Here is a 206,546-nt window from a genome sequence, read left to right as displayed (position 1 = left end):
GGCAAGACAAAAGGNCGCGGCACCGGGCCGCGTCGAAAGCCTGTCTGCACGTGGGGGNGGCGCGGCACGGAGCGGCTTCGCCGCCGTGCCGTGTTCGGCGCGAAGGTCGCGCCAATGCAGGCATGTCCGCGTGCTTCCCACGACCGGACACGCCATAACTTGCAGGGAGCGCAGCCATGACCGACCGCCGCGATGACGACTTCCGGGTGCGTCCCAGCGCCCCGAAGAGCCGGGGCAAGGGCCAGGGTCAGAGCTTCGTTTCCAAGGTGCTCAAACAGGCCGGCAAAGCCAGCAGCGGCAAGTCGGCGGTGCGCCGTCCTGGGACGGCTGGCACTGGCCAACGCCCCGGCTCGCGCCTGGGGCGCGGCCATACGGCGGCGCGCTTCGCGGGCGCGAAGCTGACGCCCATGTCGCGGCGCGTGACCATCAAGACCTTGCTGGTCAATCACCAACGGGCCAGCCCGCAATCGCTCGCCAAGCACCTGCGGTACGTCGAGCGCGACGGCGCGGGCCGCGATGGCGAACCGGGCCGGGCCTACGGGCCACAGGCGGACGAAGCCGACCTGGATGCTTTCAAGGAACGCTGCGCCGACGACCGGCACCATTTCCGCTTCATCGTTTCCCCGGAAGACGGCGCGGAACTGGACGACCTGCGCACCTACACCCGGCATCTGGTGAGCCGCATGGAAGCCGACCTGGGCACGCGGCTGGATTGGGTGGCGGTGGATCACTGGAACACCGACAACCCGCATACCCACTTGATCGTGCGCGGGCGCGACGACACCGGCAAAGACCTCATCATCGCGGGCGACTACATCACCCACGGCTTCCGCCATCGCGCCGCCGAACTAGCGACGGAGTGGCTGGGGCCGCGCACCGAACTGGAGATCCGGCAGACCTTGGGGCGCGAGGTGGAACAGGAGCGGTGGACGAGCTTGGATCGCACGCTGCAACGCGAGGCCGGCGAGGATGGCCGGGTGCGAATCGAACGCTTCAACGAGCCGAATTTGCAACGCCAGCGCCTGCTGCTGATCGGCCGCCTGCGGCGCTTGCAGCGCCTGGGCCTGGCCGACGAGACGCAGCCGGGCTCCTGGGCCATCCATACCGATGCCGAGAAGACCTTGCGCGCCCTGGGCGAGCGTGGCGACATCATCCGCACCATGCAGCGCGCCATGAGCGGGCAGCCGCGCGAGCTGGCGGTGTTCGAGCTGGGCGAGGATGGCCGCACCATCGTCGGCCGCGTGGCTGCCAAGGGGCTGGCCGACGAGCTACACGACCGCGGCTATCTGGTCATCGACGGCGTGGACGGGAGAGCCCACTACGTCGCACTGAACGCACGTGACGAGCTGGCGAACTACCCCACGGGCGCGGTAGTGGAGGTGAAGGGTTCGGCCGACGTGCGCGCCGCCGACAAGAACATCGCCGCGCTGGCGAGCGATGGCCTGTACCGCGCCGATCACCACCTAGCCATCGAACAGGGCCGGGCCAAGCCCGGACGCGACCCGCAGGAGGTTGTCGCCGCCCACGTCCGGCGGCTGGAAGCGTTGCGCCGGGCTGGCATCGTGGAGCGTGTGGCAGAGGGGCTATGGAAGGTGCCGGACGACCTGGCCGAGCGTGGCCGCCAGTACGATGCACAGCGCCTAAGCGGCGTGGCCGTAGAGTTGAAATCGCACCTGCCCATCGAGCGGCAGGCCCGCGTCACCGGTGCGACCTGGCTTGACCAGCAGTTGATCGGCGGCGGCCGTGGGCTGAGCGATATGGGCTTTGGCAGCGATACCAAGAACGCTTTGCAACAGCGCGCCGACTTCCTGGCCGAACAGGGGCTGGCTGAGCGGCGCGGGCAGCGCGTGATCTTGGCGCGCAATCTGCTGGCTACGCTGCGCAATCGAGAACTGGCGAAAGCCGCAGAGGACATTGCCGCCGAAACCGGCCTGATGTATCAACCCATCACGGACGGGCAGCGTGTGGCTGGCATCTACCGGCGCTCCGTCATGCTGGCGAGCGGGCGCTACGCGATGCTCGATGACGGTATGGGATTTAGTCTGGTGCCGTGGCGGCCGGCGGTCGAACAAAGGCTGGGGCAGCAGATCGCCGCGACAGTGCGCGGCAGTGGCGTGTCGTGGGAGATCGGCCGGCAGCGTGGATTGTCCAGATTGCTCTAATAGAGGAGGTATTCGCGCCAAGCCGCCGAGTCAAGCGCAGCAGTAGCGCAACCATCGCATCGTTAGGGATAGAGTCTTCGTCCGGCACGTAATCGAGCGGCTCGCTCAGCAAGACGGCAAGTGTCTGCGCGCGATTGGCTGGACGTGGGCAAAGTGGTGATCGGACTGAAGGTGATCAGGAACAGCCTGTTGCGGTTGACGCGGTCGCAAGAGGCCGGACTGGTACCAACATGAGGCGCGCAGCGGGCGCCGATCGCGGCTGCCGCTGCGAAACGAAGCTGAAATCGTCGCCGAGGCGCTGTATCCGGGCGCTTCAGCCAGCATGGAAAGCCGAAAGCTCATCGACCCATGTAATGCGAAGGGTCGTACGAAGTGTTGATGGAGATTTCTACATGCTCGGGCACCGCCGAGCTTAATCGGCCTTAGCTTTGGAGCTATGGTCACGGCGCGTGACCGAACCGGCTACGACCACCGGGCAGCGGCAGGTGTGCTCCTCAATGATGAAGACGGTGTCACAACAGTTGTGATTTGAAGTAAGGCGCCGCCGTTGAGAGGATTCTTTACTATCGCGTTCAAAGCGCAAGCCGCAGGTACGAAAAGGCAGTAGCGCATCTTGAGGTTAATGAATGAACGCGATTGAACTTACCGGCCCGGCTACTGATCGTTTGCAACGGATCGTTTTACCTGCACCTGACGCACCGGGTATCGGGCGTGTCCACGTCAGAATGGAGGCTGCCAGTCTCAACTATATTGATTTGGCTGTAGCGACAGGTCGTTACGGTAGTCTGTCTTACCCCTTGATTCCGATCGCCGATGGTGCAGGTGAGGTGATAGCGGTGGGCCGAGATGTCTGGCAGGTTAAACTCGGTGACCGTGTTGCGATCCACTCAAAGCCCTACTGGACGGCGGGCCACGGTAACGGCTTTGTCGCAAACCACACACGCGGCGTCACCGAGCGCGGGTCGCTGATTGAAATCGCCGAGGTTGATGCGTCTTCCGTTATCAAAGTGCCTGACCATCTCGGATGGGAAGCGATCGCGACGCTACCCGTTGCGGCAATGACGGCTTGGAGAGGATTGGAGGAAGCTGGGATCGGTCCAGGATCGACTGTGGTGGTGCTTGGAACTGGGGGCGTGTCAATCATTGGCCTGCAACTCGCCAAGGCGCGTGGTGCCAGAGTTATCGTCACTTCCTCTTCGGATGACAAACTAGAGCGGGCGCGGGCGCTTGGCGCAGATGACACCATCAACTATCGTCGGAATCCTGAATGGCAGCAAGACGTTCGACGGCTGACCGACGGCATCGGTGCAGATCTCGTCGTTGATACGGCCGGTGGGAATGAGTTTGGCCGCGCCATCATGGCCGTACGTTACGGCGGTACTGTCTACGCCGTTGGTTTTGTCGCTGATACAACTGTTCAACTTGCGCTTCTCTCTCTTATAAGCAATGGCGTCCGGGTAATCGGAATCAACGGAGGCTCTGCTGAAGATCTCGCCGGCGCAGTGGCTGCCATTGGTGCCAAAGGCATCAATCCGGTGATTGATCGCGTCTTACCGCTCTCCGCTTTGGAGGAAGGTTATCTACTACTCCAGCGCGGAGGGCACTTCGGCAAGATAGCCATAACGCTCGATTGGTGAGCCTTACCGTCGACTTCTTTCTCACGCCTCGTAATGCCTCATTGGTAAGCTTTGGCGGGAATTCGGTTATGGACGTTTCTAAAAATCCCTAACATCCTGTCACAATAGCTCCGCTGCCACGAGAGAGCGTCCTGTATGATCAGCCAGACGTCCCGGAAACTAGATATTTTGTGAAGTTGGCGCGCAAAAAGTCTACGAAGAGCCGTATCTTCGGTGTCATTTTTCGATTGCTGGGCCACACTACATGAATGGTGTTGGAGTCAGAAATATAGGTACCAAGTACTGTTTTCAATCGCCCATCTGCGACTGCGCTTTTTACAGAAAAATCAGGCACGCATGCGATCCCACGTCCTTCCAGAGCCATGTAGAGAAGGGCATCTAGGCTATTGCATACCATCGTCACGGGGAGCGAAGACGGCATCGCTATCATCTTTGAGCATTTCATTGGCCACTGATATATTTTTCCCGTAGACGCCCAGCGATAATGTAGGCACGCATGGTGCAAAAGATCGTCTGGCTTATGGGGTGTCCCGTTTTTTTTAACGTATGCGGGCGAGGCTACCAAACAAGCGCGATAGGGGCCCAGCGGACGAGATACCAGACGTGAGTCTCGAAGCGCACTTCCACGAATGACTACATCAAACCCCTCTTCGATGACATCGACAAGCCGATCGGTGAAATCAAGATCGAGTTCAATCTCGGGATGGCGCGCCATGAATTCGGAAAGCACAGGGAGCGGCAAACCCGCAGAAAGGGCCAAGCCGACCCTTAACCTACCTTGTGGGTGCTGAGCCATTGCGCTGAGCTCATCTTCAGCAGCCTGAATTTCCCCAAGAATTCGTCCGCACCTCTCCAAGAACACTTCGCCTTCGGACGTAAGGCGAACACTTCTGGTACTGCGCTGGAAGAGTCGTACACCGACGCGATCCTCCAGCCGAGAAATGCTTTTGCTTACTGCAGAGGCCGAAATTTCGAGATTTCGGCCAGCTTCGGCAAAGCTCCGCGTCCGTGCCGCCTGCACAAAGACATCTAGACCTCCTAAAGCGCTAAAACTTTCCATACCAGTCCTCAGGGCCTCTGATTGATGACATCCACGTCATGTTAGAAATGACTCATGCGTCCATGATGCTAGCAGAAGAAGGGAGCTAAGATTACCTCCTAGACGACCCATCCCCTGCGGGAAAATGGTCTTGATTGATTATTTGGAGGAATTTCTATGCTCACCACTGAGCATCTCGACGCTTACCTCAAGGCCATGGAAAATCGCGATATCGAAGCGACGAAGGACCATATGGCGGCTGATGTCGTACTCCGTAGCCCAATTGTCCCCACCCCTTTCGAGGGCAAAGAGAATGTCGTACGAGTCCTTACTCAACTTCTCGACACGGTGGACGCTTTCCAGCCAAAACTTCTGTTGCGTGAGGGGCGTGAGTTTGTGTCCGTATTCACGATCGAATTCAATGAACACATTCTGGACGGCATGGATCACATGCATTTAAACAATGAGGGATTGATCGACAGGATGACGATGGTGTGGCGTCCACTCCTATCCATTGTCGCAGTACAGCAAAAACTTGCCCCCAAATTGGGAGGCAAGGCCATGGTGTTAGTCCCAGCAGGATCGCAAACAGCTTGAATATCGACTTCCACTCAGATGAGAATCATCAAAAAATGAAGGAATATTTTTTGTCTGTTTGCAGGTCTGATATTCCAATCTCTTCCAATATTCGGTCGCACTATAAAAAAACCGACTTGCGAGATGCCTATTCTGTTTTATTGCCAAATAGTGCAACCGACGACCCCGAACGTTTGGCTCGCCATCTGCACGAAAATCCTGCGCCATGGTTTCACACGTTACTGCGTATACGCGACTTGCTGGTGGCTCCGTTGGGGATCAAGACCTCACGGCAGTTCGAGAGAGACGCCAAGCAGCAGAAAAGAGATCACATCTCGTTTTTCCTGATTTTCTCTTGCTATCGGCATGAAATCGTCTATGGGCTGGACGATGTCCACTTGGATTTTCGCGCATCAGTACTTGTCGTTCCTCCTAGTGCAGACAGTCCTTGTCGTAAGCTGGTGGCAGTCACAGTCGTCAAATGTCATAACAGCCTTGGAAGGCTGTATATCAGGCTGATCGCCCCATTCCATAAGTTGGCCGTCATCGGAGGACTCCGGCAGGCAGCCAAGATTGGCTGGCCTGCCATATAGGTGCTGGACATGATGAATTCCACCCCGGCGATCACGGGGACGCCATCTACCACTCGCGCCGTCGCTCTCCATGGCACCACGCTGGTAACCTTCTTCGCCGCCGCAAGTTCACCCACGCCGCTTTACCGGCTCTACCAAGCGCAGTGGCATTTCTCACCGCTGATGCTGACGGTGATCTTCGGCGTCTATGCACTGTCACTGCTGGCAACGCTGATAACGGCCGGATCGCTATCGGACTACATCTGCCGCAGACCAGTTATTACGCTCGCGCTGGTTCTGCAGATGGTCGCGATGGGATCGTTCCTAGCCGCATCCGATATCGTCTGGCTGATCGCAGCACGCATGTTGCAAGGCGTGGCCACAGGCTTAGCGACGGCTGCCCTAGGCGCGGCAATGCTGGATCTGCACCACGAGCGCGGGGCGCTCATTAATAGCCTCGCACCGCTCGGTGGTCTGGCCGCGGGCGCACTGGGAACGACCGCACTCGTCCAGTGGGCCTTCGCGCCACTGCAACTGGTATTTGCGCTGCTACTGGCAGCCTTCGCGATGCAGACGCTGCTCACGTGGACCACACCCGAAACCGCTTCTGGTCGCCCCGGCGCGCTGACCTCGCTGCGTCCGCGTGTGGTGGTGCCACTGCAAGCGCGTGCCACTCTGAAAGCAGTCTCACCCATCAATGTCGCGATCTGGGCGCTGGGAGGCTTCTATCTCTCTCTGATGCCCTCCCTTATTGCGCGCGCCACGGGCTCAGCCTCGGCTTGGCTGGGAGGCCTGAGCGTAGCGGCACTGACACTTAGTGGAGCGGTGGCCGTTGTTGCTTCGCGGGCGCACAATCCGCGCGTCTCTCTGCTTGGCGGGGCCATGTTCCTGGCGGCGGGACTGGTCTGCATCATGTCTGGTGTGGCCTTAGGCCGGGCCGGGCCGCTATTGGCTGGATCGGTAGCCGCCGGCGTGGGCTTCGGTGCTTGTTTCCTGGGAGCGATGCGCAGCGTGTTATCGCTGGCCGGCCCCGGCGAGCGTGCTGGGCTGATGGCGGCCTTCTATGTGGAAAGCTACCTCGCCCACGTGCTGCCCGCTCTCGCTGCAGGCTATCTGGCCCAGCACTTAGGTCTAGTAGTTACCACAGAGTGCTTTGGCGTGGCGATCATTGCTCTGGCCCTGATCGGTTTTAGAGCGATCGCGCGCCGTAAGCAATGAGTAACGACCAATCTAGTTGGATACATAGCATGATGAATACCTCGAATCCAGCAATGCCATCAGTCAAATTCGTTGAAACCAACGGAATTCGAATGGCGGTTTATGAAGACGGTCCTGCAAATGGACGCCCAGTCGTTCTCCTTCATGGGTTCCCAGAGCTTGCTTATTCTTGGCGACATCAGATTCCCGCTCTCGCCGAGGCGGGGTATCGCGTTATTGCGCCAGATCTTCGCGGATATGGCCTGACTAGTTGCCCGCCAAAGGTGGAGGATTATGACCTTGAGCATCTAATGGACGATCTCATCGGTCTGCTTGATGCCCTAAGTATCGAAAAGGCGATCTGGTTTGCCCATGATTGGGGCGGAATCCTCGGCTGGCAACTACCTCTCTTTCATCACGACCGCACCGCTGGTGTCATTGGCGTAAATACACCGTTCATTCCACATTGGCAGCTCTGGCTTCAACCGGACCAGATTGCTGATCTGGCTCCGGGCTTCGTGCCAGACCCATATAAGGACCCGATCGAACAGATGCGGCAAGTGTATTGCCCAGAAATGTATGTGTTGATGTTCCAGAATGGCGGTGTGTCTGACAAAGTTTTGGATCGCGATCCACGAAGAACCTTCCAGGCTTTCTTTCGCAAGAACGGCCTGCCCTATTCAGAATACCGAAAGCTTCCGCCGGCATCCAGGAACATGGATTTATTGACTCCATTGGCGAGGCTCAAGTCCGGCGCGTTCCTCGGCGACGATATTCTGACGCCTGAGGAGCTGAATTTCTACGCCGATCGCTATGCGAACACTGGATTCACGCCGGGAATTAACTGGTATCGAAATATCTCTCGAAATTGGAAAGCTGGTTTGGGAGTTGATCAAACAGTGCGAGTGCCGTCTCTCATGATCAGTGGCGAAGATGATCCTATATTGACGGCTGGCATGGCGAGTGGAATGAGGGCCCACGTTCCCGACCTGGAGTCTCAAGTTATTCCACGATGCGGTCACTGGACTCAGGAACACAAGCCGGACAAACTGAATGCACTAGCGCTTAATTGGCTGGCGAGACGTTTCCCGTCCCAAAAGACGGCGCGCATCATTTATCACGCCCAAGACCATTAAGCTAAATGGGCGCCATTTCAAAATGGTGCCACACGAATATTCACCACTCACAAATTAAGTAGAGGTTTAGGAATATGTCTAATTTCTCTGAAACGCATCAGAAAATCGCTCTTGTCACCGGCGCCAGCCGCGGTCTTGGACGGGCCGCCGCTGCCCGTCTCGCTAAAGCCGGATACGAGGTGTTGCTCGGCGTTAGGAACGAGACCGACGTGGCGGATTTTGTTGCCGAGGCCGCAGCTGCGGGCGAGAAGGTTCGGCCACTTATCCTCGATGTCACCGATCCCGCGACGATCACGCGGGTCGCGCAAGTGATCGAGTCCAATTATGGCTCACTAGACCTGTTGGTAAACAACGCCGGGATCATGCTTGACGGTAGCTGGCAAGGTAATACAGCGACGACCATCGATCCAGACAGTCTCCGCCGTACTTTCGAGGTGAATGTGTTCGGGGTCGTCGCAGTCACCCAGGCGATGTGGCCGCTGCTCGTCAAGGCTGGCCATGCGAACATCGTCAATGTGAGCAGCCAAATGGGATCGAACACGTTGCATGCGGATCCCCAAAGCATTCTCGCGGATCTGAAACCTTTCGCCTATGACGCGAGCAAGGCAGCTCTAAATGCCTTCACCACCCACCTGGCAGATGCCGGACGGGCCGTCGGCATCCAGGTCAACAGCGCCCATCCGGGCTGGGTCAAGACGGAACTCGGCACCGAGGATGCCTTCCTGTCGATTGAGGACGGTGTGAAGACGATCGTGGACCTCGCTCTTTTGCCGCCGAACAGCAGAACTGGTCGCTTCGAACATCGCAGCGAGGCTTTGCCGTGGTGATCTCAGGGCCGTGTCTTAAAAGGGTGCAAGACCATGCCTGAGTTCTCAAAAACTCGTCAGAAAGTTGCGCTTATCACCGGGGCCAGTCGTGGTCTTGGCCGTGCCTCCGCCGCGCGTCTGGCTCAAGCTGGCTACGTCGTGTGGCTCGGTGTCAGGAACGAAGCCGAGGTTGTTGACTTCGTTGCCGAAATCGAGGCTTCCGGCGGTCAAGCTAGGTCCATCACGCTCGATGTAACAGTTCCGGAAACGATCGAGCGATGCGCAAGTCTGATTGAGTCCGAGCATGGCTTCCTCGATCTGTTGGTGAACAACGCTGGCATTATGCTGGATATGCTAGACCGTAGCTGGCAAGGCAACACTGCTACGACCATCGATCCCACTAGCTTGCGGCGCACTTTCGAGGTGAATCTTTTCGGAGTCGTTGCCGTAACGCAGGCAATGTGGCCTCTGCTCGTCAAGGCGAGCCATGCGAACGTAGTCAACGTAAGCAGTCATTTAGGGTCGAATACATTACATGCAGATCCCGAAAGCCGTCTCGCTGGAAGGAAGCCTTTCGCCTATGCAGCCAGCAAGGCGGCGCTAAATACGTTCACCACTCATCTAGCGGATGCCGGTCGCTCGATCGGCATTCAGGTCAACAGCGCCCACCCGGGCTGGGTAAGGACGGCACTCGGAACCGAAGATGCCACGATGTCAACCGAGGAAGGGGTTGAGACCATCCTGGACCTCGCTCTTTTACCACCGAACAGCAGAACTGGTTGCTTCGAGCATTGTGGATGTGCTTTGCCCTGGTGATTTCGGGAGCGCGTCGGTACAGCTATGGGGGGCTGATCAACCTCGGCCTGCGGATTTTTAGCTGAAAACCACCTGCAAGAACTCCGCGCGCAAAGATCGTTGATGTGAGAGCCGATGGAGCGTGCGACACTTAGCCAATTCATCGTGAAGTGGGTGAAATATTAAGGCAGTCCGATATGGAATTTCGTCATTTGCGTTGTTTTCTGGCTGTGGCGGAAGAACTCCACTTTGCCCGCGCTGCTGAGCGGCTGCATATCGAGCAATCCCCGTTGTCGCGCACCATCAGAGAGTTAGAAGAAGACCTTGGCGTGCAGCTATTCGTCCGCACCAGTCGCAGCACGCGTCTGACGCAGGCGGGAAAGCTGTTTCTGGAACATGTGCCGCGTGTGTTCGCCGCTTTGCAACAAGCCCGCGACAGTGTGAAAGCAGCGGCCAATGGCTTCCAGGCGCAGCTGCGCATTGCATTGTCCGACGGTATCACGCCGTCGCGGCTGCCGGCCTTATTGGCAATGTGCCGACAGGAGGAGCCCGAGGTAGATATTCGGTTGTTCCAGGTGCCGCTATCGCAGCAGATGAAGGGGCTGCAGGACGATCTGTACGACGTAGGCTTCGCGCAGTCGGATGAGGCGGGCGAAGGCGTGGTTGCAGAAGCTGTATGGAGCGATCCGTTGATGGTGGCAGTGCCCGCCCGGCATCATCTGCTCAAGCACAAGCGCATCCCACTGGACGAAGTTCTGCAATTCCCATTGGTGTTATGCGATCCATTGGTATGCGAAGGTCACGCGCGGCAAGTCGAACGTGCGCTACGTCGCTCTGACAGAGAACCACTGGTGGTTGAGCGTGTCGCTTCGTTCGAGCTGATGATGATCGTAGTGTCGGCCGGCTTCGCCTTGGGGCTGGCCGGCGGCCCACACATCACGGCAAGTCGGGAGTCTGGCGTGGTAGCCCGTCCCTTGGCCGGGCGTTCGCCGATGCTGACGACCTACCTCCTGCGGCGCGAAGGCGAAGTTTCGGAAGTGCTGTCCCGGTTCATCGAACGGGTGCAGGCCATCGAATTGCCCGAAGGCACTAGGCCCGCTTTGCCGCCCGAACTTGATCCACAGGAGGAAATCGAGCTATGAAGAAATTTTTTTCGCTCCTGCTTGCTCTGCTGTTGACTGCTTGCGGCCCATCGGAGACACCGAAGCAGGCCAACGTCCCGACCGTGGATGAACTGGCCGCCGATCCAGGGCGGTTGAAGGAGTTGCGCCAGCAATGCAAGACCGACCGCGCTGCGCTTGGTGACGTGCTTTGCAACCGAGTAGCCGAGGCCACACGCAAGCGGTTCTATGGCGACGGAAAGACGCCCTACACGCCATCAGAAACACCACCGAAGTTCTGATCGCTAATCCTTCGCAAAAAACTCTCGTTCCTTTGCAAGCACGCCGCAGCGCGACCGCGCCTGCGGCATTTTTATTGGCTTCTTCGCAGCCTGAAACCTTGTTTTTTTCGTCATCTAGTTTCCGATAACGGTCTTTGACCGGCACTGACCCGGCACTGATCCTCGCGTTATGCGGCGCGTCCTTGTGCCGCTTTCTGATGAGGAATCAGCGCAGGGGAATCGGAGGCCAGTCATGCAATCTCAGGGCGTGCTGTTCGGGCAGATCGCCGCCGTCTTCGGCATCGTGATCGCCGGTGTGTGGAGTGCAACGCAATGGACAGCCGCCGCCCTGGGCTACCAACTACGCCTTGGCTCGCCGTGGTTCGACTTCTTTGGAACGCCGGTCTATCATCCCTGGCGGCTGTTCGAGTGGTGGTTCGTCTTCGATGCCTACGCGCCGCGCATCTTCAACACTGGCGGCACTATCGCGGGCGGCAGCGGCTTGGTGGCCGTGCTGGTTGCCATCGTCCTGTCGGTGTGGCGCTCGCGGCAATCGCGCCTTGTCACCACCTACGGTTCGGCACGCTGGGCCGATGCGGATGACGTTCGCAAGGCCGGGCTGACCCAGCCCGCCGGTGTTTTCCTCGGCCTGCATCGCGGCCAGTACCTGCGGCACGCAGGCCCGGAACACGTCCTGACCTTCGCGCCGACGCGCTCCGGCAAGGGTGTCGGCCTGGTCGTGCCGACCTTGTTGAGCTGGCCCGCGTCGGTCGTCGTTCACGACATTAAAGGCGAGAACTGGACGCTCACCGCAGGCTGGCGCTCGCGCTTCTCGCATTGCCTGCTGTTCAACCCGACCGATGCGAGGTCGGCCGCATATAACCCTCTGCTAGAAGTGCGGCGCGGCGCGCATGAGGTGCGCGACGTGCAGAACGTGGCGGACATTCTGGTCGATCCCGATGGCGCACTCGAACGCAGGAACCACTGGGAGAAGACCAGTCACGCACTGCTGGTCGGCGCCATCCTGCACGTGCTCTACGCGGACGAAGATAAAACGCTGCGCGGCGTCGCCAACTTCCTCAGCGATCCCGCTTGCCCGTTCGAGCTGACCTTGCACCGGATGATGACGACCAAGCACCTGGGCGATGCGCCGCATCCTGTCGTCGCATCTGCTGCGCGCGAAGTGCTCAACAAGTCGGACAACGAACGCTCCGGCGTGTTGAGCACCGCCATGTCGTTCCTCGGCCTGTATCGCGATCCCACCGTCGCCGAAGTCACATCGCGCTGCGACTGGCGCATCGCCGACCTGATTTCCGCCAAGCACCCGGTATCGCTGTACCTCGTAGTGCCACCTTCGGACATTAGCCGCACGAAGCCGCTGATCCGGCTCATCTTGAACCAGATCGGGCGACGGCTGACCGAATCGCTCGATGGCAGCGATGGCATCGAGCGCCGCCACAAGCTGCTGCTGATGCTGGACGAGTTCCCAGCGCTGGGCCGGCTCGACTTCTTCGAGTCCGCGCTGGCGTTCATGGCCGGCTACGGCATCCGCAGTTTTCTCATCGCGCAGTCGCTCAACCAAATCGACAAAGCCTACGGCCAGAACCATTCGATTCTGGACAACTGCCATGTGCGCGTGACCTTCGCCACCAATGACGAACGTACGGCCAAACGGATCTCCGAAACGCTCGGCACCGCTACCGAACTGCGCGCCCAGCGCAACTACGCCGGTCACCGGCTCGCGCCGTGGCTCGGTCATCTCATGGTGTCGCGGCAGGAAACGGCCCGGTCGCTGCTGACGCCGGGCGAAGTGATGCAGCTTCCGCCCGATGAATCGGTGGTGATGGTGTCCAGCCTGCCGCCGATCAAGGCGAAGAAGCTGCGTTACTACGCCGACGCCAATTTTAAGCGCCGTGTGCTGTCGCCGCCTGCGCTCGCCACCGGGCGCTATGCCGACGCGCCGCCAACTCGCCCCGACGACTGGAGCAGCCTGGCGATTCCCGCCACTCCCACCGCACCGGCCACGGCATCCGCCGATGACCTGGGCGGCACCGACGACGGCGGCCCACGCCATCAACCCGAGCTATCCGAAGTCACCGAATACAGCCCCGAACCGCAGCCCGCAGGCAACGACCTGGGACTGCTCGATGACGACGACGACCTGCCGTTGCCGCTCCCCCGCCAGTTCGACCCGGCCATGCAGCGCACGGCCCGGCTGGCTTCCCTCGACCCCAACGACGGAATCGACCTATGAGCCAATACCGCCTCAATCTGTTCATCCAGCACGAACACGCCAAACGTCTCGAAGAACTGGCCGCCAAGAAAGGCGTGTCCAAATCGTCCATCGTTGCGGCCGCGCTGGCGTCCTGGCTATCGCCGGACGCGGGCGATCAGCGCGAAGCCGCCATTGCCAAACGGCTGGATCGCCTGTCGCGGCAGACCGAACGCCTGGAGCGCGACCAGAACATCCAGATCGAGACACTGGCGCTGTTCGTCCGCTACTTCCTGACCGTCAGCACGCCCATTCCCGAGGCGCATCAAGACGCGGCCCGCGCCCAGGGCAAGGCCCGCTTCGAGCAGTTTATCGAGCAGCTCGGCAGGCACCTGCTGCGCGGCCGGAGCCTTGTACGTGAGGTGATGGAAGAACTGCATCCCGATCCAATGCGGATGGATGACGCGGCGGCACGGGCCGAAGCCCATGAACGTGCTGCGGAGCGTGCCTCATGAGCGCCGTTCCGAAGTCATCCGCAACCACCGCGCTGGATCGCCGCATCCAGATGCTGCGCACGGCAATGGGGCCGCTGATCGCCGCCGCGCTGGAAGACCCGGACGTGGTGGAAATCATGCTCAACCCCGACCGCACCCTATGGGTGGATCGGTTGTCGTCGGGCCGCACGCCGCTGGGCGTTGAACTGCCCGAGGCGGATGGCGAACGCATCATCCGGCTGGTGGCCGCCCACGTCGGCGCGGAAGTGCATCGCGGCCAGCCGCTGCTGACCGCCGAGCTGCCGGAAACCGGCGAGCGCTTCGAGGGCATCTTGCCGCCCGCCGCGCCCGGCCCAGCCTTCGCGTTGCGCAAGCGCGCCGTGAACATCATCGGCCTGGATCGCTATGTGGCCGACGGCATCCTGACAGCCGGACAAGCGGACTTCCTGCGCCGCGCCGTGCGCGAGCGGCAGAACATCCTGATCGCCGGCGGCACCAGTACCGGCAAGACCACGCTGGCGAATGCGCTGCTGGCCGAGATTGCCGCCACCGGCGACCGCGTGCTGGTGCTCGAAGACACCATCGAGCTGCAATGCGCCGCCCGCGACCATGTGCCGCTGCGCACCCGCGCCGGCGTGGTGTCGATGCAGGAGCTGGTGCGCGCCACGATGCGCCTGCGCCCGGATCGCGTCGTCGTCGGCGAAGTGCGCGGCGGCGAAGCCCTGGACTTGGTGAAGGTGTGGGGAACCGGCCATCCGGGCGGCATTGCCACCATCCACGCCGGTTCGGCGCTGGGCGCGCTGCTGCGCCTGGAGCAATTGATTCTCGAAGTGGCGGTAAACCCGCCCCGTGCGTTGATCGCCGAGGCGGTCAACGTCGTCATCCACATCGCCGGACGTGGCCGCAAGCGCCACGTCGAAACCATCGCCCGCGTCGGCGGCTTCGACGCTGCGGGCTATCGCCTGGCGGATGGGCTGGAAACGCCGTTTCCCGAACTGATGCCAGTTCCTCTTGCAGCCGATGCCGCTGCGCCTTCCTCGTCCCCTGACCATCCTGGAGAACTGCCATGACGCAGATGAACGCCCATGCTTTGCGCATTTCCGTAAATCCGGCTTCGGCCTTCGCCCGCCTACGGCGGCTGGCCGCGCCGACACACCACGGCCTGCTGCTGGCCGCCACCATGCTGATGACGGCCGGCACGGCGAAGGCTGCCGGTTCCTCGATGCCGTGGGAAGGCCCGCTGCAATCCATCCTCGATTCCATCCAGGGGCCGGTGGCGCGCATCGTCGCGGTCATCATCATCATCGCCACCGGCCTGGCGCTGGCCTTCGGCGATACCTCGGGCGGCTTCCGCAAGCTGATCCAGATAGTGTTCGGCTTGAGCATCGCTTTCGCCGCGTCCTCGTTCTTCCTGTCGTTCTTCTCGTTCTCCGGCGGGGCCGTCGTATGAGCACGGCCAACGACCTTCCGGGCTTCGAGGTGCCGCTGCATCGCTCGCTGACCGAGCCGATCCTCATGGGCGGTGCGCCGCGCACCGTGGCAATCGCCAACGGCACGCTGGCCGCCGCCGTCGGGCTGGGCCTGCAACTGTGGATTCCCGGCGCGGTGCTCTGGCTCGTCGGTCACTCGCTGGCCGTCTTGGGCGCTCGCGTCGATCCGCAGTTCATGCAGGTCTTCGCCCGGCACATCAAGCATAAGCCGCTGCTGGACGTGTAAGGAGACGCCGCCATGCTGAACCTTGCCGAATACCGCCAGCGGCCCGCCTTGCTCGCCGACTGGTTACCCTGGGCCGGGCTGATCGCGCCCGGCGTGGTGCTGAACAAGGACGGCAGTTTCCAGCGCACGGCCCGCTTTCGCGGCCCCGACTTGGACAGCGCCACGCAAGGCGAACTGATCGCCACGTCGGCGCGGCTCAACAACGCGCTGCGCCGGCTGGGTTCGGGCTGGGCCTTGTTCATCGAGGCCGACCGCCGGCCGGCGGCGGACTACCCGCACTCCGACTTTCCCGAGCCGCTGTCCTGGCTGGTGGACGAGGAACGCCGCTCTGCCTTCGAGGAATCGGGCCACCACTTCGAGAGCGGATATCACCTGACGCTGGCCTACCTGCCACCGGAGGAATCCCGCGCTCGCGCCGCGAAGATGCTCTACGAGAACGCCCCCGGCGACGGCGTGGACTGGCGCGGCCGGCTCGATGCCTTCGTGGCGGAGACCGATCGCGTATTCGACCTGCTCGACGGCGTGATGCCGGAAATCGCCTGGCTCGACGACGCGCAGACGCTGACCTACCTGCACGCCACGGTTTCGACGCGGCGCTACCGGGTGGCGGTGCCGGCAGTGCCGTTTCATATCGACGCGCTGCTGGCCGACTCCGCCCTGGTCGGCGGCCTAGCGCCCACGCTGGGCGACCAGCACCTGCGCGTGGTGTCGGTGCGGGGCTTCCCGACCTCAACCTGGCCGGGCCTGCTGGACGACCTCGACCGCCTGGGCTTTGGCTATCGCTGGTCAACCCGGTTCCTCTGCCTCGACAAAGCCGAGGCGGAAAAGGAACTCGGCCGCCTGCGCCGCCAGTGGTTTGCGAAACGGAAGAACGTCGTCGCGCTGCTGCGCGAAACCATCTTCCAGCAGGAAAGCCCGCTGGTCGATACCGACGCCAGCAACAAGGCGGCCGACGCCGATGCCGCCTTGCAGGAGCTGGGCAGCGATCAGGTCGCCTTCGGCTACCTGACGGCGACCGTCATCGTCATGGATGCGGACGCCGCCGTGGCCGACGAGAAGCTGCGTATGGTGGAGCGCGTCATCCAAGGGCGCGGGTTCGTCACAATCCCCGAAACCCTCAATGCGGTGGATGCTTGGCTGTCGTCCATTCCCGGTAACGCCTACGCGAACGTGCGCCAGCCCATCGTCTCGACGCTGAACCTGGCGCACATGATGCCGCTATCGGCGGTATGGGCCGGGCCGGAGAAGAACGACCATCTCGACGGCCCGCCGCTGATCGTCACCCGCACCGATGGGGCAACGCCGTTCCGGCTGGTCACGCACATCGGCGACGTGGGGCATACGCTGGTCGCCGGCCCCACCGGCATGGGTAAGTCGGTACTGTTGGCGACGTTGGCCTTGCAGTTCCGCCGTTACTTCGGCTCGCGGATCTTCGCCTTCGACATGGGCGGCTCCATGCGGGCCACGATACTTGGACTGGGTGGCGAACACTACGACCTGGGCACGGACGGAGAAATCGCCTTCCAGCCCTTGGCACGCATCGACCGCGAGGGCTATCGCACCTGGGCCGCCGAGTGGATCGAAGGCCGCCTACTGCATGAAGGCGTGACCGTCGGCCCGGACGAGAAGGTGGCCATCTGGTCGGCACTTGGCAGCCTCGCTGGTGCGCCGCAGGAACAGCGCACGATGACCGGGCTGTCGGTGCTGCTGCAATCGAATGCGCTGCGCCAGGCGCTGTCGCCGTATGTACTCGGCGGCGCACACGGCAAGCTGCTGGACGCTGATCGCGACAGGCTGGGCATGGCCGACGTGCAGGGCTTCGAGATGGAAGAGCTGATGCACAGCCCCGCCGCCGTGCAAGCGGTGCTGCGCTATCTGTTCGCGTGTTTCGATGAGCGGTTCGACGGTGCGCCCACGCTGCTGATTCTCGATGAGGCGTGGCTGTTCCTTGATGAGCCGTCTTTCGCGGCCCGGATCCGCCAATGGCTCAAGACGCTCAGGAAAAAGAACGTCAGCGTCATCTTCGCCACGCAGAGCCTGGCGGACATCAAGGATTCGACCATCGCGCCCGCGATCATCGAAAGCTGCGCGAGCCGGATTTTCTTGCCGAATCCGCAGGCGACCGAGCCGCAGATTCGCACGATCTACGAGGGCTTCGGCCTCAACAGCCGGCAAATCGAGATCGTCGCCACCGCACAGCCCAAGCGTGACTACTACTACCAATCACGCCTCGGCAATCGCCTGTTCGACCTCGACCTTAGGCCGGCCGCACTCGCATTCGCGGGCGCATCCACACCGCAAGACCAACGCGACATCGACCGCGTGCTGACGCAGGCCGGCGCTCCCGGCTTCGCCGGCGCGTGGCTGCGCCTTCGCGGCCTCGATTGGGCCGCCGACCTGCTGCCGTCCGCACCGGCGGCGGCTTCCTTCTTCGCTTCTCAACCGCTGGAGGTTTCGCCATGAAGACCCGTGCGCTTTCCGTTTCGCTCGCCATCGTGCTGTACGGCTCGCTGATGCTCGCCCAGCCGGCGGCTGCCATCACCGTGTTCGACCCGTCGAACTTCGTGCAGAACACGCTGACCGCCGTTCGCACGCTGGAGCAGATCAACAACCAGATCAACCAGCTCCAGAACGAGGCGCAGATGCTCATCAACCAGGCGCGCAACCTGACGAGCCTGGACTTCAACATCGTCAACCGCCTGCGCTCCACGCTCGCCGCGACCGAACGCCTGATCGCCGAGGCGCAGGGGCTGGCCTACGACGTGCAGAGCATGGATGCCACGTTCTCGCGCCTGTACCCGGAGCAGTACGCCGCCACCGTCAGCGGCGACCAGATGCTGCGCGATGCGCAAGAACGCTGGAAGAACACCTTGAACGGCCTGCACACCGCGATGCGGATGCAGGCGCAGGTGTCGCAGAACCTGACCCAAGACGAAAGCGCGCTGTCCGACCTCGTGAGCCAGAGCCAGTCGGCCACCGGCGCTTTGCAGGCCATGCAGGCGACGAACCAGCTTCTCGCCTTGCAGGCCAAGCAGTCCATCCAGGCGCAGCAGCTCCAGATCACGCAAGACCGGGCGGCCTCACTGGAACTGGCGCGGCAGGCGGCGGCCACCGAGCGCGCCCGCGAAGTCCGGCGGCGCTTCCTCGGCAGCGGCACGCCATACACGCCGCAGTCCGTCAACTTCTACAACAACTGACGGAGGCGGCCATGCGATGCGCTTCCGTCCTGCTGGCCCTGCTGCTGACCGCGTGCGGGCAGCAGCAGGGCGAAGACCTGGCCGACACCTTGACCACTGATCCCGCGCGGCTCAAGGCGCTGCGCGCGCAATGCGCGGCCGACCGGCAAGCCGTGGGCGAGGACGCCTGCTGCGCTGACGCCGAAGCGTTCCGGCGGTGCTTCTTCGCCGGTCAGGCCGGGCCGGACGAATGCCGGATGCTGGCAGACCTGCCGCCGATTCCACCGAGCTTCGATGAACGCCCCGATGACGGCGAAACGCTGGCCTTGCCTGCATACGAGGACGCGCCATGAACGACGTGACCATCATCGACCGCTTCCTCGACACGTTCTCGCGCTACATCGACTCCGGCTTCGGGCTGCTGCAAGGCGAAGTGGCGTTCCTGACCGCCGCGCTCATCGTCATCGACATGACCATCGCCGGCCTGTATTGGGCCATGAGCCACGCGACCGGCCAGGGTGAGGACGTGATCGCCAAGCTGCTGCGCAAGGTGCTCTACGTCGGTGCCTTCGCCTACATCATCAGCAACTTCAACTGGCTGGCCGGCATCGTGTTCCGCTCGTTCGCTGGCCTGGGGATCATGGCCACCGGCTCGGCCATCACGATGGAGAACTTGCTACAACCGGGGCGACTGGCGAAAACCGGGATCGACGCCGCCGCGCCGATTCTGGAGCAGATCGGCGACATGGCCGGCTTCCCCGAGGTGTTTGTGAATCTCGACCCCATCGTGGTGATGTTCATCGCCTGGCTGGTGGTGATCCTGTGCTTCTTCGTGTTGGCGGTACAGCTTTTCATCACGCTGATCGAGTTCAAGCTGACCACGCTCGCCGGGTTCGTGCTGGTGCCGTTCGCGCTCTGGAACAAGACGAGCTTCCTGGCGGAAAAAGTGCTCGGCAACGTGGTGTCGTCGGGCATCAAGGTCTTGGTGCTGGCGGTCATTGTCGGCATCGGCTCGGGCCTGTTCTCGCAGTTCCAGGTTCATCCCGATGAACCGTCCATTGACCATGCCCTGGTCGTGATGCTGGCTTCGCTCTCGCTGCTGGCCCTGGGCATCTTCGGGCCAGGCATCGCCACGGGCCTCGTGTCCGGTGCGCCGCAGCTTGGCGCGGGCGCGATGGCCGGTGCCACTGTCGGCGCTGTTGGCACGGGCGTTGCCATTGGTGCCGCCGCCACTGGCGTGGGCGGTGCGGTCATGGCCGGGGCGCGCATGGCGCCGGCCGCCGCCAAGTTGGCCGGTAGCGGTGCGCGTGCCGCTGCCTCGACAGCCGGCGGTGCCCGTTCGGCGTTTCAAGCCGGTTCCGCCGCAGCCGGTGGCGGTGCCAAGGGTGCGATGGCGGGCCTGGGTAACGTCGCCAAGACCGGCGCGCAGGCCGCGGGCCAAAAGGCCGCCGCCGGGGCGCGCTCGCTCAAAGACCAGACAGCCGCCGCTTTCCACGCCGATGGTGCGGCTCCGGCCTCTGGTGGCGGTGCGGCAGCGGCCAGTGGTGCCGCCGCCCAATGGGGTGCAGCCGAAGGCGATGCCCCGGCCGCCGCCGGGCAGAAGCAACCGGCCTGGGCCAAGCGCCTGCACCGCCGCCAGCAGATGACCCACGCTGCGACCACCACCGCTCACACGCTGCGCGGTGGCGATGGTGGCGGCTCGGGGCAAAGCCCGAGCCTGCGCGATTCCGATTCATAAGGAGAGACGACCATGCGATTCAAGCGACCGCAGGTGCGCTATGCCGACACGCCGCAGCCTGCCACTCCATATCAATCCGCCGCGCAGATGTGGGACGAGCGTATCGGCTCGGCCCGCGTGCAGGCCAAGAACTGGCGACTGATGGCCTTCGGCTGCCTGGTGCTGGCACTGCTGATGGCCGGCGGCCTGGTCTGGCGCTCGGCACAGTCCATCGTCACGCCCTATGTGGTGGAAGTGGACAACGCCGGCCAGGTACGCGCCGTGGGCGAAGCGGCCACGCCGTACCGGCCCAACGACGCGCAGACGGCGCACCACATCGCACGCTTCATCACGCTGGTTCGATCGTTGTCCATCGACCCCATCGTCGTGCGGCAGAACTGGCTGGACGCCTACGACTACACCACGGACAAGGGCGCAGCCGTGCTCAACGAGTACGCCCGCAGCAATGACCCGTTCGCCCGTATTGGCCGCGAGTCGGTGACGGTGCAGATCACCAGCGTCGTCCGCGCCAGCGACACGTCTTTCAACGTGCGTTGGACGGAGCGCCGCTACGTCAACGGCGCCGCCGCCGGGCTGGAGCGATGGACGGCCGTGGTGTCCATCGTGCAGCAGACCCCTCGCACCGAAGAGCGCCTGCGCCGCAACCCGCTGGGCATCTACGTCAATGGCCTGTCGTGGAGCCGCGACCTGGATTCTTCCGAAGGAGCCAAGCCATGAAATCAATGCAGACTCACCCCACAGCGCTACCGCTGTCTGGCAGTACCAAAAGAAAACAGGCCTATCTGGGTCGCAGCCAACGAGAGGCCGCTGAAGGCGAATATCGCCGGCGCTTGAACGATGGCCTGGCGCTGGTGTTCCCGTTGTTCTCGCCGCGCTTCGGACTGGATCGCCAAACCCTCTACGCGATCAGTTTGTTGACATTGGTAGCCGCGCTTTCCGGTTGCGCCTCGCAGGGCAAACCATCGCCGCGCATTTCACTGGACGAGCCAGTGCAGGCGCAGCCGCTGCCCGAACTGCCCAAGCCGGTCGAAGTGGTGGAGGTGCCAACAGTACTGCCGATGCCGGCGCAGTTGAAGCCGCTGCCGGAGGTGGGCAAAGACAAGCCCGCGCCGGAGCCGGCCGACGAAACCGTGCGTGTATCGAAGGCCAACGCTGAGGCGCGCATTGCGCCCACGCGCGAGGGCTACGTCAATGCCATTCAGGTCTGGCCCTTCACCGATGGCGCGCTCTACCAAGTCTATGCAGCGCCGGGGCGCGTGACCGTGGTTTCGCTTCAGCCGGGCGAAGAACTGGTGACTGTCGCTGCTGGCGATACCGTGCGCTGGATCGTCGGCGACACCTCCAGCGGCAGCGGCGACGAGCTGCGCATCAATGTGCTGGTTAAGCCGATCCGTTCTGGGTTGAAGACGAACCTGGTCATCACCACCAGCCGCCGGACATATCTGCTGGAACTGACCTCGACCGAACGCGCCTGGATGGCGTCGGTGTCCTGGGACTACCCGAGAGATCGGATGCTGGCCTTGCAGCGCCAGGCACAAGCCGCGCAGGCGACTGCGCCGGTCGATACCGGCCTGTCGCTTGAGCACATCCGCTTCCGCTACGCGATCAGCGGCAGCAATCCACCGTGGAAGCCACAGAGGGCTTTCGATGACGGCGAAAAGGTCTATATCCAGTTCCCGGCGGGCATCGTGCAAGGAGAACTGCCGCCGCTGTTTGTCATTGGCGCGCAGGGCGACGGACAACTGGTGAACTACCGATTCCGTCCGCCGTACTACATCGTCGATCGGTTGTTTGGTGCTGCCGAATTGCGCCTCGGCGGTGATGGCGGCGACGTGGTGCGCATCGAGCGCACGGATAGCACGCCGAGGAACTAGCCATGAGCCAGGATGACACTCCCGACGTTGCTGCACCGCCAGCGGGCAAGGTCGAACCCGAGGCGGTGGCATTGCGCGCCCAGCCTCGGCCGGTCACACGGCTGAACCGGCGCACGCTGGCCATCCTCGCTGGCAGCCTGTCGGTCGCCGTGCTCGGTGCGCTAATGTGGTCGCTGCAACCGCAGCGGCACGGGGCCAGTGAGCAGGCCGAGCTTTACAACGTGGATCGCGTCTCGCGCTCCGAAGGACTCGACCAGCTTCCGGCCGACTACTCGAAGTTGCCGCCAGAGGTGCCGGAACTGGGGCCACCGCTGCCGGGCGACCTTGGGCCGGCCATCGTGAATTCGCAGCAGCCGGCCGTGGCCGCCCCCGGGCACGACCCCGCCGAGGCGGAACGTCTGGCCCGGTTGAAGGAAGCTGAGGAAGCGGCCACATCGTCGGTATTCTTCCGCACCGGCACCCAGCAAGCCGCGCCGGTGGCGCAGTCGCAGCTGGCCGCCGCGCCGGGCTTCGCCACCAATGCGGCCTTCGACCCGATGGCCGCCGGGCCGGCCTCGACGGCGGCCCAGTCTGCCGACCCAACCACCGTGCAGAATCGCCAAGACCAGAAAGAGGCGTTCCAGCAGGCCGGAACCACGGAAACCCGTAATTCCGGCAACCTGCAAATGCCGGCATCGCCGTATCAGGTCATGGCCGGCACGGTGATCGCCGGGGCGCTGGTCACAGGCATCAAGTCCGACCTGCCGGGCGATGTCATCGCCACGGTGACGGAGCCGGTCTATGACACGGCCTCCGGGCGCTTCCTGCTGATCCCGCAGGGTTCGCGCATCCTGGGCAGATACAACAGCCAGGTCAGCTACGGGCAGAGCCGCGTACAGGTGGTGTGGAACCGCATCGTCCTGCCCGACATGTCTTCGCTTACGCTCGACAACCTGGCAGGCACCGACTCAGCCGGCTATGCCGGCTTGGAGGATGGTGTCGATTGGCATTGGGATCGCATCTTCGCTGGTGCGGCGCTGACCACGCTGCTAGGCGTTGGCGCCGAACTGGCCGCGCCGGAAAACCGCCAGGACGGCGATCGCGTCATTATCGCCGGGCGCGACAGCGCGCAGGACAGTATCAATCAGGTCGGCCAGGAGATGACCCGGCGCAACCTCAACATCCAGCCCACACTGACGGAGCGACCGGGTCTGCCGGTGCGCATCATCGTCAATCGGGATCTGGTGCTGCGGCCGTACCAGCCGCTCTTCTTCAATCGGGGGACTTCACGATGACGACGCGCAAATTGCGGCTCGGACCGCTGCCCAAGACCGAAAGCATCAAGTTGACCTTCGCGTGTCCAGCCAGCCTGAAAGCCGATCTCGACCGTTACGCTACGCTGCACTCGCAGGTGTATAGCGAGCCTGTTAGTGCTGTGACGTTGATACCGCACATGCTGGAGGCGTTCATAGCGGGGGACCGAGCGTTCAGAAAGGGGTAATAAAGACACGCTCGCATGTCCGAGGCTAAGTTGACGATGTCGGCTTGTTCCAGTCGGCGTGCCACTATGTCAGAAAATGTAATGCCAAGAAGCGTTTCTTGCGCTATGGGCTGGTTTCCCACTTGCGCAGTTATTCAATTCTTGCGTTGGATTTTTCTACTACTGCTTTCCAACGTCTTTGCTCCTCAGCCACGTACGCTTCGAATTCAGGTTTATCCATGAGCAGAACCTGTGCGCCGATCTCATCAAGCTTGGCGGCGATTTCGGGATCGCCTACGACTTTGTGCAGGGCGGCGCGTAGCACTTCCGTCGTTTCGCTAGGGGTTGCGGCAGGTACGAATATGCCTAGCCACGATGTTGCCAGGGCTTCTGCATACTGTAGTTCGGCAAGGGTAGGAACTTCCGGCAACGCCTGTAGTCGCTGGGCACCTGTGACGGCGAGCGCGCGGAGCTTGCCAGCCTGTATATGCGCCATGGTGCTGGAGGGGTAATCGAACGCGAGTTCGATGTTGCCCCCGAGCAGGTCGGTGATGGCGTGCGCACTGCCTCGGTAGGGCACATGCGTGAATTTGGTGCCACTGACCGATTGAAACAGCTCAGCTGCGAGATGCGCGCCGGTACCGTTCCCGGGAGACGCATAGTTGAGTTCGCCGGCACGTTTGGATTGGTGTAGAGCACCATCGGCGAGATCGCAACCTGTGCCACAGCACGGAAGTCCTTGTCGCTGTCATAGCTGATCGACTTGAACAGGAACGGGTTCACCGAAAACGATTGGGTCGTCACCAGTAGCGTATATCCATCCGGCGTGCTACGTGCGACAACGTCGCTACCGATACTGCTGCCCGCACCCACCCTGTTCTCGACGATCACCGGTTGCTTGAGCTCTTGCGATAGCTTCTCTGCGAGCAGTCTGGCGCCGTAGTCAGTGAAGCCACCTGCGGAGAATGGCGCAATCATGCGAATGGGCTTGTCCGGATATGAATCTTCCGAACTGGCGGCTAGGGTATTTCCGAGCGCGAGCACGCCCGCCAGGAAAGCGCCGCATACGCGTGCGATACAAGATTTATTCGATTTCATTGTCATCCTCTGATTCTCCAGTGCGGTGCCTTAAGACACTTTCCGGTTCGTTATTTGCGTGCATTGCGTCGTGACACAGGCGGTTGGGCGTGGCCCGGCACACTACTTACGCGTGCCGGGGTATGGGAAAGGCGATAGGGAGGCTTGAGCACGGGCCACAGCGTTCCGTTCGGATCGGACGCCATCGTTAGCACATCCATCTGAAAATCCGGGTCTTGTAGCAGCGCTTCTACGCCCGTCACTGGCACGGATCGCCGGCCCGTGCGCGGGTCCGATGTAGTCCAGGTGCTGCCATCCGCATCCACGTGGACTTGCCCCGGGGTCTCGGGGTTGCCGGCCGTGTATAGGGTGGCCCATGCCGCGACGTCCTGCATCGCGACCTCGACGAACTGGCCGCGGTCTTGTCGTTGCACAAGTGCCAGGATGACCGCGAATAGGGCGACTTGACCGCCGAGGATATCGCTTGCGGAGACGCCGGTCTTGACCGGGAAGTCGTTCTCAATCGTGCGCGTACGGTCCATGATTCCGCCCATGGCCTGGATCACCGTGTCGAACGCGGGACGGGCAGGGTAGGCGGAGCGGATGCCAAAGCCCGAGATCGAGCAATACACCAAGCGTCCATTGAGGCGGGACAAGGCTTCGCGTCCGAAGCCCAGTTTGGCCAGCGCACCGGGACGCAGGTTCTCGATCAGGACATCGGCCTCGGCTACCAAGGCAGCGAAATGATCACGGTCGGCGACGTCCTTGAGATTCAAGGCGATCGGAGTTTTGTCCGTGTTGTTCAGAGCGAAGAAAAAACTGGTGCCGTCGATCGCAGGGGTCCAGGCACGCGACGCTTCGCCCTCGAGCGGTTCCACCTTCAGGACTTCGGCCCCGAGTGCGGCCAGGTGTTTCGCGGCCAATGGAGCGGTGGTGTATTGGCCGATCTCGATGACCCGAAGACCGGCCAGGGGACCCGTCATCGACGAGTTCGCGGTGGTACCTACGTCTGGCGTCGACGTAGGGGCAGGCATTCCCGACGGGCTCGCCTCACTGTGCAGGCCTACGATCTGGAAAATCCGGACACCGCGGTAGGAATCGTGCGAGATACCTTGTTGCGTGATCTGCTGCGCCACCTCGGCGTGACGCAACTGGAAATTAGGTTCATCCGCTAAATGGGATACTTGCAGGATCGGTCCCGCTGCGATACCGATACCGTCGCAGGCAGCCACGCATTCGGCCGTCGAATGGTGGGAGGTCCATCCTTCGACCAAGCCATCCACGCGTTGGACGGCGGCGACGCGTTCGACGACCTTGTCGAGGCCGGCCCGGTCCGCGGGGGCCACGTTGATTAGATCGGCCAACTTACGCCATTGATCGTCGCTTCCTGTGCAGATCAGCACCCATCCATCCTCGGTGCGATAGGTGTTCCAAGGCGAGGCGGACGGATGCAGGTTGCCCATGCGGCTCGCGCGCGTGCCCACGAATGCTTTTGGCAGGAAGGTGGACAGCGCATTGACCGCGCAACTGTACAGCGAGACCTCGATGGTCTGTGTTAGGGCCTGCTGCGTAGGCGTGCACCGGGTCGCCATGATCGCGGCCGCCGCATACAAGGCGGCGGACGTCTCCGCGAAGGGAATGCCGATCGGCGTCGCCTGACTGAATCCGGTGGTGTCCATCAGTCCGCACAAGGCCTGAATCTCCGAATCAGATAAAGCGAGGTGTCGGCGTGGACTTTGCGCGCTCGTCGAGCTGATCTCGCAGACCAGAACACGTCTTTCGAGTTCGAGCTGACGCAGACGCAGGCGTCCGGCATCCTCCAGTTCGTCACCGCATACAACGACGATTGTGCAGTCCTGGCCGACCTCGCTGGGAAGGCGAGCCGCACGCGTCACGGGTATGCCTGCCTGTTCGAGCAGCGATGCGGCAAGCAGTACGCATGCGCGCGTGCCGCAGGCCAGTGCTCTGTCTTGTAGTGTCACGCCTGTCTCCTTCTCATGGCGGGTTTTCAGCGGCCTTTATATTCAGGACGACGCTTCTCGGCGAAGGCTCGTCGTCCTTCGATTCGGTCTTCCGAGTCGCGCATCGCGCCCCAGGCTAACTCCGTGAATTCGATGGCCTGCGTCAACGGCACATTGGTGCTGACCTGTGCCACCTTCTTGATCATCTGTATGGCCACTGGGCCGTTCGCCGCGATCGTGGCGGCGAGCTCCCTGGCGGTGCGGGTCAGGTCGACCAGGTCGACGCAATCGGATATCAACCCGACCCTCGCCGCGTGATCCGCATCGATCCTCTCCCCGGTCAGCAGCATCCTCATGGCGATGGCCGATGGCACTGCACGCTGCAGCAATTGGATTCCGCACACGCCCGGGATACTGCCCACCGTAGGTTCCGGCAGCCCGAAGGACGCGTTGTGTGATGCGATTCGGATATCGCATTGCAGCGCCAATTCGAGCCCCCCGCCCAGGCAATAGCCATTGATGGCGGCAATCAGGGGCTTGGATATATTGAGCTTGCCCAGATCCACCAGCCGCACATAGACGCCTTCCGCGATCGCTGCATCGTGTGATTTGACGAATGAGGCTCCGAAGTTGATGTCGGGTGGAAACGACTTCTTGAGATCCATGCCCACGCAGAACGACTTTGCGCCCGCGCCACCGACGATGATGACGCGAACGTTGGCATCGTCGCGAGCACGCTCCAGCAGTGTTCTCAGCGTGGTCAGATCTTCGACATCCAGGGCGTTCAGGGACTCGGGACGATCCAGTGTCAACGTGGCAATGTGGTCCGAGACTTCGTAATGTATTGTCATGCTCGTTCTCAGACGGTCGGCGACGACAATGAGCGGCCGCCACACACGTAGATCAGTTGGCCGGTGACATAGCTGCTGCCGGAATTTGCGAAGAACAGCGCTGTCTGGGCGATGTCATCGGGCGTTCCTATGCGTTGTGCCGGAACGGACGCTTGCAGCCGCCCCTTGAGTTCGTCGCCGTAGGCTTGGAAGAGAGGGGTGTCGATGATGCCCGGCGCGATGGCATTGACGGTAATACCGAACTTGGCCCATTCCAATGCCAGGCTGCGCGTCAGGCTTACCACGCCGCCTTTCGCGGCTGAATAGTTAGCCTGGCCGACGTTGCCCAACCAGGCACGCGACGAGATATTGATGATCCGGCCGCTGCGAGCCTCAACCATATGCTGCAGCGCGGCGCGGCAGCAAAGAAATTGCGAGCGCAGATTGATCGCGATGATGTCGTCCCAGTCATCGTCGCTCATCTTGGTAATGCGAGTGTCGCGAGACACTCCGGCATTGTTGACCAGTACATCGATGCGGCCGAACTGACGCGCCACGGTATCGACCGCTCGGTTGACGGCTTCGCTTTGTGTGACATCGACGGGGATTCCAATCGCCGTGGCACCGTCGCCGGTCAAGCGAGAGGTCGCTTCGTCGAGCGCATCGCGGTCAATATCGAACATGATGACGGTGTCGCCTTGGCGTGCGAACGCGCTCGATATCCCGTACCCGATGCCTTTCGCACCGCCAGTGACCACCGTCACGCGAGGTTCGTGTTCCATTTTCGCTTCCTTCAAGTGGTGAGGATGGTGACCAGCGCGACGGCGGAATCGCCCGCCAGCTGACCGCCGTTGTTCTCGGCTAGTGCGACCTTTGCATTGGGCCGCTGCCGTGTGCCAGATTTCCCGCGCAGTTGTTGGGTCAGCTCCACTATCTGCGCGACACCGGTTGCGCCGATGGGGTGACCGCGGGACAGCAGCCCGCCACTGGGGTTGACTGAGATGCGGCCGCCCAGGTCGGTGTCCCCCGAGCGCAGTAACCTCGCGCCTTCTCCGGGTGCGCAGAAACCAAGGTTCTCGTAGTGAATCAGTTCTGCTGGGGCTGACGCGTCGTGCAACTCTGCCACGTGGACGTCGGTCGGATCGACACCCGCTTCCTCATATGCGGCGTTGGCCGCGCGCGCCGCCACGACCTCGCCCTGCCCGTCTACCGTGGCGGTGACGATGGCGCTTGCGCGCAGATAGACGGGCTTGGTGGCTAGGCGCTTGGCGTAATCCTCGGAGCAGATGAATGCCGCTGCAGCGCCGTCTCCGATGGACGAGCACATGAATAGCGTCAGCGGATCGCTGATCATGCGGCTGTTCAGCACTGCCTCAATGCTGGTTTCTTCCCGGAACTGCGCGGCCGGATTACGTGCACCGGCCTTGCGACTTTTGACCACCACGCGGGCGAAGTCCTCGGCGGACGCCCCCGCCGATTCCATCCATTTGCGCGCCTTGATGGCGTACAGATCCATGAACAAGGAGCCCGAGCCACTCTGATATCCTTCGGGCAAGGGCTCTTCCAGGTCCACACCGCGTGCGAATGCACCGAATGAGACGGCCTTGTCCTCGTGCGTGAGCTTCTCCGTACCTACGACTAGGGCGGTCTCGCACGATCCTGATCTCACCGCCAGCCAGGCCAGATGTAAGGCCGAGCTGCCCGATGCGCAGGCGTTCTCGATGTTGAACATCGGCTTTCCAGCGAGACCTGTATTACGCAGCGAAGATTGCGCCCTGATCATTTCCTGGCCTGTCACTACCCCGGCCGCGGCATTGCCGAAAAACACGCGTTCCACGCAATCGACCCCGACCCCGGCATCGCCTAGCGCCGCCGCGACGGCTTCTTCGGACAGGCTTTTCATGTTGCGCTCGGTGAATTTCCCGAACGGCGTCATGCCGACGCCCGCAATGACTACTCTACGCATCGTTTGTCTCCGCTACCTATTGATGTGATTCGGCTTTTCAACGAAAGGCGGCTTCGCCTGTGATTTCCCGCGCCTGGATCAACGCCAGAATCCCGGGCGTTCCATCTGGCACTTGCAGCACGCGCGCGTCGCGCCATAGTTGTTCCAGCCCGAGTTCTTCGGTGATTCCCATCGCGCCGTGTACCTGCATGGCCAGATTGACCGCACGTACGGCGCTTTCGGTGGCGAAGCGCTTAGCCATGGCCGACGTGCCGTTGGCGCGCTCCCCGCGGTCCAGCGCATCCAGTGCGTACAGGCACAGCAGTCGCGAGCTGACGATGGCGGTCTGGATATCGGCGAGGTCCTGCTGTACCAATTGATGAGCACCCAGAGTCTTGCCGAACTGCTTGCGGACGCCGGCGTACTCGACGGCCAGCTCGAACGCGCGCTGGGCGATGCCCACGCCAAGCAATCCCAGCAGCGGGCGGTTGCCATTCCAGGCCAGCGTCATGTATTTGCCGGCATCTCCCGATGAGCCGATGACGTGATCCAGCGGGACTTGCGTCTGGTCGAAGATCACTTCGCTAAGGTGTCCTTGCCGTAACCCGGTAATCTCGGTCTCACGGATTTCGATTTTCGAGGTGCTGCGATCCACCAGCACCCGGCGCGTGATGGGCCTCCCTTTCTCGTTCATCCCGGCCTGACACGCGACGACCATTACGTCGCAGATGGACGCATTGGTGATCCACGCCTTCTGTCCGGTGATAGTGGCGTGCTGGCCGGCCAGCTCCAGGCGGGTACTGATGGTGTTGGAATCAGAGCCTGCGCCAGGCTCCGAGTTTGCCGTGCACGCAATCTTCCTGCCAGCAATCAGGTCCGGCAGGTAAGCTGCCTTGATGTGCTCGGGCGCCCCTGCGTTCAGCCGCGTGATGGAGCCATCATGAGAGATCAGCGACAGGGCGAGGATCGCGGGAATTTGTTCAAGTATCAAACCATAGTCGACCATGGACAGGCCAGGACCGCCGTCCTCTTGAGGCAGACGGGCGGCGGTGATACCGAAATTCGCGAAATGGGCGTAGGCCTCCAGCATGGCCGCCTTGGGCAGCGGGGCATCCTTGGGATGGGCGGCGAGCAGGGGCGCCAGGTAATCCCTTGAAAGCTTTTTGGCCGAATCGACCAGCATCTGTTGTTCGTCGGAAAGTGCGAAGTCCATCTGACCTGATTCCTGGTTCTGTGCCGCTTGCGGCGTGAGGTTCATCGGTTCAACGGTTCGAATGGTAGGGGGGGCAGACCCTACTCACAACCGACATTTTTTGGACGTTTGGCTTAGTTTTCCTGGGGCATGAGCTATCATTTGACATCCAATGACCAAGATCACATTTACGCGAGCGCTACCGTCCCTCAATGCACTACGTGCATTCGAGGCTGCGGGCCGTCTCAAGAGTTTTCAATTGGCGGCGCAGGAGTTGCACGTCACGGCGGCGGCCGTCAGTCGGCATGTCAAGCTACTGGAAGAAGAGCTAGGTTTTCCGCTGTTCGATCGTGGTCACCGATCGGTTGCCTTGACCTCCTTAGGACAGCAGTACTTGGCCGATATCGCTGAAGGATTCGACAGCCTGAAGCGAGCAACCCAGGATGTGGTCGAAGCCAGCCAGAAACGTAAACTCCGGATCCAGGCCTATACCACTGTCGCTATGAAGTGGCTTGTGCCACGACTCGCGTCGTTCCATGCCGCCTCTCCCGAGATAGAAGTTAGTCTGACTACTTCGCTAGAAGACGTGGACTTTTCCATCGACGCCCTGGACGGTGCCATTCGGCTTTCCAATCCACCGTTAGCCTTGGGGGCTGACAAGCTGATGGCAAATGAGCTTGTGCCGGTATGCAGTCCAGCGTTTATGGATAGGCATTCACAGATCCAGGGCGATAAGACGGAAGGGCTGCGTGGCCTGACACTGCTGCATTCTTTGGCGCGCCGGCAAGATTGGAGGAAGTGGCTGTCCGCCGCCGGCGTGCAGGGCGTGAACCCGCTTGCCGGACTCAGTTACGAGAGCTCGACCTTGGCGTATCAGGCCGCGATTCACGGTCATGGATTGGCGATTGCACAACGTGCACTGGTCATGCAGGAACTCGCGGCCGGCGACCTGGTTATGCCATTCTCATTCGTACTTGACGAGGGTGACTTCACGTACTACTTGGTCTACCCGCACGAGCACCTGAACCGGCCGGAATTTGCGGCCTTCAGAAGCTGGTTGATCTCCGTGTAGGAGCGGGTCGGATATCGCCTTAGGAGCGTCAGGCCTCAGCCCCATTTGGTTTCAATTAGAACATATGGCTTATAGCCCGCTAGCGAGCGCCAGAATGGCGCGCATTTCAGCGGCGGTGTTGATTGGACGCAGATTGTTTTTCGTTATTTGCGGATGGTCGAGGGCAGGTTGTATGAACGACTCGATCTGCTCATCCTTCAATCCCAGGTCAGCCAGTGTGCGTGGCATGCCGAGCTGGGCTAGCAGGGACTCCAGCACGACCGCGAAAGATTCTGTGCGTTTGAGCAAACGTAGAATCCTGCCATGCTGCTCGTTTGCGTACCCCTCCAGCCAGCGGGCTTGGGCGAGCATTAATACGCAAGCGGCATCGCTATGTGGCACCCCGGCCAAGGGCCCGACGATATGTACCATCCAATGGCTAAATCCATGCGGAACCGACATTTGACCCATGCCGGTGTACCAGGTGGCCAACTGCGCGCTCGTGAACGCTTCCATATCGCCGCTATTATGTAAGCGCGGAAGGTTCTCGACATATAGCTGGATCGCTTTTTCAGCAAGCAGGCTCGCCAAAGGATGGGGGTGCAGCGAACATGCTGTGTTGATCGCATGGTCCAGTCCCCGGATACCGGTGGACATCAGCAGTGATACGGGGGTTCGCGCTAGCAGGGAGGGGTCGTAGATAATTGCCTGCGGCGCTCCGTCGGTCACCAGAAAACGCGCCTTTTGATGCGTTTGCTCATTAATGGGTGTGCTGACGGGCGTCCATTCCGAGGTGGCCAGGGTTGTGGGAATCGCTATTTGCCGGATAGCGGGGGGCGCGTTCGAGCCGGCAAGCATTTCGGTGCCATCGTCCGACATCTGCATTTGGAGTTGCAACAGCTTTTCCAGGTCGAACGCCTGTTCGGATATGCATAGTTGAATCGCTTTACACATGTCCATCACAGAACCGCCTCCAACCGAGATGATGACATCTGCTTTGAGGTCAAAAATCTGTTTGGCTGCCGATAGTACATTCGATAGTGGCGAATGTTCTCCCACCTTGTCGGTCAGCCCAACACACCGTGCGCCCAGTCCCGCAACCAGCGTGTCTATAACGTCGCTGCGTGTATTCAGCGTGTGCGAACATACGATGAAGGCGCGACGGTAGTCGAACCAGTCCATCAGCTGGGGCAAGGCCTTGGATGCTTGGACGCTGTGCAGGACGCGTTCGTGGCCTGTGAAACGGTAACGAAGACCGGGAGGAGTCATTATGTTCATTACCTCGCATCAGTTCATGGTTGCATTGGCGTCGAATTATTCGGCCTTGATACCACTTTCCCTCACCGCTTTGGACCAGTTGTCGTGTTCGGAGGCCACACGGCGCGCCAGTACAGATGGCGGTTCGTAGTGCGCCTCAAATCCAGCAGCGTTAGCGGCCGCACGTGTTTCCGGTTTCTCCAGCGCGAGCTTCATTTGCGTCGTCAACTTCTCGACGATGGCATCTGGCGTGCCGGCGGGAGCAAAAACGGCCACCCAGGTTTCAAGTTCGTAGTCCGGTACCCCGGCTTGTGCTGTCGTCGGTACATCAGGTAACTCGGAGTATCGCGTTTTCCCGGTGACCGCCAGAGCACGCAGCTTTTCAAGTTTGATGTGGCCACTGATTGATGGGGGGGTTGTGATGATAATTTGGACTTGGTTAGCGAGAACGTCCTGCAATGCAGCACCGGATCCCTTGTAGGGTATGTGCAAAATTTGCGTGCCAGTGCGCTGCTTGAGAATTTCTGTGCCGATGTGAGCCACTGAGCCGTAGCCCTGCGACGCGTAGCTGAGTTCGCCTGGATGTGCCTTGAGATAGGATATTAGCTCGGCTAAGGTGTGAGCGGGTACGGAGGGATTGATAGCGATCACATTTGTCGATGTGGCGATGAGCGCAACGGGCCGCAAATCGTTCTGACTCCATGGGAGGTTAGGCATCAACAGAGGGTTCCCGACATGAAACCCGGAGTAGGAAGCCAAGAGCGTATATCCATCAGGTGCGGCTCTGGCTACCTGTGAGTAGGCCACATTGCCGCTGCCGCCTCCTTTGTTCTCGACGACAAAGGGCTGGGCCATCGCACGTGCTAGCTCCGCCGCGACGAGCCGCGTAGAAGCATCGATGATGCCTCCGGGCGGAGACGGCACGATTAGTGTCACGGCTTTGTTGGGATAGTCCAGTGGCGCGCTTGTGGCCTTAAGGGGTAACGTGGACAGCGCCATCAACAGCCATAAACCCGCAGTACTCCACCGCACAGATCGCCGGCATGTCTGTGCTTTCAAGTTATAGATCATTATGTCTCCCGTTATTCTATTGTGAACCCGACGCGGCGTTATCGCGGAACAGGCCCAGTCTTGCCGTTGATCGAGTTGCCGCTGTTCAGCGCATCAGTTCGCCAACGTCGGCGGCCGATTCCAGATGGAGTATCAAGGTCTCAAGTCTTTGCGCGGCGTTCGCAGTAAGGCAATTTCCACAAAGTGCGCGAAACTTGCGAATCAACCGTTCTTGTTGATCATCGAGATTCGGGTTTGGAATACTCGAGTCATGCAGTAGCTCAAACGTACTTGTATTGGCCAGGCGTATTCGCACCAGGGTCTGTGGCACGCGCAGGGTCGGATCGAGCACCACCTGAGCTAGCTCTTGCAAACGCAGCAGGTCTGGGCAACTTAGGTTTTCCAGATTGAAGGAAGCGGGGTTGGCCGTATCCCTGCCTGCCAATGCCAAGGCGACCGTGTGCCGAAGGCTGAACTTTGCCTGTAGCGCGGTAAGTGGGGATTGGATATTGCATATGTCATTGCAATGCGGGTTCACATGAATCGATATCGCGGTGATATCGGTATGCGAAAAATCGTTGTCCTGTGCGAGCTTCAACGCACTTTCGATAGCAGCGTGGGTTTCGTAGCATGCAGCATGGAACTTGAAAAGATTGGTCTCCATATGGAAGTCAAATATCGCAGGGTCGGCTGTCGCAACAGAGAAATCTGGCACATATCGTGCTGGTCCGAGTGCCGCTTCAGGATAGAAATCATCAGAATGCGTGTGCGCGAATCCCAGTCGATGTCCGATCATGTCGGCCGGCGCGTCAACCCCGGATTGGGCTAATCGCGCGGCTTCCAGACCGCTGCGTGCCGCCTCGCCGACTTGCAATGGTTTGCAAGACGAGCCGAATGCCGCCTTCAAGCCAGCCGCCTTGATCGCGGCAATACCCAGAGCCTGTGCGGTGGCGTTCTCATCCAGGCCCAAAATTCGCGCAGAAGCCGCGGCCGCTCCAAAGCATCCCATTGTTGCCGTGGCGTGAAAGCCTCGCGCGTAGTGATTGGGGGCGATCAATTGCGCGATGCGGCATGATGTTTCGTAGCCCACCAAGACGGCTTGCATCAGTTGGTGTCCCCCGGCATGAGTCTGCTCCGCCAATGCTAGTGCGGCTGCCAGAACCGGTGCCGTGGCATGTCCAGGAATGGAGAAACTGACGTCGTCGTAATCAATCGCATGTGAAGCCGTCCCATTCACCAGCGCGGCGACCGAGGCCGGCATTCGCGCTTTGCTGCCTACGATGGTGCATTGTGGATGTCCACCCTCGGACAATCGGTATTTCATCAACTGCCGCGTCACGAGTTCGGCCGAACCCGCCAGAGTCACCGCGAACCAGTCCAGGATTACTAATTTGACTCTTGTAGATAAAGTGCGCGGAGCCGTCGCCAGATCGAGTCCAACGGCCGCCTTTGCGAGTTCAAGGGTGATGTTCTCAGGTGCGGTTTGCATAGCTATCTCAGTCCGCACTCAAATTGGCGCGTCGGACCAGCTCGCCTGAAAGTGCGATCTCATCGCGGATGAATTGGTCGAATTCCGGCTGAGACATAGGAAACTCATCGATGCCATAGTCCTTATATTGTTGTTGAACGTCAGGCGATCTGACTGCTTGCTGGATGGCGGCATGTAGACGGGAAACGGTTTCGGAGGGGGTGTCGGAAGGGACGAACGCTCCTACCCAAAGCGGGTACTCCGCTCCGGCAAGTCCCGCCTCGGCAATCGTCGGGACGTCAGGCAACGCCGGACTGCGTTTCGTGGAAGTAACGGCGAGGGCATCGAAGCGCGCGCCCTGCATTAAGCCCATAATGGTATTGATGGGAGCCACAAAATAATCCGATCGACCCGCGGACACGTCTGCGATCGCCTCGGGCGTCCCTTTGTAAGGAATATGCGTCCCTTTCCATTTTGCGAGCATGTTGATCTTTTCAGCGCTCATGTGCGTGGAGCTGCCGTTGCCGGCCGAGGCAAAGTTCAAATTGCCTTGGGATTCTTGCCCTGCCTTGATCAATTGCGAGAAGTCTTTGTATCGACCGGCCGGTGCGATAACGACACCAGGCAGCGCGCCAAATGCCGCAACGCTGGTAAGGTCGCGCTGCGGATCATAGGCTAGAGATTTGTATAGCCAAGGCGCTGTCACATAGGAGCCAGAATGTACCAAGATGGTATAGCCGTCTGCTTGAGACTGGGCCACGTAGGCCGCGGCAATTGCCCCACCCGCACCAGGGCGATTCTCCACGACGACGGATTGCTTGAGGTCTGCCGTCAATTGGTTGGCAACGATGCGCGCCATGAGGTCCGAAGAGCTACCCGCCGTAAATGCGACGACCATCCGCACCGGACGGGTCGGGAAATCATTTTGTGCGCCTGCTGGGGAGCAAGCCACGGCCAGGGCCATCCCGATGGCACTGATGAAAAGGTTCTTTTTACTGTAGGTGGTTCGATCGAAAAGCGCGGTTAAATGGGATAGCCGTACGGAAAAAAGTTGGTACTTCGGTGATCGAATAGGCATTGTGGTCTCCTCTTGTCCACCGCGCGAGGCGGGGTTTTTTTCTCAATCGGATCGACACGTACGCACGTAGGTGCGCCTCCGATAGTGAGCTCGCATTCTGTAGTTTCGCGTCAAAGGCTTACAAACGATTTTTTTGCCGAGGGCGATTGAGTTTTTATCAATCGTCGATATTTGGCTATAAACTTCCCTTGAAGCGAAAATTCTCAGGATTTTTCAGTCAATCGACCGCCTGGTTGATTGATAAACAATCTGGTTTTTAGGAAGACTGTTGAAGAAACTGCCGCCACTGAGTGCATTGAAAGCCTTCGAGGCCGCAGCCCGGCACCTCAGTGTTACGCTCGCCGCCGAGGAATTGAACGTGACTCCTGGGGCGGTCAGTAGGCAGGTTCGCCAGTTGGAGGATTTTTTAGCTATACCCCTGTTCTTGCGCGGGCATCAGCAAATCGTATTGACCCGCCAAGGTTCCGAATACTTTCGCGCGATATCCCGAGCATTGAACGAGGTGCGTGAGGCAACGTCGAGCATTGGTCGGGGTGCAAAGAAGCAAGAGCTTCGTATCCGTGCCTATACGACGTTTTCTATGCATTGGCTTATTCCGCGACTGCCTGATTTTCACGCCAGACATCCTGAGATTCAGGTATCTCTCACGACGTCACTTGATGATGTGGACTTTGATCGCGAAGACATAGATGGCGCTATCCGACTTGGCCACGGAAAGTGGCGCGGCGCGCATAGCTACCGCTTGATGCCCAATCTGCTTTGTCCAGTTATGAGTCCAACGCTGCTCAAGAGTGGCCCGTCCCTGCGAACACCACACGACCTGTCACGCTATACGTTGCTGCACTCGCTCGCCCGCGCGGATGACTGGGCTGCGTGGCTGACAAGCGCGGGGGCACACGACGTTGATGCCAGCGGCGGCATGACGTTCCAGAGTTCGGTCATGGCATACGCATCTGCAATTCAAGGTCAGGGTATCGCCATGGCTCAGCGCTTTCTCGTAGAGGACAAACTACAAAGCGGAGAGCTGGTTGTGCCTTTCGATCATATTCTCGACTGTGGCACTTTTACGTATTATCTGATCACCGCCTCGGATCGTCCGGAGCGTCCTCAGATGGCCGCCTTCAGGCTATGGATGCTGGAGTATTTTTCCAGCGTTGCTTGATGTCGTGGCATCTCAGGGTATTAGCAGCTCACCCGCGAGGAGCGTCACGCGGAAAGCTAGATTGCCTGCTACAAAGATGTGCTCAGCATGCGTATCTCTAACAGCGCTAACGGGCTCTTAAACCGTATGATCCACTACTCTCCTTGGCAACTCTTGGTTCGGCGCCGTCTATGGTGTTCCCAACCCAGCAGCACGCGTTGCGGGGGAAAGAGCGCGAAATCCGAGCATAGAGCTACCCTGATGGAAGAAGGAAGATCAAGGTGGGAGTGGCAAGAGCGCAAGCCAGCGCTGTGCCCGGATGGTGCAGGGATCAAATCATTGTCATATCAGCAATTAGGCTAGGGTAGCGATGCAGGCGTTTCAGCAAGAGAGAACGTGACCTTGTAGCGCGTAGACAGCATATGCCCCGACGTTACGGGAGGGTACTTGGCGCCGGTTCCCGCACAACTGGGAATGCACTCAATGACCGCATCGTGGTTCGGAATGCAAAAATAAGGAATGGAAAGCCTGTCGGCCTTGTTGGCCACCGCGATGGGCGGGTTTACCACGCGGTGCATCGTCGAGACAAAACGGTCATTGGTCCACCGCATCATGATGTCTCCGATATTGACAATGAACGCCCCACGCACTTTCGGCACACCCACCCACTGTCCGTCGGGCAACTGCACTTGCAGGCCACCCGGAGCTTCGTCGACTTTCAGGATCGTAATTGCCGTCGCATCGGTGTGGGCGCCCGCGCGCTCTTCCCCTTCTTTTGGGCTCTGTGTCTGGGCAGGATAGAAGTTTGCCCGCAATATGCTGGCGTGCTTGCTGACACGCTCCCGGAAATAGGTGTTAGGCACGTCCAGCGCGTAAGCAAAAATATCTAGGATGGTGACGGAAAGGCGCTCCATCTCGCGGTAGTACTCGATGAAAGCCGGTTTTAGTCCATGGGGATTCGCTGGCCACAAGTTAGGCGAGTAGTTGGGCCCCGCGTTTGGACTCGTGTAGTATGGATCATCGGACACGTCCAGAGGGCCTATCGCGAAGCTTTCGAGCAGCGAAGGTTTGAGCCTGGCATCCCGGTCTTTGCCCACCGTCTTCTTCCCTTGTGGGGTAAAGCCCTTAGGGTTCGTTCCTGCGGGTTTTTCAACCAGCAACTTCTCAGCTTCCGGCAACGCAAAAAAAGATTTCGACTGGTTGTAGAGCACGTCGATCGTGGACTCGGCCACGCCATGCCCGGTAATGACCAGGAACCCTACCTGCTCGCACGCCGCGTTGACCTCGGCGGCCACGGCCCGGCGGCCTTCGGGCGACCCATCGATGAATGGGGAAATGTCGATCACAGGTACGTGGTCGAGGACGATATGCGTAGTTTCCATGGCTATCCTTTGGGAGGTTGAGCGATTTAATGTATCAATTGCTCCATTAATTTTCATGCGGGAAGACTGCAGACGCAAGCGTTTTCTGACCCAGCGGACGGGTTTCGTCGCAAGTAGCTCCACCGTTCTGGTAGTCGGGAATTCCCGAATCAAAAATTGATTGCGCATGTCTGAAAACATCGACACAATAAATAAATGTAGCTTTTACTACATTAAATATTTTGTTCCGTTCCGTACTTGTTGTCCTCCCTTGTGACTTTCCCACCACGACTAGGCGCAATGCTGCGCCGCCCCGGAGCTCGACCCATGGCCTGCCGGTATCTTCTCGCCTCGCTGCTAACCTTTTTCACGGCCACCTGTGCGACTGCTGCAGACTGGAGGCCGGAACGCCCGATCAAGATCACCGTCCCGTATGCGGCGGGCGGATCGGCCGACGTCATCGCTCGCGTCGTGGCGCAACGGATTCGTACTGAACTTGGCCAGCCGGTCATCGTCGAGAACAAGCCTGGCGCCGGCACGATCATTGGCGCCATGGCCGTCGCTAAAGCCCCGGCCGACGGATATAGCCTGTTGTTGGCAACCTCGACCACGATGAGCATCGCCCCGCTGGTCCAGAAACAAATTCCCTACTCGCCGTCCCAGTTCGTCCCGGTTGCAGGCTTCATGTCCGTGCCGTTCATGGTCCTGGTGAACAAAGACCTGCCGGTGAATACGGTGCAGGACTTGGTCGCGCTCTCGCGTAGTAAGCCCGGCGTGCTTAATTACGGCACGCTGGGCACCGGAACCTCGAACCACGTGCTGGGCGCCCTGCTGTCCACAGCAGCCGGTGATTCGATGGTGGCCGTGCATTACACAAGTGCCGGCCCTGCCCTGATCGGCCTGGAACGCGGCGATATTCACGTGTACTTCGATGGAATCCCCACATCGGTCCACAAGGTGGCCAGCGGTCAGTACAAGGGCATTGCCGTCACCAGCAAAACGCGCATTCCTGGTGTGTCGAACGTCCCGACTGTGTTCGAGCAGGGATTCCCGCAGGTGGGCTTATCGGTCTGGTACGGACTGGTGGCTCCGGCCGACACGCCCGCGAACATCATTTCCACCTTGAATGCCGCGGTGCGGGCTGCCATTTCAGACCCTGACGTAACGGCGCAGATCACCCGCGATGGTACGCAACCATTGTTGCTGGATCCCCAAGCCTTTCAACGGTTGATTGATCAGGACGCCAGCTCTTGGCGCACCGCATTCTCTACGCTCCAACTGAAACTCGACTGAAGTCCGAACCCACGTCTACAGGGACACAGATGAACGGCGCCGACACTCTCTTGCATACGCTGGTCCACGCCGGCGTCACCACATGCTTTGGCAATCCCGGAACCAGCGAAGTCCATTTCGTAAAAAGCCTGGATAAGGTCCCGCAAATGCGATGCATCCTGGCGCTAGCCGAAAACGTGGCCACTGGCGCCGCCGATGGGTATGCGCGCCTGTCCTCTGGCACGGCAGCGACATTGCTTCATTGCGGACCAGGATTAGCAAACGGGCTGGCCAACCTGCACAACGCACAGAAAGCGGGCAGTTCGATCGTCAATATCGTGGGCGACCAGGCCCAGTTCCATGCGTACAGGAACCCGCCGCTGGCGTCCGAAACCGAAAACATCGCTCGCACCGTCTCGACGTGGACCAGGCGGTCCAACGCATCGCTTTCCGTCGGCGTGGACGCCGCCGCAGCGATATCCCAATCGCGATTTGGCGGTGGCGCGATAGCCACCCTGATCCTGCCGTCAGATGTCTGCTGGGGTCCTGGCGGGCCCGTCGGTACGGTTCTCGAACAGCCTCGGCCATCGCAGGTTCCAGAACTGGCGATCGCCAGCGCGGTGGATCTTCTGAAGCAGGGGCATGCCACCGCATTGATTCTGGGAGACGACGCGCTTTGCGGCGCGTTACCGCAGCTGGCAGCCGCCATTGCTGAAAAAACAGGTGCACGCGTCCTGGTCCACAGCTTCATTCGACGTGTCGAACGCGGCCGTGGCAGGCCAGCCTTCGAGCGCGTTCCATACGCCGTTCCCGCTGCGCGCGAGATGTTCAGCGCTATAAACCATGTCGTGCTGGTGGGCGCCGAACAGCCCGTGTTCGCCTTTGCCGGACCGGACGAACTAAGCGGCCCGGAACAACCGGGCACGAGGTTCGTTTCGTTGGGTAGCCGGGGACAGGACCTGGAATCCGCGCTGCGCTCCGTCTGCGACCGACTGCAGTGCGACGGCCGTCCGCGCGCAATGGATGCCGACGCAGCTACGTCGTCGCCTGCAAGCGGCCAAGTTACCTCGACCGCGTTCGGGCAATCCTTGGCGGCACTGCTTCCCGAAGACTCCATCGTGGTCGACGAGGGCATCACATTCGGCAGATCGGTATATAGCGCCACGCATCAGGCACGCAGGCATGACTGGCTTCAATTGACTGGAGGCGCCATCGGATCGGGTATGCCACTGGCAACCGGCGCCGCGATTGCCGCGCCCCACAGGCGTGTAGTAACGCTGCAGGCAGACGGATCTGGCCTGTATACGGTACAGGCGTTATGGACTCAGGCGCGGGAGCGGCTGAACATCACGACCATCGTATTCGCGAACCGCAAGTACGAAATCCTGTTCAACGAAATGAGGCGCATGGGGGTTTCGCCGGGTGCCAGCGCCGACTACCTGTTTGCACTGGACAACCCGGCGCTGGACTGGGTGCAGCTGGCGCAGGGCTTCGGTGTTGAAGCCGCCACGGCCACCAGCATGGATCAGTTCAATGACCTGTTTACCCATACGCTGAACCACGATGGTCCGTTTTTGATAGAGCTGCGTATGTAGCCTCGGCTGCGTCAGTCGGTCGATTTTTCAAGAATGCGCAACACCGAATCGGAAACGAATACTGTCCATTCCTCGTGCGCCTTGACGTCCAGGGGTTCGCCCAGGAACCGCGACAGCGTGTAGCGGTTGGAGATGAAGAAGTACCCGGATGCCAGGATCATCAAATAAATATGCCGGGCCTTGACGCTGCGACGAAACAACCCCAGGCGCTGCCCCTCGGCCACGATGGTCTGGATGCGCGCCATGATAGGCGACACTGCGCCGTCGACCTGGGCCGGGCGGCTTTTTGCAAGGTGTCGTCCCTTGTGCATGTTTTCATCGTTCAGCAGTACGATCAATTCCGGGTGCGACGCATAGTAGTCAAACACAAACCGGATAGTTTTCGCGATGGCCTTTTTAGGGTCGTCCAAGTCTGTCTCTATCGCCGATTCTGCCACGCCCATGCGGCGGTACATTTCCTCCAAGGCTGCGTTATACAGACCCAGCTTGTTCCCGAAGTAGTAATAGATCATGCGATCGACGGTCTTGGCCTCTTTCGTGACCTTTTCAATGCTGCCGGCGTCGTAACCGTGCCGCGAAAACACCTTCACGGCGGCTTTCAGGATCGCGGTCTTGGTCTTTTGGTTTGAGGGGGCTAGCTTCGGCCGTCCTCTAACCGGCTTATCTGCGGAGTCATCAGCGGGTATCTTGTCGTTCACGTTGGGTTGGCTCCTTTCAGCTTTTCTTATTGTGTCATAACCCTTCCCGGCGGGCTGCTAGACCGGTACTCGACATGCCTTTTGCTGATAGAACTGGCGTTGCTGCGTCCGTAGTCGTAGGTTCCATGGCCTTGCCGGACCTGTTCTTGCGTCGGCGGAACCCGCAGTCGCGGGTCAAACGCATGGGATTTCATGCCTGGTGCCGTGCTGCCTGTGAACAGACAGCGGCGACGGCAATTTGGGGCGGACTCTTGCTCCAAGTGAAGGAGGATCACGGTGGCAGGTCATTAAAAGTGGTTACATATGGCGCCGCGCCGAAAGAGGAATGCCGCTCTACAGCGAGGCTTATCCTTCTTTGGGGAGCCAGCAGCTTTGGCGCGAGAGAATGGCTGCCGTTGTACCGTCGCGATCTCCCTTGCTTGTATGGTTAGGGTAGGGTGCGCGTCCTAGAGTGGAGGCGCTGGGGTGGAGGGACGTCCCTCCACCCCAGCGCATGTCTGCTGCCTTTCATGAGCAGCAGGACAGGATTCAGTACGTCACCTCATTCGCGATCATGGCGTTGTTGGTGTCGGCCCGCTATGGCATCGGGATTTTCGCGCAATCCCGTATCGCGCGTGCCCATTCCTGGGGCCTCACGATGCGCCCCTTGTCTGATGGTCTGTTCCAAGAATAAAAAAGCCGTCCCTGTATAAACAGGGACGGCTTTCGAAATTGGTGCCCGGGGCCGGAATCGAACCGGCACGCCTTGCGGCGGGGGATTTTCTTCCCACTTCGGCTTTCGCCGCCGACGTTCCGAAGAACGGCGTTCGTGGTCTGGAGCACGCCTTCACCATAGCATCGCGTATTACCGCTATGCCTTAGGTGCCCGCCGTCTGCTCTCTACACCTTCCGAGGGGCCTTTCGGCTCCAGGGCTTGGCTCGGCATTAGCTCGGACTTAATGTCCAGGGCCTTCACCGAGTTTGACGGGCTTCACCTCTGGAGTTTCCTCCGGAGGGCTCAAATTTGGTCTGAGTCCCCTGCGTCTACCAATTTCACCACCCGGGCAAAATTGTGAAGCAGTCCTACTTCACTACTACTTACTACCACTACGTAGGATCCAGTACGAAACATTCTGGCTCCTATTTGGCTCCTAGAACAAAAACCAGTGTTTCTGTTCCGACGCCTGCATTTCCCTAAAACCCTCATCCCATGCGGCTTGGCGAGCATTCGACTCATGCTGCAAATAGGTAGAAGTCCCTATTTTTGAGTCCCCTGCGTCTACCAATTTCACCACCCGGGCTAGGAGGTCGCGAGCAGTCTGATGACTTGCTGCGGGAGATGCGAAGACAGCGATTGTATGCTGTTTTTTAAAAAATGTCAGCTCACCCCAATTCTCGCCTTCGCGACGCGCAAATGCCGGGCGCGCACCACACAACATCCACTTCTATCTATGTCAAAAATTCACAACAATCGCAATGGACAGTTGCCTGGCGCGTTATAAAGCCTACTGGACGGCGGCAAGGGCTCATTGTGCATGCCTATAGACCGTCGCGCAGCTCACAGAGGAAGCCAGGACCATATGAAGCGCAGTAATTCGCCATCGATCTCGTCGCCGCGTCGGTTTCTGGCGGGGTTGGCGATAGTCATGTTGAGTGCCTGCTCATCGACCCCGCAGACGCCGAAGACCTCTGGAAACACCGGCCCTGTGGCCTATCTAAAGGCAAACAATGGTGCTAATAACATGCGTATCCCAGGCAGACCCCGCTCTGTGCTGGAACTGCATGTGATCGAGGGCCGTCACCATGTCGAGCCGGTCGCGCAATGCGACCAGATCTACACCGGTACGGCTCTGGGCGGAGGCACGGCGCGCGAGCTGCAGGTCGTGCTGTGCGACGGGGACTGGAATAACGACGGGGAATATTGGCTGATCAGTGAGGCGGGCGTCGTCAGCGTGCGCCGCGTTTCGGCCGGCGACTACCAGCAGACTGTCCTGGAATACCGCCTGCGCGATACAAAGGCTCGCGCTGTGGCGAAGACAGATTAGCAATCCGTCCGGAAGGCATTCGCTCACCAGCCTCGCCCTGGCCTCCGCCTATTGCAAGCAGAAGCCAGGATAAACGCATGCACGATTAGGCCCGTTTTCTCTCGGGCAAGAACCAATTCATCACCAACGCGCAGATCCCGCCTGTAGCTACACCGGACTCCAGCACGCTGCTCAGCGCATGCGGCAGATGCGACAGGATCTCCGGCACTTGCGATACCCCCAGCCCCAGGGCCAGAGACACCGAGATGATCAACAACGCCCGGCGGTCCAGCTGAATGCTGGCCAGAATATTGATCCCCGCCGCCGCGACGGCGCCGAACATCACCATGGCGGCGCCTCCCAGCACGGGCTCAGGCACGGCCTGTAGGGCCCCAGCCACGGCAGGAAATAGCCCCAGCACGATCAGCATCCCGGCGATCCAGATCCCGACGTGACGGCTGGCAATCCCCGTCAGCTGAATCACACCATTATTCTGCGCAAACACCGAGCTGGGAAAGGTGTTGAATACGCCCGCCAACAGCGAGTTCACGCCATTGACCAGCACGCCGCCTTTGATCCGCTGCATCCACAGGGGCCCCTCGACAGGTTGCTTGGAAACCTTGCTGGTGGCGGTAACGTCGCCGATGGCCTCGAGCGAGGTGACCAGATAGATGATCAGCATGGGCACAAACAGCGACCACGAGAATCCCAATCCAAAATGCAGCGGCACCGGAATCTGGAACAGCGCAGCCTCGCGTGCACCTGTGAAATCCAGTCGGCCCATGTAGGCGGCCGCGATGTAGCCGACGATCAGTGCGATGACCAGCGCCGTGCTGCGGATCCAGACGATGGGCAGGCGGTTCAGCAGGATGATGGTACCCAGCACCAGACCGGACAGGGTCAGGTTTTCCGCGCTGGCGAAAGTCCCGTCTTTCATGGCGTTGTAGCCGCCACCCATGCTGATGAGGCCGACTTTGATCAGCGTCAGGCCGATCAACAAGACAACGATGCCGGTGACGAGCGGGGTGATCAGCCGTTTGACGAACGGCAGGATTCGGCTGATAAAGATCTCGACAAAGGATCCCGCGATGACGACGCCGAACATGGTCGCGAGCACCGTTTCGACCGGGGTGCCGGATTTGACCATCGCCGACCCGGCGGTGATCAGCGGTACGACGAAGTTAAAGCTCGTGCCCTGCACGATGAGCAGGCCTGCGCCCAGCGGGCCGAATCGGCGGCACTGGATATAGGTGGCGATGCCGGAGACGACCAGCGACATGGAGACGATCAGAGTGGTGTCGCGGACGCTGACGCCCAGGGCCTGGCAGATCAGCAGGCCCGGGGTGACGATGGGCACCAGGATGGCCAACAGGTGCTGCAGGGCGGCGACAAAGGCGACCGGCGCGGCGGGACGGTCGTCAGGACCGTAGACCAGATCGTGCGCAGGGACGTCGTCGTCCGCAGCGCTGTGAGGGGCGGTTTGGGTGAGAGAGGCTGGTTGCATGAGCGGGCGCCGGCCGGCTGGGGAAAATGGGAATGGGCAGGATTTTAGCGAGGCAGCGGGCCACCTGTCTGAGGGAATGCCTTTTTTGGGGCTCGCAGGGCAGTTTGGCGCGGGAAAGATGCCGGAAAAACCACAAAAGGGCTCAAAAAAGGGCCGATTGAGAGGCGGCTCTCGCTCAGGTCGCGCCTGATGGCGGTCTTGAAACCCTGGCCATCACCCCCATATTGTTGGGGTTTCTCAGGTTTCGCCCTGGCGAATTGCGCGGGTGTCCCCTTTTTTTGGGGGGACTCTGGTGAAATTCGCGGGCCTGTCCAATTTTTCTCTTGTTTTTCTGACCGTTAAAACTATGAGCCAAACCGCCACGTCTTCCAATTCTGAAACCCTGGGGTTCCAGGCCGAGGTAAAGCAACTGCTGCACCTGATGATCCACTCGCTCTACAGCAACAAGGAAATTTTCCTGCGCGAGCTGGTTTCTAACGCGTCGGATGCCTGCGACAAGCTGCGTTTCGAGGCGATTGACCAGCCGGGGCTGCTGGATGGCGATAGTGAGCTGGCGATCCGGGTGGACTACGACAAGGACGCGCGCACGATCACGATCTCGGATAACGGGATCGGGCTGTCGCGCGATGAGGCGATCGCCAATCTGGGCACGATTGCGCGTTCGGGCACGCGTGAGTTTTTCTCGCAATTGACCGGTGACAAGCAAAAGGACGCGCAACTGATTGGTCAGTTTGGCGTGGGCTTTTATTCGTCGTTCATCGTGGCCGACAAGGTCACGGTGGTGAGCCGCCGCGCCGGCAGCGGCGAGGCGATTCGTTGGGAATCCGATGGCCAGGGCGAGTTCAACATCGCTGCCGCGGAAAAAGCCACGCGTGGCACGGATGTGACGTTGCATCTGCGCGCGGACGAAGACGAGTTGCTCAATGGCTGGAAACTGCGCGAGATCCTGCGCCGTTATTCTGACCATATCTCGCTGCCGATCCGCATGTTCAAGGAAGACTGGGATTCGGAAAAGAGCGCGCAGGTAAAGACCGAAGAGCTGGAAACGGTGAACCAGGCCAATGCGCTCTGGACGCGCAGCAAGGGCGATGTCACCGACGAGCAGTACCGCGAGTTCTACAAGACGGTCTCGCACGACTATGACGATCCGCTGGCCTGGACGCACAATCGCGTAGAGGGTCGCAGCGAGTACACGCAGTTGTTGTATGTGCCGAAGCATGCGCCTTTCGATCTGTGGGATCGTGATGGCCGTCGCGGTGTGAAGCTCTACGTCAAGCGCGTATTCATCATGGACGATGCAGAGCAATTGCTGCCGTCGTATCTGCGTTTTGTGCGTGGGGTGATTGATTCGGCGGATCTGCCGTTGAATGTGTCGCGCGAGATTTTGCAGGAAAGCCGTGATGTGCGCGCGATCCGCGAGGGCTCGGCCAAGCGTATTCTGTCCCTGCTGGAGGATATGGCCGAGCACAAGGCCGAAGACTACGCGACGTTCTGGACGGAATTCGGCCAGGTGCTGAAAGAAGGCACGGGCGAGGATACGGGCAATATCGAACGTATTGCAAAGCTGCTGCGTTTCGCATCGACGCATACGGGCGATGCGATTCAGAACGTGTCGTTTGCTGATTACGTGTCGCGCATGAAGGAAGGCCAGGACAAGATCTACTACGTCACGGCCGATACGTTTGCTGCAGCTAGCAACAGCCCGCATCTGGAGATTTTCCGCAAGAAGGGCATCGAGGTGCTGTTGTTGTCGGATCGCGTTGACGAGTGGATGTTGTCGTATCTGCGCGAGTTCGATGGAAAATCGTTGGTGTCGGTGGCCAAGGGCGGTCTGGATCTGGCCGAGTTGGCGGACGAGGACGAGAAAAAGCATCAGGCCGAGGTCGAGGAAAACTTCAAGCCTTTGGTCGAGCGTTTGAAAGAGACGCTGGCGGATCAGGTGAAAGAGGTGCGCGTGACGTTGCGTCTGGTGGATTCGCCAGCGTGCGTGGTGGTGGGACAGAACGAACTCAGCCCGCATTTGCTGCGCATGCTAAAGGCCGCGGGCCAGGAGGCGCCGGATGTGAAGCCGGTGCTGGAGATCAATCCGGAGCACGCCTTGATCGCGCGTGTGCGTGATGCCGACGATAGCGAGTTCGAGCAATGGGCGCGTCTGTTGTTGGATCAGGCCTTGTTGGCTGAAGGTGCACAGATTGCGGATCCCGCGGCGTTTGTGAAGCGGTTGAATGCGTTGTTGTTGAAGTAAGTAGATGGCCTCTGCTGAAAGCTGAGGCAGGTCAGCCGCGAGTCTCTGCGGCTGGCTAATACGCCGATCGCACTGCACCCCAAGGATTGAACATTGGTTCAGTCTTTGGGGTGTTTTTGTTTTCGAGGCGAAGATTTCTCTGGACGTCTGGGGACGCTGGGGCCGGTGGCTGGTTGTGTCATGTCTCTGGCGGCAGGCCCTTCGGTTGCAGATAGCGGGGGCAGGGGCAGCAACCGTTGTGAAATATCGTTCAGTGCGGCTTCGAGTTGCACGATGAGGGCTTGCGCAGCGGGCGACAGGGACCGGTCGCGGCGATGGAGCACACCGATATAGCGTCGCGCGGATGCGTCGCCCAACGGGACACAGCATAGTCCTGTGAGGTTCAGTTCGGGCAATGCCATGCGGGGCAGCACGCTGACCCCCAGCCCTTGACGCACCATGCCGGCAGCGGTGCCCATGTTGGTGACGTCATAACGCAGGGCGGTGACGGGGGCGCCTACTTCGTCCCGCACGGCGCGATCAAATTGTTGCCGCGCGTTGGATCCCTGGGATAACAAGATCAGGTCGTAGCGTAATACATCGCGCCAGTGCAGCATGCGGCGCACGTTACCCAAGGGATGGCCGGCCGGGTAGACCGCGCAAAAGCAGTCCTCGGCCAGCGGGGTAAAGGTGAGGTCGGGCGCCGGCTCGGCCTGGGCGGCGACTGCGAACTCGATCTGATTGGTGCGCAACATGGCCAGCAACTCGTCATTGTGGGCCTCGACGACGCGTACTTTTAATGCGGGATGTACGTGACGCAATGCCCCGACGGCGGCGGGTAACAGTGTCAGGGCCGTTGACGGCAGGGCGCCGAGCGCGACGTTGCCGCGTCGCACGGCAGCGAGGTCGGCCAGGCTGCGATAGGCTTCTTCCAAGTCGGCGATGGGGCGCTGGATGCGGGAATAGAAGTCTTCCCCGGCCGAGGTCAGGCTGATGGTGCGCGTGGTGCGCTCGAACAAGCGCAGTCCGAGGACTTCTTCCAGGTCCTGGATCAATGCGGTGAACGACGGCTGCGTGACGCCCAATTGATTGGCGGCATGGGTAAACGAGCCGGTATGAATGGCCAGCAAAAAGGCTTTCAGAGGGCGATATTTGATATTTATAGCCATGGACTAATAGTAGGGTAAAAATATCTATTTGTGTCTAATAATTGATCGGCTCATGATGGCGTCACCGAAGAACTCTCGGATTCAAAGACGTTATGGACGTATCAAGCCACAAGCCTTTTCGGTTGGGCGCCAAATGGCGTAGCAGCCAGGACGGCGACGCCGTCATCACTTCTATCAATCCCGCCGATGGCAGCATTGCCGGCATCGTGACGCGAGCCCTGCCTCGGGACGTTGATACGGCCGTCGAGGTCGCGCGGGATGCTTTTTTGCACAAACCGTGGCGCAAGTTGCGCCCCGATCAACGTGCCATCACGTTGTACGAGATCGGCCGGCGTCTGTCGGCCGAGCGCGAGTCCTTGGCGCGCCTGCAAATGCAGGACAGCGGCAAGCCGTGGAAAGAATGCCTGAACATGGTCGACAGTGCGGCCGGCCATTTTCGTTATTACGGGGCGGTCTGCGAGACGTGGCAGAACGAGATGACCTCGCCACGTGGGGAATATTTTTCCATGGCATTGGCCGAGCCGTTTGGCGTGGTGGCAGCGATCACGCCGTGGAATTCTCCGATCATGAATGAGGCGCAGAAGGTCGCGCCCGCACTCGCGGCCGGCAATTCGGTGTTGGTGAAGCCCTCTGAGGAAACGCCGCAACTCGCGTTGGAGTTGGCCCGCATCTGTGGCGAGGCCGGGCTGCCTGAAGGACTGGTGACGGTATTGCCGGGCCATGGCGAGGATGTGGGCGCGGCGCTGGTCAAGCACCCTGGCGTGCGTATGGTCTCGTTTACGGGGGGCACCGAGACTGGACGGGTGATCGGCGCGATCGCGGGTCAACGGTTGATCCCGGTTGGGCTTGAGCTGGGCGGCAAATCCCCGCACATGGTGTTTGACGACGCCGATCTGGATCGTGCTGTGGCCGGCGTGCTTTCAGGGATTTTTGGCTCTGCGGGGCAGAGTTGCGTCGCGGGTTCCCGCCTGTTTGTGCAGAAGTCGATCTACAGGCCGTTCATGGAAACGCTGGTGGCACGTACGCAGCAGTTGCGCGTCGGCATGCCCGACGATCCCACGACGCAAATGGGGCCGTTGGTATCGCGTGTGCATCGTGACAAGGTCGCGGACTATGTGGACGTTGGGCGCGCCGAAGGCGGCCGTGTATTGGTGGGCGGGTCTGCACCGGATCGGGCCGAGCTGGCGAATGGTTGGTTCTATCTGCCTACCGTGATTGACGGGTTGGATAACAAGGCGCGCGTGTGCCAGGAAGAAATTTTTGGCCCGGTATTGGTCGCGCTGCCGTTCGAGGACGAGGACGACGTGATCCAGCAGGCCAACGATACGCCGTTTGGCTTGGGCGCAGGCATGTGGACGGGGGATTACGCACGCGCGTGGCGCGTAGCGCGCGAAATCGAAGCCGGGTCGGTCTGGATCAACACGTATAAACAATCACATATCGCAACGCCGTTCGGCGGGTTCAAGGACAGCGGCATCGGACGCGAGAAAGGCCTGCATGGTCTGCGTCTGTACAGCCAGGTCAAGAGCTTGTACTGGGGCATGCACGAAAAACCTATGGGACTTTGACGAAAGATGAACAAGGAAAAGAAAGGCGCCGCGCTGGCGCTGGCGGATTCTCGTATCTTGATTGCTGGCGCGGCCAGTTTGGTGGGCTCGCACACCGCGGATGCGTTGCTGGCAGCGGGTGTGAAAGAAGTCATCCTGCTTGATAATTTCGCGTTCGGCACGCCGGAGGCCATCGCGCATTTGCAGGATAACCCGCGTGTAAAACTGGTGCGTGGAGATCTGATGCGGCTGCCGGATCTACTGGCGGCGACCGAAGGTGTCGACGGTGTGCTGCATTTGGCAGCGTATATGACGCTGGGTTTTGCGCAGACACCTTGGCAAGCGGTTGACGTGAACGTGCGCGGTGCGCAGAACATGTTGGAGGCCTGCCGCGCGAATAAGATAAAGAAGGTCGTGTTCGCGTCATCGAATGCTGTCTATGGCTATGGCACAGGCATTGTCGGAGCGTTGGAGGAAACCGGACCTTTTCATTCGGTGGGAGCGCCTCCAGCCGCGATTCTCTATGGCGCCTCCAAGATCATGGGCGAGCAACTGTGCCGTCAGTATTATCAGAAAGCAGGGCTGGACTATGTGGTGCTGCGCTATTCCACCGTCTACGGCGAACGGCAGCACTATCGTGCGGCGAACTCGCTGTACATCATGGAAACCTATGATCGCGTGCGCAAAGGCGAGCGTCCGGTGTTGCCGGGCGATGGCACGGATACCAAGCATTTTGTTCATGTCTCTGATGTGGCTCGCGCCAACGTCGCGGCGTTTCAGAGCGCGGCGACGGATGTGGCGGTGAACGTGTCGGGTCCTGAACCAATTACGACGGGCGAATTGGTGCGTCTGGTGCTGGACTATTGCAAGAGCGATCTGCAGCCTGAGATCAAGCCGGATCCTCCCGGGACGGTGCGTTTGACATCGGGTGGAGCGTTCCATATTCCCCATGATCGGGCCGGGCAGCATATCGGCTGGCAGCCCAAGGTGGGAATGGCCGAAGGTGTCGCTAGGCTGTTGGCTTGGCGCGAAACGCAGGAAACCCGCTAGCGTCCTTCGTTGTGCGGCGCTTTGTGATGTCACGAGCCGCCGCACAGCATCGAGAGTCCAGCGCAGACACACATAAGGTCGCAGAAAAAAGCGATCCAGGCGTTCATGAGGAGACACGAGGATGAGGTTCACAAAATGGGCCATGCTGGCATGTTTGTCGTTAGGCGTGGCGGCGCAGGCTGCCGCGGCGAATGAGTATCCCTCCCGATCTGTTCATTTGGTGGTGCCTTTTCCCGCAGGCAGTACGACGGATGCGATGGCTCGGTTTTTGGGCGAGCGTGTGGCAAAAGCGCTGGGGCAAAGCGTCATTGTGGAAAACAAGGCAGGCGCCCAAGGCAGTATTGCCGCTTCCGAAGTGAGCCGTGCCGCAGCGGACGGCTATACGTTATTGGTCGGAACCAACTCTACGCAATCGGCGAACGTACACCTGTTCAAAAAGCTGCCTTACGATCCGGCTCGGGATTTTGCGGCGATTACGCAGTTCACGATGAACCCGTTGATACTGGTGGTTCGGCCTGATTTGCCGGCGCAGGATGTGGAGCAGTTTCTCGCCTATGCCAAAGCCAATCCCGGCAAGCTCAATTACGGGACCGGCAATACCGGCAGCCTGGCGGCGGCGCAGATGTTGAAAAGCATGGCAGGGATTCAGGCGATGGAAGTGCCATACGCCGGGACCCCGCAGGCGATCACGGATTTGCTGGCAGGGCGGCTGGATTTCATGATCACCGACATCTCTGTGACGCGGCCATATATCGAGGCGGGCAAGCTGCGTGCCTTGGCCGTGACGCCGCGCGAGCGGGTGGTGTCGCTGCCCGATATTCCGACGTTTGCCGAAGCCGGTTTGCCCGACTACGAGTTTGTGGCGTGGGGCGGACTGTTCGCGCCGTCGGGGACGCCAGCGCCTGTGGTGGATCGGTTGAATCAGGTGTTCGTACAGGCGTTGCAAAGCGACGAAGCCGCGGCGTTCTTTGCCAAGCAGGGACAGCAGGCCGCGCCGCGAACACCACAGGATTTTGCGGATTATGTCGTGGCGCAGACCGATTTATGGGGCGAACTGCTCGCCGCAGCGGGTCAGAAAAAACAATAACGGCCGTTCTGCCAACTGGAAAATGAGGAGGTAGGCATGAACATCATGCATGTGGATGCAGATCGTGTTCGTCAACAAATCCTGAGTATTTTGAACGCTTGGGAAATGGCATCGGATCTGGCCCAGGTGGCGGCAGACATCATGGTCGAGACGGATCTGCTCGGTGTGGATTCGCACGGCGTGTCGATGCTGATGATGTACGAGGAGATGCGTAACGCCGGCATGCTGTCATTGCAAGCCAGGCCGACGGTAGTGCGTGATCGAGGATGCACGGCATTGTTGGATGGCGGCGCGAGTCTGGGACACCCCGTATCGTCCATGGCCATGAATCTGGCGATCGACAAAGCTCTGCTGCATGGCGTAGGCATTGTGGGGGTTCGTAATTCGCATCATTTCGGCGCTGCGGGGTTGTATGCGCGGATGGCGAGTGCTCGAGGCGTGATAGGGATGGTCACCACCGCGACCCGCGGTATATCGCTGGTGCCGCCGCGGGCATCGGTGCCTGTGCTGGGCACCAATCCCCTGGCGTTTGCAGCACCCGCCGGGCGCAATCGGCCTTTTGTGCTGGACATGTCTACGACCACGGTGGCGGCGAACAAGGTAAAGGTCTATCACCTGAACGACAAGACCATGCCGGCAGGATGGGTGGTCGATCGGTCAGGGCAGGTCGTGCGCGATCCGCATGTCGGCATGGACTATGTCTTTAAACAGCCCGATGGAGGGTTGACGCCACTCGGCGGGTCATTGGAGTTAGGAAGCCACAAAGGCTATGGCTTGGCCATGATGGTGCATATCCTGGCGGGCACGTTGATGGGCGGGTCGTTTTCTCCTATCCGCAATCGGACGCAAAAACAGGGCGATCCCGACAATATCGGCCATTTCTTTATGGCGATCGATCCCAGGGCGTTTCGTGACGAAGACGAGTTCGAGCGTGATCTGGATGCGGTCATCGACACGATGCACGCGACAACGGCGGCCAATCCGGACGAGCCCGTTCTCGTCGCCGGAGATCCCGAGGCGATGACCCACGAAAAACGCATGCGTGAAGGTATCCCCATCCCCGAGACGCTGGACGCGCATATTCGGGATATATGCAGCCGCAGCGGTGCGGCGTATCTGCTTCAGCAGTCATGACAACAACCTAGCACGGAGACAGGATGATGAAGAAGCTGAAAGGTATTATCGGTGTGTGTGCGGCTCTGAGTATGGGCCTGGCAGCGCCAACCGCGCTGGCTGCAGACTATCCCAATAAACCGGTCACGCTGGTCGTGCCGTATCCGCCGGGTGGTGCTACGGATGTGATTGCACGGTTGATCGCAGAAAAGTTGCCAGCGGAATGGGGGCAGCAAGTCGTCGTCAACAATCGTCCAGGCGCAGGAACGACGGTCGCTGCCGAAGCCGTGGCGCGCGCTCCTGGAGACGGCTACACGCTGTATATGACGACAGCCGCGCATACGATCAGCGCCAGCCTCTATAAGAAGCTCAACTACGATCCGCTGAAGGATTTTGCGCCGATTACGTTGACGTCAACGATTCCGCTGGTATTGGTGACTACGCCGTCTTTGCCTGCAAAGAATCTGGACGAACTGATCGCCTACGCCAAGAAATCACCCGATGGGCTAAGCATGGCCTCGACGGGAAACGGTACGCCACAGCACCTGACGGGCGAACTCTTCAAGGCGAGAACCGGAATCAATCTGGTGCACGTGCCGTACAAGGGCGATGCGCCGATGCTGACCGACTTGATTGGTGGACAGGTACAGATGGCATTCGTGACCTTGTCGGCGGCGTTGCCGCACATTCAGTCTGGAAAGCTGCATGCCATCGCGCTGGCGCATTCTCGCCGGGTCGATGCGATCAAGCAGGTGCCGACCATGGAAGAAAGCGGCATGAAGGATTTTGAGGCAGCTACCTGGTTTGGGTTGTTTGCGCCCGCCAGCATGCCGGACGGGCTGCGCGAAAAAATCTATCGCGACGTCGCCAAGATCGTCTCAACCCCCGATATGACGAAGAAGCTGCAGGACATGGGTGGCGATGTGAACAATAGTTCGCCCAAGGAATTCCAGGCATTTATCAACGACGAGGCTGCTCGTTGGGCAGAAGGCGTAAAGCTCTCAGGCGCGCAGATCGATTGATCGGTGATACGGCACATAGTCGAGAGGAGAACCAAGCATGAGTGATTCGGATCAGGCGTTGTTGGCGCGTTGCGCGGCAATCGGCACTAGCACGTGGGCGGACGCGATGGATACGTTGGGTATCGCGGGCGTCACGCAAGGGATTACGCGTCGGGCAGGGCTGGGGCGCATCGTGGGGTTTGCGGTGACCGCCAGGCATGTATGGGGAGAGCTGGGGGATTTTGAGAAGGCAGATTTTGCGGTAGGCCGGCTCGTCGCCGCCACCGGCCCTGGCCGGGTGTTGATGGTCGATGCGGGTGGCACATGCATCTCGACCTTTGGCGGTATTGCATCCTTGGCAGCCTCGAAGCGGGATGCGACTGCTGTCGTGATCGACGGCGCATGCCGTGATGTGGACGAAATCCAGGCAACGGGCCTGTGGCTCGCCAGCCGCCATGTCACGCCGTTGACAGGCAAGACGCGATTGCGTCTGCAGGCCATGGGTGAGCCAGTCACGATAGGGGGCGTCGAGGTCGAGGAAGGCGATCTGGTGGTCGGCGACGACACCGGTCTGGTGGTGATTCCGCGGGGGCGTGTGGACGAGGTGTTGGTCGCCGCGCAAGAGGCGCTGGCGGTAGACGAGCGCGTGGAGCAAAGCGTCCGCGAAGGCATGTCATTCGCGGAGGCGGCCGCTGCAGCCAACTATATCCCGGCGAGCACGGGAGCGGGGAAGTGACAGCAGCGTACGACATCGTCCAGGTGGCATCGCTGGGGCAGGTGTTTGATGATCGTCTGGCGGCGCACTATCGGGTCCTGCAAACCTGGCATTCCCCACAGGGAATGATGGCATATCCCGAGGCGCTGCAGGGCGTGCGCGTGGCGGTAACCTCAGTCCGATATGGATTTACGCGTGCCATGTTTGACGCGCTGCCCGCGTTAAAGGCTGTATGCAGCTGGGGCGTCGGCCACGATACCTTGGATCTGCAGGCGGCGGCGCAGCGTCATGTCGAGGTGAGCACTACCCCCGATGTGCTGGATGATTGTGTGGCCGATCTCGCGTGGGCGCTGTTGTTGTCTGCAGCGCGGCGTACCGCGGTGGGCGATCGTTATGTGAAGGCAGGGCAATGGCGTGAGCTGGGGCAGTTCCCACTGGCCACTAAAGTATCGGGAAAACGATTAGGTGTTTTAGGGCTGGGTCGCATCGGCGAGGCGATTGCCAGGCGCGCATCGGGTTTCGAGATGGAGGTCCGTTATCACAATCGGACGCCGCGTGCGCAGGCTCCTTATGGTTATGAGGCGTCGCTGGTTGATCTGGCGGTGTGGGCTGATTTTCTTGTCGTCGCCTGTGTGGGCGGGCCGAGTACGCGGCATCTGGTGAATGCGTCAGTGATTCGCGCGTTGGGGCCGCAGGGCATTCTGGTCAATATCGCGCGGGGCAGTGTGGTCGATCAAGCTGCGTTGATAGCGGCGCTGCGCGAGGGCGAACTAGGCGGCGCGGGTTTGGATGTGTTGGAGCAGGAGCCCGCATCCGCGACGGAATTCGCCGCGCTGGATCAGGTGTCGCTGATGCCTCACGTGGGCAGTGCTACGCGGGAAACGCGGGCGGCGATGGCTGATCTGGTGTGGGACAACGTCGTCGCGTTCATGCAGTCCGGCAGATTGTTGACGCCGGTAATGCGGGAGCAGACGCCATGACACCGTCAGTGCTGTTGGCGGATCTGGCGGCGTGCGTCGGCGAGGGCCATGTGCTGACGGGAAACGACGCCGATCCGTATTTGACCGATTGGCGTCGCGCCATCACGGGCCGTGCATTGGCAGTTGTGCGGCCGGCCAGTCGCGACGAGGTTGCACAGGTCGTGCGGCGATGTGCGGCAGCCGGCGTGCCGGTGGTACCCCAGGGAGGAAATACCGGTCAAGTGGCCGCTGCCACGCCCGATGACAGCGGCCGTGCGGTGGTGTTGTCATTGTTGCGTATGAACAGCGTACGCAATATCGATCTGGATACCGACACCATTACGGTAGAGGCGGGTTGTGTGTTGCAAGCCGTCCAACAGGCCGCGCGCGAGGCAGGTCGATTATTTCCTCTGTCATTAGGGGCAGAAGGCAGCTGCACGATCGGCGGCAATCTGGCGACGAATGCGGGTGGAACACAGGTATTGCGGTACGGCAATGCACGGGAGCTCGCGCTGGGGTTGGAGGTCGTCACGCCGCAAGGCGAAATCTGGCATGGACTGCGTTGCCTGCGCAAAGACAATACGGGATATGACTTGCGCGATCTGTATATCGGCAGCGAGGGCACACTCGGTGTCATTACGGCTGCGGTGTTGAAACTTTTTCCCTTGCCACGCGCACAGCGCACGGCATTGGCGGTGACGTCCGGACTGCACGAGGCTTTATCGCTGTTGCAGCGTGCCCGAGCGGGGTTTGGGGCAGGCCTGACTGCGTTTGAAGTCATGTCAATGCACTGTCTGTGGGATGTGACAACGGCTTTTCCGCAACAGCGTCTACCTTTTTCGGCGACGGCGGAGCATTCGTGGTGCGTGCTGTTGGAGTTATCGGATAACGAAAGCGAACAGCACTCGCAGGATCAGTTAGAGGCGGTATTGTCCGCAGCACTGGAGGCCGGCGAGGTACAGGATGTCGTCGTGGCGATGTCCGAGTCGCAGAGTGTCGAGTTCTGGACCTTGCGCGAGAGCATCACGCTGGCGCTCGCGTTGGCACCGGCGTGCGTCAAGCACGATATTTCATTGCCGACCTCCAGGATTCCTGAGTTCGTACGCGGTACGGATCAGGCTTTGGCTGCTGCGTTTCCCGGTGTGGAGATGCGCGTTTTTGGTCATCTGGGTGACGGTAATCTGCACTACAACCTCTTGCCGGCGCCAGGTGCAGTGGAGGCGGATATCCAACGTCTCGTCCACGATCGTGTGCATGCGGCAGGCGGATCCGTCAGCGCTGAACAAGGTATTGGCCAACGCCGCATCGAGGATTTGCGGCGCTACAAAAACGATGTCGAGCTGGCCTTGATGCACCGAATCAAAACAGCACTGGACCCGCAAAGCGTGATGAACCCCGGCAAGGTATTGCCCCCTTGGCCATAGCGTCCTGTCGTTGGATACAGATGCTCTTTACAGAGTCATGTTCCGGCGGCCTTCATTCTTATTCATATCCAGGAGAATAGTCATGTTTCATTCATGCAAGTCCATTGCGCGCGCGGTATTTTCGGTGGCAACGCTGTGCGCCACACTGCCGGCCTGGGCCTGGCCGGATCGGCCCATTGAGCTGATCGTGGGGTTTGCGCCCGGCGGTGGCACGGATATCACGGCTCGATCGCTGGCCGTGTTTTTGGAGAAAGAGCTGGGAACGACAGTGGTCGTGCAAAACAAGCCCGGGGCGTCCAGTGCTATTGCGCTGTCTTACGTGGCTCGCGCCAAGCCGGATGGTTACACGCTGGCCATGACGAATATGCCGGGGTTGGTGTCGTTACCGATCGAGCGCGATGCGGGGTTTACCACGGCTGATTTCACGTATTTGGCGAATTTGGTACGTGATCCGAGCGCATTCAGCGTCGCCAGCAACAGTCCCTATCAGACGCTGGAGTCGCTGATCGCCGACGCCCGCGCGAATCCCGGGTCGATAAGCTATGGCTCTACCGGTGTGGGGACCGATGATCATCTGGCATTGGTGCTGTTCCAGAGTTTGACGGGAACCAAGTTGAACCATGTGCCTTACAACGGCGCGGGGCCGCTGCGCAGTGCCGTGCTGGGTGGCCATACTGTGATCGGTGGGCTGAATCTGGGCGAGGTCATGCCGTATCACGGCAAGAATATGCGTGTGCTGGCGCAGGCCAGCGAAAAGCGCTCGCCGCTGGGCCAGGATGTGCCGACATTCAAGGAGCAGGGTGTCGATCTGGTGTTTGCATCCGAGCGCGGTATTGTGGCACCCAAGAATTTACCGCCGGAGGTATCGGAGAAATTGCGTCAGGCATTGGGCAAGGTGGCGGCCAATCCCGATTTTCAAGCGCAGATGAAGCAGCAGTTTACGGAAATGGATTATCTCGATGGGCCGCAGTGGCAAGAGCGGCTGAAAGGCGATGATGCCCGTTTGCGTGACATCTGGGCCAAGACGCCATGGGTTGAGTGACGCGCTATGTTGATTGTCGCAATGACAGTTTGAATGCCTTGTCAAAGGCAGCATATCCGCTGGGTGTGACGGCTACGGCACGCGTGCCCTCCAGGCGCCTCACCCAGTCTTGCTTTACGTAGTGCGATAGCATCGCAGCACCGAGCGTGCCTGCGATATGGTGGCGGCGCTCGCTCCAGTCCAGGCATGCGCGGCAGAATACGCGGCCGGATCTTTTGGGCTTGGATTCGATGCTGATGCTGTCGATATCCATGCCCAAGATCGCGAGTGCGTCGACGCCCTTTGGCGTCAATGCTCCTACCTCGGCCGTTAATTCGATGTGCCCCGCGTCGACCATGCTGTCGGTGATCGCCACGGCAATTTCACCGGCCAGATGGTCGTAGCAGGTGCGGGCGTAGCGTAACGCCTTGTCGCGCGGCCCGGTGATGACGCGGGGGCCTCGCGCTGCGGCGCCTTGTTCGCGCTCGATGGAGACGGACATGATCTGTTCCAGCATGCGGGCGACCGATGGGGTAGCAAGGCGGTGATAGTGATGACGGCCTTGTTTTTCCCGGGCTAAGAGTCCTGCGTCAGTCAGTTTTGCCAAATGTCCGCTGGCGGTCTGAGGCGAGATGCCGGCGATGTGAGCGAGCTCGGAGGCGGTCAGGGCGCGGCCATCCATGAGGGCGGCGAGCATGTTCGCGCGCGCCAGGTCGCCGATGAGGGCGGCGGTTTCGGCGAGTGAGGCGGTGCTGACCATGACGGCTCCTGTGATAAATCCGTTTTTGGATTTCAGTCAGCTTAGCAATTTTTTTTGCTGGCGATACTACGGTCTGGACCGTAGCATAGGCGCGTCGACACACGGCACAGTGTGGGCTCTGATTCTTTGGAGCGTCTACGGGATGGCTAACGAATTTGCGTTACCACAGTATCGTTTTTTCGGGCCCTGGGTGATCCGGGCGGCGTTTGTGATGGCCATGTTCGGCTGGGGCGTGGGTTTTTACGGGCCTTCGATTTATCTGGCCGAGGTGATTGCGCGTACGGGATGGTCGTTGCAATGGGTGTCGACGGCAGTGACGGTCCATTTTTTGTTCGGCGCATTGGTGGTGGCGAATTTGCCACGCGTGCATGCCCGGTTGGGATTGGCGCCGAGTATTGCGGTAGGGGCGGTGTGTACGGCGCTGGGCGTGTTTGGCTGGGCGATGGCTGCGCAACCCTGGCAATTGTTTGTGGCGGCCCTGGTCAGTGGTTCGGGCTGGGTGATGATGGGTGCGGTGGCCGTCAATGCGGTGATTGCGCGATGGTACGCCGCGGGCCGGCCCTCTGCGCTGGCCAAAGCATATAACGGCGCCAGTATCGGCGGGGCGATTTTTGCGCCCTTGTGGGTCGCGCTGATACACGGCCTGGGGTTTCCTGCGGCAGCAGGGCTGGTCGGGGTGGTGATGATCACGGTCATCGCGGCGTTGAGTGTGACGGTTTTCTCCAAGACTCCACAGAGCGAGGGGCAATCGCTGGATGGCCGCGTGACTGCGCACGAGACGGTAGGCAAGGCCTCGTCGTCAGCGCGTGGTGTGCTATCGGGCAGGGCACTGTGGCGGGATCGCGCCTTTGTCACGCTGTCGTTAGGGATGGCAATCGGCTTGTTTGCACAGATTGGTTTGCTGGCACATCTGTTCAAACTGTTGCTGCCGATGCTTGGTGCGCAGCCCGCAGGGTGGTTGATGGGAGGGGGCACGGCGTGCGCCATTATCGGCCGCATGGTGGCGGCACGGGCGATGGGCTATGTAGGAGATCGACGCACGATCGCGGCGGCCAGCTATTTCATGCAGGCGATCGGCTCTGCGGTGTTGTTGGTCGCGCCGGCGGGTGCTGTTTGGCCCTTGGTGGTAGGTGTCGCGTTGTTGGGGGCGGGGATCGGTAATGCTACGTCGTTGCCGCCCTTGATCGCACAAACGGACTTTGCATCACAGGATGTGCCGCGCGTGGTGGCGTTGATTGTGGCGATCAGCCAGGGGACTTATGCGTTTGCGCCGGCTATTTTTGGGGCGTTGCAGCAGTCTGCAGTCGATGCGCCGGTTGCTATTGGACATCAAGCGAGTGCGCTTTTTGTGACGGCGATGGTGATTCAGTTGGCGGCCGCTCTCGTATTCTTGGTGGGCCGGCGTCGTGACAGCAGATGACAGACGCAAAGCTGACTTCTACGCTTTGCGTCCGGCTCGATATCAATTGGCCTTGAATCCCGTGGCCTTGACGACGGCAGACCAGCGTCGGGCTTCGCTGTCTAGCAGGCGTTGCAGATCTTGCCGCGTGGACCCCACTACGATAAAGCCCGCATCTCCTAGCGTTTTTGCGGCTTCGGGGGTGCGCAGCGCAGCAGCGCTTTCTGTTTGCAGGCGATCCAGAATGTCTGCGGGCGTGCCCGCCGGGGCGAACAGAGCGAACCATGCGCCGAAGTCGACTTTTCCGTAGCCGGCTTGGACAAAGGTGGGCACTCCGGGTAGGGCGCTGGAGGGCTTGGCACCTGTGATGGCCAGGGCGCGCATTTTGCCGCCTTTTACTTGTGGTGCGGCCAAGGCGGTGGTGACGAATTCGGCTTGTACGCTGCCCGAGACCAATCCGGACACGGCATCACCGGTGGATCGGTAATGGACGGGTTCGATTTGCATGCCGACTTCGCGTGCGAACAGTTCAGCGCCAAAATGGCCCGGTGTGCCCGCGCCGAATGTGCCGAAGTTCACGCGGTCCTTTGAGGCCTTGCCGGCCTTGATGAAGTCGGCCAGCGTTTGATAGGGTGAGCTCGCGGGTACGACCAGGACGAAATCGGCGCGTACTACTTCGGAAATCGGTGCAAAGTCTTTGGCCGGATCGTAGTTCAGGTTGTTATACGTAGCAGGTGAAATGCTGATGGATCCGACTTCGCCCAATAGCAGGGTGTAGCCATCGGCCGGGCTGCGAGCAACGGTTTGTGCGGCGATCTGGCCGCCCGCGCCTGCGCGGTTTTCTACGACGACGCTTTGTTTCAGACGTTCGCCCAGTTGCTGCGAGAGCGTGCGAGCAACAATGTCAGGTCCTGTGCCGGGCGGGAAGCCGACGTTCAGGCGTATGGGCGCGTTCGGATACTGTGCGAGGGAGATGGCGGGCAAGCACAGCATGGCTGTGACGAGCAGTCGGCGCAGGAGGGATGGCATGGGATGTCTCCGTGTCGGTGATGTGAGCTGCCAGTACGTTGCTGGTGGCGATAAGTATTGATGGAACAGTGGTGTGATGAGCGTGGGGATGGGGGCGGCTGATAGAACCGTCAACGCTTTCTCAGCAAACTCGGTAAAAGCACAACTCAACGTGATCGGGAAAGCGTGCGCCGGTGCCGATGAATATCTGTTCGTGCAACCAGCTCAATTCAGGCGCGGCCGTTTCGAATCGTGGATAGCTGCGAAAGTAGATGCGCGATGGATCGACTTTTTCGCCGCGGGCCAGTTTCGCGATGTCTTCGGCGCTGCCGGTGCGGATACCTGTGTTCTCGACATATACGCGATGCCCGTCGGTCGTTTCGATCACGTAGCGTGCGTGAATATCGGTATACGTGGCTGAACGGATCGACTGAAAATCCGCGCCGCCGGGCAGGATGGTGCCGTTGAGCTTGGGGCCTGTGACGGTGCCGCCCAGAATCGGAATGACGCGGCGACGGCCCTGCGGGGTGTCTCCAACCTCTTGCGGCGGGCCGACTTGTACGTGCAGCGTGGCGAGGTGTTCGAGTTTCGGAGGCGTGGGCTCGGTTGGGGTAGCGGCGTTCATTTTTTTTCTCCGGTGTGACGGCGCAGCGCGGCGGGATCAAAGCCCGCCAGCTGCTTATAGCGCAGCGATACGGCTTGCAGTTCGTGTTCGGGGATGACGTCGGCGATGTTGGCAAAGCCTTGCGGGGCGCGCTCTTCGGCCATTTGCATGACTTGCTCGGGGCCGTTCAGGCGATTGCGCAGCACGATGCCTGCGGTGCGCGGTAGACGTTCTGCTTCGTATTCGAGCAGGGCCGTCTCGAGTGCGCGGACGTTGCCTTGTTGTGCCTGAGCCAGGCTGTTTGCCAGACAGCGTGCATCCAGGATGGCCTGTGCTGAGCCGTTCGAGCCTATGGGATACATGGGGTGTGCTGCGTCGCCTAGCAACGTGAGACGGCCTTTGGTCCAGCGCGGCAGGGGATCGCGATCGACGAGCGGGAATTCGTAGATGGCCTGCGCGCCGTCGATGATCGAGGGAATGTCAATCCAGTCCCAACGCCAGTCGGCGAATCGATCGGCAAACACGGATTTGTCTACGCGGCGATTCCAGTCGGTGGCAGGCAGCGTCGCATCGGGAATAGCCAGCTCGGCGATCCAGTTGATGAGCGAACGGCCTTGGCGATGCAAGGGAGCCGAGATGGGATAACAGACAAACTTCTGATCCTGATGGCCCGCCATGAACATCGTGCAGCCATCCAGATAGGGCGAAGCCTCGGTGACGGCGCGCCACAGCATGCGGCCAGAGAATCGTGGCTCGTCGCCGGTGGGATAAAACTGTTTGCGCAAGGCCGAATGGATGCCGTCGGCGCCGATCACGGCATCGCCCACCGCAGTGTGCAACGAGCCATCGGCGCGGTTGCGGAAATGCGCACGCGCTGTATTGCCGTCATTCTCTGCAGATTCCAACACCACGCCGGTGACGATGGCATCGTCGCCGAGCCGCGCGCGTACGGCTGCGGCCAGCAGCATCTGAAACTCGCCACGATGTATCGAGAACTGCGGCAGCGGATAGCCCGCTTTCAGGCCGCGTGGTTCTTGCCAAATGGGCTGGCCGAGCTTGTTGTAGTAGTGCAGTGCGGATGTCGGGATGGCGTGTTCGGCCAGCGTATCCAAGAGGCCCAGAGGCTCCAGTTCGTTTACGGCGTGGGGTAGCAGGTTGATACCCACGCCCAGCGGACGCAGTTCTTGCGTGCTCTCATAGACGCGACTGTTGATGCCTCGCTGATGCAGCATCAGGGCCAGCGTCAGCCCACCTATGCCGCCGCCGGCAATCACGATATTCATGGGTCTCTCTCCAACTTGCGGGTCCAGCGTATGCCGTCAATTTATATTGTTATGTACCATAACAAATTGGGTGTCTGCATCGGCACTGGTACTAACCCGTACGAAACACGGTTCGGCAGGTAGCGTTATCCGCTGGTCTCAGGTAGTGTGTAGTTCCCTTTGATCTCTTTCATAGCCATGCCTTCCGCCTCTGCATCGCGCCCGCGCCGACCCGCTGCCCGTGGCGAACACTTCGATCCGCATGTCGCCGGTATCGAATACGGCGCCTTGGACTCGCTGGTGGGCTATGCCATCCGGCGGGCACAGATTTCTATTTACGAGGATTTTCTGGCGGCGTTGGCGCCATGGGACATTACGCCGCAGCGATTCTCGGCGTTGACGTTGATCGCCGAGAATGCAGAGTTGAAGCTTACTGACCTCGCGCGTATTCTCGGTATCGCGCGCTCGGGCGCTGTGCAATTGGTGGATCAGTTGCAGGCGATGGGCTACGTCACGCGCCGCGATGCGGCAGCAGACAAGCGGGCCTATGCGTTGACACTGACGTCCGCCGGGCGGCGTGCGTATAACAGTGTCACTCGTGCGGTAAAGGCCCATGATCAACGTATCAGCGCGCAATTGAGTGATGCCGAGCGTGAGCAACTGATCGTGTTGTTGGGGCGGCTTGGGTGAATTCGAAATTACCGATCGGGAATATTTTCCAGGGAGTGTCGTTTTTTGAATATTAAAATTCCCGATCGGTAATTTTTGGTCGACATCGACCCGTCAGGCCACATAAAATTACCGATCGGGAATTAGGAAGGCACAATCATGGCAACCGATTCGATACCGCTCGATGTGTACGCACCGACCAAGGTCCGCACTGCCGCAGAGTTGGGCAGACTCGTCAAAACGGTACGAGCGGATCAAGCCTTGCTCCAGACAGACTTGGCTGGGCTTGCTGGGACGGGCAACCGATTTGTGGTCGATCTGGAGCGAGGCAAGCCGACGTTGCAGTTGCAAAAGGTGCTCGACATGTTGGATCTGCTGGGATTAGAGGTTGTGATTCAACGTAAACGCGGGGATTTTTGATGGCGACAGTGGATGCGTTGGATGTCTATGCCGCAGGACGTTGTGTCGGGCGTCTTTTTGACGAGCAGCCTTTGCGGTTTCGCTATGATCCGGCTTGGTTGACGTGGTCCGAGGCGAGGCCGATCGCGCCGAGCCTCGGTTTAGGGCAACAAGATCACGTTGGTGACCATGTGCTCGCGTATTTCGAAAACCTGCTGCCAGAGGGGCATATCCGGCGGTTTTTGTCCGTCAGCCGCCATGCCAGCACGGCATTTGGGTTGCTGCGCAGTGTAGGCGGAGATACCGCAAGTGGGTTGACGATTGTGCCGCAAGGCGAAAAACCGGCACCACCCGGTTATCGGCCGACGACGTGGGTGGATATTGCCCAGCAGTTGCAGCACGCAGTGATCCCCGCCTTGGCTGCCGAAAACGCGGAAGGCACTCGCATATCTTTGGCGGGGGCACAGGACAAGCTATTGCTGATGGTGCTGCCGGATGGTGTTCCAGCGATTCCGCAAGGCACGGCACCCTCGTCGCATATTCTCAAACCAGATATTCGCGGTTTGGACGGAGTCTGGTCATCGGCATTGAATGAAGCGATGGTCATGAAGCTGGCCTCGGCGCTGGGGCTGCAAGCAGCCGAGGTCGAGTATCAACCGGATACGCGTGCTTGTCTGGTGCGACGATATGACCGCAGGGCTGATGGGGCAGGAGGCTTGGCTCGGCTGCATCAGCTGGATTTGTGCCAACTGGCGGGCACGCCATCGGCGGTGAAGTACGAGAGCGATGGCGGTCCGACACTGGCGCAATGTCGCGAAATCCTGCGGCGCATGGGGGTGAAGGCGCAGGATATGCAACGATTCGTGCGCTGGGTGTTCTTTAACTTGTTCGTGGGTAATAACGATAGTCACGCCAAGAATCTATCGGTGATGCAGGATACCGGAGACGCCTGGCGGATGACGCCGTTCTACGATTTGATGTGTACGGCTATCTATCCCGGGTTATCGCGACGGTTCGCATTTCGGATCGGTGGTGAGGCGCTGCCCGGCAAGATCGGTGTGGAACAACTGCAGGGTTTGTCGCAGGATCTCGGTTTTTCAGATCGTTATGTATTGCGGGCAGGACGTGAGTTGGCCGAGCAGTTGCCTGCCGCATTGGGGCAGGTAGCCGCGGAGTTACGGAATCAGACTCGGCCAGGTACGGAGCATACGTTGCTTGAACGATTGGAGCAGTGGATCCGCAGCAATACGCGCAAACATGTGGCTCGGTGGGAATTACGATAGGGGCAGCGTCAGCACGCCCTGCGTCGCCGGGCGCATCATCAGGCGGCGGTACCAGACGTTCAAGGCGGGTGTCGCGGGACGCTCGATCGGCATCGCCAGCCAGCGGTGAGCAACGCAGCCCAGGACGATGTCGGCCATGGTGAGATGGCTGCCGGCGATGTATTCCTTGTTTTGCAGGGCGCTTTCCAGGATCAGGCCCAGGCTGTTGGTTTTGCGCGTCGATGCTTCGATGGCCGCGTGATTGCGTTGATCTTCAGGTGTGCGGATCAGGCCCAGAAATGCCGGGCCCATAGCAGACTGCCATTCGGTCGCGGTCCAGTCCATCCAGCGGTCGGCCTGCGCCCGCACGGCGACGTCGGTGGGCCAGAGGGTGCCTTCGCTGTAGCGTGCCGCCAGGTAGCGGACGATGGCATTGGATTCCCACAGGATCAGGCCGCCGTCGTCGATGACGGGGACTTTGCGGTTGGGGTTCATGGCGCCGTATTCGGGCGTGTCCAGGCCACCGAATTTGCCGCCGACTTGTTCCGTGGTGTGCGGCAGCGCGAGTTCGCGCACGGTCCACATGACTTTTTGTACATTGACCGAGCTTGAACGTCCCCAGATTTTCAGCATCATGATTCCTTAGGTTTGCGGCGCAAGTTGGCGCCGCGCAAAGCCAGTCATACGGCCAAAGCGCGACCACTTGAATGCGGGCCCAGGGTCGGTCTTGCGCCCTGGGGCAATGTGCTCGTGGCCCCACGCCGCGCGCAGCGGATAGCGGGTGCGCAACACGCGGGTCAGTTTGGCCAGACTGGTGTACTGGGCATCAGTGTAGGGCAGGAAGTCCGTGCCCTCGAGTTCGATGCCCAGAGAAAAATCATTGCAGCGTTCGCGGTTTTCAAATCGCGAGACGCCAGCGTGCCAGGCCCGCTTGTCGGTCGATACGAATTGTACGATCTGGCCGTCACGCCTGATGAAGAAATGCGCTGATACCCGCAGGCCTCGCAGTCGTTCGAGCCAGGGGTGGGCGGAATAGTCCAGGCGGTTCAGAAACAAACCGGCGACGTGCGGGCCGCCAAATTGGTTCGGCGGCAGGCTGATGTTGTGGATGACCAGTAATGAAACCGTGGACCCGGCAGGGCGCGCGTCATGGTTGGGCGAGGGTAGCAGGCGCACCGCAGGAGCAGGCCTCAGCCACCCGTGTCGATCAAGCTGTAAAGACATAGATGCGGCTCGTTAATGGTAACTGTAAGCCTAATTATGCCTGCCTTGCTTGATGCATCAACTGGATGCCACGTTACGGCATGTGTGATCAGGTTAACGCTTGCCCAATCGCGCGTGCTCGTTGCTGCACCAGGTCTTGCCTGCGATCAGCAGCGCCTCTGAGCGCGGCAAATGCACGCCGCAGTGCGCACAGCGCACCATGGATTCGACGGGGCCGCTGCCGGGCTGGCGCGCAGGGGCGCTCGGGGGAGGCTTGGCTGCGGCGCTGCGCCTGGCGCTATTGCGGGCCGACACGATGCGCATCACCACCATGACCGCCAGGATGATGACGACCCAGATTAACAACTTGCCCACTTCAACTCCGATGAAGAATGACTTCCAGTACAAACCGGCTGCCGGTGTAGGCCAGGATTAGAAAGGCGAATCCGGTCAGTGTCCAGCGCAACGCGACGCGGCCGCGCCAGCCGCGAATGTGGCGGCCCAGCAGTAATACTCCAAAGGTCAACCATGACAACAGTGTGAAAACCGTTTTGTGGTCAAAGGGCAGGATCTTGCCCGTCAGGTCCATCGAGGCGATGGAGCCGGTGATGACGGCGGCCGTCAGGACAGCGAAGCCGATCCAGATGACACGAAACAACAGCCGTTCCTGGACGAGTAGCGGCGCCTGGGCATCGAGGACGCGGCCGATGAGGCTGCGTTCCGCAGGGGCTTCGAGCGGACGGTGCAGGTGGCGGTCGAGCAGGGCCATTAGCAGGGCGTGCAGGGCCGCCACCGTGATCAGGGCATAGGCCGCCAGGGCAATGAGCAGGTGCACGCGCAGGGAACTGTCTTCGGCGTGGGGGACGAGCTGCCCCTGGGGAAACAGCGCCGCGAGGGCGCAGATCACCGTGGCGGCTGGCAATAGCAGTAGCTGCAGCCCGTCAATGTGAACCAGCAGGCTTTCCAGCCAGAACACCACCATGCCCAGCCATACCGTGGCGGACAGGGCGAGCGCCCATCCGATGAACAGATGCGAGCCGCCCAGCATGGCCTGATACAAGCCGATACCGTGCAGAACCAGGGCGCCCAGCAGGCTCGCACGGGCGACTTTGCCCGCTTTTTCGACGCTGCCTGCACCTTTCAGGCGCCACCAGAGGGCCCCGCCGAGCACGGCGTAGGCCAGGGCGGCCGCTGCGTGAAATACAATGCCTAATGACATAAAAACCGTTGTCTGGATGGGGCCTCTCAGGCGCTAGTCGCTGGCAGGGGTGAAAACCCCCTGCTGCCCGGGCCACCGTTCAATCAACTAGTGTAAGCGGAAACGCCTCTCATGCTCGATAACCTGACTCAACGTTTGTCGCGCGTCGTCAAGACGCTGCGCGGCGAAGCCCGCCTGACCGAGGCCAACACGCAGGAAATGCTGCGCGAAGTGCGCATGGCCCTGCTCGAGGCTGACGTAGCCTTGCCCGTCGTGCGCGATTTCGTCGCACGCGTCAAAGAAAAAGCCCTGGGCGAAGAAGTCGTCGGCAGCCTCAGCCCTGGCCAAGCCCTGGTGGGCGTGGTCAGCAAAGAGCTGACCGCCCTGATGGGCGGTGACCTGGGCGCTGGTGCCGGCGACCTGTCGCTGGCCGTGCAGCCTCCCGCCATCATCCTGATGGCCGGTTTGCAGGGGGCGGGTAAAACCACCACCACCGGCAAGCTCGGCCGCTGGCTGGCCGAGGGCAATCACACCCAAAATGGCCGCAATACCGGCAAGAAAAAGGTTCTGACGGTTAGTGCCGACGTTTATCGCCCGGCCGCTATCGACCAGCTGAAGGCCGTCGCGGCCCAGGCAGGTATCGATTTCCTGCCCTCGGATCCCAGCCAGAAACCCGAGGACATCGCCCGCAACGCCGTCGATCACGCCCGCCGCCATCACTATGATGTGCTGATTCTGGATACGGCCGGCCGCCTGGGTATCGACGAAGCCATGATGCGCGAGATCCGCGCGCTGTACGATCTGGTCAAACCCGTCGAAACGCTGTTCGTGGTCGACGCGATGCAGGGGCAGGATGCGGTCAACACCGCCAAGGCCTTTGCCGACGCGCTGCCCCTGACAGGGGTGGTGCTGACCAAGCTGGATGGTGACGCACGCGGCGGCGCGGCCCTGTCCGTGCGGCATGTGACTGGCAAACCCCTGAAATTCGTCGGTGTTTCGGAAAAACTGGATGGCCTGGAGCCTTTCCACCCCGACCGTATGGCGCAGCGCGTGCTGGGCATGGGCGACATTGTGTCGCTGGTCGAGCAGGCACAAAAGAACATCGATATCGCCGAGGCGCAAAAGCTCGCGACCAAGCTCAAATCGGGCAACAAGTTCGATCTGAACGATTTCCGCGAGCAATTGGGCCAGGTGAAAAAGCTGGGCGATATGGGGTCGCTGCTGGAAAAGCTGCCTTCGCAGTTTCAACAGGCTGCCGGTCAACTGCAGGGCGGCCAGGCGGAAAAGCAGCTGCGCCGTACCGAAGGCATCCTGAACTCGATGACGGCTGCCGAACGCGCCAAGCCTGAATTGATCAAGGCCTCGCGCAAACGCCGTATTGCTGCGGGCTCCGGCGTCCCGGTGCAAGAGGTCAACCGTTTGCTGTCCCAGTTCGAGCAAATGCAGGGCATGATGAAGCAAATGAAAAAGGGCGGTATGGCCAAGATGATGCGCGCCATGGGCGGGATGAAGGGCCTGGGGCGCTTTGGCGGGATGCGCTGAATCTCACCCGGACGGCAACGCTCGTACAAAGTCAATGAATGCCCGTAGCGGCGCAGGGACTAATTGCCGGCCGGGGTAATACAAGAATGGCCCCGAGAACGATTGCCACCAGGATTCCAGTATGGGTTCCAGTGCGCCGCTCTCGAGGTGCGGGCGCAGCCAATCCTCGAACAGGTGAATGACACCTGTGCCGGCGATGGCCGCATCCACGGCGAGGTCGACGCCACCCCCGAGTTGCACCAGCAGTGAACCGCTCGGGTTGATGGTTACCACTTTGCCGCTACGCTCGAATTCCCAGGGGTAAATGGTGCCGCTGCTGAAGCGGCCACGAATGCAGTTGTGGTTGAGCAGGTCTTTGGGATGTTTGGGGCGGCCGTGCCGATCCAGGTAGGCGGGCGCGGCGGCCGTGGCTGCGCGTTGGAGGCGCGGGCCTATCGGGATGGCAATCATGTCCTGCTGCAGGCGTTCTTCGTAGCGGATACCCGCATCGCAACCGGCAGTAATCACGTCGACGAAACTTTCTTCGACCATGATTTCTACCCGTACATCCGGGTAGGCAGCCATGAATCCCGGCAGAATCGAGGGCAGCACCAGGCGCGCGACGCTGGCGGGTACGTTCAGGCGCAACGTGCCTGTAGGACCGCTGCGAAATTGATTCACGACGTCAATGGCGGCTTCAACCTCATTGAGGGCAGGGCCCAGCCGTTCCAATAATCGTTGCCCGGCCTCGGTGGGGGCGACGCTGCGCGTTGTGCGATTGAGCAATCTGACGCCCAGTTGGGTTTCCAGACGGCGTACGGCTTCGCTCAAGCCTGAGGCGCTGGTGCCTGTCAGACGCGCGCCATCGCGAAAACCGTTTGCTCGTGCAACCGTCACGAATGCATGCAAGTCGCCTAGATCTGTCTTCATTGTTCGGATTTTCGCACAACTTGTGCGCTTTATGATGGATTGTCGTACATGTGCCCCACGCGTACATTTCCGATGTCGTTTAGGAGAAATCACATGACGAGTCTTGAAAAAGCCGGCTGGTATTCATTAGGTCCCCGCAGGGTCCATCGTCTGGGCTATGGCGCGATGCAGTTGGCCGGTGCTGGCGTATTTGGTCCGCCGAAGGATCGAAACGCCGCAGTGGCTGTATTGCGAGAGGCGATCGAACTAGGTGTCGATCACATCGACACCAGCGATTTTTACGGTCCGCATATTACGAACCAGATCATTCGTGAGGCCTTGCACCCGTATCGTGATGATCTGACTATTGTGACCAAGATCGGCGCCAAGCGCGGCGCCGACGCTTCCTGGCTGCCAGCGACATCGCCGGATGAGCTAACGCAGGCTGTTCACGACAATCTGCGCAATCTCGGTCTGGATGTGCTTGATGTCGTTAATCTACGCAGCACAATCAGCATGTACGGTCCGGCGGAGGGATCGCTAGAGCCGCAGGTGACGGCAATGGCCGAGCTCCAGCAGCGCGGCTTGATTCGTCATATCGGATTGAGCAATGTGACGCGCCGACAGATTGAGGACGCTCGGCATATCTGCCCCATCGTTTGCGTGCAGAATCTGTATAACCTGGCCCACCGTGATGATGATGGGTTGATTGATACCTTGGCGGCCGAGAGCATTGCCTATGTGCCGTTTTTTCCGCTAGGCGGGTTTTCACCATTGCAGTCGTCGACGCTGTCTCATGTCGCTACGAGGCTGGAGGCGACCCCGATGCAGGTGGCATTGGCGTGGTTGTTACGCAGATCTCCCAATATTCTGTTGATTCCCGGGACGTCTTCGGTGGCGCATTTGAGGGAAAACCTGGCGAGCGCAGAGATCTCTTTGCCTGAGGGTGCGATGGCGGCGCTGAATGATCTGGATGGCGTGAAAAAGGGAGTGGACGTATCGCCGGCCGTTTAGCTCGGACGTAGGCATCCACGAAAAAAACGGCCAGACGGGAGTCTGGCCGAGTCAACCAGTGCGAACGGGGATTGTTCGCGCTGGTCCAAACCGGCAAACGCTGCGGGGCTTGCCGGTTTGTGCTGTGGTGTTCAGTTCAGCGGCGGGATGCGCAGTACTTGGCCCGGATAGATCTTGTCCGGATGCGTCAGCATGGGTTTGTTGGCTTCGAAAATCACGGTGTGCTTGGCGCCCTGGCCGGCACCGTAGTGAGCCTCGGCGATTTTCCAGAGGTTGTCGCCTTTTTTGACGGTGTACATCTGGGCTTCGGGGGCGGCTTGTTTGGCGGTCAGTTGGTTGTCCACTGAGGCCACACCGACAGTGTTGCCGAGCGCCAGCGTGATTTTCTCGGCTTCTTCGGTCGAGGCCGCTTCGCCGGTCACGGTGACTTTGTCGCCATCGACTTGAATGTTCAGGCCATCGGCACTCAGACCGTGCTTGTCCAGTTCCTTCTTCAGTTCATCTACCGATGCCGCCTGGGCTTCGCTGGCGCCAAACAGTTTTTCGCCGACATCTTTAATAAAGCTGAGCAGACCCATAGTGTTTCCTCTTTTAGACTGTTAAGAAACGTTAAGTGCTTGTTGGCAGGAGATGGCGTGATTTAGCTTGCTGACGACATCTTCTGGGAACCCATTATGGGCCGATTCCGTGAACGCTGTGCTCTTCTCGTGCTGATAATAAGTAATTAAACGTTACTCAATGGGCGCATGCAGGGCGCCAGCCGCTGTACGCCGGGTCAATTTCCAGACATGGGCGGGCGGCACATTGGCAATGACCGTGTCGACACGCCGCGCCCGCAGGCCGAGGCGATCGAGCACACGTTGTCGAACCGGGCAACGTGGTCCATATGTAAATAGGACCATTGAACCGCCGGGGCGCAGTTGAGCAAATGTGCTGCGCAAAATGCCAATCTGCTGTTTCACTGGCATATTCAACAAGGGCAGCCCACAGACGGCGACGCCAGCCAAGCAGTCGGCAAACAATGGCACGCCGACCAGTTTCGCGGCATCCCCTTGATAAACATAGGCGTCGGGGAAATCGTGCCGCAATTGCTGCGCGAACTGCGGATCCATTTCCACCAAGGTCAACTGCGCCGATGTCAGGCCGCGCGCCACCAGGGCACGGGTAAAGGACCCGGTGCCTGCCCCCAATTCGAGGCACGGCCCCGAACTGGGCGTGATATCGCGCGTCATGGCGGCGGCCAGGCGGGCGCTGGACGGCCAGATAGCGCCGATGCCTTTGGGATTGGCGCGCCAGGCGCGCAGAAAACGTATGCGCTCAGCCACCCAGGAATGGCGGCTAATGCGACTCGCAACATGCCCGGTGGCGCGGCCTGCAACCCCTGCGATACGAAACAGTCGCGAGCCTACGGGCAGACCGGGCTCTTCTCCGGTCCGGAACTTGAGCAGCATATGAACTCCTGTGAGCAGAGCTGGCTTGCCGCCACGCAATAGACGTGCTTCTTGCGAGCCAACATCAAACACAGGCGCCAGCGTACTACGTGGTTGGCCTTGCGCAAGTACTAACTTCGTTTGGGTAGCTCACCGTTGATAATTTTCACATTCTGTGTCGGATATTCCTGATCGGGACACGCTTAGTCACGCCTGCGTGCCCCAGGTCAGTGCAACCCGCGATTCAGCCTCCGCCGACGGCCACTACGATTTCGATTTGGTCGCCGTCTTTCAGTACGGTGGCGTCGTGCTGGCTCTTGGGAACGATTTCGCCATTGCGTTCGACCGCCACGCGTTTGCCTGCGTAGCCCAGCGTCTGGAGCAGTTCGATGACCGTGGTGTCCAGCGGGAATTCGCGTGCGGCACCGTTGAGCGTGATGTGCATGATGGCTCCTTATTGTGCGGCGTAGGCGTCGGTGGCTTCGATGAGTTTGGCCAAGGTGCCGGGCTCGTCAAAGGCATGGCCCGCATCCGGCACCAGGTGAAACTGCGCCTGGGGCCATGCGCGGTGCAGGTCCCACGCGGTGCGTGCGGGGGTGCAGATATCGTAGCGCCCCTGCACGATGGTGCCGGGGATGTCATGCAGTTTGTACGCGTCGCGAATGAGCTGGCCTTCTTCCATGAAGCCGTTATTCACAAAGTAGTGGTTTTCGATGCGGGCAAAGGCCAATGCGGCGCGATCTGCGGCGTGGCTTTGCTGGTGGCGCGGGCTGGGCATCAGGGTAATGGTGCTGTCTTCCCATTTGCTCCAGGCCTTCGCAGCGCGCAGTTGTGCCACCGGATCCGGGCCAGTCAGCCGCTTGTGATAAGCGCCGATCATGTCGCCCCGTTCCTCTGGCGGAATGGGTTCGAGATAGGCTTCCCAGTGGTCGGGAAACAGCCACGAGGCTCCCTCTTGGTAGAACCACCGCAGCTCCGAACGGCGCAGGCTGAAGATGCCGCGCACGACCAGCTCGCTGACATGGCTGGGGTGCGTCTGTGCGTAGGCCAGCGCCAGCGTCGAGCCCCAGGATCCGCCGAACACCAGCCAGCGGTCGGCGCCCATGACTTCTGTGCGCAGGCGTTCAATGTCCGAGACCAGATCCCACGTGGTGTTGTTGTCCAGGCTCGCGTGCGGCGTCGAGCGGCCGCAGCCGCGTTGATCGAACAACAGCACGTTGTAGCGCTGCGGATCAAACAATTGACGGTGCACGGGAGCGCTCCCGCTACCTGGGCCACCGTGCAAAAACACGGCAGGTTTGCCCTGCGGATTGCCGCAGAGTTCCCAATAGATCAGGTGCCCATCGCCAGTGTCCAGCATGCCGTGGCGATAGGGCTCGATAGCGGGGTACAACATAGTTAAGCGGTCCTCTGGAAGATCAGGTCCCAAACGCCATGGCCCAGACGCAGGCCGCGGGTTTCGAATTTGGTTTGCGGGCGGTAGTCAGGGCGCGGCGCGTAGTCGGCAACGGTGTTGCGCAGCAGCGGTTCGGCGCTCAGGACTTCCAGCATTTGTACGGCGTAGTCTTGCCAATCGGTGGCACAGTGCAGGTATCCGCCGGGGGCGATGCGGCTGGCCAACAGCGAGACGAATGGGGGCTGCAGCAGGCGGCGTTTGTGATGGCGTTTTTTGGGCCACGGATCGGGGAAATAGACGTGGACGCCAGCCAGGCTGTCGGGGGGGATCATGTCGCGCACGACTTCTACGGCGTCGTGCTGGATGATGCGCAGGTTCTGCAGGCTGGATTCTTCGATGCGGCGTAGCAATGAGCCTACGCCAGCGTTGAAGACTTCCACGCCCAGGAAATTGTCGTCAGGGCGGGCCTGGGCGATTTTCTGGGTGGTTTCGCCCATGCCGAAGCCGATTTCCAGCACAGAGGGGGCTTGGCGGCCGAAGGGGGCTGCCAGATCCAGGCGCTGGGGGGTGTAGGGGATGGACCATTTCTCCAGCAGCTGCTCGAGTGCGTCGCGTTGGCCTTGGGTAATGTGGCCACGGCGGTGGACGAAACTGCGGATGTGGGTCGCGCCGGGGCTGTGCGGGGCTTGCGTGGCCGGTTCTAGGGCGGCGCGGGTGGCTTCCGACAGGGGCGCGGTATCAGGGGAGTCGGGGGTGTTCGTGTTCATAGGGGGGATTGTAGTAGGCCCGGGGGCAGTTGTTCTCCCGGACGTCGGTCCGGGGCCATCGGGCCGGCTGGCAGTGTTGGAAAATTCCGCGGCCGCAAAAAGCTATCGGGTTGTGGGGTAGCATTTCGATCATGAATGTCGCTCGGTTTGATCTCACTACGCTGGCTTTGTTCGCCGCTGTTGCGCGGGCGGGCAGTATTTCTGCGGGCGCGCGGCAGTCGCATCTGGCGGTGGGAGCGGCCAGCAAGCGGATTTCGGATCTGGAGGCGGCGTTGGGAACGCCTTTGCTGTATCGGAATACGGCCGGGGTGGAGCTGACCGACGCGGGGCAGGTTTGCCTGGTGCATGTGCAGCGGGTGCTGCAAGAGGTCGAGCAGATGGCGGGCAGCTTGTCTGACTTTGCCCAAGGGGTGAAGGGGCAGGTGAGGATTGCCGCGAATACGTCGTCATTGACGCAGTTCTTGCCGGAGGACCTGGCAGCGTTCATGGACGAGCACCCGGCCGTGCGGATCGATCTGGAGGAGCAGAACAGCACCGATATCGTGACGGCGGTACTGGAAAATCGCGCAGATATTGGCGTGTTTGCAGATCGCACGCCGGCGCAAGGCTTGTTGACGGTGCCTTATCGACCGGATGAGTTGGTGTTGATTGCGCCGCAGCGTCATCCGTTGGCGAATTCGCCGTCTATCGCGTTCGCGCAAACGTTGGATTACGAGTATGTGAGCCTGCCGCCGTCGACGTCGTTGGCATCGCGCTTGAACGAGGAAAGTGTGCGCTTGGGCCAGGCAATGCGGCTGCGGATCCAGGTGCGCAGTTTTGATGCGATCTGTCGGATGGTGGTGGCGACGGGGGGCGTAGGGGTGTTGCCGCGTATCGCGGCGGAGCCGCATGCGCGGTCGATGTCGATTCGCTTGATCCCGCTGACGGATGAATGGGCGCACCGCTGGTTATTGTTGGGCGTGCGCGATGCGGATACGCTGACGGTGGCGGCGCGATTGTTGCTGGCACACCTGCGCAGTGACGAGAGCTCGAACGTGTAGGGACGCGGATACGCTGGTATTTCTGATGTACCCGCGTCATGCGGTGTTTGATGGGCCGCGTCGTCCACCAACCGATCCATTGATTCGTCCACACGGTGTCAGACGTTGACGGCTAGTTATCATCGTTCGGAAAGTAAATGCCTTCTGTGCCAGATACCCATGGGGCGTATTTTTCCATGACTTGCTGAAACCGCGTGTCTGTCAGAAAGGCCTCTAGCCACTGCGTCAACGCAGGCCAGGGCTGCGCCTCGAACCATGCCGGGTCGACATGCGCAAACTGGCGCACGAAGGGTGCGATGGCCATGTCGGCCAGGCTGCGCCGTGCGCCAAACAGATAGTCTTGTCCTTGCAGGAGGCGGTCCAATTCCGTCAAGTATTGTGCCCCCGCCGTGCGATGGGACAGGGCATCGGCGTTTTCGTAACGATCAGGGTATTTATAACGATCCAGATCGCTCTTGAACGAGCCATCGCATTGCTGAATCAAGGCCTCCATATCGGCTGCCGAGCCTCGATCGGGTGTCAGCCAATGTTCCGGGTCGTGCTGCGCCAAGGCCCAACGCATGATGTCCAGGCTCTGGTCTATCACTTTTCCGCCCGGCAGCACCAACACCGGTACCGTGCCCTTGGGCGAGGCCGCCAACAATTCCGCAGGTTTGGCGCGCAAGACTACCTCGCGTAATTCGCAACGCTGGCCACTGGCCGCTAATGCCAATCGTGCGCGCATCGCATAGGGGCAACGGCGAAATGAATAGAGGACGGGTAAAACGGGCGAGGGCATGAGCTGGGTAATAGACGGATTTCTTTGCACGACTTCTCAGGTTAGTACATTCCCTAGTTTTTCCGTGAGATTTCTCCGTTCGTCAGTCGGGCCTTTCTCGTTTGGGAAACCCCATTTCTTATAAGAACAATTCCCCTGCCGCATGCTTTCGCGCACACTCCCATCCGCTGAAATCCATCATTCATAGGAACACACATGGCAGGGCAAATTCTGGCGGGCATACGCGTGTTGGAGTTGGGGCAATTGATCGCTGGCCCCTTCGCCGCCAAAACCTTGGCCGATTTCGGCGCGCAAGTCGTCAAGATCGAGCCTCCTGGCCTAGGCGATCCACTGCGTAAATGGCGATTGTTGCACGAGGGTACCTCCGTCTGGTGGGAGGCCCAATCCCGCAACAAGCAATCCGTTTGCGTCGATTTGCGCCAGAAAGAAGGCCAGGAAATCATTCGCCTGCTGGCTGCCCAAGCCGACGTGTTGATAGAGAATTTCCGCCCTGGCACCATGGAAAAATGGGGCATGTCGTGGGAGGAGCTCCACGAACTCAACCCACGCCTGATCATGCTGCGCGTATCCGGCTATGGCCAAACCGGCCCCAAAGCCCGCGAGCCCGGTTTTGCTGCGATTGGCGAGGCCATGGCCGGTCTGCGTTATCTGAACGGCGAACCCGGCCGCGCTCCTGTACGCGGCGGGCTTTCATTGGGCGACACGATCGCTGGTCTGCATGGTGCGCTGGGCGTGCTGCTGGCCCTGTATCAGCGCGATGCTCGCGGTGGACAAGGCCAAGTCATCGACGCAGCGCTCTACGAGAGCCTGTTCAACCTGACCGAAAGCCTGCTACCCGAATACACCGCCTTTGGTGCAGTGCGCGAGCCATCCGGCGCATCCTTGCCAGGCATTGCGCCCTCGAATGCCTACCGCTGCAAAGACGGGTACGTCCTCATTGCTGGCAATGGTGACGGTATCTACACACGATTGATGTCTCGCATCGGCCGCGATGATCTGGGCAAAGATCCCGGCCTGGCACACAACGATGGCCGCGCTGCCCGCGTGCACGAAATCGACGGCGCCATCAGCGCCTGGACGGCGGAACGGGATATCGACGAAGTTCTGCAAGCCATGCGCGAGGCTGACGTTCCCAGCGGCCGTATCTATTCGGTCGCCGACATCGCCCGTGATCCGCATTATCGTGCGCGCAACGCTATCGCTGAAATACAGGGCGCTAGCGGCATTCGCGTCGAAATGCCTGCTGTTTTCCCCATCCTGTCCGATAATCCCGGCGCTATTCATGATCGTGCACCCACACTGGGCGAGCATACCGATACCGTACTCGCCGACGCCGGGATGACTGAAGAACAACGCGCCGAATTGCGCGCCCGTGGAGTCATCGCATGAACACCGGTACGCCCAGCATCGAAATCAACGAAGTCGGCCCGCGCGACGGCCTGCAAATCGAAAAGGCGTTCGTTTCTACCGAAGACAAAATCGCTTTGGTCGACGCGCTCTCCGACTGCGGATTCGCACGCATTGAAGTCACGAGCTTTACCTCGCCGAAAGCGATCCCTGCTCTGGCCGATGCGCAAGAAGTCATGCGCCGCATCCGCCGGCATCCCGATGTCATCTATACCGCGCTGGTTCCCAATATCCGCGGCCTGGAGCGCGCTATCGAAGTCGGCACCCAGGAAATGAATCTGGTGATGTCCAGCAGCGAAACGCATAACCGCGCCAATTTGCGTATGACGCGAGATCAATCCCTGACTGAGCTGACCAGCATTCTGCATGCGGCGCAGGGCACCTCGACCCCTTGCAACGTCTCGCTGTCTACCGTGTTCGGTTGTCCCTTTGATGGCGATGTGCCGGTGGACGATGTGTTGAGCCTGGCCCACCAACTCGCCGAGGCGGGCGCGGCTGGCATTACGCTGTGCGACACCACGGGCATGGCCTATCCCACCCAGGTTGCGGCGTTGTGCGAGACCGTATTGCGGGAACTGCCGGGCTTGCCCATCACCATTCATTTGCACAACACACGTGGCATGGCGCTAGCCAACGCCATTGCCGCATGGCAAACCGGCGTGACGCGCTTTGACGCAGCGGCGGGCGGATTGGGCGGCTGTCCCTATGCGCCTGGCGCCAGCGGCAATGTCAACACCGAAGAGCTCGTTCACATGTTCGAGTGCATGGGCGTGAAAACCGGTGTGTCCTTGCAGCCGCTATTGAACATCGTGCGCGGGCTGCCGCAACTGGTGCAGCGCGAATTCTCGACCCCATTGCTGGCGGCAGGCCATCGGCTGGCTACGCACCAGCCGCCGGCATGGTTGGCGGAAAAATTTGGGCCGGCTGACGGCGTTCATGCGTAATCAACCGTATGTAGTGACGGATTCTACAGTGCGCTATCGCAGGACACGTGTTCAAGCTGAGCAACGCATTACCGCAGATTAAAAATTTTTCGCAGCATTACCCATAACAAGCTAGCCATCAGAATCATTCCAACAACATCGTCCAGAAAAACTATCAGGAGACCCTGTCCATGACGCTATCTTTACTGTCTAAAACTCTGCGCGCCGGTTTGGCCGCGACCACCCTGGCTATTGCCGCCAGCCCCGCTATTGCGCTGGCCGACTATCCTGATCGTCCTGTTACGCTGCTCGTTCCCGCAGCACCTGGCGGTACGACGGATCTGGCCGCGCGTCTGATCGCACAACCCTTGGGCGAAGCCCTGGGCAAAAGCGTCGTCGTGGAAAACAAACCCGGCGCCTCGGGCAGCATCGCCTCACAAGCCGTCGCCAAAGCCGCGCCGGACGGCTATACCTTGTTGCTGCAGTATTCCGGCTACAACGCGATTTCTCCGCATGTGCAGCCCGTCGATTGGGATCCGATCAAGGATTTTGCACCCATTGCCAACATCCTGTCCGCCCCGCAGGTCATCGTTATTCGTCCGAGTTTGCCGATCAATTCCTTAAAAGAATTGGTCGCCTATGCCAAGGCCAATCCCGACAAGCTGAACTATGCCTCATCTGGCAATGGTGCCCTGCAGCACGTGGCAACGGAACTGCTGAAGCAGATGGCGGACATCAAAATCGCACACATCCCGTACAAAGGCACCGGACCCGCCTTGAACGATTTGCTGGGTGGTGCGGTGGATATGACGATTACGACTCCGCCACCGTTGCTGGGGCATATCGCTGCAGGCAAGCTCCGCGCGTTGGCAGTGACTGGGCCGAATCGTCTGGCGTCATTGCCGGACGTACCGACTGTCGCTGAGGCGGGCTATCCGGATTTGCTGGTGTCGTCGTGGTTTGCCATGTATGCGCCTAAAGGCACGCCCCAGGCCGTTATCGACAAGCTGGCAGGCAAGATCGAGACCATCATGAAGACCGACGATTTCCGCAAAAAAGCGGAAGCGCAGGGCGCGGAAGCCGAGTTCATGGGACCGGCAAAGCTCGGTGAATACACCCAGCAGGAATATGACCGTTGGGGCAAAGTCGTGAAGGCTGCCGGGATCAAGGCGAACTAAAACACGGTGTTGAAACCCGCGCTATAATCCAACCCCTCTGCCGCGCCTATGGGCGCGNCACGACACCCAAGCGGGTGTAGTTCAATGGTAGAACGGCGGCTTCCCAAGCCTCAAGCGTGGGTTCGATTCCCATCACCCGCTCCAGAATTTTGGCTATTTTGCGTGCTGATACTCATTGATTGGGGATGAGCGCGCTTAATCAGGTGGGCCATAAGGGAATGAGCCTGGGTGGGTTCTAAATTCCATTAGCTGGCGGCGAATATGCTTAGTTGGCTTAGCTCCGAGGTAGCAGTCCTTGAGCGTATCGTCGCTGATCGGCAAGCGCTTGCCAACGCAATTCATTTTGCGCTTGATTCCGCATTCCCTCATCCTGAGCATGCTTTCGCCCAAAGTGTTTACGTCGGGATCAATATTCCAAGCTAAGTTAAAGCTTGCTCCTGATCAACGACCAGGTGACATTGATCACTCATCAGGTTCAATCCAAAAGCTGCGCTATCAGTGGTGGTCATCATCAGGTGGTTCGACCGTGGCCGGGTGATCGCCGCGAGAGCAAGACATGGCTGGCCGAGGATATCGTTGCTCAGGCGTGCGCAAGAATGTTGACCAGCCTTCCAAAAGGATCGCGAACATAGAATCGACGTACTCCCCACGGCTCATCAACCGGCCCATACTCGACGGAAAACCCGGTTTCCCTCATCCGTCGCAGCGCTTCGTCCACGTCATCGACTTCGATCGATAAATCCGGCACAGGCGTTCCAGATCCGCCTTGCACTGCAAAGCTCAACTGAACGGTCATTTTTTCCGCCGCGCAGCCATAGGTCTGAAGCCAACCATGATCCATCAAAAGCTCCAGGCCGAGAATGTCTTGATAAAAGGCGCGAGCTCGACTCGGGTCCGGCACGTCCAGGTTGGCCACTATACGTTTGACTTGCAATCTTGACTCCTTCTACCGCGCGGCGAAGTTAGCAAAAAGTTGCTGCAGGTGCTTTAGAGAACGCTGACAAGAACATTGCAGGCTGAGCGCATCACTCTCCGCAGCGTATTTACTGTCGAAGCGCTGCTGCTACTACGTCGGCCAGGCCTCGTCCTGCGCTGCCGTCTTCGTCCAGAAGTGGGTTATAGATGGTGATCTCGATGCCGACTGCCTTGCCACTCGCCAGGGCAATCCGAAGCGTGGTGCTTAGCGCATCCCACGACAACCCTTCCGGCACACGGAAGTCGACTGCCGGCATGATGCCATCATCGAGGCAATCGGCGTCGAGATGAATGAAGAATCCGTCGAGCTCCTCTCGGGTCAGGTGGTCGACTGCTTCCCGCGCGGCGGCCTCGATGCCCTTTGCGCGTACGGCAGGAAGGTCAATCGCCTTGAGCGCTTTGGGGAGCGGCTGGCTTCCGTACTCCTCCTGGTCTTTATGATCACGATACGCGAACGCTACTGCGTCTTCGGGACGCACCAGCGGGCCGCGACCTTCAATGTCGGTTAGATGCGATGGGCCGTGGCCAGTGACCCAGGCTAGGTCCATCGAGGCGCCTTCGCCATTGGGCTCCGCCTCAGGCTGAAAGAAATCAGCGTTGCCATCGATGAAGAACAGGCCGTAGCGGCCGCGCCGTCGAAGGGCGAGCATCGAGCCCAGCACAATTGTGCAGTCGCCGCCGAGGACCACCGGAAATTCCCTCGCGTCCAGTATCGCCTCCACGGCGTCGGCAAGCTGGGGCGACCACGCCGCAATTGCCTCGGCATTCAAGACGCCCGTCGTGGGATCGGGCGTAGGATTCTTGGGAGGCACAGCCAACCGCCCGGCGCGTCGCGCACGGATGCGCTGGGCGAGACCGAGTTCCAAGAGCCGATCAGGCAAGCATTCCACGCCGTCGGTCGCCAAGCCCAACGTGGAGGGGGCTTCGAGAATTGCATAGGAGAGGGTTTGCATGCGCATCTCCATTAGCAGCAATTTGCAGAGTAAGTCACTACTGCGACGGTACGTCGGCCGGCCCCCTCGATTTCCGATTGACGGTCGGGCTTGAGCGACGAAGCGAACATCATTCGGTGCCAACTACCGAGGCGCGCTTTATTGAGCAGTGACTCTGGCCGGTGACAGGAACGGTACGCGCATGAGGATTTGAGCTATGCCGATCCCCATTTTGCAAGATTTATATCTGACCGATAGCGAAACAGTGTGACTCTTTGTTCCAGTCACCGCATCCGCAATGGCCTTTCAGGTATAAAAAACTCGTACGTGTTCGAGTTTGTCCATTCAGCCCGCCATCCCTCAAGGAGAGCCCAGCCATGGCCAATATGCCGAAAAGACGTTCCGGTGCATCCGTCAGCAAGAGCAAGTCCGATCGCCGTGGAAACGGTGATGAGCTTCACCAGGAAGCAGGCGGGACACATCCGCCGCTGACGACCAACCAGGGTATCCCGATCTCCGACAACCAGAATTCCTTGCGCCCGACAATGCGCGGGCCGACGTTGCTGGAAGATTTCATCCTGCGCGAGAAGATCACTCATTTCGACCATGAACGTATTCCGGAGCGTATCGTGCATGCGCGCGGTTCTGCAGTCCATGGTCACTTTGAGTTGAGCAAATCGCTGAAGAAGTACACCACCGCCAAATTGTTGACTGAGATCGGTACCAAGACACCCGTTTTTGTCCGATTTTCCACCGTTGCCGGCGGCGCAGGCTCGATCGACACACCGCGTGATGTGCGGGGCTTTGCAGTGAAGTTCTATACGCAGGAAGGCAACTTCGATCTGGTCGGCAACAACATCCCCGTGTTCTTCATTCAGGATGCCATTAAGTTTCCCGATCTGGTACATGCGGTGAAGATGGAGCCGGATCGCGGATTCCCCCAGGCGGCCTCGGCCCATGACACATTCTGGGATTTCATTTCGCTCACCCCCGAATCGATGCACATGATCATGTGGGCAATGTCCGACCGGGCAATTCCCCGCTCTCTGCGCATGGTCGAGGGTTTTGGCGTTCACAGTTTCCGACTGCTGAACGACAAGGGAGAGAGTACGTTCGCCAAGTTCCATTGGCGGCCGAAGCTCGGCCTGCAATCGACGGTATGGGACGAGGCGGTGAAAATCGCGGGCGCCGATCCGGATTTCCACCGACGGGACTTGTTCGAGGCGATACAGCGAGGAGATTTCCCGCAATGGGAACTGGCCGTGCAGCTATTCACGGAAGAGGACGCCGCGAAGTTTCCATTCGATCATCTCGATGCGACCAAGTTGATTCCCGAAGAAACCGTACCGCTCACTGTGATCGGGACCATGGTGCTCGATCGATGGCCGGATAATTTCTTTGCGGAAACCGAACAGGTAGCGTTCTGTCCGGCCAACATCGTGCCGGGGATCGATTTCAGTAACGATCCTCTGCTGCAGGGGCGTTTGTTCTCGTATCTCGATACTCAGCTGTCCCGGCTCGGATCACCGAACTTTCACCAGATTCCCGTCAACGCGCCCAAGTGTCCGTTCGCTAACCTGCAACGCGACGGTCATATGCAGATGCAGGTTCCAAAAGGGCGAGTGAACTACGAGCCTAGTTCCCTGCAGGTCGATACGCCTCGAGAAACAGCGTCGGGCTTTCGCAGCTACGCGCAACCCGCCGAGGACGGAAGCAAGGGGCGCATCCGGCCGGAGAGCTTTGCCGATCATTACAGTCAGGCGCGATTGTTTTACAAGAGCCAGACGGCACCGGAGCAGGCACATATCGCTTCGGCGCTGGTGTTCGAGTTGTCGAAGGTGGAAACGCCTCATGTTCGGGAAGCCGTCGTTGGGCACCTGCGCCATATCGATGGCGACCTGGCCAAGCGCGTGGCCGATGGTCTGGCGTTGGATAGCCTGCCGCCCGCGCCGCCGGCCGCAGTCAAACCCCAGGATATGCCGCCGTCGCCGGCATTGCAGATCATCGGCAAGATGAAGGCCACGCTGGAGGGCAGGGCGGTTGGTATCCTGGTTGACGACGGCTCGGACGCCGCTGTGATTCAGGCGCTACGCCAAGCGGCGCAGGCGGCTGGGGCCAGCGTCAAGATCGTTGCGCCCAAGGTGGGCGGCGCCAAGCTGAGTGACGGGACCAAGCTGCCTGCCGACGGGCAGCTTGCGGGAACGCCATCGGTCGTCTTCGACGCAGTCGCTATCGTGCTGTCCGCCGAGGCCGGCAAGAAACTGGCCAAGGAGGCTGCGGCAGTTGACTGGGTACGCGACGCCTACGGACATCTCAAGGCGATAGCCGCCAACGTGGGTGCGCAAGCGGTCCTGCAGGCAGGAGGCGTCATGAAGGACCCGGGCGTGGTAGAAGCCGACGATATTCGCGGCTTTATCAAGGCAGCCAAGACGCGGCAATGGGACCGTGAGCCCAAGGTGCGAACGCTGGCTTGATTCCGTACCTGTTTTGCAGAGAGAGTGCGCTGGCGCCTGTATCCGCCGGGGACCTGGGCGGCGCCGCGCACTCAGTTTCGCGAGGCTGCGATCTCGGAGACGATCCTGCGTCGAGCCGCGAACCCAGGTTCGGACTGTTGTTTTACAAGCTCCACGATTGACCGTGGAGCGACATCCGGGCTGCCAGCATTGAAAGGCGGCGCCGGATCATATTCGAGCTGGAGTTGAATAGCCTGCGCTTGCTCAGCGCCCGCCAGTTCCGCGACTACGGTCAATCCGAAATCAATACCCGCTGTCACGCCGCCACCTGTGATGATGTTGCCATCACGGACTACCCGTTCGTGAACCGGAATGGCGCCCAAGGGCTCAAGCAATGAGTGGGAGGCCCAGTGCGTAGTCGCTCGCCGGCCATGCAGTAAACCTGCCGCACCCAACAATAACGCTCCGGTACACACGGATGTGACGTAACGGGCGCTGGTGGCTTGTCTTTTGACAAAGTCGATGGTCTGACTGTCCTGCAGCAAGTCCGTCACGCCACTCCCGCCAGGTACGCAGATAACGTCCAGCGGCTGGCAGTCTTCATAGGTGGCGGTGGGCGTCAAGATGAGGCCACTGCTGGACACAACCGGCTCACGTGTTTTCCAGATCAATTGGATCGTTGTGTCAGGCAACGACGCCAGGACATCGTGAGGACCGGTCAGGTCCAGTTGTTGTACGCGGGGAAATACCAGAAATCCGATTTGAATCGTCATGAGGATGCCTTTTTCAAAGACGCGGGACAACGACGGGGCCCGGGATAGACATAGACATTCTATGCAGGTAGTCTTTGGCGGAATTGCCAATTACCCCTCGGTTTCTGCCAAATCATGTCAGCCCAAGCTCGATCCATTTTGCTGCTGGCGTTTCCGGACGTTCAATTGCTGGACGTCAGCGGGCCATTGCAGGTTTTTGCCTCGGCCAATGAGCTCTTGGCAGCGCGAGGGCTCGCACGGCCCTATGCGCCCAGAGTCGTGTCAGCCGATCCCGGGCTCGTGACCTCGTCCTCCGGCTTGGCCCTGTTGAGCCACTCCCTGCGTACCGTGAAAGGGCCCATCGACACGCTGGTGGTACCGGGCGGGCGTGGCGTCCACGCCGCGTCGGCGGATGCGCGGCTGACTAATTGGATTCGGCGGCAAGTAGGCAGGTCCAGGCGTATCGCCTCGGTTTGTTCCGGTGCGTTTCTGCTGGCAGAGGCCGGATTGCTGGATGGACGTCGCGTGGCAACGCATTGGTCGCGCTGCGAAGAGCTCGCGAACCGTTATCCAACACTGCGTGTAGAAACGGATCCCATTTTCGTTCGCGACGGTGATATCTGGACATCCGCGGGAGTCACTGCGGGCATCGATCTTGCTCTTGCGTTGTTGGAAGAGGACCTGGGGCGCTCGATGGCGCTGGCGGTCGCTCGTGAACTCGTCGTCTTTCTGAAGCGGCCGGGAGGCCAGTCTCAGTTCAGCGCCACGCTCTCGATGCAAAAGGCGAACGATCAGTTTGGCGAATTGCACACGTGGATGGGGGAGCACCTGGGCTCCGACCTGTCCGTTCCTGCGTTAGCCAGACGGCTCCACATGAGCGAGCGCAGTTTCATGCGCCACTACAAAGCAGAAACGGGCATGACGCCCGCGCGTGCTGTTGAGAAACTGCGGGTCGAGACGGCACGGCGGCTGCTTGTCGATACTGCGTGGTCAGTCAAGCGTGTCGCAGCCCGCTGCGGATTTGGCAACGAGGAAGGCATGCGGCGCAGTTTCATTCGGTTGCTACGGATCAGCCCTCAAGCCTATCGGGAGCGATTCTCGATTTCCTGACAGGGCTCCAGGGCCGGAACTGCCTTCCCATTTACTTTCCACCTGTATAGTCTTTCATCACCTGAGTCATGAATTCTGCTTTGGCGATGCGGCCGTCGCGGTTCGCGTCCATCGCTACAAACTGACTCTCGCTGACTTCTTTGGGGAAATCGTTTTTGCCGAGATAGCCGTCCGAGTCCGCGTCCAGTTTGCCAAAGGCCGCTTCCATGAAGGCCCGGTATTCCGTTTGGCTCACGTTGCCGCTGCGGTCGGTGTCGAGTTGTTGGCGCTGCTCAGCTGTCAGCGAGGTCGATGCGGGAGGCGACGCCGCTGCGGCGCAGAGAACGGGAAACAGGACGAGTGCCCCAATTGCGGCCGAAAGTGTGGTTTTATTCATGGGTGCTCCTTCAGTTCGCGAACAGCTTACTTCAATGAGCATAACTGCTTTTCCCGTGGTCTCCAACCCTTCTGCGACAAGGACAGCATTAAATGCAAGCTAGTGAAATCATCGAAACCCTAGGCATGCAGCGCCACCCGGAAGGCGGCTGGTATGTCGAGACCTTTCGTGATGTACGCGGCGACACGCGCGCTCATTCAACGGCTATCTACTATTTGCTTGAGGCCGGTGACAGCTCCCACTGGCACCGCGTGCGCGATGCGGCGGAGGTCTGGCACTTCTACGCCGGCGATCCATTGCTTCTCTCGCTGTTCGATGGCAATCAGGTGGAAGCCGTCACGCTGGGTACCGATTTCGCGAACGGCGAACGGCCGCAAGCTGTGGTGCCGGCTGATGTCTGGCAGGCTGCGCGTCCGCTTGGACGTTACACGCTGATAGGTTGCACCGTCGCGCCCGGGTTCGAGTACGCCAGCTTCGAGTTGGCCCCTCCCGATTGGAGTCCCGAGGGGCGTCAGCGCGGCTAGCTCTGCGTGTCGCGTCTGGGCCAGTTATTCCTGCACGGCCGGGACGATTGAAAACATCAACGCCGATACCGTGGTGCCGTGTAATTGGAGCCGATTCCGCGCGATCCCTTCGAATTGCGCGCCACCTTTGCGAGCTACCGCTTCGCTTGCTGTGTTGCCTACGGCAATCACTATCTCTACGCGCTGCATGCCCAGCGTATTGAATGCATATGGCGCCAAAGCCTGCACGATGCGAACCGCCACACCTTGTCGTTGAGCCGATTGTCTTACCCAATAGCCTAAATTGCAGAAGAGATACTGACGATTTATCGAGTTCAGTGCTGCCCCTCCTAGCAGTTCACCCGTCTTTTCTGAAAACACCCCCAGTTCGTACCCCGTCTCGGCGCGCATACTCGCACGGCATTGGTTGAACCACGCGCGCGCATCTTGTTCTGAAAAGGCGGACGTGCACCATGGCATCCATCGCCCAACCGTCTCGACAGATTCCCGCGCGGCACGTGCAAATTCCTTCGTGTCACTGTTCCGAAAACTACGGAAAACCAGTCCTTCAAAGGTAATTGGAGACATAAGTAGTCCAGCGCTGTTGTTTGCGTTCTAAGGTGCCAGTTCAGCTCAACCCTGCGACGTTGATCGCCCTTGCTCCGCAAACCTGGACCAGCTCGTAATCGTGACTGGCGAACAGCACCACGCGATCCAGAGACCAGATTCGGAATTGTTCGGCCAGCGCGACGCGGGCCTGCGCGTCCAGTCCGTTGCTGGGACCATCTGCGATGATGGCAACCGGGTCGCCAATGGCGGCGGCCGTCAGAAAGACTTTGCGGCGTGTCCCTGTCGACATTTGATCGAAGCGCTTGTCCAGATGAGGCGTCAACCCCAGCCGGGAAGCAAGGTCGAGCACGGCCTCGTCTATGGGAGCTTTCTTCTGCAAAGCTACCTGTTCGAGCAAACCTTTGCCCGTCTGCTCGGGAAATGCCAGACAATTGTCGGGCACGTAGGCCAGGCGGAATTTGGCCTGCTCAGGAGCGTTGACGATCGAATGTCCATCGATCCAGACGTCTCCTTCATCCGGTGCAATGACGCCTGCGATAATGCGCAGCAGGCTGGATTTGCCCGTGCTGTCTTCTTCGCATAGCGCCACACAACCTGAGGGAAAAGATTGTGTCAGCCCCTGAAATACGAGGTGATCGCCATAGCGTTTGCTGAGGTTGTCGATGCGTAGCATATTGGATGGATGTGCTGATGTTCAGGTCATGCAGGGTCTGGGCCATCAATCCGGCAGGGCGTACGCCACCAGATAGTCTCCCATCTTGGTGCCGAACGAGCCATGGCCTCCGGCCATGACGACTACATACTGTTTGCCATTGACGGCGTAGGTCATCGGCGTGGCTTGGCCACCTGCTGGCAGGCGTCCTTCCCACAGCAGTTCGCCGTTGCTGACGTCAAAAGCGCGCAGATAGTTGTCCTGCGTGGCCGCGACGAACATCAGATTCCCGGCTGTCGAGATGGGGCCTCCCAGGCCGGGCACGCCGATCTTCAAGGGCGGCAGTTGGAACAGCTGCGGCAAGCTGTCGCGTATGGTGCCTATACGTTTTTTCCATACCACCTGGTGGTTCTGCAGATCGACGCCTGCGACGTAACCCCAGGCCGGAGCCTTGCATGGCAGGCCTAGCGGTGACAGGAAGGGATTCAGTTCGACGCCATACGGCGTGCCGTACATGGGCTGCACGCCGCTTTCCGTGCCTGCGCCTTTCTCTTTGTGCGGGCGATTCGCGTCTTCGGGTACGAGCTTGGAGACGAAGGGCAGGCCGATGGGGTTCATCAGTGCCACTTGGCGATCCTGGTTCACCGACATGCCACCCCACTCAAACACACCGAGGTTCCCGGGGAACACCAGTGTGCCGTTTTCAGAAGGCGGCGTGTAGATGCCGTCGTAATTCAGGCGTTTGAATATCACACGGCACATGAGTTGGTCGAGCATCGTGGCGCCCCACATGTCCTTGTCCGTGAGCTTTTCTTGCGGCGCGAGATTCAGGCTCGAGAACGGCTGCGTCGGTGCATAATGCTCGTCGCGTGTTTGCGGACCGCGTGCCACGTTCTGCGGCACGGCTTTTTCCGTCACGGACACGATAGGCTGGCCGTTGCGGCGGTCAAGCACGAATACGTTGCCGGTTTTGGTGAGCACATAAATCGCCGGCACGGTTTGGCCATTCGCCAGTGTCACGTCCATGAGTGATGGTTGCGCCGGCACGTCCATGTCCCACAGGTCGTGGTGTGTCGTCTGGAAATCCCAGATGAGACGCCCCGTGGTGGCGTCCAGCGCCAGCATGGAATTGGCATAACGTTCCTTCAGCGGGTCGCGGTCACCGCCCCAGATGTCGGGGGTGCCTACGCCAGTCGGGACGTAAACGATGTCGCTCTGCGCGTCATAGGCCAGCGGCGCCCAGGCATTCGGCGAGTTGTGCACGAACTGCGTGGACTCGCCTGGCATGGCGTTCGGGTCCTGCGCGCCGGTGTCGAACACCCATTTCAGCGCGCCAGTGCGCACGTCGTAGCCGCGAATTACGCCAGAGGGTTCTTTGTTGGAAAAATTGTCCGTGACCGAGCCGCCAATGACGATGGTGGTCGATGTCACCACTGGTGGCGAGGTCGGGTTGTAGCCGCCAGGGTAGGCATGCGGCATGCTTTTTTGCAGGTCGATCTCGCCATCGTTACCGAAGTCGGTGCATTTCTGGCCGTTGTCGGCGTTCACGGCGATCAGGCGGCCATCATTGGCGGGAAGCAATATTTTCCGTGGGCAGATGGTGGACGCGGTGCTGTCCTCCTTGGTCTGGCTGGCCGGGAAGCGCTCAGTGTTGCCAGCATCGTGGTAAGACACGCCGCGGCAGGTCAGATGCTGAAACGTCCTGTCGGCTTTGAGTTTCGGGTCGTAGCGCCATAGGCGTTTACCGGTGGCAGCGTCCAGCGCGTCAAGAAACTGGTGAGGGGTGCACAGGAATAGCTTGTCGCCGACTTTGATGGGCGTTACCTCGTTGGTAGTCTCGCCGGAATCATTTTCCGTACGAAAATCGCCCGTGCGATAGGTCCATGCGACTTGCAGGTTTTTGGCGTTACTGTCGTTGATCTGCGTGAGCGGCGAGTAGCGTACGCCGCCTTCGGTGCGCCCATAGGATGGCCAGTCCTCAGCGGCGACCCCGGATACGGGCTTTGCCTCGGCCGGTTGCGCGCGGCTCAAGGTGCCGTTGATCTCCTGCGGGTCGTTGAATATGCCGTATCCCAGCACGCCAAGCATGGCTATCATGGCTATGCCGATAGCGCCTTTCGCGGGGCGGGGAGCGGCAAAGCCACGCGTGGCTGGCGGTAACAACAACCATAGGCCCAGCAGGAAAAGAATGTCATAGCGCGGCGCCAGCGCCCAGAAATCGGTTCCGGCTTCCCACACGCCCCAGACCACGGTGGCCGCCAGCACCAGCGCGTAAAGCCACAGTCCCGTCTCACGATTGCGCCACAGCAGCCCCGCGCACGCCAGCAGCACGATACCCAGCACGGCGTAATACCACGAGCCGCCCAGCGTCGCCAACCAGACGCCACCCACTAGAGAATAGAGCGCAATGAGCAGCAAGATTACCCAGCCGATGGTCTGGGCCACGCTCCTGTATTGACCGTTGGTATTCATGGCGTGATCCTTTAGGAGTGAGATCAACAACCCATCCATCATACCGGTTCGTAGTACAACAGTATTCGGCCAATTTAAAGTAGCCTCTACAGCCACCGCCTGTGCGATGGCTGTGTGGGACGTGGCTCAAGCCATCGCACTGGCTCGGCCAAGGGCATTACTCACCGAACTTGATGCCTTGGGCGAGCGGCAGTTGACGCGTATAGTTGATCGTGTTGGTGGCGCGGCGCATGTAACTGCGCCATGCGTCCGAACCGGATTCCCGACCGCCGCCCGTTTCCTTTTCACCGCCGAACGCGCCACCAACCTCAGCGCCCGAGGTGCCGATGTTCACATTGGCGATACCGCAGTCGGAGCCCGACGCCGACAGGAAGGTTTCGGCTTCGCGCAGATCATTGGTGAAGATGGCCGATGACAGGCCTTGAGGCACACCGTTGTGTAGCGCCAGCGCCGCGTTGAAATCGGTATAGCGCATTACGTAGAGGATAGGCGCGAAGGTTTCGTGACACACTACATCGGTCTGGCCGGGCATCTCGGCGATGGCTGGGCGCACGTACCAGGCATCCGGGTACTCCTCGGCCAGCACGCGTTCGCCGCCGGTCACCTTGCCGCCCTGTTCGCGCGCGGCCTTCAGCGCCGCCTGCATAGTGTCGAACGACGCGCGGTCGATCAGCGGGCCGACCAGTTTGGTCGCATCCAGCGGATTGCCGATAGGTGCGCTGGCATAGGCTTTGTGCAGACGCTGCAACAGATCGTCGGCCACGCTTTCGTGCACGATCAGGCGGCGCGTGGTGGTGCAGCGCTGACCCGCCGTACCGATGGCGCCGAACACGATCCCGCGCGCGGCCATGTCCAGGTCGGCCGTCGGGCCGACGATGATGGCATTGTTGCCGCCCAACTCCAGCAGCACGCGGCCGAAACGCTGGGCCACGCGCGGCCCCACCTGGCGGCCCATGCGGGTCGATCCGGTGGCCGACACCAATGCCACTGTAGGTGAGTCCACCAGCACTTCCCCGATGTCGCGGCCACCGATCAGCACTTCCACCAAGCCGGCGGGCGTATCGCCGAAGCGCTGCGTGGCCTGGGCAAAGAGTGCCTTGCAGGCCAGCGCGGTCAGCGGCGTTTTCTCCGACGGTTTCCACACTACGGCATTGCCGCAGACGAGTGCCAGCGCAGCGTTCCAGGACCACACGGCGACCGGGAAATTAAAGGCGCTGATCACGCCGACCACGCCCAGCGGATGCCACGTCTCCATCATGCGGTGGCCCGGGCGTTCGGACGCGATGGTCAAGCCATACAGTTGGCGTGACAGGCCCACCGCGAAATCGCAGATGTCGATCATTTCCTGCACTTCGCCTTCGCCTTCCGCGATGATTTTTCCGGCTTCCAGGCTGACCAAACGGCCCAATTCGCGCTTGTGCTGACGCAGAATCTCGCCGAACAGACGCACCAGTTCGCCGCGGCGCGGCGCTGGGACGTCGCGCCAAACCAAGCTGGCCTGATGCGCACGCGTGATGGCGGTGTGGGCCTGCGCGGCGCTGTGTTCGTGCACCCGGGCTAGTTCGGCCCCGTCGATGGGGCTGCGCGCAATCAGCGTTCCTCCAGTCAGCGAATCCGCATTCAGGCCGAGCGCTCGCAAGATTTCTTGGGGGGTGTTCATGCCGGTTCCTTCGCTTTTTAAGGGTTATGCCTAAGTGGCGATTCTGGAAAAAAATTTACTATACGAAACTCTGGCGTGAAATGCGAAACCTTTTCTGCAGGGGACTCCGTGACGGATCCGTTGTTGGTTGTGCAAGCAGTCACCAAGACCTATCAGCGTGATGGGCAGGCCCCTCATCGCGCGCTGGACGCTATCAATTGCGAGCTCGGCAGGGGTGAGGTGATGGCTGTGGTGGGGCCGTCGGGCTCTGGCAAGAGCACCTTGCTGCGCACCCTGAACGGTCTGGAGAGCATTGATAGCGGCACGATTCGCGTGGAGGGTGTTTCGCTCACCGATCCGACCACCGACGTCAATCTTTGGCGTACCGAGGTGGGCATGGTGTTCCAGCATTTCAACCTGTTCCAGCACCGAACCGCGCTGGACAATGTCGTGCTGCCTCAACGCGTGGTGCGAGGGCGCAGCCGCGCTGAAGCCGAGCGCCACGCCCGCGATCTGCTGGGCCGCGTCGGCATGGCCGATTATGGCGATCGCTACCCGAGCCAGCTGTCCGGCGGCCAGCAACAACGCGTCGCTATCGCCCGCGCGCTGGCCATGGATCCCAAGCTGATGCTGTTCGATGAGGCGACCTCGGCGCTCGATCCGGAAACGGTGGGCGGCATCCTGGAGTTGATGCGCACGTTGGCGAGCGAGGGCATGACTATGGCCGTCGTAACCCATGAAATGAACTTTGCCCGCGACGTGGCAGACCGCGCCCTGTTCATGGACGCAGGTCGTATCGTCGAAATGGGGTCGCCTGAAGAAGTTTTCTGCCATCCCAGAGAGGCGCGCACGCGCGCGTTCCTGGAGATGATTCTGTAGTTCCAGCAGCAAAGAAGCAAACAAGAAACAAGGGGCACGCGTGGCGCTGTGCCCGGAATGACAGGAATCCATTCACCACAAGGGGTTAGACATGCTGAAGATTAAACAATGGCTAGGCGTGGCGGGTTTCGCGTTGGCAGCGATGGCTGTCAGCGTGCCGGCACAGGCCGATGAACTGGCGGACATCCTCAAGCGCGGCGAGCTGCGGGTGGCGGTCCAGACGTCTGGACCGCTCATGAGCTTCATGGACAAAACCGGCAAGCGCACCGGTCTGGCTGTGGAAGTGGCCAAGCGCATGGCCGACGATCTGGGCGTAAAGCTGGTGCTACAGGACTATGAGTGGAAGGGCCTGATTCCCGCGCTGCTATCGGGCAAGGCTGACATGGTCGCTGCCGACATGACGCCCACGCCGCAGCGCGCTGCCCAGGTGCTGTTCTCGCTGCCCATGTTCTACGCCGACACGGTGGCAGTCGTTCCCAAGGACTCGCCGTATAAGTCGTATGGTGAACTCGACAAGGAAGGCGTGACCGTCGGCGCGTTGGGGGCCAGCACGTATGCGGAGGTAGGCAAGAAAATGCTGCCCAAGGCCACCCTGAAAGAGTTTTCGGGCGGTAGCGCCCCGGTGGGGCAAGCCCTGTCCAGCGGCCGGTTGGACGCGGGCATCATGTCGTTATCCACCGCCAACCAGTTCCTCGCGGACTTTGGCACCCTGCGGGTGCTGGACGGCGTCATGGTGCGTGAGCCCCTGGCCTTTGCCGTGGGCCCCAATGCCGTGCGCCTGAAGTTCTGGCTGGATAACTGGCAGACCCTGAAGACTGCCGATAACTCGCTGCCTGAACTGGTCAAGTATTGGTATTCCACCGAATGGAAGAAAGAGCACTGAGCTCATGGACTGGCTGATCGATTTTTATAACTGGCGCATCGTCAGCCAGTACGCAGGCGAGTTCGCGACCGGCCTGGGCAACACTCTCATTGCCGCTGGCGCGAGCCTCGTGTTGTCGGTGTTGGCGGGCATACCGATAGCACTGGCCCATATGTCGTCACGGGGCATTATTTGGCGCCCCGTGGCGGCTTATGTGCAGTTCATCCGTTCGACGCCGCTCCTGGTGCAGATCTATCTGGTCTACTATGCCGTGCCATACCTGGTGCCAGGGGCCAAGGGCTGGAGCGAGATGCTGCTGGGTATCATCGCCATGACATTGCACCACGCTGCCTACATGAGCGAGATCATTCGCGTGGGCATCGAATCTGTGCCGCGCGGTCAGGTCGACGGTGCCAAGGCCTGCGGCATGAATTACCGCCAGCGTTTGCGCTACGTCGTGCTGCCACAGGCCTTCGTCAATACGCTGCCGCCGCTGCTGGGCCAGACCGCGGTGCTGATCAAGGATACGTCCTTGCTGTCATTGATCACCGTATTCGAGCTGGTCGCCGCTGGCGTACAAATGAACAGCGACCGCATTGTGCCCAGCGAGAGTTTCTTGACTATCGCGGCGGGCTATCTGTTGATCTACGGTTGCATGCTGCTGTTGTCCAAAGGTGTGAGCCTCTGGCTAGCGGGTCCTGCCTGGAACGCGAGGTGATCATGCTGGACTCCTATCTTTCCACCGCGGGCGTCGTGCTGCCCTTCCTGTTGAAGGGCTTTTGGGAAACGCTGAAGGTTTCCTTCGTGGCTATCATCGCCGGTTCGCTGCTGGGATTCGTCATCGGCGTGATCCGCAGTTATCGCATACGCGGCGTGCATCAGTTGCTGGGGTTGTATATCCACCTTTTGCGCGGTACGCCGTTTCTGGTGCAGCTGTACATCTTCTATTTCGTGCTGCCCAGCACCGGCATCGAACTCCTGCATTGGGATTCCGCCACAGCGGCGTTCGTGTCGCTATCAGTCTACACATCCTGCTATGTGGCAGAGATCGTCATGGGCGCTATTCAGTCGGTACCGCGTGGCCAGACCGAGGGCGCAATGACGCTTGGCCTCAAACCTCTCCAGATCCTGTGGCTGGTCATTTTGCCGCAGGCCATGCGTCTCATCGTGCAGCCGATGAGCGGCGTCTACGTCATGCTGATCAAGAGCACGGCCATTCTGTCGGTGGTCGGCATCACTGAACTGACGCGGCAGGGTGAAGTGTTCATCATCACCTTCCCGTCCAAATCGCTCTTTATCTACGGCATGATCGCGGCCATCTATTTCATTTACTGCTACCCGCTGCTGCGCCTGGCCAACTGGCTCGAAAAGCGGCTGGCCGGCGGCCTGCAGGGCGCAAGCCTGCACTGAGACACAGCATCATGGCATCCGAGTACGTTGACACTTATTACCGCCGTACGCTAGCCGATACTGGCACTTACTATCCACCGTTGACGGGGGCGGATAGCACCGATGTCTGCGTGATAGGAGGAGGGTTGGCTGGCCTGTCCACCGCGCTGGAGCTGGCACGGCGCGGGCGTAACGTGACCTTGCTGGAAGGGCGGCGCATCGCCTGGGGGGCATCGGGCCGCAATGGCGGATCAGTGTCGCCCGCCTTTGCTGCGGGCACGGACACCATTCGCCGGCATGTGGATGAAGACCACTACCGTGAGCTCTACTGGCTTTCTATGGAAGGCGTGGAAATTATCCGCGCCAATATCCGCGATCTGGCGATCGGCGATGCGCACAAGGTAGACGGCCGTTTACGCGTCGTGCGCTACGAAGCGACCGATGCGCTGCGGCAATGGTGCGATGGCCAGCAGCGCGACTTCGGGCGAGACGTCCGCTTTCTGACCCGTGCCGAGGTGCGTGAGCGGCTGCTATCGGATGTCTATCACCAGGGGATCGAGGATCCTTCGTCGTTTCACTTTCATCCGTTGAATTACGCTCGCGCGCTGGCCCGCGAATGCGTGCGGCTGGGCGTACGGATTCACGAGGATACTGCCGTCAAGCACGTCGAACTGGACGGCGCAGTCAAGCGCGTGCTTACGGGGCAGGGCCAGGTCGACGCCCGCTCCGTGGTGCTGGCCACCGGCGGCTATACAGACGGAATCGTGCCCACGTTGCGCCGGGCAATGCAACCGATAGTCACCTACATCATGCTGACGGAGCCTCTTGGCGACCGGGTCCGAGACGCCATCCGCAGCAATGCCGCCATCGGCGACGACCGCCGCGCCGGCAACTACTACCGGGTGCTCGATGGCGGCCGCATCGGCTGGGGCAGTAGAATCACCACCCGTGTGGATGATCCACCGGATCTGGCAGAGTCGCTGCGTCGCGAATTACTTTCCGTCTACCCTCAACTGACGGGGGTGAAGGTCGAGACGGCGTGGTCGGGGCGTATGGCCTACGCTCGACATCTGATGCCGCAGATTGGCCAGTTGGCTCCGGACGTCTGGTACTGCACGGCATTCGGCGGGCATGGCATGAATACCACCGCGATCGGCGGCCGAGTCGTCGCCGAGGGCATCACAGGCGATACCCAGCGCTACAAGTTATTTGCCCCCTTTGGACTTGCATGGGCCGGGGGCAGTGTCGGCAGGGCGGCGGTTCAATTGACTTATTGGTCGTACCAGGCCCGCGACTGGTGGCGGGAGAGGCGGTCGCGGGCATGACAGGGCGTATAGATGGAAGACGACAAACAGAGCGTGTTGGCACAACGGCTGAGAGCCTTGCGCCGAGCGCGGACCTGGACTTTGAAGCAGGCGGCGGCGGCTACCGGCGTGTCCGCATCCACGTTGTCCAAAATCGAGAACGGCCTGCTCTCGCCTACCTATGACAACTTGATCAAGATCGCAGCGGGCCTGGATCTGGACGTGGCCGAACTGTTCACGGCATCCGACGCCCATATGGGTACCGGACGCCGCAGTCTCAGCCTTGCGGGAGAAGGGCGCCCGTACGAAACGCCGTACTACGGCCACCGTCTGCTCTGTACCGCGCTGTCGCACAAGCGCATGATGCCGTTCCATACCCGAGTGAAGGCTCGCTCGTTTGAGGAGTTCCACGACTGGAGCCGCCATCGGGGCGAGGAGTTCGTCTACGTCCTGGAAGGCGAAGTCCAGCTCTACACCGAGTTTTACGAGCCCGCCCGCCTGCGAGCGGGCGAGAGTTTCTACATCGACAGCCGCATGGGCCATCGGGTGATCAGCCTGAGCAAGAAAGACGCGCTGGTACTGTGGGTGTCTACGCACGCAGACATTGGCGAGGAGTAAACCTTCCGGCAGTTCGAAAGGCTTACTTCACCCTAACCTTTACGCCAGACGCATCATCCAGCCGTGAGGGTCCGCCGTACGGCCATACTGGATGTTCGTCAATTCCTCGCGCAAGGCCATGGTCAGCTTGCCTGCGGGTGCATTCTCGTCGCCCACGGTGAAATCGGCGCCTTTCAGCACCGATATCGGCGTCACCACTGCTGCGGTACCGCAAGCGAAAGCCTCTACGATGTCGCCAGACGCAAAGCCATCGCGCCATTCTTGCACCGAGACTTTGCGCTCTTGCACCTCATGGCCGCGGTCACGAGCCAATTGAATGATGCTGGCGCGAGTCACACCCTCGAGAATGCTGCCGGACAACTCGGGGGTGACCAAGGTTCCGTCCTTCCGGACCAGGAACACGTTCATTCCACCCAGTTCCTCGAGGTATTTGCCCTCGAGTGGATCGAGGAACAGCACCTGAGCGCAGCCGTTTTCGTAGGCTTCCTGTTGGGGCAGCAGCGAGGCTGCATAGTTGCCACCGCACTTGGCAGCACCCGTACCCCCCTTGGCCGCACGCGCGTAGTCGGTCGACAGCCAGATCGACACAGGCTTGACTCCGCCGGCGAAATACGAGCCCGCCGGGCTGGCGATCACATAGTAGGCTGCACGGTGCGCCGAACGAACACCCAGGAAGCTCTCGTTGGCGATCATGAACGGACGCAGGTACAGGCTGGTTTCCGGCGCGGAGGGCACCCACGGGGCGTCGACGGCCAGCAACTGCTTGAGCGATTCGATGAATATTTCGGTGGGCAGCTCCGGCAGGGCCAGACGGCGCGCGGAGCGTTGCATGCGTTCTGCATTGGCTTGCGGGCGGAACGTCCAGACCGAGCCGTTTGCATGGCGGTAGACCTTCAGGCCTTCGAAGATTTCCTGCGCATAATGCAGGACCGAGGCCGCCGGATCCAGCTGCAACGGACCGTAAGGCCGTACCTCGGCATCATGCCAACCCTTTTCCTTGGTCCAGTCGATCGAGACCATGTGATCCGTGAAATATTTCCCAAACCCAGGATCGGCCAGGATGGAGTCGCGTTCGGCGACCGTCCGCGCTGTCGTAGAACGTATCGTATTGAAGGAAACGGAAGAAGAGGCGGTGTTGGACATGGGAATATTCGCTAGTTCACTGAAATAACGGCTTGAATTCAAAAGGCAAAGCCGCAGGCCGGGATCACGTGCCCGTTGTCAGCAAGTGTAATCCTTTCGGACGACGGGCCGGGTGTGGCGGGTCGCTCTGCAGGGTGAGATTACTCCTTTCCGCCATCAAGACGGCAATACGGTACGCTTTAGCCTGTTTCAATGCCAGTATCCAAGCATGCAAGACGACTTATTTGGAGATACCGCTACGCAGCCGGAGGCCGCTGCCGCCTCTCAGGGGGATGCGGTGTCTTTCATCAACCTGAACCCTAACAAGGTGCAGCCCGCGCCCAGCGTTGAGGGCTGGCGCGATCTTGCGCGGCAGTTGCCAGCGCAATTGCGTTTTGGTGTCTCTACCTGGTCCTATCCGGGCTGGGATGGATTGGTGTGGGATGGGGATTACGCTTCGGCTACGCTGTCCAAAAACGGCCTTGAGGCCTACCATCAGCACCCGTTGTTGCGGACAGTGTGCGTGGACCGTACTTTCTGGCGCCCGTTGACGACAAGCCAATACGCCGCTTACGCAGGGCAAGTCGACGAGGATTTCCGTTTTGTCGTCAAGTGTCCCGCCAGCATCACCGATGCCCAGGTACGCAGCGAGGACGGCAAGGCACGCAAGGCCAACCCGAATTTTCTCGATCCGCGCCTGGCCGTGGAGCACTTTGTACAGCCGACGCTCGCCGGTTTGCGCGCCAAACTGGGCGTCCTGGTCTTTCAACTCAGTCCTTTGCCCTGGAACTGGCTCGGCCATCCCGCATCGCTGCTGGAGCGGCTGGACGGTATGCTGGCGGCCGTCCAGCAGGCCTTGCCTGCGGATGGCGCCGTAATCGTGGCCGTGGAAGTCCGAGATCCCGAGTTGCTGAGCCAAGGGCTGGTAGACACACTCAAGGCGCATAGGGCCACGTTCTGCCTGGGCTTGCATGGCAAGATGCCGCCGATCGAGGAGCAACTGCCCATGCTGCGTGCGCTATGGCCGGGCCCGCTGGTCTGCCGTTGGACCCTGAATCGGATCTTTGGCGCGTACGGTTATGCCGACGCGCAAAAGAAGCACGATCCATTTAATGCCATCCTCAGCGAAGACCCTCATACACGTGCCGTGCTGGCACGCACCATCCGTGGTATCACGGGCGCAGGCCAGCCTGCCTATGTGACGGTCAGCAATGATGCCGAAGGTTGTGCGCCGCTTTCCATCCAGATGCTTGCGCAGGCGATCGGAGCATAGTGCATGCCGACACGGTATCGCGGCGGCCGAGGATTAAATAGCGCGGGCCATGACGATAGGACAGCATTGCCTGATAGGAGTGCCAACGTCTTATCTGTTATTTCGACATCGGATAACTGTTAGCCGAATTCTGTATTAGCCACCCTGGCAACTAGTCTCTAGAGTGATGTTCCATGGTCATGACAGGAATGTCACCGCGACATTGCACAGGAGCAACAATGCAGCCGGTTTCTCAATCCTCCTCGTCGTTCGACAGCGACGACGGTGTCCACCCTGCTGGGCAGAACAGGATGCGCTACAAGATAAAGCGCCCGAATGGCGTCGAGTTGGAAGTCTATGCGTATGGCGATCGCGGTGGCGATCTGATCGTGATGCTGCCGTCGCTCGGCCGCGGCGCAGAGGACTTGGCCGACATTGCCACCCCGTTGAGTCAGGCAGGCTATCGGGTGTTGTGCCCCGAGCCGCGTGGTAACGGTGGCAGCACTGGTCCCTTGGAAGGAAAGACGTTGCATGACTGGGCCGAGGATATCGCGGCCGTCATCGAACATGACGGCGGAGGGCCAGCGTTCGTCATCGGGCATGCTCATGGAAACTGGATTGCCAGGACGGTCGCGTCTGACCGGCCCGACTTGGTACGTGCATTGCTGCTGTTGGCGGGCTCCGCTGGTAAAGTGCCCGTAGGTTACCAAGGCGTTCCTATCAGCGATGAGACCCGGGCTCAGATCGAGGTCTGCGGAAATATGCTGTTGCCTGAAGCAACGCGCCTGGAAAGCCTGCAAAAGGTCTTTTTCGCGCCGGGCAATGATGCGAGAGCCTGGCTCAATGGGTGGAACACGACGCTGATGACTATGCAGACACTCGCGCAAAAGAGAACGCCGGTGGATGATTTCTTTGCGGGTGGGACAGCGCCGATATTGAATCTGCAGGCCGAGTACGACGTCATTGCTCCTGCGCGCTTCGCAAACGTGCTCAAGGATTATCTGGGCGAGCGCGTGACGAACAAGACCATTCAGAACGCTGCGCATGCACTGCTGCCCGAGCAACCGCAGGCCGTCATACAGGAAATGCTTGCGTACCTGGCTGCACAGTCACGCCTTGCCAATCATACCCGCGACGAATGACTCAATCATCCATCTCCTTGTTGGACAATGCCACGCGGGAACTCGCCAGCTTTTCGGCTGCCCTGTCGTTCAATCAGATTCCCGACAATGTCGTCGGCAGAATCAAGACCAGCATATTGGACAGCATCGGTTGTTGCCTGTTCGGGATGACCTTGCCCTGGACACAGAAAGTTCAAGCCATGGTGGAGGAACAGGGCAGCATTCCTGTCGCCTCGTTGTACGGCTGCGGACGGAAAGCCTCTGTCGCGGATGCCGTGCTGGTCAACGCCACCGCGGGCCATGCATTCGAATTGGACGATATTCATAAGGAATCGATCCTTCATCCTGGTTCCATTGCTGTCCCTGTGGCGGTCGCCTTGTCGGAAAAGACGGGCAAGCGCCACGGCCGGGACCTGATAACTGCGATTGTGGCCGGATATGAAATCGGGACCCGTATTGGCAACGCGGCGACCATGGATCTATTTTTCCGAGGCTTTCATCCGCAGGGGACGTCCGGCGTTTTCGTTGCTGCCGCAACGGCGGGCCGCATGTTGGGGCTCGATGCGCATCGTATGCAACACACCTTGGGTATCGCAGGGTCTCAAGCGGGCGGACTGATGGCGGCTCAAGAAGGGGCAATGGTCAAGCGATTCCATTCTGGACGTGCGGCTCAGAGCGGGGTCTATGCGGCGCTGCTGGCTGACAAGGACTTTACCGGCATCACTGATGTGCTGGAGGCTTCTTATGGAGGCTACTTGAGCTCCTACTCGGGCAAGCCCAATCCTGGGCGATTGACCGATGGACTGGGCGTTGTTTGGGAAACGGAAAAAGTCGGCTATAAGCCACATGCCAGCGTTACAAGCATCCATGCCGCGCTCGATGCGCTGGCACAACTGATGCAGACTCACGATCTACGGCCGGATACGATAGCAAGCATTGATGTCGGCGTCAGCCACATGACTCATGTTCATTGCGCCTGGGAATACAAAGCGCAGGGAGTCACTGCCGCGCAGATGAACCTGTTTTATAGCTTGGCAGTGATGGCTTGCGATGGCATGGCGTTCGTAGAGCAGTATCGCCAGGAGCGTTTGGCCGATCCCCGCCTCCTGGCGCTCATTGCCCGCATGACGGCTCGTGTCGATCCCCGCATCGACGCGATGGGACCGGCATTCCGGCACGCGGCGGTGGTGACTATTACGTCGATCTCTGGGGAAGTGTTTACCACCGAAATACTGCATCGGCGCGGCAGTCCGGAAAGCCCGCTCAGCCCATCCGAGATCGAATACAAGTTCCGCAATATTGTGAGGCCTTGCCTACGGACGGAAGACATCGATACTGTGATTGAGCTGACACGCAACCTGGATCAATTGGAGGACATCCAGCCGTTGCTCGATATTTTGAGCGCAACCCGCGCCTAGTCAAGCGGGGCAGCGGGTTGGCTGGTTGAGGAGCGTGCGGGATCGTTACTCGGGATCGGCGAATGGCTCGTACATCACCTGACGGATGACTTTCTTGACCAGTTCCGTCGATACCTCGTCTCTCCAGATTGCGTACAGATGCAGATGGCCGGCGCTGTTGTCGACGTCCTTGAAGACGATGCCGGGAAAGGGTAGTCGCGAATACGGCTTGGGAACAATGGAGATGCCCAGCCCGGAACGGATCAGTTGAAAAACCGTGAATGGCGTTCTTGCCTGGTGTACCAGCGTGGGACGAAAGCCTTTTGCGAGGCAGCACGCCAATTGCGCATCATACAAAGACGGCGAGTGATCCCGTGAGAAACCAATGATGCGGTGTTTTTCCAGCTCCGCTGCGGTGATTTTCTCTGCGTGCTCGAGCTCATGACCTTCAGGAATGGCCAGGATAAACGGTTGAGAATAAATTGGCAGCTTGTTGAATGTCGAAATGGCCGGGATGGAGTGAACGATGCCGATGTCCAGCCGTTCCTGCATCAACGAGTCGACTTGGTCGCGCGACGACATGTCGTAGATGCTTAATTCGATGCCGGGAAAGTCTTTTGATATCCGGTCCAACACAATGGGCAATACCTGCAGTAGCGCCGATGTGACGAAACCGATTCTTATATTGCCGCCGTCGACAGCGGCCGCTCTGATCGTGGCGCCGACCGCGCTACGCAGGTTCGCGAGAATGTTGCGGCTCTCGTTCAGGAATATCTTGCCGGCCTCTGTCAATCGGACTTCGCGCCGGCTGCGCTCGAGCAATTGGACGCCCAGATCGTCTTCCAGTGCCTTGATCTGCTGCGATAGCGGTGGCTGCGACATATGAAGCCGGACCGCCGCCTTGCTGAAGCTTAGTTCTTCCGCGACAGCCACAAAGTAGCGCAGATGCCTGATTTCCGGACTATGCATGGCAGCCCCCCGTTTTGATAGCGCCTCCATGCACTCCCGGCATGGTATGCGGATCATAGCGTTGTTCGTTATATCCGCGGCAAATAACTCGGGTATCGAAACGGTATTGGACGGGCTCGAGGATGGCGCCTAGATTGTCAATACACACAAAAGCGGTGTCGATGAACGACTTACCGCACCGATCATTCACACGGAGACAATAATGACGAACCTGCATACCTCGCGACGGATATGGGCAATGATCGCCGTGGCGGTGACTTCCTTGATGGCGGCTCAAGCGCACGGCGACACTGACAAATATCCTTCCAGACCCATTACCGTCGTCGTGCCTTACACGCCGGGCGGGTCTGTTGATACCGTGGCTCGCCTGGTCACCGCTCAATTGCAGAAGCAGTTGGGACAACCGATCGTGATAGAAAACAAGCCCGGCGCGTCCGGCATGATCGGCTCGGAATATGTCGCTCGTGCCAAGCCCGATGGCTACACGCTGCTGCTGCACGCCTCTAGTCAGGTATATCTGCCCTTGGTGGATGCGCGAGTCAAATACGATGCGCTGAAGGACTTTACCCCGATCGCCCGGCTCGGCACGGTGCCGCTATTGGTAGTCACAGGGGCGCAGTCGCCCTTTAACACGCTAAAGGAACTGCAAACCCAGGCTCACGCAAAAAAGGATTCCTTGACGTGGGCGACGTCGGGTTATGGGACATCGAGCCATCTCGTGGAGGAGATGCTGAATCGTGATCTGAAACTCGGCATGCAGATTGTGCCGTATCGCGGTGCTGCACCGCAGCTGACCGATGTGACGGCTGGGCATGTTTCGGCTGCGGCTTCACCCATGCCCGGCGCTTATCCTTATGTCGCATCCGGAAAGCTCAAGGCCCTCGCGGTGACAAGCTCGTCGCGAGTCTCCAGACTGCCCAACGTGCCTACCGTGGCGGAAAGCGGGGTAGAAGGCTTCGATTTTTCCTCGTGGTATGGCGTATGGGGGCCGGCGGGCCTGCCGGCCAACATCGCGAGCCAACTCGCCACCGAAATCAACAAAGCGATCCATGCGCCCGAAGTGACCAAGGTCTTTGACACCATGATGTTCGAGGTCGCCGAGACTTCACCCCAGGACTTGGCAAAAGTACAGCAAGACGAGCACGACAAGATCAGCCTGCTCGCCAAAGAAGCCGATATTGCGGTCAAGTGAAATAAAGGGACCCTCACATGATAACGAGTAGCTTGGCCACGTGGTTGGCGGATTTATCCCCCGACCAGATCCCCGACGCAGTCACTCGAGAAATGCGTCATCTGGCGCTGGACACCTTTAGTGTGGCGCTCAGTGGCAGACGCACTCCGTGGTATCAGGCGATTCGCAACTGGGCCGTCCAGGACAACCGCTTGCAGCGGGGCGCGACCCTCTGGGGGGAAGGCGATACGCGGCTAAGGCCATCCGATACCGCCTTGGTCAATGGTGCAGCAGCTCATGCGTTGGAGCTCGACGACTTCCACAATGCCAAGGTGCATCCAGGCGCTGTCATTGTTCCGTCCGTGTTCGCGGTGGCAGAGCATTATCGCGTTGACCCTGCGCAACTGGATATGGCTCTGGCTGTGGGCTATGAGGTGATGATAAGGACGTCGCTGGCATTATCGCCGGCCGAAACGCGTCTGCGCGGTTGGCATCTGACGCCGGTATGCGGGCCGCTGGGGGCGGCTGCGGCCGTATCGGTCATGTTGCAGTTGAAACCATGCGAGATCCAGTCCGCTTTGGGATTGGCAGCTACCCAATCTAGTGGACTATTTGCCTTTACGTTGGACGGCTCCGACTCGAAGCGGCTGCACGCGGGCATGGCCGCCAGAGCCGGTGTGGTATCGGCAGAGCTCGCGCGCAATGGTTTGACCGGCCCGGCGTATGCCATCGAGGCGGAAGACGGAGGCATGATGAAGGCGTTTTCCGATCATTCGGATGCCACTCGCTTGCTGCATGAGTTAGGTAAAACCTGGCACGCCGCCAAGACCAATTTCAAACCCTATAGTTGTTGCGGCAGTGCTCATGCTCACGTTGATGCAGCCCTCGAGCTACGGCCTGTATGGTCGCATGGTGGGGTGGTGCGGGTGGGTGTGCCGACGCTGGTGGACATCCAATGCGGTTACCGATACGAGCCAGGGTCCGAGCTGCAGGCTCAGATGAGCGTACGTTATGCCGTCGCTGCTGCACTGTTGCGAGGTTCGGTGTTGCCACAGGATTTCGGCGAAGCGCAACGCCGTGATCCAGCCATCGTTCAGCTGGCCAATGCGATCGAGATGGTCAGGGACGATGATCTGGATCGGCGTTATCCAAAGGAGTTCTGTGGTTGGGTGGAGGTCATTGATCGTTCTGGCACGCCACATCGGATCATGCAATCCAATCCGTCTGGATCCTCAGAGAACACAGCACGACACGAAAAACTCCGGGAAAAATCCCTGGTGCTCTTGAACCAGGATTGCGACCCGGAGATCTCCGAGGCAATTTGCGATCAATTCCTGAGGTCCGGCCCGTTGGATATTCGAGGGATTCTAGGATCGCTGCGCATTGAGTAACCTCAACGCCGTCCGAGTCAGGAATCCGCCTCCACGCATCATCCAATGCCCGAGGCTATCCTCGGCGACGGAAAACCATGCCGCCGTGATGAAGGGTGTTCTCATCGATGAATACGCCATCTGCGGTGAATCCGGTGTCGTCCCAATAATCGATGTGGTTGCCCTTCACCTCATAACGGCCCTGATAGGCGCTCTCCCGACTACCGCGCGCCTCGTCGTATCGACCGTTGGCTAGAAGCTCATGGCGGATGTGTCCGTCGTCAGTCACCCACATTCCTACGTAAGGGTGCTCATTCATGTGCGTTTCTCCTTGTTGTTCAATAGAAATCCGTTTTATGACATCGTCATAGGGCGCGAGGTCGAGGAAGGCGATGACTTCGATTGCGCGTTGATTTTCCATTCGGAAAATCCACACATAGCTGTTGTGGTAGGGCTCCCCGTCGGCGGCGGTTGCCGTGCCATCCCAATGAACGACGACATCGTCACCCTCGGCCCATACGTCTTTCACTGTGGGCCGCACGGGTGTAGACAGGCGCGCTGCGAAGGGCGCGACTGCCTGCTCCATGAACGCATCTCGGCCCCGGTATGTTCCGGCAGCAGGGCTCGTTCCCTTGATTGTCCAGACGACGTCAGGTGACAACACGTCTTGGAAGAACGTCCCGGTGCCAGCGGCCCATTGCTCAAAGGCCTGTACGATGAACTGCCGATTACGCTCGGTCGTGGAATCGCCGGGTTGGGCATTCGCGCAGCCAGCGATCAGCGTGGCGAACGTCAGCGCCGTTACTGTGATGAGATATCTGAAAATCAGCATTCGCTGTGCTCCTATGGGTATGAGAGTGCTCTGGAATAGGGAGACGTTGTGGTTGCCAGTGCATCGGCACTGACGGACACCGAGACAGGAGGCCACGCCGATTTGTTCGGATGCGTCATTGACCGAAAATCGTGTATCTGGCCAGGCAGCAGTTTGCGTTGAGTGAGGTCAATGGGTGTAGCAGGATCGTCCTGAGTTCTTGTACGATCGTCCGAGCACACGGCTCTGCGGCCGTTGATATGCCAACATTCTCATAGAGTGACACATGGGTTCTCTGACAAAGCTTGTCGATATTCTGAATCGCCATGCCCCGGGTAATGGCGCCTATGACACGCCGATTCCAGGTGTGAAATTGCTTCGTTCAAACAGCCCTACCATGCCGATGCCGGTGGTGTATGAGCCGACACTTTGTCTTATTGCACAGGGCCGAAAGCGGGTAATGCTGGGGACGACTACGTACGTGTACGACCCGGCCAGATACCTGGTTGCTTCCGTCGATCTACCTGTTACGGGGACAGTCATTGAGGCCAGCGAGGCGGCTCCCTATCTGTGCCTCGTGGTCGATCTCGATTTGGCCGAGCTGAGCGACCTTTGTTTGCGTTACCCGGTGCAAGATCAGAACGACGATGTACCGTCGGCCGGCATCGCGCTCAACGACACCACACCAGAGGTGTTGGACGCCGCGGTACGCCTGGCAGCGCTGCTCGACACGCCGAGGGATATCGACGCCCTGGCTCCGCTAATGATCCGCGAGATTCTCTATCGTCTTCTGATGGATCCGGGAAATGGCATCCTGCGCCAGATGGCTGCAGCGGACAGCCGCCTGAATCAGATCGCCAAGGCCATTGCCTGGCTGCGCGGGCATTACAGCAAAAACTGCCGGATTGAAGAAATCGCCGACGTCGCCGGAATGAGTCGCTCGGCCTTCTATGCGCACTTCAAGGCGGTCACATCAATGAGTCCGCTGGATTTTCGGAGCCAATTGCGATTGCAGGAAGCGCGCCGGCTGATGGTTGCGGAGTCGATGGATGCCGCAGGCGCCGGGTTTCGGGTGGGCTACGAAAGCCCGTCTCAGTTCAGCCGCGACTATGCCCGTATGTTCGGTGATCCTCCGGCCAAGGACGCCTCTCGATTACGCAGAATGGCGCAGGCGTCTGCCGCACGTCCATAACAATGCGTCAGCCTGATGGCCTGACGCGCAGATCATCTACGCCGGCTGCTTTCCCTGACAATCAATTCGCTCTCGAATTCATCCCGCACCAGATCCGCCGGGTTTTCCCCTTCAGTATTCAAGAGCTTCAATATCGCTCGCGCCGCGTGTTGACCGATCTGGTATCTCGGAGGCCGCACGGTCGTCAATGCAGGTGTCAAACGTGAAGATATTGCCGCATCCCCGAATCCCGCGATCAGGCAATCCCGAGGCAGTCCTGCACTACACGCCGCCGCATGCAGAATAGCCCCGGCAGCCATATTGTCGTTGGAAAAAATCACTGCCTCGGGCCGCGAGCGTTTCGGCGCTTTTGCGAATGACTCGATCCATTTTTCCCCGACATCAAAGTCATCAGAATGCGCCGCGATCTGGATATCTGGTTTCAGCCCTGCTTTTCGCATCTGCGATGCGTACCCGTCAGCCCGTTGTCTGGCACGAAAATCTTCTTCAGCCATGGGCAGAACAAACTGAATGCGCTTGCATCCTTGATCTAGAAAATGCCCAGCGAGTATTGCGCCGACTTCAGCGTGCGGAAATCCCACTTGATGAAAAGGTCGCTCCGGAACAAATCCCCAGGCCTCGACGATTGGAATGTTCAACCCTCTCAGCATGGTTTCCGATGCGGGCGTGTGATCATCCCGTGTCAGTATCAGCGCACTCGGATGCCAACCCACAAAGGTGCGGATGGCTTGTTCTTCCTGTTCTTTTGAATATTGGGCGTTGGCCAGCAAGAGCTGCAGACCGGACGATTGCAGTTCATCGGTCATCCCCTTTACGAGGTCGGCAAACGTCGTGCTGGCAATGTTCTGCATGACTGCGCAGACCACGCGGCCTCTGCCTGAGGCGAGCCCGCCGGCGACTTGGCTGGGGACATAGCCAATGCTGTCGACGATCTCTTTCAGGCGCTCGCGTAATCCGGCAGACACTTTATCGGGCGAGTTGAAGTAGCGGGAGACGGTAATCGAGGACACGCCAGCCATGTGGGCAACGTCATGGATGGTGTAGGTCCCGGTCTTGCGACGGGCCGCGCGAGGAGTCTCTTTGGTGTCAGGCTTATTGTGTTGAGTCATGGTTTCTACTGATGGCGCCAGATCGAATGTTGATCCTACACTGCCTTCGATGTTACCGGTAACAGTTACCGGTAACATCCGAGCTAACCCTGAGATGCAATTCGCTAGAAATTGCACGAAAACGAAGAGGGGCCTGTGCCCCGGGAGACAAAAGATGGCCGTACATGGAGCTGGATCAAGACGTCGATTTGCCCTTGCCGCAGCGCTGCTGGCCTGCTTGCCGCTATGCCCCGTGCCCGCCCAAGCGAATGAGGCGCAGGGTTACCCGAAAAAGCCGGTATCCCTGGTGGTGCCGTATCCGGCCGGCGGCGTTGCCGACCAGTTTGCGCGCAGTATGGCTAGCGAGCTGGGCAAGCGGCTGGGGCAAAGCGTCATTGTGGAGAATCGCCCTGGTGCGAATGGCAACATCGGCTCAGCCTTGGTCGCCAAGCAAGCAGCGGACGGATATACCTTGCTGCTCGGCTCGACCAGTACGCTCGCGGTCAATCCGCACCTGTACAAAAACATGGGTTATGACCCGGTCAAGGACCTGCAACCGATCACGCTGACGCACCAAATGCCCAACGTGCTGATCGTCAATAGCGGCACGCCATATCGCAGCGTTGCGGACGTGATTGCAGCGGCAAAGAGGGCGCCTGGCCAGATTGCATTCGGGTCGGCAGGGAATGGCAATTCCATGCATTTGGCAGGGGTGTTGTTTCAAAAGCAAGCGGGCATTGAGTTGATGCATGTTCCGTATCAGGGAGCGCCTCCGGCGTTGACCGATGTCATGGGCGGCGCCATTCCGATGATGTTTATCAACTTGCCCGCCATCGTCGGCTATCAAAAGTCGGACAAGATTCGCATTCTGGCTGTGACGGATACCAAGCGCGCCAACAGTGCGCCCGGCGTGCCTACCTTCAGCGAGGAAGGTGTCGATGGGGTGGTGTCCCGCGTGTGGAATGGGTTGCTGGTGCGTCAGGGCACGCCCGATGCCATCGTAAAAAAATTGAACACCGAGATCGTGGCCATCCTCACCGATCCCACATTTCGCAAACCGCTAGAGGCGCAGGGCTACGAAGTCCTTTCGTCTTCTCCGCAAGAATTCTCGGATCTATTGAACAAGGATCTGAAAGCAATGGGCAAGCTCATCGAGGCTGCCAATATCAAGCTGGATTGAAACATGGTTGAAAGAAAGAAAATCGGCGAACTGCGCAGCCAACGCTGGTTCGCCGGAGAAAGCATTCGCGGTTTTGCCCATCGGCAGCGCATGCAGCAGCAAGGGCTGAATCGCGAAGAGTTCATGGGACGGCCCATCATCGGCATCCTGAACACGTGGAGCGATCTGTCTCCTTGTCACGCGCACCTGCGAGATCGCGCACAAGCTATCAAACGAGGCGTGTTGCAGGCAGGGGGGTATCCGTTAGAGCTGCCGGCGATGAGTCTCGGCGAGGTCATGGTGAAACCGACGACCATGCTCTATCGAAACTTTCTGGCCATGGAGGCCGAGGAGCTTATCCGCAGTTTGCCTCTGGACGGCGTGGTGCTACTGGGCGGCTGCGACAAAACCACGCCCGGCCTGGTGATGGGGGCTATATCGATGGGGATTCCTGCCATCTTTTGCCCTGCAGGTCCTATGTTGAACGACCGATACAAGGGACAAGCAGTCGGAGCCGGCACGCATACCAAGAAATACTGGGAACAGTACACCATTGGCGCCATCGACCAGGATGAATGGATATCACTGGAGGCGCGGATGACGCGTGCCCCCGGTACGTGCAACACGATGGGTACAGCCAGCACGATGACCGCCATCGTAGAGGCCATGGGACTGGCCTTGCCGGGCTCGACGAGTGTGCCTGCCATGGACGCGGGGCATACTCGAATGGCCTGGTCCTGCGGAACTCGGATTGTCGACATGGTGTGGGATGACCTCACGCCGTCGAAGATCCTGAGCCGTGCGTCGTTTCTGAATGGGGTGGCGACGTGGATGGCGTTGGGTGGGTCCACCAATGCGGCTGTTCATCTACCCGCCATGGCGAATCGCGCCGGCATTGAGCTGGGGCTGGATGATTTCGACAGCATGGCGCGCAAGGTACCCGTCATCGCCAATCTGTTCCCCTCGGGTAACCGCCTGATGGAAGACTTTTACTACGCAGGTGGATTGCCCGCGTTGCTGAACCGTATCAGCGATGTATTGGCACTGGACACATTGACGTGTACGGGCAAGACATTAGGCGCCAATATCGAGGGGCATGTCAGCACAGACGACGATGTGATCCGGCCGTTGAGCAATCCGGTTGTGAGTGCGGCGGATGGCTGTCCTGAGGCCAGTATGGCGCTCGCCGTGTTGCATGGAAATCTATGCCCGCAGGGGGCTGTCATCAAACCGTCTGCCGCATCTGCACGCTTGCTGAAACATACCGGACCGGCGTTGGTCTTTGATTCCAACGCAGATATGTTGGCTGCCATCAACGATCCCGCATTGGATGTGGATGAGAATACAGTTCTCGTGTTGCGTAATGGCGGTCCGGTCGGTGGCCCTGGCATGCCGGAATGGGGCAATCTGCCGATTCCCAAAAAGTTGCTCGAAAAAGGCGTCACCGACATTTTGCGTCTCTCGGATTCGCGAATGAGCGGCACACATTATGGGACTTGTGTTTTGCACATCAGCCCCGAGTCCGCTGTGGGCGGGCCCTTGGCTCTGATTCGTACGGGCGATCTGATTCAGCTCGATATCGCGAAACGGCAACTCGACGTTCTGATTTCCGACGCCGAACTGGCTGAGCGGAGAAAACAATGGGTGCCACCCGCCACGACCTATGAGCGCGGCTACACCCGTATTTACCAGGCAGAAGTGACACAGGCCCATCAAGGCTGCGATTTCAAGGCCCTCGAAGGGACCGCGCCTACGCCCGAACCCTCTATTTACTAAAAACGCAGACAAGGACACGTAATGCCAGCGCCGAAAGACTTGTTAGAAAACGCATTTCGCACCCGTTTGAATGAACCTGGCGTGCCGCTTGGAACGTGGCTGATGTCAGGCACCTCCAGTACGGCGGAGGCCATGGGCCACGCTGGATTCGATTGGCTATTGGTCGACCTGGAGCATGTCCCGCTTGATGAAAAAGAAACGCTCGCGGTACTGCAAGCGATCGCCGGCACTAATGCCTGCCCGATTGCCCGGTTGGCGGCCAATGATCCGATCCTGTTCAAGCGTGCCTTGGATCTCGGTGCCAAAACCGTCATGGTGCCGTTTGTGGACAGCGCTGCGGCGGCTCAGCAGGCGGTATCGTATGCAAAGTATCCGCCTGAAGGAATTCGCGGTTTTGCGGCCGTGCATCGTGCCAGCGGCTATGGCACAGCAAACGAGTACGCCAAACGCGCGAATGACTCGGTCTTCACCATCATTCAGTTGGAAACGCCGCAGGCTGTGGCTGCGTTGGAGGATATTGCGAGTGTGCCGGGCGTCGATGCGCTTTTCCTGGGACCAGGCGATCTATCCGCCAACATGGGGCATATCGGCAACATCGCTCATCCCGACGTCGAAGCCGTGATCGCCGATGTGGCCAAACGTTGCCAGGCGATCGGCAAACCTTGCGGCATTGTCGGTCCTACCCCCGAGATGGTTTCCGAGTTCATCGAACTCGGTTACTCGTTCGTTGCCGTGGCTTCGGATATGGGCATGATGATGCGGCAGGCGACTGCTTTCATCGGTGCTATCCGGCCCGCCATCGCAAAAAAATTCGAAAGCAGCGTGTACTAAAGAGAGATTGGGAGACAACACGATGAAATCACCATTGGCTCTGGTGAGCGCGATCGCGACCGCCACGGCGCTGGCCATGGCGCCTCAGATCGTGTCTGCACAGCAGGCGAACTACCCCAGTAAACCCGTCACCATGATCGTGCCGTTTGGTCCAGGCGGCACCTCCGACATCATGGCTCGAATCCTGGCGAAGCATCTGAGCGCCGCGCTGCCTGCGACGATTGTTGTTGAAAACAAAGCCGGAGCGGGCGGTGCCATCGGGATGACCCAACTGAAGCGATCTGCGGCAGACGGATACACGGTGGGCCTGTCCGTTATCGGGCCGGAAGTCCTGCAACCCGCGATCCGACAGACGGGATACACCTATCAGGATTTTGACCACGTATGTGCCACCTATTCAGTGCCGCTGATGATGATGGTCACGGAGGATTCGCCTTTTCGCAGCGTCTCGGATGTCATCTCTTATGCGAAAGAAAACCCGGGCAAGCTGACGTATGGGTCATCAGGGCACGGCACATTGCTGCATCTGGCCATGGAGATGTTGATGGATCAGGCTGGGGCCACGGCGCTGCACGTTCCATACAAAAGCTCTGGAGAGATGGTCACTGATCTGATGGGGAAACAGATCATGGTGTTCAACGAGACGCCGACGGTGTCCAAGCGCTATAAGCTGCGCCCGTTGGCGGTGTTCTCGGACAAGAGGCTGGCCGGCTATCCCGATGCTCCGACCATTCAAGAAGCGGGATGGTCTATCAATGCGTCTATATGGGGCGGGTTGATTGCGCCAAAGGGCCTGCCTAAAGAGGCGATAGCTGCATTGGAAAACGCATGCCAAACGGCATTGAAAAGCGATGCGTATCGGGCTGACGTCGAGCCGGTGGATACCCCAGCCTATTACATGGACTCGCAAGCCTTCGCCGCGTTTGCACAGGACCAGTTCAAAATGTATGGCGATCTTATCAACCGTCTGGGTTTAGTGGAAAAGCAATAACTTGGCGCATGGTTTGATGGGCTGAGTTTCGTTAATGTCCGAGCAGGCTTAGGCTGCCGAGGGCAACCGAGGATGCTCAGATCCTCATTGAAGGGGGATGCTGGTGCCAATATTCAGCATTCCCCTTGTTGGTTCACGCGTCCCCTTTTTGTAGGGACGATCAGCACCATTGTCGTGCGGGCAGATGTCCGCGAGAACCCAGCAGCACCTGATTGGTGCACATTCACCCGGAATGAGTGCGCGTAGCACTCGTTTGGTGCGACGCAGCATTGTCTTGTCTTGGTGGCCTCGTTTGGCACGGTTTTTGCATAGTTTCTAAGGCAAAAAAGATCCGTGCCAGCCGGTACACCAGCTGGTCTCAAGTAATTCGTCATTGGGACAGACATGACTGCCAGAGCTACTCGCATTGATTTATTCAGCCTGCGTACGCCGCAGATGCGTGCCTTTCATTTGACTTGGCTGGCATTCTTTGTGTGTTTCTACGCCTGGTTCGCGTGCGCGCCGCTGATGCCCGTGCTAAAGGGCGAATTCAACCTCACGCCCGGACAGATTGCCAATATCAATATTGCCGCGGTAGCGGTGACCATTCTCGTGCGCCTCATTGTCGGGCCGTTGTGTGACCGCTATGGACCGCGCAAGGCCTATACCGGTTTGCTGGTGTTGGGAGCGATCCCCGTGTTGGGCGTGGCGTTGGCACAGAGCTACGAAGCCTTCTTGTTTTTTCGCCTGGCGATAGGTGCGATCGGCGCGAGCTTCGTGATCACGCAGTATCACACCTCTGTGATGTTCGCACCCAACGTAGTCGGCACGGCCAACGCCACCACGGCAGGCTGGGGGAACGCAGGTGGTGGCGTGGCGCAGGGCACGATGCCGCTACTCTTGACGGCCATTGTGATGATAGGCGTGAGCCAAAGCCTGGGTTGGCGGCTGGCCATGGTGGTGCCCGGTGTAGCCATGCTGATTGTTGCCGCGCTGTATTGGCGCTACACGCAGGATTGTCCCGAAGGCAACTATGCAGATCTGCGGGCAGCCGGAAAGACGATCGATGGCGCCAAGAAAGGCGGCTGGGCGAGTTTTGCCACGGCGGCCTGTAACTATCGCGTGTGGCTGTTGTTTGTGACCTATGGCGCCTGCTTTGGTGTCGAGATTTTTATCCACAACGTGGCCGCTATTTACTACGTCGAGCATTTTGGTCTGTCGCTCTCCTCGGCAGGCATGGCGGCCGCGAGCTTTGGTTTGCTGGCGTTGTTTGGCCGTGCGTTGGGCGGCATCGTGTCTGACCGGATGGCCCAGCGCCGCGGATTAGATGGACGCACGCTGTTGTTGTGCGTGCTGATGGTGGGCGAGGGTGTGGGGCTGTTGGGCTTTGCTCATGCGGATAACACCACGCTGGCCGTGCTGGCAATGCTGGTGTTCGGCCTCTTTACCCATATGGCCTGCGGTGCGACGTATGCGCTCGTGCCCTTTGTTGATCGCAATGCCTTGGGCGGTGTGGCGGGCATCATCGGCGCCGGCGGCAACGTAGGCGCGGTGGCGGCAGGTTTCTTGATGAAGGGGATGGGCGATACGCAGAGCACCCTGTCCGTGCTGGGTGTGTTGGTGATCCTGTCGGCGGCATGTGCGGTTGCCGTGCGTTTTTCTGCAGAACATAAGGCCCGAGAACAAGCCTTGTACAACAACACGCTGAACCCCAGCGCCGCGGGCGCCTGAGGAGGAGTTTTTCATGAGTATGAAGATCATCGTAGTTGGCCACGGCATGGTGGGCCACAAGTTTCTGGAAAGTCTGGCTGAGACGGGGCTGCAAGATGTCGAAGTCACGGTGTTGTGCGAGGAACCCCGTCCTGCCTATGACCGGGTGCACTTGTCAGAGTTTTTCAGCGGACGTACCGCTGACGATCTGTCGCTGGTAGAGCCTGGTTTCTTTGAACGTACCGGTTTCAAGTTGCGCCTGGCTGCGCGCGCCGTTGCGGTAGAGCGCCGCAATAACACCGTGACGACTGCTGATGGTGAGGTGCTGCCCTATGACAAGCTGGTGCTCGCCACGGGCTCCAATCCCTTTGTGCCGGGTTTGCCTGGACGTGATCGTCCGAATTGCTTCGTTTATCGCACCATCGAAGATCTGGAAGCGATGCAAGCCGCTGGCCGTGGGGCCAGGCGCGGTGTGGTCGTCGGTGGCGGGCTGCTGGGCCTGGAGTGTGCGAAAGCCCTGCGCGATATGGGCCTGGAAACGCATGTAGTCGAGTTTTCGCCTCGCTTGATGACGGTACAGGTAGATGAGAGTGGCGGCCAGATGTTACGCCGCAAGATCGAGGCCTTGGGCGTTCAGGTGCATACCGACCGAAACACGGTAGAGATCGTTGACGGGACGCTGGCGCGCCACCGTATGGTGTTTGCCGACGGCAAGCTCCTGGAAACCGATATGATTGTGTTCTCTGCCGGCATACGGCCGAGAGACGAACTGGCGCGGCAGTGCCTGCTGGCGGTGGGCCCGCGTGGCGGCGTAGTGATCGATGATTTCTGCCGCACAAGCGATCGCAATGTTTATGCGATTGGCGAATGCGCGTCGTGGCAGGAACAGGTGTTTGGCCTGGTGGCGCCCGGTTATGACATGGCTCGTGTGGCGGCTCGGCATATCGCCGGCGAGGCTGGCCTGACCGGTGTCGAGTCCATCCGGTTCACCGGCGCCGACATGAGCACCAAACTCAAGCTGATGGGCGTGGATGTGGCCAGTATCGGTGACGCGCACGGCAAGACGAAGGACTGCCGCAGTTACCAATATGTCGATGAGCGCAAGCAGGTCTACAAGAAAATCGTCACCAGCGAGGATGGCAAAAAATTGCTCGGCGCCGTGCTGGTAGGCAACGCCGACGAGTATGGCACGCTGCTGCAGATGGCGCTGAACGGTATTGCCCTGCCCGACGAACCAGAGTTTCTGATTCTGCCGTCCAGCGATGGCAAGGCCAAGCCTGGCCTGGGCGTGGACGCGTTGCCCGACAGCGCACAGATTTGCTCCTGCAATAACGTCAGCAAAGGACAGATCTGCGCGGCCGTAGGGGAAGGGGTATGCACGATCGGCGATCTGAAAGCCTGCACGAAGGCGGGATCGACGTGCGGTGGCTGTGTGCCGTTGGTGACGCAGGTCATGAAGGCCGAAATGAAAAAGCAGGGAATGGCCGTCAACAACCATTTGTGCGAGCATTTCCCCTATTCGCGTCAGGAAATCTACCACTTGGTCCGAGTGGGCGGCATCAAGACTTTCGACGCATTGTTGGAAAAGCATGGCAAGGGCCTGGGTTGCGATATCTGCAAACCCGTCGCGGCGAGCGTGCTCGCGTCCTGCTGGAACGAATTCGTTCTGCAACCGCCTTTGGCTGGCCTGCAGGACAGCAACGACTATTACCTCGGCAATATCCAAAAAGACGGCAGCTATTCCGTCGTGCCGCGTATGCCTGGTGGCGAGGTGACTCCCGACGGTTTGATCGCAGTCGGTCAGGTGGCCAAGAAATATGGCCTCTACACCAAAGTCACAGGTGGCCAGCGCGTGGATATGTTTGGCGCGCGGGTAGAGCAACTGCCTCTGATTTGGGAAGAGCTGATCGCTGCCGGCTTCGAATCGGGCCACGCGTATGGCAAATCGTTGCGTACCGTCAAAAGCTGCGTGGGATCCACGTGGTGCCGTTATGGTGTGGGTGATTCCGTGGGCTTCGCCATTTCTCTGGAGAACCGATACAAAGGCCTGCGTTCTCCGCACAAGATCAAGTTCGGCGTGTCGGGTTGTACCCGTGAATGCGCCGAGGCACAGGGCAAGGACGTGGGCATCATCGCCACCGAGAAAGGCTGGAATCTCTACGTTTGCGGCAATGGCGGCATGAAGCCACGTCACGCCGAGTTGTTGGCATCCGATCTGGATCAGGCCACGCTGGTGAAGTATGTCGATCGATTTTTGATGTTCTACGTGCGTACGGCAGATCGCTTGCAACGCACCAGCACCTGGCGCGACAACCTCGAAGGCGGCCTGCAGTATCTGCAAGATGTCGTGGTGCACGACAAGCTGGGCATTGCGGCCGAGCTGGAAGCCGAGATGCAGCACGTGGTCGATACCTATCAGGATGAGTGGAAAGTCGCTGTCACACAGCCGGAGGTGCGCAAGCGTTTCCGCAGCTTTGTGAATAGCGAATCGCTTGACGAGAAAATCGTCTTTGTCCCGGAGCGCGGACAGATTCGCCCTGCCTCGCCGCAGGAGCGTGAAGAATCCGAGCGAGCGGAAGCCCTCACCGTCTAGCACGGCCTCATTGGATATAGAGAAGGAATGGCAGCATGACAACCTTTGAAAAAGGCTGGGAAGACGTCTGCGCAGTTCAAGACATCGTGCCCGGCACCGGCGTCTGTGCCTTGGTCGGTGGGCAGCATGTGGCGGTATTTCGTTTGATCGACGGGCGCATCTTCGCCATTGGCAATATCGACCCCAAGAGCGGCGCCAGCGTGCTGGCGCGCGGTTTGGTCGGAAATCTCGGTGATCGTGTCGTCGTCGCGTCGCCGTTATACAAGCAACATTTCGACCTGTTCACCGGTGAGTGCCTGGAGGAGCCAGAGCAGTCAGTGCCAGCATACCCTGCCAAGATCGACAACGCTCGGGTCTGGGTGGCAGCATGAGTCAGGCGGGGCGCCCCAGCCTGGTGGTAGTAGGCAATGGTATGGCTGGTATGCGTACCGTAGAGGAACTGCTGCAGCTCGCCCCGGATCTGTACGACATCACCGTATTCGGTGCAGAGCCGCATGGCAACTACAACCGTATCCTGTTGTCCCCGGTGCTGGCCGGTGAAAAGAGCGTGGGCGATATCATGCTCAATACGCGTGAATGGTACGCGGAGTACGGCATCACGTTGCATGCTGGTGATCCGGTGGTGCAGATCGATCGTTCGCGCCGGTTCGTGCATGCGCAAAGCGGCCTGCAAGTTCGCTATGACCGATTGTTGATCGCCACGGGGTCGCGGCCCTTCATTCCTCCTGTGCCGGGCAGCGACCTCGATGGCGTAATCGGGTTTCGCGACATTCAGGACGTGCAAACCATGCTGGAGGCCTCGCGCCAGCATCATCATGCTGTGGTGATCGGCGGTGGGCTGCTGGGGCTGGAGGCTGCCAACGGTTTGCTGCGTCAAGGGATGACGGTGACCGTGGTGCACTTGCATCCGAGTTTGATGGAGCGCCAGCTGGATGCGCCGGCCTCTGCATTGTTGCAGCGGGCGCTGGAGTCCAGCGGCCTGCGTTTTGAAATGAGCGCGCAGACTGCCGAGCTGGTAGGCACGGAGCGCGTCACCGGGGTGCGTTTCAAGGACGGGCGCGAGATTGCCGCCGATCTGGTCGTGATGGCGACAGGCGTGCGGCCAAATGTCGACCTGGCCCGTGACTCGGGCCTGCATTGCGAGCGTGCGATTGTCGTCGACGATACGCTGCAAACCTATGATCCGTGCGTGTACGCGGTGGGCGAGTGTGTAGAGCATCGGCGCAGCACGTTCGGCCTGGTTGCCCCAATATGGGAACAGGCGCGCGTATGTGCTGCACATCTGGCGGGGGCGGGCCACCGCCGCTATGTTCAGCGTGCCACGGCGACCAAACTCAAGGTCACGGGCGTCGATCTTTATTCGGCAGGCAACATTGTAGGCGGCGCGGATACTGAGGATATCGTTCTGCGTGATCCACGGCGGGGTATCTATAAGCGGCTGGTACTCAAGGATGATTGCGTCGTCGGCGCGGTGTTGTATGGCGACGTGACGGACGGGCCGTGGTATTTCGATCTGATCCAACGGCAAGCGCCGATTACCTCGATCCGGCAACGCCTATTGTTTGGCCAAACACTCTGCGAAGCAGATTGACGGCATGATTGCAGATGACAACGACGATTAAGATAGCTTCCGTTGATGCGCCGGTACGTACCACGTGCCCCTATTGTGGCGTGGGTTGTGGCGTGTTGGCTACGCCGCAGGTTGATGGCGAAGTACACATTGCGGGGGACCCTCAACATCCTGCCAATGCAGGGCGTCTATGCGTGAAAGGCTCCGCGCTGGGTGAGACGGTTGGCCTGGAGGGCCGCCTGCTTTATCCTGCGATGCGGCAGGCCGGGTCCGATAAAAACGCGCCTTTGCAACGCGTATCGTGGGATCAGGCACTCGACACTGCAGCCCAGGGATTGCGTCGCATCATCGAATCGCATGGTCCTGACGCCGTGGCGTTTTATGTGTCCGGTCAGTTGTTGACCGAGGACTACTACGTTGCCAATAAATTGATGAAGGGCTTTATCGGCAGCGCCAACATCGACACGAATTCCCGGCTGTGCATGTCGTCGGCCGTGGCAGGACACAAGCGGGCCTTTGGTGAAGATCTCGTGCCTGTCTGCTATGACGATCTGGAATTGGCGGACCTGGTCGTTCTGGTGGGATCGAATGCCGCATGGTGCCATCCCATCCTGTTCCAAAGGATCGCGCGTGCCAAAGAGGCCCGGCCAGACATGAAACTGGTAGTAATCGATCCACGTCATACCGCTACCTGCGAGCTGGCCGATCTGCACCTGCCGGTCAAGTCTGGCACCGATGTCTGGCTATTCAATGGTTTGCTGGCGCATCTGGTGCGGCAGGGTCTCACTGATGAGAGTTTCGTTTCCGAGCACACTATGGGTCTTGATGAGGCGCTGCTCGCCGCGGGCGTTGAGAGCGACATCGCATCTGTGGCCCGCGACTGCCGGCTCGATGAGGAATCGGTTCGCACTTTCTTTCAGTGGTTCAGCGAGCGGCCCCGTACGATCACCGCGTTTTCGCAAGGCGTGAATCAGTCCTCCGCAGGTACAGATAAAGTCAACAGCATCATCAACTGCCATCTGCTCACGGGTCGTATTGGTCAGCCCGGCATGGGGCCGTTCTCAATCACCGGCCAGCCCAATGCCATGGGCGGACGCGAGGTTGGGGGCTTGGCCAATATGCTGGCAGCCCATCTGGAACTGCATGAGCCGGCGCATCGCGAACTCGTCCAGGCATTCTGGCATGCGCCGCGCATGGCCAATCGTGTGGGTTTGAAGGCCGTCGACTTGTTTCGTGCCATCGAGGCGGGGCGCGTAAAGGCAGTATGGATCATGGGAACGAATCCCGTGGTCAGCCTGCCCGATGCAGACCAGGTCCGACGTTCCCTGAATGCGTGCGAGCTTGTGGTGGTGAGCGATATCGTCGCTCATACCGACACCATGGCGCACGCTGACGTCGTACTGCCTGCATCGGGTTGGGGAGAAAAAGACGGCACCGTCACCAACTCGGAACGCCGGATCTCGCGCCAACGTGCGTTCCTGCCGGCGCCAGGCGAGGCGCGAGCGGATTGGGACATCATTGCCGATATGGCACGGCGTATGGGCTACGAGGGCTTTTCGTATCGCCACCAACGAGAGGTGTTCGACGAGCACGCGCGCTTGTCGGCGCAGTCCAACGAAGCGAGTCTCATACCGAGAGCTTTTCATATTGGCGGGCTGGCGGGACTATCACCAGCCGCATACGACGCGATGACGCCGGTGCAATGGCCTCTGCCATCGCCGGGCGACAGTGGCGTCGCGCGCCTGTTCAGCGACGGCGGTTTTTCCCATGCAGACGGACGTGCGCGTTTTGTACCCACGCCGGTGCGTACTCCGGAATACGCCGTAGATGACGAGTATCCGCTGATACTCAACACGGGCCGTGTGCGTGACCAGTGGCACACCATGACACGCACGGGCCGCGCTCCAAAACTGGCCGAGCACGTTCCCGAGCCCTTTATTGACCTGCACCCGCACGATGCGCTCCTTGCTGGCGTGCGGGAAGGGGCGTTGGCACGCGTGCGTTCTCGCTGGGGCAGCGTGGTGGCCAGAGTGCGCCAAGGGGGCGGCATCGCTCGCGGCAGTGTGTTCGTGCCCATTCACTGGAATGGTCAGTTTGCTTCTGACGCGCGCGTGGGGGCTGTGGTCAACCCAGTCGTCGACCCAGTTTCGGGCGAACCGGAGTTCAAGCACACACCGGTGATGGTGGAGCCTTTCGACGTGGCATGGCATGGTTTTGTGCTGACGCGCCGGGAGCTGAATACCCATGATGTAGCTTGGTGGACGCGTATCCAGGGGCGACAGTTTCTGCGCTATGAACTGGCCGGACGGCAGCTGGTCGATATCCCCCACGATTGGGCGCGCGCGCTGCTGGGAGTGGACGACGCGCAGGCCGACTGGTTGGAATACGAGGACCGTACTGCACGCATCTATCGCGCCGTGTACGTCGTCGACGATCGCATCGAAGCCTGTGTGTATCTGTCGCCGCGTCCCGATCTGCCGTCGCGTCAATGGTTGGCCAGCTTATTTGCTCAGGAGCGTCTGGAAGACATCGATCGCGCAGGCGTGCTGTTGGGCCAGCCCATCGTGGCTGGAGCTGATACCGGTCCAGTCATTTGCTCCTGTTTCGGTATCGGCCGCAATACTATCTGTGATGCGATCCGTGACAAGGGACTGCAGACGACCGGTGAGATAACGGCCTGTGTCAAAGCCGGTGGTAACTGTGGTTCGTGCGTGCCAGAGCTCAAACGGTTGCTCACGGAGACACAGGTATTGATGCGCGCGGCGGCTTGATTCTTTGAGTGTTCCAATGCTGATCAGGCACTCGCGCTACACGTATCCCGGACTTAAAACCGGTGTCTCAGCCCCACCGCATACTGCGTCTGGTGCCAGGACGGATCGTCCCATGCACCACGTAAGTATCCCGCAATGGCGTAGACGCCCGTGCGTTTGGACAGTTCGTGGGTGTAGCCCAGTGAATAGACTTGCTGGTGATGCGTGGCATTGGCTGCGGCCAATGCACCGTCGTTCTGCGGCACACTCGCCTGCCAGGATGCCATGACCGAGCCTGCGCCCACACGCCAGGTCAGGCCCGCTAATAGTCCATGTACCGTGCTATCGGGAAAATACGCCTGTTGCCCCGGTGACGGAACGGCGGGAATTGTGGAGCCGTGCCGTATCCACGACCATGCGGCGTAGACTGTCAGCGCCTCCCAGGTGGCACGCACCGCGGCCGTCGTGGAATAAGGCTGGCGTGCGGCGCCCTGGGCAGCCATCGCCTGGGCCTGTGGGGTGTTTTCTGCCCAGTGGGCGCGCTCGTGCGTCAAGGTCATCGCGTAGGCGTCTTGTTCATAGACGACCGCCGCGCCGGCCAGCTTATTGGAGGTATCCGTGGCGAACCCGCCAGCACTGTCGTAGTCGAAGCTATAGTCTGCGCCGGCGCGCCATCCGTTCCACGATGGCGTCCAATAGGACACCATGTTGTCGGCGCGATTCGCATTGAACGGCAACAGGTCGGTCTGCGCACCGGTATTCAGATAGGAGGCCAGGAACGGATCAAATTCAGCCAGCGTAGCGGATGATGCCGAGGTCTGACGCCCCAGTCGTAACTCTCCAATGGGGCCGGACAAGCCCACCCAGGCGGCGCGCCCAAATAGCCGGCCACCCTGCGCGGACCGTCCATTGGTCGCCAGAATGCCGCTTTCCAGATTGAAGTTCGCACGCCAGCCCGAGCCCAGGTCTTCGGTGCCGCGCAATCCCCATCGCGATCCCGATTGCACGCCGCTTTGCATGGAGATCGATGTGCCTTGCTCTTGGGAACTGATGCCCGCTATGCTGAGATCGATGACGCCATACAGCACGAGTTTCTGCGATTGCGATTGTGCGTGTGCGACGTACGGCGTACAGGCGGCAGTCGCGCATCCGGCATGGATTGCCGCGTTCCGTAGCCAGCTGTGCATCACAGATACTTCAGCCAAGTGATGTCACGACGACGCGCTTTCAGTTGGCCATACCAGCGCACGGGCAGAAACAACGCCGCGGCCAGCAATATCGAAATGACCCACAAAGCAGGCACGCCAGACACACCAAAGTAGTCGCCCTGGTTCAATCCCCATATCGCAACGCACGCCAGATATAGAGCTTTCAGAACATAAAGGTGCAGCAGATAAAAGAACATGGGTGCGGCACCAAACACGCACAAGACGCGTATCCACGCGGCTCGTCCTGCACGTTCCATCCACGCCAGCAACACCAATCCCAGGCCGAGGGTCAGCAACAGGAACATGAGCGATGGCGGGTACTTTGTCACGTTCAAAAAGCTCATGAGTGTGTGTATCGTGTCGTCTTGCATCCCCCATTCTTGGGCTTGGCCATAGCCATTGATTGCACGCAGTACGATAAACGCTGCCAAGACTCCCAAGCCGCCATAAAGCAGGCCGCGTTGTCGCGCCGTTGAATGGATTCTCGCGTGAAACCAGGGACCGGCGGCATATCCCAATGCAATGACGCCTATCCAGGGCAGCAGAGGATATGAGGTGCGCAGACGCAACGCGTCGCTCACTTCGATCCAGCCGCGATCGTGGAGGACGGCCCAGGGGATGTGTGCCCAGTGATCTTGTGCGAAGTGGACGGAATCCAGCAGATTGTGCCCTGCGACCAGCAGCAATCCCACGCCGGCCACGACAGGGCGAGGCAGCCACAGTAACGCTGCCAGGGCCAGCATGCTCAGGCCGATGACCCAGATGACTTGCAGATAAATGACCGATGGCGGAAACGCAAACGTCCACGCGAAGTTCACGACCACGATTTCCAGCGCGATCAGGAATAGACCACGCTTGGCCAGGAATGCTGCCGTGGCGGCTCGGCTACCGGCGCGATCGCCATATAGCCAAGCCGAAATGCCGGTCAGTAAAACAAAAACCGGGGCGCACAAGTGAGCCAGCAAACGGGAAAAAAACAGGTCGGGCGGCGTGGCCGCGGCATCCATCGGATCGCCCACCTGAAAATGCAGGTAGAACGTTTCTCGGACGTGATCCAACAGCATGATGACGATGACCAAGCCACGCAAGGCATCGATGGAATACAGGCGGTGAGAGGCGGCAGAAGGGTGGGGCGAGTGAGGCTGGACGGCAGACATGTAATGGTGGCAGGCGTGCCGGCGATGCGGCAAATGCGTCGGTGCTTAAAAGTGGCTGTATTGTAATGTAATAACATTCCAATACAACTGGGGCACCCTGTCACGCTACTCGTCCAGGCAGGCCGATGCAGCACCTGCCTGCCTCACCATGCCGGACTCACAATACGGCGATACGCTTACGCTCAATAAGATCAAAATCGATTTTCGCGCCGAGCCCCGGCTCGGTCGGAGCGTGAACAAACCCCTGCGCATCAGGTTCGATGTCTTCGATCAGACCGTACTTCTGCGCGCCAGCGGGTAAGAGCACCTCAAAGAACTCGGTATTCTTCAACGCCATTGCAACGTGCAACTGAGCCACGTTGTTCAACGAGTTTCCACCATGGTGAATTTCATAATTCATGCGAAAGGCTTCGGCCAGATGAGCGGCTTTCAGCATGCTGGTAATGCCGCCTTTGAGCGGGATATCCCCTCGCAGGAAATCAGTCGCATTTTGCTGAATCCACGGCACATAGGCATCGAGCACAGCTGCCGGGGCCTCGGTGGCCATGATGGGAATATGCAGTTGCTGCTTGAGTTTTACGTAGTTGTAGAGGTCCGAATCCTGTAGCGGATCTTCGTACCAGTAGTAATTCAATTCCTCGATAGCGCGGCCAACGCGGACGGCCTCGGGATACTGATATGCCCACGCGGCATCGAGCATGACCAGATAATCATCGCCGACCGCCTTGCGTACCGCTTGGCATACGCGGATATCCTCTTGCCAGGGATGAGGCGGGTGGATCTTGTAGGCGGCCCAGTTCAAGGATTGATAATGCAACGCCTCGTCGGCATATTCCTGAGCCGAGTCCAAAATCATGGAGCTGGCGTAAGCCCTGATCTTGGTGCGATAGCTGCCGATCAGGCGATGGATGGGCAGACCTGCGACTTTACCGGCAATGTCCCATAGCGCCACGTCGCAGGCGCCAATCGTGCGTATGGTGGTGGTGCGGGCGCGACGCCACATGGCTTGAAACAGCCGCTCCCGATCCAGAGGATCCTGGCCCATCAAGATGGGCTTGAGATACTTGATCAGATTAGGGGCATCCAAGTCCGCGGGATAGTACGCGGACCCCAGAAACGCATGCCCGGTCACGCCGTCGTCGGTCTGGATGGATAGCAGACCCATTTTGCTTGATCCCGCGAACTTGCCAGTATGGGCGGCGTAGCTGGTAGGAGGGATGTCATCCCAAGAGAAAAGGGTGACGCTGACATTGTCGATCTTCATGAATACTCCGTTATGGGGCGCCTGTGCTGTCCGGCTCAATGCAGTAGTCCGGCAGTAGCCTCGCCGATCATTGACTTGCTTCGGTATATAGGCGCATACCTTCGATGACGCCAGGCCGTGCCGCCATGCGTTGCGCCCATGCGGTCAGTGCGGGATATGTTCCAGGATCCAGCAGATTGCGGCGTAGCGCATAGTTGGGGTAGAGGATGAAGTCGGCATAGCTGATCGCACCCGCCAGATACTCGCGCGTTTTGAGATGTTGCTCGACAATGCCGAAATAGCGCAGGAAACGTTTCCGAAAGAGATCGATGTGTGACTGGACTTTTTCCGGGGAAACGACCTCTACCTGGTTCATGGCGGCGCTGGTGCCGCCAATGTCGGTGCCGGCTTGCCAGGCCCATTGCATTGCCTGGGCCTGTCCTGCTGCGTCTTGAGGCACAAAGCGGCCGGATTTCTGGCACACATAGAGCACGATGGTTCCCGATTGCGCCAGTACGAGAGGGCGGCCATCCGGGCCGTCAGGATCCACGATGGCAGGAATCTGGCTGGCCGGATTGATCTTTAGATATTCCGGTGTCTTGTGTGCACCCGCGCCTACATCGATAGGGATCACGCGGTGCGGCAACCCTGATTCCGCTAAAGCGATCGTAGCGCGTAGACCGTTGCTGGTACGCCAAGCGTAGACATCTATCATTCATTTACCTTTCTGTTGATGTGGGGTGACAGCGCTTTGCTGGCGATGCGGCCAGTTTCCGTCGGATCATTCCACTTTCACGTTTGCCCGTTTGATCAATCCGGCCCAGTCGTTGGATTCCGCATCCAGCCATTGTTTGTATTCAGCGGCCGACTGGTACACAGGCTCGACCATCATTTTTCTCAGCGTCTCCACCGTTTTAGGATCACGCATGAAATCCTGCACCGCCTGATTAAGCTTCTGGATATCTGCCGCCGGCATCGTTGCCGGTGCAAACAGGCCTTGCGAGATCATCGCGGAAAATCCCGGCACACCAGCTTCACTGATGGTCGGGATGTCTGATGCGTAGGGGGAGCGATTGGGCGTCGCGATCGCCAGAGCACGCAGCTTGCCTGCCCGTAGCAATTCCAATACCGACGGCAATCCCGTAAACACCATGTCGATATGACCGCCTACGGTATCCGAAATGGCGGGGCCGCTGCCTTTGTAGGGGACATGCACCAGCTTGATCTTGGCCTGCTCCATGAGTTTTTCTGCAGCCAAATGCGTGATGCCACCTGCGCCGGAAGAGCCGATGGTGAGCTTGCCTGGTGTTTTGCGGGCGGCTTCGAGCACGTCCTGGAACGTCTTGAAGCGGGAGTTGGCGGGGACCACGAGTACGTTGCCAAAACTCGCCAGGTTGGCCACGGGAATCAAGTCTTTGCGCGAGTAGCTCAGAGAAGCATAAAGAGAGGGAATGATGCTATAGACCGCGGAGTCCGAAACCAGCAGCATCTTGTTTGGGGGCGTTGATTTGACGACAGTTTCGGTGCCGATGATGCCGCCTGCTCCGGCGCGGTTTTCAACGATGACTGTTTCTTGCAGCGCTTTTCCCAGCGCTGGTGCGACCATGCGGCCGAACAGGTCAGAGCCGCCGCCGGGGTTGTACGGCACGACCAGTTGCACCGGTTGCCCGCCCTGCGCACTCGCGGCGATAGGAACGAGTGGTAGTCCGAGCGCGATGCCAGCCGCGCATAACAGCTTTTTCAACATTGCTTGTCTCCGAATTTTGTTCGTACTACCGATTGGCATGCTTTGCATGTCAAACTCGTCTTCTCGGCTGTCGTGGCCGACGATTTATTTGTTTGGTAAATTACATCATTGTTAAGTTGTCAGGCAACTATTTTATGGCTAGCGTTCCGACAAATAACCGTTCGCGGAAGACGCCTCCCCATGAGCCCTCCGACGAGGACCTGCGTGCAGCGCGCCCACCTCGACTGGCCGATCAACTCTACGATCGTCTGCTGCAGCAGATCACCTATGGGAAATATCCCGAAGAAAGCCGGCTGCCGTCGGAGTTCGATTTATGTGCGACGTTCGGCGTTTCCCGGCCGGTGGTTCGCGAGGCACTGTTTCGCCTGCAGGCTGATGGCGTCATCGTGTCGCAGCGCGGCGCGGGGTCTTATGTGCGAAAGCGCCCCAGTCCAGAGTTGATACGGCTGGCTCCGATAGGAGGCTTGGCGGAACTGGTGCGTTGTATGGAGCTACGCAGCGCAATCGAGGGTGATGCGGCCTATATGGCTGCGGCGCGACGCAGCGACGATGATCTAGCCATCATGGCCAAAGCCCTCGAAGATATGCGAATCGCTTTCGAGGCACGTCAAGTCGGCAACGATGCCGATTACCGTTTTCATCAGGCGATTGCGGCGGCATGTGGCAACGATCTATTCGTGACGACGCTGCAGTCGCTTTCCCAGCAGATATTCGACTACATGCGTGTCATGCGCAGCTTGGCGTTATCCAGCGCGGTGACACGAGGCCAGCAGGTGCAGCGCGAGCATGAATGTATTTTCCAGGCGATTCGTGATCAGCAACCTGAGGCGGCACGAGATGCAATGCGTGAGCATATCCACAATTCCAGGATGAGAACGCTGGACGAGAATTTTCTGCCTGCGAGAAAGCGGTAATGGGCGGATGTTGTAGGTACCTCCGGCCAGGAGCATGTCAGGTCCTGATCGAGTAAATGTGCTGGTGCGCCAGCCATCACCCGGAACCGCAAACGGCGTGCGACAGATGATGGCCCGGCGCTAGAGCTTCATCACGCCTCAGACATCGGCCCGCCCCGATATTTCGGACGCTTGGCCGCAGTCACAATGATTTCCACCAGCAGCTCCGGNGAGGCCAATTTGGCCNCNCACGTCGCACGCGTAGGCATTGCGTTCGCCGGCACCCATTCGGCCCAGGCGGCGTTCATGCCGTCGAAGTCGCGTTCGATGTCTTTGAGCCAGATCTGCACGGACAAGAGTCGGGACTTGTCCGATTTGGCCTGTGCCAGATAGCCATCGATTTTCTTCAGCACATCGCGGGTCTGTTCGGTAATGCCTCCCGCGGCATTCGATGTCACGCCCGCCACATACACGGTATCTCCGTGAATCACGATTCGGCTCAAGCGCTCGTTGGACTCTCTGCGTACGATATCGGTCATGGGGGTCTCCTTTGCGCGTGGACGGGCGTGAATGATCGTCAGGATCGTGTCGGTTCGATCTTATCCTGAGTTTTGGTTTCAAAGTCACCCGCGTCGTGGCGCTCGCGCAATTGTTCGGATGGCTCTCCGCTCATGCGATTGACCATACGGCCGCGGCGTACTGCGGGGCGCGCCAGAATGGTATCGGCCCAGCGCTGGACGTGCTTGTAGTCCTGGACGCTGAGGAACTCTGCGGCGCCGTATTGCCAGCCTTTCGCGAGCCCGCCGTACCATGGGAACACGGCGATATCGGCAATCGTATAGTCGTTGCCAGCCAGGTACTCGCTCTCGGCCAGCCGCCGATCGAGTACGTCGAGTTGACGTTTGACCTCCATGGCGAAACGATCGATGGCGTACTCGATCTTGGTCGGTGCATAGGCATAGAAATGACCAAAGCCCCCGCCCAGATAAGGGGCGCTGCCCATTTGCCAGAACAGCCAGTTCAACGTCTCGGTACGCCCCTGGATAGCCTTCGGGATGAAGGCACCGAATTTTTCGGCCAGGTACAACAGGATCGAGCCTGACTCGAACACACGAATCGGCTCGGAGCCGCTGCGATCGAGCAGGGCAGGGATCTTGGAATTGGGATTGACGTCGACAAATCCGCTGCCGAACTGATCGCCGTCACGGATATTGATCAGCCACGCGTCGTACTCGGCGCCAGTGTGCCCCAGCGCCAGCAGTTCCTCCAGCATGATCGTGACCTTGACGCCGTTGGGCGTGCCGAGCGAATAGAGCTGTAGCGGATGCCGGCCGACCGGCAATTCCTTGTCGTGCGTCGGCCCCGCGATGGGCCGGTTGATACTGGCGAAATGACCGCCGCTGGGTTGGGTCCAAGTCCAGACCTTTGGTGGGACATATTCGGGAGAGTCTGCCATGCTGATGCTCCGGGATAGCGTCGATGCCGCTCAGGCGGCCGGGGGATAGTTGGAGGGAAAGAGCGCGCGTTTGGTTTCTTCGTCGTTGACGCGCTTGAACTCGTGGTCCTGGCCTACGGCGCGTGCTCGCGCAGCCGCTGGGCGCGCTTCAACGGTTTCAAAGAGACGCTTGAGATTGGGGAAGGGCGCCAGAGGATCGTCCGCACCTTTGCGTACTCGCGAGGCACGGTCGAGCCAGCCCCAAGCCGACATATCTGCGATCGTGTACGTGTCACCGACGATGTAGTTGCGCCCTTCGAGGTGGTCGTTCAACACCTGATAATGACGTTCCGCCTCGCGCCGATAGCGATTGACGGCATAGTCCAGGCCCTCCGGTGCGGCAAACTGAAAATGTACCGCTTGTCCCGAGAATGGGCCCAGGCCGGATGCCAGGAACAATAGCCACGAGAGCAACTCTGGCCGGTCTTGGGCGGAGCCCATGAACTTGCCGGTTTTTTCTCCGAGGTAGAGCAGAATCGCGGTGGAATCAAAGACGCGCGCTTCTTTGCCATCGGGCCCATCCGTGTCGACGATGGCGGGAACTTTGCCGTTGGGGTTGATCGCCCGGAAGGCAGGCGTATGTTGTTCGCCCTTGCTGGTATCGACCGGGAAGACTTCGTAGGGCAGGCCGGCATCCTCGAGAAATAGTGAGATCTTTGCGGGATTCGGCGTGGGATGAAAATAGAATCGGATCATCTTTTGCTCCGAGCAACCTCGGCGTCTATGCCGGGGAGGAAAGGGGGAACGGGGTTTGTACTATTGAGTTTTAGTACAACCATTCTATAATCGCTCAACAGCAAAAGAATGGCAAGCACTGCGATGCCATGACGGGATCAGAAAACGATATGGCAAGGCCCAGAGAGTTCGACGAGGATGTGCTGCTCGATGCGGTGATGCATTGCTTTTGGTCGCAAGGCTATGAGGCCACGTCCGTGAAAGACCTCACTTGCGAGACGGGAATCACTGCGGCCAGTCTCTACAACGCCTATGGGGATAAACGCGGGCTGTTTCGAGCCGCGCTTGATCGCTATGTGGTTCACATCACAGAGCGGATACAGAAAGGCGAAACGCTCCCGCCTCACGAAGCCATCGCCTATTTTTTTGACCAGATTCTGAGCCGTTCGCTGAATGATCGCGAACACAAGGGGTGCATGCTGGTCAATTCTGCGTTGGAGCTCGCCCCTCATGATCCCGAGTTTCGAAGGACCATTGCCGATGCATTGAAGAACATTGAGATGTTCTTTCTACGTTGCATCACTGCAGGGCAGACTGACGGGACGGTCACGCGTGCGTTGCCCGCAGAGCAATTGGCTCGCCATTTGCTCAGTGTGTTGATGGGTGTGCGTGTGTTGGCCCGAGCACGCCCGGAAAAAGCGTTGCTGGAAGGAGCGGTTAAGACTGCTTTAGCATTGCTGAGAAGTTAGGGCTGCCAATCCGTATAGTAACTCCAGTCGCCTTCTTTTCCGGGACGTGATCTGCTGAACGTCAGGGGGTGAAGAATGACACCGGGGTCATCAGGCGGTTTTCCTGGCTGACGACATAGCCTGCTTCGGCGCTCTTGGTCAGGTAGCTCGCCCATTCTGGATCGCTTTGCAAGGCCTGGCGCCGCGCTGCGCGGTCAGCGGCGTCTTGATAGACCCAGATGTGCATGTAGCTGTTTACATTGCCCGTCTCGGTCTGCATATAGGCCAGGGGCTTGCCCAGATGCCGGCTCTGTATCTCGTAGCCATGCTCCGCATATAGGGCGAGATGTTTTTTGATCGTGCCGGGGCGGCAGGTGTAGGTACGGACGTCGTAAAGCATGCGTGTTCCTTCGTGTAGCATGAGTATTGATGCCAGGCTGCGACAGCCACTTGCACTTTTTGCCTTTGGGTGGCGAATTAGTACGAGTGGTACTGTACGCAGCCAAGGGAACGGCGCGTTAGGACAGATCAGATGTCGTCCAGGACTTTTTTGCGGTAGTGGGAGGCCCGGACCGTTAACGGTCAGATCAGCGCAATCCTGTTTTTACCGTTTCGCGATAGGCCAGTACCGATATCAAAGTCAGAACGGCTGCGCCGATGACAATCCACGATGGCGATAGCAGGTTGCCGGTACGCGACACAAAGTATGTCGCCAGGAAAGGCGCAGTGCCTCCCAGCAGTGTGACGGGGATATTCAGGCTGACCGATAGTCCGGTGTAACGCAACTTGGTGGGCATGATTTCCGACATGGCGCATAGTGCGGTGGCAGAATGGGGGGCGAACGCCAGGCTCATGAGGCACAGGGCGAACACGGTCTGGTTGAAATCCTTCGGATCCAACAGATGGTAGGCCGGATAAGTAATCAGGGCCACGGCAATCATGCTGATCAGCATCAAGGGTTTGCGGCCGACAATGTCGCTGAGCAGGGCGAAGAAGGGCAGTAGGGCGCAATAGAAAACAAGGTTGTACAGATTAGCGCGTTGGGCATCGGCCAGACTGAATCCCAGTACGCTGGATAAGTAAGTGGGCGAGTAGATGTAATAAATGTAGATGCACGCAGACGGTGCGGAGATCAGACCCATGCCGATGAGAATGGATTTCCATTCCTGTTTCAAACCCGTCAGTAGAGGGGCTTTTTCGATTTCGGCGTGCTGTTGTACTGACGTAAAGTGTGGTGTTTCTTCGAGTTTCAGGCGTAGGTAAAGCCCGACTAAGCCAAGCGGGACGCCTGCCAGGAACGGCAGGCGCCAGCCCCAGCTGTGTAGCTGTTCCGTTGTCAGTGTTGCCGTGATCAGGGATGCTACGCCGCCGCCCACCAAAAGGGCCAGGCCGATGGTGAATGTCTGCCATCCAGTGTAGAACCCGCGGCGGTTGGGGGGCGCGTATTCCGAAATGAACGAGGTCGCACCTCCATATTCACCCCCTACGGAGATACCTTGTATGAGTCGCAGTGTGGTGAGCAGAATCGGAGCGGCAATCCCGATCGCGGCATAGGTGGGCATTACGCCGATCAAGGTAGTCGCAGCTGCGATCAGGATGATGGCCACGGCCAGGGGCGTTTTGCGTCCGTATCGATCTCCCAGATGCCCGAATATGATGCCGCCAAGCGGACGCGAGGCGTAACTGATGGCGAAGACCGCAAATGTCAGCAGCAGACTGGCAGCGGGATCATCGGCCGGGAAAAACAGACGGGCGATGACCGTCGCGAAATAGCCGTAGATGACGAAGTCGAAATACTCGATAAAGTTTCCTATGCAGGCTGCTATCAACGCACGCTTGTGCTGTGCGGGTTCCCGCCGACTGGCGGGCAAAGTGGTGGTGGCGGTTTGCATGATGTCTCCTCGGAATATTCTGTAGGGGGTATTAGGCGAGCGTGCTGCCGCCGTCGACGACCAGCGCCGCGCCGTTGCAATGGCGTGCTTGGGGGGACAACAGGAATGCCACCATGTTGGCCACGTCTGCCGGTTGCCCGTAGGGGGCGGAAACAGCGCGTTGAATTTGATTGACTGCGGTATCGCTCTGGCCGGCCATGACATTGATGGCGTCGATCATGGCGGTCTGCGTAGGGCCAGGCAGTACGGCATTGACCCGTACGTTGGACCCAACGGTTTCCAATGCTGCGCTACGTACCAGTCCCAGGACAGCGTGCTTGCTGGCTACATAGCCGGACAGGCCGGCCCGACCTCGGATAGAGGAGGTCGAGCCGATGGCCACGAAACTGCCGCTGTCCGATGTGCGTAACGCTGGCAAGGCATATTTCAGGCACAAGAAAGTACCCGTCGTATTCACCGCCATGGTGCGAGCAAAGACATCGACGGGATACTCAGCGATCGGCTGCACCACGCCAGCTACGCCCGCATTGCTGACTACGCCGTCCAACCGACCATGGCGAGCCAATACATGCTGGATGGTCTCGGCGACGTTTTCTTCACATGTGACGTCCAACGCCCGGATCTCGATGTGCTGCCCGAGGGCCTGACACTGTTGCTGAGTGTCCCGTAGCGCGGCGACATTGTGATCGGTGAGCAGCAGCCGGCAGCCCTGACGCGCCAACGTCAAGGCGATGGCAGTGCCGATGCCGCCAGCGGCACCGGTCACGAGCACCGTTCGTACGGGTTCGCCTGTGTGGGTCATGTCAGGGAATCAGTCGTTGCAGCAAGCGGCGATCCTCTACGGCAAAGCCTCCGCCATAGACGTTGGAGGTCATAAAGTGTGCGCTGAGAACTTCAGGCTCCAAGGCGGCAATAGGGTCGTACTCGCTGGCATGCAGCGTCCAGTCGATGCGGCCGGACAGCGGCTTGCTGTATTGCAACGGCGTGCGCCGGTAAACCACGTCGGCGTAGGCGGTGCCGACCTTTTCCGGGTCGGGCAAACGGCGCACATGGATTTCGCCTGCCGGCTGTTCGGCCTCGTCGGTCAGCAGGATCAGCGGTGCGTCTGGGTCGGGTGTGAAGTGGTAGTCGACCAGTTGTACGCCACGCCGGCGTACCCATCCGCTAATCTGTCCGTCGCGGGTTTCATCGAACGCGTAGTGAGTGTCTTTTTTGGTATAGCCAAAGAGTTCGCGGCCCGCGCAGATCCCCATGGGGTCACTGCAGTACATGAAAATGTGTGTCTGTGTGAATAGATCCTGATAGCGCACCGGTACGGTCACCATCAGATCGAACATTTGGCCGGCGTGGACAGCCAGCGTATGACCAGGCGACAACATGAAGCGGAAGGCAACCCGGTCATTGACCAGTTCGAAGGGCGTATCCGACAAGAGTTTCTCGATCTTGCTACGCTCTACACGGGTGATGACTTCCAGTGTGCGCAGTGGGCATTCCCATTCAACAGGATAGGCGGGGGAGTAAGGCGGGTTCACACCACTGTTCTGGTGCATCTTGTAGTTTCCGAACATTGCGGTCATGCGTGGTCTCCTTGCATGGATTGGATATAGGGATTGACGATTACATCTGGACTGGCATTGTTGATATCGGTCAGGCCGCAGAGGGCCATGGTGGATTCGAGTTCGTGACGCAGGATTTCCAGGCAGCGCGTGACACCGGTTTGTCCCGCGGCGCCTAGGCCGTACATATAGGCTCGGCCAACGAAGGCTGCGGTAGCGCCTAGCGATAGGGCGCGCAGTACGTCCTGGCCACTGCGAATGCCGCCGTCTACGTAAACTTCAGCGCGGCCCGAGACGGCCTGCACGATGGCGGGCAAGGCTCGAATACTGGATGGCGCGCCATCCAATTGGCGGCCGCCGTGGTTTGATACCACGACGGCATCGGCGCCCGCATCAATGGCGCGGCACGCGTCATGCGGATCCATGATGCCTTTTACGACGAGCTTGCCTCCCCATCGTTGTTTTAACCATTGCACGTCTTTCCAAGAGACTGTGCGGTCGAATTGCCGGCTGACCCACTCGGAAAAACCCAGCGTGTCGGATACTCCTTTAGCATGACCGACGATATTGCCGAATGTGCGGCGAGGGGTGCGCAGCATGGATGCGCACCAGCGCGGGCGCGTCAGCAATGCTGAGAGGCCATGTAGCGTAATGCGCGGCGGCACCGACAAACCGTTGCGGATATCTTTGTGGCGCTGTCCCTGAATGGGCAGGTCCATGGTCAGTACCAGCGCGGAACATTGTGCTGCACGGGCGCGTTCGATCAACTGCTCGATGAAGCCGCGATCTTTGAGCATGTAGATCTGGAACCAGAACGGTTGTGCGGTGTGACGGGCGAGATCTTCTATCGAGCAGATGCTGACGGTGGACAGAACGTACGGTACGCCGAACTTGGCAGCTGCGCGTGCTGCCAGGATCTCGCCGTCTGCATGGACCATGCCCGCCAGACCCGCCGGCGCCAAGCCGACAGGCATGGTGACAGGCGTGCCCAGCATGGTGGCATTGACACGGATATCGGCCACATTACATCCCACTCGCTGGCGAAACTTCAGGCGAGCCAAGTCGTTGCTGTTGGCGCGATAGGTAGACTCGCTCCAGGAACCACTATCGACGTAGTCATAAAAAAGACGTGGCACCCGCTTGCGGGCGATAGCCTGCAAGTCGTCGACACAGGTAATGACATTGGCCATGTCGTCAAGCCGCCGACTGCGTGCGGTTTTGTTGCGTGCCCAGCCCCTGAATGCCCAGTTGCAGGGTTTGGCCCGGTTGCAAATACACGGGTGGCGCAAAACCCATACCTACGCCGGCAGGCGTGCCGGTGGCAATGATGTCACCGGGATGCAAGCTCATGAACTGGCTGACGTAGGCGATGAGTTCGGCAACGCCGAAGATCATGTCTGCGGTGTTACCGTCCTGACGGCGCACACCGTCTACGTCCAACCATAGGGGCAGGCGTTGAGGGTCCGTGACTTCATCGCGCGTTACCAGCCAAGGGCCGATAGGGGCGAAGGTATCAGCGGACTTCCCTTTATCCCATTGACCGCCGCGTTCCATTTGCCAGGCGCGTTCGGACACATCGTTGACGATGCAATAACCTGCCACATGATCCAGCGCCTGGGCTGGATTGATACGACGCGCGGTCTTGCCGATGACTACACCAAGCTCGACTTCCCAGTCGACTTTTTCTGCATTTGCGGGAAACTCGATAGGATCATGCGGACCAATGATGGCGCTGGTGGCCTTGAAGAAAATAATGGGTTCTTTGGGTTCGGCCAGTTTGGCTTCACGGGCATGATCCCGATAGTTGAGCCCGATGCAGATGATCTTGCCAATGGCGCCTACGCAAGGGCCAAGACGAGTCTGCGCCGCGACGATGGGCAGGTTGGCCGGATCCGTGGCGGCGATGCGTGCCAAACCCTCGTCTGACAGGTTTGCGCCTGCGATATCGTCGATCAGGCTCGACAAATCGCGAATCTGGCCGCTTTCATCCAGCAACCCGGGGTGTTCGGTTCCCGTGTTTCCCCACCGTACCAGCTTCATATCGATTCACTCCAGAAATTTGGTCGCCAGGACATTGGCGATAGGAATAATGTACATTGTGTGCAATGTACATTTTAGTAGGGTAATCCCGAAGGATGCGCTGTTGTGCTGCATGAGACACTTTCGGATAGTGCCCGCCTGACGCGTGCCCGGCAGTCGCGATACCATTGCGCGCAAGGAGTACATGGGCGGATATGCAAACGATGACCAAGACAGTATGTTGAAACCTACAAACGATCCTTCCGTGGCATTGGACAGAATGTCCATCCAAGACCGTGCCTATCAGTTGCTGAAGAGCATGATTGATGAAGGCCGTCTGCAGGCGGGGGAGAAATTGCTGGAAGCTGAAGTCGCCAAGGCATTCAGCATCAGTCGATCGCCTGCGCGTCACGCATTACGGACCTTGTGTGAAGAGAAACTGATTCGTGAGTCGGCCGGACGTGGTTATGAGGTGATTGGCGTACGCGGCAAGGGCGTTGCGCCAGTGACGGGATTGCCCCGTCGTGCTGTGCTGGATAACGTGCAGATCATGCCTGTGCCGCAGTGGGAACGCATGTATGGCCAGTTGGAGCGTGAGCTGTGCACACAAATGATTTTTGCCAACGTGCGCATTGTGGAAGAGCGCGTGGCCGAGCATTTTGGGGTCAGCAGAACGGTGGTCCGCGATGTGCTGGCGCGCATGCATAGCGTAGGATTGGTCAGCAAGGATTCACTGGGGCACTGGATTGCTGCGAACGTTACTCCGGACAAGACACATCATTTATATGAGTTGCGCTGGATGTTGGAGCCCGAGGCATTGCGTCAGGCTGCACCGCATGTTTCGATGAGCTATCTCGAGCGTGCGCGTGCTACGGCGCTGGATGCATTGGATGGATTTCCGCGCGAGGGCTTCGATACTGACGTTGTCGAACATGACCTGCATGTCACGTTGCTATCGCATTGTCCCAATGAGGAAATTCTGCACGCGTTGGGGCGTACCCGAGTGTTGTTTGTGCCAACCCGGTATTTATTTGACCCCGTACTGCATATCCCATTGAGCCTGATCGAGGATGCCCTGCGCGAACATGTGCAGATATACACGTTGTTGCTGGATCGCAAGCCGGCTCAGGCTGCGCGCGCGTTGCATGAGCATCTGCGGCAGGCTGATGATCGCTGGCTCAAGCGTTTTCAGGGCGCATCATCGATCAAACCGATGGAAATGCCCCCCTATTTGGTAAAACTGTGATGCGACGGTGTGTGCCGGGCTCAAGCTGATCTTGCCGCTCGCGACTCGACCTGTTCCCACGCGATATCGGCGACTCTCGTAAACCGATTTCCCATCGCCTCTGCATCCGCGCTGGCTGCTGTTCCCCGCAGCACACGGCCCTTGATCCCGTGCAGGATGGCGGCAAAGCGGAACATGTTGAAGACGACGTAAAAATCCAGGTCGGGAATTCCCGCGCGCCCAGTGCGTTCGCAATAGGCCCGCACATAGGCCTGTTCATCGGGCAACCCCGAGGCCTGCAAGTCCAGCCCCCCGATCCCTCCCAATATGTCCGGCGGCATGCGGAACATCATGGCGTGATACGCAAAATCCGCTAGAGGATCACCCAAGGTGGACAGCTCCCAATCCAGCACCGCGAGTACCTTGGGTTCTGTCGGATGGAAAATCATGTTGTCTGCCCGAAAGTCGCCGTGCGTGATGGTGACATCCTCCGTATCGGGCAGATGTTTGGGCAGCCATTGGACGAGTTGGTCCATCGCCGGATGACGGCCCGCGAGATCATCCTCGAGATATTGCTTGGACCAGCGGTCGATTTGGCGTTTGACGTAACCTCCGGGCCGGCCGTAGTCACCCAGGCCGATAGCGGTGTAGTCGATCTGGTGCAGCGCTGCCAGCGTGGCATTCATGGCATCCATGTACTGAGCGCGTGCTTCACGCGGTACGTCGGCGAAACTGGCATCCCAGAATACGCGCCCCTCCACCATGTCCATGACAAAGAACCAGCTGCCGATGACGCTGTCATCGGTGCACAGGCCATAGATCCGTGGTACTGCGAAACCTACAGTCCCTAGTGCGCTCATCACGCGGGCCTCGCGTTCTACGGCGTGCGCGCCTTTCAGCAATACGCCTGGCGGTTTGCGTCGCAGGACATAGTTGCGAGCCGGTGTCTGCAGGCGATAGGTCGGATTGGATTGCCCGCCCTTGAATTGGTCTATCGTCAGCGGTCCTTGGTATCCCTCCACGTTGGCCTGCATCCACGCCTCTAAAGCAGCCTGGTCGATGCGATGCTCGGGTCGGATGGCCGTGGTGCCTGCGAAGTTGCCGCTCGCCTTACTCATGCGAGCCTCCGTGCAAAGCATCGCGTTTCATCTTTTTCGCCAGCGACCATTTGTGGACCTCGGTCGGGCCGTCATAAATGCGGAACGCACGGACTTCGCGAAAGATCTGTTCGACGATGGTGTCACGCGAGACACCAGTACCGCCCATGACTTGCACGCAGCGGTCTGCTACGCGAAATAGTGCGTCCGATACCGCGACCTTGGCCATGGAGCTTTCAGTGGTGGCTTGAGAGCCGGAATCCAGTACGCCAGCGCACCAATCGATCATCAGGGCGGCTTGTTGCAGATCGATCAAGTTATCGGCCAGCATGAAGCCCACACCCTCGTGATCGATCAGCGGCTTGCCGAAGGCTTTGCGTTTGACGGCATATGCAGTCGCGATTTCGTGCGCGCGCGCGGCGCCGCCGAACCAACGCATGCAATGCGACAGGCGGGCCGGAGACAGGCGGATCTGCGCATAGCGAAAACCCTCGTGCACTTCGCCGAGGACGTCTTCCTGTGGAACGATGAGGTTATCGATGACGATCAAGGCGTGGCCGCCGGGCATCGAGCTGTCTATGGTATCGAGGATGCGTTCGATACGAATGGCGGGATGGGGCAGTTTGACCAGGAACATCGTGGCTTGGACTTTGTCGCCGGTATTGCTGCGTGCCATCACGATGCCGACTTCGGCGCCTTCTGCACCGGTGATGAACATCTTGCGTCCGTTGATGATCCAGTTATCGCCCTGTTGAACGGCGGTCGTCTGCAGCATCGAAGGATCGGATCCCGCACCGCCGTCGACCGCAGGTTCGGTCATGTAAAAGGCCGAACGCGCGTGTCCACTGACCAGCCGGTCCAGGTACTTGGCCTTTTGCGCTGGGGTGGCGACTTTGCCCAGCAAAAACATATTGCCTTCGTCGGGCGCCATGGTGTTGACCGCTATCGGTCCCAGTGGCGACAGGCCTGAACGCTTGAGCACGGCAGCAGTCTCCTGCTGCGTCATGTGGCTGCCATCGGACAGGATGTGCGGCGTCATTACACCGGCAGCGCGAGCCTTGGCACGCAGTTCCTCGACCAGTTCTGATGTCGGGCCATGTGCAGTGCGGCGCGGATCGTTCTCATAAGGCACCACGACGTTACGCACAAACGCCTCAACGCGTTCACCGGCTTCGCGGCTGCGTTCGCTGGGGTAGGGGGTGTACATGCCTGTTTCCTCAAAGCGTGTTGACGAGATGGCCGCCATCGACCACCAGCACCGAGCCTGTCATGTAGCGCGACGCGTCGCTGCATAACAGCAGCAAGGGTCCATCGAGATCCTCGAGCTGGCCGAGACGCCGTTGCGGAATACGTTTGATCAATGCTTTACCGGCGTCGGATTGCCAAAAATCGGCGTTGATCTCGGTCTCGATATAACCCGGCGCCAGGGCATTGACGCGAACGCCATAACGCGCCCACTCCAGTGCCAGCGTCTTGCTCAGCTGGATGACCCCAGCCTTGGACACGGCATAGGACACGATGCCGCCCGCCTGGCGCAGACCCAGAATGGAAGCCACATTGATGATGCTGCCACCATTGGCCTGTAGCGCGGGCAGCAAGGATTGCGCCAGGAAAAACATCCCTTTGAGGTTGGTGTCCAGCACGGCATCCCAGTCCTCCGAACTGTGCGTGGCTGCCGCACTTTCGCGCACGATGCCCGCGTTATTGATCAGCACATCGAGAGTATCGATGTGCTTGACCAGCTCGGTATGGCTGGCGGCATCCGTGACATCAAAGGGCAGGCACAGCGGGGCCACGCTGCACGATAGCGTGTCGGCAAAGGCCTGCAGCCGGTCCAGCCGCCGGGCGGCGAGGATCAATTGCGCACCCTCGGCGGCCAAGGTTTTGGCAAAGTGCTGTCCCAGGCCGCTGGAGGCGCCTGTGATGAGTACCCGCTTGTTTGCGACGGATAGTGATGACGCCATCGTATTTGTCTCCTCTGGTTCTATTGATCCGCTGCCGGGCGCTAGGCTAGGCGATGAGCAATATTGTCATCCGTGGGGTAGAATTGTTCCATAAAATTGTAGGATGATTTATCTGGCCTGACCAGACCTTTATTTTGATGTGACTAGATCCTTGCTCATGAGCCCATCTGCCCTCGTTGCTGAAACCGGCGATTTGCCGTCGCTACAACCGAAAGCCAAGAGCGCCTCCGATATGGTGTTTCAGGGCATCTTGCGCGAGCTCGAGGCGCATGCCCTGGTGCCTGGCCAACGTCTGGTCGAAGTCGATCTGGTTGCACATTTCGGGGTGGGGCGCAATTCTGTGCGCGAAGCCCTGCAGCGGTTGGCGGCAGAGGGGGTCATCGAGCTCTCGCGGCACAAGGGGGCGGCGATACGATCGCTGAGCCAGCAGGAAACACTGGATGTGCTGGACGTGGCCGAGCGCATGGTGGGCCTGTTGGCGCGCACGGCGGTTCGGGGTGCAGGCGAGCCGTCCGCCCGTGCATCGTTGCAAGAGACCTTGCAGCAATTGGAACAGGCCGATCAGACGCAGGACGGCATTGCTTTTGCCCGCGCCCGCCGGCGGTTTTATCGGGTATTGCTGGATATGGGGGGGAACCTGGAACTCAAGCGCCTGTTTCCTACGATTTTGATGCCGGTGGTGCATGCCCAGCATCGTTTGCCCAGCCTGCAGAAAATGCGTCTTGACGACTATCGGCGCATTGCCTTGGCCGTATTGGACGACAAACCGGACCAGGCCGAGGCGGCGGCCAGCGCGCACGTGAACCATGTGCGCACGACGATTCAGACCGCCTATGCCGCTGGTACGTCGTCCTGACCCAGAAAGCCGCCGCTCTGGTGTTGCCACAAGTTGGCGTACACGCCATTCTGCTGCAGCAGCTCAGCATGAGTGCCTTGCTCGATGATGCGGCCTTGGTCCATCACGATCAGCCGGTCCATCGCTGCGATCGTGGACAGGCGATGCGCGATCGCAATCACCGTCTTGCCCTGCATCATTTCGCTGAGGCTCTCCTGTATGGCGGCTTCGACTTCGGAGTCGAGGGCGCTGGTGGCCTCGTCCAGTAACAGGATCGGGGCATTCTTGAGCATGACCCGTGCAATCGCGATGCGTTGGCGCTGTCCGCCCGACAGCTTCGCTCCGCGTTCGCCGACCTGGGTGTCGTAGCCTGTGCGGCCTTGCGGGTCGCTCAGGCGTTGAATGAAATCATCGGCCTGGGCATGCATGGCGGCCGCTTGTATATCCGCATCGCTGGCCTCGGGCAGTCCATAGGCGATGTTGTCGCGAATACTGCGATGAAGCAATGACGTGTCTTGGGTGACCATGCCGATGGCTTGCCGCAAGCTGTCCTGGGTCACGTGAGCGATGTTTTGTCCATCAATGCAGATGCGGCCTGCATCGACATCGTAAAAGCGCAGCAGCAGATTGACGAGTGTGGACTTGCCTGCGCCGGAACGGCCGACAAGGCCGATTTTCTCGCCCGGTTTCACGGTCAGGCTCAGTCCATCCAGCACCTGACGGTTGCCGTTGTAGTTGAACGAGATCTGGTCGAAGACGACTTCGCCCTTGGTGATCTGCAGCGTCGTTGCGTCGGGTTGATCCTGGACTTTGACCTTGCGGGAAAATGTCCCGATGCCATCCTGCACCGTGCCGATAGCCTCAAAGAGCGAGGTCATCTGCCACATGATCCAGTGCGACATGCCGTTGACCCGCAAGGCCATTGCCGTCACGGCGGCCACCGCGCCGGGCCCTACTGAACCGACATGCCACAAATGCAGGGCATATCCGCCAGCAGACAGAATCAGCCCGACCACCAATGCCTGATTGGTAATTTCGAATTGGCTGACCAGGCGCATCTGCCTATAACCGGTCAGCTTAAAGTCTTCCATCGCGGCGCGCGCGAAATGCGCCTCGCGATTGGTATGCGAAAACAATTTAACGGTAGTGATATTGGAATACGCATCTGTCACACGGCCTGTCATGGACGAGCGCGCGTGTGCTTGTTCCTGCGATACCTTGCCCAATCGCGGAATGAAATATCGCATCGTCAGCCCATACAGGACGATCCAGGCGAGAAACGGGATCATCAGCCGGCTGTCAAAACCTCCTGCCAGGGCGATGATGGTCACAAAATAGATGCCGATGCCCAGCACAATCTCGGAAAACGTAAACAGCACCTCGCGTACGGCGAGGGCGGTCTGCATGACCTTGGTGGTGACACGTCCGGCAAACTCGTCGGCAAAGAACGACAGGCTTTGCTGCAGCATCAGGCGGTGAAAATTCCAGCGCAGCCGCAGCGGGAGATTGATCGCCAATATCTGATGCTGGATGATGGTCCGTGCGGCAACCAGGCCGATACTGGCGACCAGCACGATACCGATGCTCCACAGCACCCGCGTTTCCTCGGCAGATATCGCATCCGTCTGCCAATCGGCCAGAAAATCCACGATCTGGCCGAGAAAGGCAAATAACCAGGCCTCATAGATCGAGACGCTGGCGCTGAACAGCGCCAGCAGGGCGAGATAGCCACGCGCGCCTTTGGAGCACGCCCATAGGAACCGCAACAACCCCTTGGGAGCGATGGCGGGAGATTCGGTGGGAAAGGGATCAAGCAGGTGTTCAATCGGGCGGGGCAAGATAGCCTCCGGTGATGCAGGGAAAAAGGAGACTTTACGACATTCGATGCCTATTCTGCCCGATCGTGACCGTGCCGGGCATATCGGCGCCCCGGTTGCGAGGCTTTCTGGGATGAATCGATAGTGCGCGCTTTCCTGCTGTGCTCGTGGGCCGCCCTTTTTGGGAGTGATTTGGCTAAAGGATCAGTTCGCTTTTAAACCCGCAGTCTCGATTACGGGCGCCCATTTCTGGCGTTCGCTTTGGGCAAACTCGGCCAGGGCGCGGGATGAACCGCCGGCAGGTTCATGGCCGAGTTCGAGTAAACGTTTTTGAACATCAGGCCGCTTGAGGATCTTGGCCAATGCCTGGTTGAGCGTTTTGACGGTGGCAGGCGGCGTTCCGTGGGGCGCGTATACGCCGTTCCAAGCGACCACCTGAAAGCCGTCTATCCCTTCGCCTGCGACGGAGGGTACGCCAGGCAAGAGGGCCGATGGCTTGAGAGATGTGACCGCCAGAGGCTTTATTTTGCCGCTGTCTATCAGGGACCGAGATGCGCTGACGGTATCAATGGCGAGAGCGACGCGACCGCCGATGAGGTCTGTCATGACGGTACTGGAACCTTTATAAGGGATGCCAGTAATGCGCGTGCCTGTCTGTTTTTCAAAAAGTTCCAGAACCAGGCGTGCTGTGGTGCTGGGCAGGCCTGCATCAATACTGTCAGGTTTGGCTTTGGCGGTGTCGAGCAGCGCCTTAATGCTGGTATACGAGGATCCTGGCGACGTCAGAAGAACCATTGGAAAGGTGCTGACCAGAATCACAGGCTCGAAATCCCTCTCAGGATCGAACGGCACGCTGTTGTAGAGATAGGGGTTGAGTACGTGGGTGCCGTTTGTCCCCATAAGGATTGTGTATCCGTCAGGGGCGGCGCGTGCTGCTTCGGCCGCACCGATGTTGCCTCCAGCGCCGGGACGGTTCTCCACGACGAAGGCCTGACCTAGTTCTTTGGTCAGATGCTCCGCCAGCAAGCGCGTGGCGACATCGGTGCCCTGGCCCGCTTGATATGGCACGATCACGCGTACCGGTTTTTCCGGATAGGAAGCAGCGGCGGCGAGTTGGCTGAGGGACAGCATTACTGCAGCAAACAATCTTTTCATCTTTGTCTCCAGGTGGATGAGGTGTTGCTGTTTTTTTGCTATGTCTGAGTTTCTAGGGACTGGGCAAAACCCCGCGCGCGCGCAATTGCGCAATATGTTCGTGGCCAAAGCCGCTCTCGAGCAGAATTTCTTCAGCGTGCTGAGCGAATCGAGGTGGTACGTTGCCCGGCGTACCGGGCGTACGGCACAAGTGGTTAGGCAGACCGACGCCGTGATAATCATCTCGGTCGACTCGTGCGGCAGCCGCCTGGGCTTGCGCGAATGCTTCCGGCACACTGTTAATAGGGCCGACAGGTACGCCCAGTTGCATTAACTCCCGGCACAGGTTCAGACGATCTTTGTTTGTCAGTGCACGACTGATGGCGGCGGTCAGCGCGTCACGATGGGAAAGCCGCGCGGCATTGCTGGCGAAACGTGGATCAGCGATCAACTCGGTCAGTTCAAGATGGTCGCAGAATCGACGAAACTGCCGATCATTGAGTATGCCCAGAAATACCGATCCGTCTTTGCAATGGTATTTGTCGTAAGGGGCGATATTAGGGTGTGCGCTACCCAGCAGCTGCGGGGTCTTGCCTGAGTACATCCAGTTGGCAGCGTGCGGGACAAGCAGGCTTAGGGCGGTGTCGAATAGAGTCGCTTCGACACGCTGGCCACGATTGCTGATGCTGCGCTCTACCAGCGCCATCAGTATTCCAGTCATGGCCGTGTAGGCGGTCAAATGGTCAACGATCGGAATGCCGATGCGCGTAGGGCCGGACTCGGGTTCTCCGTTGACACTCATCAAGCCGCACATCGCCTGCAGAATGGCGTCGTAACCTGGCATCCCACCCATAGGGCCTCTGTCGCCAAAGCCGGAGATAGAGCAATAAATCAGGCGGGGAAATTTTTCGGCGAGAACGGCGTCGAAATCCAGTTGCCAGCGTGCCATGGTGCCGGGCAGGAAGTTCTCGACCAGCACGTCCGCGTTTTCCAACAGCCGCAGCAAGACTTCGCGTCCCTCCGGTTGGGCCAGATCGAGTGCCAGGGCGCGCTTTCCGCGATTGACGGCATTGAAGTAGGCTGCAGTGCCGCAGCTGTCGAAAGGAGGCCCTAGCGTCCGTGTTTCATCGCCCGCAGGCGGCTCGACCTTGATAACGTCTGCGCCGTTGTCTGCCAGCATCTGGGTGCATAATGGTCCTGCCAATACCCGGGATAGGTCTATCACCCTAAGGCCACTCAGCGAGCCCTTGTGATGATGGTCTAGCATGATCGTTACCTCACATGCAGCGAGTCCGGCCGCAGGCCGGAACTCTGTGGGGCGGTGGTTAGCCGCGAGAGGGGAGCTCCACTACGCCGATACCCAGCACTGACAGTTCATTGTCCTGATTTCGAGCCTCTTGCTCGATTTCAACGAGATGCCTGCCCTCTTCGACATATTTACGCTTGACCTTGCCAGTAAAGAAAAGCATGTCGCCTTCGGGGTTATGGCGGCGGATCTTGCAATACGATCTACGCAGAAAACCATCATCGCCCATCCAATTGGTCAGATGGTGAGTAAGCCACGAGTTTCGTTCCGGGCCATAGTCATAGGCACCCGGAGCGCCGACCTCCAGCGCGAAGTCTTCTTCCCAGTGCACCCGTTCCGGCACGTCCGGAATGCCAAAACGGTTGGTGATGCCGACGCCGGGATGGGCATCTATCAGTTGCCACGCAAGTTTATTGGCCCGAATATACAGGCCGCCCCAACCTTGCGCGTAGGCAATGAAACCAGTCACCGTCATGGGGCCCTTGAACAGAGTGGGGAGGCTTTCCCCTTCTGTGACGTCATCCCAATAGCGCGTTTCTGAGCCGCGAATTTCTTCGCGGGCATAGAGCTTATAGGCCTCGCGTATTTCTTCCTCGCTGTAGCGGCGTGGTTCGCGTGCGCGTACTTCCTTGTATTTGCTGCCTTGTTCACGGGCGTGGTCGCGCTCTGTGCGAAAGCACCAGCTGTCGGCTTCGGCCAGCTTGTCGCCCGCCTGGTTAAAGAAGTCGACGTGATAAATCTGCTGCACTGCGCGTCCGGCAAAGCGGGTCTCATGTTCAATGAGATCCTTCAGATAGGCCTCGGTGGAAATCACATCATTACGACGTATGGGCTTGTGCCAGGTCCAGTCTGCGCCCGACCACATCGCATGTACGCCTGGCAGTCCTCCTACATAACCCGATACGATGCGGCTGGTCGAGAACAAAAAGCTCGGCAGAGCGATGATGCCGCCGTAACGCGTTTTGGCGGCATATACCGGATCGCACCATAGAGGGTTATCGTCACCAATGCCATGCGCGTAATGACGGATATTGTCCCGGGTCGCCTCGTAGCACCACGGTTCGGCCGTAAAGCCGATTTTTACGCCGATACGTTGACGTAGCTCTTCCAGCCCCTGCTCGGTGATTTTGGGAAAGCTTCTTTGCATTTGAGTTTGAGTCAGCATGATGTCTCCGGTTCTGATTGTCATTGCACTGCGTCGGCCGCAGCGAGGTTGGCGATTTCCTGTTCGCGCAGTTTTTTGCGATGAATTTTTCCAGCAGGGGTCTTGGGCAACTCCGTCACGAAAACGACTTGACGCGGATATTCGTGCTGGCTGAGTTGCGTGCGTACCGTGTCTTGGATCTCTTGCGTGAATATGCCGTCGCCAGCGCGCCGTGTGACAACGAACGCCTTGACCACTTGACCACGCAGAGTGTCGGGCACCCCGATCGCAGCGGCTTCAATGACGTCAGGATGTTTGAGGATGGCGTCTTCGATTTCGACTGCGCTCATCGTCCATCCTGCAGAAATGATGACGTCGTCGGCGCGCCCGCCATGCCAGAAATAACCATCTTCGTCGATGCGGCCCAGGTCCTTGGTGGCGACCCAGGCGCCTCGCCGCCAAAGTTTGAGCTCTCCGGTAACGCCTGCCGGACATGGAAATCCATTGGCGTCTTGCACCTCTACACGCAAGCCTGGTACGGGTTTGCCAAGTGATCCAGGCTTGATCTGAAAATCTGGCGCACCGGGATAATTGACAAGGCAGACACCGATTTCGGTAGTGCCATACATACTGCCGGCTGGATGCCCGAATACGCTGGCGACAAATTCTGCTGTCTCGCTATCAATGGGTTCGCCGGTAAAGGAAAGCTTGTCCAAATAGTATTGGTAGTGCGTCGCGACACCGGAATTCCGCATCATGCGGTAATGCGTGGCTGCCGCCGATAGATTATTGAATCGATGATCCTGCAGAGCCTTGAGCAGTCGCTCGGCTTGATATTTGCCGCTATAAGCCCCGATTGTGACGCCCAGAGCCAACGGGGCTAGCGTGCCATGCCACAAACCATGCCCCCACGCGGGCGAGGAAGGGCACATAAACCGGTCGCCCGGGCGGATCCCGCTACCGTATAGTGCTGCCAGCATGAGCGTGACGATGGCACGATGCGAGTGCTTCACCGCATCAGGCAACTCTCGTGTCGTACCCGAGGTGTACTGAAAGATAGCGAGATCGTCGGCACGGCTTTGGCATTGGAAATGGTCGGGGTAGCCGATCAGGTCAGCCAGGAAACGGTCACTCGTCACGATCACATCGAGATTCGGCAGGTTTGGCACCTGCGGGGCCTTTTCGGAGTTGGTTATCAGTAGACGGGGCAAGCAGTCTTCAATGCGTAAACGAATTCCGTCCGGGCCAAAAAGGGTGAACAGGGGGACCGCGATTGCCCCCATCTTGATCGTGCCAAATAGCGACACATAGAATTCGCGCGAAGGCTCCAACATGACGGCAACCCGGTCCCCTGGCTGGACGCCACGCGCGACCAGGGCATGCGCAAAGCGTGATGCGTCGCGAGAGAGTTCGTCGAATCCCAGAATTTCGTCATCGCCGTTCGCCTTGACCAGGATCACTGCCGCTCGGCCGCTCTCGGCATGGCGATCAATGCACTCATGCGCAATGTTCATGTATTGGCTATCGCCGTCGAACAGCTCCCATAGCTTTTCAGGCGAGCAATGCGCCTGCGCATCGGCGTACGTCAGGTACTCCGTCAACTTTGTCATGACGTCCTTGTCTCCTCTTTCTTGTTGTGGCTCACTTTACGCAGCAGCGAATAAATTGTCAATTACGTTTATGAATTGTATTAGTACAATTATTGGCCGTGCGTTAAGAAGACCAAAACGCCGAAAGCGTCGTATCCTTAGCGCCATAGATGGAGACGAACGTATGAGCGATGTACATGGCGTTGCCCCCAAAGCGGGGCCGCGTATCCGGGAAGTGCCTGCGGTGACGCGGGCTTTTGCGATCTTGCGATTACTCGGGCGTGAAGGCGATCCGATGACGCTCAAGACCATTTCTGAAGAGCTCGGAATGGTCACCAGCACGTGTCTGCATATCTTGCGGGCGCTGGTAAGCGAGGGGCTGGTCAAGGTCGACGTGGGCAGCAAGCGATATAGCCTGGACGTAGGCATGCTGACGTTGGCGCGCAGCGTGATCGAGAGCAGTCCTTTTCCCGCATTGGCACAGCCTGTGCTGGACCGCCTGTCTAAAGAGGCAAATGTCACGGCGATCGGTGTCGAGATCGCGAGCCAGGACCATATGGTGGTACTGGCGCTTTCTCGTTCCCATGCACCATTCCGCTTGCATGTCGATGTGGGCAGCAGATTTCCTGCGCTGATCAGCGCAACAGGAAGACTGGTCGCGGCCTATACCAGCATGGACGAGGCTGATGTGGAACGTCGTTTTAAAGCCTTGCGTTGGGATCAACCGCCTGATATCGATGCTTGGCGTAAAGATGTAGCAAGCGTGAGAAAGAAGGGTTACAGCATCGATCGCGGAAACTATATCGACGGGGTGACAGTCGTTGCTGTGCCGGTATTCAATGGACAGGGCAGGCTGTCGCACTCTCTGGTTGCCGCAGCATTGTCGAATCAGTTGGTGGCGGCCAAAGCACAGGCATTGGCGAAAGACCTGCAGAACGAGGCCGAAACCTTGTCGGCACTGCTGGCCGGGAGAGCCTGAATATGACAACGGCAGTCGTGACGGAACAAATGCTGCGCGAGGGCGGTTGGCGTGAGCGCACAAACCAGGGTTTTTCCGCGTTGGTCGGGCCGATCTGGTCTCGCCGTGAAAAAGATACCTGGATGCTGGGCGTGTTGACGGGCGATCAGCATGCCAATGTCATGGGCATTGTGCATGGTGGATTGATAGCGACGCTCATGGATCAGGTGGTCAGTGTTGCCGCGTGGGAGGCGCTATCCCGTACACCTTGTGTAACTGTTCAATTGGATATGCACTGCCTGGCGCCAGCACAGGTAGGGCAGTTTCTGCAAGCACGTGGACAGGTGCTGCGTATGACGAATAGCCTCGTGTTTGTACGAGGGGAAATATCCGTGGGGGCGGATCCGATCGCCAGCGGCCAGGCCGTGTTGAAGAAAGTACGCGGGTAATTTTCGGGATTCATCTGTTGAGCGTCCTGTCTGCTCGGTAGTTGCCTCGGTTGCCTGAGGTGCCGACAGTCCAACGATGCAGAGGAACTGGTATCGATCGGTTTGACGCCATACTACGGAAATGGCGAGGCATTGGCGGCCAGTATCGAAGAGTCTCCGCTGATGAGCCATTTAGCGCTGCAACGATGCGCCTCCACAGATGCTTATATCCTGCCCGGTGATCGCGGCCGCTGCCGGAGACAGCAGGTAGCCGACCAATTGCGCAATTTCGCCGGGCTCGATCAATCTGCCAATCGGCGGCAGTTGCGCTGAGCTGGCAGATCGCGCCGGGTCATTCACCATACCTGTCGCGGTCGCCGCTGGCGAAACCACGTTGACCGTGACGCCGTGTGCGGCGACCTCTGCCGCCCAGCTGCGCGATAGCGCAATCAACGCGGCCTTGGTTGCGGCGTACTGGCCGCGGCCCGGCATGCCCTGCGCGACGCGGCTGCCGATGAATACGACCCTGCCGTCACGGCGGTCCACCATGGCGGGCACGATGGTGTTACACAATATGCTGGCAGCGTCGACGTGTAGGCGCCACATCAACTCGCCTGCATGACGATCCAACGCACCGACGCGTCCCACCCGCAGCACGCCTGCTGCATGTACCAAAGCATCGGCATCAAGCAATCGGGCGGCTATGCTTTCGACTTCCGCGGCGATGCCTAGGTCGGCCGTGACGGAGCGGAAGTGTTCGGACTCCAGTGTCGGTGCTGTGCGGTCCACCCCCGTCACACGCCAGCCGGCCTGCAACAGAAACTCGGCGATCGCTCGTCCGATTCCTGCGCTGGCGCCGGTTACGATGGCGTGTTTTTGCGGGGCGTCATCGTTCACATGTTGGTCATTGCACACGGATATTGGCCTCGGTCACAATTTTTTGTGCTTGTGCCATCTCCTCGCGTTGAAAGTTGGCGAAATCGGCTACCGAGCCAGGTTGGAACATCAGGCCTTGTTCGGTGAGCTTGGCCCTCATATCGGAGGCCAACGCGATGTTGACTTCTTTATTCAAACGCTCGGTGACCTCCGCAGGTAGATTGGCGGGGCCCCATAGCCCATACCAACTGTAGAACGCGTAACCAGGAATCGTTTCTGCGACGGTCGGTACGTCAGGCAAACTGCTTGCGCGTTCTGAGGATGTGACGGCGATGACCCGTAGCATGCCTGTCCTGTGATACTGCAGCGATCCCAGAATGGGGTCAATAAAGCCATTGATCTGTCCGCCGATCAAGTCGTTGAATGCCGGGGCGGTCCCTTTGTAGGGCACCGTCAAATATTCCAGATGGCCGGCACGCTTGAGCGATTCGGTGGCCAGATGGCCCGCTGATCCTATGGATCCCACCGCAAAGGTCATTTTGCCGGGGTTGGCCTGCGCATAGCTGATGAGCGACTTGATGTCGGTAATGGGCAGGTCTTTATTGATGGCCACGGAAAGCGGGGCTTTTGCAACCAACGCAATAGGAGTGAAGTCTTTCTCGACCCGATAGGGAACAGACTTCATTGTCATTTGCGTCGTGGTAAAGGTCGACGCGCTGAACAACAGGGTATAGCCGTCGGGTGTCGCACGGGCAACGGCGTCGCCACCAATGATGCCGTTGCCGCCAGGGCGATTTTCCACAACGATGGATTGACCCATCTGCTTGCCCAGTTTTTCCGCGAGCATACGGCCAACAATATCCAGCGTGCCACCCGGTGGAAAGGGAATGATCATACGTATCGGACGGGTGGGATAGTCTGCCGCGCCAGCTTGAGCAGACATCGCCAGAATCACTGCCGTGACGCACGCGCTGAGCAAAGTCTTGATGTGCATGATTGTCTTCCTCCTTGTTATATGTTGGCCGTTACGTTGTCAGCGTACGAGCAATCCTGCCTGTTTGACCGCGGCACGCAACGCGTCGAGTTCGCCTGCGGAAGGCGCCTCGGTGGGCGGGCGCACAGTGGCATCGTCGATGACGCCGGCGAGATACATGCCGCCCTTCATGCGCGCATGGGCTTCGCCTGTGGGCTCGCCGCCGCCATAGACGGCGTCTTTCAGAGGGGTAATGATGGCCTGGATTTCCACCGCTTTTTTGAGATCGCCCGCTTTGACGGCATTCCACAGATCGATGATCAGTTGCGGGATAAAGGTGGCAAAACCGACCAGCGCACCATCCACGCCCTGAACCATCGACGCGAGCAGATACTCATCGTGGCAGGTCAGAATGGCTTTGCTGGCGTTGGCCTCGCGGATCGCCTGAATGTCGCGGGCATACTTGTTCATGTCGCGCTGGCCGACCTTGAACGCTTGCACGTAGGGCAGACGAGCCAGGTCCGCCAATAACCGGGACGAGTACGAGGCGCGTGTCCAGGCGGGATAGACATGGCAGACCAGGTCGAGATCCGGCGCAGCATTGTGAATCGCCTCGAAATATTGCAGCGCATGGCCAGGGGTGAATCCAAAGCGCAGCCAATGGTGTGGCGGCATGACGTCCAACGCGGCGGCGCCTGCTTCTTTGGCGGCACGGGCATGATCTGCAGCATCGGCGAGACCTTCGCACACGATAGACGAAATGACGGGGGTCTTGCCTTTCAGTTCGTCGGCGACGATGCGAGTGACTTCCGCTCGCTCATGCGGCGTCAACGCGAAGACTTCGCCGGTATGGCCGTTGGTCATGACGGCAACGACTCCCTCGTGGCCGGCAAGCCAGGAAGCCAGCTTGCGCAGGGCAGGCTCGTCGATGCGATGATCGGGGGTAAACGGGCAGGAAATAGCAGGTATGATTCCCCGATAATTATTAATGGAAGGCATAGTCGTCTCCGGGTGTAGATAGCGAGTTCGATTCGAACTCGGATGCCGCTATGGTTTCTCATCCGCCTGCTGTCCGTCCAATACTCGAATCGCATAGAACTATTCACGGCAAAGATGGGCCCCGGAAACCGACCTCTCGATCTCGAATGGCTAGAAGATTTTCTGGCCCTGGCAGAATGCGGCAATTTCTCGCGGGCGGCCGAGGCTCGCCGCATTGCACAACCCGCTTTCAGCCGCCATATTCGGGCGCTCGAGGAATGGGTGGGGGTGGATCTGTTCGATCGCAGTGCGCATCCTGCCGCGCTGACGGCGGCGGGCAAGCGCTTTCATCCGTTGCTGGAGGACATCCTTGCCAGCCTGCAGGCCGCACGCATCAAGGCGCAGATCGCGCATGACGTGGCAGCCGCGAGCCTGCGGTTTGCTGCGACGCACGTGCTGTCGTTGACGTTTTTCCCATCCTGGTTGAGCCGCCTGGAGGGGCAACTGCACCTCGGGTCGATTCAGACCATGTCTGATAGCGCGCAGACTTGCGAGGACGCCATGCTGCAGCGCCGGGTGCAATTCATGCTTTGCCATGGCCATGCCCGGATGGTCAATCGATTGGATGAGGCGAATTATCCAAAATTGATCCTGGCACAAGACGTCTTGATGCCGGTATCTGTACCCGATGAGCAAGGGCGAGCGCGGCATAGTCTGGACGCAGCGTGTGTTCCGCCTTTGTTGGCCTATAGTGAAGGCGCGGGGCTGGGGCGGATATTGCGCGCCGAAATGCGCCAATGGTTTGGGAGCAGTGCAGAGGCGATTTCGCATCCTGGCGCGTCCGTCGTGTTCACGGCGCATCACGCCTTGTTGCTCAAGTCCATGGTTCAAGCCGGCCGTGGCGTAGCGTGGCTGCCCGAAAGCCTCATTCGCCGAGAACTGGAACTAGGTGAATTGGTGGCTGCTGCGCAATCCTCGGCATATGTCTCCGTGGATATTCGCCTGTATCGGCAGCCCTTTGAAATGGCGCCCGCCGCGGAAAAAGTATGGCAATTGGCGAGCGGCGAGAATTGAACAGGTGCAGTTTTCTTTGACTGCGCCGCACCGCGGATTTCAGCGTCTCAGCTGACGGCCTTCAGCGGAAAAACAGTGTGGACGCGTTCGCCTCTGGCGTCGATCGCCACCGTGACGGGCATGTCGCGCACCTCGAATTCATAAATCGCCTCCATGCCCAGGTCCTCGAACGCGACGACACGTGCCGCCTGGATCGCGCGTGCCACGAGATAAGCGGCGCCGCCCACTGCACTCAGGTAGGCGGCACCGTTTGCCTTGATGGCATCTATCGCAATAGGGCCGCGCTCCGCCTTGCCTATGGTTACCAGCAATCCGGTTTCGGCTAATAGCCTCGGCATGAATTTGTCCATGCGGGTGGCGGTGGTGGGACCTGCCGGACCGACAGCTTCGCCGTCGATGGGATCCACGGGGCCGACATAATAGAGCGCACGGTTGCGCAGTGGCACCGGCAGGGGCAGTCCTTTAGCGAGCAGGTCCACCATGCGCTTGTGCGCCGCATCGCGTCCGGTCAGGAGTTTGCCCGACAACAAAAGTGTCTCGCCCGCTGTCCATTGAGCGACATCGCTTTGTGTCAGGGTGTTGAGATCAACGCGTTTGCCTTCTTGCAGAGGCAGCGCATCGGGGATACCGTCCCAGACATGAGGGTCTGTTTGTGCAAGGCGCGCAGGACCCTCCGCAGGCATCTCAAAGGAAACAAAACGCGTCGCCGCGCAGTTTGGTACCAGGGCGACGGGCAAGAGCGCCGCATGCGAGGCCGAGGTAGCGACCTTGACGTCCAGGACGGTCGTGTCGCCGCCCAGGCCCTGCGCGCCGATGCCTAGTGCGTTGACGCGCTGAAAGACTTCTATCCTGAGCTGCTCCTCGGCGTCACGAGGGCCCCGTTTGAGCAGGTCTTGCATGTCGATGGGCTTGAACAGTGCACGTTTTGCCATCGATACGGCTTGTTCGGGTGTGCCTCCGATGCCTAAGCCCAGTACGCCGGGTGGGCACCATCCCGCTCCCATGCCGGGTAGCTGGGACACGACCCAGTCCGCGACAGAATCGCTGGGATTGAGCATGGCATAGCGCGTCTTGACGTCACCGCCACCGCCTTTGGCGACGACGGTGAGCGTCAGTGCATCGCCTTCGACGAGGTCCACTTGGACAATTGCGGGAGTATTGTCTCGCGTGTTGCGGCGTGTTCCGAGCGGGTCCTGGATCATCGACGCCCGCAATGGATTTGTCGGGCAGCCATAGGCGCGAGCGACGGCGCGATTGGCGATGCTTTGCAGACTGGGCGTGGGGCCCGGCTCATCGTGGCAGATGCGGACATCCATGCCCATAGTCACATAGACATGCGCAACGCCCGTGTCCTGACAGACGGGCCGGCGAGCCTGTGCACTGAGCTTGCTGTTGATCAGCAACTGCAGCAATGCATGGCGCGCCGGGACCTTGCTTTCCGTTGCGTGCGCCGCCTTCAGGGCTTGCACAAAATCCGCGGGGTGGGTGTAGCTGATCGCTTGCAAGGCCTCAGCAATGCTGGTTTCGATATCGGCGGCTGACACGCGGCGCATGGTGTTTTTCCCTTATTGCAGGGTGATGCCGGCTTGTTTAATGACCGCTGCCCAGCGTTTGCCTTCGTCTGCGGTGAACTGCTGGAATGCCGCGGGGGCATATTGCTCGGGTGGCAGCAATTTGATGCCTTGGTCACTCATCTTGCTGGTGAAGTCTTTGTCTTGCACGGCCTTCTGCCATGCTTGATACAAGGTCTGTACGACTTGATCCGGCGTGCCCTTCGGTGCATATAAACCAAACCAGGTCGCGACCTCGAATTTCGGAATTGCTTTTTCTCCTATCGTAGGCACATCGGGAAACTGTGCCATGCGGTCCGGAGAGGTCAGGCCCAGTGCCCGCACTTTGCCGCCCTTGGTTTGTGGCAAGGCGGTGTTGGTCTGGTCGAACATGGCATCGACTTGGTTGCCCATCAGGTCGTTCAATGCAGGGCCGGCGCCCTTGTAGGCGATAGGCGTGATTTCTATGCCGGCCTGGCTGGCGAACATTGCCGCGACCAAGTGCGAGGTGGACCCTACGCCTGCATTACTGAAGTTCAGTTTCCCGGGATGCTGTTTACCATAGGCGACCAGGTCGGACACGGATTGGTGGGGTGAGGACGCGCCTACCAACAACACCAATGGGGTATCGGGAAACCGAAACACAGCCTTGAAATCTTTGACCGGGTCGTACGGCAAGCTTGAATACAGCGCAGGAGCTGCCGCCATATAGCCGATGTGGCCGACCAGGAATGTATAGCCGTCCGGCGCTGATTTGGCGGCTTTGGTTGCGCCTATCGTGCCTCCTGCGCCGCCGACGTTCTCGACCAGAATGGTTTGCCCCAGCTCTTGGGAAACGCGATTGGCGACATTGCGCGCCATCGCATCCGTCGGGCCGCCTGCGGCAAACGGCACGATCCAGGTAATTGCCCGGTTGGGATAGTTGTCTTGTGCTTGCGATGACATCGGCAGGGCGAATGCCCCGGCGATGGTGAGTGCAGCTATCAAGTTTTTCATAATGTCTCCGTCCTGTTATGTGTGGTGGAGGCGAATGCTCAGGCTCGCCCCGAGAGTGAATAGGCGCGCATGCGATCCACCATGGCGGGCGCAGCGCCCAGATAATTGGCGGGGTCGCACAGGCGTTCAATTGCCGTACCGTCCAACCGCTCGGTGACGCGGGCATCCTCTTTCAGGACATCAGCCAAGCGGCGGCGTGAAGTCGCGGCAGCACGGCAGGCGTCATAGACCACGTCATGCGCGGTCTGGCGGCCGATATGCGGAGCCAGGCCCATCATGACGGCTTCGGCCACAATGAGGCCGCCGGAAATATCCAGATTGCTCGCCATGCGTGCAGTGTCGACCTCCAGGCCGCCCAGCATGAACTTCGCCTGGTGCAGCGCGCCAGCGGTCAAGACGAACGCTTCCGGCACGGCTGACCATTCGATATGCCACGGACCTGTCGCGCGTTCGAAGTCCTGCAGCATGGCATCCAACGCCAGACCGGCATGTTGACGCACCGTTTTAGAGGCGCTCCACATGAGTTCGCAAGAAATCGGATTGCGTTTTTGCGGCATCGTGCTGGATGCGCCACGGCCTTTGACAAACGGTTCAAAGGCTTCGCTGAATTCGTTGGTCATCATCAGCATGATGTCGACAGCGATCTTGCCCAACGACCCGGCGACCAGGGCCAGAAACTGTACGGTTTCTGCCAGGCCGTCTCGGGCGACATGCCACGTGATGGGCGTTGCCCCGAGGCCCAATTCTTGCATGAGCGCGGCATGTACGGCCAGGCCCTGGTCTCCGAGCGAGGCCAGCGTGCCGGCGGCGCCGCCAAATTGGCCGATCAACACGCGTGGGCGTAATTGGGCCAGGCGTTCGCGATGACGGCGCACCATCAGCAGCCACACGGCGGCCTTGTAGCCGAAGGTGATGGGCAGGGCATGTTGCAGGTGTGTGCGGCCCGCCATCGGTGTGTCACGATATTGCAGCGCGAGCTTGTCCAGTATGCCGTCCAGCGCGGTCAGGTCGGCGTCGATGATCTCCAGTGCATCGCGCACCTGCAGCACAGTAGCCGTGTCCATGATGTCTTGCGTGGTGGCACCCCAATGCAGGTATTCGCCCTCGGCGCCACATATCCGGGACAACTGGTGTACGAGCGGCAAGATGGGATAACCGACGATTTCGGTTTCGATGCGCAGCGCTTCCATATCGATAGCCGCCGCGTCCGCGCGCGCCGCAATCGCGTCGGCGGCCTGCGCCGGGATGACGCCTAGTCGGCCCTGCACACGGGCCAGCGCGACTTCGGTTTCCACATAACGCCGTACCGTGGCGGCGTCGTCGAACACGGCGCGCATCGCGTCGGTGCCGAACATGTCTTTGAACAGGGCAGATTCGAGAACGGAGACTGGCATATATGTACGCTCATAAAAAGTTGTACGTACATTTAAGCAGGCCTGATTTTGCGCGTCAATATCGGGAATTACCCGTAACGGGGTGGCATCTGGGGCAGCAGATAGAATGGAGGTTGTTGCTGACTTTCCCGCCGCCATGTCAATTACGCTGTACACCCGCATCTCAGAAGAACTCGCACGGTTGATCGCAAATGGCGTGTATCCCGTGGGCACAGTGCTGCCTGCCGAGCACACGTTGACCGAGCAGTTCGACGCCAGCCGCCATACGGTGCGCGCTGCGCTGCGTCAGTTACAGGATCTGGGATTGATCGCGCGCCGTCGCGGGAGTGGAACGGTGGTGATTGCGGCTAGACCGAAGGCGGGTTTCAGTCAGTCCTTGAGCTCGCTGGAAGATCTCGTACAGCTGGCGGTGCGCAGCCCCCGGACGATCAAGCAGGTTCAGGAAGTCGTGGTGGACGTGGAACTAGCCGCTTATCTGGGCGTGGGGCCAGGGACGCGATGGTTGAAGTTTTCATCGACACGCGGCGTTGACGGCGCGCCACCGGTGGCGTGGACGGATCTTTATGTCGATGCTCACTATAAAGGCGTTCGCAAGCTCGCTCGCGAACATCCAGATCGATTGGTCTCTGAGTTGATCGAAGAACATTACGGTCGCCGCATTGCGTCGGTTGAGCAGACGATTTCGGCAGTGGCGATTCCGGCGTCGGTCGCAAAGGAGCTGGCAGTGCCGGCCGACTCTCCTGGCCTGTTGATTCGCAGGCAGTACAAGGATCAGGCCGGTCAATTGGTCGAGGCGTCGTGTTCTTATCATCCCGCAGGGCGGTATGAGTTTTCAACGACGCTGATTCGAGAGCAGTGATACGAAAGTAATTGCCAAGCCTGCCTGTCTAACCGCCGGTGTCGGTCGATGTGAGCAGGTGGTCGAGAATGGGGCGTCCGCCTTCGATGATGTCGCGCACGATGCTGGCCTCGCACGCCTGCGGGTCGCGGGCTTTTAGTGCTGAAAACAAGGCTTCGTGCTCGTGAGGTTCGATTTTACTGGGATCGACATTCTTGTAGATCAGGTTGAGGTAGGGACCCGTGCGCACCCATAGCGATTCGATCATCGCCACGAGTTCTTCGCGTTGACTCAGTTCGTATACGCCGAAGTGAATTTCCCGATTCAATCGCAAGGTGGTCGAGTACTGGCCCTCTCGCTTGGCCGCAATCATTCTCTTGTGCAGGGCCTTTAGCGCGGTGATGTGCTGCGTCTGGACGTGCTCTGCCGCGCAGCGAGCCGCCAAGCCCTCTAGCGCGACACGCATGTCGCGCAGTTCCACGAACTTTTCGCGTGATAGCGTCGGCACGGTGACGGAACGATTGATGTTCATCGTCAATGCCCGCTCCGCTACCAACTGCAGCATGGCTTCACGCACGGGCGTCTGGCTGACGCCCAACTTTTCGGAGAGCATCCGGCCGGTCAATTTCTGGCCCGGCATTAATTCTCCGATCGCCAACGACGATCGCAGTGCTTGATAGACCTTCGATGACAGATTGGAGTGGCTGATTCGAGCCGCGGACAGACTGTCTGGCTGTTCCGAGGGGGAGGTGGGGTCGACTAGTCGCATAGGGTGGGTTGTCTTGTCAGTACTGCTTCATACCACATCCACACGGGTACTCAGACTGCTCGACGATATTTCGAAAGAAGTGTTGACGTAAATTATATTTTATAAAATACTTAAAAAAACACCACAACACTGACTCGGAGACAACTCTCATGGCGGCATCGGCGGCAGGCAATGCATTGGTTTCGCGCGGGCTTTTGTATCAAGGCACCGTGGCGCATCGACTGGCAGAGGGGCTGAAGCGGCACGGCGTGACGTGCCTGTTTGGCCAAAGCCTGCCGTCGCTGGTGCATCTGGCAGGGCGGGAGTTCGGGATCAAGCAGATCGCCTATCGCCAGGAAAATACAGGCGGCTATATGGCTGACGCCTATGCGCGCGTCACGGGAAAAGTGGGCATCGTGACGGCGCAAAACGGCCCGGCCGCCGCGTTGCTGGTGGCACCACTGGCCGAGGCTCTCAAGGTTTCCGTGCCAGTCATTGCCCTGGTCCAGGAGGTCTCCAGAGACCAGACGGACAAGAATGCGTTCCAGGAACTGGACCATGAATCGATGTTCCGTCCGGTCACCAAATGGGTCAGGCGAGTGACCGAGGCCAGTCGGATTGATGACTACCTGGATATGGCTTTCACGGCAGCCTGCGGTGGCCGTCCTGGTCCGGCGGTTCTGCTATTGCCAGCCGATTTGTTGCTGGAGCCCGCACCGGCAAGTGCCGCCCGCAAGGCGAACCTGGGGCAGTTCCCGCTAGACCGGTCCCTCCCGCATAGTGACTCCCTGAAGGCGGCGGCCGAGTTGCTGGCTTCAGCGCAGCGCCCGGTAGTGATTGCGGGCGGAGGCGTACATTTGTCAGGCGCAGCACAGGCCTTGGCTCGCCTGCAGGAACAGTACAGCCTGCCTGTTGCGACCACCGTGATGGGCAAGGGCGGCGTGGACGAGACACATCCCTTGTCGATCGGCGTGGCTTCGTACTTTATGGGCGAGAATGGCTCTGCCCGATACATGCGCCATTTGATCTCGGATGCTGACGTCGTGCTATTGGTCGGGAATCGCACCAATCAGAATGGCACCGACTCCTGGAAACTCTATCCGTCGGGTGCGCGGTTCATCCACATTGATGTAGATGCCCAGGAAATCGGCCGGAACTATGAGGCATTGCGGCTGACCGGCGACGCTCGTACCACCTTGGAGGCACTATGCGATCAGCTTGCCACGGTCGATACCTCCGCCAGAAGGCAAGCACGTGCAGAGGTCGAATCGGCGATTAAACGTGGCCGGGAACAGCACGAAGAACAAGTCGCCTCGCTCATAGGCAGTGACTCTGCGCCCATGCGCCCGGAGCGCATCATGCGCGAGATCGACAAACGATTGACAGCCGAATCGGTCGTGGTGGCCGATGCCAGTTACTCGTCAATCTGGATCGCCAACTATATGCGCGCGCGCGCAGCCGGCAGCCGGTTCATTACCCCCCGGGGGCTGGCAGGCCTAGGATGGGGGTTCCCCATGGCGTTGGGCGTACGCGTGGCTCGGCCGCAAGCGCCGATATTCTGCGTCGTCGGTGATGGCGGTTTCGCCCATGCGTGGGCAGAGCTCGAAACCGCCGTACGTATGAAACTGCCCGTGGTGCTGGTCGTGCTGAATAATCAGATTCTGGGCTATCAAAAGCATGCGGAAAATATCAAGTTCGGCGAATACACCAGCGCCTGCGAGTTCAGCCCCGTTGATCATGCCGCTATCGCCCGGGCGGTAGGTGCCGAGGGTATCCGCGTGGAAAAAGCAGAGGATCTCGGCGCCGCCTTGGACCGAGCCATGTCGTCAGATACGGTGACCCTCATCGACGTCATTACCGACCCCAATGCCTTTCCACCGGTGACGTGGTACGAGTCCAACTGATTTCATCCACTGCAAAAGTGTGCCCCACTGCGGAGGGTGAATGGAAACGGTTCTGCAACTACTGATCTCTGGCGTACTGCTAGGCGGCGTCTATGCCCTGGGTGCGATGGGGTTAAATCTGATTTTTGGTGTGGCCAAGGTCGTCAACTTCGCTCATGGCGAGTTCTTGATGATTGGCATGTACGCGGCATATTGGCTGTGGAAGCTGACCGGATTGAATCCGTACGCCGGAGCGCCAGTGATCCTCGTGTTCGGGGCGGCGATAGGTTGGGTTTTCTATCGCTGTTTGATTCGCTACACCATCTACAAGACCGAGATGACGCAGGTGTTTGCCACATTGGGCTTGTCCATCGTGTTGCAGAACCTCGCGCTGATGTTGTTTTCGGCGGATTTCTTGACGGTGAAGGTCTTTACGGCCGATTGGGAGTCCATACCCTTTCTGGGCGGCTACGTCAGTACTACACGTCTGGTGTCGTTCCTTTTTGCCGTCGTGGCCATGGTCCTCACTCTGCTCTTCATGAAGCGCACCTATACCGGCCGCGCCATTGAGGCGGTATCGCAGGACCTGTCCGCTGCCCGGTTGGTCGGCATCGATGTCAATAAAGTCTTGACGATTGCGTTCGCGCTCGGTATCGGCCTGACGGTGTTGGCGGGAGGTGTTCTGGTCCCCAGTTTCTATGCCTTTCCGACCGTGGGATCGAGCTTTGTTCTGATTTCGTTTGTCGCCGTCGTGCTGGGAGGTTTAGGCAACGTCGCCGGAACGGTCGCGGGCGGATTGATATTGGGAGTGATTGAAACGCTGGTCGGATATCTGGAACCCGACTTGAAAGAGGCGACGCACTTCGTCCTGTTGATTGTGTTGCTGGCCTTTCTGCCAAATGGGCTATTTGGCGTGGGTGGTGCCGAGAAAGAGGGCCTCAAATGACGTTACATCGCATTGATTACCGTGATGGCGATGCGCTGGGCGCTGTCTTGCTTGTTGCGATTGCGATCGGTCTGCCGTTTTTGGTGGCGGACAGGTTTTATCTGAATCTGCTGTTTCTTATTCTTCTATATGGTGGTTTGGCCTCGGCCTGGAATCTTCTTGGCGGTTATGCGGGGCAGTTCTCTCTGGGGCATACGGCGTTCTTTGGGATCGGGGCATACAGTTCGACGCTGCTCTACACGATGGCGGGTGTTTCTCCCTGGCTAGGCGCGCTGGGTGGCATGGCGATCTCGATGGCGCTGGCTTTCCTGATTTCGTACCCCGTGTTTCGGCTGCGTGGCGTGTTCTTCGCGATGGCGACAATCGCCGTTGGCGAAACTGTACGCATTGTGCTGTTGTGGTACCGCCGCATTGCTGATATTCCGTACGGTATCAGCATTGACTACAAGCCCGGTCTCGCCCGCATGATTTTTTCTGAGCCACGCAGTTATGCGTTGATGGCAGGCATATTTTTGCTGGTCGTCGTCGCCGTCTGTTATGCCGTTTCTCGCAGCCGGGCTGGCTACTATCTGCAAGCGTTGCGCGATAACGAAGACGCAGCGCAGGCTGTGGGTATAGATCTGCGGCGATACAAGCTCATTGCATTTCTGATCAGCGCGGCCTTTACGTCGCTGGGGGGCACGTTGATGGCGCAATATGTGCTTTATATCGAACCCAGCACGGTGTTCAACACGACTATCTCCATCGATCTGGCGTTGATGTCCATATTAGGGGGGATAGGCACGCTGTGGGGGCCATTGCTCGGAGCAGCTGTCACCATGCCGTTGCAGGAGTTCCTGAGGGATTGGCTGGGCTCGGCGGGGGCGGGCGCTCATCTGGTGGTATACGGCGCGTTGTTGGTGGTAATCGTCATGCTGCTACCTCAGGGCGTCGTGGGAGCCTGGAAAGACTGGCGCGCCAAACGCCGCCGGTACGGAGGCCAGCATGCTCGAGGTTAAAAATCTATCGAAGCGGTTTGGTGGTTTGACTGCAGTGAACGAAGTCAGCCTGTCGGTTGCCGAGGCCGAGATCGTGGCGCTCATCGGGCCTAACGGCGCGGGAAAAACCACGCTATTCAATTTGATTGCGGGAGCGATGCCGAGAGATGGCGGCGAGGTCGTATTCGACGGTCGCGATTTACCTCATCAAGGCAGCGCCGCCACGTGTCTGGCCGGCCTGGCCAGAACCTACCAGATCCCGCAGTTGTTTACCTCAATGACTGTGCTGGATACCGTCTTGGTTGCTGGCTTGTGCCGTGGCTCATCAATCCATCTAGCCCGCATCAAGGCCAGGGATGTGCTGGCACGCGTCGGTTTGGCAGGGCGCGAAGACCAAGTCTGCACCACATTGACCATCAGCGGGAAAAAACGCCTGGAAGTCGCCAGAGCCTTGGCCACCGAACCTCTCGTGCTGTTGTTGGATGAAGTCATGGCGGGGCTGAATCTGTCAGAGGTGAACGGATTGCTCGACATGATTCGAGAGTTGCGTGCAGGGGGCATGACCATTCTGCTGGTCGAACACAATATCGACGCTGTTCTTAATATTGCCGATCGGGTCATTGTCATGGACCAGGGGCGAAAAATCGCAGATGGCTTGCCACGTGAGGTGCTGAGCCAGCCCGAGGTCGTCCGCTCGTACCTGGGAGATGGCTATGCCGTTGCTTGAAGTGCAAGATGTGCATGCATCCTACGGCGATACGGAAGTGCTGTTCGGTGTCGATATGCATGTCGACGAAGGCGAGGTGGTGGCAATTGTCGGCTCTAACGGCGCGGGAAAGACAACGTTGATGCGCACGGTCGCAAAGCTCATGCCGGCAAGCCGTGGAAACCTCAAGTTCGGAGGGAAAAGCCTGAGCCCCCTGGCGACGCACGAGGCAGTCGAACAGGGGCTGGTGTATGTCCCTGAAGGACGGCGTCTGTTTCCGCGATTATCCGTGCGAACAAATCTGGAACTTGGCGCTTACAGCCCGCGAGCGAGAGACCAGCGCGACGCAACACTGGAAACGATATTTCAGTTATTCCCCGTGCTCAAACAACGCGAGTCTCAGCTCGCCGGCACGCTGTCGGGTGGCGAGCAACAGATGTGTGCGATTGGCAGGGGCCTGATGTCAAAGCCCAGATTGCTGATGGTCGACGAGGTGTCGCTTGGGCTGGCGCCCGTCATCGTCTCCAAGGTTTACGAGGCCATTGCGCAGATCAGGCAGTTGGGTACGACCGTGCTGTTGGTCGAGCAGAACGTACGGCAGGCTATCAAAGCGGCCGACCGGGGCTACGTCATCAAGCATGGCCGGGTCGTGCTATCGGGCAGCAGCGATGAGCTGATGGGAAATCCAGAAGTCAGAAAGGCCTATCTGGGCATGTAGTCGAACATAGAGGCGAGGGTCAATCGCCAGAAGGAGGAGATATGAACATACATAAAAGAATCCGTCTTGGCTTGGGCATGCTCATGGTGGCAGCGTCGGCCAATGCCGTAGCGGATGTAAAAATCGGCGTGTTATTGCCGCTGACCGGTCCGCTGTCGTCGCTGGGGAATGATGTCAATCGCGGCTTTGAGCTCGCCAGAGATATGGTGAACGACAAAGGCGGCGTGAACGGCGAAAAAATCGTATTTGCGACCAGTGATGTGCCTGGATCGAACGAGGCTGCGTCGCAGGCCACACGGCTGATTACACGGGACAGAGTGCAGGTGATTGTCGGGTCATACGCGAGTTCGATCTCATTTGCCGCCAGCCAGGTCGCCGAACGAAATGGTGTCATTTATGTCGAGCAAGGCGCTGTCGCGGATGACATTACCAAGCGGGGTTTCAAGAATCTTTTCCGCTTTATCTACCCCGCTACGGAGCTGGGCCGCGGGGGCGCCAAGTATGCGACAGACATCATTCTGCCTAAACTCAATATCTCGCTGAAAGATGCCCGCGTGGCGATCATGAACGAGGACAGCTCCTATGGTACGGCCGTTGCCGAAGGGGCGAAGAAGTGGCTGCAGGATAAGGGCGTGCAGGTGGTGGATACTGCCAGCTATAGCTACAAAACGACTGACCTTTCATCGGTGGTACAGCGCTTCAAGTCCGCCAAGCCGGACATCGTCATTGCGTGTTCCTATACCCCTGATGGCATTCTTTTCTGGCGCCAGGCGCGTGAAGCCAAGCTGGAACTGAAGGCGTTGATCGGCAACGGCGGCGCCCATAATATTCCCGATTTTGCCGAGGCCTTGGGTGATGATGTCAACGGACTGTTCAATGCTGGCACGTCCGCCTATTTCAATCCGAGCGGGTTGAGCCCCGAGGCGGCACAGCTGTTCAAGGACTTTCATTCCGCCTACGAAAAGAAGTTTCAGCGTAAACCGTCGGCGCATTCTGCGATGGGTTTCAACGCCATGTGGGTGCTGCTGTCTGAAATATTGCCTGCCGCCGGAGGTACGGATCCGGAAAAAGTACGGGCGGCATTCCTCGCGCTGGATAAACCCGTAGGCTCGACGATCGTGGGTTGGGGGTTGAAATTCGACCCTCAGACGGGGAACAACACGCGTGCCTTTCCGATGATAGATCAGTGGCAAGAGCGGCAAATCCGAACGATTTACCCGCCGGAGTTTGGAGTGACGAGCAATATCACCATGCCTCTGCCAGAGTGGGGAAAACGCGCGGACGTGGGCAAATAGGACGATCGTTGCCGAGAGGACATTCGTTCGATCAATACTTTGAAAGATGAGGAGTCGCCATGCTCGCGTTGAGAAAAACGGCACCTGTACAAGGACTCAATCTGGAGCACGTGGAGGAGCCTTGCGACCTGCAGCCAGATGAGGTCTTGGTCGAGGTCGCTGCAGTGGGAATCTGCGGTTCTGATCTCCATGTGTACGACTGGGGTGCTAACTATGAGTTCATGCGCGAGCGTCTTCCCGTCACGCTAGGGCATGAGTTCTCTGGGCGCGTGGTCAATATAGGGGCCGATGTTTCCAGTTCGAAGATTGGCGATCTGGTGGCGATAATTCCGAGCACCAGTTGTATGAGATGCGAGCATTGCCTTGCTGGATATCCACAGCGGTGTATGCAGCGAAGCACGGTGGGGCTGACTCGGGACGGTGCGTTTGCACGCTATGTCCGTGTGCCCTCCGTCAGTTGCATTCGATTGCCTGAGAACATCGATATGGCGCTGGCCGCGCTCATGGAGCCGCTGAGTGTGGGAGATAACGCCGCGCAGATTGGCGCAGTGTCCATGGGGGACACCGTGGTCGTACTGGGACCGGGGACCATCGGCCAGGCTATTGCACGATGCGCCCGATGGCGGGGGGCATCCCAGGTCATCGTGGTGGGGAAAGGTGATGAGTCCCGGTTAAAGACGGCATTGCAGGTGGGGGCGACCCACGTCATTGATCTGGACGAGACGCCGGATCTCAAGTCCGCGGTGATGGCGCTCACCGGGAATCGACTGGCTGACGTGGTGTTGGAAGCGACGGGGCGTGCCTCCAGTGTCGGCGATGGGTTGGGTCTGCTGCGTAAAGAGGGTGTGCTGGTCTGCGCGGGAATCCACGAGGAACAAGCCATGTTCGATGTGACGTCATTAGTCCGAAATCGTCAGCAAATACGGGGGGCGCACGCGTCGCGCCGTCCCTCCTGGCATGCCGTCGCACACAGAATTGCGAACGAGCCGGATAGTGTGCGGGCCATGATCTCGCGCGAAATGCCTTTGTCCGACGGATTGGTGGGCTTTGACCTTTGTCGAAATCGAGAAGTGTCGAAAGTCATCCTGCGTCCTTGACGCGGGGGGGCAAGCGCTACTTACAACAGGAGTGCAAGGAAATGTCGAAGCGTTGGAAAGTACGTCCACCCGGTTCGAACTGGGGGGATTATGGCGAGGACGATGAACTGGGGCGATTGAATCTCCTCACGCCCGAAAAGCGCCTGGCGGCTGCCCGGGAAATCCGCGAGGGGATTGCGTTCTGCCTGAGCCTGCCATTGGATTTGCCCGGCGGGACGGCGCTGAATCCGAACCGGCACCCGCCGCAACGTCACGTGGCCACTCGAAAACAAGGCAAGCCCAGCGTCAATTACCCGCTGAAGCTGGAAGATAGCCGTTATGTGGATTGTTCCAGCGATGACTCGGTCACGCTGTTTACTCAGTATTCGACGCAATGGGACGCGTTGTCTCACGTGGGCCAATATTTCGATTCGCAGGGTGATGGCACTGCGCAGCCGATGTACTACAACGGCTTTCGCGCGGACGAACACATCAAGCCGCCGCAGTCAGCCGAGCCGGCGTATGCACACCGATTGGGCATCGAGAAGATGGCCGAGACTTGCGTTCAGGGCAGGGGCGTATTGATAGATCTGCATGCGCACTATGGCGATGCACGGACGCTTGTCGATTATGAAATGTTAAAGCGGGTGATCGATACGGATAAAGTCGATGTCGCTCCTGGCGATATGTTGTGCCTGCATACGGGATTTGCTCAGAAACTCGTCGATATGAAAGGCGATCCGGATCCGCATGTATTGCATCATTCATGCGCGGTGCTGGACGGTCGCGACAAGCGGCTTGCGCAATGGATAGAGGATAGCGGTATCTCTGTCTTGATTGCGGATAATTTTGCTGTCGAGGCCTATCCCTATGATCACCAGGGTTGTGATCATTGCGAGGGGTTGCCGCTGCACCAGGTCTGTTTGTTCCGGTTGGGCATCCATCTGGGCGAACTCTGGTATCTCACGCCACTTGCGCGATGGCTGCGCGCCAATAACCGGCATCATTTCATGCTGACCAGCCCGCCGTTGCGGTTGCCGGGCTCGTTCGGTTCTCCTCTTACTCCCGTGGCCACGGTGTAGCTATGGGAATAGACATCATGAAAGCTCGTTTCGAGGGCCGAGTGGCGATCGTGACTGGGGCCCGCCAGGGGATCGGATATGCCGTCGCACAGCGCTTTTATGCCGAGGGCGCTTCTGTCGTGTTGTGGGATGTGGACGAAACACAGACGCGCCGGGCACAAGATGAGCTGGACGCGAATGGGCAGCGGTCATTGGCTGTCTCGGGCAGCGTGGCTGACAGTGAGGCCGTTGCATTGGCTTTTCGCGCCATCGCCGATCGATTTGGCAGAGTCGATATTCTCGTCAACAACGCAGGCATATCACCAAAGCACGGCGGCAAACGGGCGTCGATGGAAACGGTAGACGTGGCCGAGTGGCGCGAGGTCATCGACGTCAATTTAACAGGCGCTTTCCTATGTGCTCAGGCCAGCTTGCCGTTCATGAGAAAGCTGGGCTATGGACGGATAGTGAATATCTCGTCTCAAGCTGCACGCACGTTGTCAACGGTCGCCGGAGGCCACTATGCGGCGTCCAAGGCTGGATTGGTGACCTTGGCGCGCAATCTCGCAGGCGAGGCTGGGCCATACGGGGTGACGGCGAACTGTGTGGCGCCCGGCCGCATCGTGACGCCGATGGCCAATGCGGCAGGCGCTGACGTCAACGCTCAGTATTTGACTCGCATCCCGGTTGGACGGCTAGGAACGGTGGGGGACGTTGCAGCAGCAGTGGCGTTCTTGGCCTCGGAGGAGGCTGGCTTTGTTACCGGCGCCGTGCTTGATGTGAATGGTGGTTCGTTTATGGGCTAGCACGATGCACGTCGCTTTTGATCGACGCGCCACAATAACAGGAGACAAAAAATGGGCTGGATGAGATATCTGCTTGCGGGGTTGTGCATCAGTTTTTCGATGTCGATGGTCTGTGCGGCTGCGTATCCTGATCGGGAAGTGCGTCTGATCGTAAATTATGGCGCAGGGGGAGTCACCGATGTCGCGGCCAGACTGCTGGCGAAAGCCTTGGAACAGGAACTCAAAAAACCTGTCGTCGTGGAAAACAAGGCAGGAGCCCAGGCAACACTGGGACCTGCTCATCTAATGCGGCAGCCCCCTGACGGCTATACGCTCGGCATTATCACGCTGTCCGCCGTATCAATTACGCCTCATATGATCGATGTTCCCTATACGATTGACGATTTCGAATTTATCGGTGGTTCAGGTCGATATCGCTATGGATTGGCAGTTCAGGCAAACGCACCGTACAAGACGGTACAGGAATTTGTGCAAGCCGCACGCGGTGCCAAGGGACAGCCGCTGTTCTTCGGCACGCCGGGAGCACCCAATAATCTCGCTTTTTTTGACATTGCCAAGAAGACCGGCGCCAATCTGGAGCAAGTCCTGTATAAGTCCGGCACCGAGGCTGTGACAGCATTAGCTGCGGGGCAGATTGCGGCCGTGATCCAGACTCCTTCAGAGATAACCCCATTCGTAGAGTCGGGGAAAGTCCGCCTATTGGCGTCAGCCAGCCCCGATAGATGGCAGACCTTGCCGGACATGCCTACCTTGAAAGAAGCCGGCGTGGATGTGGAAATCGGTTCCTGGATGGGCGTCGCTGTACCGAAGGGAACGCCTGCATCTGTGCGCTCGAGGCTGGAACAGGCGTTGGCAGCGGCGATGAAGAATCCCGATCTTGTGAGCGGTTTGAGCAAGATGGGCATAGACCCCGCCTATCTCAGCGGACAGGACTATGCCCAGCTCCTCAAACAGGAATACAAGCTCATGTTGCCGCGCTTGGAGGCTGCGGGGGCGCCGGTGAAAGACCGGTAGGCGTCTATTTGCTGGCGCTGTGTGGAGCAGCTGGCGTCGTCATGCCGCCAGGTCCGATATTGGCGCAGCAGGTTCAGGATTGCGGTAGAACAGCCTCCGCACCTGGTATCTCGATCCCCGAATGTCCTTCTTTCCGAATGACGTCCTTCAGCGTGTCAATAAAGGACTGCGATAGTTGCGAGACGGGCTCATCGCGCAGACGAACCAAGTGAGCCCGCAGGGTCGGGCTCTCTGCAATCGGACGCGTGACAAATCGGCTGGCCGACCAGCTGCGGGCCGAGAACTGGTCAACCAGGGCTATGCCTGCGCCCGCTTGGACAAGCGCACACGCATTTTGCGGCGACCCTACCTCGACGACGGGACGCAGCGGCAGCTCGCTTTCTTCGAACATGCCCTGCACCATGCGTCCAAACGGCGACGATTTTTCGTACGAGATGAATGGATACGCCAGCAGGTCTTTGATCTCGAGGACGGCCCTGCGTGACAGCGGATGGTTGTATGGGCAGATGCACACCAATTGCGCGCGTGCGATTTCTTCTTGTTCCAGACTGGGGTGTTTGATGGGGAGGATCGTGACGGCGAGATCCGCCTGTCGTTTCAGCAACCGTTCGGTCAACGGGTTGTGATTCAGATAATGGAACGTGAGCTTTACGTGCGGGTGCGTATGCCGATAGCTGGCAATGGCAACCGGTATGAGCATCTGGCCCAGGCTAGGGCTGGCGACAATGTTGAGAATTCCTTCCTGGTGTTCAAACAGTTCGCGCGCCATATCGTTTACGCGCTGCACGCCTTCGTATACGACCTCGACTTCATGAAACAGCTTCTTGGCTTCCAGCGTGGCCTGCAGGCGTCCGCGGATCCGATTGAATAGCGGAAAACCGATGCGCTGTTCGGTGTGCGAGAGCAGCCGGCTGACGGCGGGCTGCGAGACGAACAGCATTTCGGAAGCTCCCCGGATGGACCCGGTAATCATCACGGCACGAAACACTTCGATCTGTCGGATATTGAGCTTCATAGGAGGGGGTATCGAGGCTGGCCTGAGGGGCGCCGGTTGCGATTAAGGGTTAACACTTATGCCAACGTTGGGTAGTCAAATTTGAACAAAGGGCGAATTTTCCCCAATTAATTAAGGGTTTTCCCTTGAAAAACATCTACGCTGGCTGAAAATCCTTAACCTCATGTTAATCAATGGGGCTAAAGAAGCAATAGGCATAAGGGTAAAGGAGGTCCAATAATTCTCCCAATTGGAACTCCCTGAGCCATTCACCGATGCAGCCTTCAGATACGTCTCCCGTCGAATTCGATCTCACTATCCGCAACGGGCGGATAAGCAATGCGGACCGCACTTTTTTCGCCGATATCGGTGTGCGCAACGGTGTCATCGTTGAGATTGGGCAGGGGCTGCCTGCCGGCAAGCAGGACGTGGATGCGGACGGTCTGTGGGTACTGCCCGGCGGCATCGACAGCCATACGCACATTGAGCAATTGTCCGGCATGGGTGTGATGTGCGCAGACGATTTTTACTCCGGTACGGTCTCCGCTGCTTTTGGCGGCACCACCACGATTCTGTCCTTTGCCGCTCAGCATCGAAATGACCGTATCCCCGATGTGCTGGAGGACTACTCGCGCCGGGCCAGAGAAAAAGCTGTCATCGACTACGGATTCCATTTGATCCTGGCCAACCCCGACGAACAGGCGTTGATGCACGATCTGCCCGCCGTCATCGATGCAGGCATTACCTCGTTCAAGGTCTACATGACCTATGACAAGCTCAAGCTCGATGACTATCAACTGCTGGATGTGCTGGCAGTGGCGGGTGAGCGTGGGGCGATGGTCATGCTGCATGCCGAGAATCACGACATGATCCGTTGGGTCGCACGCCGCTTGCTGGAGCGCGGCCATACGGCGCCAAAGTTTCATGCGGTATCGCACGATCCGCTGGCGGAATCAGAGGCAACGCATCGCGCCATCGCGCTGTCTCGGTTGATCAATGTGCCGGTGCTTATCGTGCACGTTGCAGGCGCCGAGACTGTGGACATCATTCGCAAGGCGCAGCATTTGGGGGCTCAGGTGTATGCCGAGAGCTGCCCGCAATACCTGTTTCTCGAGGCGAAAGACTCTGATTTGCCGGGATTCGAAGGCGCGAAATTCTGCTGCAGCCCGCCTCCTGGAGACAAGGCGTCGCAAGAAGCCGTGTGGCAAGGTTTCAAGGATGGGACGTTGAATGTCTATTCCTCTGACCATGCGCCTTATCGTTTTGACGAGTCGGGAAAGCTGCCCAAAGGCGACGCCACCACGTTCAAAGAAATGGCCAATGGCGTGCCCGGGATCGAGTTGCGCTTGCCCCTGCTGTTTTCCGAAGGGGTGATGAAAGGCCGTTTGACGCCCGAGGAGTTCGTGGCCTTGACGTCGACCAATCATGCGCACATGTACGGTCTGGCTCCGCGAAAAGGGTCGATCGCTGTGGGCGCGGATGCCGACCTGGTGCTTTGGGATCCGAATCGCAAGACGGTGGTGTCTGCCGAGATGCTGCACGACCGTGTCGGCTACACGCCCTATGAAGGCAGGGAAATCCAAGGCTGGCCGGTCGAGGTCTACAGCCGCGGGCGTTGTGTCGTCAAAGACAACCTGCTCCAAGTCGAGCGCGGCAGCGGCCAATTCATCGCGAGGTCTCGTCCCGATCCCGTGTTGAACCGCCGCGCGCCTGCCGAAGGCCGCGGGATATTCAGCCAGTTTATCGGGCTGAAATCCGCAACCGCAACTGAGTAGTTTCACACAAGCCGGTATTCCGGTGAATTCCTGACAGAACAAGGGGATGTTCATGCAAGGTCTGAAACTGTTTTTTCGTAGTTGCTTGATCGGAAGTTCGTTGTTGGTCGGGGTGGCAAATCAGAGCGCTGCGCAAACCGCACCTATACGGACGGCCGTGGACGCCACGTTCGCGCCGCACGCCATGGCCAGTCTGGGTGGCGGGCTGCAAGGGTTCAACGTAGATCTCGGCAAAGAGATCGCAAAACGTCTGGGCCGTGAAATCACCATCGAGCCTGCGGAGTTTTCCGGGCTGGTGCCGGGGCTGAACAGCCGCCGATACGATTTCCTGATTGCGCCGGTCACTGTGACACCGGAACGCGCGAAGGCCTTGTTGTTCACAGAAGGGTACCTGGATACGGACTACACGTTTCTCGGCCGCAAGAATGAGCCGCCCCTCGAGTCACTGGAGCAATTGAAGGGCAAGGTGATCGCCGTGAACAAGGGCTCCAATTACGAGGCCTGGGCACACGACAACGCCGCGAAATATGGTTTTCGCTACGACGTTTATGGCGGCAATGCGGATGCGGTTCAAGCGGTGCAGGCATCGCGCGCAGATTTCAATCTGGCGGGAACAACCGTGGTCGCCTGGGTGGCGAAGCAGAACCCGCGTATGGTGACCAGCTACACCATCAAGACGGGCCTGGTATGGGCACTGGCATTTCGCAAGGATGACCAGGAGGGACGGCTCCAGGTATCGAATGTCCTGAAATGCATGAAGCAGGATGGAACGGTGTCAAAGCTGGCGGAGAAATGGTTCGGATTCAAGCCCGTGGCAGAAGATGCCGCCGTGCGCATCGCGCCGGGAACGGGCGTGCCCGATATGGAAGGCTACGACCCCGCGCCGGTACAGCCTAAGTGCGCCTGAGCAGCAGACCTGAACTGAGGGAGTGTGTCATGAGTACCAATGCCATTCTTGAGATTTCCGGTTTGTGCAAACAGTATGGTCAGACCGAGGTGTTGCGCGGCATAGACCTGCAGGTGGATAAAGGGCAACTCGTGTGCGTGATCGGCCCTTCGGGTTCCGGGAAAAGCACGATGTTGCGATGCTGCAATCTGCTGGAAGTCCCCAGCTCTGGCCGCATCGTAGCCAATGGCCATAACGTGCTGGATCCCAAGACGGATATCAACCGGATGCGTCAGGATGTGGGGATGGTGTTTCAACAGTTCAATCTGTATCCCCACCTGAATGCGTTGGATAACGTCAAGCTGGCGCTGTGCAAAGTGCAGAAACACAGCACGGACGAAGCTCGCAAGATCGCCATGTCGGCATTGGAGCGCGTCGGATTGGGGCATAAGGCAGATGCCATGCCGGCACAGCTGTCGGGTGGACAGCAACAGCGTGTCGGCATCGCACGAGCCATTGCGCTCGCGCCCCAGATCATCTTATTTGATGAGCCGACCAGTGCGCTGGACCCCGAGCTGGTCGAAGACGTGTTGGGCGTCATGCGAGAGCTGCGGGCAAGCGGCATGACGATGCTGGTGGTCACGCACGAAATGGCATTTGCGCATGCCGTCGCGGACAAAGTCGTCTTTATGGATGGCGGGGTCGTTGTAGAGCAAGGCAGCGCGGCCGATATCTTCGAGCATCCAAAAGAAACACGAACCCGCAGCTTTTTGGCTCGCTACGCAAACAGGCTCGTTCACTGATGGGGACGTCCAGCGGATTTTTCTTTACGTTTTTCAACGTCGATATTGCCGTCCAATATCTGCCGGCACTCGCTGCCGGCGCGGCGGTGACGTTGGGAACCGGGCTGGCTGTGGTGCTGACGGGCACTGTCCTGGGTGTGGCCCTGGCCATACTCCGGGCGCTGGAATGCCGCGTCCTGACGTTGATGATCGTGGCGTTTGCCGATGTGTTGAGGTCGTTGCCGCCCCTGGTGATCCTGATCGTGATGTATTTCGGTCTGCCCGAGGTGGGCCTGCCCTTGTCGGCATTGTTCGTGACGTGGTTTGCGCTCTCTCTGGTGCTGGCTGCTTATGCCGAAGAAAGCGTCTGGGCGGGAATCTCGTCATTGCCTGATGGCCAGATGGAGGCGGCGCGATCGACAGGCTTGTCATGGTGGTCCGCGATGCGATGGGTCGTATTGCCGCAGGCGCTGCGGCGTGCCGTGCCTACGCTGACCAATCGCATCATTTCCATCACGAAGAACACGGCATTGGGATCGGTCGTGTCACTGAACGAGTTGCTCAATGCGGCGCAAGGCGCAAGCAGCCTGTCCGGGAATCCCACGCCTTTGATGATGGCGGCCTTGTCGTACGTAGTCATTTTCCTGCCTTTGGTGATCCTGTCCAGATGGCTGGAAAGAAATTGGGTTCGATGCTGAGCGCTGGATGACACTATGGAAAATCTGATCCAGAACTTCTTTAACCTGCCTCTTTATGCGGATGTTTTTCCGTATTTGATGAAGGGCCTCTGGACCACCGTATGGTTGTCGGCCATCGTGATTCCGCTTGGCGCCCTATCAGGGCTGGTGCTGGCGGTGATCGTCACACAATCCAGCCGCCGATGGCTGCGTTGGGCGGTGATTGCGTATATCGATTTTTTCCGCGCTTTTCCTCCGTTGGTGTTGCTCATACTGGTCTACTTCGGTTGGCCGTTCCTCGGGGTGGAACTGGACAAGCTGACTGCCGTCGTCATCGCTTTTGTATTGAATAACGCGAGCTATTACGCAGAGGTGTTTCGAGCCGGTCTCGAGGGCGTACCGAAAGGGCAGATGGAAGCTGCTCGCTCGACCGGGCTGGCGCGCTGGCAGGCGCTTTGCTATGTCCTGATTCCTCAGGCCGCGCGGAATGTGCTGCCTGATCTGGTGGGTAACAGTATCGAGGTGTTGAAGTTGACGACCATCGCCAGTGTCGTGGCGCTCCCGGAGCTGCTGCGTTCTGCCAGAGATGCTCAGGCGCTGCTCTATAACCCGTCGCCCATTGTGCTCGCGGCGCTGATGTATCTGGTGTTGTTGTGGCCGCTGACCCGCTGGTTGGGTAGGCTGGAGCATAGGCGGTCGCGCTAGACGATACAGACACTATTCACGAATTTCAGGACGCACTGATACGTCCTCGTGGGGAAACTACGCCCTGAGTGGGCTGATCAAGACTTTTTGGAGTGATTCTACCTATGGCTACCCAATCGCATCGCCTCACAGAGCAGGCCAGCGGCGTGTACATCATTGCGGCGACGCCGTTTGATGATCAAGGTGAGGTTGACCTGTATAGCATCGACAGCCTGACCGATTTTTATCTTGAGAAAGGCGTGACCGGCTTCACTATCCTGGGCATGATGGGCGAGGCCCCCAAGCTCAGCGAAGCGGAAACAACCCTGGTGATGGAACGCATCCTCAAACGCGTTGATGCCCGAGTGCCGGTCGTGGTGGGCGTGAGCCATTCGTCGAATCGACACATCGAACGGCTCTCCAAGGAGGCAATGGATCTGGGCGCGGCGGGAGTCATGGTTGCCCCGGTCCCCAATCTGAAGACTGACGAGCAGGTCTACGGTTACTACGCCAATATTGCGAAATTACTGGGGCGAGACACACCGATCTGCCTGCAGGATTTCCCTCAGGCGACGGGTGTGCACACATCGGTATCAGTCATCAATCGGCTGATCGACGAGTTCGAGCAGGTGGTCATGCTCAAGCACGAGGACTTTCCCGGTATGCGCAAGCTGAGCCAAGTCCGGCAGGACAGTGAGGCGGGCGGACGCCGCCGCATCAGTATTCTGGTGGGCAATGGCGGACTGTTCCTGCCGCAGGAAATGCTGCGCGGCGCCGATGGCGCGATGACGGGGTTTGCGTTTCCCGAGATGTTGGTTCAGGTATGCCGGCTGTTTAGCGAGGGGAAATCCGAAGCCGCGGAAGATCTGTTCAACGTGTATCTGCCGTTGCTGCGTCATGAGTTCCAGTACGGCATCGGCTTGGCCTTGCGCAAGGAAACGTTGCGCCGCCGCGGCGCGATTCGTTCGGCATTTGTGCGCAAGCCCGGCCCCGTTCTGGATGCACGGGATTATGAAGAACTGACGCGTCTGATCGCGCGCCAGGAAATCGCGTTGGCTCGATAAGAAAAACTGACAGCCACCAAAGGACAAGCCATGAAGAAAACGCTTTATGTGATCAATCCAAATAGCAACACGGGTGTGACCGCCGGGATTGACGCTGCGCTGGATATTCTGCGCCAGGATGACGCGCCGAAGATCGAGTGCGTGACATTAAAGGATGGGCCGCCTGGGATTCAGACCCAGCGCGATGTTGATCTGGCCGCTGTGCTGGTGCGAGAGTTCGCCGAGCAGCATCGAGAGGATGCTGCGGGGTTCGTGACGGCGTGCTTCAGCGATCCCGGGCTGCATTCGCTGCGCGAGATACCGGGCGTTTTGTCGCTGGGTATCAGCGAAGGCTCGGCTCTGACGGCGATGACTCTAGGCCAGAGGTTTGGCGTCATCGCCATCCTGGATGTGTCCATTCCCCGGCATATGCGGGCCTGGGCCGCGATGGGGATCAATGATCGTGTGGCAGGAGAGGTCGCGATTGGGCGTACGGTGGCGGAGTTGGCCGACAGCGAAGCGACCTTGAAGTCCATGATCGAGGCCGGCAAGTCGCTGCGAGACGAACATCGGGCCGATGTCCTGGTCATGGGATGCGCCGGGATGGCGAGCTATCGCGAATCGTTGCAACAAGCCGTCGGGCTGCCCGTCGTCGAGCCCAGCCAGGCAACCGTCGCCATGGCGCTGGGACGCCTGCGCCTGGGATGGTGAGCGCATGAGCCGATCCATTCCCCACCTCAAGTCCCAGTTCTTGCAGCGTTTATCCGAAATCGTCGGAGAGCCGGGACTCGTCAGCGACGCGCAGCAGAAAGACGATCACGACACTGACTGGCTGAAGAAGTGGCACGGCCGCAGTTGCGCGGTGGTGCGTCCAGAGAGTACTGAGCAGGTCGCACAGGTGATGCGGCTCTGTCACGAAACACGCATTCCCGTAGTGACTCAGGGAGGCAATACGGGAATGAGTGGCGGGGCCACGCCTGATGACAGCGGTGCGCAGTTGATCCTGAGCACGTCGCGGCTGCGGCGCATCAGAGAAGTCGATCCCTTGAACAATACGATCACCGCTGAGGCAGGGGTGTTGCTCGCACATGTTCAAGAGGCGGCTCAGGAGGTGAATCGCTATTTCCCTCTCAGCCTGGGGTCCGAGGGCAGTTGCACCATTGGGGGCAACCTGGCGACCAATGCCGGGGGTGTTGCGGTACTGCGTTATGGCAATACCCGCGACCTGGCGCTGGGACTGGAGGTCGTACTGCCCGATGGCCGCATCTGGAATGGTCTGCGTGCATTGCGTAAAGACAATACCGGCTATGCGTTGAGAGACCTGTTCATCGGCTCGGAGGGAACGCTCGGCGTGGTGACCGCCGCCGTACTCAAACTGTTTCCGCGACCCGTGGCCCGCGTGGCGGCGTGGGTCGGTTGCGATAGCATGGAAAACCTGTTGGCCTTGCTGGCACTGAGCCGAGATACCTGCGGCGACCGCCTTGTCGCGTTCGAGATGCTGACGCAAGCCTCGGTGGATCTCATCATGCAGCACATCACGGATGCAAGACAGCCGTTGGCGAGTGCGCATAAATTCCATGCTCTGGTCGAGCTGGCCGATACTCGCGAGAGTGGCTTGGCAGAAATGCTGGAAGGGACGCTCGAGCGGGCCATGGCCGCTGGCTATGTCGAAGACGCCGTTGTCGGGCTCAATATTGCACAACGGCAGGCATTCTGGAAAATCCGTGAGGGAATCTCGCAGGCGCAGGTCCGGGCTGGCAAGGCGATCAAGCACGATATTGCTTTACCCATATCGAAGTTACCTCGATTCGTGGCTGATGCGGACGCCGCCGTGAAAAAGGTCAAGCCCGACGCTTGCATCATTAATTTTGGACATATGGGCGATGGCAACTTGCATTTCAATGTGCTGATGCCGCTAGACACGCCCGCGGCTGAAATGTCGCAAGCCGTGAGGCTGCTCAATCGCGTTGTGCATGACCTCGTCCATGAGGCCAATGGCAGTATCAGCGCCGAACATGGCGTCGGGCAATTGCGGCGCGATGAGCTGCGTAACTACAAATCCTCCGTCGAGCTGGATCTGATGATGCAGCTCAAGCAGTCTATGGATCCGAACCAGATCATGAACCCTGGGAAGCTGCTTTGAGCATTGCGGCTCAAACATCAGGGCATGAAATTTTTTCGCAGTACTGCACGGTTTTTTTCAACGTCGTGCATTTTTTTAAATGAGATAAGTATGAGTAATAGCAGACACTTGGGAATCGCCGTTGCCCAGATGGGGCCGGTGCATTTGGACGATAGCCGTGCCGCCGTGGTAAAGAGACTCGTCGAAATGTTGAACGAGGCCGCCTCCAGAGGAGCGAAGCTCGTTGTTTTCCCGGAGCTGGCCCTGACCACCTTCTTTCCGCGTTACTGGATGACCGAGGAAGAGGCCGTCGAACGTTTTTTTGAACGGTCCATGCCGAACAAGGATGTGCAGCCGCTATTCGATGCTGCGAAGGCTCGGGGCGTCGGGTTCTATCTGGGATATGCAGAACTGACTCCCACCGGCCAGCGCTTTAACACCAGTATCCTGGTCGATGCGAACGCCAACGTCATCGGAAAGTATCGCAAGATCCACTTGCCAGGGCATTCCGATCACAAGGTGGATGCACCGTTTCAGCATCTGGAGAAGAAATTCTTCGAGGTGGGCGACGTGGGTATTCCGGTATTTGAGGCATTCGATACGCGCGTTGGCATGTGCCTGTGCAACGATCGCCGTTGGCCCGAGACCTGGCGCGTGATGTCGCTGCAGAGTGCAGAGGTCGGGGTATTGGGCTACAACACGCCGTCTGTCAACATTCATTGGAATGAGCCTGTGCATTTGCGCATGTCGACTCATCTGGTGTCGCTGCAGGCCAGTGCCTATCAGAATGCAATGTGGATCGCCGCCGCCGCCAAATGCGGATCGGAAGATGGGCATCACATGATTGGCGGCTCCGTTATTGTCGCGCCGACCGGTGAAATTGTTGCACGCGCCATATCCGAGGACGACGAGGTCATTGTGACCTCGGCAGATCTGTCGTGGGTCGAGAATTTCCGTAATCACGTCTTCAATTTCGCCAAGCATCGCCGCCCGGAGCACTACAAAATCATTGTAGAGCGCACCGGTGCGGGCGAGCCTTTGCCGATTCCAAAGATCTGATCTGCACGTCTTTGAGGCCGGCGAATCCGTGTTTCGCCGGCCAGGCAAAAAAGGGAAATAAATGAGTCAATACAATACCTCGGGTACCGAGGCCTTGAGTGCCGCCCCGGCATCTCACGATGCCGACACTCAAAATGATGGGGCGCGCAACAGCCCGATGCGGGCACTGATCGCGGCCGTCTCCGGCTATGCCATGGATGGCTTTGATCTCCTGATCCTCGGGTTCATGCTGAATGTGATTGGACTTGAGCTCGGCTTGACCGAAGCACAAAGCGGGTCGTTGGTCACCGCGACGCTGATCGGCGGGATTTTTGGCGGAATCGGTTTCGGTATCCTCAGCGATTACTACGGTCGAGTCAGGGTGTTGACGTACACCATCCTGATGTTCGCGATATTCACAGGCCTTTGCGCCTTGGCCGTTGGCTACTGGGACTTGATGGCGTATCGATTCCTGGCGGGGCTTGGTCTGGGCGGCGAATTCGGTATCGGTATGGCGCTGGCTATCGAGGCATGGCCGGCAGAGAAACGTGGCCGTGTGTCGTCGTATGTGGGAATGGGATGGCAACTGGGGGTGCTGGGGGCGGCGGTATTGACGCCATTGCTCTTGCCGCACATCGGGTGGCGCGGCATGTTTGTTGTGGGGCTCTTTCCTGCAGTGGGATCGTTCATCATTCGCAAAGTCATTGGCGAATCCGAGATCTTCCTGCGCTCTACAAAGAAGAAAAAGCGCGAGTTCCCGATCAAGACATTGTTCCGTGATGCTGAGACGACCAAGCGCAGCATCGGCGTGATCATTCTGTGTTCGGTACAGAACTTCGGGTACTACGGACTCATTGTCTGGATGCCGGCCTATTTGTCGAAGATGTTCGGCTATAGCCTGGCAAAATCCGCCGTGTGGACGGGGGCATCGATCATCGGGATGCTGGTGGGTATCTGGATCTTCGGCCAATTGGCGGATCGGATCGGCCGGCGCCCCACGTTTGTCGGTTATCAGATCGGTGCGCTTGTCATGGTGTTCGTTTATTCGACCCTGACCTCGCCGGAGGCATTGTTGATCGGTGGGGTGGTGATGGGCGTGTTCGTCAACGGCATGATGGGCGGGTACGGCGCGCTCTTGGCAGAGCTCTATCCGACTCACGCGCGGGGGACTGCCCAAAACGTGCTCTGGAGCATCGGGCGGGGAGTGGGGGGCTTCAGTCCGTTGGTGATTGGCGCTCTGGCCTCCTATTATTCGTTTGGGATTGCCATCGCCGCATTGGCCATGATTTATCTGATCGATATCTTTGCCACGATCTGGCTGATTCCCGAGTTGAAAGGGGCGGAGCTCGAATAAGCCGCGCGACCATCGCTGTGGCGCTACAGCGATGGTCAAACCATCAGTTCATTCCACCATTGGCCCGCAGCGTCTGCCCGTTCACCCATGAACCCTGCGGGCTCGCGAGAAACGATACGACGTTGGCAATGTCTGCCGGTGTGCCCAGCCGCTCCATCGGATTCAGTTTGGCCAGCCGCTCGATCAGCTCGGTGGATTTGCCGTCCAGAAACAAGTCGGTCGCAGTAGGGCCGGGAGCCACGGCATTGACCGTGATCGACTTCCCCCGTAACTCTTTAGACAGCACGCCAGTCAGGGTTTCGACCGCGGCCTTGGTGGCGGCGTAGACGCCATAACCCTCTTGTCTCAGGCCGATGACGCTGGTCGAGAAGTTGATGATGCGTCCGCCCTCGCGCATGCGCCGTGCGGCCTGGCGCATGGCGTTGAAGCTGCCTTTCAGATTGATGTTGATCAGGCGATCGAACGCAGCATCGTCAAACTGCGCGATGGCCGATAGATGCATAACGCCCGCGTTGTTGACCAACACGTCGATGCCGCCGTAGCGGGCCTCGGTGGCATCGAACAACTGTTCGACTGCGGCGTTGTCGCTGACGTCGGCTTGCAGGGCGTGGGCCTCGCCGCCTGATGCGCGGATACGTTCCACGACTTGTTCCGCATCGTCGCGCCGACCGGCGTAATTGACGGCCACCGCGTAGCCGTCAGCTGCCAGGCGCTCCGAGATGGCGGCACCGATGCCGCGGGATCCTCCTGTGACCAGGGCGACTCGCAAGGGGGAAGGGGCGTTCATGTTGATGTCCTTGGTTATCTGCCGGAATGGCGTAAAGAGACTTTATTCGTTATTTTTAGTTGGATAATCTGGCCAAATTTGCATGGACTATTCAAGGATTTGAATAATGGCGGGGTTTAAAGTCGGGCGATAGCCTGGCCGATGCGCGTTTACCCCGAAACCTGGAATGCGCTTTCCCGATGATTCTCGTGCAAGGCGATCGACGATTGGTGTTATTCAATCAACATCATGATCCCCTCGGAGGACCTACCGGTGGACTCCCTGGCCCCCTACGATGTGACTGTCCGTTGCTGCACCGTTGCAACGACCGTTTTCGAGCCGCCGGGCGGGCGGCGTCAATCTATATCGAGGGAATCATCATGAGTCAGCGTATCAACGCGTTTGCGCAATCCCCTGAGTTGTTCAAGAAATTCGTCGAGTTTGGCATGCTCGTGAAATCCGGCTCCATCGAGCACGAGATCCTCAATCTGGTCGATATCCGTGCGTCGCAACTCAATGGCTGCGGGTTTTGCCTCGATATGCACGTCAAGCAGGCCAAGATCCAGGGCGAACGCGAGCTGCGTCTGCACCACGTTGCCATTTGGCGCGAATCTACATTGTTTTCGCCGCGTGAACGCGCCGCGCTGGCATGGACCGAGGTACTGACCCACCTGCCTGCACAGGGCGTGCCTGCCGATATCTACGAGCGCGTGCGTACGCAGTATTCGGAAAAAGAGCTGACGGAGCTGAGTTTCGCCATCATGGCGATCAACGGCTGGAATCGTCTGAACGTGGGATTCCAGACGGTTCCGGGTTCAGCGGACAAGGCCTATGGCCTGGACAAAGCCAATCTGAGCTAAGGAATTCATCATGAAAATCCTGGTCATTGGTGGTACGGGCCTGATCGGCTCCAAACTGGTCGCCATCCTGCTTCAGCACGGCCATAATGCCATCGCGGCATCGCCGGCTACGGGAGTGAATACGATCACTGGCGAAGGCCTGGCCGAGGCGCTCAAGGGTGTGCAAGTCGTCGTAGACGTGGCGAATTCTCCGTCGTTCGAGGACAAGGCTGTGCTGGAGTTTTTCGCCACGTCAGGGCGGAACCTGCTCGCTGCCGAGGCCGAGGCTGGCGTTCGCCATCACGTGGCGCTGTCGGTGGTCGGTACGCATCGACTCGCGGAAAGCGGCTATTTCCGCGGCAAGATCGCCCAGGAAAAGCTGATCAAGGCCAGCGGCATTCCGTACACGATCGTCCATAGCACGCAGTTCTTTGAGTTCTTGGGCGGTATCGTGCAGTCCGGCGCCGAAGGCGATCATATTCGTTTGCCTGCGGCCTACGTGCAGCCTATTGCGTCGGACGATGTGGCCAGGGCGATGGCAGACGCCACACTGGCGGCACCGGTGAACGGGACCATTGAAATCGCCGGTCCGGAAAAGGTGCGCATGGCCGCATTGGTCGAGCGCTATCTGGCCAATACAGGTGATGCTCGTTCGGTCATTGCGGATCAGCAGGCCCGTTATTTCGGCGCACTGTTGGAGGACGATACGCTCGTACCAGTTCGCAATCCCCATTTGGGGGCGATTAATTTCGATACGTGGTTTCGCCGATCACGAGCCACGTTGTAAGTCGATCGGCAGGAGTGGTGGAGGTGATAGCATCCGTTGTCGCCTCCATTCTCAGATCTGAAATGAGACAAGTATGAGCAAATTGCAGCCCCCCCCGTTAACTTTATTAGATAAATATCGTGGGGACGATTTCCAAGCTGTCTATACCGCCAATGTCACCGTACACGGGGGCGAAGTAGAGCATGGCCGGGCGTCGGGCGTTGCTCGTTCCGACGATGGTGCTTTGCAGGTGGAATTGCGCCTGCCGACTGAACTGGATGGTCCCGGAGGCGGGACAAACCCGGAACAGCTGTTTGCCGCTGGTTATGCGGCCTGTTTTCATGGCGTACTGAGTTTGCAGGCAATGAAGGCGGGTGTGATGTTGCGTGACGTAGAGGTCAAAGCGTCAGTGAGTTTCGGCCGCGATCCGGTTGACGGCTTGCATGCGCTGACTGCGCACATCCATGTGCATTTACCAGGCCTGGACAAGGCTGCGGCACAGGAGCTGGTGAGAAATGCCGAGCGCCTATGCCCCTATGCCAAGATGGCACGGCAAGGCATACATAGTGTCGTTACGGTGAATGATCCGATTTAGCCTTTGAGCAGGTAGTTGTCTACGCTCAACAGATCCAGGGCGCGGATTTGGGCGGTCATGTAGTCAATGAAGACGCGAATTCGGCCGGGCAGGTGTTGCCGGCTCAGATAACACAGGTAATGGCCCCGATCATCGGGCGCGTAGTGCGGCAGGCAGGGGACGAGCGTGCCCTGTCTCAGGTATTCGATTACCTGATAGCCTGCCATTTGGGCGATTCCCTGTCCTTCGAGAACGGCTTGCAGTATGAGATCAGCGTCGTTGAACGAGAGCATGGATTGTGGCGTGAATTTGCGCGCCAAGCCATTTACTTTGAATTCCCAGTCATAGAGCCGCCCCGACGGCAACCGGAAATTGATGCAGCAATGCCGGGCAAGATCATCTATTTCTGCGGGCATGGAATGCGTTGCTATATAGCTGGGAGCGGCGCATAACAGCATCTGCATCGGGACGATCTGTTTGGCGATGACCTGACTGTCCTCCATGCGGCCATCACGGAACGAGACGTCGATCCGGTTACCCGTGAAATCAGTCGGTCCATCATCCAACAGCAACTCTACAGAAATGTCAGGATAGGCCGTGCGAAACCCCTTCAATAATGGCGCCACGATTTTTCGTCCGAAACCGGCGGTGGCGTTGACGCGCAGATGTCCTGCCGGAGGGCCTTCTCGCAGTTCCCGCATGTCGTCCAAGGCCTGCACGATATGTTTGACCCCTGTATGACAGTTTTCATAGAATCGTTCGCCTTCGCGGGTCAGCGAGGTACTGCGCGTGGTGCGCAGGAACAACCGTGTTCCCAGCTGGTCTTCCAGCTTTTGTACGCTGCGGCTGACGGCGGAGCGTCCGATGCCGAGGCGGTCGCCGGCTTTGGCAAAATTGCCTTCCGATGCCACCGCGATAAAAGCGACGACGCCCGCGTAGCTGGTCGCGAAGCTGTAGGCCAGCGAGTCGGCACCGGTACCCGATGCAGCGATCGCAGAACTGTCGACGGATCTGCCCGATAGTCCGTCGTTAGGGGAGGCTGTGTTTTCCATATCCCTAAGACGTGCGGGCTATCGAATTTGTGACGTTACTTTTGAAAAAATGCTCAAAATGAGCTTCATGTTCGGGTATACCCTATATAAAGGCCGCCGATCGCCACTCGGGAGGTGGCGCCTGAGGGGTTATTGCACAGGTATCAGTGCCGGGGCGCCTTGTTCTTTGATCAACACCACAACGAATTTGGCCGGCTTGGTTTTGCTGGCATTGCGTCCGACGGTGTGGAGATCATTGGGGCCTTCGTAATACGTCTGGCCCGGGGTCAGGGTCACTTCCTTTTCGCCTTCGACCTGCATCACGATGCTGCCTTCGAGGACATAGACAAACGCGTGTGCGTCGTGACGGTGGATAGGGTCGGCTGCGCCGGGCGGGTAATCGACCGTAATCATCAGCGCCTCTTTACCCGGGAGGTCGGGCAAAGCCTTGGTCATCAGCGGCGTAACAACGGGTTCAGGCACGCCGGCGCTATGGGCCCCGTGAGGCGATGCGGCGACTGCGATAGTGGTGACCAGAGCGCTGGCGGCGCTCACGAGTAGTCCGTGCTTGAGAATATTGCGCATGACCTGTCCTTGTGCTGGTTGGGGAACAGGTCCATCGTAGGGCGGCGGGCGTTGCGCCGGTAGATAGGCGAAAGGGATCACGATGTTGCCCGGACGGCACCAATGTCCGGGTTCAGATCGCCACGGCGCCGCGGGTTAGTTTGGGGAGTACGAGGCGGCGATGCGCGCGAGTTTGTCCGGATTGCGCTGGACGAGCACGCGGGTGATGCGTTGTCCGTCGGTCTCATAGGACTGTACGGATTCCAGCGCGCCCTGGATATAGCGCAGCAGCGTCCATTGCCCGTTGACGAGTGCGACCTCCACTCGCAGCGCATCGCGATAGCGCCGCTGACCGGCGTAAAACAACTGGGCCAGGCGCTTGCCGCCCACCAAGCTGGAAAAGCTGGGCACCTTGCCGCCGCCGTCGCCGATCAGTTCCGCGTCGTCACTGAGCAGCGCGTACAGGCTGTGGAAGTCGCCGCGCTGCATGGCATTGGCAAAACCTAGCATCAGGCGATGATGCGTTTCGCGGGATACCTTGTGGCGGGGAGGCGATTGTTGCAGTTGTTGTTTGGCACGCCGAACCAATTGACGGCAGGCGGCCTCGGTCTTGTCCAGGGCTTTGGCGATATCTTCGTAGTCGACGTCAAAGACCTCGCGCATCAGGAAAGCCGCGCGGGCCTCGGGGGACAAGCGTTCGAGCATGAACAGGAACGCGACCGAGACGTCGTCCGCGAACTCGTGGATTTCCTCGGGAGTGGAGGGCGGCGCCATCAAGATCGGCTCCGGCAACCAGACACCGGTGTAGTTTTCCCTTTGGGCCTTGGCCGTGCGCAGGCTATCGATGGATAGCCGGGTGGTGACGGTGACCAGCCAGGCTTCGGGGTTGTCCAGGGTCGAATGATCGACTTCGTGCCAGCGCAGCCAGGCGTCCTGGACGATGTCTTCGGCGTCGGCGACAGAGCCCAGCATGCGATACGCGATCGCCAGTAGACGGGGGCGATGACGATTGAACAGACTGGTGGAGTCGGTCATGGAGAGAGGGCGCGCCGCCGGAGCATGAGTGGGCTGGAACGGGCGTTATTGTGCGGTTTCCCTCCGGAAACGGCAAGTATGTCTCCAGCAACTCTCATTTCACGACGGTTCGTCCTGGGGGACCGGGAACCGCCCTGGTCGCAGGCGGATCCTTATGCTTGAGGCCGAAGTATCAGTGTTCGAGGAATTCGCGCAGGCTGTCTACGCCAATTTGCGTTTTCCTGAGTGCTCTGGCTACCATGGCGCGTCGCCAGTAGCGATACACAATGTAGAGCGGTAAAGCGGAACCGATGATCACCAGTGCGCGCCAGCCTAGCTCGGACAATAGCGCAAAGATTTCCTCGATCTGGGATGCAAAAACTCCCCCGATGATCAGTCCGGACGATGCCCATAGGGCGACGCCCGCACAGTCGTGCCACAGGAAAGATCGCAATCTGACGGCCATGGCGCCGCAAAGAGGCACAGACACCAGCGACAGCCCGGGGATGAAACGGGCGACGATGAGCAGCCGCACACCCCATCGGCTGAAGAAGTTTTCGGTCCGGGCGATGCAGGTTTCGCGGGAAAGGGAAAGGCTGCAAACGGTGTACAGCGTGCGTTCTCCGTATCGCTTGCCGCCGTGAAACCAGACCAGATCGCCCAGAATCCCGCCTGTAACCGCCGCGCCCAATATGATGGCCAACTGTGGCAACATGGCCGTCACGGTCGGTGACGCAATGGCACTGCTGGCGCCGATGGTGATCAAGGTAGGAATCACCGGCAGGGGCAGGCCTAGAGAGGCGCCAAGCACGTTGAGAAAGACAACGAGGACGCCGTAGTGCGCGATGATCTCATGCGACACCATCATGGTCTCCTTTGACGAATGTCTGTCTACAGGAGCAAATCGTATCGAAGGCAAACGCAGGACAGTAGCCCTGATGAGGGACGCGTCGTGTTGCTCAGGCGGCAACAATCCGTATTGGCGATGAAGACCGGATAGCTGTCATGTGCGTAAATCAGGTTGCCCCAGGGGGTTTCCGGGCTTTTCGCAGCAATACCCATCCGCCGATGATCAATGCCAACCCGGAAATCAGCATGGGCAACCCGAAAATCAGGGACCAGAAGAAGAGCGCGACGCGGCCGTCATTGCCTCCCTCTCCTCTGAGTTCGCCGGTGTCCATCATCAGTATGGCAGCGAGCAGACCGAGTAGCAGTGCGATGCCGAGAGGGATGCAGCCTCGACCGAGCAACTGATACAGGTTTGTGCTGCGCAAGAGGAACGCGGCGACGGCGATGGCGACCAGCAATGACAGGACCGATGCGCCTATCAACACGCCGTTGATGGCGTCGGGATTCGTCGTGGCAGTGTCCGTGCCAAATAGGCCGAACAGGGCCGGGCTGATGAAGCCATAGCTCGCACGTCCGACAAACAGGCCAAACAGGATGCTGGCAATCCATTTGAGTGAGGTAGGGATCATGCGTGGGTTCGGGTTGTAGGCTCTGTGGCCGAGCATACCCGGTTTTCGGTAATTCAATTTTTATATCACCGCATACGCTCTTCGCATTGGACGAGTGCGGGGCAAAGGTGTTCAATCTATCAAAATCCACCCGGGCGTCCGCTCGGTCAGATCCACAAACGAGACGAGAGTTACATGAGTCAGGCCCCTACCGCGTTGCGTGCCGCCCTGAACGGGATTTCCGGCATTCTGGTGACCCCTTTTGACGATGCCGATAAACTGGCGCCTGCGCGATTGGCGCCCATTGTGGATCGTGCAGTCAATGCAGGGGTGCATGTGCTGGTGGCCAACGGGAATACCAGCGAGTTTTATGGCCTGACGACTAACGAAGCCGAACAAATGGTGCATGCGGCGGCTGAACATGTTGCCGGCCGCGTGCCGCTGTTGGCCGGGGTAGGGCGCAGTCTGCATGACGCGATTGCCTTGGCGCGCGCATCGCGTGCCGCGGGGGCAAGCGCACTGATGGTGCATCAGCCGCCAGATCCCTTTGTGGCCCCGCGTGGCGTGGTGCAGTATGTCACGCGTATCGCCGAGGCGGGCGACGGCCTGCCGTTGGTGCTGTATCTGCGCGATGACGGGATCGGGCTGGACGCGGTAGAGGAGCTTTGCGCCATCCCTGGCGTTGTCGGCGTGAAATGGGCTTCGCCCACACCGTTGCGTCTGGCGGAAATCATCGAGCGCACGCGTGAGCGCGATCTGGCCTGGGTCGGCGGCTTGGCCGAACATTGGGCGCCGCCATTCTATGCGGTCGGCTCGCGTGGTTTTACCTCGGGCCTCATCAATGTGCTGCCCGAGCGCTCGGTCGCGATTCATGCCGCGCTGGAGGCAGGCGACTATCCGCGTGCCATGGAGCTGATTCGCAGCATGGCCGAATTCGAGGCGTTGCGCGCATTGGAGCGCAACGGCACCAACGTGACCGTGGTCAAGCGTGCATTGCAATTGATGGGCAATGACTGCGGTGCCGTGCGGGCGCCGGGTGCCTGGCCCCTTTCTACCGAAGCCGACGATACGCTGCGCCGCCTGCTCGGCCAGTGGGGCTTGATCTAATTTCCGTGTTTTTGATGTTCACGCCGGCCTGAAATTCTACAGGCCGGGCGTGATAGTGCGCCTGTCTTTTGATACAGGCGTGGCGTACTGCTGCGCGTCGCTGCCGTGCGACCAGAAATCCAATCATAGGAGTAGGAGACTTCATGTCTGTTTTTTCTCATACTGCCCGGATAGCGCGTCTGGCGGCTGCTTTTGTTGTTGCTGCCGTTGGTGCCAGCGTTGTTCCTGCTGTTGCCGCTGATTTTTCCAGTCAACCTCTCACTATCATCGTGCCTTATGCGCCGGGCGGCTCGTCGGACGCGATTGCCCGCCATTTATCGCAGCCGTTGAGCGACGCGTTGGGCACCACGGTGATCGTGGACAATAAGGCGGGCGGGAACGGCGCGATCGGCGCGACACAGTTGGCACGTGCCAAGCCAGATGGCCATACGATTCTGATCGGTGCCTTGGGCGTGTTGGCCATCAATGAGGGCTTGTATCCAAATCTGAGCTATTTGCCGCGCAAAGATTTCGACATGCTCACCATTGCGGTACGTACGCCGAACGCCTTTGCGGTGACGCCGACGTCTTCTGTTCAGACCTTGCCCGAATTGATCGAGCATCTCAAAGCAGAAAAGGGCAATGTGCCGGTTGCAACATCGGGTTCCGGATCGAGCGAGCATCTGACTTTGGCGCTCTTTTTGCAGAATAGCGGGACGCAGGCAATTCATGTGCCGTATAAGGGCGGCGGGCCGGCGATCACCGATACGATGGCAGGCCATGCCGAGGTCCTGGTGTCGAACCTGGGCGCTGTAGCGCCGCACATTCAAGCCAAGCGTTTGCGTTTGATTACGGTGACAGGAGCGGAACGATCGGCATTGTTCCCGGATGTGCCGGTGCCAGGCGAAGCGGGCGTGCCTGGCATGGACGTGTATTCCTGGCAAGGTATTGCCGCACCCAAGGGCTTGCCGCCTGAGGTCAAGGAAAAACTGGTGGCTGCCCTGCATAAGGTGCTGACGTCCGCGGAGTTTCGTCAGAAGATGTCGGGCCTGGGTTTTGAAGTGGTAGCCGACGGGCCTGATAGCGCGACCCAGTTTCAGATCGCAGAAGCCGAGCGTTGGAAGAAAGTCATCCAGGACGGCAATATCACCGTTGACTGATCCTGCGGCTCAGTTGAGTCCACCCTGCTCGATGAGCAGGGCCCGCATGCGTTCCATCGCCGGATTGGCGATGGTTCCGCTGCGCCGCCAGACGAGATGCATCTCGGCACGGATGTGGTCTGGCAGATTGATGTCGCGCACGGTTATGTTATCCAGACGCATGAGCGCCGTCGATGCCGGTACGAGCGCCAGGCCTATCCCCGCGTTGACCAGTGCAATCATGGAATGTGTGTGCCGCACATGTTGCATAAAGCGCGGCGCGACGCCGGTCTCGTGAAATAGCGCCTGCAGCATTTCATGAAAGTAACGGCCATCACCCGGCTGATACATGATGAATGGCTCACCGTGCAGATCACCCAATTGCAGGGCTCGCCGGCGACGGACCAGGGGGTGGGCGCGAGGCAGCACCAGTGACATGGGTTCACGCACGACACAGGTCATTTCCAGGCCCTGCAAATCGGCGGGCAAGCGGATGAGCCCCAGATCGATGCGTTCGGTGCGCAGTGCCTCTAACTGATCGTCGGACACCATTTCGCGTAGTTCGAGATCAATGTCCGGTAATTGCTGTTGCGCAGCCGCCACCACGCGGGGCAGCAAGTCATAATTGGCACCGGCCGAATAACCCAGAACGACGCGCCCGGCTTCGCCTTGCAAGGCATAGCGGGCCTTGCTGGTCGCTGTGACGCAGCGCTGCAGGATATCGCGCGCTTCGGGTAGAAATGCCCGTCCGGCTGCGGTCAGACGTACGCTGCGCCGAGTGCGTTCGAGCAAGGGGGTGCCCAGTTCGTGCTCCAGCTGACGGATTTGCCGGCTCAGAGGCGGCTGCGTCATGTTCAGGCGCTCGGCCGCCCGACCGAAATGCAATTCGGTCGCGACTTCGACAAAGCAACGCAGTTGGCTGAGCTGGAACATGGCATAGGCGAAGCAAAAGCGTTATGTTAGCTAACTTTGAGGAATCGCCTCCCTTGGCAAGTGCCACAGGTTCCACAGGTTTCGGCAACAACCGCCGCTGTTTCCCTCTATGTCGCAATCAGTTCATAACCCTTCGCACGTCGCATCAGATCCCATTCTTTCCTCCAGTACAGGCAAAACGGCACTCGTGCTGCGGTTACGAGAACTACATAGTTCTCGGCTGACACCGGTCACGCTTGATGTGATGGCGGGGGAGTGTGTTGCCATCGTCGGCCCGTCGGGCTCGGGCAAATCTTTGTTGCTGCGCCAGATCGCCGATCTGGATCCTGGACAAGGATGTGCCGAGGTGGATGGCCGGGATCGTATGCAGATGCGTGGTTTTGAATGGCGGCGCCAGGTGGTGTATTGCCAGGCCGAGGCGGGTTGGTGGGATGACGCGGTCGCGGCACATTTTGCAGATCTGGATGCCGCGCGAGTCCTCGCACAACGATTGGGTTTGTCTGCCGACAAGCTCGATGCGCAGGTGCGGGAGCTGTCGACCGGCGAGAGGCAGCGGTTAGGGTTGATGCGAGCTCTGTTGTTGCAGCCGCGCGTGTTATTGCTGGACGAACCCACGGCAGCCCTGGATGAGCAGGCGACGGCGTTGGTCGAGCAAGAGTGGCAGCGCCGTATGCAGCAGGGCGCAAGTATTGTGCTGGTGACGCATAACATGGAGCAAGCCCACCGTATGGGTCATCGGCGATTCCGTATGGACGCAGGCAAACTGGAGGCCCTATGAACGTGATTCCGTTGCACGCATCGGACTTGCTGATCGCGTCCTGTCTGGTCGTGTTGTGCGCGCTCGTGTCGTTTGTTTTACGGTTGAATCTGCAGCGGCAGATTCTCTGGGCGGCGATTCGTACGGTGTTGCAACTGTTGCTAGTCGGACATTTGTTGCGTGTGGTCTTTACGCATGCCAATCCCTGGCTGACGCTGCTGATTATTGCCGTGATGATGGCGCTGGCGATTCGAGAGGTCGCGGCCCGGCCCAAAGCTCGCCTGAAACAGCATGGCAATCTTGTGATCAGCGCCGTCGCGGTGGCAGCGGCGACGTTGATCTGCGTGTTTTTCATCACGAATACCGCCGTACAACCGACACCTTGGTATGACCCGCGTTACGTCGTGGCGCTGGTGGGGATCGTGCTGGGCAGTGCGCTGAACGCGGCGAGCCTGGCGCTGGATGCCGTCTTGTCTGGCGTGAGAAGAGAACGCTTGGCGATCGAGGCCCGCTTGTCGCTGGGGGCCACGGTGCGCCAGGCGTTTTCCAGCTTGCTGCGCGAATCCGTACGCCGCGGCATTGTGCCCAGTATCAATCAGATGGCTGCCGCGGGGATTATCACGCTGCCCGGAATCATGACTGGGCAGATTCTCGCGGGCATGGATCCGACGGACGCTGCCAAATATCAGATTTTGTTGATGTTTCTACTGTGCGGAGCGAGCAGCATGGCTGCCATGGGGGCCGCTTATGGGGCGGTGCACCGTTTGACAGACGAACGGGGACGCTTGCGTCTGGATCGGTTCCGGCAAGAGAGCTGACTCGGCGTTTAGGTATTTGTTATCGACCTCGCGTCATAATGCACGCATTCATTGTGCAGGCGCCGCTCTCTCTGACACCCAAGGACGCGCCAATTTTTCGCCCCTATCATGCAAATTGAGAATGTCGATATGGAGCCCAGGCCGAGCGCATGGAGCTTATTCCTGATCTTTTCTCGTATCGGATTGTCGAGTTTTGGCGGTGGGCTGAGCGGGTGGTTTTATCGCGAGTTCGTCCAGGACAGGAAATGGATGAGCGAAGAGGAGTTCCTAAACGGATTGGCCTTGTCTCAGGCCTTGCCGGGTGTCAATGTCAAGAACATGGCGATCTGGATCGGCTACCGATTGGCCGGTGCGCGGGGGGCCGTGGCGGGTTTCATGGGAATCATCGTTCCCCCGGCGATTTTCATTATCTTGCTGGCGACGGTGTTTGCCGCGCTGACCGGATATTCCATCACGAATATTGCCTTGGCAGGCGCAGCGGCGGCCGCGATCGGTCTGTCCGCCAGTATGGCGATCACGACGGCGATCCGGGTACCCAGGCGGGTTTTGCCATGGATTTTCGTCGTGACCACATTTGTCGCGGTGGGAGTACTGCAATGGCCGCTGCTGTGGGTAGTGCTAGGCGAAGGTGTCCTGAGTGTTGGCATTGAATATGCCCGTCTTTTAAGACAGGAGGCCTGAGATGGGCAATATCCAGTGGACACTCTGGGGGGTGTTCGCGCCGCTTTCGCTCGTGACGATCGGGGGAGGGCAGGCGACTGTGGCCGAGATTCACCGGCAAGTGGTCGATGTGCATCAGTGGATGACGGCTCAGGAGTTTTTGAATACGTTTGCGATTGCCCGGCTCGCGCCCGGGCCGGGTTCGTTGCTGGTGACCTTGATAGGTTGGAATGTCGGGGGATTTTGGGGAGCGGTAGTCGGGACTATTGCGATTTTCGGACCGACTGCCTTCTTGATCTATGCCGTGGCGTATGTATGGCGACGGCATCAGGGCGCGCGTTGGCAATTGGCATTGGAGGCCGGACTGCGTCCCATCGCCGCGGGTATGATTCTGGCGGCAGTATACGTATTGTTCATGTCGCTGGAGGGCGGCTGGTGGGCGCGCGCAATTGCCGTGACGGCCACGGCGTTGATGATGCGCACGCGATTGAATCCATTACTGTTGATCGCATGCGGCGCCGCTGTGCTGAGTGCGGCGCATATGGCAGGATGGGTGTAGCACGAGATCCGAGGCAGCCTGTGGGGTCTGCCTCGGGTGTCGATGTTTGATGGAAGAGCGGTCGTTGCACGCTTCGATCATCGGCAAGGTCGATCAGGCGATACGCAACGTGACGTCAATATTGCCGCGAATCGCCGCCGAGTATGGGCAGGTCTGGTGGGCCGTATCGACGAGTTGTTGCTTTTGAGCGGAATCCAGGCCGGGCAAATCAATGGTCAGCGTGACGGCCAGCGCGTAAGCATTGGTGGCTGTTTTTCCCAGCGACACTTCTGCGTCGATGGCGGAGTCTGCCGGAAATTTGATGCCCAGCCTGCGTCCGGCCAGTTGCATGGCGCCGATGAAGCATGCTGAATAACCGACGCCGAACAATTGCTCGGGATTGGTGCCAGGCTTGTTCGAGCCCGGGGTGCTGAGTTTGACGGCCAAGGCGCCGTCGCCGGCGCTGCCGCTGCCTTCGCGGCCGCCAGTGGTGCGGGTGTTCGCCGTGTACAGGACCTGTGCAAGCTGTTGGGTCATGATGGATCTCCTCAAGAGAAAAATGAACGATTGAATCGAGCCATCATTTCAGCCTGCTTGTGTATCCGCAGTGTGTCTCGGTGAGGATGGTTTTGTATGGCAGTGTTTATGTACAGCTGAGCGGAATGTTTGACATGGGCGCCTCGGGAGCGAGGAAATCCGAAAGAACGTCATCGCGGATACGGACGATTCGAGGGTCGCTGCGGTTGCGGATGAGCGAGCGGCACGGGAACGATGCGGCGGATGCGGCTGCATGATCACGACGCGATTGCCTAGAAAGAGTGAGGGCTGAACGATGTGCAGACTAAGGACGGCGCGTTGGAAGATAAGCCCCCGAATGATGCAATTGGACTTCGGCATGCTCGATGGCTTTGATGGCGCCTTTGCCTTTCTTGGCGAGCAGTTGTTCGAGCAGGGCCTCGGTCAAGGCCGTGGCGGCGGTGGTGGACGGAAAAAACGATGGGCTGTCCGTGGAAAACAAAAGCGTGCAATCCGCATCCAACGCGATGGGAGAGACCTTGCTGTCCGTCACGGCCACGAGCTTGCAACCTGTCGCACGAGCGGTGCGTGCAATCTGGCTGATTTCTTGTGAATACGGGGCAAAACTGATCAGGACCATCGCATCGTTGGCGGTCAGCGAACGAAGCTCTAATTCGAGCGTGCCGGCGTCGCCGCGGATGAGAAATGTGCTGCCGCGAAACAGTCGATAGACATAGTGAAAACCGAATGCAATGGGATAGCTCGCGCGAAAGCCGGCGATATATACGTTTGCGGCACGCGTCAGCAGCTCTGCGGCGACGGGCAGGGTCTCGGTGTTCTGGGCGCTGGTGTTCTCAAGGTTTTTGAATTGTGTGGCCAGCATTTCGGCCTGCAGCCGTGATGCCTTGCCAGTGCCGATGATTTTGCGGGCGCGCTCGGCATAAGGCTGGGAGCTGCCGTGAAGGGCATCGACAAAGAGTTCGCGCAGGTCTTGCCAGCCGGAATAGCCCAGGTGTTGAGCCAGTCGAACGAGCGTGGCCGGCTGCACGCGAGCCTCCGCGGCGATTTTGCGCATCGACAGGATAGGGACGTTGCGCGGATGGTTGAGCAGATAACGTGCTGCCTTTTGAAACTGCGGGGTGAGTGCGGAGAACACCTGACGTAGGTGGTCAATCAATTGATCGAGCGATTCGGGCGGGGGTGGGCTATCGGAATGCATAGTTGGAATGCCGTGGGTTTGAAACGATTGTTGCATAAGTGCGTCGCCGTTGCATATCGGTAGGCGTGGCGCGGGAGCCATGCGTAGAATTGGCGATGGTGATGATTCGTTTGTTCCCTTTTTTGGTATTTATGAAACAAGTGTTGCTTCGGCGGAAAAGAATCCATATACTGACTGAACGACGCTATCGTCAGCCGCTACCGTTTTCCCCTACAAAGAGACTTGACCATGACGCACGTTTTCCATCGTCAGCCCAAACAAAAACTCCCTGTTGCTGTTGGCGGAAAAGGGATAGAACTGTTCGATCAGGATGGCAAAAGCTATATCGACGCATCGGGCGGGGCGGCGGTATCTTGCCTCGGCCATGGCCACCCTGTTGTGATCGATGCGATCAAACGGCAGGTGGAGTCGCTGGCCTATGCACACACGTCGTTCTTTACGACCGAGGTGGCGGAAACCCTGGCCGACAAATTGGCCCAGTCTGCGCCCGGGGATTTGAACCATGTGTATTTTGTCTCGGGGGGATCGGAGGCGGTCGAGGCGGCGTTGAAGCTCGCGCGTCAATATTTTGTGGAAATCGGCCAGCCGTCGCGCCGTCATTTCATTGCGCGGCGCCAGAGTTATCACGGCAATACGCTGGGAGCGCTCGCGATAGGCGGTAATGCCTGGCGGCGCGAGCCGTTTTTGCCATTGCTGGTGCCGGCGCATCATGTGTCGCCCTGCTATCCCTACCGCGAACGCAGGGAGGGCGAGAACGATATGCAATATGCCCAACGGCTGGCCGACGAGCTGGAGGCCACGATTCTGGAGCTAGGCCCCGATACGGTGGCAGCCTTTGTCGCGGAGACGGTGGTAGGCGCCACGGCGGGTGCGTTGGCGCCGGTAGGGGACTATCTCAAACGTATTCGCGCGGTGTGCGATAAGTACGGGGTGTTGCTGATCCTGGACGAAGTGATGTCAGGAATGGGACGTACGGGATACCTGTTTGCCTGCGAAGAAGACGGTGTGGTGCCGGATCTGATCACCATCGCCAAGGGCTTGGGAGCAGGATATCAGCCGATCGGCGCGACCTTGTGTACCGACCGTATCTATGACGCCATTGTGGCCGGCAGCGGCTTCTTTCAGCATGGGCATACCTATATCGGTCATGCGACGGCATGTGCGGCATCGCTGGCGGTGCAGCGTGTGATTCAAGAAGATAATCTCCTGGCCAACGTCCTGGCTCGAGGCGAACAACTGCGTGCAGGACTCAGGGCCGCGCTGGCAGATCATCCGAATGTCGGGGACGTGCGTGGACGGGGCTTGTTTGTAGGCGTCGAGTTTGTGGCGGATCGCAATACCAAAGAGACGCTGGACCCTGCCCAAAAGACCCATGCCCGACTCAAGGCGACGGCCAAGCAGAACGGCCTGCTGGTGTATCCCATGGGCGGGACGGTGGATGGCGTCCGGGGTGACCACGCACTGTTGGCGCCGCCGTTTATCTGCACGCCTGCAGATATTGATCAGATCATTGACCGGTTTGCGCAATCGGTGCGCGAAGTCCTGCCGGTGGCGTGACACATAGACAGCGTATGGGCGGGCAACCCTCGGATGCATCGAGTTGGTGCATCCGAGGGTTGCGCTGAGGCGCGCAGCGTGAGCCTTCAGGCGGTCGGGTATGCTTTCGCCATGACGAGAAATGTTCAATCTGCTGGCGTATTTGCGTTGCTGATGGCAGCGACCCTGCCAGCCATATCCCAAGAGCAAGAATTCGACCGCTATGGTCACGCGTTGATTCAGGATAAACACGGCTGGGTCTATGTCGATCGGGATCAGCGCCCTGTATTGCGGCCGTATATCTTCGATAACGGTCCGGATTACTACGAAGAAGGGCTGGCCCGCTTTGTCGATAACGGCAAAATGGGCTTTCATAACGAGGCCCTGCACGTGGTGATTCCGGCGGTGTACGATTTTGTCTTTCCATTCGAGAACGGAGCAGCCCAAGCGGGGACCGACTGCACCTTCCATCGCGCGGCTGAGCACTCGAGCGTATCTTGCCAGCAATGGAAAACACTTCGCAATCCGATGCGTCCCGCAGGCGCCAGATAGCGGCTCAACGTCCAGGCAGTCCTGGGCGCGTGTATGCGCGATGGGCGCGGAACGCCGGATTGCTGCGTTGCACGATTCCTTGATTTGATAGTGAACACGAGTACACTCGGCAAACATCTTTCGTAGTCGATGTCTTTGCCGAACAAGGAGCTCGTATGGCTAGTCTGACGATCAATGGCAAATCCCAAGAGGTAGACGTTCCCGATGATATGCCATTGTTATGGGTGATTCGCGACCGGCTGGGGATGACCGGCACTAAATTCGGGTGTGGCATGGCCATGTGCGGCGCCTGTACGGTCCATCTGGACGGACAGCCGATACGCTCCTGTATTACGCCGGTCGCCGCTGCGGCCGGCAAGCCGATCACCACCATCGAGGCGATCGGCGATGATGCCGTAGGCAAAGCTGTCAAAGAAGCCTGGGTAGAGGTCGGCGTGCCGCAATGCGGGTACTGCCAGTCGGGCCAGATCATGTCTGCGACCGCGTTGATCAAGGGCAACCCTAAACCTACCGATGAGGACATCGACGCCGCCATGAGCGGCAACATCTGCCGCTGCGGTACCTATCCGCGCATCCGGGCGGCGATCAAGGAAGTCGCCATTAAACAGGTCGCCAGCACGGGAGCCGCGAAATGAACCAGTTTGCACATTTGATGGCACAGCCGTCCGGGGCGATGGCTGATATGGCTCGTGCAGATCAGCTGGCCTCGCCGGGCCGGCGCGATTGGATGAAAGCCGCAGGCGCGTTGACCGGTCTGGTGCTGATGGTGGGCGCGGGCGGCATGGTGCGCGCTGCCGAGGCGGCTAAAGAGGAAAAAAAGTACGGTGCGGACGGCATGCCGCACGGTACGGTGGATGATCCTCTGGTGTTCGTATCGATCGACAAGGATGGCATTGTCACGATCATCGCGCATCGCGCCGAGATGGGTACCGGGGTACGGACGGGCTTGCCGATGGTGGTGGCCGATGAGCTCGAAGCTGACTGGAGCAAAGTCCGCGTGATCCAGGCGCCAGGCGATGAACCGCGCTATGGCAACCAGGATACGGATGGTTCGCGCAGTACGCGGCATTTCTTTCAGCCCATGCGGCGTGTCGGTGCGTCAGCGCGAGCGATGTTGGAGATCGCGGCGGCCAAACAATGGAATGTGCCTGTGACCGAGGTCGTGGCGCGCAATCACGAAGTCCTGCATGAGGCCTCCGGGCGCAAGCTCGGTTATGGCGAGCTCGCCGAGGCTGCTGCCGCGCTGCCGGTACCTGCCACAGACACATTGCGGTTGAAAAAGCCAGAGCAGTTCCGCTATATCGGCAAGCAAAGCACGCGCAGCGTCGATATCCAGGACGTTGTTTCCGGCACGACGCATTTCGGTATCGATACCCGGCTGGATGGCATGTTGTATGCCGCGGTCGCACGGCCCGCGGTATTGGGCGGCAAGGTCAAGAGCTACAAGGCCGATGCGGCCATGAAAGTACCGGGTGTGCTCAAGGTCGTAGAGATTCCTGCGGGTCCGATCCCGCCTGTGTTTGCCGCATTGGGCGGCGTGGCCGTTGTCGCGGCCGATACGTGGGCGGCGATGAAAGGGCGCAATGCCCTCGAAATCGAGTGGGATGATGGCCCTAACGCCAGCTACGATTCGGAGGCATTTCGCAAGACCTTGAGCGAGGGGGCGAATAAACCTGCCCCGGCGGTGCGCAATGACGGCGATGCCATGAAAGCCCTGGAGGGCGCCGCACAACGCATTCAAGCGGAATATTACCTGCCTCATCTGGCGCATGCGACCATGGAGCCTCCTGCGGCGACGGCGCGCGTGGCCGACGGCAAGTGCGAGGTCTGGGCCTGTGTGCAGTCGCCGTACGGCACGCGCGAGAACGTGGCCAAGCAACTGGGCCTGGATATCTCGGCCGTCACGGTTCATCAAACGCTGTTGGGTGGTGGCTTTGGGCGCAAGTCCAAGTCGGATTACGCCGTCGAAGCGGCGTTGTTATCGCGTGCCATGGACGGCAAACCGGTCAAGGTCACCTGGTCGCGCGAGGATGACATCACCAACGATTATTTCCATACCGTATCGGTCGAGCGCCTGGAGGCAGGTGTCGACGCCAACGGCAAGGCTGTCGCATGGCTGCATCGTACTGCCGCGCCGACCATAGGTTCGACCTTTGTCGCGAATGCGCAGGGACAGCAGCCTTTCGAGTTGGGTATGTCGGCCGTGAATATTCCGTTTGATATTCCGAATTTTCGGGTCGAGTCGGTGCCGGTCCCTGCCCATACGCGTATAGGCTGGTTCCGGTCCGTGTCGAATATTCCGCACGTTTTTGCGGTGCAGAGTTTCGTCGCGGAAATGGCGCATGCGCTCAAACGCGATCCGAAGGATTATTTGCTGGAGCTCATCGGTCCTGCGCGCAAGATCTCTCCGCCAGATATGTCCGACAGCTGGAACTATGGCGAGTCGCCTGCGATTTATCCGCTGGACACGGGCCGTATGCGGCATGTGGTCGAGGTAGCCGCCAAAGCCGCGGGCTGGGGGCGCCAGTTGCCGGCCGGCCGTGGGCTGGGCTTGGCGGTGTCATATAGCTTTGTGACCTATGTGGCCACGGTGGTAGAAGTCGAGGTCGGCAAGGATGGCAGTCTCACCGTGCATCAAGTGGACGTAGCGGTCGACTGCGGTCCGCAAGTCCATCCCGATCGGGTGCGTGCCCAGGTGGAAGGAGCATGCATCATGGGGCAAAGCCTGGCTACGCGCAGTGAGATTTCGTTTGCAAAGGGCCGCACCAACCAGACGAACTTTCACCAGTATGAGGTTACGCGTATGTCGGAGGCGCCGCGGGCGATCAAGGTGCATCTTGTTGAGCACGGCTTCGATGTGCCCTTGGGCGGCGTAGGCGAACCGGCTGTGCCGCCGTTTGCGCCGGCCTTGTGTAATGCGATTTTTGCCGCGACCGGCAAGCGTATTCGCAACCTGCCGATCCGGGATCAGCTCAAGGCATGACGTAGCAAATGCTTCGGCCCAGGCGATGTGCCCGGGCCGAAGTTCGCGTCACGATGGCGATCAGTTGACGTTAATGCCTTCTGCTTTCAGGATGGGCGTCCATTTGTTGATTTCGGATTGCACCCATTTTTTGAGGGATTCCGGGGTCTGACGATCCTCGGAGACGATTTCTGCTCCCAGGTCGGCCATCTTTGCAGTGAAGTCCGGCGACTTGAGTGCGGTCTTGAGTGCTTTATTAAAGATGGCGATGTCTGCGGCGGGCGTGCCCTTCGGCGCGTAAATGCCATGCCACACTTTTACCTCGAAATCCTTGAGACCTTGTTCGTTCAGCGTGGGAGCGTCCGGCAGTTTAGAGATACGGTTGAGTGTGGTGACGCCATAGAACTTGACGTTGCCTGCCTGGATGTGCGGGATGGTCTGCGTGGTCTGGTCGCACAGCACGTCGACTTGTCCGCCCAGCAGGGCCGACATGGCGGGGCCGGTGCCTTGGTACGGAATGGTGGTGAATTTCACGCCGAGTGCTTGTTGCAGCAGTGAGCCGCACAGCTGCGAGACTGCGCCCGGGCCGGCATTGGCCAGGTTGATCTTGTCGGCGTTGGCTTTGGCATAGGTGATGAATTCCGCCATGTTGTTGGCCGGGAAGTCTTTGCGAGCCAGCACGGTCATGGGAACATCAATGACTTCGCCGACGTACTCGAAACTTTTTAACGGGTCGTATTTCAATGCGGGATAGAGCGCGGTGGCGGTCGCCATGCCATTGTGGTGAATGAAATACGTATAGCCATCAGGCGCCGCATTGGCGACATAGTTGGCAGCGACGGTCCCGCCCGCGCCGGTGCGGTTTTCTACGACGATGGGCTGCTTGAGTATTTTGCCGAGTTCAGCGCCGAGCGAGCGGGCGACGACATCAGTGGGGCCGCCTGCGGCAAACGGAACGACCAGCGTGATGGGTCTGGAGGGGTAGTCCGCGGCCTGTGCGCTCGATGCGATGGAAAAGGAAAGCGCGAGCCCAGACAAGGCAATATTTATAGAGCGATGGAAAAGCATACTGTCTCCTGTTAGGGAGGCTATGTTTTCCGAACCGCTTCAGTTCAGCAATTTGATTTTTTGGAAGCAAGGGTTTGGAGCGAGGAAAGTCGGGTAAACCCTGGTACTGCATTGCGGAAAAATACAGCAAAAGCTATGGCTTTAATTGGAGCCATAAATATATTGCCGTGTTGGTGCCCTATTAAAGGAAAGAATTAAAAATAAGTGTCACAAATAGGCCTGACTTGGTACTGAAAAAGCACAGCCATCTGTCGGGATAGAGGCCATTGTGGAACGGCAGTATTGTTTCAATTTATTGAAATTACCTGTGCGGAATTTGTTCGAAGATTTTCTTATTTGTTAATGAATAGTAAGAAAAAACAGTAGCTGTTAGGTGTCATTGGGATGCGTGCCGGCTATGCCTAGAATCCGAATTCTCGGGGAGATAAGCGAAGTTGGCCTATTTTGGGCCCAGGGTAATCCCGGATATGAACGATAGCTATGGAATTTGCCGATATTCTGACCGCCCTCGATCCACGTCTGCCTTGCGGTGAAGACCTGGAGTACGACGCCGAGTTTCTGCAATTGCAGCAAGCTGCGGTCGAGCGTAGCGAGCAGCAATTCGGGTCGACGATCATCCCGGCCCAGCCGCCTGACTGGCGCGAAGTCGAAAGGCTGGCGCGCGGGTTATTGGATCGGACGCGCGACCTGCGCATCATGGGCTATCTGACGCAAGCCTGGACCGAAACTCGCGGTCTGCCGGGCTATGCCGACGGCTTGACGTTGGTGGCGGACACGTTGGAGCGTTATTGGGACGCGGTGCATCCTCGTCTGGATAGTGTGGACGATCACGATCCGATGCCGCGTATCAATGCGTTGGTATCGTTGGGTGACCATGCCGGTGGTGCACGGAGTGCACGTTCCAGCCGACTGGTCAATGGCGTGCACGGGCAATTGTCGTTGCGCGATGCCGAATCCTTGCTGGATGGCAGCCGTTCGGATCCGGATTTCTATCCGGGCGGCCGTACACGCCTGATCGAACATCTGCGTCAAGCATGGCTGCAGCAAGATGAGGATTTGATTGCCTTGTCGGCCGCCGTACAGGCGTTGCGCCGCATCCAGAATCAAGTCGCCGACAAGCTGGGGCAAGAATGGGTGCCGGATTACGTAGGCATCCTGCGGACACTGGATGTGGTGATGCAGGTCCTGGGTGATAACGCACCAATGAGTGGTGCGGGCCCATTAACTGGGGACGCAAGCGCGACGGCTCAGCCGGAGGCGGCTGTGCAGCCCTCTGCAGAGCTTGCATCATCGCCCGCTGCCACAGTGCCCGTGATGCGTTGGCAAGATGCCCAGATTCAATCACGCGAAGAAGCGGCGGCCATGTTGGCCAAGGTCTGTGCGTATTTTGAAGTGCATGAACCCAGCCATCCGGCACCGTATTTGATACGGCGGGCGCAGCAATTGATTTCCATGAGTTTTCACGACATTGTTAAAAATCTGGCGCCGCAAGGTCTTGAGCAGTTCGAGGCCTGGTTGCCCAGGGACGCCAATGGCGGACCTGGCAACTGAGGTGACGTAATGCAGGCACACATATAGCTGGACAGGAGAGCACACATGGTAACGACGACATTAAAGGGTAGCGGGCAGAAGTTCATCGCACGTAACCGAGCCCCGCGCGTGCAGATCGAATATGACGTGGAAATCTATGGTGCGGAGCGCAAGATTCAACTGCCTTTTGTGATGGGTGTGTTGGCAGATCTGGCCGGCAAGTCCGTGGAGCCTCAGCCTGATGTGGGCGAACGCAAATTTCTGGATATCGACATCGACAACTTCGATGAGCGCATGAAAGCCATTCAGCCGCGCGCAGCTTTCCAGGTGCCTAATACGTTGACCGGCGAAGGCCATCTGAATGTGGATATCACATTCGAGAGCATTGACGATTTTTCGCCTGCTACGGTGGCACGCAAGGTGGGCGCGTTGAACGAATTGCTGGAGGCCCGTACGCAGTTGGCGAATCTGCTGACCTATATGGACGGGAAAACAGGCGCCGAGGAACTGATCGGCAAGGTATTGAAGAACCCCGCTCTGATGAATGCGTTGGCTGCCGCACCGAATCCGGATGCGCCGACGACGGGCGCCGATACGTCCGAATCTGATCCGGCCGCGA

The 206,546-nt window shown here is 59.4% G+C and carries 197 protein-coding genes, 1 tRNA gene and 2 pseudogenes (1 of these 200 only partly in view); 117 read left to right on the top strand and 83 right to left on the bottom strand.

All coding sequences use genetic code 11. The features are described from left to right. Positions 1-176 precede the first annotated feature (176 nt). Both ACNA0I_RS01210 and ACNA0I_RS01205 read left to right on the top strand, forming a co-directional pair. Complete coding sequence (locus ACNA0I_RS01210) at positions 177-2,162, top strand: DUF3363 domain-containing protein (protein ID WP_415804238.1); 1,986 nt, start codon at positions 177-179, stop codon at positions 2,160-2,162. Positions 2,163-2,788: 626 nt separating this feature from the next. Further along, on the top strand, positions 2,789-3,799 hold the full coding sequence (locus ACNA0I_RS01205; protein WP_415804237.1) for a zinc-dependent alcohol dehydrogenase family protein: 1,011 nt from the start codon (positions 2,789-2,791) through the stop codon (positions 3,797-3,799). Between the two features lie 139 nt (positions 3,800-3,938). Here ACNA0I_RS01205 and ACNA0I_RS01200 read toward each other — a convergent pair whose 3' ends face one another. Next, positions 3,939-4,859: a LysR family transcriptional regulator gene (locus ACNA0I_RS01200; protein ID WP_415804236.1), complete on the bottom strand. Its 921-nt coding sequence runs from the start codon at positions 4,857-4,859 to the stop codon at positions 3,939-3,941. Positions 4,860-5,015: 156 nt separating this feature from the next. Here ACNA0I_RS01200 and ACNA0I_RS01195 point away from each other — a divergent pair, with 156 nt between their 5' ends. The 21 genes from ACNA0I_RS01195 to ACNA0I_RS01095 all read left to right on the top strand — a co-directional run bounded on the left by ACNA0I_RS01195 (position 5,016) and on the right by ACNA0I_RS01095 (position 23,991). Beyond that, a complete protein-coding gene (locus ACNA0I_RS01195) occupies positions 5,016-5,435 on the top strand; it encodes a nuclear transport factor 2 family protein (RefSeq protein WP_415804235.1) in 420 nt (139 codons plus the stop codon). Next, the gene (locus ACNA0I_RS01190) at positions 5,432-6,007 is read left to right on the top strand and encodes a DUF2867 domain-containing protein (RefSeq protein WP_415804234.1); all 576 of its coding nucleotides are present in this window, start codon (positions 5,432-5,434) and stop codon (positions 6,005-6,007) included. The genes ACNA0I_RS01195 and ACNA0I_RS01190 overlap by 4 nt, the downstream gene beginning before the upstream one ends. Before the next feature lie 9 nt (positions 6,008-6,016). Then, positions 6,017-7,204: an MFS transporter gene (locus tag ACNA0I_RS01185; RefSeq protein WP_415804233.1), complete on the top strand. Its 1,188-nt coding sequence runs from the start codon at positions 6,017-6,019 to the stop codon at positions 7,202-7,204. A 29-nt stretch (positions 7,205-7,233) separates the two neighbouring features. After that, positions 7,234-8,319: an alpha/beta fold hydrolase gene (locus ACNA0I_RS01180; RefSeq protein WP_415804232.1), complete on the top strand. Its 1,086-nt coding sequence runs from the start codon at positions 7,234-7,236 to the stop codon at positions 8,317-8,319. 74 nt (positions 8,320-8,393) lie between these two features. Beyond that, the gene (locus tag ACNA0I_RS01175) at positions 8,394-9,146 is read left to right on the top strand and encodes an SDR family NAD(P)-dependent oxidoreductase (protein WP_415804231.1); all 753 of its coding nucleotides are present in this window, start codon (positions 8,394-8,396) and stop codon (positions 9,144-9,146) included. Between the two features lie 33 nt (positions 9,147-9,179). Then, complete coding sequence (locus ACNA0I_RS01170; RefSeq protein WP_079390969.1) at positions 9,180-9,941, top strand: SDR family NAD(P)-dependent oxidoreductase; 762 nt, start codon at positions 9,180-9,182, stop codon at positions 9,939-9,941. 176 nt (positions 9,942-10,117) lie between these two features. Continuing rightward, the gene (locus ACNA0I_RS01165) at positions 10,118-11,062 is read left to right on the top strand and encodes a LysR family transcriptional regulator (protein ID WP_023980326.1); all 945 of its coding nucleotides are present in this window, start codon (positions 10,118-10,120) and stop codon (positions 11,060-11,062) included. Next, positions 11,059-11,322 (top strand): EexN family lipoprotein, encoded by a 264-nt coding sequence (locus ACNA0I_RS01160; protein WP_415804230.1) that lies wholly within the window; start codon positions 11,059-11,061, stop codon positions 11,320-11,322. Before ACNA0I_RS01165 ends, ACNA0I_RS01160 begins: the two co-directional genes overlap by 4 nt. A 232-nt stretch (positions 11,323-11,554) precedes the next feature. Continuing rightward, positions 11,555-13,555 carry a conjugal transfer protein TraG gene (locus ACNA0I_RS01155; protein WP_415804229.1) on the top strand — a complete coding sequence of 667 codons (2,001 nt, stop codon included), beginning with the start codon at positions 11,555-11,557 and terminating at the stop codon, positions 13,553-13,555. Next, the gene (locus ACNA0I_RS01150; RefSeq protein ID WP_023980323.1) at positions 13,552-14,028 is read left to right on the top strand and encodes a CopG family transcriptional regulator; all 477 of its coding nucleotides are present in this window, start codon (positions 13,552-13,554) and stop codon (positions 14,026-14,028) included. Before ACNA0I_RS01155 ends, ACNA0I_RS01150 begins: the two co-directional genes overlap by 4 nt. Then, positions 14,025-15,077: a P-type conjugative transfer ATPase TrbB gene (gene trbB, locus ACNA0I_RS01145; protein ID WP_415804227.1), complete on the top strand. Its 1,053-nt coding sequence runs from the start codon at positions 14,025-14,027 to the stop codon at positions 15,075-15,077. Before ACNA0I_RS01150 ends, trbB begins: the two co-directional genes overlap by 4 nt. After that, positions 15,074-15,457 (top strand): TrbC/VirB2 family type IV secretion system protein, encoded by a 384-nt coding sequence (locus tag ACNA0I_RS01140; RefSeq protein WP_023980321.1) that lies wholly within the window; start codon positions 15,074-15,076, stop codon positions 15,455-15,457. The genes trbB and ACNA0I_RS01140 overlap by 4 nt, the downstream gene beginning before the upstream one ends. Further along, positions 15,454-15,723, top strand: a complete 270-nt coding sequence (locus ACNA0I_RS01135) for a VirB3 family type IV secretion system protein (RefSeq protein WP_023980320.1) — start codon at positions 15,454-15,456, stop codon at positions 15,721-15,723. The genes ACNA0I_RS01140 and ACNA0I_RS01135 overlap by 4 nt, the downstream gene beginning before the upstream one ends. A 12-nt stretch (positions 15,724-15,735) precedes the next feature. After that, positions 15,736-18,186: a conjugal transfer protein TrbE gene (trbE, locus tag ACNA0I_RS01130; RefSeq protein WP_415804226.1), complete on the top strand. Its 2,451-nt coding sequence runs from the start codon at positions 15,736-15,738 to the stop codon at positions 18,184-18,186. Continuing rightward, complete coding sequence (trbJ, locus tag ACNA0I_RS01125) at positions 18,183-18,920, top strand: P-type conjugative transfer protein TrbJ (RefSeq protein ID WP_415804225.1); 738 nt, start codon at positions 18,183-18,185, stop codon at positions 18,918-18,920. Before trbE ends, trbJ begins: the two co-directional genes overlap by 4 nt. Positions 18,921-18,931: 11 nt before the next feature. After that, positions 18,932-19,252, top strand: a complete 321-nt coding sequence (locus ACNA0I_RS01120) for a hypothetical protein (RefSeq protein ID WP_415804224.1) — start codon at positions 18,932-18,934, stop codon at positions 19,250-19,252. Next, the gene (trbL, locus tag ACNA0I_RS01115; protein ID WP_415804223.1) at positions 19,249-20,637 is read left to right on the top strand and encodes a P-type conjugative transfer protein TrbL; all 1,389 of its coding nucleotides are present in this window, start codon (positions 19,249-19,251) and stop codon (positions 20,635-20,637) included. Before ACNA0I_RS01120 ends, trbL begins: the two co-directional genes overlap by 4 nt. Before the next feature lie 12 nt (positions 20,638-20,649). Beyond that, a complete protein-coding gene (trbF, locus tag ACNA0I_RS01110) occupies positions 20,650-21,354 on the top strand; it encodes a conjugal transfer protein TrbF (RefSeq protein ID WP_415804222.1) in 705 nt (234 codons plus the stop codon). Then, positions 21,351-22,511 carry a P-type conjugative transfer protein TrbG gene (gene trbG, locus ACNA0I_RS01105; RefSeq protein WP_415804221.1) on the top strand — a complete coding sequence of 387 codons (1,161 nt, stop codon included), beginning with the start codon at positions 21,351-21,353 and terminating at the stop codon, positions 22,509-22,511. Before trbF ends, trbG begins: the two co-directional genes overlap by 4 nt. Positions 22,512-22,513: 2 nt before the next feature. Beyond that, complete coding sequence (locus tag ACNA0I_RS01100; protein ID WP_415804220.1) at positions 22,514-23,785, top strand: TraB/TrbI/VirB10 family type IV secretion system protein; 1,272 nt, start codon at positions 22,514-22,516, stop codon at positions 23,783-23,785. After that, positions 23,782-23,991 carry a DUF2274 domain-containing protein gene (locus tag ACNA0I_RS01095; protein WP_415804219.1) on the top strand — a complete coding sequence of 70 codons (210 nt, stop codon included), beginning with the start codon at positions 23,782-23,784 and terminating at the stop codon, positions 23,989-23,991. Before ACNA0I_RS01100 ends, ACNA0I_RS01095 begins: the two co-directional genes overlap by 4 nt. Before the next feature lie 130 nt (positions 23,992-24,121). On the opposite strand, the pseudogene ACNA0I_RS01090 reads toward ACNA0I_RS01095, so the two are convergent. The 6 genes and pseudogenes from ACNA0I_RS01090 to ACNA0I_RS01065 all read right to left on the bottom strand — a co-directional run bounded on the left by ACNA0I_RS01090 (position 24,122) and on the right by ACNA0I_RS01065 (position 30,996). Continuing rightward, a pseudogene (locus ACNA0I_RS01090) lies at positions 24,122-24,948 on the bottom strand (tripartite tricarboxylate transporter substrate binding protein). A 170-nt stretch (positions 24,949-25,118) separates the two neighbouring features. Then, a complete protein-coding gene (locus tag ACNA0I_RS01085; protein ID WP_415804218.1) occupies positions 25,119-27,029 on the bottom strand; it encodes a CaiB/BaiF CoA-transferase family protein in 1,911 nt (636 codons plus the stop codon). 26 nt (positions 27,030-27,055) lie between these two features. Next, the gene (locus ACNA0I_RS01080; RefSeq protein WP_415804217.1) at positions 27,056-27,859 is read right to left on the bottom strand and encodes an enoyl-CoA hydratase/isomerase family protein; all 804 of its coding nucleotides are present in this window, start codon (positions 27,857-27,859) and stop codon (positions 27,056-27,058) included. An 8-nt stretch (positions 27,860-27,867) separates the two neighbouring features. Continuing rightward, a complete protein-coding gene (locus ACNA0I_RS01075; RefSeq protein ID WP_415804216.1) occupies positions 27,868-28,620 on the bottom strand; it encodes an SDR family oxidoreductase in 753 nt (250 codons plus the stop codon). A gap of 11 nt (positions 28,621-28,631) precedes the next feature. Continuing rightward, the gene (locus tag ACNA0I_RS01070; protein ID WP_415804215.1) at positions 28,632-29,804 is read right to left on the bottom strand and encodes a thiolase family protein; all 1,173 of its coding nucleotides are present in this window, start codon (positions 29,802-29,804) and stop codon (positions 28,632-28,634) included. Between the two features lie 37 nt (positions 29,805-29,841). Then, on the bottom strand, positions 29,842-30,996 hold the full coding sequence (locus ACNA0I_RS01065; RefSeq protein WP_415804214.1) for an acyl-CoA dehydrogenase family protein: 1,155 nt from the start codon (positions 30,994-30,996) through the stop codon (positions 29,842-29,844). A 151-nt stretch (positions 30,997-31,147) separates the two neighbouring features. Between ACNA0I_RS01065 and gcvA (ACNA0I_RS01060) the strand changes: the two genes are divergently transcribed. Beyond that, positions 31,148-32,047, top strand: a complete 900-nt coding sequence (gcvA, locus tag ACNA0I_RS01060; protein ID WP_415804213.1) for a transcriptional regulator GcvA — start codon at positions 31,148-31,150, stop codon at positions 32,045-32,047. Between the two features lie 69 nt (positions 32,048-32,116). On the opposite strand, the gene ACNA0I_RS01055 is transcribed toward gcvA (ACNA0I_RS01060), so the two are convergent. The 4 genes from ACNA0I_RS01055 to ACNA0I_RS01040 form a co-directional block, all read right to left on the bottom strand. Beyond that, positions 32,117-33,304: an iron-containing alcohol dehydrogenase gene (locus ACNA0I_RS01055; protein WP_415804212.1), complete on the bottom strand. Its 1,188-nt coding sequence runs from the start codon at positions 33,302-33,304 to the stop codon at positions 32,117-32,119. Between the two features lie 36 nt (positions 33,305-33,340). Continuing rightward, entirely contained in the window at positions 33,341-34,354 is a 1,014-nt protein-coding gene (locus ACNA0I_RS01050; protein WP_415804211.1) for a Bug family tripartite tricarboxylate transporter substrate binding protein, read from the bottom strand. A gap of 85 nt (positions 34,355-34,439) precedes the next feature. Beyond that, complete coding sequence (locus ACNA0I_RS01045; RefSeq protein ID WP_415804210.1) at positions 34,440-35,822, bottom strand: MmgE/PrpD family protein; 1,383 nt, start codon at positions 35,820-35,822, stop codon at positions 34,440-34,442. 7 nt (positions 35,823-35,829) lie between these two features. Next, the gene (locus tag ACNA0I_RS01040; RefSeq protein WP_415804209.1) at positions 35,830-36,879 is read right to left on the bottom strand and encodes a Bug family tripartite tricarboxylate transporter substrate binding protein; all 1,050 of its coding nucleotides are present in this window, start codon (positions 36,877-36,879) and stop codon (positions 35,830-35,832) included. A 268-nt stretch (positions 36,880-37,147) separates the two neighbouring features. Between ACNA0I_RS01040 and gcvA (ACNA0I_RS01035) the strand changes: the two genes are divergently transcribed. After that, positions 37,148-38,041, top strand: a complete 894-nt coding sequence (gene gcvA / locus ACNA0I_RS01035) for a transcriptional regulator GcvA (RefSeq protein WP_415804208.1) — start codon at positions 37,148-37,150, stop codon at positions 38,039-38,041. 338 nt (positions 38,042-38,379) lie between these two features. Here gcvA (ACNA0I_RS01035) and ACNA0I_RS01030 read toward each other — a convergent pair whose 3' ends face one another. Further along, a complete protein-coding gene (locus ACNA0I_RS01030) occupies positions 38,380-39,402 on the bottom strand; it encodes an isopenicillin N synthase family dioxygenase (RefSeq protein ID WP_415804207.1) in 1,023 nt (340 codons plus the stop codon). A 306-nt stretch (positions 39,403-39,708) separates the two neighbouring features. Between ACNA0I_RS01030 and ACNA0I_RS01025 the strand changes: the two genes are divergently transcribed. Continuing rightward, positions 39,709-40,674 carry a Bug family tripartite tricarboxylate transporter substrate binding protein gene (locus ACNA0I_RS01025; RefSeq protein ID WP_415804206.1) on the top strand — a complete coding sequence of 322 codons (966 nt, stop codon included), beginning with the start codon at positions 39,709-39,711 and terminating at the stop codon, positions 40,672-40,674. 29 nt (positions 40,675-40,703) lie between these two features. Then, complete coding sequence (locus ACNA0I_RS01020; protein ID WP_415804205.1) at positions 40,704-42,248, top strand: acetolactate synthase large subunit; 1,545 nt, start codon at positions 40,704-40,706, stop codon at positions 42,246-42,248. Between the two features lie 11 nt (positions 42,249-42,259). Here ACNA0I_RS01020 and ACNA0I_RS01015 read toward each other — a convergent pair whose 3' ends face one another. After that, entirely contained in the window at positions 42,260-42,946 is a 687-nt protein-coding gene (locus ACNA0I_RS01015) for a TetR/AcrR family transcriptional regulator (protein ID WP_415804204.1), read from the bottom strand. Between the two features lie 493 nt (positions 42,947-43,439). Here ACNA0I_RS01015 and ACNA0I_RS01010 point away from each other — a divergent pair, with 493 nt between their 5' ends. Together ACNA0I_RS01010 and ACNA0I_RS01005 are read left to right on the top strand one after the other, a co-directional pair. Further along, on the top strand, positions 43,440-43,619 hold the full coding sequence (locus ACNA0I_RS01010) for a hypothetical protein (protein WP_415804203.1): 180 nt from the start codon (positions 43,440-43,442) through the stop codon (positions 43,617-43,619). Between the two features lie 1,048 nt (positions 43,620-44,667). Next, positions 44,668-44,970 (top strand): hypothetical protein, encoded by a 303-nt coding sequence (locus ACNA0I_RS01005; protein WP_415804202.1) that lies wholly within the window; start codon positions 44,668-44,670, stop codon positions 44,968-44,970. An 85-nt stretch (positions 44,971-45,055) separates the two neighbouring features. Here the strand turns inward: ACNA0I_RS01005 and ACNA0I_RS01000 are convergent, their stop codons facing one another. Then, complete coding sequence (locus ACNA0I_RS01000; RefSeq protein WP_094839138.1) at positions 45,056-46,453, bottom strand: nucleobase:cation symporter-2 family protein; 1,398 nt, start codon at positions 46,451-46,453, stop codon at positions 45,056-45,058. A gap of 346 nt (positions 46,454-46,799) precedes the next feature. Between ACNA0I_RS01000 and htpG the strand changes: the two genes are divergently transcribed. Continuing rightward, complete coding sequence (htpG, locus tag ACNA0I_RS00995; protein WP_415804201.1) at positions 46,800-48,698, top strand: molecular chaperone HtpG; 1,899 nt, start codon at positions 46,800-46,802, stop codon at positions 48,696-48,698. Positions 48,699-48,796: 98 nt separating this feature from the next. Here the strand turns inward: htpG and ACNA0I_RS00990 are convergent, their stop codons facing one another. Continuing rightward, positions 48,797-49,846, bottom strand: a complete 1,050-nt coding sequence (locus tag ACNA0I_RS00990) for a LysR family transcriptional regulator (RefSeq protein ID WP_415804200.1) — start codon at positions 49,844-49,846, stop codon at positions 48,797-48,799. A 92-nt stretch (positions 49,847-49,938) separates the two neighbouring features. Between ACNA0I_RS00990 and ACNA0I_RS00985 the strand changes: the two genes are divergently transcribed. The 9 genes from ACNA0I_RS00985 to ACNA0I_RS00945 all read left to right on the top strand — a co-directional run bounded on the left by ACNA0I_RS00985 (position 49,939) and on the right by ACNA0I_RS00945 (position 59,784). Continuing rightward, a complete protein-coding gene (locus ACNA0I_RS00985; protein ID WP_415804198.1) occupies positions 49,939-51,414 on the top strand; it encodes an aldehyde dehydrogenase in 1,476 nt (491 codons plus the stop codon). Between the two features lie 6 nt (positions 51,415-51,420). Beyond that, positions 51,421-52,443 carry an NAD-dependent epimerase/dehydratase family protein gene (locus tag ACNA0I_RS00980; RefSeq protein WP_415804197.1) on the top strand — a complete coding sequence of 341 codons (1,023 nt, stop codon included), beginning with the start codon at positions 51,421-51,423 and terminating at the stop codon, positions 52,441-52,443. Positions 52,444-52,564: 121 nt separating this feature from the next. After that, positions 52,565-53,530, top strand: a complete 966-nt coding sequence (locus tag ACNA0I_RS00975; protein ID WP_415804196.1) for a Bug family tripartite tricarboxylate transporter substrate binding protein — start codon at positions 52,565-52,567, stop codon at positions 53,528-53,530. Positions 53,531-53,566: 36 nt separating this feature from the next. Continuing rightward, a complete protein-coding gene (locus tag ACNA0I_RS00970) occupies positions 53,567-54,664 on the top strand; it encodes an Ldh family oxidoreductase (RefSeq protein ID WP_415804195.1) in 1,098 nt (365 codons plus the stop codon). Between the two features lie 23 nt (positions 54,665-54,687). Continuing rightward, positions 54,688-55,665 (top strand): Bug family tripartite tricarboxylate transporter substrate binding protein, encoded by a 978-nt coding sequence (locus ACNA0I_RS00965; RefSeq protein WP_415804194.1) that lies wholly within the window; start codon positions 54,688-54,690, stop codon positions 55,663-55,665. A gap of 37 nt (positions 55,666-55,702) precedes the next feature. Next, positions 55,703-56,380, top strand: a complete 678-nt coding sequence (locus ACNA0I_RS00960; RefSeq protein WP_415804193.1) for an RraA family protein — start codon at positions 55,703-55,705, stop codon at positions 56,378-56,380. Next, a complete protein-coding gene (locus ACNA0I_RS00955; protein ID WP_415804192.1) occupies positions 56,377-57,339 on the top strand; it encodes a 2-hydroxyacid dehydrogenase in 963 nt (320 codons plus the stop codon). The genes ACNA0I_RS00960 and ACNA0I_RS00955 overlap by 4 nt, the downstream gene beginning before the upstream one ends. Continuing rightward, a complete protein-coding gene (locus tag ACNA0I_RS00950) occupies positions 57,336-58,742 on the top strand; it encodes an FAD-binding oxidoreductase (protein WP_415804191.1) in 1,407 nt (468 codons plus the stop codon). Before ACNA0I_RS00955 ends, ACNA0I_RS00950 begins: the two co-directional genes overlap by 4 nt. A gap of 82 nt (positions 58,743-58,824) precedes the next feature. Next, positions 58,825-59,784, top strand: a complete 960-nt coding sequence (locus tag ACNA0I_RS00945; RefSeq protein ID WP_415804190.1) for a tripartite tricarboxylate transporter substrate binding protein — start codon at positions 58,825-58,827, stop codon at positions 59,782-59,784. A 4-nt stretch (positions 59,785-59,788) separates the two neighbouring features. Here the strand turns inward: ACNA0I_RS00945 and ACNA0I_RS00940 are convergent, their stop codons facing one another. After that, positions 59,789-60,523, bottom strand: a complete 735-nt coding sequence (locus ACNA0I_RS00940; protein WP_415804189.1) for an ArsR/SmtB family transcription factor — start codon at positions 60,521-60,523, stop codon at positions 59,789-59,791. Between the two features lie 142 nt (positions 60,524-60,665). On the opposite strand from ACNA0I_RS00940, the gene ACNA0I_RS00935 reads away from it, so the two are divergent. Beyond that, entirely contained in the window at positions 60,666-61,943 is a 1,278-nt protein-coding gene (locus ACNA0I_RS00935; RefSeq protein ID WP_415804188.1) for an MFS transporter, read from the top strand. A 42-nt stretch (positions 61,944-61,985) separates the two neighbouring features. Here the strand turns inward: ACNA0I_RS00935 and ACNA0I_RS00930 are convergent, their stop codons facing one another. The 3 genes from ACNA0I_RS00930 to ACNA0I_RS00920 form a co-directional block, all read right to left on the bottom strand. Next, positions 61,986-62,951, bottom strand: a complete 966-nt coding sequence (locus tag ACNA0I_RS00930; RefSeq protein WP_415804187.1) for a Bug family tripartite tricarboxylate transporter substrate binding protein — start codon at positions 62,949-62,951, stop codon at positions 61,986-61,988. Positions 62,952-63,072: 121 nt separating this feature from the next. Continuing rightward, positions 63,073-63,555, bottom strand: a complete 483-nt coding sequence (locus ACNA0I_RS00925; protein WP_415804186.1) for a DUF3237 domain-containing protein — start codon at positions 63,553-63,555, stop codon at positions 63,073-63,075. After that, positions 63,552-64,817, bottom strand: a complete 1,266-nt coding sequence (locus ACNA0I_RS00920) for a flavin-dependent oxidoreductase (RefSeq protein ID WP_415804185.1) — start codon at positions 64,815-64,817, stop codon at positions 63,552-63,554. Before ACNA0I_RS00920 ends, ACNA0I_RS00925 begins: the two co-directional genes overlap by 4 nt. Before the next feature lie 177 nt (positions 64,818-64,994). Here ACNA0I_RS00920 and ACNA0I_RS00915 point away from each other — a divergent pair, with 177 nt between their 5' ends. From ACNA0I_RS00915 to ACNA0I_RS00905, 3 genes are all read left to right on the top strand, one after another. Next, complete coding sequence (locus tag ACNA0I_RS00915) at positions 64,995-65,486, top strand: MarR family winged helix-turn-helix transcriptional regulator (RefSeq protein ID WP_415804184.1); 492 nt, start codon at positions 64,995-64,997, stop codon at positions 65,484-65,486. Positions 65,487-65,624: 138 nt separating this feature from the next. Then, on the top strand, positions 65,625-65,885 hold the full coding sequence (locus ACNA0I_RS00910) for a helix-turn-helix domain-containing protein (protein ID WP_415804183.1): 261 nt from the start codon (positions 65,625-65,627) through the stop codon (positions 65,883-65,885). Then, entirely contained in the window at positions 65,885-67,147 is a 1,263-nt protein-coding gene (locus ACNA0I_RS00905; RefSeq protein ID WP_415804182.1) for a type II toxin-antitoxin system HipA family toxin, read from the top strand. The genes ACNA0I_RS00910 and ACNA0I_RS00905 overlap by 1 nt, the downstream gene beginning before the upstream one ends. Here ACNA0I_RS00905 and ACNA0I_RS00900 read toward each other — a convergent pair. The 4 genes from ACNA0I_RS00900 to ACNA0I_RS00885 form a co-directional block, all read right to left on the bottom strand. Next, positions 67,139-67,759, bottom strand: coding sequence for a glutathione S-transferase family protein (locus ACNA0I_RS00900; protein WP_415804819.1), 621 nt, complete (start codon positions 67,757-67,759; stop codon positions 67,139-67,141). The genes ACNA0I_RS00905 and ACNA0I_RS00900 overlap by 9 nt on opposite strands. Positions 67,760-67,768: 9 nt before the next feature. Continuing rightward, positions 67,769-68,350 (bottom strand): 1,6-anhydro-N-acetylmuramyl-L-alanine amidase AmpD, encoded by a 582-nt coding sequence (gene ampD / locus ACNA0I_RS00895; protein ID WP_415804181.1) that lies wholly within the window; start codon positions 68,348-68,350, stop codon positions 67,769-67,771. A gap of 93 nt (positions 68,351-68,443) precedes the next feature. Beyond that, on the bottom strand, positions 68,444-68,704 hold the full coding sequence (locus tag ACNA0I_RS00890; RefSeq protein WP_415804180.1) for a PP0621 family protein: 261 nt from the start codon (positions 68,702-68,704) through the stop codon (positions 68,444-68,446). Between the two features lies 1 nt (position 68,705). After that, positions 68,706-69,548, bottom strand: coding sequence for a cytochrome C assembly family protein (locus tag ACNA0I_RS00885; RefSeq protein WP_415804179.1), 843 nt, complete (start codon positions 69,546-69,548; stop codon positions 68,706-68,708). Between the two features lie 111 nt (positions 69,549-69,659). Between ACNA0I_RS00885 and ffh the strand changes: the two genes are divergently transcribed. Further along, complete coding sequence (ffh, locus tag ACNA0I_RS00880) at positions 69,660-71,069, top strand: signal recognition particle protein (RefSeq protein ID WP_415804178.1); 1,410 nt, start codon at positions 69,660-69,662, stop codon at positions 71,067-71,069. 3 nt (positions 71,070-71,072) lie between these two features. Here ffh and ACNA0I_RS00875 read toward each other — a convergent pair whose 3' ends face one another. Continuing rightward, positions 71,073-71,978, bottom strand: coding sequence for a LysR family transcriptional regulator (locus ACNA0I_RS00875; RefSeq protein ID WP_415804177.1), 906 nt, complete (start codon positions 71,976-71,978; stop codon positions 71,073-71,075). A gap of 93 nt (positions 71,979-72,071) precedes the next feature. Here ACNA0I_RS00875 and ACNA0I_RS00870 point away from each other — a divergent pair, with 93 nt between their 5' ends. Then, a complete protein-coding gene (locus ACNA0I_RS00870; RefSeq protein ID WP_415804176.1) occupies positions 72,072-72,971 on the top strand; it encodes an aldo/keto reductase family oxidoreductase in 900 nt (299 codons plus the stop codon). A 131-nt stretch (positions 72,972-73,102) separates the two neighbouring features. Here ACNA0I_RS00870 and lysM read toward each other — a convergent pair whose 3' ends face one another. The 5 genes from lysM to trmB all read right to left on the bottom strand — a co-directional run bounded on the left by lysM (position 73,103) and on the right by trmB (position 76,564). Next, positions 73,103-73,549: a peptidoglycan-binding protein LysM gene (gene lysM / locus ACNA0I_RS00865; protein WP_415804175.1), complete on the bottom strand. Its 447-nt coding sequence runs from the start codon at positions 73,547-73,549 to the stop codon at positions 73,103-73,105. A gap of 153 nt (positions 73,550-73,702) precedes the next feature. Further along, complete coding sequence (locus ACNA0I_RS00860; protein ID WP_415804174.1) at positions 73,703-74,422, bottom strand: class I SAM-dependent methyltransferase; 720 nt, start codon at positions 74,420-74,422, stop codon at positions 73,703-73,705. A gap of 223 nt (positions 74,423-74,645) precedes the next feature. Then, positions 74,646-74,846: a sulfur carrier protein ThiS gene (gene thiS / locus ACNA0I_RS00855; RefSeq protein WP_415804173.1), complete on the bottom strand. Its 201-nt coding sequence runs from the start codon at positions 74,844-74,846 to the stop codon at positions 74,646-74,648. A gap of 9 nt (positions 74,847-74,855) precedes the next feature. Continuing rightward, positions 74,856-75,797: a prolyl aminopeptidase gene (gene pip, locus ACNA0I_RS00850; protein WP_415804172.1), complete on the bottom strand. Its 942-nt coding sequence runs from the start codon at positions 75,795-75,797 to the stop codon at positions 74,856-74,858. Positions 75,798-75,799: 2 nt separating this feature from the next. Continuing rightward, entirely contained in the window at positions 75,800-76,564 is a 765-nt protein-coding gene (trmB, locus tag ACNA0I_RS00845) for a tRNA (guanosine(46)-N7)-methyltransferase TrmB (protein WP_415804171.1), read from the bottom strand. 131 nt (positions 76,565-76,695) lie between these two features. Here trmB and ACNA0I_RS00840 point away from each other — a divergent pair, with 131 nt between their 5' ends. Continuing rightward, positions 76,696-77,604, top strand: a complete 909-nt coding sequence (locus ACNA0I_RS00840) for a LysR substrate-binding domain-containing protein (protein ID WP_415804170.1) — start codon at positions 76,696-76,698, stop codon at positions 77,602-77,604. 112 nt (positions 77,605-77,716) lie between these two features. Here ACNA0I_RS00840 and ACNA0I_RS00835 read toward each other — a convergent pair whose 3' ends face one another. After that, positions 77,717-78,382, bottom strand: coding sequence for a glutathione S-transferase (locus ACNA0I_RS00835; protein ID WP_415804818.1), 666 nt, complete (start codon positions 78,380-78,382; stop codon positions 77,717-77,719). Between the two features lie 195 nt (positions 78,383-78,577). Between ACNA0I_RS00835 and ACNA0I_RS00830 the strand changes: the two genes are divergently transcribed. The 4 genes from ACNA0I_RS00830 (at position 78,578) to ACNA0I_RS00815 (ending at position 82,034) form a co-directional block, all read left to right on the top strand. Continuing rightward, complete coding sequence (locus tag ACNA0I_RS00830; protein WP_415804169.1) at positions 78,578-79,771, top strand: CaiB/BaiF CoA transferase family protein; 1,194 nt, start codon at positions 78,578-78,580, stop codon at positions 79,769-79,771. Further along, positions 79,768-80,733 carry a hydroxymethylglutaryl-CoA lyase gene (locus tag ACNA0I_RS00825; RefSeq protein ID WP_415804168.1) on the top strand — a complete coding sequence of 322 codons (966 nt, stop codon included), beginning with the start codon at positions 79,768-79,770 and terminating at the stop codon, positions 80,731-80,733. The genes ACNA0I_RS00830 and ACNA0I_RS00825 overlap by 4 nt, the downstream gene beginning before the upstream one ends. Positions 80,734-80,903: 170 nt before the next feature. Beyond that, on the top strand, positions 80,904-81,890 hold the full coding sequence (locus tag ACNA0I_RS00820) for a Bug family tripartite tricarboxylate transporter substrate binding protein (protein WP_415804167.1): 987 nt from the start codon (positions 80,904-80,906) through the stop codon (positions 81,888-81,890). A 70-nt stretch (positions 81,891-81,960) separates the two neighbouring features. Then, positions 81,961-82,034: transfer RNA gene (locus tag ACNA0I_RS00815), tRNA-Gly, on the top strand. Positions 82,035-82,470: 436 nt separating this feature from the next. On the opposite strand, the gene ACNA0I_RS00810 is transcribed toward ACNA0I_RS00815, so the two are convergent. Together ACNA0I_RS00810 and ACNA0I_RS00805 are read right to left on the bottom strand one after the other, a co-directional pair. Next, positions 82,471-82,824, bottom strand: a complete 354-nt coding sequence (locus ACNA0I_RS00810; protein WP_415804166.1) for a VOC family protein — start codon at positions 82,822-82,824, stop codon at positions 82,471-82,473. 109 nt (positions 82,825-82,933) lie between these two features. Beyond that, positions 82,934-83,818: an arginase family protein gene (locus ACNA0I_RS00805; RefSeq protein WP_415804165.1), complete on the bottom strand. Its 885-nt coding sequence runs from the start codon at positions 83,816-83,818 to the stop codon at positions 82,934-82,936. Between the two features lie 356 nt (positions 83,819-84,174). Between ACNA0I_RS00805 and ACNA0I_RS00800 the strand changes: the two genes are divergently transcribed. Further along, the gene (locus ACNA0I_RS00800; RefSeq protein WP_415804164.1) at positions 84,175-86,271 is read left to right on the top strand and encodes a catalase; all 2,097 of its coding nucleotides are present in this window, start codon (positions 84,175-84,177) and stop codon (positions 86,269-86,271) included. A gap of 71 nt (positions 86,272-86,342) precedes the next feature. Here ACNA0I_RS00800 and ACNA0I_RS00795 read toward each other — a convergent pair whose 3' ends face one another. Next, entirely contained in the window at positions 86,343-87,023 is a 681-nt protein-coding gene (locus ACNA0I_RS00795; RefSeq protein ID WP_415804163.1) for a DJ-1/PfpI family protein, read from the bottom strand. A 114-nt stretch (positions 87,024-87,137) separates the two neighbouring features. Between ACNA0I_RS00795 and ACNA0I_RS00790 the strand changes: the two genes are divergently transcribed. Beyond that, positions 87,138-88,112 carry a GlxA family transcriptional regulator gene (locus ACNA0I_RS00790; RefSeq protein ID WP_415804162.1) on the top strand — a complete coding sequence of 325 codons (975 nt, stop codon included), beginning with the start codon at positions 87,138-87,140 and terminating at the stop codon, positions 88,110-88,112. Between the two features lie 31 nt (positions 88,113-88,143). Here ACNA0I_RS00790 and ACNA0I_RS00785 read toward each other — a convergent pair whose 3' ends face one another. Next, the gene (locus ACNA0I_RS00785; RefSeq protein ID WP_415804161.1) at positions 88,144-88,488 is read right to left on the bottom strand and encodes an EF-hand domain-containing protein; all 345 of its coding nucleotides are present in this window, start codon (positions 88,486-88,488) and stop codon (positions 88,144-88,146) included. Between the two features lie 92 nt (positions 88,489-88,580). Between ACNA0I_RS00785 and ACNA0I_RS00780 the strand changes: the two genes are divergently transcribed. Then, positions 88,581-89,012 carry a cupin domain-containing protein gene (locus ACNA0I_RS00780; RefSeq protein WP_415804160.1) on the top strand — a complete coding sequence of 144 codons (432 nt, stop codon included), beginning with the start codon at positions 88,581-88,583 and terminating at the stop codon, positions 89,010-89,012. Between the two features lie 24 nt (positions 89,013-89,036). On the opposite strand, the gene ACNA0I_RS00775 is transcribed toward ACNA0I_RS00780, so the two are convergent. The 4 genes from ACNA0I_RS00775 to amaB all read right to left on the bottom strand — a co-directional run bounded on the left by ACNA0I_RS00775 (position 89,037) and on the right by amaB (position 94,345). Continuing rightward, positions 89,037-89,579 (bottom strand): GNAT family N-acetyltransferase, encoded by a 543-nt coding sequence (locus tag ACNA0I_RS00775; RefSeq protein WP_415804159.1) that lies wholly within the window; start codon positions 89,577-89,579, stop codon positions 89,037-89,039. A 40-nt stretch (positions 89,580-89,619) separates the two neighbouring features. Further along, positions 89,620-90,234, bottom strand: a complete 615-nt coding sequence (locus tag ACNA0I_RS00770) for an ABC transporter ATP-binding protein (RefSeq protein WP_415804158.1) — start codon at positions 90,232-90,234, stop codon at positions 89,620-89,622. 45 nt (positions 90,235-90,279) lie between these two features. Next, entirely contained in the window at positions 90,280-92,685 is a 2,406-nt protein-coding gene (locus ACNA0I_RS00765; protein ID WP_415804157.1) for a glucose/quinate/shikimate family membrane-bound PQQ-dependent dehydrogenase, read from the bottom strand. Between the two features lie 157 nt (positions 92,686-92,842). Next, complete coding sequence (amaB, locus tag ACNA0I_RS00760) at positions 92,843-94,345, bottom strand: L-piperidine-6-carboxylate dehydrogenase (RefSeq protein WP_415804156.1); 1,503 nt, start codon at positions 94,343-94,345, stop codon at positions 92,843-92,845. A 108-nt stretch (positions 94,346-94,453) separates the two neighbouring features. Between amaB and ACNA0I_RS00755 the strand changes: the two genes are divergently transcribed. The 6 genes from ACNA0I_RS00755 to ACNA0I_RS00730 all read left to right on the top strand — a co-directional run bounded on the left by ACNA0I_RS00755 (position 94,454) and on the right by ACNA0I_RS00730 (position 99,376). After that, on the top strand, positions 94,454-95,203 hold the full coding sequence (locus ACNA0I_RS00755) for an amino acid ABC transporter ATP-binding protein (RefSeq protein ID WP_415804155.1): 750 nt from the start codon (positions 94,454-94,456) through the stop codon (positions 95,201-95,203). A gap of 91 nt (positions 95,204-95,294) precedes the next feature. Beyond that, positions 95,295-96,086, top strand: coding sequence for an ABC transporter substrate-binding protein (locus ACNA0I_RS00750; RefSeq protein WP_415804154.1), 792 nt, complete (start codon positions 95,295-95,297; stop codon positions 96,084-96,086). A gap of 4 nt (positions 96,087-96,090) precedes the next feature. Then, on the top strand, positions 96,091-96,783 hold the full coding sequence (locus tag ACNA0I_RS00745; protein WP_415804153.1) for an amino acid ABC transporter permease: 693 nt from the start codon (positions 96,091-96,093) through the stop codon (positions 96,781-96,783). Between the two features lie 2 nt (positions 96,784-96,785). Continuing rightward, the gene (locus ACNA0I_RS00740; protein ID WP_415804152.1) at positions 96,786-97,475 is read left to right on the top strand and encodes an amino acid ABC transporter permease; all 690 of its coding nucleotides are present in this window, start codon (positions 96,786-96,788) and stop codon (positions 97,473-97,475) included. An 11-nt stretch (positions 97,476-97,486) separates the two neighbouring features. Then, positions 97,487-98,779, top strand: coding sequence for an NAD(P)/FAD-dependent oxidoreductase (locus ACNA0I_RS00735; RefSeq protein WP_415804151.1), 1,293 nt, complete (start codon positions 97,487-97,489; stop codon positions 98,777-98,779). Positions 98,780-98,791: 12 nt separating this feature from the next. After that, entirely contained in the window at positions 98,792-99,376 is a 585-nt protein-coding gene (locus ACNA0I_RS00730; protein WP_415804150.1) for a helix-turn-helix domain-containing protein, read from the top strand. Positions 99,377-99,415: 39 nt separating this feature from the next. Here ACNA0I_RS00730 and ACNA0I_RS00725 read toward each other — a convergent pair whose 3' ends face one another. Continuing rightward, entirely contained in the window at positions 99,416-100,519 is a 1,104-nt protein-coding gene (locus ACNA0I_RS00725) for a branched-chain amino acid aminotransferase (protein WP_415804149.1), read from the bottom strand. Between the two features lie 208 nt (positions 100,520-100,727). Between ACNA0I_RS00725 and ACNA0I_RS00720 the strand changes: the two genes are divergently transcribed. The 3 genes from ACNA0I_RS00720 to ACNA0I_RS00710 all read left to right on the top strand — a co-directional run bounded on the left by ACNA0I_RS00720 (position 100,728) and on the right by ACNA0I_RS00710 (position 104,289). Continuing rightward, positions 100,728-101,771 (top strand): DUF72 domain-containing protein, encoded by a 1,044-nt coding sequence (locus ACNA0I_RS00720; RefSeq protein ID WP_415804148.1) that lies wholly within the window; start codon positions 100,728-100,730, stop codon positions 101,769-101,771. 218 nt (positions 101,772-101,989) lie between these two features. Further along, positions 101,990-102,892: an alpha/beta fold hydrolase gene (locus tag ACNA0I_RS00715; RefSeq protein WP_415804147.1), complete on the top strand. Its 903-nt coding sequence runs from the start codon at positions 101,990-101,992 to the stop codon at positions 102,890-102,892. Beyond that, the gene (locus ACNA0I_RS00710) at positions 102,889-104,289 is read left to right on the top strand and encodes an MmgE/PrpD family protein (RefSeq protein WP_415804146.1); all 1,401 of its coding nucleotides are present in this window, start codon (positions 102,889-102,891) and stop codon (positions 104,287-104,289) included. The genes ACNA0I_RS00715 and ACNA0I_RS00710 overlap by 4 nt, the downstream gene beginning before the upstream one ends. Positions 104,290-104,334: 45 nt before the next feature. Here the strand turns inward: ACNA0I_RS00710 and ACNA0I_RS00705 are convergent, their stop codons facing one another. Further along, complete coding sequence (locus tag ACNA0I_RS00705; RefSeq protein ID WP_415804145.1) at positions 104,335-105,237, bottom strand: LysR substrate-binding domain-containing protein; 903 nt, start codon at positions 105,235-105,237, stop codon at positions 104,335-104,337. Between the two features lie 202 nt (positions 105,238-105,439). Between ACNA0I_RS00705 and ACNA0I_RS00700 the strand changes: the two genes are divergently transcribed. After that, complete coding sequence (locus ACNA0I_RS00700) at positions 105,440-106,429, top strand: Bug family tripartite tricarboxylate transporter substrate binding protein (protein WP_415804144.1); 990 nt, start codon at positions 105,440-105,442, stop codon at positions 106,427-106,429. 17 nt (positions 106,430-106,446) lie between these two features. Next, complete coding sequence (locus ACNA0I_RS00695) at positions 106,447-107,799, top strand: MmgE/PrpD family protein (RefSeq protein WP_415804143.1); 1,353 nt, start codon at positions 106,447-106,449, stop codon at positions 107,797-107,799. Positions 107,800-107,854: 55 nt separating this feature from the next. Here ACNA0I_RS00695 and ACNA0I_RS00690 read toward each other — a convergent pair whose 3' ends face one another. Beyond that, positions 107,855-108,610: an Atu4866 domain-containing protein gene (locus tag ACNA0I_RS00690; protein WP_415804142.1), complete on the bottom strand. Its 756-nt coding sequence runs from the start codon at positions 108,608-108,610 to the stop codon at positions 107,855-107,857. Between the two features lie 346 nt (positions 108,611-108,956). On the opposite strand from ACNA0I_RS00690, the gene ACNA0I_RS00685 reads away from it, so the two are divergent. After that, the gene (locus tag ACNA0I_RS00685; protein WP_415804141.1) at positions 108,957-109,781 is read left to right on the top strand and encodes an AraC family transcriptional regulator; all 825 of its coding nucleotides are present in this window, start codon (positions 108,957-108,959) and stop codon (positions 109,779-109,781) included. 32 nt (positions 109,782-109,813) lie between these two features. Here ACNA0I_RS00685 and ACNA0I_RS00680 read toward each other — a convergent pair whose 3' ends face one another. After that, positions 109,814-111,007: a LacI family DNA-binding transcriptional regulator gene (locus ACNA0I_RS00680; RefSeq protein WP_415804140.1), complete on the bottom strand. Its 1,194-nt coding sequence runs from the start codon at positions 111,005-111,007 to the stop codon at positions 109,814-109,816. Positions 111,008-111,044: 37 nt separating this feature from the next. On the opposite strand from ACNA0I_RS00680, the gene ACNA0I_RS00675 reads away from it, so the two are divergent. The 9 genes from ACNA0I_RS00675 to ACNA0I_RS00635 all read left to right on the top strand — a co-directional run bounded on the left by ACNA0I_RS00675 (position 111,045) and on the right by ACNA0I_RS00635 (position 124,249). Further along, positions 111,045-112,049 carry a Bug family tripartite tricarboxylate transporter substrate binding protein gene (locus tag ACNA0I_RS00675; RefSeq protein WP_415804139.1) on the top strand — a complete coding sequence of 335 codons (1,005 nt, stop codon included), beginning with the start codon at positions 111,045-111,047 and terminating at the stop codon, positions 112,047-112,049. Between the two features lie 3 nt (positions 112,050-112,052). After that, positions 112,053-113,804 (top strand): L-arabinonate dehydratase, encoded by a 1,752-nt coding sequence (gene araD, locus ACNA0I_RS00670; protein WP_415804138.1) that lies wholly within the window; start codon positions 112,053-112,055, stop codon positions 113,802-113,804. A 21-nt stretch (positions 113,805-113,825) separates the two neighbouring features. Further along, complete coding sequence (locus tag ACNA0I_RS00665; protein ID WP_415804137.1) at positions 113,826-114,635, top strand: HpcH/HpaI aldolase family protein; 810 nt, start codon at positions 113,826-113,828, stop codon at positions 114,633-114,635. A gap of 22 nt (positions 114,636-114,657) precedes the next feature. Continuing rightward, entirely contained in the window at positions 114,658-115,626 is a 969-nt protein-coding gene (locus ACNA0I_RS00660) for a Bug family tripartite tricarboxylate transporter substrate binding protein (RefSeq protein ID WP_415804136.1), read from the top strand. Between the two features lie 384 nt (positions 115,627-116,010). Next, positions 116,011-117,336, top strand: a complete 1,326-nt coding sequence (locus ACNA0I_RS00655) for an MFS transporter (RefSeq protein WP_415804135.1) — start codon at positions 116,011-116,013, stop codon at positions 117,334-117,336. Between the two features lie 19 nt (positions 117,337-117,355). Further along, positions 117,356-119,908: a nitrite reductase large subunit NirB gene (nirB, locus tag ACNA0I_RS00650; RefSeq protein ID WP_415804817.1), complete on the top strand. Its 2,553-nt coding sequence runs from the start codon at positions 117,356-117,358 to the stop codon at positions 119,906-119,908. 35 nt (positions 119,909-119,943) lie between these two features. Beyond that, positions 119,944-120,279 (top strand): nitrite reductase small subunit NirD, encoded by a 336-nt coding sequence (nirD, locus tag ACNA0I_RS00645; protein WP_415804134.1) that lies wholly within the window; start codon positions 119,944-119,946, stop codon positions 120,277-120,279. Continuing rightward, positions 120,276-121,499 (top strand): NAD(P)/FAD-dependent oxidoreductase, encoded by a 1,224-nt coding sequence (locus tag ACNA0I_RS00640; RefSeq protein WP_415804133.1) that lies wholly within the window; start codon positions 120,276-120,278, stop codon positions 121,497-121,499. The genes nirD and ACNA0I_RS00640 overlap by 4 nt, the downstream gene beginning before the upstream one ends. A gap of 14 nt (positions 121,500-121,513) precedes the next feature. Beyond that, positions 121,514-124,249, top strand: a complete 2,736-nt coding sequence (locus ACNA0I_RS00635) for a molybdopterin-dependent oxidoreductase (protein WP_415804132.1) — start codon at positions 121,514-121,516, stop codon at positions 124,247-124,249. 53 nt (positions 124,250-124,302) lie between these two features. Here ACNA0I_RS00635 and ACNA0I_RS00630 read toward each other — a convergent pair whose 3' ends face one another. The 5 genes from ACNA0I_RS00630 to ACNA0I_RS00610 form a co-directional block, all read right to left on the bottom strand. Further along, a complete protein-coding gene (locus ACNA0I_RS00630; protein WP_415804131.1) occupies positions 124,303-125,433 on the bottom strand; it encodes a porin in 1,131 nt (376 codons plus the stop codon). Continuing rightward, positions 125,415-126,593 carry a DUF1624 domain-containing protein gene (locus tag ACNA0I_RS00625; RefSeq protein WP_415804130.1) on the bottom strand — a complete coding sequence of 393 codons (1,179 nt, stop codon included), beginning with the start codon at positions 126,591-126,593 and terminating at the stop codon, positions 125,415-125,417. Before ACNA0I_RS00625 ends, ACNA0I_RS00630 begins: the two co-directional genes overlap by 19 nt. A gap of 157 nt (positions 126,594-126,750) precedes the next feature. After that, positions 126,751-127,857, bottom strand: a complete 1,107-nt coding sequence (locus tag ACNA0I_RS00620; protein ID WP_415804129.1) for an enolase C-terminal domain-like protein — start codon at positions 127,855-127,857, stop codon at positions 126,751-126,753. Between the two features lie 67 nt (positions 127,858-127,924). Further along, positions 127,925-128,551: a glutathione S-transferase family protein gene (locus ACNA0I_RS00615; protein WP_415804128.1), complete on the bottom strand. Its 627-nt coding sequence runs from the start codon at positions 128,549-128,551 to the stop codon at positions 127,925-127,927. Between the two features lie 66 nt (positions 128,552-128,617). Next, complete coding sequence (locus ACNA0I_RS00610) at positions 128,618-129,583, bottom strand: Bug family tripartite tricarboxylate transporter substrate binding protein (protein WP_415804127.1); 966 nt, start codon at positions 129,581-129,583, stop codon at positions 128,618-128,620. A gap of 134 nt (positions 129,584-129,717) precedes the next feature. Here ACNA0I_RS00610 and ACNA0I_RS00605 point away from each other — a divergent pair, with 134 nt between their 5' ends. Next, positions 129,718-130,497, top strand: a complete 780-nt coding sequence (locus ACNA0I_RS00605; protein ID WP_415804126.1) for a FadR/GntR family transcriptional regulator — start codon at positions 129,718-129,720, stop codon at positions 130,495-130,497. A gap of 131 nt (positions 130,498-130,628) precedes the next feature. On the opposite strand, the pseudogene ACNA0I_RS00600 reads toward ACNA0I_RS00605, so the two are convergent. The 4 genes and pseudogenes from ACNA0I_RS00600 to ACNA0I_RS00585 all read right to left on the bottom strand — a co-directional run. Continuing rightward, positions 130,629-130,706 (bottom strand): annotated as a pseudogene (locus ACNA0I_RS00600) (RidA family protein); the annotation flags it as partial. Positions 130,707-130,725: 19 nt separating this feature from the next. Then, positions 130,726-131,015: RidA family protein (locus ACNA0I_RS00595; RefSeq protein WP_415804125.1), on the bottom strand; the 290-nt coding region annotated here is incomplete at its 3' end. A 38-nt stretch (positions 131,016-131,053) separates the two neighbouring features. After that, positions 131,054-131,932: a glutathione-dependent disulfide-bond oxidoreductase gene (gene yghU / locus ACNA0I_RS00590; RefSeq protein ID WP_415804124.1), complete on the bottom strand. Its 879-nt coding sequence runs from the start codon at positions 131,930-131,932 to the stop codon at positions 131,054-131,056. A gap of 30 nt (positions 131,933-131,962) precedes the next feature. Continuing rightward, entirely contained in the window at positions 131,963-132,667 is a 705-nt protein-coding gene (locus ACNA0I_RS00585) for a glutathione S-transferase family protein (RefSeq protein WP_415804123.1), read from the bottom strand. Between the two features lie 149 nt (positions 132,668-132,816). Here ACNA0I_RS00585 and ACNA0I_RS00580 point away from each other — a divergent pair, with 149 nt between their 5' ends. Continuing rightward, positions 132,817-133,395, top strand: a complete 579-nt coding sequence (locus ACNA0I_RS00580; RefSeq protein ID WP_415804122.1) for a TetR/AcrR family transcriptional regulator — start codon at positions 132,817-132,819, stop codon at positions 133,393-133,395. A 61-nt stretch (positions 133,396-133,456) separates the two neighbouring features. Here ACNA0I_RS00580 and ACNA0I_RS00575 read toward each other — a convergent pair whose 3' ends face one another. The 6 genes from ACNA0I_RS00575 to ACNA0I_RS00550 all read right to left on the bottom strand — a co-directional run bounded on the left by ACNA0I_RS00575 (position 133,457) and on the right by ACNA0I_RS00550 (position 138,862). Beyond that, positions 133,457-133,774 carry an NIPSNAP family protein gene (locus ACNA0I_RS00575; RefSeq protein WP_415804121.1) on the bottom strand — a complete coding sequence of 106 codons (318 nt, stop codon included), beginning with the start codon at positions 133,772-133,774 and terminating at the stop codon, positions 133,457-133,459. Between the two features lie 187 nt (positions 133,775-133,961). Continuing rightward, complete coding sequence (locus tag ACNA0I_RS00570) at positions 133,962-135,266, bottom strand: MFS transporter (protein ID WP_415804120.1); 1,305 nt, start codon at positions 135,264-135,266, stop codon at positions 133,962-133,964. Between the two features lie 31 nt (positions 135,267-135,297). Continuing rightward, positions 135,298-136,068 carry an SDR family NAD(P)-dependent oxidoreductase gene (locus tag ACNA0I_RS00565; RefSeq protein WP_415804119.1) on the bottom strand — a complete coding sequence of 257 codons (771 nt, stop codon included), beginning with the start codon at positions 136,066-136,068 and terminating at the stop codon, positions 135,298-135,300. A gap of 1 nt (position 136,069) precedes the next feature. Beyond that, positions 136,070-136,843: an acetoacetate decarboxylase family protein gene (locus tag ACNA0I_RS00560; protein WP_415804118.1), complete on the bottom strand. Its 774-nt coding sequence runs from the start codon at positions 136,841-136,843 to the stop codon at positions 136,070-136,072. After that, on the bottom strand, positions 136,840-138,012 hold the full coding sequence (locus ACNA0I_RS00555; RefSeq protein ID WP_415804117.1) for an alpha-hydroxy acid oxidase: 1,173 nt from the start codon (positions 138,010-138,012) through the stop codon (positions 136,840-136,842). The genes ACNA0I_RS00560 and ACNA0I_RS00555 overlap by 4 nt, the downstream gene beginning before the upstream one ends. 4 nt (positions 138,013-138,016) lie before the next feature. Next, complete coding sequence (locus ACNA0I_RS00550) at positions 138,017-138,862, bottom strand: fumarylacetoacetate hydrolase family protein (RefSeq protein ID WP_415804116.1); 846 nt, start codon at positions 138,860-138,862, stop codon at positions 138,017-138,019. A gap of 259 nt (positions 138,863-139,121) precedes the next feature. Here ACNA0I_RS00550 and ACNA0I_RS00545 point away from each other — a divergent pair, with 259 nt between their 5' ends. Beyond that, positions 139,122-140,087 carry a GntR family transcriptional regulator gene (locus ACNA0I_RS00545; protein ID WP_415804115.1) on the top strand — a complete coding sequence of 322 codons (966 nt, stop codon included), beginning with the start codon at positions 139,122-139,124 and terminating at the stop codon, positions 140,085-140,087. 20 nt (positions 140,088-140,107) lie between these two features. On the opposite strand, the gene ACNA0I_RS00540 is transcribed toward ACNA0I_RS00545, so the two are convergent. From ACNA0I_RS00540 to ACNA0I_RS00530, 3 genes are read right to left on the bottom strand one after another with little or no spacing between them, the layout of a single operon-like run. Beyond that, a complete protein-coding gene (locus tag ACNA0I_RS00540) occupies positions 140,108-141,184 on the bottom strand; it encodes a phosphotransferase (RefSeq protein WP_415804114.1) in 1,077 nt (358 codons plus the stop codon). Next, on the bottom strand, positions 141,177-142,370 hold the full coding sequence (locus tag ACNA0I_RS00535) for an acyl-CoA dehydrogenase family protein (RefSeq protein WP_415804113.1): 1,194 nt from the start codon (positions 142,368-142,370) through the stop codon (positions 141,177-141,179). The genes ACNA0I_RS00540 and ACNA0I_RS00535 overlap by 8 nt, the downstream gene beginning before the upstream one ends. Before the next feature lie 10 nt (positions 142,371-142,380). After that, complete coding sequence (locus tag ACNA0I_RS00530) at positions 142,381-143,127, bottom strand: SDR family NAD(P)-dependent oxidoreductase (RefSeq protein ID WP_415804112.1); 747 nt, start codon at positions 143,125-143,127, stop codon at positions 142,381-142,383. Between the two features lie 157 nt (positions 143,128-143,284). Between ACNA0I_RS00530 and ACNA0I_RS00525 the strand changes: the two genes are divergently transcribed. Next, positions 143,285-143,983, top strand: coding sequence for a GntR family transcriptional regulator (locus ACNA0I_RS00525; RefSeq protein ID WP_415804111.1), 699 nt, complete (start codon positions 143,285-143,287; stop codon positions 143,981-143,983). On the opposite strand, the gene ACNA0I_RS00520 is transcribed toward ACNA0I_RS00525, so the two are convergent. From ACNA0I_RS00520 to ACNA0I_RS00500, 5 genes are all read right to left on the bottom strand, one after another. Continuing rightward, positions 143,959-145,803 (bottom strand): ABC transporter ATP-binding protein, encoded by a 1,845-nt coding sequence (locus tag ACNA0I_RS00520; RefSeq protein WP_415804816.1) that lies wholly within the window; start codon positions 145,801-145,803, stop codon positions 143,959-143,961. The two genes, ACNA0I_RS00525 and ACNA0I_RS00520, sit on opposite strands and share 25 nt — an antisense overlap. A gap of 180 nt (positions 145,804-145,983) precedes the next feature. Continuing rightward, entirely contained in the window at positions 145,984-147,042 is a 1,059-nt protein-coding gene (locus ACNA0I_RS00515) for a Bug family tripartite tricarboxylate transporter substrate binding protein (RefSeq protein WP_415804110.1), read from the bottom strand. Continuing rightward, positions 146,987-148,180, bottom strand: a complete 1,194-nt coding sequence (locus ACNA0I_RS00510; RefSeq protein WP_415804109.1) for a CaiB/BaiF CoA transferase family protein — start codon at positions 148,178-148,180, stop codon at positions 146,987-146,989. Before ACNA0I_RS00510 ends, ACNA0I_RS00515 begins: the two co-directional genes overlap by 56 nt. Positions 148,181-148,238: 58 nt before the next feature. Then, the gene (locus tag ACNA0I_RS00505; protein WP_415804108.1) at positions 148,239-149,384 is read right to left on the bottom strand and encodes an FAS1-like dehydratase domain-containing protein; all 1,146 of its coding nucleotides are present in this window, start codon (positions 149,382-149,384) and stop codon (positions 148,239-148,241) included. A 20-nt stretch (positions 149,385-149,404) separates the two neighbouring features. Further along, positions 149,405-150,973 carry an acyl-CoA synthetase gene (locus ACNA0I_RS00500; RefSeq protein WP_415804107.1) on the bottom strand — a complete coding sequence of 523 codons (1,569 nt, stop codon included), beginning with the start codon at positions 150,971-150,973 and terminating at the stop codon, positions 149,405-149,407. A 163-nt stretch (positions 150,974-151,136) separates the two neighbouring features. On the opposite strand from ACNA0I_RS00500, the gene ACNA0I_RS00495 reads away from it, so the two are divergent. Together ACNA0I_RS00495 and ACNA0I_RS00490 are read left to right on the top strand one after the other, a co-directional pair. Further along, complete coding sequence (locus ACNA0I_RS00495) at positions 151,137-151,931, top strand: IclR family transcriptional regulator (RefSeq protein ID WP_415804106.1); 795 nt, start codon at positions 151,137-151,139, stop codon at positions 151,929-151,931. A 2-nt stretch (positions 151,932-151,933) separates the two neighbouring features. Further along, positions 151,934-152,359 carry a PaaI family thioesterase gene (locus ACNA0I_RS00490; protein WP_415804105.1) on the top strand — a complete coding sequence of 142 codons (426 nt, stop codon included), beginning with the start codon at positions 151,934-151,936 and terminating at the stop codon, positions 152,357-152,359. A gap of 171 nt (positions 152,360-152,530) precedes the next feature. Here ACNA0I_RS00490 and ACNA0I_RS00485 read toward each other — a convergent pair whose 3' ends face one another. From ACNA0I_RS00485 to ACNA0I_RS00475, 3 genes are read right to left on the bottom strand one after another with little or no spacing between them, the layout of a single operon-like run. Further along, entirely contained in the window at positions 152,531-153,235 is a 705-nt protein-coding gene (locus ACNA0I_RS00485; protein WP_415804104.1) for an SDR family NAD(P)-dependent oxidoreductase, read from the bottom strand. Positions 153,236-153,242: 7 nt separating this feature from the next. Further along, positions 153,243-154,208: a Bug family tripartite tricarboxylate transporter substrate binding protein gene (locus ACNA0I_RS00480; RefSeq protein ID WP_415804103.1), complete on the bottom strand. Its 966-nt coding sequence runs from the start codon at positions 154,206-154,208 to the stop codon at positions 153,243-153,245. Between the two features lie 39 nt (positions 154,209-154,247). Then, entirely contained in the window at positions 154,248-155,186 is a 939-nt protein-coding gene (locus tag ACNA0I_RS00475; protein ID WP_415804102.1) for a dihydrodipicolinate synthase family protein, read from the bottom strand. Positions 155,187-155,300: 114 nt separating this feature from the next. Between ACNA0I_RS00475 and ACNA0I_RS00470 the strand changes: the two genes are divergently transcribed. Then, positions 155,301-156,239, top strand: coding sequence for a LysR family transcriptional regulator (locus ACNA0I_RS00470; RefSeq protein ID WP_415804815.1), 939 nt, complete (start codon positions 155,301-155,303; stop codon positions 156,237-156,239). A 47-nt stretch (positions 156,240-156,286) separates the two neighbouring features. On the opposite strand, the gene ACNA0I_RS00465 is transcribed toward ACNA0I_RS00470, so the two are convergent. The 3 genes from ACNA0I_RS00465 to ACNA0I_RS00455 are packed head-to-tail and all read right to left on the bottom strand — an operon-like array spanning position 156,287 to position 160,179. Further along, positions 156,287-157,792, bottom strand: coding sequence for a fumarate hydratase (locus tag ACNA0I_RS00465; RefSeq protein ID WP_415804101.1), 1,506 nt, complete (start codon positions 157,790-157,792; stop codon positions 156,287-156,289). A 12-nt stretch (positions 157,793-157,804) separates the two neighbouring features. Continuing rightward, on the bottom strand, positions 157,805-158,785 hold the full coding sequence (locus tag ACNA0I_RS00460; RefSeq protein ID WP_415804100.1) for a Bug family tripartite tricarboxylate transporter substrate binding protein: 981 nt from the start codon (positions 158,783-158,785) through the stop codon (positions 157,805-157,807). Between the two features lie 38 nt (positions 158,786-158,823). Then, positions 158,824-160,179: a class-II fumarase/aspartase family protein gene (locus tag ACNA0I_RS00455; protein WP_415804099.1), complete on the bottom strand. Its 1,356-nt coding sequence runs from the start codon at positions 160,177-160,179 to the stop codon at positions 158,824-158,826. 106 nt (positions 160,180-160,285) lie between these two features. Between ACNA0I_RS00455 and ACNA0I_RS00450 the strand changes: the two genes are divergently transcribed. Next, entirely contained in the window at positions 160,286-161,038 is a 753-nt protein-coding gene (locus tag ACNA0I_RS00450; RefSeq protein ID WP_415804098.1) for a GntR family transcriptional regulator, read from the top strand. Between the two features lie 28 nt (positions 161,039-161,066). Here ACNA0I_RS00450 and ACNA0I_RS00445 read toward each other — a convergent pair whose 3' ends face one another. Next, complete coding sequence (locus ACNA0I_RS00445) at positions 161,067-161,786, bottom strand: GntR family transcriptional regulator (RefSeq protein WP_415804097.1); 720 nt, start codon at positions 161,784-161,786, stop codon at positions 161,067-161,069. Between the two features lie 149 nt (positions 161,787-161,935). Between ACNA0I_RS00445 and ACNA0I_RS00440 the strand changes: the two genes are divergently transcribed. Genes ACNA0I_RS00440 through ACNA0I_RS00395 form a run of 10 tightly spaced genes read left to right on the top strand, consistent with a single transcriptional unit; the run spans position 161,936 to position 172,247 of the window. After that, positions 161,936-163,669: an acetolactate synthase catalytic subunit gene (locus tag ACNA0I_RS00440; RefSeq protein ID WP_415804096.1), complete on the top strand. Its 1,734-nt coding sequence runs from the start codon at positions 161,936-161,938 to the stop codon at positions 163,667-163,669. Between the two features lie 40 nt (positions 163,670-163,709). Further along, positions 163,710-164,594 (top strand): branched-chain amino acid ABC transporter permease, encoded by an 885-nt coding sequence (locus ACNA0I_RS00435; protein WP_415804095.1) that lies wholly within the window; start codon positions 163,710-163,712, stop codon positions 164,592-164,594. Then, entirely contained in the window at positions 164,591-165,592 is a 1,002-nt protein-coding gene (locus ACNA0I_RS00430) for a branched-chain amino acid ABC transporter permease (RefSeq protein WP_415804094.1), read from the top strand. The genes ACNA0I_RS00435 and ACNA0I_RS00430 overlap by 4 nt, the downstream gene beginning before the upstream one ends. Next, the gene (locus ACNA0I_RS00425; protein WP_415804093.1) at positions 165,579-166,298 is read left to right on the top strand and encodes an ABC transporter ATP-binding protein; all 720 of its coding nucleotides are present in this window, start codon (positions 165,579-165,581) and stop codon (positions 166,296-166,298) included. The genes ACNA0I_RS00430 and ACNA0I_RS00425 overlap by 14 nt, the downstream gene beginning before the upstream one ends. Next, a complete protein-coding gene (locus ACNA0I_RS00420) occupies positions 166,285-166,995 on the top strand; it encodes an ABC transporter ATP-binding protein (RefSeq protein WP_415804092.1) in 711 nt (236 codons plus the stop codon). The genes ACNA0I_RS00425 and ACNA0I_RS00420 overlap by 14 nt, the downstream gene beginning before the upstream one ends. Before the next feature lie 41 nt (positions 166,996-167,036). Next, positions 167,037-168,290, top strand: coding sequence for an ABC transporter substrate-binding protein (locus tag ACNA0I_RS00415; RefSeq protein ID WP_415804091.1), 1,254 nt, complete (start codon positions 167,037-167,039; stop codon positions 168,288-168,290). 59 nt (positions 168,291-168,349) lie between these two features. Then, positions 168,350-169,387, top strand: a complete 1,038-nt coding sequence (locus ACNA0I_RS00410; protein ID WP_415804090.1) for a zinc-dependent alcohol dehydrogenase — start codon at positions 168,350-168,352, stop codon at positions 169,385-169,387. Positions 169,388-169,428: 41 nt separating this feature from the next. Next, positions 169,429-170,448, top strand: a complete 1,020-nt coding sequence (locus tag ACNA0I_RS00405; protein ID WP_415804089.1) for a cyclase family protein — start codon at positions 169,429-169,431, stop codon at positions 170,446-170,448. Positions 170,449-170,465: 17 nt separating this feature from the next. After that, positions 170,466-171,233 carry an SDR family oxidoreductase gene (locus ACNA0I_RS00400; protein ID WP_415804088.1) on the top strand — a complete coding sequence of 256 codons (768 nt, stop codon included), beginning with the start codon at positions 170,466-170,468 and terminating at the stop codon, positions 171,231-171,233. Between the two features lie 51 nt (positions 171,234-171,284). Next, positions 171,285-172,247, top strand: a complete 963-nt coding sequence (locus tag ACNA0I_RS00395) for a tripartite tricarboxylate transporter substrate binding protein (protein WP_415804087.1) — start codon at positions 171,285-171,287, stop codon at positions 172,245-172,247. A gap of 73 nt (positions 172,248-172,320) precedes the next feature. Here ACNA0I_RS00395 and ACNA0I_RS00390 read toward each other — a convergent pair whose 3' ends face one another. Continuing rightward, entirely contained in the window at positions 172,321-173,262 is a 942-nt protein-coding gene (locus tag ACNA0I_RS00390; protein WP_415804086.1) for a LysR family transcriptional regulator, read from the bottom strand. Between the two features lie 254 nt (positions 173,263-173,516). Between ACNA0I_RS00390 and hydA the strand changes: the two genes are divergently transcribed. The 10 genes from hydA (at position 173,517) to ACNA0I_RS00340 (ending at position 183,602) form a co-directional block, all read left to right on the top strand. Then, entirely contained in the window at positions 173,517-175,016 is a 1,500-nt protein-coding gene (gene hydA / locus ACNA0I_RS00385) for a dihydropyrimidinase (RefSeq protein WP_415804085.1), read from the top strand. A 52-nt stretch (positions 175,017-175,068) separates the two neighbouring features. Continuing rightward, positions 175,069-175,923 (top strand): transporter substrate-binding domain-containing protein, encoded by an 855-nt coding sequence (locus ACNA0I_RS00380; RefSeq protein WP_415804084.1) that lies wholly within the window; start codon positions 175,069-175,071, stop codon positions 175,921-175,923. 29 nt (positions 175,924-175,952) lie between these two features. Next, positions 175,953-176,705: an amino acid ABC transporter ATP-binding protein gene (locus ACNA0I_RS00375; protein WP_415804083.1), complete on the top strand. Its 753-nt coding sequence runs from the start codon at positions 175,953-175,955 to the stop codon at positions 176,703-176,705. Next, positions 176,705-177,382: an amino acid ABC transporter permease gene (locus ACNA0I_RS00370; protein ID WP_415804082.1), complete on the top strand. Its 678-nt coding sequence runs from the start codon at positions 176,705-176,707 to the stop codon at positions 177,380-177,382. Before ACNA0I_RS00375 ends, ACNA0I_RS00370 begins: the two co-directional genes overlap by 1 nt. 15 nt (positions 177,383-177,397) lie before the next feature. Beyond that, a complete protein-coding gene (locus tag ACNA0I_RS00365) occupies positions 177,398-178,066 on the top strand; it encodes an amino acid ABC transporter permease (RefSeq protein WP_415804081.1) in 669 nt (222 codons plus the stop codon). A 104-nt stretch (positions 178,067-178,170) separates the two neighbouring features. Next, entirely contained in the window at positions 178,171-179,109 is a 939-nt protein-coding gene (locus ACNA0I_RS00360) for a dihydrodipicolinate synthase family protein (RefSeq protein ID WP_415804080.1), read from the top strand. A 30-nt stretch (positions 179,110-179,139) separates the two neighbouring features. Next, positions 179,140-179,799, top strand: coding sequence for an aspartate/glutamate racemase family protein (locus tag ACNA0I_RS00355; protein ID WP_415804079.1), 660 nt, complete (start codon positions 179,140-179,142; stop codon positions 179,797-179,799). Between the two features lie 4 nt (positions 179,800-179,803). After that, positions 179,804-181,231 (top strand): FAD-binding oxidoreductase, encoded by a 1,428-nt coding sequence (locus ACNA0I_RS00350; RefSeq protein WP_415804078.1) that lies wholly within the window; start codon positions 179,804-179,806, stop codon positions 181,229-181,231. A 90-nt stretch (positions 181,232-181,321) separates the two neighbouring features. Beyond that, on the top strand, positions 181,322-182,269 hold the full coding sequence (locus ACNA0I_RS00345; protein WP_415804077.1) for an N-carbamoyl-D-amino-acid hydrolase: 948 nt from the start codon (positions 181,322-181,324) through the stop codon (positions 182,267-182,269). A gap of 61 nt (positions 182,270-182,330) precedes the next feature. After that, positions 182,331-183,602, top strand: coding sequence for an MFS transporter (locus ACNA0I_RS00340; RefSeq protein ID WP_415804076.1), 1,272 nt, complete (start codon positions 182,331-182,333; stop codon positions 183,600-183,602). Between the two features lie 43 nt (positions 183,603-183,645). Here ACNA0I_RS00340 and ACNA0I_RS00335 read toward each other — a convergent pair whose 3' ends face one another. Then, positions 183,646-184,389: an SDR family oxidoreductase gene (locus tag ACNA0I_RS00335; RefSeq protein WP_415804075.1), complete on the bottom strand. Its 744-nt coding sequence runs from the start codon at positions 184,387-184,389 to the stop codon at positions 183,646-183,648. 359 nt (positions 184,390-184,748) lie between these two features. Here ACNA0I_RS00335 and ACNA0I_RS00330 point away from each other — a divergent pair, with 359 nt between their 5' ends. The 3 genes from ACNA0I_RS00330 (at position 184,749) to ACNA0I_RS00320 (ending at position 186,568) form a co-directional block, all read left to right on the top strand. After that, entirely contained in the window at positions 184,749-185,228 is a 480-nt protein-coding gene (locus ACNA0I_RS00330) for a carboxymuconolactone decarboxylase family protein (protein ID WP_415804074.1), read from the top strand. A gap of 10 nt (positions 185,229-185,238) precedes the next feature. Beyond that, entirely contained in the window at positions 185,239-185,994 is a 756-nt protein-coding gene (locus ACNA0I_RS00325) for an SDR family oxidoreductase (RefSeq protein ID WP_415804073.1), read from the top strand. 73 nt (positions 185,995-186,067) lie between these two features. After that, positions 186,068-186,568 (top strand): Ohr family peroxiredoxin, encoded by a 501-nt coding sequence (locus ACNA0I_RS00320; RefSeq protein WP_415804072.1) that lies wholly within the window; start codon positions 186,068-186,070, stop codon positions 186,566-186,568. Here ACNA0I_RS00320 and ACNA0I_RS00315 read toward each other — a convergent pair. The 5 genes from ACNA0I_RS00315 to ACNA0I_RS00295 form a co-directional block, all read right to left on the bottom strand. Continuing rightward, positions 186,565-187,599: a LysR family transcriptional regulator gene (locus tag ACNA0I_RS00315; protein WP_415804071.1), complete on the bottom strand. Its 1,035-nt coding sequence runs from the start codon at positions 187,597-187,599 to the stop codon at positions 186,565-186,567. The genes ACNA0I_RS00320 and ACNA0I_RS00315 overlap by 4 nt on opposite strands. A gap of 129 nt (positions 187,600-187,728) precedes the next feature. Further along, the gene (locus tag ACNA0I_RS00310; protein ID WP_415804070.1) at positions 187,729-188,163 is read right to left on the bottom strand and encodes a cupin domain-containing protein; all 435 of its coding nucleotides are present in this window, start codon (positions 188,161-188,163) and stop codon (positions 187,729-187,731) included. A gap of 135 nt (positions 188,164-188,298) precedes the next feature. After that, entirely contained in the window at positions 188,299-189,177 is an 879-nt protein-coding gene (locus tag ACNA0I_RS00305) for an RNA polymerase sigma-70 factor (protein WP_415804069.1), read from the bottom strand. A 172-nt stretch (positions 189,178-189,349) separates the two neighbouring features. Further along, on the bottom strand, positions 189,350-190,024 hold the full coding sequence (locus ACNA0I_RS00300; RefSeq protein WP_415804068.1) for a DedA family protein: 675 nt from the start codon (positions 190,022-190,024) through the stop codon (positions 189,350-189,352). A 148-nt stretch (positions 190,025-190,172) separates the two neighbouring features. After that, positions 190,173-190,634, bottom strand: a complete 462-nt coding sequence (locus tag ACNA0I_RS00295) for a hypothetical protein (RefSeq protein WP_415804067.1) — start codon at positions 190,632-190,634, stop codon at positions 190,173-190,175. Between the two features lie 174 nt (positions 190,635-190,808). On the opposite strand from ACNA0I_RS00295, the gene ACNA0I_RS00290 reads away from it, so the two are divergent. Both ACNA0I_RS00290 and ACNA0I_RS00285 read left to right on the top strand, forming a co-directional pair. Continuing rightward, the gene (locus ACNA0I_RS00290; protein WP_415804066.1) at positions 190,809-191,720 is read left to right on the top strand and encodes a dihydrodipicolinate synthase family protein; all 912 of its coding nucleotides are present in this window, start codon (positions 190,809-190,811) and stop codon (positions 191,718-191,720) included. A gap of 143 nt (positions 191,721-191,863) precedes the next feature. Beyond that, positions 191,864-192,859, top strand: a complete 996-nt coding sequence (locus ACNA0I_RS00285) for a Bug family tripartite tricarboxylate transporter substrate binding protein (RefSeq protein ID WP_415804065.1) — start codon at positions 191,864-191,866, stop codon at positions 192,857-192,859. Positions 192,860-192,868: 9 nt separating this feature from the next. Here the strand turns inward: ACNA0I_RS00285 and ACNA0I_RS00280 are convergent, their stop codons facing one another. Continuing rightward, entirely contained in the window at positions 192,869-193,771 is a 903-nt protein-coding gene (locus tag ACNA0I_RS00280) for a LysR family transcriptional regulator (protein WP_415804064.1), read from the bottom strand. A 109-nt stretch (positions 193,772-193,880) separates the two neighbouring features. Here ACNA0I_RS00280 and ACNA0I_RS00275 point away from each other — a divergent pair, with 109 nt between their 5' ends. From ACNA0I_RS00275 to ACNA0I_RS00260, 4 genes are all read left to right on the top strand, one after another. Continuing rightward, positions 193,881-194,549: an ABC transporter ATP-binding protein gene (locus ACNA0I_RS00275; protein WP_415804063.1), complete on the top strand. Its 669-nt coding sequence runs from the start codon at positions 193,881-193,883 to the stop codon at positions 194,547-194,549. After that, positions 194,546-195,346 (top strand): ABC transporter permease, encoded by an 801-nt coding sequence (locus ACNA0I_RS00270; RefSeq protein ID WP_415804062.1) that lies wholly within the window; start codon positions 194,546-194,548, stop codon positions 195,344-195,346. The genes ACNA0I_RS00275 and ACNA0I_RS00270 overlap by 4 nt, the downstream gene beginning before the upstream one ends. Positions 195,347-195,454: 108 nt before the next feature. After that, positions 195,455-196,027: a chromate transporter gene (locus tag ACNA0I_RS00265; RefSeq protein WP_415804061.1), complete on the top strand. Its 573-nt coding sequence runs from the start codon at positions 195,455-195,457 to the stop codon at positions 196,025-196,027. A 1-nt stretch (position 196,028) separates the two neighbouring features. Next, entirely contained in the window at positions 196,029-196,565 is a 537-nt protein-coding gene (locus tag ACNA0I_RS00260; RefSeq protein WP_415804060.1) for a chromate transporter, read from the top strand. A gap of 93 nt (positions 196,566-196,658) precedes the next feature. Here the strand turns inward: ACNA0I_RS00260 and ACNA0I_RS00255 are convergent, their stop codons facing one another. Both ACNA0I_RS00255 and ACNA0I_RS00250 read right to left on the bottom strand, forming a co-directional pair. After that, a complete protein-coding gene (locus ACNA0I_RS00255; RefSeq protein ID WP_415804059.1) occupies positions 196,659-197,081 on the bottom strand; it encodes an organic hydroperoxide resistance protein in 423 nt (140 codons plus the stop codon). 304 nt (positions 197,082-197,385) lie between these two features. Further along, positions 197,386-198,279: a MurR/RpiR family transcriptional regulator gene (locus tag ACNA0I_RS00250; RefSeq protein WP_415804814.1), complete on the bottom strand. Its 894-nt coding sequence runs from the start codon at positions 198,277-198,279 to the stop codon at positions 197,386-197,388. A 228-nt stretch (positions 198,280-198,507) separates the two neighbouring features. Here ACNA0I_RS00250 and ACNA0I_RS00245 point away from each other — a divergent pair, with 228 nt between their 5' ends. The 4 genes from ACNA0I_RS00245 to ACNA0I_RS00230 all read left to right on the top strand — a co-directional run bounded on the left by ACNA0I_RS00245 (position 198,508) and on the right by ACNA0I_RS00230 (position 203,350). Further along, positions 198,508-199,836, top strand: a complete 1,329-nt coding sequence (locus ACNA0I_RS00245; protein ID WP_415804058.1) for an aspartate aminotransferase family protein — start codon at positions 198,508-198,510, stop codon at positions 199,834-199,836. Positions 199,837-199,947: 111 nt separating this feature from the next. Continuing rightward, on the top strand, positions 199,948-200,367 hold the full coding sequence (locus ACNA0I_RS00240; protein WP_415804057.1) for a WG repeat-containing protein: 420 nt from the start codon (positions 199,948-199,950) through the stop codon (positions 200,365-200,367). A gap of 155 nt (positions 200,368-200,522) precedes the next feature. Continuing rightward, entirely contained in the window at positions 200,523-201,002 is a 480-nt protein-coding gene (locus ACNA0I_RS00235) for a (2Fe-2S)-binding protein (RefSeq protein WP_415804056.1), read from the top strand. Beyond that, positions 200,999-203,350, top strand: coding sequence for a xanthine dehydrogenase family protein molybdopterin-binding subunit (locus tag ACNA0I_RS00230; protein ID WP_415804055.1), 2,352 nt, complete (start codon positions 200,999-201,001; stop codon positions 203,348-203,350). The genes ACNA0I_RS00235 and ACNA0I_RS00230 overlap by 4 nt, the downstream gene beginning before the upstream one ends. 60 nt (positions 203,351-203,410) lie before the next feature. Here ACNA0I_RS00230 and ACNA0I_RS00225 read toward each other — a convergent pair whose 3' ends face one another. Further along, positions 203,411-204,397: a tripartite tricarboxylate transporter substrate-binding protein gene (locus tag ACNA0I_RS00225; RefSeq protein WP_415804054.1), complete on the bottom strand. Its 987-nt coding sequence runs from the start codon at positions 204,395-204,397 to the stop codon at positions 203,411-203,413. 480 nt (positions 204,398-204,877) lie between these two features. On the opposite strand from ACNA0I_RS00225, the gene tssA reads away from it, so the two are divergent. After that, positions 204,878-205,948 (top strand): type VI secretion system protein TssA, encoded by a 1,071-nt coding sequence (gene tssA, locus ACNA0I_RS00220; RefSeq protein ID WP_415804053.1) that lies wholly within the window; start codon positions 204,878-204,880, stop codon positions 205,946-205,948. A gap of 45 nt (positions 205,949-205,993) precedes the next feature. Next, positions 205,994-206,546, top strand: the 5' portion of a protein-coding gene (tssB, locus tag ACNA0I_RS00215; RefSeq protein ID WP_415804052.1) for a type VI secretion system contractile sheath small subunit. 5 nt of this gene lie beyond the right edge of the window; the window shows 553 of its 558 coding nt (coding positions 1-553); it begins with the start codon at positions 205,994-205,996; the stop codon falls past the right edge of the window.

Source organism: Bordetella muralis, from assembly GCF_965139205.1.
GTDB classification, from domain to species: Bacteria; Pseudomonadota; Gammaproteobacteria; order Burkholderiales; family Burkholderiaceae_B; genus Bordetella_A; species Bordetella_A muralis.
The sequence above is the reverse complement of the archived record's forward strand: the minus strand, read 5'-3'. Positions and strand labels throughout refer to the sequence as shown.

What these genes read in the sequence shown, in the direction of transcription:
- ACNA0I_RS00530 (WP_415804112.1), bottom strand. Translation starts at nt 143,127, where the DNA reads ATGGCGTCATCACTATCCGTCGCAAACAAGCGGGTACTCATCACAGGC.
- ACNA0I_RS00620 (WP_415804129.1), bottom strand. Translation starts at nt 127,857, where the DNA reads ATGAAGATCGACAATGTCAGCGTCACCCTTTTCTCTTGGGATGACATC.
- ACNA0I_RS00410 (WP_415804090.1), top strand. Translation starts at nt 168,350, where the DNA reads ATGCTCGCGTTGAGAAAAACGGCACCTGTACAAGGACTCAATCTGGAG.
- amaB (WP_415804156.1), bottom strand. Translation starts at nt 94,345, where the DNA reads ATGAACACCCCCCAAGAAATCTTGCGAGCGCTCGGCCTGAATGCGGAT.
- ACNA0I_RS00415 (WP_415804091.1), top strand. Translation starts at nt 167,037, where the DNA reads ATGAACATACATAAAAGAATCCGTCTTGGCTTGGGCATGCTCATGGTG.
- ACNA0I_RS00260 (WP_415804060.1), top strand. Translation starts at nt 196,029, where the DNA reads ATGGGCAATATCCAGTGGACACTCTGGGGGGTGTTCGCGCCGCTTTCG.
- ACNA0I_RS00430 (WP_415804094.1), top strand. Translation starts at nt 164,591, where the DNA reads ATGACGTTACATCGCATTGATTACCGTGATGGCGATGCGCTGGGCGCT.
- ACNA0I_RS01140 (WP_023980321.1), top strand. Translation starts at nt 15,074, where the DNA reads ATGACGCAGATGAACGCCCATGCTTTGCGCATTTCCGTAAATCCGGCT.
- ACNA0I_RS01180 (WP_415804232.1), top strand. Translation starts at nt 7,234, where the DNA reads ATGATGAATACCTCGAATCCAGCAATGCCATCAGTCAAATTCGTTGAA.
- ACNA0I_RS00640 (WP_415804133.1), top strand. Translation starts at nt 120,276, where the DNA reads ATGAGTCAGGCGGGGCGCCCCAGCCTGGTGGTAGTAGGCAATGGTATG.
- ACNA0I_RS00265 (WP_415804061.1), top strand. Translation starts at nt 195,455, where the DNA reads ATGCAAATTGAGAATGTCGATATGGAGCCCAGGCCGAGCGCATGGAGC.
- trbB (WP_415804227.1), top strand. Translation starts at nt 14,025, where the DNA reads ATGAGCGCCGTTCCGAAGTCATCCGCAACCACCGCGCTGGATCGCCGC.
- ACNA0I_RS00495 (WP_415804106.1), top strand. Translation starts at nt 151,137, where the DNA reads ATGAGCGATGTACATGGCGTTGCCCCCAAAGCGGGGCCGCGTATCCGG.
- ACNA0I_RS00780 (WP_415804160.1), top strand. Translation starts at nt 88,581, where the DNA reads ATGCAAGCTAGTGAAATCATCGAAACCCTAGGCATGCAGCGCCACCCG.
- ACNA0I_RS01055 (WP_415804212.1), bottom strand. Translation starts at nt 33,304, where the DNA reads ATGAACATAATGACTCCTCCCGGTCTTCGTTACCGTTTCACAGGCCAC.
- ACNA0I_RS00435 (WP_415804095.1), top strand. Translation starts at nt 163,710, where the DNA reads ATGGAAACGGTTCTGCAACTACTGATCTCTGGCGTACTGCTAGGCGGC.
- ACNA0I_RS00860 (WP_415804174.1), bottom strand. Translation starts at nt 74,422, where the DNA reads ATGCTGCTCAAGTTCCGGACCGGAGAAGAGCCCGGTCTGCCCGTAGGC.
- ACNA0I_RS00985 (WP_415804198.1), top strand. Translation starts at nt 49,939, where the DNA reads ATGGACGTATCAAGCCACAAGCCTTTTCGGTTGGGCGCCAAATGGCGT.
- ACNA0I_RS00400 (WP_415804088.1), top strand. Translation starts at nt 170,466, where the DNA reads ATGAAAGCTCGTTTCGAGGGCCGAGTGGCGATCGTGACTGGGGCCCGC.
- ACNA0I_RS01070 (WP_415804215.1), bottom strand. Translation starts at nt 29,804, where the DNA reads ATGCGTAGAGTAGTCATTGCGGGCGTCGGCATGACGCCGTTCGGGAAA.
- ACNA0I_RS00730 (WP_415804150.1), top strand. Translation starts at nt 98,792, where the DNA reads ATGGAAGACGACAAACAGAGCGTGTTGGCACAACGGCTGAGAGCCTTG.
- ACNA0I_RS00235 (WP_415804056.1), top strand. Translation starts at nt 200,523, where the DNA reads ATGGCTAGTCTGACGATCAATGGCAAATCCCAAGAGGTAGACGTTCCC.
- ACNA0I_RS00225 (WP_415804054.1), bottom strand. Translation starts at nt 204,397, where the DNA reads ATGCTTTTCCATCGCTCTATAAATATTGCCTTGTCTGGGCTCGCGCTT.
- ACNA0I_RS00910 (WP_415804183.1), top strand. Translation starts at nt 65,625, where the DNA reads ATGGCAACCGATTCGATACCGCTCGATGTGTACGCACCGACCAAGGTC.
- ACNA0I_RS00750 (WP_415804154.1), top strand. Translation starts at nt 95,295, where the DNA reads ATGCTGAAGATTAAACAATGGCTAGGCGTGGCGGGTTTCGCGTTGGCA.
- ACNA0I_RS00690 (WP_415804142.1), bottom strand. Translation starts at nt 108,610, where the DNA reads ATGCTGATTTTCAGATATCTCATCACAGTAACGGCGCTGACGTTCGCC.
- ACNA0I_RS00440 (WP_415804096.1), top strand. Translation starts at nt 161,936, where the DNA reads ATGGCGGCATCGGCGGCAGGCAATGCATTGGTTTCGCGCGGGCTTTTG.
- ACNA0I_RS01120 (WP_415804224.1), top strand. Translation starts at nt 18,932, where the DNA reads ATGCGATGCGCTTCCGTCCTGCTGGCCCTGCTGCTGACCGCGTGCGGG.
- ACNA0I_RS00675 (WP_415804139.1), top strand. Translation starts at nt 111,045, where the DNA reads ATGGCCGTACATGGAGCTGGATCAAGACGTCGATTTGCCCTTGCCGCA.
- ACNA0I_RS01030 (WP_415804207.1), bottom strand. Translation starts at nt 39,402, where the DNA reads ATGGAAACTACGCATATCGTCCTCGACCACGTACCTGTGATCGACATT.
- trbF (WP_415804222.1), top strand. Translation starts at nt 20,650, where the DNA reads ATGCGATTCAAGCGACCGCAGGTGCGCTATGCCGACACGCCGCAGCCT.
- ACNA0I_RS01100 (WP_415804220.1), top strand. Translation starts at nt 22,514, where the DNA reads ATGAGCCAGGATGACACTCCCGACGTTGCTGCACCGCCAGCGGGCAAG.
- ACNA0I_RS00575 (WP_415804121.1), bottom strand. Translation starts at nt 133,774, where the DNA reads ATGCTTTACGACGTCCGTACCTACACCTGCCGCCCCGGCACGATCAAA.
- ACNA0I_RS00935 (WP_415804188.1), top strand. Translation starts at nt 60,666, where the DNA reads ATGGCTAACGAATTTGCGTTACCACAGTATCGTTTTTTCGGGCCCTGG.
- ACNA0I_RS01195 (WP_415804235.1), top strand. Translation starts at nt 5,016, where the DNA reads ATGCTCACCACTGAGCATCTCGACGCTTACCTCAAGGCCATGGAAAAT.
- ACNA0I_RS00450 (WP_415804098.1), top strand. Translation starts at nt 160,286, where the DNA reads ATGGAGGTTGTTGCTGACTTTCCCGCCGCCATGTCAATTACGCTGTAC.
- ACNA0I_RS00835 (WP_415804818.1), bottom strand. Translation starts at nt 78,382, where the DNA reads ATGCCCTCGCCCGTTTTACCCGTCCTCTATTCATTTCGCCGTTGCCCC.
- lysM (WP_415804175.1), bottom strand. Translation starts at nt 73,549, where the DNA reads ATGGGTCTGCTCAGCTTTATTAAAGATGTCGGCGAAAAACTGTTTGGC.
- ffh (WP_415804178.1), top strand. Translation starts at nt 69,660, where the DNA reads ATGCTCGATAACCTGACTCAACGTTTGTCGCGCGTCGTCAAGACGCTG.
- ACNA0I_RS00255 (WP_415804059.1), bottom strand. Translation starts at nt 197,081, where the DNA reads ATGACCCAACAGCTTGCACAGGTCCTGTACACGGCGAACACCCGCACC.
- ACNA0I_RS00270 (WP_415804062.1), top strand. Translation starts at nt 194,546, where the DNA reads ATGAACGTGATTCCGTTGCACGCATCGGACTTGCTGATCGCGTCCTGT.
- ACNA0I_RS00505 (WP_415804108.1), bottom strand. Translation starts at nt 149,384, where the DNA reads ATGCTGACTCAAACTCAAATGCAAAGAAGCTTTCCCAAAATCACCGAG.
- ACNA0I_RS00585 (WP_415804123.1), bottom strand. Translation starts at nt 132,667, where the DNA reads ATGATCCGATTCTATTTTCATCCCACGCCGAATCCCGCAAAGATCTCA.
- ACNA0I_RS00610 (WP_415804127.1), bottom strand. Translation starts at nt 129,583, where the DNA reads ATGTTGAAAAAGCTGTTATGCGCGGCTGGCATCGCGCTCGGACTACCA.
- ACNA0I_RS00715 (WP_415804147.1), top strand. Translation starts at nt 101,990, where the DNA reads ATGCAGCCGGTTTCTCAATCCTCCTCGTCGTTCGACAGCGACGACGGT.
- ACNA0I_RS00290 (WP_415804066.1), top strand. Translation starts at nt 190,809, where the DNA reads ATGAGTCAGGCCCCTACCGCGTTGCGTGCCGCCCTGAACGGGATTTCC.
- ACNA0I_RS00280 (WP_415804064.1), bottom strand. Translation starts at nt 193,771, where the DNA reads ATGTTCCAGCTCAGCCAACTGCGTTGCTTTGTCGAAGTCGCGACCGAA.
- hydA (WP_415804085.1), top strand. Translation starts at nt 173,517, where the DNA reads ATGCAGCCTTCAGATACGTCTCCCGTCGAATTCGATCTCACTATCCGC.
- ACNA0I_RS01175 (WP_415804231.1), top strand. Translation starts at nt 8,394, where the DNA reads ATGTCTAATTTCTCTGAAACGCATCAGAAAATCGCTCTTGTCACCGGC.
- ACNA0I_RS00770 (WP_415804158.1), bottom strand. Translation starts at nt 90,234, where the DNA reads ATGCTACGCATCGACAACCTCAGCAAACGCTATGGCGATCACCTCGTA.
- trmB (WP_415804171.1), bottom strand. Translation starts at nt 76,564, where the DNA reads ATGAACACGAACACCCCCGACTCCCCTGATACCGCGCCCCTGTCGGAA.
- ACNA0I_RS00945 (WP_415804190.1), top strand. Translation starts at nt 58,825, where the DNA reads ATGTTTCATTCATGCAAGTCCATTGCGCGCGCGGTATTTTCGGTGGCA.
- ACNA0I_RS00380 (WP_415804084.1), top strand. Translation starts at nt 175,069, where the DNA reads ATGCAAGGTCTGAAACTGTTTTTTCGTAGTTGCTTGATCGGAAGTTCG.
- ACNA0I_RS01075 (WP_415804216.1), bottom strand. Translation starts at nt 28,620, where the DNA reads ATGGAACACGAACCTCGCGTGACGGTGGTCACTGGCGGTGCGAAAGGC.
- ACNA0I_RS00460 (WP_415804100.1), bottom strand. Translation starts at nt 158,785, where the DNA reads ATGAAAAACTTGATAGCTGCACTCACCATCGCCGGGGCATTCGCCCTG.
- ACNA0I_RS00605 (WP_415804126.1), top strand. Translation starts at nt 129,718, where the DNA reads ATGGCTAGCGTTCCGACAAATAACCGTTCGCGGAAGACGCCTCCCCAT.
- ACNA0I_RS01095 (WP_415804219.1), top strand. Translation starts at nt 23,782, where the DNA reads ATGACGACGCGCAAATTGCGGCTCGGACCGCTGCCCAAGACCGAAAGC.
- ACNA0I_RS00745 (WP_415804153.1), top strand. Translation starts at nt 96,091, where the DNA reads ATGGACTGGCTGATCGATTTTTATAACTGGCGCATCGTCAGCCAGTAC.
- ACNA0I_RS00825 (WP_415804168.1), top strand. Translation starts at nt 79,768, where the DNA reads ATGAACACCGGTACGCCCAGCATCGAAATCAACGAAGTCGGCCCGCGC.
- ACNA0I_RS00475 (WP_415804102.1), bottom strand. Translation starts at nt 155,186, where the DNA reads ATGCCTTCCATTAATAATTATCGGGGAATCATACCTGCTATTTCCTGC.
- ACNA0I_RS00665 (WP_415804137.1), top strand. Translation starts at nt 113,826, where the DNA reads ATGCCAGCGCCGAAAGACTTGTTAGAAAACGCATTTCGCACCCGTTTG.
- ACNA0I_RS00870 (WP_415804176.1), top strand. Translation starts at nt 72,072, where the DNA reads ATGACGAGTCTTGAAAAAGCCGGCTGGTATTCATTAGGTCCCCGCAGG.
- ACNA0I_RS01020 (WP_415804205.1), top strand. Translation starts at nt 40,704, where the DNA reads ATGAACGGCGCCGACACTCTCTTGCATACGCTGGTCCACGCCGGCGTC.
- ACNA0I_RS01205 (WP_415804237.1), top strand. Translation starts at nt 2,789, where the DNA reads ATGAACGCGATTGAACTTACCGGCCCGGCTACTGATCGTTTGCAACGG.
- ACNA0I_RS00500 (WP_415804107.1), bottom strand. Translation starts at nt 150,973, where the DNA reads ATGACAAAGTTGACGGAGTACCTGACGTACGCCGATGCGCAGGCGCAT.
- ACNA0I_RS00465 (WP_415804101.1), bottom strand. Translation starts at nt 157,792, where the DNA reads ATGCGCCGCGTGTCAGCCGCCGATATCGAAACCAGCATTGCTGAGGCC.
- ACNA0I_RS00545 (WP_415804115.1), top strand. Translation starts at nt 139,122, where the DNA reads ATGTCCATCCAAGACCGTGCCTATCAGTTGCTGAAGAGCATGATTGAT.
- ACNA0I_RS01160 (WP_415804230.1), top strand. Translation starts at nt 11,059, where the DNA reads ATGAAGAAATTTTTTTCGCTCCTGCTTGCTCTGCTGTTGACTGCTTGC.
- ACNA0I_RS00305 (WP_415804069.1), bottom strand. Translation starts at nt 189,177, where the DNA reads ATGACCGACTCCACCAGTCTGTTCAATCGTCATCGCCCCCGTCTACTG.
- ACNA0I_RS00960 (WP_415804193.1), top strand. Translation starts at nt 55,703, where the DNA reads ATGAGTGATTCGGATCAGGCGTTGTTGGCGCGTTGCGCGGCAATCGGC.
- ACNA0I_RS00800 (WP_415804164.1), top strand. Translation starts at nt 84,175, where the DNA reads ATGGCCAATATGCCGAAAAGACGTTCCGGTGCATCCGTCAGCAAGAGC.
- ACNA0I_RS00310 (WP_415804070.1), bottom strand. Translation starts at nt 188,163, where the DNA reads ATGCGCAATATTCTCAAGCACGGACTACTCGTGAGCGCCGCCAGCGCT.
- ACNA0I_RS00510 (WP_415804109.1), bottom strand. Translation starts at nt 148,180, where the DNA reads ATGCTAGACCATCATCACAAGGGCTCGCTGAGTGGCCTTAGGGTGATA.
- ACNA0I_RS00245 (WP_415804058.1), top strand. Translation starts at nt 198,508, where the DNA reads ATGACGCACGTTTTCCATCGTCAGCCCAAACAAAAACTCCCTGTTGCT.
- ACNA0I_RS00655 (WP_415804135.1), top strand. Translation starts at nt 116,011, where the DNA reads ATGACTGCCAGAGCTACTCGCATTGATTTATTCAGCCTGCGTACGCCG.
- ACNA0I_RS01155 (WP_415804229.1), top strand. Translation starts at nt 11,555, where the DNA reads ATGCAATCTCAGGGCGTGCTGTTCGGGCAGATCGCCGCCGTCTTCGGC.
- ACNA0I_RS00915 (WP_415804184.1), top strand. Translation starts at nt 64,995, where the DNA reads ATGCCTTCCGCCTCTGCATCGCGCCCGCGCCGACCCGCTGCCCGTGGC.
- nirD (WP_415804134.1), top strand. Translation starts at nt 119,944, where the DNA reads ATGACAACCTTTGAAAAAGGCTGGGAAGACGTCTGCGCAGTTCAAGAC.
- ACNA0I_RS00350 (WP_415804078.1), top strand. Translation starts at nt 179,804, where the DNA reads ATGAGCCGATCCATTCCCCACCTCAAGTCCCAGTTCTTGCAGCGTTTA.
- ACNA0I_RS00445 (WP_415804097.1), bottom strand. Translation starts at nt 161,786, where the DNA reads ATGCGACTAGTCGACCCCACCTCCCCCTCGGAACAGCCAGACAGTCTG.
- ACNA0I_RS00375 (WP_415804083.1), top strand. Translation starts at nt 175,953, where the DNA reads ATGAGTACCAATGCCATTCTTGAGATTTCCGGTTTGTGCAAACAGTAT.
- ACNA0I_RS00990 (WP_415804200.1), bottom strand. Translation starts at nt 49,846, where the DNA reads ATGGCTATAAATATCAAATATCGCCCTCTGAAAGCCTTTTTGCTGGCC.
- ACNA0I_RS01000 (WP_094839138.1), bottom strand. Translation starts at nt 46,453, where the DNA reads ATGCAACCAGCCTCTCTCACCCAAACCGCCCCTCACAGCGCTGCGGAC.
- ACNA0I_RS01150 (WP_023980323.1), top strand. Translation starts at nt 13,552, where the DNA reads ATGAGCCAATACCGCCTCAATCTGTTCATCCAGCACGAACACGCCAAA.
- ACNA0I_RS00230 (WP_415804055.1), top strand. Translation starts at nt 200,999, where the DNA reads ATGAACCAGTTTGCACATTTGATGGCACAGCCGTCCGGGGCGATGGCT.
- ACNA0I_RS00550 (WP_415804116.1), bottom strand. Translation starts at nt 138,862, where the DNA reads ATGAAGCTGGTACGGTGGGGAAACACGGGAACCGAACACCCCGGGTTG.
- ACNA0I_RS00635 (WP_415804132.1), top strand. Translation starts at nt 121,514, where the DNA reads ATGACAACGACGATTAAGATAGCTTCCGTTGATGCGCCGGTACGTACC.
- ACNA0I_RS00405 (WP_415804089.1), top strand. Translation starts at nt 169,429, where the DNA reads ATGTCGAAGCGTTGGAAAGTACGTCCACCCGGTTCGAACTGGGGGGAT.
- ACNA0I_RS00885 (WP_415804179.1), bottom strand. Translation starts at nt 69,548, where the DNA reads ATGTCATTAGGCATTGTATTTCACGCAGCGGCCGCCCTGGCCTACGCC.
- ACNA0I_RS01045 (WP_415804210.1), bottom strand. Translation starts at nt 35,822, where the DNA reads ATGCAAACCGCACCTGAGAACATCACCCTTGAACTCGCAAAGGCGGCC.
- ACNA0I_RS00335 (WP_415804075.1), bottom strand. Translation starts at nt 184,389, where the DNA reads ATGAACGCCCCTTCCCCCTTGCGAGTCGCCCTGGTCACAGGAGGATCC.
- ACNA0I_RS00240 (WP_415804057.1), top strand. Translation starts at nt 199,948, where the DNA reads ATGACGAGAAATGTTCAATCTGCTGGCGTATTTGCGTTGCTGATGGCA.
- ACNA0I_RS00830 (WP_415804169.1), top strand. Translation starts at nt 78,578, where the DNA reads ATGGCAGGGCAAATTCTGGCGGGCATACGCGTGTTGGAGTTGGGGCAA.
- gcvA (WP_415804213.1), top strand. Translation starts at nt 31,148, where the DNA reads ATGACCAAGATCACATTTACGCGAGCGCTACCGTCCCTCAATGCACTA.
- ACNA0I_RS00710 (WP_415804146.1), top strand. Translation starts at nt 102,889, where the DNA reads ATGACTCAATCATCCATCTCCTTGTTGGACAATGCCACGCGGGAACTC.
- htpG (WP_415804201.1), top strand. Translation starts at nt 46,800, where the DNA reads ATGAGCCAAACCGCCACGTCTTCCAATTCTGAAACCCTGGGGTTCCAG.
- ACNA0I_RS00345 (WP_415804077.1), top strand. Translation starts at nt 181,322, where the DNA reads ATGAGTAATAGCAGACACTTGGGAATCGCCGTTGCCCAGATGGGGCCG.
- ACNA0I_RS00735 (WP_415804151.1), top strand. Translation starts at nt 97,487, where the DNA reads ATGGCATCCGAGTACGTTGACACTTATTACCGCCGTACGCTAGCCGAT.
- ACNA0I_RS00875 (WP_415804177.1), bottom strand. Translation starts at nt 71,978, where the DNA reads ATGAAGACAGATCTAGGCGACTTGCATGCATTCGTGACGGTTGCACGA.
- ACNA0I_RS00725 (WP_415804149.1), bottom strand. Translation starts at nt 100,519, where the DNA reads ATGTCCAACACCGCCTCTTCTTCCGTTTCCTTCAATACGATACGTTCT.
- ACNA0I_RS00790 (WP_415804162.1), top strand. Translation starts at nt 87,138, where the DNA reads ATGTCAGCCCAAGCTCGATCCATTTTGCTGCTGGCGTTTCCGGACGTT.
- trbL (WP_415804223.1), top strand. Translation starts at nt 19,249, where the DNA reads ATGAACGACGTGACCATCATCGACCGCTTCCTCGACACGTTCTCGCGC.
- ACNA0I_RS00490 (WP_415804105.1), top strand. Translation starts at nt 151,934, where the DNA reads ATGACAACGGCAGTCGTGACGGAACAAATGCTGCGCGAGGGCGGTTGG.
- ACNA0I_RS01210 (WP_415804238.1), top strand. Translation starts at nt 177, where the DNA reads ATGACCGACCGCCGCGATGACGACTTCCGGGTGCGTCCCAGCGCCCCG.
- ACNA0I_RS01025 (WP_415804206.1), top strand. Translation starts at nt 39,709, where the DNA reads ATGGCCTGCCGGTATCTTCTCGCCTCGCTGCTAACCTTTTTCACGGCC.
- ACNA0I_RS00355 (WP_415804079.1), top strand. Translation starts at nt 179,140, where the DNA reads ATGAAGAAAACGCTTTATGTGATCAATCCAAATAGCAACACGGGTGTG.
- trbJ (WP_415804225.1), top strand. Translation starts at nt 18,183, where the DNA reads ATGAAGACCCGTGCGCTTTCCGTTTCGCTCGCCATCGTGCTGTACGGC.
- ACNA0I_RS00420 (WP_415804092.1), top strand. Translation starts at nt 166,285, where the DNA reads ATGCCGTTGCTTGAAGTGCAAGATGTGCATGCATCCTACGGCGATACG.
- ACNA0I_RS01135 (WP_023980320.1), top strand. Translation starts at nt 15,454, where the DNA reads ATGAGCACGGCCAACGACCTTCCGGGCTTCGAGGTGCCGCTGCATCGC.
- ACNA0I_RS01185 (WP_415804233.1), top strand. Translation starts at nt 6,017, where the DNA reads ATGATGAATTCCACCCCGGCGATCACGGGGACGCCATCTACCACTCGC.
- ACNA0I_RS00840 (WP_415804170.1), top strand. Translation starts at nt 76,696, where the DNA reads ATGAATGTCGCTCGGTTTGATCTCACTACGCTGGCTTTGTTCGCCGCT.
- ACNA0I_RS00785 (WP_415804161.1), bottom strand. Translation starts at nt 88,488, where the DNA reads ATGAATAAAACCACACTTTCGGCCGCAATTGGGGCACTCGTCCTGTTT.
- ACNA0I_RS00720 (WP_415804148.1), top strand. Translation starts at nt 100,728, where the DNA reads ATGCAAGACGACTTATTTGGAGATACCGCTACGCAGCCGGAGGCCGCT.
- trbE (WP_415804226.1), top strand. Translation starts at nt 15,736, where the DNA reads ATGCTGAACCTTGCCGAATACCGCCAGCGGCCCGCCTTGCTCGCCGAC.
- ACNA0I_RS00525 (WP_415804111.1), top strand. Translation starts at nt 143,285, where the DNA reads ATGAGCCCATCTGCCCTCGTTGCTGAAACCGGCGATTTGCCGTCGCTA.
- ACNA0I_RS00360 (WP_415804080.1), top strand. Translation starts at nt 178,171, where the DNA reads ATGGCTACCCAATCGCATCGCCTCACAGAGCAGGCCAGCGGCGTGTAC.
- ACNA0I_RS01065 (WP_415804214.1), bottom strand. Translation starts at nt 30,996, where the DNA reads ATGGACTTCGCACTTTCCGACGAACAACAGATGCTGGTCGATTCGGCC.
- ACNA0I_RS00580 (WP_415804122.1), top strand. Translation starts at nt 132,817, where the DNA reads ATGGCAAGGCCCAGAGAGTTCGACGAGGATGTGCTGCTCGATGCGGTG.
- ACNA0I_RS00660 (WP_415804136.1), top strand. Translation starts at nt 114,658, where the DNA reads ATGAAATCACCATTGGCTCTGGTGAGCGCGATCGCGACCGCCACGGCG.
- ACNA0I_RS00970 (WP_415804195.1), top strand. Translation starts at nt 53,567, where the DNA reads ATGAACATCATGCATGTGGATGCAGATCGTGTTCGTCAACAAATCCTG.
- ACNA0I_RS00370 (WP_415804082.1), top strand. Translation starts at nt 176,705, where the DNA reads ATGGGGACGTCCAGCGGATTTTTCTTTACGTTTTTCAACGTCGATATT.
- pip (WP_415804172.1), bottom strand. Translation starts at nt 75,797, where the DNA reads ATGTTGTACCCCGCTATCGAGCCCTATCGCCACGGCATGCTGGACACT.
- ACNA0I_RS00565 (WP_415804119.1), bottom strand. Translation starts at nt 136,068, where the DNA reads ATGACCCACACAGGCGAACCCGTACGAACGGTGCTCGTGACCGGTGCC.
- ACNA0I_RS00285 (WP_415804065.1), top strand. Translation starts at nt 191,864, where the DNA reads ATGTCTGTTTTTTCTCATACTGCCCGGATAGCGCGTCTGGCGGCTGCT.
- ACNA0I_RS00560 (WP_415804118.1), bottom strand. Translation starts at nt 136,843, where the DNA reads ATGACCGCAATGTTCGGAAACTACAAGATGCACCAGAACAGTGGTGTG.
- ACNA0I_RS00695 (WP_415804143.1), top strand. Translation starts at nt 106,447, where the DNA reads ATGATAACGAGTAGCTTGGCCACGTGGTTGGCGGATTTATCCCCCGAC.
- ACNA0I_RS01005 (WP_415804202.1), top strand. Translation starts at nt 44,668, where the DNA reads ATGCGTATCCCAGGCAGACCCCGCTCTGTGCTGGAACTGCATGTGATC.
- ACNA0I_RS00470 (WP_415804815.1), top strand. Translation starts at nt 155,301, where the DNA reads ATGGGCCCCGGAAACCGACCTCTCGATCTCGAATGGCTAGAAGATTTT.
- ACNA0I_RS01050 (WP_415804211.1), bottom strand. Translation starts at nt 34,354, where the DNA reads ATGATCTATAACTTGAAAGCACAGACATGCCGGCGATCTGTGCGGTGG.
- ACNA0I_RS00965 (WP_415804194.1), top strand. Translation starts at nt 54,688, where the DNA reads ATGATGAAGAAGCTGAAAGGTATTATCGGTGTGTGTGCGGCTCTGAGT.
- ACNA0I_RS00330 (WP_415804074.1), top strand. Translation starts at nt 184,749, where the DNA reads ATGAGTCAGCGTATCAACGCGTTTGCGCAATCCCCTGAGTTGTTCAAG.
- ACNA0I_RS00615 (WP_415804128.1), bottom strand. Translation starts at nt 128,551, where the DNA reads ATGATAGATGTCTACGCTTGGCGTACCAGCAACGGTCTACGCGCTACG.
- ACNA0I_RS00700 (WP_415804144.1), top strand. Translation starts at nt 105,440, where the DNA reads ATGACGAACCTGCATACCTCGCGACGGATATGGGCAATGATCGCCGTG.
- ACNA0I_RS01040 (WP_415804209.1), bottom strand. Translation starts at nt 36,879, where the DNA reads ATGCCTATTCGATCACCGAAGTACCAACTTTTTTCCGTACGGCTATCC.
- ACNA0I_RS00480 (WP_415804103.1), bottom strand. Translation starts at nt 154,208, where the DNA reads ATGCACATCAAGACTTTGCTCAGCGCGTGCGTCACGGCAGTGATTCTG.
- ACNA0I_RS00325 (WP_415804073.1), top strand. Translation starts at nt 185,239, where the DNA reads ATGAAAATCCTGGTCATTGGTGGTACGGGCCTGATCGGCTCCAAACTG.
- ACNA0I_RS00275 (WP_415804063.1), top strand. Translation starts at nt 193,881, where the DNA reads ATGTCGCAATCAGTTCATAACCCTTCGCACGTCGCATCAGATCCCATT.
- nirB (WP_415804817.1), top strand. Translation starts at nt 117,356, where the DNA reads ATGAAGATCATCGTAGTTGGCCACGGCATGGTGGGCCACAAGTTTCTG.
- ACNA0I_RS00805 (WP_415804165.1), bottom strand. Translation starts at nt 83,818, where the DNA reads ATGCAAACCCTCTCCTATGCAATTCTCGAAGCCCCCTCCACGTTGGGC.
- ACNA0I_RS00320 (WP_415804072.1), top strand. Translation starts at nt 186,068, where the DNA reads ATGAGCAAATTGCAGCCCCCCCCGTTAACTTTATTAGATAAATATCGT.
- ampD (WP_415804181.1), bottom strand. Translation starts at nt 68,350, where the DNA reads ATGTCTTTACAGCTTGATCGACACGGGTGGCTGAGGCCTGCTCCTGCG.
- ACNA0I_RS00940 (WP_415804189.1), bottom strand. Translation starts at nt 60,523, where the DNA reads ATGGTCAGCACCGCCTCACTCGCCGAAACCGCCGCCCTCATCGGCGAC.
- ACNA0I_RS00340 (WP_415804076.1), top strand. Translation starts at nt 182,331, where the DNA reads ATGAGTCAATACAATACCTCGGGTACCGAGGCCTTGAGTGCCGCCCCG.
- ACNA0I_RS00455 (WP_415804099.1), bottom strand. Translation starts at nt 160,179, where the DNA reads ATGCCAGTCTCCGTTCTCGAATCTGCCCTGTTCAAAGACATGTTCGGC.
- ACNA0I_RS00950 (WP_415804191.1), top strand. Translation starts at nt 57,336, where the DNA reads ATGACACCGTCAGTGCTGTTGGCGGATCTGGCGGCGTGCGTCGGCGAG.
- thiS (WP_415804173.1), bottom strand. Translation starts at nt 74,846, where the DNA reads ATGCACATCACGCTCAACGGTGCCGCACGCGAATTCCCGCTGGACACC.
- ACNA0I_RS00395 (WP_415804087.1), top strand. Translation starts at nt 171,285, where the DNA reads ATGGGCTGGATGAGATATCTGCTTGCGGGGTTGTGCATCAGTTTTTCG.
- ACNA0I_RS00425 (WP_415804093.1), top strand. Translation starts at nt 165,579, where the DNA reads ATGCTCGAGGTTAAAAATCTATCGAAGCGGTTTGGTGGTTTGACTGCA.
- ACNA0I_RS00975 (WP_415804196.1), top strand. Translation starts at nt 52,565, where the DNA reads ATGAGGTTCACAAAATGGGCCATGCTGGCATGTTTGTCGTTAGGCGTG.
- ACNA0I_RS00980 (WP_415804197.1), top strand. Translation starts at nt 51,421, where the DNA reads ATGAACAAGGAAAAGAAAGGCGCCGCGCTGGCGCTGGCGGATTCTCGT.
- ACNA0I_RS00925 (WP_415804186.1), bottom strand. Translation starts at nt 63,555, where the DNA reads ATGAACGCCGCTACCCCAACCGAGCCCACGCCTCCGAAACTCGAACAC.
- ACNA0I_RS00905 (WP_415804182.1), top strand. Translation starts at nt 65,885, where the DNA reads ATGGCGACAGTGGATGCGTTGGATGTCTATGCCGCAGGACGTTGTGTC.
- ACNA0I_RS00570 (WP_415804120.1), bottom strand. Translation starts at nt 135,266, where the DNA reads ATGCAAACCGCCACCACCACTTTGCCCGCCAGTCGGCGGGAACCCGCA.
- ACNA0I_RS01200 (WP_415804236.1), bottom strand. Translation starts at nt 4,859, where the DNA reads ATGGAAAGTTTTAGCGCTTTAGGAGGTCTAGATGTCTTTGTGCAGGCG.
- ACNA0I_RS00535 (WP_415804113.1), bottom strand. Translation starts at nt 142,370, where the DNA reads ATGTACACCCCCTACCCCAGCGAACGCAGCCGCGAAGCCGGTGAACGC.
- ACNA0I_RS00540 (WP_415804114.1), bottom strand. Translation starts at nt 141,184, where the DNA reads ATGAGTAAGGCGAGCGGCAACTTCGCAGGCACCACGGCCATCCGACCC.
- ACNA0I_RS00765 (WP_415804157.1), bottom strand. Translation starts at nt 92,685, where the DNA reads ATGAATACCAACGGTCAATACAGGAGCGTGGCCCAGACCATCGGCTGG.
- ACNA0I_RS00625 (WP_415804130.1), bottom strand. Translation starts at nt 126,593, where the DNA reads ATGTCTGCCGTCCAGCCTCACTCGCCCCACCCTTCTGCCGCCTCTCAC.
- ACNA0I_RS00900 (WP_415804819.1), bottom strand. Translation starts at nt 67,759, where the DNA reads ATGCTGAAAATCTGGGGACGTTCAAGCTCGGTCAATGTACAAAAAGTC.
- tssA (WP_415804053.1), top strand. Translation starts at nt 204,878, where the DNA reads ATGGAATTTGCCGATATTCTGACCGCCCTCGATCCACGTCTGCCTTGC.
- ACNA0I_RS00820 (WP_415804167.1), top strand. Translation starts at nt 80,904, where the DNA reads ATGACGCTATCTTTACTGTCTAAAACTCTGCGCGCCGGTTTGGCCGCG.
- trbG (WP_415804221.1), top strand. Translation starts at nt 21,351, where the DNA reads ATGAAATCAATGCAGACTCACCCCACAGCGCTACCGCTGTCTGGCAGT.
- ACNA0I_RS00740 (WP_415804152.1), top strand. Translation starts at nt 96,786, where the DNA reads ATGCTGGACTCCTATCTTTCCACCGCGGGCGTCGTGCTGCCCTTCCTG.
- ACNA0I_RS00930 (WP_415804187.1), bottom strand. Translation starts at nt 62,951, where the DNA reads ATGCCATCCCTCCTGCGCCGACTGCTCGTCACAGCCATGCTGTGCTTG.
- ACNA0I_RS01080 (WP_415804217.1), bottom strand. Translation starts at nt 27,859, where the DNA reads ATGACAATACATTACGAAGTCTCGGACCACATTGCCACGTTGACACTG.
- araD (WP_415804138.1), top strand. Translation starts at nt 112,053, where the DNA reads ATGGTTGAAAGAAAGAAAATCGGCGAACTGCGCAGCCAACGCTGGTTC.
- ACNA0I_RS00390 (WP_415804086.1), bottom strand. Translation starts at nt 173,262, where the DNA reads ATGAAGCTCAATATCCGACAGATCGAAGTGTTTCGTGCCGTGATGATT.
- ACNA0I_RS01170 (WP_079390969.1), top strand. Translation starts at nt 9,180, where the DNA reads ATGCCTGAGTTCTCAAAAACTCGTCAGAAAGTTGCGCTTATCACCGGG.
- ACNA0I_RS00315 (WP_415804071.1), bottom strand. Translation starts at nt 187,599, where the DNA reads ATGGAAAACACAGCCTCCCCTAACGACGGACTATCGGGCAGATCCGTC.
- ACNA0I_RS00365 (WP_415804081.1), top strand. Translation starts at nt 177,398, where the DNA reads ATGGAAAATCTGATCCAGAACTTCTTTAACCTGCCTCTTTATGCGGAT.
- ACNA0I_RS00775 (WP_415804159.1), bottom strand. Translation starts at nt 89,579, where the DNA reads ATGTCTCCAATTACCTTTGAAGGACTGGTTTTCCGTAGTTTTCGGAAC.
- ACNA0I_RS00795 (WP_415804163.1), bottom strand. Translation starts at nt 87,023, where the DNA reads ATGACGATTCAAATCGGATTTCTGGTATTTCCCCGCGTACAACAACTG.
- ACNA0I_RS00295 (WP_415804067.1), bottom strand. Translation starts at nt 190,634, where the DNA reads ATGATCCCTACCTCACTCAAATGGATTGCCAGCATCCTGTTTGGCCTG.
- ACNA0I_RS00555 (WP_415804117.1), bottom strand. Translation starts at nt 138,012, where the DNA reads ATGGCCAATGTCATTACCTGTGTCGACGACTTGCAGGCTATCGCCCGC.
- ACNA0I_RS01165 (WP_023980326.1), top strand. Translation starts at nt 10,118, where the DNA reads ATGGAATTTCGTCATTTGCGTTGTTTTCTGGCTGTGGCGGAAGAACTC.
- ACNA0I_RS00300 (WP_415804068.1), bottom strand. Translation starts at nt 190,024, where the DNA reads ATGATGGTGTCGCATGAGATCATCGCGCACTACGGCGTCCTCGTTGTC.
- ACNA0I_RS01010 (WP_415804203.1), top strand. Translation starts at nt 43,440, where the DNA reads ATGTCTGCTGCCTTTCATGAGCAGCAGGACAGGATTCAGTACGTCACC.
- ACNA0I_RS00705 (WP_415804145.1), bottom strand. Translation starts at nt 105,237, where the DNA reads ATGCATAGTCCGGAAATCAGGCATCTGCGCTACTTTGTGGCTGTCGCG.
- ACNA0I_RS00250 (WP_415804814.1), bottom strand. Translation starts at nt 198,279, where the DNA reads ATGCATTCCGATAGCCCACCCCCGCCCGAATCGCTCGATCAATTGATT.
- yghU (WP_415804124.1), bottom strand. Translation starts at nt 131,932, where the DNA reads ATGGCAGACTCTCCCGAATATGTCCCACCAAAGGTCTGGACTTGGACC.
- ACNA0I_RS00920 (WP_415804185.1), bottom strand. Translation starts at nt 64,817, where the DNA reads ATGAATATCGTGATTGCCGGCGGCGGCATAGGTGGGCTGACGCTGGCC.